General features: G+C 54.7%; 122 protein-coding genes (1 of these 122 only partly in view). 108 read left to right on the forward strand and 14 right to left on the reverse strand.

Features of this window, described 5'->3' with window-relative positions; genetic code table 11:
- From BLR08_RS11525 to BLR08_RS11585, 13 genes are all read left to right on the forward strand, one after another.
- Nucleotides 1–389, forward strand: partial view of a response regulator gene (locus tag BLR08_RS11525; RefSeq protein ID WP_072329473.1) — the final stretch only. 619 nt of this gene lie to the left of the window's left edge; 389 of the gene's 1,008 nt are visible here — the last part of the coding sequence; the start codon falls outside the window, past its left edge; its stop codon occupies nucleotides 387–389.
- A gap of 6 nt (nucleotides 390–395) precedes the next feature.
- On the forward strand, nucleotides 396–2,225 hold the full coding sequence (locus BLR08_RS11530; protein ID WP_072329365.1) for a sensor histidine kinase: 1,830 nt from the start codon (nucleotides 396–398) through the stop codon (nucleotides 2,223–2,225).
- Between the two features lie 2 nt (nucleotides 2,226–2,227).
- Nucleotides 2,228–3,694 (forward strand): sulfatase, encoded by a 1,467-nt coding sequence (locus tag BLR08_RS11535; protein WP_072329364.1) that lies wholly within the window; start codon nucleotides 2,228–2,230, stop codon nucleotides 3,692–3,694.
- 226 nt (nucleotides 3,695–3,920) lie between these two features.
- Nucleotides 3,921–4,619: an RNA polymerase sporulation sigma factor SigK gene (sigK, locus tag BLR08_RS11540; protein WP_072329363.1), complete on the forward strand. Its 699-nt coding sequence runs from the start codon at nucleotides 3,921–3,923 to the stop codon at nucleotides 4,617–4,619.
- A 341-nt stretch (nucleotides 4,620–4,960) separates the two neighbouring features.
- Nucleotides 4,961–6,694 (forward strand): sensor histidine kinase, encoded by a 1,734-nt coding sequence (locus BLR08_RS11545; protein ID WP_256257527.1) that lies wholly within the window; start codon nucleotides 4,961–4,963, stop codon nucleotides 6,692–6,694.
- A 5-nt stretch (nucleotides 6,695–6,699) separates the two neighbouring features.
- Entirely contained in the window at nucleotides 6,700–8,301 is a 1,602-nt protein-coding gene (locus tag BLR08_RS11550; protein ID WP_072329361.1) for a helix-turn-helix domain-containing protein, read from the forward strand.
- A gap of 150 nt (nucleotides 8,302–8,451) precedes the next feature.
- A complete protein-coding gene (locus BLR08_RS11555; protein WP_072329360.1) occupies nucleotides 8,452–9,960 on the forward strand; it encodes an ABC transporter substrate-binding protein in 1,509 nt (502 codons plus the stop codon).
- An 87-nt stretch (nucleotides 9,961–10,047) separates the two neighbouring features.
- The gene (locus BLR08_RS11560; RefSeq protein WP_072329359.1) at nucleotides 10,048–12,336 is read left to right on the forward strand and encodes a glycoside hydrolase family 2 protein; all 2,289 of its coding nucleotides are present in this window, start codon (nucleotides 10,048–10,050) and stop codon (nucleotides 12,334–12,336) included.
- Nucleotides 12,337–12,517: 181 nt separating this feature from the next.
- Nucleotides 12,518–13,450 carry an ABC transporter permease gene (locus BLR08_RS11565; RefSeq protein ID WP_072329358.1) on the forward strand — a complete coding sequence of 311 codons (933 nt, stop codon included), beginning with the start codon at nucleotides 12,518–12,520 and terminating at the stop codon, nucleotides 13,448–13,450.
- Nucleotides 13,451–13,461: 11 nt separating this feature from the next.
- Nucleotides 13,462–14,352, forward strand: a complete 891-nt coding sequence (locus tag BLR08_RS11570) for a carbohydrate ABC transporter permease (RefSeq protein WP_072329357.1) — start codon at nucleotides 13,462–13,464, stop codon at nucleotides 14,350–14,352.
- Nucleotides 14,353–14,386: 34 nt separating this feature from the next.
- Nucleotides 14,387–16,657 (forward strand): beta-glucosidase, encoded by a 2,271-nt coding sequence (locus tag BLR08_RS11575; protein ID WP_072329356.1) that lies wholly within the window; start codon nucleotides 14,387–14,389, stop codon nucleotides 16,655–16,657.
- Nucleotides 16,658–17,032: 375 nt separating this feature from the next.
- Nucleotides 17,033–20,281 carry a hypothetical protein gene (locus BLR08_RS11580; RefSeq protein WP_072329355.1) on the forward strand — a complete coding sequence of 1,083 codons (3,249 nt, stop codon included), beginning with the start codon at nucleotides 17,033–17,035 and terminating at the stop codon, nucleotides 20,279–20,281.
- 161 nt (nucleotides 20,282–20,442) lie between these two features.
- Nucleotides 20,443–22,641, forward strand: coding sequence for an alpha-galactosidase (locus tag BLR08_RS11585; protein ID WP_072329354.1), 2,199 nt, complete (start codon nucleotides 20,443–20,445; stop codon nucleotides 22,639–22,641).
- Nucleotides 22,642–22,978: 337 nt separating this feature from the next.
- Here the strand turns inward: BLR08_RS11585 and BLR08_RS11590 are convergent, their stop codons facing one another.
- A complete protein-coding gene (locus BLR08_RS11590; RefSeq protein WP_072329353.1) occupies nucleotides 22,979–23,908 on the reverse strand; it encodes an AraC family transcriptional regulator in 930 nt (309 codons plus the stop codon).
- A gap of 169 nt (nucleotides 23,909–24,077) precedes the next feature.
- On the opposite strand from BLR08_RS11590, the gene BLR08_RS11595 reads away from it, so the two are divergent.
- On the forward strand, nucleotides 24,078–24,929 hold the full coding sequence (locus BLR08_RS11595; protein WP_072329352.1) for a sugar phosphate isomerase/epimerase family protein: 852 nt from the start codon (nucleotides 24,078–24,080) through the stop codon (nucleotides 24,927–24,929).
- 3 nt (nucleotides 24,930–24,932) lie between these two features.
- Nucleotides 24,933–25,934 carry a hydroxyacid dehydrogenase gene (locus BLR08_RS11600; protein ID WP_072329351.1) on the forward strand — a complete coding sequence of 334 codons (1,002 nt, stop codon included), beginning with the start codon at nucleotides 24,933–24,935 and terminating at the stop codon, nucleotides 25,932–25,934.
- 93 nt (nucleotides 25,935–26,027) lie between these two features.
- On the opposite strand, the gene BLR08_RS11605 is transcribed toward BLR08_RS11600, so the two are convergent.
- Entirely contained in the window at nucleotides 26,028–28,694 is a 2,667-nt protein-coding gene (locus BLR08_RS11605; RefSeq protein ID WP_072329350.1) for an alpha-L-rhamnosidase, read from the reverse strand.
- A gap of 147 nt (nucleotides 28,695–28,841) precedes the next feature.
- On the opposite strand from BLR08_RS11605, the gene BLR08_RS11610 reads away from it, so the two are divergent.
- The 11 genes from BLR08_RS11610 to BLR08_RS11660 all read left to right on the forward strand — a co-directional run bounded on the left by BLR08_RS11610 (nucleotide 28,842) and on the right by BLR08_RS11660 (nucleotide 48,184).
- Nucleotides 28,842–29,714 carry an AraC family transcriptional regulator gene (locus BLR08_RS11610; RefSeq protein WP_072329349.1) on the forward strand — a complete coding sequence of 291 codons (873 nt, stop codon included), beginning with the start codon at nucleotides 28,842–28,844 and terminating at the stop codon, nucleotides 29,712–29,714.
- A gap of 162 nt (nucleotides 29,715–29,876) precedes the next feature.
- A complete protein-coding gene (locus tag BLR08_RS11615) occupies nucleotides 29,877–30,794 on the forward strand; it encodes an ABC transporter permease (protein ID WP_072329348.1) in 918 nt (305 codons plus the stop codon).
- Between the two features lie 23 nt (nucleotides 30,795–30,817).
- Nucleotides 30,818–31,711 carry a carbohydrate ABC transporter permease gene (locus tag BLR08_RS11620; protein ID WP_072329347.1) on the forward strand — a complete coding sequence of 298 codons (894 nt, stop codon included), beginning with the start codon at nucleotides 30,818–30,820 and terminating at the stop codon, nucleotides 31,709–31,711.
- Between the two features lie 83 nt (nucleotides 31,712–31,794).
- The gene (locus tag BLR08_RS11625; RefSeq protein WP_176835492.1) at nucleotides 31,795–33,342 is read left to right on the forward strand and encodes an ABC transporter substrate-binding protein; all 1,548 of its coding nucleotides are present in this window, start codon (nucleotides 31,795–31,797) and stop codon (nucleotides 33,340–33,342) included.
- 246 nt (nucleotides 33,343–33,588) lie between these two features.
- Complete coding sequence (locus BLR08_RS11630) at nucleotides 33,589–38,079, forward strand: stalk domain-containing protein (RefSeq protein WP_072329345.1); 4,491 nt, start codon at nucleotides 33,589–33,591, stop codon at nucleotides 38,077–38,079.
- Nucleotides 38,080–38,240: 161 nt separating this feature from the next.
- Nucleotides 38,241–42,239: a stalk domain-containing protein gene (locus tag BLR08_RS11635; RefSeq protein WP_176835493.1), complete on the forward strand. Its 3,999-nt coding sequence runs from the start codon at nucleotides 38,241–38,243 to the stop codon at nucleotides 42,237–42,239.
- 40 nt (nucleotides 42,240–42,279) lie between these two features.
- Complete coding sequence (locus tag BLR08_RS11640) at nucleotides 42,280–43,866, forward strand: ABC transporter substrate-binding protein (protein WP_083536920.1); 1,587 nt, start codon at nucleotides 42,280–42,282, stop codon at nucleotides 43,864–43,866.
- Between the two features lie 186 nt (nucleotides 43,867–44,052).
- Entirely contained in the window at nucleotides 44,053–45,189 is a 1,137-nt protein-coding gene (menC, locus tag BLR08_RS11645; RefSeq protein ID WP_072329343.1) for an o-succinylbenzoate synthase, read from the forward strand.
- Between the two features lie 4 nt (nucleotides 45,190–45,193).
- Nucleotides 45,194–46,147, forward strand: coding sequence for a carbon-nitrogen hydrolase family protein (locus BLR08_RS11650; RefSeq protein WP_072329342.1), 954 nt, complete (start codon nucleotides 45,194–45,196; stop codon nucleotides 46,145–46,147).
- A 37-nt stretch (nucleotides 46,148–46,184) separates the two neighbouring features.
- A complete protein-coding gene (locus tag BLR08_RS11655; protein ID WP_072329341.1) occupies nucleotides 46,185–47,015 on the forward strand; it encodes a GNAT family N-acetyltransferase in 831 nt (276 codons plus the stop codon).
- Nucleotides 47,016–47,026: 11 nt separating this feature from the next.
- Nucleotides 47,027–48,184 carry an amidohydrolase gene (locus BLR08_RS11660; RefSeq protein WP_176835494.1) on the forward strand — a complete coding sequence of 386 codons (1,158 nt, stop codon included), beginning with the start codon at nucleotides 47,027–47,029 and terminating at the stop codon, nucleotides 48,182–48,184.
- Between the two features lie 43 nt (nucleotides 48,185–48,227).
- Here the strand turns inward: BLR08_RS11660 and BLR08_RS11665 are convergent, their stop codons facing one another.
- The 3 genes from BLR08_RS11665 to BLR08_RS11675 all read right to left on the reverse strand — a co-directional run bounded on the left by BLR08_RS11665 (nucleotide 48,228) and on the right by BLR08_RS11675 (nucleotide 52,763).
- Nucleotides 48,228–50,018: a sensor histidine kinase gene (locus tag BLR08_RS11665; RefSeq protein ID WP_072329339.1), complete on the reverse strand. Its 1,791-nt coding sequence runs from the start codon at nucleotides 50,016–50,018 to the stop codon at nucleotides 48,228–48,230.
- On the reverse strand, nucleotides 50,011–51,564 hold the full coding sequence (locus tag BLR08_RS11670) for a response regulator (RefSeq protein WP_072329338.1): 1,554 nt from the start codon (nucleotides 51,562–51,564) through the stop codon (nucleotides 50,011–50,013). Before BLR08_RS11670 ends, BLR08_RS11665 begins: the two co-directional genes overlap by 8 nt.
- 173 nt (nucleotides 51,565–51,737) lie before the next feature.
- A complete protein-coding gene (locus BLR08_RS11675; RefSeq protein WP_072329337.1) occupies nucleotides 51,738–52,763 on the reverse strand; it encodes a LacI family DNA-binding transcriptional regulator in 1,026 nt (341 codons plus the stop codon).
- Between the two features lie 468 nt (nucleotides 52,764–53,231).
- Between BLR08_RS11675 and BLR08_RS11680 the strand changes: the two genes are divergently transcribed.
- The 16 genes from BLR08_RS11680 (at nucleotide 53,232) to BLR08_RS11755 (ending at nucleotide 72,089) form a co-directional block, all read left to right on the forward strand.
- Nucleotides 53,232–54,548, forward strand: a complete 1,317-nt coding sequence (locus tag BLR08_RS11680; RefSeq protein WP_072329336.1) for a sugar ABC transporter substrate-binding protein — start codon at nucleotides 53,232–53,234, stop codon at nucleotides 54,546–54,548.
- Nucleotides 54,549–54,629: 81 nt separating this feature from the next.
- The gene (locus BLR08_RS11685) at nucleotides 54,630–55,988 is read left to right on the forward strand and encodes a carbohydrate ABC transporter permease (RefSeq protein WP_072329335.1); all 1,359 of its coding nucleotides are present in this window, start codon (nucleotides 54,630–54,632) and stop codon (nucleotides 55,986–55,988) included.
- A complete protein-coding gene (locus BLR08_RS11690; RefSeq protein ID WP_176835495.1) occupies nucleotides 55,985–56,833 on the forward strand; it encodes a sugar ABC transporter permease in 849 nt (282 codons plus the stop codon). Before BLR08_RS11685 ends, BLR08_RS11690 begins: the two co-directional genes overlap by 4 nt.
- Nucleotides 56,834–57,222: 389 nt before the next feature.
- Nucleotides 57,223–59,283: a methyl-accepting chemotaxis protein gene (locus BLR08_RS11695; protein WP_072329334.1), complete on the forward strand. Its 2,061-nt coding sequence runs from the start codon at nucleotides 57,223–57,225 to the stop codon at nucleotides 59,281–59,283.
- Between the two features lie 35 nt (nucleotides 59,284–59,318).
- A complete protein-coding gene (locus tag BLR08_RS11700) occupies nucleotides 59,319–59,969 on the forward strand; it encodes a response regulator (protein ID WP_072329333.1) in 651 nt (216 codons plus the stop codon).
- 306 nt (nucleotides 59,970–60,275) lie between these two features.
- Nucleotides 60,276–61,331, forward strand: a complete 1,056-nt coding sequence (locus BLR08_RS11705) for a cysteine peptidase family C39 domain-containing protein (protein ID WP_072329332.1) — start codon at nucleotides 60,276–60,278, stop codon at nucleotides 61,329–61,331.
- Nucleotides 61,328–62,524, forward strand: coding sequence for an acyl-CoA dehydrogenase family protein (locus tag BLR08_RS11710; protein WP_072329331.1), 1,197 nt, complete (start codon nucleotides 61,328–61,330; stop codon nucleotides 62,522–62,524). The genes BLR08_RS11705 and BLR08_RS11710 overlap by 4 nt, the downstream gene beginning before the upstream one ends.
- Nucleotides 62,525–62,548: 24 nt before the next feature.
- On the forward strand, nucleotides 62,549–62,809 hold the full coding sequence (locus BLR08_RS11715) for an acyl carrier protein (protein WP_072329330.1): 261 nt from the start codon (nucleotides 62,549–62,551) through the stop codon (nucleotides 62,807–62,809).
- A 12-nt stretch (nucleotides 62,810–62,821) separates the two neighbouring features.
- Nucleotides 62,822–63,832, forward strand: coding sequence for an ABC transporter ATP-binding protein (locus BLR08_RS11720; protein ID WP_072329329.1), 1,011 nt, complete (start codon nucleotides 62,822–62,824; stop codon nucleotides 63,830–63,832).
- Nucleotides 63,807–64,595 carry an ABC transporter permease gene (locus tag BLR08_RS11725; RefSeq protein ID WP_072329328.1) on the forward strand — a complete coding sequence of 263 codons (789 nt, stop codon included), beginning with the start codon at nucleotides 63,807–63,809 and terminating at the stop codon, nucleotides 64,593–64,595. Before BLR08_RS11720 ends, BLR08_RS11725 begins: the two co-directional genes overlap by 26 nt.
- Nucleotides 64,596–64,600: 5 nt before the next feature.
- Nucleotides 64,601–65,431: an ABC transporter permease gene (locus tag BLR08_RS11730; RefSeq protein ID WP_218131564.1), complete on the forward strand. Its 831-nt coding sequence runs from the start codon at nucleotides 64,601–64,603 to the stop codon at nucleotides 65,429–65,431.
- 28 nt (nucleotides 65,432–65,459) lie between these two features.
- Nucleotides 65,460–67,046, forward strand: coding sequence for a bifunctional metallophosphatase/5'-nucleotidase (locus tag BLR08_RS11735; protein WP_072329327.1), 1,587 nt, complete (start codon nucleotides 65,460–65,462; stop codon nucleotides 67,044–67,046).
- A 24-nt stretch (nucleotides 67,047–67,070) separates the two neighbouring features.
- Nucleotides 67,071–68,192 carry a nucleotidyltransferase family protein gene (locus tag BLR08_RS11740; protein ID WP_072329326.1) on the forward strand — a complete coding sequence of 374 codons (1,122 nt, stop codon included), beginning with the start codon at nucleotides 67,071–67,073 and terminating at the stop codon, nucleotides 68,190–68,192.
- A 51-nt stretch (nucleotides 68,193–68,243) separates the two neighbouring features.
- Nucleotides 68,244–68,957 carry a dTMP kinase gene (locus BLR08_RS11745; RefSeq protein WP_176835496.1) on the forward strand — a complete coding sequence of 238 codons (714 nt, stop codon included), beginning with the start codon at nucleotides 68,244–68,246 and terminating at the stop codon, nucleotides 68,955–68,957.
- The gene (locus BLR08_RS11750) at nucleotides 68,941–70,518 is read left to right on the forward strand and encodes an ATP-grasp domain-containing protein (protein ID WP_072329324.1); all 1,578 of its coding nucleotides are present in this window, start codon (nucleotides 68,941–68,943) and stop codon (nucleotides 70,516–70,518) included. The genes BLR08_RS11745 and BLR08_RS11750 overlap by 17 nt, the downstream gene beginning before the upstream one ends.
- A 203-nt stretch (nucleotides 70,519–70,721) precedes the next feature.
- Entirely contained in the window at nucleotides 70,722–72,089 is a 1,368-nt protein-coding gene (locus BLR08_RS11755) for an MATE family efflux transporter (RefSeq protein WP_072329323.1), read from the forward strand.
- 209 nt (nucleotides 72,090–72,298) lie between these two features.
- Here the strand turns inward: BLR08_RS11755 and BLR08_RS11760 are convergent, their stop codons facing one another.
- The gene (locus BLR08_RS11760; protein WP_072329469.1) at nucleotides 72,299–74,062 is read right to left on the reverse strand and encodes an alpha-glycosidase; all 1,764 of its coding nucleotides are present in this window, start codon (nucleotides 74,060–74,062) and stop codon (nucleotides 72,299–72,301) included.
- A 274-nt stretch (nucleotides 74,063–74,336) separates the two neighbouring features.
- Here BLR08_RS11760 and BLR08_RS11765 point away from each other — a divergent pair, with 274 nt between their 5' ends.
- The 17 genes from BLR08_RS11765 to argC all read left to right on the forward strand — a co-directional run bounded on the left by BLR08_RS11765 (nucleotide 74,337) and on the right by argC (nucleotide 97,818).
- A complete protein-coding gene (locus BLR08_RS11765; RefSeq protein WP_072329322.1) occupies nucleotides 74,337–75,158 on the forward strand; it encodes a PfkB family carbohydrate kinase in 822 nt (273 codons plus the stop codon).
- Nucleotides 75,159–75,374: 216 nt separating this feature from the next.
- A complete protein-coding gene (locus BLR08_RS11770; RefSeq protein WP_072329321.1) occupies nucleotides 75,375–76,379 on the forward strand; it encodes an SIS domain-containing protein in 1,005 nt (334 codons plus the stop codon).
- A 324-nt stretch (nucleotides 76,380–76,703) separates the two neighbouring features.
- The gene (locus BLR08_RS11775) at nucleotides 76,704–77,435 is read left to right on the forward strand and encodes a GntR family transcriptional regulator (RefSeq protein ID WP_072329320.1); all 732 of its coding nucleotides are present in this window, start codon (nucleotides 76,704–76,706) and stop codon (nucleotides 77,433–77,435) included.
- Nucleotides 77,436–77,686: 251 nt separating this feature from the next.
- The gene (locus BLR08_RS11780; RefSeq protein ID WP_072329319.1) at nucleotides 77,687–79,765 is read left to right on the forward strand and encodes a hydantoinase/oxoprolinase family protein; all 2,079 of its coding nucleotides are present in this window, start codon (nucleotides 77,687–77,689) and stop codon (nucleotides 79,763–79,765) included.
- Nucleotides 79,762–81,507 (forward strand): hydantoinase B/oxoprolinase family protein, encoded by a 1,746-nt coding sequence (locus tag BLR08_RS11785; protein ID WP_072329318.1) that lies wholly within the window; start codon nucleotides 79,762–79,764, stop codon nucleotides 81,505–81,507. Before BLR08_RS11780 ends, BLR08_RS11785 begins: the two co-directional genes overlap by 4 nt.
- Before the next feature lie 462 nt (nucleotides 81,508–81,969).
- Nucleotides 81,970–82,962 (forward strand): ABC transporter ATP-binding protein, encoded by a 993-nt coding sequence (locus BLR08_RS11790; RefSeq protein WP_072329317.1) that lies wholly within the window; start codon nucleotides 81,970–81,972, stop codon nucleotides 82,960–82,962.
- On the forward strand, nucleotides 82,959–83,987 hold the full coding sequence (locus BLR08_RS11795; protein ID WP_083536909.1) for an ABC transporter ATP-binding protein: 1,029 nt from the start codon (nucleotides 82,959–82,961) through the stop codon (nucleotides 83,985–83,987). The genes BLR08_RS11790 and BLR08_RS11795 overlap by 4 nt, the downstream gene beginning before the upstream one ends.
- Before the next feature lie 11 nt (nucleotides 83,988–83,998).
- The gene (locus tag BLR08_RS11800; RefSeq protein ID WP_072329315.1) at nucleotides 83,999–84,943 is read left to right on the forward strand and encodes an ABC transporter permease; all 945 of its coding nucleotides are present in this window, start codon (nucleotides 83,999–84,001) and stop codon (nucleotides 84,941–84,943) included.
- 34 nt (nucleotides 84,944–84,977) lie between these two features.
- Entirely contained in the window at nucleotides 84,978–85,805 is an 828-nt protein-coding gene (locus BLR08_RS11805; RefSeq protein ID WP_072329314.1) for an ABC transporter permease, read from the forward strand.
- An 86-nt stretch (nucleotides 85,806–85,891) separates the two neighbouring features.
- On the forward strand, nucleotides 85,892–87,484 hold the full coding sequence (locus BLR08_RS11810) for an ABC transporter substrate-binding protein (RefSeq protein ID WP_072329313.1): 1,593 nt from the start codon (nucleotides 85,892–85,894) through the stop codon (nucleotides 87,482–87,484).
- 228 nt (nucleotides 87,485–87,712) lie between these two features.
- Nucleotides 87,713–89,602 (forward strand): cache domain-containing sensor histidine kinase, encoded by a 1,890-nt coding sequence (locus BLR08_RS11815; RefSeq protein WP_072329312.1) that lies wholly within the window; start codon nucleotides 87,713–87,715, stop codon nucleotides 89,600–89,602.
- A 24-nt stretch (nucleotides 89,603–89,626) separates the two neighbouring features.
- Entirely contained in the window at nucleotides 89,627–91,240 is a 1,614-nt protein-coding gene (locus BLR08_RS11820) for a response regulator transcription factor (protein ID WP_072329311.1), read from the forward strand.
- 145 nt (nucleotides 91,241–91,385) lie between these two features.
- Nucleotides 91,386–93,494, forward strand: a complete 2,109-nt coding sequence (locus tag BLR08_RS11825; RefSeq protein WP_072329310.1) for a methyl-accepting chemotaxis protein — start codon at nucleotides 91,386–91,388, stop codon at nucleotides 93,492–93,494.
- A gap of 48 nt (nucleotides 93,495–93,542) precedes the next feature.
- On the forward strand, nucleotides 93,543–93,980 hold the full coding sequence (locus BLR08_RS11830; RefSeq protein WP_072329309.1) for an HIT family protein: 438 nt from the start codon (nucleotides 93,543–93,545) through the stop codon (nucleotides 93,978–93,980).
- A 464-nt stretch (nucleotides 93,981–94,444) separates the two neighbouring features.
- Nucleotides 94,445–95,008, forward strand: a complete 564-nt coding sequence (ahpC, locus tag BLR08_RS11835) for an alkyl hydroperoxide reductase subunit C (RefSeq protein ID WP_072329308.1) — start codon at nucleotides 94,445–94,447, stop codon at nucleotides 95,006–95,008.
- A 10-nt stretch (nucleotides 95,009–95,018) separates the two neighbouring features.
- A complete protein-coding gene (gene ahpF / locus BLR08_RS11840) occupies nucleotides 95,019–96,548 on the forward strand; it encodes an alkyl hydroperoxide reductase subunit F (protein WP_072329307.1) in 1,530 nt (509 codons plus the stop codon).
- Nucleotides 96,549–96,873: 325 nt separating this feature from the next.
- Complete coding sequence (gene argC / locus BLR08_RS11845; RefSeq protein ID WP_072329306.1) at nucleotides 96,874–97,818, forward strand: N-acetyl-gamma-glutamyl-phosphate reductase; 945 nt, start codon at nucleotides 96,874–96,876, stop codon at nucleotides 97,816–97,818.
- Nucleotides 97,819–97,956: 138 nt separating this feature from the next.
- Here argC and BLR08_RS11850 read toward each other — a convergent pair whose 3' ends face one another.
- The gene (locus BLR08_RS11850; protein WP_072329305.1) at nucleotides 97,957–98,835 is read right to left on the reverse strand and encodes a helix-turn-helix transcriptional regulator; all 879 of its coding nucleotides are present in this window, start codon (nucleotides 98,833–98,835) and stop codon (nucleotides 97,957–97,959) included.
- A 140-nt stretch (nucleotides 98,836–98,975) separates the two neighbouring features.
- Between BLR08_RS11850 and BLR08_RS11855 the strand changes: the two genes are divergently transcribed.
- The 10 genes from BLR08_RS11855 (at nucleotide 98,976) to BLR08_RS11900 (ending at nucleotide 115,355) form a co-directional block, all read left to right on the forward strand.
- Nucleotides 98,976–100,334 carry a glycoside hydrolase family 28 protein gene (locus tag BLR08_RS11855; protein WP_072329304.1) on the forward strand — a complete coding sequence of 453 codons (1,359 nt, stop codon included), beginning with the start codon at nucleotides 98,976–98,978 and terminating at the stop codon, nucleotides 100,332–100,334.
- A 225-nt stretch (nucleotides 100,335–100,559) separates the two neighbouring features.
- Nucleotides 100,560–103,994 carry a COG1470 family protein gene (locus BLR08_RS11860; RefSeq protein WP_072329303.1) on the forward strand — a complete coding sequence of 1,145 codons (3,435 nt, stop codon included), beginning with the start codon at nucleotides 100,560–100,562 and terminating at the stop codon, nucleotides 103,992–103,994.
- Between the two features lie 18 nt (nucleotides 103,995–104,012).
- On the forward strand, nucleotides 104,013–105,893 hold the full coding sequence (locus BLR08_RS11865; RefSeq protein ID WP_176835497.1) for a glycoside hydrolase family 97 protein: 1,881 nt from the start codon (nucleotides 104,013–104,015) through the stop codon (nucleotides 105,891–105,893).
- 48 nt (nucleotides 105,894–105,941) lie between these two features.
- Nucleotides 105,942–106,964 carry a dienelactone hydrolase family protein gene (locus BLR08_RS11870; protein ID WP_072329301.1) on the forward strand — a complete coding sequence of 341 codons (1,023 nt, stop codon included), beginning with the start codon at nucleotides 105,942–105,944 and terminating at the stop codon, nucleotides 106,962–106,964.
- 209 nt (nucleotides 106,965–107,173) lie between these two features.
- Nucleotides 107,174–108,514 carry an ABC transporter substrate-binding protein gene (locus tag BLR08_RS11875; RefSeq protein ID WP_072329300.1) on the forward strand — a complete coding sequence of 447 codons (1,341 nt, stop codon included), beginning with the start codon at nucleotides 107,174–107,176 and terminating at the stop codon, nucleotides 108,512–108,514.
- 78 nt (nucleotides 108,515–108,592) lie between these two features.
- Nucleotides 108,593–109,525 carry a carbohydrate ABC transporter permease gene (locus tag BLR08_RS11880; protein ID WP_072329299.1) on the forward strand — a complete coding sequence of 311 codons (933 nt, stop codon included), beginning with the start codon at nucleotides 108,593–108,595 and terminating at the stop codon, nucleotides 109,523–109,525.
- A 1-nt stretch (nucleotide 109,526) separates the two neighbouring features.
- The gene (locus tag BLR08_RS11885; protein ID WP_072329298.1) at nucleotides 109,527–110,357 is read left to right on the forward strand and encodes a carbohydrate ABC transporter permease; all 831 of its coding nucleotides are present in this window, start codon (nucleotides 109,527–109,529) and stop codon (nucleotides 110,355–110,357) included.
- A gap of 69 nt (nucleotides 110,358–110,426) precedes the next feature.
- Nucleotides 110,427–111,866: a glycosyl hydrolase family 28 protein gene (locus tag BLR08_RS11890; RefSeq protein ID WP_072329297.1), complete on the forward strand. Its 1,440-nt coding sequence runs from the start codon at nucleotides 110,427–110,429 to the stop codon at nucleotides 111,864–111,866.
- Between the two features lie 113 nt (nucleotides 111,867–111,979).
- Nucleotides 111,980–113,776 carry a cache domain-containing sensor histidine kinase gene (locus BLR08_RS11895; RefSeq protein ID WP_072329468.1) on the forward strand — a complete coding sequence of 599 codons (1,797 nt, stop codon included), beginning with the start codon at nucleotides 111,980–111,982 and terminating at the stop codon, nucleotides 113,774–113,776.
- Nucleotides 113,754–115,355, forward strand: coding sequence for a response regulator (locus tag BLR08_RS11900; RefSeq protein ID WP_072329296.1), 1,602 nt, complete (start codon nucleotides 113,754–113,756; stop codon nucleotides 115,353–115,355). Before BLR08_RS11895 ends, BLR08_RS11900 begins: the two co-directional genes overlap by 23 nt.
- Nucleotides 115,356–115,429: 74 nt before the next feature.
- Here BLR08_RS11900 and BLR08_RS11905 read toward each other — a convergent pair whose 3' ends face one another.
- Complete coding sequence (locus BLR08_RS11905; RefSeq protein WP_176835498.1) at nucleotides 115,430–115,993, reverse strand: maltose acetyltransferase domain-containing protein; 564 nt, start codon at nucleotides 115,991–115,993, stop codon at nucleotides 115,430–115,432.
- Between the two features lie 155 nt (nucleotides 115,994–116,148).
- Here BLR08_RS11905 and BLR08_RS11910 point away from each other — a divergent pair, with 155 nt between their 5' ends.
- The 7 genes from BLR08_RS11910 to BLR08_RS11940 all read left to right on the forward strand — a co-directional run bounded on the left by BLR08_RS11910 (nucleotide 116,149) and on the right by BLR08_RS11940 (nucleotide 129,499).
- Nucleotides 116,149–117,723: a glycoside hydrolase family 43 protein gene (locus BLR08_RS11910; protein WP_072329294.1), complete on the forward strand. Its 1,575-nt coding sequence runs from the start codon at nucleotides 116,149–116,151 to the stop codon at nucleotides 117,721–117,723.
- Between the two features lies 1 nt (nucleotide 117,724).
- Nucleotides 117,725–119,824 (forward strand): glycoside hydrolase family 31 protein, encoded by a 2,100-nt coding sequence (locus BLR08_RS11915; protein WP_072329293.1) that lies wholly within the window; start codon nucleotides 117,725–117,727, stop codon nucleotides 119,822–119,824.
- 185 nt (nucleotides 119,825–120,009) lie between these two features.
- Nucleotides 120,010–122,328: a helix-turn-helix domain-containing protein gene (locus BLR08_RS11920; RefSeq protein WP_072329292.1), complete on the forward strand. Its 2,319-nt coding sequence runs from the start codon at nucleotides 120,010–120,012 to the stop codon at nucleotides 122,326–122,328.
- A 140-nt stretch (nucleotides 122,329–122,468) separates the two neighbouring features.
- Complete coding sequence (locus tag BLR08_RS11925; RefSeq protein ID WP_072329291.1) at nucleotides 122,469–123,452, forward strand: ABC transporter permease; 984 nt, start codon at nucleotides 122,469–122,471, stop codon at nucleotides 123,450–123,452.
- 22 nt (nucleotides 123,453–123,474) lie between these two features.
- Nucleotides 123,475–124,356 (forward strand): carbohydrate ABC transporter permease, encoded by an 882-nt coding sequence (locus BLR08_RS11930; RefSeq protein WP_072329290.1) that lies wholly within the window; start codon nucleotides 123,475–123,477, stop codon nucleotides 124,354–124,356.
- Nucleotides 124,357–124,408: 52 nt separating this feature from the next.
- The gene (locus tag BLR08_RS11935) at nucleotides 124,409–126,019 is read left to right on the forward strand and encodes an ABC transporter substrate-binding protein (RefSeq protein WP_072329289.1); all 1,611 of its coding nucleotides are present in this window, start codon (nucleotides 124,409–124,411) and stop codon (nucleotides 126,017–126,019) included.
- 90 nt (nucleotides 126,020–126,109) lie between these two features.
- A complete protein-coding gene (locus BLR08_RS11940; protein WP_072329288.1) occupies nucleotides 126,110–129,499 on the forward strand; it encodes a COG1470 family protein in 3,390 nt (1,129 codons plus the stop codon).
- Nucleotides 129,500–129,602: 103 nt separating this feature from the next.
- On the opposite strand, the gene BLR08_RS11945 is transcribed toward BLR08_RS11940, so the two are convergent.
- Complete coding sequence (locus BLR08_RS11945) at nucleotides 129,603–136,169, reverse strand: immunoglobulin-like domain-containing protein (protein ID WP_072329287.1); 6,567 nt, start codon at nucleotides 136,167–136,169, stop codon at nucleotides 129,603–129,605.
- Between the two features lie 299 nt (nucleotides 136,170–136,468).
- Nucleotides 136,469–137,365 (reverse strand): helix-turn-helix domain-containing protein, encoded by an 897-nt coding sequence (locus tag BLR08_RS11950; protein WP_072329286.1) that lies wholly within the window; start codon nucleotides 137,363–137,365, stop codon nucleotides 136,469–136,471.
- A gap of 164 nt (nucleotides 137,366–137,529) precedes the next feature.
- Here BLR08_RS11950 and BLR08_RS11955 point away from each other — a divergent pair, with 164 nt between their 5' ends.
- The 11 genes from BLR08_RS11955 (at nucleotide 137,530) to BLR08_RS12005 (ending at nucleotide 152,387) form a co-directional block, all read left to right on the forward strand.
- Nucleotides 137,530–138,465 carry an N-acetylneuraminate lyase gene (locus BLR08_RS11955; RefSeq protein ID WP_072329285.1) on the forward strand — a complete coding sequence of 312 codons (936 nt, stop codon included), beginning with the start codon at nucleotides 137,530–137,532 and terminating at the stop codon, nucleotides 138,463–138,465.
- A 155-nt stretch (nucleotides 138,466–138,620) separates the two neighbouring features.
- Complete coding sequence (locus BLR08_RS11960; RefSeq protein WP_072329284.1) at nucleotides 138,621–139,970, forward strand: ABC transporter substrate-binding protein; 1,350 nt, start codon at nucleotides 138,621–138,623, stop codon at nucleotides 139,968–139,970.
- 119 nt (nucleotides 139,971–140,089) lie between these two features.
- The gene (locus BLR08_RS11965; protein ID WP_072329283.1) at nucleotides 140,090–140,953 is read left to right on the forward strand and encodes a carbohydrate ABC transporter permease; all 864 of its coding nucleotides are present in this window, start codon (nucleotides 140,090–140,092) and stop codon (nucleotides 140,951–140,953) included.
- Between the two features lie 39 nt (nucleotides 140,954–140,992).
- Nucleotides 140,993–141,811, forward strand: coding sequence for a carbohydrate ABC transporter permease (locus tag BLR08_RS11970; protein WP_072329282.1), 819 nt, complete (start codon nucleotides 140,993–140,995; stop codon nucleotides 141,809–141,811).
- A gap of 131 nt (nucleotides 141,812–141,942) precedes the next feature.
- On the forward strand, nucleotides 141,943–143,517 hold the full coding sequence (locus tag BLR08_RS11975; protein WP_072329281.1) for a response regulator: 1,575 nt from the start codon (nucleotides 141,943–141,945) through the stop codon (nucleotides 143,515–143,517).
- Nucleotides 143,514–145,151, forward strand: a complete 1,638-nt coding sequence (locus BLR08_RS11980; protein ID WP_072329280.1) for a sensor histidine kinase — start codon at nucleotides 143,514–143,516, stop codon at nucleotides 145,149–145,151. The genes BLR08_RS11975 and BLR08_RS11980 overlap by 4 nt, the downstream gene beginning before the upstream one ends.
- A gap of 44 nt (nucleotides 145,152–145,195) precedes the next feature.
- A complete protein-coding gene (locus BLR08_RS11985; RefSeq protein WP_072329279.1) occupies nucleotides 145,196–147,568 on the forward strand; it encodes a helix-turn-helix domain-containing protein in 2,373 nt (790 codons plus the stop codon).
- A gap of 242 nt (nucleotides 147,569–147,810) precedes the next feature.
- On the forward strand, nucleotides 147,811–149,343 hold the full coding sequence (locus BLR08_RS11990; RefSeq protein WP_072329278.1) for a type 2 periplasmic-binding domain-containing protein: 1,533 nt from the start codon (nucleotides 147,811–147,813) through the stop codon (nucleotides 149,341–149,343).
- A 103-nt stretch (nucleotides 149,344–149,446) separates the two neighbouring features.
- Nucleotides 149,447–150,412, forward strand: coding sequence for an ABC transporter permease (locus tag BLR08_RS11995; protein ID WP_072329277.1), 966 nt, complete (start codon nucleotides 149,447–149,449; stop codon nucleotides 150,410–150,412).
- Between the two features lie 26 nt (nucleotides 150,413–150,438).
- Complete coding sequence (locus tag BLR08_RS12000) at nucleotides 150,439–151,323, forward strand: carbohydrate ABC transporter permease (protein WP_072329276.1); 885 nt, start codon at nucleotides 150,439–150,441, stop codon at nucleotides 151,321–151,323.
- A 44-nt stretch (nucleotides 151,324–151,367) separates the two neighbouring features.
- A complete protein-coding gene (locus tag BLR08_RS12005; RefSeq protein ID WP_072329275.1) occupies nucleotides 151,368–152,387 on the forward strand; it encodes a sialidase family protein in 1,020 nt (339 codons plus the stop codon).
- A 651-nt stretch (nucleotides 152,388–153,038) separates the two neighbouring features.
- Here BLR08_RS12005 and BLR08_RS12015 read toward each other — a convergent pair.
- Nucleotides 153,039–153,875, reverse strand: a complete 837-nt coding sequence (locus BLR08_RS12015) for an AraC family transcriptional regulator (protein WP_176835499.1) — start codon at nucleotides 153,873–153,875, stop codon at nucleotides 153,039–153,041.
- A gap of 222 nt (nucleotides 153,876–154,097) precedes the next feature.
- Between BLR08_RS12015 and BLR08_RS12020 the strand changes: the two genes are divergently transcribed.
- The 8 genes from BLR08_RS12020 (at nucleotide 154,098) to BLR08_RS12055 (ending at nucleotide 166,647) form a co-directional block, all read left to right on the forward strand.
- Nucleotides 154,098–155,531: a LamG-like jellyroll fold domain-containing protein gene (locus BLR08_RS12020; RefSeq protein WP_072329272.1), complete on the forward strand. Its 1,434-nt coding sequence runs from the start codon at nucleotides 154,098–154,100 to the stop codon at nucleotides 155,529–155,531.
- A 33-nt stretch (nucleotides 155,532–155,564) separates the two neighbouring features.
- Nucleotides 155,565–157,361 (forward strand): family 43 glycosylhydrolase, encoded by a 1,797-nt coding sequence (locus BLR08_RS12025; protein WP_072329271.1) that lies wholly within the window; start codon nucleotides 155,565–155,567, stop codon nucleotides 157,359–157,361.
- A 225-nt stretch (nucleotides 157,362–157,586) separates the two neighbouring features.
- Complete coding sequence (locus BLR08_RS12030) at nucleotides 157,587–159,362, forward strand: cache domain-containing sensor histidine kinase (RefSeq protein WP_072329270.1); 1,776 nt, start codon at nucleotides 157,587–157,589, stop codon at nucleotides 159,360–159,362.
- 13 nt (nucleotides 159,363–159,375) lie between these two features.
- Nucleotides 159,376–160,980, forward strand: a complete 1,605-nt coding sequence (locus tag BLR08_RS12035; RefSeq protein ID WP_072329269.1) for a response regulator transcription factor — start codon at nucleotides 159,376–159,378, stop codon at nucleotides 160,978–160,980.
- 126 nt (nucleotides 160,981–161,106) lie between these two features.
- The gene (locus BLR08_RS12040; protein WP_072329268.1) at nucleotides 161,107–162,711 is read left to right on the forward strand and encodes an extracellular solute-binding protein; all 1,605 of its coding nucleotides are present in this window, start codon (nucleotides 161,107–161,109) and stop codon (nucleotides 162,709–162,711) included.
- Nucleotides 162,712–162,744: 33 nt separating this feature from the next.
- Nucleotides 162,745–163,701 (forward strand): ABC transporter permease, encoded by a 957-nt coding sequence (locus BLR08_RS12045; protein WP_072329267.1) that lies wholly within the window; start codon nucleotides 162,745–162,747, stop codon nucleotides 163,699–163,701.
- An 11-nt stretch (nucleotides 163,702–163,712) separates the two neighbouring features.
- Nucleotides 163,713–164,609, forward strand: a complete 897-nt coding sequence (locus tag BLR08_RS12050; RefSeq protein ID WP_072329266.1) for a carbohydrate ABC transporter permease — start codon at nucleotides 163,713–163,715, stop codon at nucleotides 164,607–164,609.
- A 19-nt stretch (nucleotides 164,610–164,628) separates the two neighbouring features.
- Nucleotides 164,629–166,647, forward strand: coding sequence for an alpha-L-arabinofuranosidase C-terminal domain-containing protein (locus BLR08_RS12055; RefSeq protein WP_072329265.1), 2,019 nt, complete (start codon nucleotides 164,629–164,631; stop codon nucleotides 166,645–166,647).
- Between the two features lie 147 nt (nucleotides 166,648–166,794).
- Here the strand turns inward: BLR08_RS12055 and BLR08_RS12060 are convergent, their stop codons facing one another.
- Nucleotides 166,795–168,330 (reverse strand): sulfatase family protein, encoded by a 1,536-nt coding sequence (locus BLR08_RS12060; protein WP_072329264.1) that lies wholly within the window; start codon nucleotides 168,328–168,330, stop codon nucleotides 166,795–166,797.
- Nucleotides 168,331–168,434: 104 nt separating this feature from the next.
- On the opposite strand from BLR08_RS12060, the gene BLR08_RS12065 reads away from it, so the two are divergent.
- Nucleotides 168,435–169,286, forward strand: a complete 852-nt coding sequence (locus tag BLR08_RS12065) for a helix-turn-helix transcriptional regulator (RefSeq protein ID WP_072329263.1) — start codon at nucleotides 168,435–168,437, stop codon at nucleotides 169,284–169,286.
- A gap of 35 nt (nucleotides 169,287–169,321) precedes the next feature.
- Here the strand turns inward: BLR08_RS12065 and BLR08_RS12070 are convergent, their stop codons facing one another.
- Nucleotides 169,322–170,230, reverse strand: a complete 909-nt coding sequence (locus BLR08_RS12070) for an ArsR/SmtB family transcription factor (RefSeq protein ID WP_072329262.1) — start codon at nucleotides 170,228–170,230, stop codon at nucleotides 169,322–169,324.
- 153 nt (nucleotides 170,231–170,383) lie between these two features.
- On the opposite strand from BLR08_RS12070, the gene BLR08_RS12075 reads away from it, so the two are divergent.
- The 11 genes from BLR08_RS12075 (at nucleotide 170,384) to BLR08_RS12125 (ending at nucleotide 184,718) form a co-directional block, all read left to right on the forward strand.
- Nucleotides 170,384–172,147: a glycoside hydrolase family 2 protein gene (locus BLR08_RS12075; RefSeq protein WP_072329261.1), complete on the forward strand. Its 1,764-nt coding sequence runs from the start codon at nucleotides 170,384–170,386 to the stop codon at nucleotides 172,145–172,147.
- Between the two features lie 23 nt (nucleotides 172,148–172,170).
- Complete coding sequence (locus BLR08_RS12080) at nucleotides 172,171–173,058, forward strand: MBL fold metallo-hydrolase (protein WP_072329260.1); 888 nt, start codon at nucleotides 172,171–172,173, stop codon at nucleotides 173,056–173,058.
- A 132-nt stretch (nucleotides 173,059–173,190) separates the two neighbouring features.
- Nucleotides 173,191–173,484, forward strand: a complete 294-nt coding sequence (locus BLR08_RS12085; RefSeq protein ID WP_072329259.1) for a hypothetical protein — start codon at nucleotides 173,191–173,193, stop codon at nucleotides 173,482–173,484.
- Between the two features lie 179 nt (nucleotides 173,485–173,663).
- Nucleotides 173,664–175,511: a cache domain-containing sensor histidine kinase gene (locus BLR08_RS12090; protein ID WP_072329258.1), complete on the forward strand. Its 1,848-nt coding sequence runs from the start codon at nucleotides 173,664–173,666 to the stop codon at nucleotides 175,509–175,511.
- Nucleotides 175,483–176,979 (forward strand): response regulator transcription factor, encoded by a 1,497-nt coding sequence (locus BLR08_RS12095; protein ID WP_072329257.1) that lies wholly within the window; start codon nucleotides 175,483–175,485, stop codon nucleotides 176,977–176,979. The genes BLR08_RS12090 and BLR08_RS12095 overlap by 29 nt, the downstream gene beginning before the upstream one ends.
- 309 nt (nucleotides 176,980–177,288) lie before the next feature.
- Nucleotides 177,289–178,218 (forward strand): ABC transporter permease, encoded by a 930-nt coding sequence (locus BLR08_RS12100; RefSeq protein ID WP_072329467.1) that lies wholly within the window; start codon nucleotides 177,289–177,291, stop codon nucleotides 178,216–178,218.
- The gene (locus tag BLR08_RS12105) at nucleotides 178,212–179,072 is read left to right on the forward strand and encodes a carbohydrate ABC transporter permease (RefSeq protein ID WP_072329256.1); all 861 of its coding nucleotides are present in this window, start codon (nucleotides 178,212–178,214) and stop codon (nucleotides 179,070–179,072) included. Before BLR08_RS12100 ends, BLR08_RS12105 begins: the two co-directional genes overlap by 7 nt.
- Nucleotides 179,073–179,126: 54 nt before the next feature.
- Nucleotides 179,127–180,659 (forward strand): extracellular solute-binding protein, encoded by a 1,533-nt coding sequence (locus BLR08_RS12110; RefSeq protein WP_072329255.1) that lies wholly within the window; start codon nucleotides 179,127–179,129, stop codon nucleotides 180,657–180,659.
- Nucleotides 180,660–180,710: 51 nt separating this feature from the next.
- Nucleotides 180,711–182,654: an FAD-dependent oxidoreductase gene (locus tag BLR08_RS12115; protein WP_072329254.1), complete on the forward strand. Its 1,944-nt coding sequence runs from the start codon at nucleotides 180,711–180,713 to the stop codon at nucleotides 182,652–182,654.
- Between the two features lie 52 nt (nucleotides 182,655–182,706).
- Nucleotides 182,707–183,957 carry an FAD-dependent oxidoreductase gene (locus BLR08_RS12120; protein WP_072329253.1) on the forward strand — a complete coding sequence of 417 codons (1,251 nt, stop codon included), beginning with the start codon at nucleotides 182,707–182,709 and terminating at the stop codon, nucleotides 183,955–183,957.
- 197 nt (nucleotides 183,958–184,154) lie between these two features.
- Nucleotides 184,155–184,718 (forward strand): glycerol-3-phosphate responsive antiterminator, encoded by a 564-nt coding sequence (locus BLR08_RS12125; protein WP_371117253.1) that lies wholly within the window; start codon nucleotides 184,155–184,157, stop codon nucleotides 184,716–184,718.
- Nucleotides 184,719–185,021: 303 nt separating this feature from the next.
- Here BLR08_RS12125 and BLR08_RS12130 read toward each other — a convergent pair whose 3' ends face one another.
- The gene (locus BLR08_RS12130) at nucleotides 185,022–185,486 is read right to left on the reverse strand and encodes a MarR family winged helix-turn-helix transcriptional regulator (protein WP_072329251.1); all 465 of its coding nucleotides are present in this window, start codon (nucleotides 185,484–185,486) and stop codon (nucleotides 185,022–185,024) included.
- A 404-nt stretch (nucleotides 185,487–185,890) separates the two neighbouring features.
- Between BLR08_RS12130 and BLR08_RS12135 the strand changes: the two genes are divergently transcribed.
- Complete coding sequence (locus BLR08_RS12135; protein ID WP_072329250.1) at nucleotides 185,891–186,343, forward strand: CBS domain-containing protein; 453 nt, start codon at nucleotides 185,891–185,893, stop codon at nucleotides 186,341–186,343.
- Nucleotides 186,344–186,603: the final 260 nt, after the last annotated feature.

Consider the following 186,603-nt stretch of genomic DNA (forward strand, 5'->3'; position numbering starts at 1 on the left):
GAAGACATTTCCTGAAGCTGTCGGAGGAATGGCTGCAATGCTATAACGCTATGAACAACGGTGAGATGCGCCAGGTCATCCGGCGGGTATCCGACTTCCTGCAGGAGCATTACGCGGAGGATCTTTCGGTTTCCGACATCACGCAGCGCTTTCATATCAGCGTTTCGCAATTCAGTCTGCTCTTCAAAAAATATAAAGGGCAATCCTTTATCAACTACTTGAACTCACTGCGCATCATGCAGGCCAAACACTTGCTGGTTGACGGTGAGCTTAAGGTTTACGAGGTCGCCGAGCGGGTCGGCTTTCAGTCGCTGCCTCATTTTAACCGTGTGTTCAAGCAGATGACCGGCCAGTCTCCCAATGAGTACCGGAAATGGTTAAATGTGTGATATCCCATGCGTATCTTAAGACATTTTCACTATCGGTTTTCGATCAAAACGAAGCTGACCGTCGCCTTTCTGCTCGTAGGTATGCTGACTATTTTGCTGATGGGAATGCTGTCGTATCATTTATACAACAATGGGATCAAGCGGGATTTCCACCGCATCTCCCAGGAAGCGACGCTTCGGCTCAATCATCACATCGACTTCTATATTTATCAGCTGACCAAATCGACGTCTTCGGTCGCCAAGGATGAGCTCGTACAGAAATGGATGAAATACGAACATCAAGCGACGCTTGAGGAGCAGCAGAATGTTCAGAATGTGCTGAGAAGACATGTTGCGCTGAACTATCCGGAGATCGTCGGGATGTTTCTGTTGACGCCGGACGGCCGCACGCTGTCCATGACCAATCTGGCGCTGCGTTCGGAGGAGCTGCTCGCCCAGGAGCCATGGTATGACAACCGGCTCACGGAGAAGGCGGCGGTCATCTCAACCCATGCCGTCAAATATGTGAATGAGGATGTGCGGGTGCTCTCTTTGGAGATGCCTATCTATAGCGTCGAGAATATGGACCTGCTTGGCAAGCTCGTCATCGATTTTCATCTGGACGAAATCCAGCGGACGTTCGAGAAATCCAGCTTAGCCCCGCAGGGCCGCTTTTTCATCGTTTCCGAGCAGGACAGGATCGTTTATTATCCGAATTATAAGTGGCTCGGTCTGCCGCGGGAGCAAACCGCGCTGCAGCAGCTTGACCTTACGGATAACGAAAATGCTTCGATTCAGCAATGGGAGAGCAAGCGTACGCTAGTTGCGGTGACACGGTCGGAGACGACAGGCTGGACGTTTGTGTCGATCGTCCCCTATGAGGAGATGGCGTCGGCAGCCAAGCATACGCCCAATACGATGATTTTTGCCTTCATCGTGATTGCATGCTGTATCGTGACGGTGGTGCCGTTTTTATCCCGCGCCTTTGTGAAGCCGATCCTGCACCTGCGGCAGGTGATGGGAAGCGTAGAGCGGGGAGACCTGCAGGTTCGCGCCGCTTACACGTCCGGACATGATGAATTTCAATATTTAAACCGAAGCTTCAACATGATGATCGAACAGGTGAATCAATTGCTGGAAACGGTGAGTACGTTAAAGCTGCAGGAGGTCAGTCTTCAGCTCAGGGAGAAGGAAGCGCTGGTGAAGGCGCTGCAAACCCAGATTAATCCGCATTTCCTGTATAATTCCCTGGATATTATTAAAAGCATGGCTTATCTGGAGGATATGCCGGAAATCGTGAAGATGGCCAGGAGCCTTGCGGACTTCTACCGCTATACGGCGCAGGATATGAGTGCCATAGTGAGGCTGGAGGAAGAGCTGACCCAGCTCAAGCATTTCTTATCGATCATTCATATTCGGTTTCCGGGTACGTTCCGCAGTCAGTTCAGCGTCAACGAGAAGTTCATGCATTGCCTGATCCCCAAGCTGATCGTGCAGCCGCTGGTTGAGAATGCGGTGAAGTACGCGATTGAAGCGAAGGAAGGGAAGGGGAGCATTATCATTAATGCGTTCGACGATCAGTCGGATCTCGTCATCGAGGTGGCGGACAATGGTCCGGGTATTCGCCGCGAACGCCTGGAGCAGATACAAGCGATGCTGAAGCAGCTGTCGGAGAACGCGCTGCATGAGTACGGCAAGCAGCAGAGCCTCGGCATAGCCAACGTGCATGCCCGCATCGTGCTGCAGTACGGCAGCGCCTACGGGCTAAGTCTTGACTCCTTCGAGGGTCGGGGGACAGTTGCTTCGCTTCGGCTCCCGCTCCATCTTATCCAGAACAAGACGGAAGGTGAGGATTAGCCGTGAAAGCCATTATGCTGATGTTCGATACGCTCAATAGACATATGCTGCCGCCTTATGGCTGCGATTGGATTCATGCGCCCAATTTCAGGCGGTTGGCGGAAAAGACGGTCACGTTCGATCGGGCCTATGTAGGCAGTATGCCTTGTATGCCCGCCCGCCGGGAGCTTCAGACCGGAAGGCACAATTTTTTGCACCGCAGCTGGGGCCCGATGGAGCCGTTCGACGACTCGATGCCGGAGCTGCTGAAGAAAAACGGGGTATACACGCACATCGTGACGGATCACCAGCATTATTGGGAAGACGGCGGAGGAACGTACCATAGCCGGTACAGCTCCTTCGAGCTGATCCGGGGGCAGGAAGGCGATCCCTGGAAGGGCCAGGTGGAGGAACCGGAGCTGCCCGACATGGTTGCCATGAAGGAGATGCGTCCGTTTATCCGGCAAGATTGGATCAACCGGCAATACATCCGGGAAGAGAAGGATTTTCCGCAGGCGCAGACGATGGAGAAGGGCCTGGAATTTATACGCCATAACCGGGAGGCGGACCGGTGGTTCATTCAGATCGAGACGTTTGATCCGCATGAGCCCTTTTACGCGCCGCAAGCGTACCGGGACTTGTATCCGCATGAGTATGACGGCAAGCATTTCGACTGGCCGCCTTATGGTCCGGTGAAGGAGACCAAGGAGGAGGTCGCCCATGTCCGCTACGAATACGCGGCACTGCTCAGCATGTGCGATCATTATTTGGGCAAGGTGCTCGATACGATGGATGAGCTGGATTTATGGAAGGACACGATGCTGATCGTCAACACGGACCATGGCTATTTGCTCGGCGAGCATGACTGGTGGGCCAAGACGATCATGCCGTTCTATAACGAAATTGCCCATATACCGTTATTCATCTGGGACCCGCGAAGCGGCGTGCGCAATGAACGAAGAGAAAGCCTCGTGCAGACGATCGACCTGGCTCCTACGCTGATTAAGTTCTTTGGGCTGGATATCCCGCCTGACACGCAGGGCAAAGATCTGGAGCGTACGATCGCCCGGGACGAAGCGGTACGTGAGGCCGCGCTGTTCGGCCTGCACGGGGCGCATGTAAATGTGACCGACGGCAGGTATGTGTATATGCGGGCGCCCGTGTCCAAGGATAATACTCCCTTGTATAATTACACATTGATGCCTACGCATATGCGCAGCCGGTTCTCCGTGCAGGAGCTGCAGGAAATCAGCCTGCAGGCGCCCTTTTCCTTTACGAAAGGGGTTCAGACGATGAAGATCCGGGCGGCTGGCTATAGCCATTACCATGCTTTCGGCACGCTGCTGTATGACCTGCAGAAGGATCCCTATCAGCAGGAGCCGCTAACGGAGCATCCGGATCTCGAGCAGCGAATGATAGGACTAATGAAGCAGCTCATGGCGGAGAACGATGCTCCGGCGGAGCAGTATGCCAGATTGGGGATTTTATAGGACTAATATAGACAGGCACGAATAGGCTGACACCCACATATGATAAAACTAATCTCTACGTCAAGAACAACGTCTTCCCGCAGCCGCTAGAAATTAATGATTCGCTCCGTACAGGCACACATAGGCAGATGCCCACATACAATGTACAACTGACGTTCTTGCGAGCATGGACGATGGTTCGGCATGAACCTGACGTTCTGCCAATACAGCATGGGGGGTACGGAGCATGGGATTTTTTACGGCTGTCGCTTTGTTCATTAAACAGTTAACACTGCTTGTATCGTATGTGAAAAACAACGCCTTTCCTCAACCGCTGAAGGAGGACGAGGAAGCCAAGCATCTTGCACTCATGGCAGAGGGCAATGCGCATTCACGAAATTTGCTTATTGAACATAATCTTCGCTTGGTCGCGCACATAGTAAAAAAATTCGATAATACAGGTGAAGATCTCGAGGATTTGATCTCCATCGGCACTATTGGCCTGATCAAAGCGATCGAAAGCTTCCAAACCGGTAAGGGCACGAAGCTCGCCACATTCGCCGCTCGTTGTATCGAGAACGAAATACTTATGCATTTGCGTTCCCTGAAGAAGACGCGCAAGGACGTTTCACTGCATGATCCGATCGGAACGGATAAAGAAGGGAACGAGATCACGCTGATCGACATCCTGGGAACGGAATTCGATGACGTGGCAGATAAGGTGCAGCTTAAGATTGAAAAAAGCAAAATATATAAAAACCTTGATATTCTCGATGACCGTGAGAAGGAAGTTGTCATTGGCCGTTTTGGATTAGTACATGGAGGAGAAGAGCGTACGCAACGAGAAATCGCGAAGGAGCTGGGGATCAGCCGCTCCTACGTATCGCGCATTGAGAAACGTGCATTGATGAAGCTGTATCATGAGTTTTACAAAGCGAAGAAATAGGTTTAAATAGTATAGCAAAATCTCATCGAAGCAGACGAATTCGCCGCCGGCGCTTCGAAAAGAGTCTTCCTTAAATAAGCAAGCTGAGGGCCGGAACTCCGTTGGGGTTCCGTTTTTTGGCATCTGCACCTCCTGGGAGTGGAATGGCGGCTTAATCTCACTTAATTTCGAATGTCGTGGAATGCACAAATTCATGTCGTCAAAGTGGTGGTGGGGAATCGTTAAGTTTGCTATGATTCAGAAACCGCGAAAAAACCGACAATAGGAAGACAGACAGGACTCTCGAGCCCGGCTCAATGGTCCTTTTACGAAGAGCATGGGGGAGAAGCTATTTGAAAATCATGCAAATTTCATGGAATTCGATTCGTTTCAAGCTGGTAGCGGGTCTGCTGCTTGTGACTGTCCCGCTGATTACCCTTCTTTTATACAATAATTTTTATAGCATGCGAGTCGTACACAACCAGGTAGCCTTATCCAATAAAAATTTGATTTCCTTATATATGGGGCAAATTGATACGCAGTTGAGAGATGCCGAACGTAACCTGCTCGGGTTAATGACTTCGGATTATGATGCTCAATCCATGAACCTTCCGGATTCAGAGGACGAGTATCAGTTGGCCAAGCACCAGGTTTCCCTTAAGCTTTCAAGCGATATTATTCTTTATAAATCGATTGATGCGTTTTTCGTCTACTCAAGCTCCAGGGACGACCTGCTGAACGTATTTAAATCGAACATCGAATTTGCCGAGCGGGATCAGGTCGAGCAGGAGCTGCATCGCATTCTGGGCAGTCATTCCAGCCTTGTCGAGACCGGAAGCCGGTGGTTTGTAAGGAAAATCGGGGAGAACTACTATGCCTTGCGCGTTCTGAGGTCTGGCGATCTCTATATCGGAGCCTGGGTCAATGCCAAAACACTGCTGGTTCCTCTCAACTTGATTGATTTGGGAAAGGAAGGGAGCGCGCTTCTGGTAAGTCATGCGGGAGAGCTCATGATCAGCACCAACACACTGCCGGACGAGCAGATTGATTTTACGAAAGGATTTGACCAGGTTTATATGTCCGGCAGCAAGAATAATTTGCTGATCGTTGGGGAACCTTCACAGGAAGGAAATTTTGGCCTGGCTGCCGTTATCCCGGACCGTCAAATTCTGCAGAACTTGCCGAATTTATCCCGCCTGACGCTGTTTATTTCGATCGTTTCCATCGCTTTGCTGCCGCTGAGCCTTTTTCTGCTTCGTCATATTTTACTGGTGCCGTTAAAGCGTTTGATTACAGTTATGAAGCGGATTAATGACGGTAATGTCAATGTCCGGATCGAGTCTCACAAGGCCTCCGAAGAAATTCAAATGGTGAATCAAACGTTCAATACGATGATGGCGCAAATTGAGGAGCTCAAGATTCATGTCTACGAGGAACAGCTAAGCAAGCAGAAGGCGGAGCTTCAGCATTTGCAGCTTCAGATTAACCCGCATTTTTTTATGAACTCGTTAAATATTTTGTTTAACCTGGCTCAAGTCAAAAACTACGAGCTGATCCAGGAGCTGACCTTATGCCTGGTTCGCTACTTCCGGTTTATGTTTCAAAGCAATTTAGCGTTCGTATCCTTGCGGGACGAGCTTCGGCATGTGCGTAATTACGTTCGCATCCAGGAGCTGCGCTTCCCGAACAGCCTCACTTGTTCTATAGAGGTGCCGGATTTTCTGGAGGACATGCCGGTGCCTCCGCTCGTGATTCAGTCATTTCTGGAAAATTCGATCAAGCATAGCGTCACCCTGGAAGAACCCGTTCATATCTCCGTGTCCGTCGATTTGAAGGAAGAAGGACTGGAGCCTTACATTGAAATTATTGTTCGTGACACGGGAAAAGGATTTTCGGAGCATGTGCTGTCCGAGATTCGTTCGGGAAATACGGTTAAGGACGAACAAGGGGAGCATATCGGAATCTGGAATGTTCGTCAAAGATTGCAGCTTTTGTACGGAGGTAAGGCATCGATTTCCTGCTATAACGGATTTCCTCAAGGGGCCGTCGTCGAAATCAGGCTGCCCTATCAAACCGAACGTCATGAAGGGGGTTAGAGGTCATGCTTCAGCTTCTTATTGTGGATGACGAGATTCATGCCGTCGAAGGCGTTCGCTCCGGGGTTAATTGGGATATGCTCGGAATTACGTCCGTATTTTCCGCCTTTACGGTTAAGCAAGCCAAGGAAGTGTTCGAGGGCGAACGCGTTGATATCATGCTGTGCGATATCGAGATGCCGCAGGCGAGCGGTCTGGAGCTGGCGGAGTGGGTGAGCGAGAGATACCCGCGGACGGTGATTATTTTCCTTACTTGCCATGCGGATTTTAAATATGCCAAACAAGCGCTCCAGCTCGGAAGTATCGACTATATGCTCAAGCCGATCCCGTTTACGGAGCTGGAGAAAACGATTCAGAAAGCAATCGAAAAAATTCACAAGGATTCGGAAACCGCTCAATTCAGCCAGTATGGCCAATTCTGGTTCCAGCACCAGCCGATGCTCATCGAGCGCTTCTGGATGGATCTTATCCACCAGGCGATTCCGCCCTCGGCGGAGGCGGTTCGGAATGCCGCCGCGGAACGCAATATTCCTTATGATGAAGCGATGACGTTTATCCCCGTACTCCTCAGCGTGCAAAGATGGCATAAGGAACTGACTTTGCGCGAAGAGAAAATTATGGAATATGCGCTTAAGAATGCCGCAGAAGAGCTGCTTGTTGGAAACAAGCGGAACGGCCAAACGATTTCGCTCGACGGCGGCAGCCTGCTGGCCATTTTACCGGCGGAAGGCCATGCCGAGATAGAAACGCTCCTGAAAAGCAAGTGCGAACGATATATCGAAGCTTGCGTGCAATATTTTTATTGCGATCTCTCCTGTTATATCGGATCGCCTGTACACGGGTATGGCATACACGGTATGGTCAATCGTCTTCGCGATGCGGAGAAAAGCAATGTGGCTTACAATAATAAGGTTTTCCTGGTTTCCAGTTTTTCATTACAATCCTCCCTTCATGAGCCTCCGAGCATGGGGTTATGGGCCGTTATGATGAAGGAAGGGGAGTTCCGTAAAGTGCTTCAGGATGCCACGGCCTATGTGGAACGAATGGTGCAGCAGGATGGGTTGGATGCCAGGCTGCTTCAACAATTTTATCAAGATTTTCAGCAGCTGATATATGTCGCTCTTCAAAATAAAGGGATTCAGGCCCATCAATTGTTTAGTAATAACGTTTCCTTGAATTTCTCCGAAAAGGCGACCCGCTCCGTTACGGATTTAATCTCATGGATGAATCATGCTATTGGCAGAGCAGAGGAATATGCGGATACCATCGAGCAGTCCGAGAGTGTGGTTAACCGCGTGATCAGCTACATTAATCGTCATATTGCCGAGGATTTGTCGCGTGAAGATATTGCGAATCACGTGTTCCTCAATCCTGATTATTTAACCCGCATTTTCAAGAAGGAGACCGGGATGGCTATCTCCGATTATTTATTTCAGGAGAGGCTTAAGCTTGCCCAGGAGCTGCTTGTCAAGACCGATATGCCGATAAGCGCAGTCGCCTCTCATATCGGCTATGCCAATTTTTCGCATTTCTCCCGGATGTTCAAGAAGCATACCGATATGAACCCTAACGAATACCGCCAGCTTTACCAGCAAACCGGGCGGTAACAGGTAGTCGGCAAATGCATAACGAAAAGTCGGGAACGGGGCAGAGTCGAGTCCGGGGAAAAGCTACAATAAAGCTATCTTCACTGCCGGGTCCACACATTACCGGAACCGGTTTCAACAGGTGAAAACAAATGCAAATGGGGGAGTTCAATGAAGAAGAGAGTATCAGCAGTAAGCACACTGACCATAGGAGCCATGCTCTTCTTATCCGCTTGCGGCGGTAATAACACAGGGGCGACTTCTAAAGCCGGGGATGCTCCCGCGAAGGAGACGGAGAAATTAGTTGAACTGAACGTTGCTTTTCCGATCTTCGGTTCGGTGCCGAAGGACTTGGCGGTGGTGCAGGAGTCCATCAATAAAATCGCCGAGCAGAAAATCAAGGCCACGGTGAAGCTGACCCCGATCAGCTTTGGGAACTGGGAGCAGCAGGTTAACCTCATGCTTAGCAGCAATGAAAAACTGGATCTTATGGTTGTGACGAGCAACCTGTATAGCGGCTTAGTGGCGAAAGGGCAGATTGTAGCGTTGGATAAGCTGCTGGAAGCACACGGTCAAGGCATTAAAAAATCGATGGATTCGGCTTATTTGAATGCCGCACAGATCGCCGGCTCCACCTATGCCGTTCCGACCATTCGGGATTTCGCCGCCAGCCAAGGGTTGACGATGCGCAAGGATCTGGTTGACAAATATCAAATTGATGTCAGCAAAATTCGCACGCTTGACGACGTGGAAGCTCTGTTGAGGCTGATCAAAGATAAGGAGCCGAATCTGACCCCGCTCGTCCCGGGTAATATCGGCCGAACCATGCTCGATTCGTATCGCTGGTTTGACACCCTCGGCGATTCGATGGGCGTCCTTCCGAATTACGACAATAATCTGAAAGTAGAAAATTTGTATGAAACAAAGGAATACGCGGATTTTGTGAAAAAGATGCGCAGCTGGTATTCATCCGGGCTGATTTTGAAAGACGCCGCGACGAATAAAACCTCCCAATTCGATTTGTTGAAATCGAATCGCGGATTCGGCTACTTCTCGAATATGAAGCCGGGCTTCGAGCAGCAGGAGTCGAAGAGCAGCGGCGTTCCGGTAGTTACGGCGAATCTGGTTCAGCCGGTATCTACAACGATGACTGTCACGAATATTATGTGGGGGATTCCGATTAACTCCAAGACGCCGGAGAAAGCGATGGAATTCCTTAACCTGATGTATTCCGATAAAGAAATCGTCAATCTGTTCGATTGGGGCGTTGAGGGAAAGCATTACACGGTTAAAGCTGACAATATGATTGACTATCCGGAAGGCGTTGATGCGAAAACGTCCGGCTACAGCTTAAATATGGGCTATCTGTTCGGCAATCAATTCCTCTCTTACGTGTTTAACGGAGAAGATGCGAAAATATGGGAGAAGATGGATCAGTTCAATAAATCGGCGATTAAATCGAAAGCGCTTGGCTTTACATTCGATGCCAGCGCCGTGAAGGCCGAGTATGCGGCAGTCTCCAATGTGGTTACCCAATATAAGCTTCCGCTGGAAACGGGCAGCGTTGATCCGGAGAAGACGCTCCCGGAATTCATCTCCAAGCTGAAATCTGCCGGAATCGATAAGATTATTGCGGAAAAGCAAAAACAGCTGGACGCATGGGCGAAAAGCAGCAAATAAGCACCACATCACCAATGCCCGCCAACCCGAAGGTTGAGCGGGCATTGGTACGCAAACAGCCAATTATAAAGAAAAGAGGACAAACCGATGCCACATACTATTCCGTTAAAGGATTGCTGGATGTTCACTAAAGAAAACCGTTCTTCCTACGCGAGCGAAGCTATGGAGGAGGGCCAGCCGGTCGCGCTGCCCCATACCTGGAACGATAAGGACGGACAAGGCGGAAGCGAGCCGTATTATCGGGGAGCTTGCTGGTATCAAACAAAGCTGGCGTTTACCGCGGAGGATTTGGAGAAGCACCGCTACTTGGAAATTGGAGCGGCCGGCAACATCGGCCATGTTTATGTCAATGGGCATCTTGCGGGTGAGAGCCGGTGCGGATATGCGATGTTCCGCGTCCCCTTGAGTCCTTATCTGAGAGCCGGGGACAATTTGATCTCCATTCGGGTGGACAACAGCTACGATAATGAAGTATATCCGCTTTTGGCCGACTTCACCTTCTTCGGTGGCCTTTATCGGGAAGTGAAGCTGCTCGTTATGGAAGATATTCATTTTGACGTTATGGACAAGGGGCGCGACGGCGTTTACTTGACACAGCATCCTTGTGGCGGAGGGGATTTTCAATTGGATGTGCATGGCTGTGTGGTGAATGAATCCTCCCGCGCCGTGCAAGCCTTTGTGAAGGTTCAGCTTAGGGACCAAGAGGGAACCGCCGTATGGGAGGACCACACGGAGGTAGCTCTGACGGGCGAAGCCGGGTTTGCTTTCCAGGGCCAGGTCAGCAGTCCGGTGCTGTGGAACGGCGTAGAGCAGCCTTATCTTTACAACGCCGTCATTACCGTAAGTGTGGAGGGACGAGTACTTGATTCCCGCCAAATTGACATCGGGTTTCGCACCGTTGAGCTGACTTCCGACCGCGGTGTGATATTAAACGGCAAGCCTATGCCTATCAACGGCGTGTGCCGTCATCAGGATTTTGGCGGCGTAGGCAATGCCATCACCAGGGAGCATATGGAGCTGGATATGGACATCATCAGGGAGGTAGGCGCCAACAGCATCCGGCTTGCACACTATCAGCATGACGACTATTTTTACAGCCTTTGCGACCGGTACGGCCTGCTGGTATGGGCCGAAATACCGTACATCAGCATACCGTCCACGAAGGACCCGGAAAGCCGCAACGCCTTCGAGCAACTGGAACGTCTGATCAAGCAAGCGTATAATCACAGCTCGATCTATTGCTGGGGCGTGCAAAATGAAATCACGATCGCCGTGGAGACGGAAAATACGTATCGAACGATCCAAAGCCTGGTCGAAGCTGCACGGCGGTTGGATGCCAGCCGGTTCGTCGCTCAGGCCAATATTAACGGAGTGGCGGATGACAGCGTCATTAACGGCTTCACCGACCTAGTCGGCTATAACCTGTACTACGGCTGGTATTACGGCGAGATCAAGGATTTGGGCACGAGGCTCGACGAGTTTCACCGGACAAGACCGGATGTTCCTGTACTCGTCTCCGAATATGGGGTCGACACCAATCCGGCTTATCATTCGTACACCCCGCAAGTTCAGGATTACACGGAAGAGTATCAGCTGATGTTTCATCACAATGCGCTGGAAACGTTTCGGGAACGGCCTTTTGTACTCGGCGGCTATGTGTGGAACATGTTTGATTTCGGAAGCGCGAACCGCAATGAAGGCGGTGAGAAAGGGAAAAATCTCAAAGGGCTTGTCACCATCGATCGAGCCCTGAGAAAGGATGCCTTCTATTTGTGCAAGGCCTATTGGTCCAAAGAGCCATTCGTGCATTTGGCCGGACGCCGGTTCGTCCGCAGACATCGGGAGCGCAACGATATCGTCATTTTATCGAATATGGATCATATCCGGGTTTATCACAATGATGTGCTGCTTGCAGAGATGAGGGGCGGTCAGCGCGTGTTCCAGGTGAAGGATGCTGCGCTCGTTCAAGGAGATAACCGCATCCGCGCAGAGGGTATTCGAGGGGAAAGCGTGGTTCATACCGATGAGATGCTGCTGACCCTCTCGGCGGAAGCGGACCCAGGCTATATCCATGTCAAAGAAGAGAAAGCCAAGCATGTCGTCAACTGGTTTGAAAACTTCGACCTGTCAGGCGGCGGGCAGATTGAGCTTAAGGACGGATATTTTTCCATCTACGATACCATCGAAGATCTCTACAGCCATGCCGAGGCCAAAGCGGTATTTCTCAAATATTTCGGGCATACGACAAACAATCCGTTCTTTGAGGTGACCCAAGGGGTGATGTCCATTGAGAAGATGTCCCAGCTCGCTTTTTACGAAATCCCTGCGGAATTACTGCCTGTTATCCAAAATGAATTGAACATTATACGGAAATAACGAATTCATTGCCCCGCTTGGCCCACTTGGCCGGCGGGGCTTTTTACTGGCGGTCGTCCGATAGTCGGCAAAGTGCCATCCGGAAGTCGTTGGAACGGTAGTGAGGGGCTCGGCCGATCGATTACTATGAGATTACGACAAAGAAATCTTCATCCGGCTGAAACAGAAAGGGGAAACAGGAATGGAAAAGCGCACGCAGAGCTTGGCGATAAAAAAAGTATGGAAATATAGCCCGCTCTATCTTATGATGCTGCCCGGCATTGTCTATTTGATAATCAATAACTATTTGCCGATGTTCGGACTCGCCATCGCTTTCAAAGACATTAACTTCGCGAAGGGGATATGGGGGAGCGACTGGGTTGGATTTCAGAACTTCAAGTTCTTGTTCCAGACGTCGGATGCCTATGAGATTACGCGAAATACGATATTATATAACGCGGCCTTTATCGTAATCGGTCTTGTCGTTGCGGTTGGTTTCGCGATTCTCCTGAATGAAATCAAAAGCAAATTTGCCTCGCGGCTGTACCAAAGCCTTATTATTTTGCCGTTTTTGATCTCCATGGTTTTGGTTAGCTACTTGGTGTTTTCCATGCTCAGCATCGAAAGCGGATTTATGAACAAGACGATCTTGCCGCTGCTGGGGATGGATCCGATATCGTGGTACAACGAGCCGAAATATTGGCCGGTCATTTTGACGCTGGTCCATACCTGGAAAGGAGCCGGTTACGCCTGCATTATCTACCTTGCGGCAATCATCGGTATTGACCCGGAATATTACGAAGCCGCGACGCTGGATGGAGCATCGAAATGGCAGCAGATTCGCATGATCACCATTCCGCTGATCACACCGGTCATCATCATGCTGACGCTCTTGCAGATCGGACGTATTTTCTACTCGGATTTCGGTCTGTTCTATCAAGTGCCGATGAATGCGGGCGCCTTGTTCAGTACGACGAACGTCATCGATACGTATGTATTCCGCGGCCTCCTGCAGCTCGGCAACATCGGGATGTCATCCGCGGCAGGCTTCTACCAATCGTTCGTCGGATTCTTCCTGGTTATCATATCCAACTATGTTGTGCGCAAAATTAATAAAGAAAATGCTCTGTTCTAGGGGGGATCACCATGAATCAAGAAAATCTGGCTTGGCAATGGGCAGCCCATACGGTGATGATCTTATTTTCGCTAGCGTGCCTGCTCCCGTTTCTGCTGCTCTTAATGTCTTCTGTCACCGATGAAACCACGATCCTGCAGCATGGCTATTCCTTCTTTCCCAAGCAATTCAGCTTGTCGGCCTATGAATATCTATGGGAGCAATCGGCGCTTATTTTTAACGCCTACGGCATTACCATTCTGATTACGGTTGTCGGCACCACGGCGAGCTTGGTTATCACGTCGATGCTTGCCTACCCGTTGTCGCGCCGGGATTTGCCGGGAGGCACATTCTTCGCTTTCTTCCTGTTCTTCACCTTGCTGTTTAACGGCGGCCTGGTTCCGACCTACTTGGTCTATACCCAGCTGCTGGATATGAAAAATACGCTTTGGGCGCTTATCGTTCCCGGACTGCTCATGAACGGCTTTAACGTTTTGTTAATGCGGACCTTCTTTTTGACCACCATCCCGGTGCCGGTTCTCGAATCGGCCAGTATCGACGGCGCTACCGAATTCAAGATGTACTATAAAATCGTCCTGCCTCTGTCTCTGCCGATTCTGGCTACAGTGGGGTTGTTTCAAGGGCTGGCGTACTGGAACGATTGGAATAACGGGTTGATCTATGTGACGGATCCGAAGCTGTTCAGCCTGCAAAATGTGCTCAATCGCATTATGAGCGACATCCAGTTCCTCGCCAGTAACGGCGACTTGGGTGCCAGCGTTGGGGAGAAGGTCGCCCAGCTGCCGAGCGAAACGTTTCGTATGGCGATTGCGGTCATTGCCGTCATTCCGATCCTCATCGCGTATCCGTTTTTCCAAAAGTACTTTGTGAAGGGCATGACCATTGGGGCAGTGAAAGGCTAATTCAAATTCAGGGATATAAGAAGGGAGAATGACGATGAACCGCGATTTGAAGCAATTGATTGCAGCCATGACATTGGAAGAGAAGGCCGGACTATGCTCCGGTCTCGATTTCTGGCATACCAAAGGCATCGAGAGGCTTGGCATCCCATCCGTCATGATGACGGACGGGCCGCACGGACTTCGCAAGCAGCGCGCCTCCGCCGATCATCTGGGGCTTTTCGACAGTGTGCCGGCCACCTGCTTCCCCTCCGCGGCAGGCTTGGCGACTTCCTGGGACAGGGAGTTATTGCGCAAGGTAGGCACTGCGCTGGGAGAGGAATGTCAGGCTGAGGAGGTTGCCGTGCTGCTCGGTCCCGGCGCCAACATCAAAAGATCGCCGCTTTGCGGAAGAAACTTCGAATACTTCTCGGAAGATCCGCACCTGTCCTCCGAGATGGCGGCGGCGCATATTCAAGGCGTGCAAAGTCAAGGGGTGGGGACGTCCTTAAAGCATTTTGCCGCGAACAACCAGGAGCACCGCCGGATGTCCACCGATGCGGTCGTCGATGAACGGACGCTGCGGGAAATTTACCTGGCAAGCTTTGAGGGGGCCGTCAAGCAGGGACAGCCTTGGACTGTGATGTGCGCTTACAATAAGCTTAACGGGGAGTTTTGCTCGGAGAACGAACGTCTGCTTACCGATATTCTGAAGGAAGAGTGGGGACACGAGGGCTTTGTTGTATCCGACTGGGGTGCGGTAAACGAGAGGGGTGAAGGTCTGCGGGCCGGACTTGAGCTGGAGATGCCGGCTTCTGCGGGTGCGGGCGACCGGAAGATTGTCGAGGCGGTTAAGAACGGGCGGCTTTCCGAAGACAAGCTTGACGCCGCGGTAGAGCGACTATTAAGCGTGATCTTTAAAGCGGTTGATCACAGGAAGCCGGATGCGGCCTATGATGCCGATGAGCATCACCGGCTTGCCAGGGAGGTTGCTCGTGAAAGCATGGTCTTGCTGAAGAATGAGGGCAATGTCCTCCCGCTGAGCAAGGAGGGCCGCATTGCCATTGTCGGCGCTTTGGCCGGACAACCGCGGTATCAGGGCGGCGGCAGCTCGCACATTAAACCGACGAGATTGGATGACATTGCCGGGGAAATCGCAAAGTCGGCGGGGAGCCGGGCAACCATTGCTTATGCGAAGGGCTACGAGCTGAACAGCGACGCTTCGGATGCGGCGCTCAGCGAAGAGGCGGTCCGGCTTGCCGGGGAGTCTGACGTAACGATTATTTTCGCCGGGCTGCCGGAGCATTACGAGTCAGAGGGCTTCGACCGTACGCACATGCGCCTGCCCGACAATCAGGTCAAGTTAATCGCAGAGATAGCCGCGGTTCAGGACCGGGTTGTGGTCGTGCTGAGCAACGGCGCTCCTGTCGAGATGCCTTGGCTGGGCAGTGTGAGCGGCGTTCTGGAGGCGTACTTGGGAGGCCAGGCCATGGGCGGGGCGATTGCGGATCTGCTGTTTGGCGACGCGAACCCTTGCGGCAAATTGGCCGAGACGTTCCCGGTACAGCTCAGCGATAATCCGTCTTACTTATTTTTTCCGGGAAATGGAGACCGGGTTGAATACAATGAGGGGATCTACGTCGGCTATCGCTATTACGATACGAAAAAGCTGCGTCCTCTGTTTCCGTTTGGGCATGGCTTAAGCTATACGAGCTTTGAATATTCCGATCTGACTGTAGATCGGCCGCAAATCAACGATAGCGACCAGCTGGTCGTTTCCGTTAAGGTTAGAAACGCCGGAAATCGGGCCGGTAAGGAAATTGTTCAACTGTATGTCCGTGACGCAGCAAGCCGTATATCCCGGCCGGATAAAGAGTTGAAAGGATTTGCGAAGGTCAGTCTGGAGCCTGGTGAGCAAAAGACGGTAACGTTTACCTTGAATAAGAGGGCATTTGCTTACTACCATGTTGGACTTAAGGATTGGTATGCGGAGACGGGTGAATATGAACTGCTGATCGGGAAATCTTCAGCGGACATTGTATTGAAAGAAACCGTTCATGTGACATCCACGACCTCCATCCAAGCAACCTTTACACGCAATTCAACCGTCGGCGATATCATGGAATATCCGGAATTGGCGCCTATTATAAAGGAGCTTGTGAAGCAATCTCCGTTCGGCTCTTCTGCAGACGGAGAAGGAGACAGCTTGTCTACCGATATGATGGAGGCTTTTCTGAAATATTTGCCGCTTCGAGGGCTGGCAGCCTTCAGCGGCGGCGCGCTGACAGAGGATATGCTGGATGCGGTCATCGCCAAGCTTAATAAGTAGAACCGTGCAAGCGGTGAAATCTTCATACTTCAATTGTGGCCTGCCATCCGGCAGGTCTTTTGAATTTTGCCGCATAAAATAAATCAATATAATTTTGCGAAAATAGACAAGCACCTTTGGGGATTGTAATCTACATGGATACCACAGTCTATTTATTATTGACATATTCGATTTACATCCATAATATAGATACCAGAGGGTTACCAGAAAAGAATTGAAATCTGGTTCCTTATCTTAACCAAAGAGGAGGCGTGTGCAGGTATATCCGACAGCTTGAATGATAGCGTTTACACTTGATATTGGAATGTTGTAAGCAAGGATCAAGTTGGAAACACGTTTATCAAAATGTGAAGACATTCAGAAGGAGGCAACATAATGCATAAAAAGAAGACGCGTATTCTGTCCATTATATTCAGTTTGTCCTTAATCCTATCGCTTTGGGGAGGCGCTGGAGTATTTGCCGCCGGCGAAAGCCGGCTGTCCCAGAAAACCTTCGGATCGCCGGAAGAGTTGCTAATTCCGAACAACTATACGGTAGCGGTGTTTAACGGGGCGACGGGCAAGGAAGAGGGCCGAAATGTGCTGTACGCGACAAGCAAAGGCAAGCCGGGTCATCTGAATGTCATCGATCTGGAAGACTACAAGCTGCTGCGAAGTATCCCAATCGGCCCGTCGGAAAGCTCATGGGCCCATACGGTAGCCCCTGACGGCACGTTGTTTCTAGCGGCGGACGGGGGAGGGGCCCGATTGTGGAGCTATTCGCCTGTGACCCACACACCGGTGCAGGTAGCCCAATTCGACGGGCAATCCGTGCCGAACAGTATTACGACTGACGAGCAGGGACGTGTTTATGTAGGAACCTACCCGGGCGGAAAAGTATACCAATATGACCCAGTCAGCAAACAAACGAAGGATTACGGCCGGGTTATCGGACTGCAGGCACAGGAATATGTCCGTTCTATTGCATATCAAGGCGGTAATGTGTATGCGGGGACGGCTCACCGGCAAATCGTCAAGGTGAACCTAGCGACCGGAGAGAAGACGGACATTGCGGCTTCCTTGACGGTGAAAGAAGATACCGTCTACGACCTGGACACGATAGACGACCGGTACTTATTCGCCCGTTACACGGATGGAAGCGGGATACCGGGGGAAGCGTTTATCTATGACACACAGACGGAAACTTGGCTGGATGTCGTGCTCGACAATGTGACGGGCCTCCATGCGACGGATTCGCTTAACGGTAAAATCTACTACATGTCCGATAAAAAGGTCAAAACGTTCGACCTGGCGACTCAGCAGGTGGAGTTGACGGGGATGGAATACGCAACCGGTCTGCGCGGGGCGGATTGGGTGGAATTCCCGAACAACCCGGAGCTGCCGGGCAAAACGCTGGTTACCGTCCGGTATGACGGTGGTGTAACGCTGATCAATATCGAAACGAAGCAAGTGATCCTTAAGCCTCCTGTAATTCCGGGTCTGCCGGGTGTTGTGAACCGTGTGACCAGCGTGTCGCCGACACAAATAATTACAACGGGCTCCCAGGCCAGATCTTCACTGGTGAACCTGACGGACAGAACGGCGAAGCCATTCAGTATCGGTCAGGCGGACAGCGTATATCCGATCGGGAACAAAGTGTATATGGGCGTGTACCCCGAAGGGGGCTTGTATGAATTCGACCTGAACGCCGAGCCCGGCGATTCGAATCCGAAGCGGCTGGCTATACTTGGAGACGACCAGGAGAGACTGGTTAATATGACGGAAGGCCAAGGCAAGCTGTTTATTTCGACGATTTCCGGCTACGGTACGCTTGGGGGCTCTTTGACGGTCTATGATCCGGCAACGGGCGAAATCAAGGTGCACCGCAATGTTGTGCAGAATCAGAGCGTCCTGAGCACGGCCTATCTTAACGGCAAAATATTCGGATCCACGACGATTCGCGGGGGCTTAGGCTCCACGCCGACCGAAGAAGAAGCCCGGATATTTGTGTGGGATGTGAACAAGGAAGAGAAAATTACCGATTTCCCTCTAAGGGTTCCGGGGCTGGATAAACCGATCTTCATCGGCGATCTGTCCGTTGGGCCTGACGGCTTGATTTGGGGAGCCGCTTATGAATATATTTTTGCCATCGATCCGAATACGTACAGTGTGGTAAAAAGTAAAAAGGTGCATACGAAGTTAAGCTTCAGCCAATGGGCGCATCATCCGTTGCGCTGGTCGGAAGACGGCCTGTTGTATGTCCTGTTTAACAACAAGCTGACGGTTATCGATCCGGTTACGCTGGAATCCCGTACGTTGGCGGATACGTCCAGATTCGATCTGGGTATGGACGGCGACTTGTATCTCACGGATCAGGCGACCAATACGATTCTTTACCGCATCGACGTAGACGGGGAGATCGTAGAGGAGCCGCCGGGCGTACCCGTTCCTGTCTCTAATGCAGGCTTTGAGGAAAATGGAACAACCGCTTCTATCCCGGGCTGGAAACCGCTGTTTGCGACCGGCGCCGATTATTTCTACGAGCTTAGCTCCGAAAAAAGCCTGACAGGAGCCAAAAGCCTGAAGGTAACGGATAAGCTCAGGACAGCTTCCGTAGCCGTTATCAGCGATAAGGTTGCGGTTACGGGAGGAGAAGAGTACCAGGCAAATGTGAACGTATATATCGAATCCGGTCAGCCCGGCTTTATGTTCCGCTTTTTCGACAAAAATAACGCTACCCTCTCAACGCTCGAAATCCATCTGGACGAATCCAGGCTGGCGCAGTGGCAGAAGGTGTCGCTGAAAGGCAAAGCCCCGGCTAATGCGGTTTCGGCGAGCTTGATTGCAGTAACAAGCCGTTATAATATATCGGTTGCTTATTACGACGACTTCTCCATATCGATGAAGGATACCGTGCCTCCGGTGTCGAGCGCAACGATTGAGCCGGCTCCGAACGAGTTTGGCTGGCTTCGTCAAGATGCGGTGGTGAACGTGTCGGCCGACCGGGCTTACTCCTATACCTACTCCGCTGAAGGAGCGCAGACGATAGCAAAAACTACGGTGAAGAATGGCGCCGTTCAAATTCCGATTACAGCCGAAGGGGTCACTAAGGCAACTTATTCAGCCTCTAACGCATCAGGAATCTCGGAAGCGCCGGGAACCATTGAAGTCCGGATTGATAAAACAAGACCGGTCGTCCAGTTCACCGGAAACCAATCGTACACGGTTGAACAGGCGGTATATATCGGCTGCACAGCGTCCGACGCGTTATCCGGGCTGAACGGAGCGCCGTGCTCGGGTCAGCTTGCGGCACAACCGGCCTACACGCTGGAGCCGGGAAGCCATGAAGTCAGCGTAACGGCGGAGGACAAGGCGGGTAATGTAACTACAGCTTCCTTTACGTTCCAGGTTAACGTTACCTATGAAGGCGTGGATGCGCTCATTCAACAGTGGGTTCAGGACCAAGGAGTCGCAGGAGCGCTGAGTACGAAATTGAAAAATGCGCAGGAAGCGGATCAGCGCGGGTCGGCCAACGCCAAGCAAGGCCAGCTGGGAGCTTTCGTTAATCAACTGGAAGCCCTGAGCGGCAAGAAGCTTACGGCTGAACATGCTCAGATTCTGATTAAGCTGGCGGGTTACCTGTAACAAGCTGTATCAAGCTGCAACAAGGTCTATCAAGCCGCAGCAAGCGCTAACGCTGCATATTGCGGCGCCAATCCGGCTGCCGGATTACCTGCCCATGGAAACCGTTACCGTTACGGTTTTCATGGGCTTATCTCTTTACTCAACATGCAAAGGATGATACTATGCCGATCGAAGTCGATGAAAGCCAACATATTTTTCATATAACAACGTCCCATACCAGCTATGCTTTTCAGATCAGCAAGCTTGGATATGCGGCCAATCTGTACTGGGGAGCTAAAGTCCGCAGCACAGCGCTTGACCGCGTCCTGCAGTTCAGGGGAAGGGGAGCGGTATCTCCGCGCCCTTTGCCGGAAGATCCGAAGTTTTCACCGGATACACTTCCGCAAGAGTACCCCGGTTATGGGGTAGGAGACTTCCGCGCTCCCGCGTTTCAAATTCAGACGAAAAGCGGATCTACCGCAGCGGAGCTTGCCTACCGGTCTTACCGGATCGTCGAGGGCAAACCCGCTCTTCAAGGCCTTCCCGCCACTTATGCCGAAGCTCCGGACGAGGCGCAGACCCTGGAGATCGAGCTACACGATGCCCAAACGGGTTTAAGCGTCACACTGGCCTATACGGTATTTCCAGAATTCGATGTTATTGTCAGGTCGGCGCGGCTGTGCAATGAGGGCGGCGAACCCGTGAAGCTGCTTCGCGCTTTAAGTATGAGCGTGGATATGCCGCACGACGACTTTGATCTCCTGCATCTTTCGGGCGCATGGCTCCGCGAGCGGTTCATCCAAAGGCGGCCGCTAGTGCCCGGCGGGTCCTATATCGAAAGCAGGAGAGGCACCAGCGGTCACCAGCACAATCCGTTTGTCGCCCTTCTCTCCAAGCAAGCGGACGAGGACCACGGGGAGGTGTACGGCCTTAATCTGGTATACAGCGGGAGCTTCCTGGCACAAGCCGAGGTAGATCAGTTTCATTCAACCCGGATTTCGATCGGTGTGAATCCGTTTGATTTCAGCTGGCAGCTTGATCCAGGCGAAGCTTTTCAAACCCCCGAGGTGGTTATGGTGTACTCCGATAAAGGGCTTAGCGGAATGTCCGCTATCTACCACCGCATGTACAGGAGCCGTTTGTGCCGTGGAGCCTACCGGGATAAGGAGCGCCCTATTCTGGTTAATAACTGGGAGGCGACTTATTTCGATTTTGACTCGGAAAAGCTGGAGCATATCGCATCGCTGGGCGCTGAGCTTGGCATGGAGCTTTTTGTGCTGGACGACGGGTGGTTCGGGTCCAGAAATGATGACCGCAGCTCGCTGGGCGATTGGACCGTGAACGCGAAAAAACTGCCTGGCGGGTTAAGCGATTTGGCCGAACGAATTGGGAGGATGGGCATGCAGTTCGGTTTATGGTTTGAGCCGGAGATGATATCGCCGGACAGCGACTTGTACCGCATGCACCCGGATTGGTGTCTGCATGTGCCCGGCCGCCGTCGAACCTTGGGGCGGAATCAGCTGGTGCTGGACTTGTCGCGCCCTGAGGTGTGCGATTATATGGTGGAGACGATCAGCGCCGTCCTGTCCAGCGCCCCGATCCGCTATGTAAAGTGGGATATGAACCGGAATATGACGGAAATCGGCTCAGCCGCTCTCCCCCCCGAACGGCAGCGGGAGACGGCGCACCGATATATGCTGGGCTTGTACAGCATGATGGAGCGAATTACATCGCGGTTTCCGGACATTTTGTTCGAAAGCTGCGCCGGCGGCGGCGGACGGTTCGACCCGGGGATGCTGTATTATATGCCGCAGACCTGGACCAGCGACAACTCGGACGCTATCACGCGCCTGCAGATCCAATACGGCACCAGCCTCGTGTACCCGGCTTCCGCCATGGGGGCTCATGTGTCCGCCGTACCGAATCATCAGGTGGGCCGGATGACGCCGCTGCAAACCAGAGGACATGCGGCCATGTCGGGTGTTTTCGGCTATGAGCTGGATTTGACCCTGCTTTCGGAGGAAGAAAGGGAAGAGATTCGCGAGCAAATCATCATATATAAAAACATCAGGAGCATCGTGCAATTCGGCGATTTCTACCGGCTGATAAGCCCGTTCGAGGACGGCGGGGAGGCCGCCTGGATGTTTGTTTCGCCGGACAGATCCGAATGTGTCGTTTTTTATTTTCAGGTATGGGCCGATGTGCAAGGACCTTTGAAGAAGCTTCGGTTGAAGGGCTTGGACCCGGGGCGGGACTATCAGCTGGCTGGAGAAGAAAAGCCTTACGGCGGAGATCATTTGATGCAGGTCGGTGTTGCTATTCCCGTGTTGAAGGGAGATTATCAGAGCGTTATGCTCCATTTCAAAGCAACAATTGGTTGAGGCTTAAAACGGCAGCCTGTTGAAGGTTGGAATAACGACCTCTTAAAGCTCGGAACAACAACCTGTTGGGACAATCGGCTAGAAGCGGCATACGTTTATTAGTATGAGTGCGGACGTTCGACCACTTTTCTATGGAAAGGTGGTCTTTTTGCGTTGTTCGGCGCTGTATGCCGGCCAACAGCTGCGGCTGTTGGCTTGGGGCGATGCACGTTTGGAGGCTGAATCTGCGTCATAGTTATGGAACCTGGAGGCCTTATTCGGCTTAAAAGGAGCCCGCTCTGACTTTTATGAAGCAATACGGCGGCTCCCCCAGGCACTACCGGGACAACCAGGTCATTCACGGGAAGAAGGAAGACTTCATGCCCGATCCTGACTTGCGGTAATCGCCGGGCGTTACGCCCGTATGCTTCTTGAAGGTGCGGTTGAAGTGGCTGATATGGTTATAGCCTACACGGGTGGCGATCTCGGATATGCTGAGGGCGGATTCGGCCAGCAGCTCCATCGAAGCCTGCATGCGGATGGAAGATAGAAGCTCGATGTAGGATTTGCCCTGGGTCAGCTTCAGCATGTAGCTGAAGTAGGAAGGAGCCATCCAGGCTTTAGCGGCGACTTCATCCAGGTGAAGATCCTCGTGGAAATGCGTCCGCATATATGCGATCGCCTCGTTGAAGGCATCCCGATGCTTGGCGACCTTCTGGCGCTCCTGCTGGCTTTGGGTTTCCACATAACGCTTGTATTGGCGTCCGGTAATGACGAGCAGCCTGAGCAGCTCCGCTTTAATCGCCAGCCGGTAGCCCTCCTCGCGTTCCTCCCATTCGGTCAGAAGGACGCCAAGCAGGTTTTCCACGACGGATTGGGTGGCAGGGGGCAGCGTAATTTTGGGCATCAGATTCGTTTCCGGGATCAGGGGCCGTATATACGCGAAATCAACGAATGTCTGCATCTGCGTCATATCGCGCAGGCTCTCGTTGACCGCATGCGGCATGAAATCGACTTGAATCATGACGAAGTCCATATCATCCCGAGGGTCAAGCCGATGCTCCTGATAAGGCGGTATCGAAAAAAGGTCGCCTTTGGTCAGCACATATTGCCGCCCTGCCGCCGAGTGAAGGCAGCTGCCGGACATCATGTAGCACAGCTGAAGATGCTCGTGCGCGTGTAGGACGCGGTTCATCGATGACCGGTTGCGGATTTCGATTTTGAACGGAAATTGCTCATCAAGCATTTCTTTATAGGCATAAATCGGATAGTCGAAGTGGTCGGGCATAAGTTCCTCCGCGCATGGAATCCTTCCAGTATTCGTTTCTTATTCCTAAGATACACGGAATCTCGTAAATGTTCAAAGAAAACGCGGAAAATGGAAAGCGCTATATTCTCCGGGATGCCATAATAAATGGTAGCGATTCGTAACTTTGAACAACAAAGGAGGGGCAGCATTGCAGCGTCTGGCATTTAGTACGATACCTTGCGCAGGCTGGGCTTTGGAGGATATGGCAGCGGCGGCAAAGAAAGACGGCTTTCGAGGCCTGGAGCTCAGGGAGGGGGATGCCTGGTCCATACATACCGGGATGACTCCGGATCAGCGGAAACACGCGCTTCAAGTGGTGAAGGAAGCGGGCTTGACGATTACCGACATCGGCTCCGGCGTGTGCTTTACGGGCAGCGAAGGCGATGCGGAGCAGCTCCGTCACTTTAAAGAGGTTGCGCGTTTGGCGCAGGATCTGGAGGCCCGGGGAGTGCGGGTATTCCTGGGATATTTCACGAACCGCATAGACCAGCCGGTTCCGGATATTTCTTATCCTGCCCTGGTGGACCTGCTCCGGCAGGCTTGCGATTATGCGGCCGCTTATGGCGTTCAGCTCTGGATTGAAACGCATAATGAATTTTCAACCGGCCGCATCCTGCGTAAGCTGCTTGACGATGTGAGCCGTGACAACTGCATGGTCATTTATGATGTGATCCATCCCCTTGAAGAGGGAGAAGACCCGGCGGAGACGGTCGCGCTGCTCGGCTCGCAATGTGTCCATGTTCATATCAAAGACGGCGTTCCCGCAGAAGATCCGATGGCGACGAATTGGAAGTATACGAAGGTAGGCGAGGGGCAAATCCCGATTTCTTCCATCGTAGCGCTTTTGGAGCAATCCGGGTATGCCGGCTATTATTCGCTGGAGTGGGAGACGAAGTGGCGGAGTGAGCTGCAGGTGCCCGGCATGGAGCCGGATGTCATTTTCCCGCATTATGTCGCTTATATGCATAATCTCTTCAAATCTCTGGAATCGAGGGTTTAGATAATGAAAACATTAGTGACGATTGCCGACGCCGGGCTGCGCGGCATGTTCTGGCAGGATCAGGTTTTGAATAAATTGAAGTCCATGTCCGAGGTCGATTTTGTGCCGATCGGTGAAAGGTTTACCAGCGAGCAGCTGGCGGAGCAGATCGGCGATTATGAGGCGTGCATCACGTCATGGGGCTCGCCATTTTTTACGCCGGAGGTTCTCGCGCGCGCCGGGAAGCTGAAATTCATCGGTCATGGGGCGGGGAGCGTAGCCTCCATCGTAAGCGAAGAGGTGTTCGCGACGCCGATTGCCGTAACGTCCGCGAATAACGTATTGGCGCATTCCACAGCGGAATGCGCGGTATCTCTCATACTTGCGGGAGCCTGGAACCATGCCGGATACAGTACCGGACTGAAGCAGGGCAGGTGGAGCGTCAATACAAGAGAAACAGTGCTGGGCGTCACGCGCCGGGTCGTAGGCTTGGTCGGATTTGGCGCCATTTCCAAGCTGGTTATCCGGATGCTGCAGCCGTTCGACACGACCATTCTGCTGTACTCGAGCTATTGTTCGCCTCAAGAGGCGGAGGAGCTGGGGGTTCAGCTGTGCGGGCTGAACGAATTGTTCGAACGCAGCGATATCGTTTCGCTGCATAATACGTGGACGCCGCGGACGGAAGGGATGATCGGCGCGGAGCAGCTGCAGCGGCTGAGGGACGGCGGGCTGTTCGTCAATACGGCCCGCGGCCCGATCGTGAACGAGGAGGCTTTAGTCGCCGAGCTCCGGACAGGCCGAATCTCGGCCGCGCTGGATGTATACGAGCGGGAGCCGGTTCCGGCGGATCACGAGCTGCTCGCCATGCCCAATGTCCTTTGTCTGCCTCATATCGGCGGATATCACGGACTGCTTAAGCGCGAGCTTTGCGATTTCATCGTGGATGAACTGGGGCGGTTTACAGCAGGTGAGCCGCTGCAAGGCCGGGTCTCGCTCGAGCATTTCTTCAGGCTGACGCCAAGATAAGCCTTACACCAAACACGGAGCCATGCGAATATCGCGTGGCTCCGTGTTTGTCATGCGCCCGGCCTGAGCGCTGCCTGCTTTCTAACGTAGAGCTCAAGTCCGATAGTCATACGTAAACCGGTATTCCCCCGAACCTGCCTGAAGGGCAACCCCTTGCTCCGTCTGTCTTATCTCTCCTATGCCTGCGGCTTGCTCCAGCGTTTCCCCATTTTCCAGCACCTGATTCCACTGTGCTCCCGGCAGCTGTATCGAAGCCGTGGCATTCGGCGGGATGACGACCGTTATGTCCATACGGCGCTGCTCCGACCTGTGCCACTTCACGTGGATGCGCCCGTACATCGATTCCAGCGCCGCTTCCGCCCATGTCAACCCCTCATGCGGCTGCGGCCGGATATGAACATGCTTATAACCCGGCGCAGCTTCGTCCACATCGATGCCGGCGACATACCGGTACAGCCATTCGCCGATCGCTCCATACGCATAATGGTTAAACGAGTTCATATGCTTGCTCCAGAAGCTCCCGTCCTCCTTGATTCCGTCCCAATGCTCCCAGATGGTGGTGGCGCCTTTGGTCACCTGATACAGCCAGGACGGATAGTCGGTTTGGAGCAGCAGCTTGTACGCCGCATCCGTTTGGCCGTTCTGGCTGAGCACGAGATTGAGGTACGGAGTGCCGACGAAGCCTGTCGTGAGATGGAAGCCCGATTCTTGCAGCAGCTCCATCAGCTTGGCGACCGCCCGTTCCTTGGCGTGATCCTCCGCCAGGTTAAACATCAGCGCGAGAACGTGGGCCGTCTGCGTCGGCACGGCCAGCCGGCCGCCGGGCGTGATGAATTCCTGCCGGAAAGCGTCCCGCACGCGGCCATGCAGCTGCTCATACAGGCTCGCGTCTTCGGTTTTCCCGAGGACTCGCGCCGTTTTGGCAAGCAGGGAAGCCGAATACGCGTAGAAGGCGGTGGCGATCAGCTCGCGATCGGTGGCGCCGACATACGAATCGGGCTTGGCATCGAGACCGAGCCAGTCTCCGAAGTGGAACCCGGTAGTCCAAAGGTATTCGTTCTCTCCTTGGCTGCGTATATACGCCACCCATGCCTTCATACTCTCATACTGCTGCTCGAGAATCCGCTTATCCCCGTAACATTGATAGAGTACCCAGGGGCAAATGACGGCAGCGTCTCCCCAAGCGGCGGAGGAGTGGCTTGTTTCCTTCAGCACATGCGGAATGACGAACGGCACCCCGCCGTCTTCGCGCTGCTCGGCGGCCAGGTCGCGCAGCCACTTGGTGAAAAAGGGCGCCACATTCATCATATGCGCCGCAGTCCGGATAAACATCTGCGCGTCGCCCGTCCAGCCGAGTCTCTCGTCCCGCTGCGGACAATCGGTAGGCACGTCGAGGAAATTCCCCTTCTGCCCCCAGAGGATATTGTGCTGCAGCTGATTGATCAGAGGCTCCGAGCAGCGGAAATCGCCTGTGAGCTCCATGTCGGAATGGAGCACGATTCCCGTGAAATCCTCCAGCCGTATGTCCTCGCCGAACCCGGTCAGCTTCACGTACCGGAAGCCCTGGAACGTAAAGCGGGGCTCGAACGTCTCGGGGGCTCCGCCTTTGAGCGTATACCGGATCGTTTGCTTCGCATCCCGCAAATTATCGGTATAGAAATTGCCCTCACGATCCAGCACCTCGGCATGCTCCAGCATGACGTGCCGTCCCGCTTCTCCGCGAACGGTGAAGCGAACCCAGCCCACCATATTTTGGCCCATATCCAGCACCGTTTCCCCGGCCGGCGTTGTGAGGAGCTTAATGGGCGATAATTTTTCAGTGATCCGCACGGGTTCGTTCATTTGCGCGGTAAGCGTATGCTTGGTATGGGGCAGCGTTTCCACGCCGTGCCAATGCTGGTCATCGTACCGGCCATCGCACCAATCTGCGATCTCGAGCCGGGCGTCATACGTTTCCCCTTCATAAATGCCGGACATTCGGATGGCGCTTTCACGGGCTTTCCATGCCGTATCGGTTGCGATGATAACCTCCTCAGCTTCCCCTTCATAACGGATATGCAGCTGCATGAGGAAAGCGGTCCGGTCGCCATACACATTCTTTTTGTGGCTGCCGGTCAAGCTGCCCTTGTACCATCCGTTTCCGAGAATGGCGCCTATCGCGTTGGGCCCGCTCGCCAATAAGTGCGTGACATCATACGTCTGGTACTGAAGCTGATGGTTGTAGCTGGTCCAGCCGGGAGTCAGGTAGCAATCGCCCGCCCTGCAGCCGTTCACATACAGCTCGTACAGACCAAGGCCGGTCGCATAAACGCGTGCGCTTGCCACCTTCCGGTCCACGGTAAAGCTGCGCCGGAGAAGCGGACTAACCTCGGACTCCAAGGGAAAGGCTTCAAGCGGCGCGCTGATCCAATCGGCCAGCCAGTGACTGGCTTCCAGCAGCCCCATTTCCCAGAAAGCCGTCTCCGACCATTCGGACTGCTCGCCCTGCTCGCTCCACACGCGGACCCGGTAATAGTAACGCTGCCGGCTTGCGAGCTCGAGGCCGTCTATCTCGACGTGAACGGATTGGCCGGAGATGACTTTACCGGAATCCCAGAGCAGCGTTTTCCACTCGGCATCATCCGATAGTTGCAGCTGATAGGCCGCTTGCAGCCAAGCTCGCGAATCCGAGCGAATTTGCCAGCTGATTCGCGGCTTTCTGACATCGATTCCGATGGGATTCTCTCTGTATTCGCATCGCAGCTTCGTCACGGTGGACATACGATCACTTCTCTTTCTCGTCAAGATGGATTTGCTATGGAAGGGGATTCCACTATAATTATAAGAGAGTCTCCGTGCCGTATATCTCCTCATAACGGACATCTCATACCGGTAAACACGACATGAATGGGAGCAGGTGATCTTGCCATGAACCAACCGAAGCGTACGCTGACAGCGGAGCGTTTTTTTCCGGATCATACGATGCTGTCCATCAACCGGGCAACCGAAGCGTTCCGCCTGCCTCAGCATGATCATGAATTCATCGAGCTTGCGTATGTGGGGGAGGGGAGGGGATTTCATTATATGGAAAATGAGGTCCGTCCGGCGGCCCGCGGCCAGCTGTTCGTGATCCCGGTCGGGGTTTCGCATGTTTTTCGTCCCTCTTCGCCGGATACGGCCTCAGAGCCGTTAGTCGTATATAATTGTATATTTCAGCCTGGGCTGATCGACAGCCTGCTCCCCGTGGTTACGGAGGAGCCGATTGCAGCCTATATGAAAGAGCTGCAGACTGGAAAGCTTTCCTGCGAGGCGATCACGGATGTCGATGCGTGCCTGGAAGCCTTGTTTCTCGCGATGCACCGGGAACATGAGCTGCCCCAAAGCGGGGCCTCCACCTATTTGCGCAGCCTCTTGCTCCAACTGCTCCTGACCATGCACCGCTTGAAGCATCGCGAAAGCTCCGAGTGGCCGGGCAAGCATGACCGGTTCATCCAAGTGCTCGAGTATGTCGAACGGCACTACTCTGAGGAGCTTACCTTATCTCAATTGACCGAATCTTTTAGGTGGAGCGAGCGTCAGCTCCAACGCTTGTTCAAGCGTCATACCTCCCAAACCTTTCTTCATTATCTGCAAGGCGTCCGGGTTCGCAAGAGCTGCGAGCAGCTGAGAAAATCGGACCGGACGATCGGCGCTATAGCGGAGTCGGTCGGTTACCGGGATGTCAATTCCTTTATCGCCTTATTCAAAAAGGTGGTCGGACAGACGCCCGGCAGCTATCGCAAGCAGCAGCTCTTTACATAGAAGTGGATGAAACCGCGAGCAGCAACGCGGTTTTTTTGTTGTATCCGAATCTTAATTCCCGACATGAAGTCGAAAGATTGACGGGGACCCATATGATAACGGTTCCATTATAATGAGGGTAATCCAGCGGTGACAAAGAGAAGGAGGAGGAAGAGAAGTACTATGAAAACACCGTTTATACGCGATTTAATCGAATACAAAACCTTGCTGCTCATGCTCTTGCCGGCTTTGCTATTCGTGCTGTTATTCCAATATACGCCGATGTTCGGCCTGGTTCTTGCGTTCAAGGAATACACGTATACCAAAGGCATATTGGGCAGCGATTGGGTAGGTTTGAACAATTTCCGTTTTTTCTTCATCTCCGGAGATGCTTGGAGGGTCACACGAAACACGGTTCTATACAACGCGGCCTTCATCTCCATCAACCTGGTGCTGCAGGTCGGGGTCGCCATCATGCTGTCGGAAATCCGAAACCGATGGTTCAAAAAGGTAAGCCAAACGCTGATGTTCCTGCCATTTTTCATTTCGTGGGTCGTCGTCGGTACGATTGCCTACAATCTGCTGAATTTCGAGCACGGCACGGTCAATTCGCTCTTCCGCGCCGCCGGTATGGAGCCCGTCAACTTTTACAGCACGCCTGATGTGTGGCCCTTTCTTCTCATAATTTTCAATGCATGGAAAGCGGTTGGCTACGGCGCGGTTTTTTACCTGGCGGCCATCATGAGCATTGACCAGGAGATGTTCGAGGCCGCAGAGACGGACGGGGCGAACGTTTTTCAGCGAATCTGGTACATTACGATTCCTTGCTTGAAGCCGACGATGATGATCCTGATCCTCCTCGCAGTCGGTCAGATTTTCCGCGGAGATTTCGGTCTCTTCTTCAATATGGTTGGAAGCAACGGCCTGCTGTTCTCGGCCACCGATGTCATTGATACGTTCGTTTACCGCTCTCTGGTGGAGAACAATGAAATTGGCATGTCGGCGGCGATCGACTTCTTTCAATCGGTCCTGTGCTTCGTCACGATTCTGCTCGTAAATGGGATTGTCCGCAGAACGGACAAAGATTCGGCCTTATTTTAATCCGGAAGGGAGCTTGCAGTCCGATGAACGCAACGAAGAAGATCCGGATGGATCAGATGATTCTGAATGTGGTATCTTACAGCTGGATAACGCTTGTCGCCTTACTATGCGTCCTGCCGTTCCTGCTTGTCCTCAGCGGTTCCTTCACGAAGGAAAGCGAGATCATCCTGGAAGGCTTCAAGCTCATTCCCAAGGAACTCTCGTTAGAAGCTTATCAGTTTATTTTCGAATATCCGCAAGACATCCTTCGCGCTTATGGGGTTACCGTTTCCTTAACTGTTATCGGTACGATGCTATCCTTGTTCTTCATCTCGATGAGCAGTTACGTCATCCAGAGAACGGATTTCAAGTGGCGGAACACATTTTCTTTTATCTTTTACTTCACAACACTGTTCAGCGGAGGGCTTGTCCCCTTGTACATTCTGGTCGTCAACTATTTGAAGCTGAAGGATACATATTGGGTTTTGCTGCTGCTACCGATGATCAACGTATTTTATATTCTCGTCATGAAGAGCTTCATGAGAAGCATACCGGCCGCGATTACGGAATCCGCCAAAATTGACGGAGCCGGCGATTTCACCATCTTTATCCGTCTGATCCTGCCTTTATGCAAGCCGGCGCTAGCTACAATTGGCTTGTTCGTAGCGCTCAACTATTGGAACGATTGGTTCTATTCGCTGCTTTTTATTAGCGACCAGAAGCTCTATCCGCTTCAGTACTACTTGTACAAAGTAATCGGCAATGTCGATGCGCTCAAAATCGTTGCGGAGAAAACCGGGAACAAGGTGCCGGATTTGCCCGGCGAAGGGATAAAAATGGCGTTGACGATGGTCGTTACCGGGCCGATTATTTTCTTATACCCGTTCATTCAGCGGTATTTCGTCAAAGGTCTTACGATAGGCGCCGTCAAAGGGTAATTCCGGCAACCCCGGTTTATCAATAGGAAGTCATTATTTCCGTAGGGGGAAAGAGGATGAATTTGAAAAAGAGGAAGTCTTGGTTGGTCTCAGTACCAATGCTTATGCTTAGCATGCTGGTCGGCGCGTGCACCGGCGGGAACAGCTCAGAAAGCACATCCCCATCGACTACGGGGACACCGGAAGCGTCGGCAAGCGCGTCGCCGGCAGCGATTGACACGTCGAACCCTGTCACGATCAAGCTGGTATTGGTAGGGACGAAACCGGCAGACACAGACGAAGTGTACGCAGAAGTGAATAAGATCCTGAAGAAGAAGATCAACACCACGCTCGATGTCCGATTCCTTGATTTTAACGAATACAACCAAAAGTATCCGCTCATGTTCGCGGCGAATGAAGACTTTGACATGGCTCTCACCGGCAACTGGTTATTCTATCCGCAAACCGCCCGAAAGGACGGCTTCCTGGAATTGAAGGAAGACATGATCAAGAAGTATATGCCGCAGACGTGGGCGCAGCAGCCACCGCTTGCTTTTGAGCAATCGAAAGTAGACGGGAAGCTCTACATGATTTCGAGCAATGCCTTTGAATCGGGCTTTAATGTAGCGATCATCCGCGGCGATTTGAGGGAGAAATACAAGCTGCCGGAAGTGAAGTCGCTAACCGATTATGTCAACTTCATGACGACGGTCGCCAAGAACGAGAAGGGCATCACCGCCTTCGGCGGACCGAGCGTTAACATTACCCCGAACCCCATTCCGATCATGTTTGCCGATCTGGAACGACTCTTCGTGCATGGCAGCGCCCCGCTCGCCTATGACATGAAAAGCCCGAACCCGAAGCTTGTCAACTACCTGGACGACCCGGAATACTCGGGAAGGTTAAATATGCTCTACGAGATGGCTCAGAACGGCGTGTGGGAGAAAGATTCCATCGTGTCCAAGACAAATTGGTTGGAAGCCTTCAAACAAGGCAAAACCGCGGCTCATTACGGCAACATCCTGAACATGTCAGCCGCGATGGAAGCCATCAATCTGGCCCATCCCGAGTGGAAGCCTGAAGTCATCGATCTTTTTCCGGATACCAAGCGGACTCGTTCGCCTTTTAACGGCGGCGGGATCGCCATCCATGCCACCTCCAAGAATCCTGAGCGAGCAATGATGGCGTTGGATCTTCTCCGTTACGACAAAGAACTGTTCGATTTGACGGTCTTAGGCATCAAAGGCAAGCACTGGGAGCCGATTGGCGACAACAAGTTCAGAAGTCTGCCGGCTTCAACCGGATATCCGCCGGACGGCGCTTCTCCTTGGGGCTGGAGAACACAAGAGCTGATCCGTCAGCTTGAAGGACCGGCCGGTGATCTTCTAGCGGCTACCAATGCAAAATGGAAAGCAAACAATATCATCGACACCAAGCTAGCGACATTTGTGCTCGATGATACTAACATCAAGAACGAGCTGGCTGCACTGGCTAACGTGCAGAAGACGTATTTGCTGCCTATTTATCATGGTCTTGTGAAGCCGGAGGAAGGAATTCCGGTAGCGAAGCAAAAACTGAAGGAGGCGGGACTTGACAAGGTCCAGGCCGAAATGCAAAAACAAATTGACGAATTTATCAAGAAAAACCCTTAATCTCAGCATGATAAGCGGGATGGCGCGGCTCTTATATAAGAAGCTGTTTCGTCTCGCTTTTATCTAAGCTGATATGATCGATCACATTAAGTATGGTAACGCTTCCATAGGCTAATCCCGTGAAAACGGTTAGCATATATGCAGTCCAATCATACGCGAGGGGAGGTCATAGGCGGATAAAGGGAAGCTCGAGGAGCGGGCGAGTCGAATGGAGAAAAATTAGTTGACAAAGAAAGGGTGAACTTAATGACCGGTTTGGTTTCGGGAATAACCAAAAAATGGATCTCCATGATGTTATGTTTGGCCATGTTAGGCGGTTTAATAGGAACTACAACGCAGAAGGCGGAAGCGGCGGAGATATCTGCACTGCCTGTTTATGATACCTTTGATGCCGATCAGACAGGTGTTGCGCCAGCAGGATACATAGTAACGGGAACGGGAGGCACAGTCCTCGTCAGCGAAGCAACAGGAGCCGGAAACAAGACGATGGAGCTGAAGGATACTGACTCAGGCAGCAATGGCGTTTCAGTAACGAAAACCTTTACGCCTAAAGTAGGGGGCAAAGTTCTCGTTGAAGCCAAGTACATGCTATCTAAGGATGCGACGGACTCCTTTCCCGTGCTGAATGTCAGGTTGAATGGAAAGGTGGGAAGCAATACGGCAGTCAAGCCGGTTGTTCTGTTCTCCGTGTTGGGCAACGGAGCGACCCGGTTCACCATTAAAGATGCTCCCGATCCGTTTTCCCCTCAGTTTATTCCTGGCTCGTCCTACGGCATGATCCAGAATGTCTGGTATACGATGAAACTGGAGCTGGATCTGGATGCAGGAAGTTTCAATGCCTATTTGACTAGTGATGTACTGGATGCCGCTAGAGTTCCCTTTTTAAGCAATGGGATTACAAGAGTGGGTCCAACAACGGTCGCCATGCTGGGTAAGCCCCTTGTCACGACGGGAATTACTAGTATAGATCAACTTGTGTTCGCCACAGGGGCGAATTCAGGATCTTATCATTTTGATGAAGTATCCGTCAAACCGATCGTAACGTTGAATGGAAAAGTGGTTAATCCGGAGGGTGAAGCTCTGGGGGCAGTCCCGGTAAGTTTGTTCTCTGTTACGGATACGGTTTATGCAGCTCCACTTGCCAGCACACAAACTTTGGCGGATGGTACTTACAGTTTTGTTACAAGCAGCGGTTCCTATGCCGTCAGAGCTTCGTTCCCCGGTTACAAAAGCGGCACGGCTGCCGTCACGTTGACGGATCATGATGTGACCGATGTAAATATCCAATTAGCTGCCGCAACCGACAAAATCGCACCTGAAACAACCGCCTCCTTATCGCCTGCGTCTCCGGACGGACCGAATGACACGTATACAAGTCCGGTAACGCTCAATTTGGCGGCAACGGATAATGAAAAAGTGGTGAAAACCGAATACAGCTTGGACAACGGTGCAACATGGCAGCTTTATTCGGCGCCTGTTACTTATGTCAGAAAAGGTCAGTACTCGATCCAATTCCGGTCTGTTGATGAAGCAGGCAATGTGGAAACAGCAAAATCCGTTAGCTTTAACCTTTCGATTCCGATAAGCGTTGTCGCGCCAAAAGCATCCAATCAGTATAATCCAATTCCGCTTCCACAGATGGACCGTCCGCGTATATTGGTAAATAAAGAGACGCTGCCAGCTTTAAAAGAACGATTGACCCATCCGGCCTTTGACGAAGTATGGGCGAGCATCAACACGAAATCGCAACGGAACTCGACCGGCAGCTTCCCTCCAAGATCCAATAGCGCTATCACCAATATCGATATTCGAACGGTAGATGTTATGAAAGCCAATGCGTTTCTGTATCTGGTTCAAGGAGATGCGGAAGCAGGTCAGAAAGCGGTCGATATTGCAGTGAACATGGCAAATTCGGTACAGTGGAACCCGGATCGAAGCAATTCGACGACTGTTTTCAATGTAGGCAGAGAAATTGGTAGCCTGATCTTCATGGAATCTCTTGTCTATGATTGGTGTTATGACCTTATGAATGAAGGGCAACGATCAGTTATTCGCCAAGCGCTTGACACGTGGGTAAAAAACGGTCTTGAGTATCCGTATCCGCTTAAAGACCAAGACAAGTATATCCTTGCCGGACATGTGAACGGCGATGTGCATCACACGTTTAAGCTTGCCATGGGGATTGCGCTTTATGATACCAATCCCGAGTACTACAATGACATTGCGGACTTTCTTCTCAATATTTCCATGCCTGGGTTTAATGTCATGCTGGAAGCTGAGATGCCGTTCGAAGGAACGCTATACGGAGATGGCCGGCTCAAATATATGATGATGGGAAATCAGCTTTGGAAGGCCATCGGCGTAGAGCCGCTCTCGGAGAAAGCCGGCTTGGCGCTTGACAGGCTGGTATATATCCGAAGACCGGATGGTTACATCATGACGGAAGGCGATGACGGCAACAGAGATTCTGAATCGCCGTGGAATCGATTCAAATCCGGCAATATCACAAGTATGATCGCGGGCAGTATTTACAACAATCCAAGAGCGCAGGAGGAGTTTTTAAAGCAGGGCACCTATCAGGATGAACTCTATTATCTGCTGTTCTTCAATCCGGACGCACCGGCGCAGTCCGTCTATGACACGCCGCTATCCAAATACTTCCCCGCACCGTACGGTTCTATTGTGGCAAGAACGGGCTGGGATGAAGGACAGGATTCCAAATCGGTCGTCGCCGTTATGAATATCGGTGAACGGACCCAGACCAACCATCAGCATTTCGATGCCGGCGCCTTCACCTTGTATTATAAGGGCTACCAGGCGATTGATTCCGGGATGTATTCGGGAATTGATCCGGTCACCAATGAAGGGGTAGAATACGGAGACGTACATGATCTGGAATACCACAAGCAGTCTATTGCACATAATGTTGTGCAAATCGATGATCCGAACGCAGCTGAGAAGGGGACCTACTCGCCTGGCAATCAGCTCTATTATACACAAATTCCTCGAACAGTCGAGCAGTGGAATACTGACCGTAACTACCAAAGAGGAAAGATGATTTCCCACTCCATTGGGGATGACGAAATGTATCCCGACTACTCATACATCAAGGGTGAGCTCAGTTTGGCTTATGGAAAGACGCGAACCGACCACTACACGAGAAGTATGGCTTTCTTGAATTTCAAGGATGAAGAGCATCCGGCTGCGATGATTGTGTACGATAATATCAACACGCCTAATGCTAATGCCGAGAAAAAGTGGCTTCTTCATACGATCAATGAGCCTGTTATCGATGGCAGAAGATACACAAGCGAAGTGACGGAACGGGGCTATAACGGTAAGCTAGTCACGGATACGCTTTTGCCTAAAAGAAATGATCTGGAGATCGAAAAAATCGGCGGACCAGGACGCGAATTTGAGGTAGACGGCGTGAACAAAGCGATTTTGCCGACTAGCCCGACCAGCATTTCCAGTCTGGAGGCGGGGAAATGGAGAATTGAGCTGTCAAATGAAGCTCCTGCTAACCAGACACGTTTCTTAAATGTCATGCAGGTCATGGATGCCGTTTACGGGCCTAGACCGTTAAAGGCAGATTATTCTGAGACGGCTGATTTCGCAGGCGCAAGGATTTATGATCGTGTCGTCTTTTTCGCAAAAGGCTTTGATCTGATTCAAAATAAAGCGACTATTGAGTTCGAAGGAGATAAAGATCAGAAATATAAGATTTTGGTGACGGACCTTGCAGACGGATATTGGACTGCCGCGAAGAAAGGCAAGAAAGCATCCGTGAAGTATGAGGTGGTAAAAGAAGGAAATACGCTCTATTTCGAGGGTACACCAGGCACCTATACGTTACAAAAAGCAGATTCAAGCACACTTCCGCTCGCAGGCAAGGTCCCGTCTGAGCCGATGGAGAGAAAGATCCGCCTTAGAATTGACACTCAAGGGCAGGAATATGAAGTAGCCCCGAAGCTTATTAATGACGTCGTGATGGTTCCGATGAAAGACACCTTAGAAGCATTGGGCATGGAGGTGCAATGGAATCGTAAGAAGAAAACTGCGAAGGCGATCAAGGGGAATTTGACGATTGAATTCATAGCGGGCAGTGATGTGGCTAAGGTCAACGGCGAGAATTTAACCATGGACGGACCGGCAACGATGTTGAATAACACGATGCTGATACCGCTTAATGTCATCGCCGATAGCATGAATTATAAAGTGACTTGGGATCCAAAGAATCTAGTTGCAGAAATTTTGACCCAACCGCCGGCAGAGAAGCTGCAATGGGTAAGGACGGACCTTGCTCCCGTTACCCCGATTCCGATTACGGACTTGAAGGAAATTGCTTATAAGAGCTTTACGGCCACCGTTGCACCGGAAAATGTGCCGAAGCTGTTCGACAATGTCCAGGCAGGCGATTCCCGTTGGGCCGGCGATATTGGATCTCATATTATTTTTGACTTCGATCAAACGATTCAACTGGAGAGATTCGACGTTGCCATATATAACGGTCATACGAGATCAAGCCGGCTGATGTTCTCCGTTTCGAACGACGGAGTCAATTGGACACACTTGTACGGAGGAGAAACCGTGGGAGACACGAGCGATTTTATCCCATATCACTTCCCGTCTCCGCAATTTAGATACTTTAGAGTGGCGGTATTCGGCTCTACGGACGCTATCACGTTCCCGGAATTTGTATCGATATCGGAGTTGAATTTTTATGTGAAGAAGTAACATGAAAGGAAAAAGCGGGATGCTGCGTCGTCCCGCTTCTTTTCTCCAGGTAAGTCTACGGCATTCAATACAGGACTCCGGCTGGCAATCGAATGAAAGGAGTGGAGCTTGAGGATCGAATGTGAGGAAAAATCAAGACACATGCAGAAAGGATGATAATAATGGCCAGTTGGTTATATGGGTTGAACAGAAGATCGATCTCTTTGATGTTAGGTTTGGCCATGTTAGGTGGTTTACTTGGAGTCTCACCACAAAAGGCTGAAGCGGCAGAGCTGTCGGAAGTCCCTACTATTGAAACATTTGATACCGGGCAGACAGGTCTCGCGCCTGCAGGCTATACGGTAACGGGGACGGGAGGCACAGCTCTTATCAGCGAATCGGCAGGAGCCGGTAACAAGACTTTGGAACTTAAGGATACAGACTCCACCAATGCCGGTGTTGCAGCGACGAAGACGTTTACGCCTCTAGTAGGCGGCAAAGCACTCGTCGAAACCAAGTACCTGCTAAAAAAAGATACGACGAATATCATTCCGCTGCTGAGTGTCAGATTGAACGGAAAGATGGGGGCAAGTACGACAGTCAAGCCGGCCGTACAGTTCGCCGTATTAGGCAACGGGGCGCCCCGTTTCACCATTAAAGAAGCTCCAGACCCGTTTGAAGGCCAGTTTATTCCTAATTCCTCTTACAGCATTTCAGAGAATTTCTGGTATACGATGCAATTGGTGCTGGATCTGGATGAAGGAACCTTCGACGCCTATCTGACAAGCGAGATGTTAGATGACTCCCATGCTAACGTTTTATCCGATGGAATTACAAGAGTGGGCCCGACTACGGTTGCCATGTTAGGTAAACCTCTTGTAACGACAGGAGTTACAAGCATCGATCAAATCGTGTTCTCTACAGGAGTAAATTCAGGGTCCTATCATATCGACAATGTGATGATCAAACGGATCACTCCTAAACTATCCAATCAGTATGATCCGATACCGATTCCGCAAAACGATCGACCACGTGTTCTAGTCAACAAGGATATGCTTCCTACTCTTATTGCGAGAGTGACGGATCCGGCTTTTGATACGGTTTGGAACAGTATCAATACGAATGCGCAAAAAAGCGTGACCGGCATTTTGCCCGTCCTACCCAACCCCATACCGAACGACGTATACACCAATTTAAATAACGAAGCGGTGGAAGTCATGAAAGCCAATGCGATTCGTTACCTGATTTACGGGGATGTGACGGCCCGTGACAAAGCGGCTGATCTTGCCGTGAATCTGGCGACTACGGTGCAATGGAATGGTAATCGTTCGGATGGCACGATTGTATTCAATGTAGGCAGGCAAATGGGAAGCCTGATGTTCTTCACATCCCTTGTTTATGACTGGTGCTACGATAGCTTTAGTGCTGCGGAGAGAACGACCATCCGCGGAAAGCTTGACGATTGGGTGAAGACAGCTCTTGAGTATCCTTATCCGATCAGGGACGAAGACAAGTATATTCTTGCCGGTCACGTCAATGGCGAGGTACATCATCAATTCAAGCTGGCGATGGCGATTGCGCTTTTCGATACGAATCCCGAGTACTATGAAGACCTGGCGGATTATATCCTGAATGTGAGCATGCCGGGTTTTAATGTGATGCTCGACTCCGAAATGCCATTCGAAGGTCCTGCTTACGGGGATAACCGGCTGAAGTATATCATGATGGGCAATCAGCTCTGGAAGGCAATCGGCATTGAGCCGCTTACGGAGAAAGTCGGATTAGCGCTAGACCGGCAGGTGTTTACTCGAAGACCGGACGGTTATATCATGACGGAGGGCGATGACTTTAACACGGATGCCATAAGGTCATTTCATCGATTCAACCACGGAAATATTACGAATATGATAGCCGGCAGTGTTTACAATAATCCGAAAGCGCAGAACGAGTTTATCAAGCAAAAGTACATCGCGGACGATTTGTATTATCTTTTGTTCTTCGATCCGAACGCGCCGAAGCAGTCCGAATATGATACGCCTTTGTCCCGGTACTTCCCCGCGCCGTATGGCTCCATCGTGGCGAGAACGGGATGGGATGAAGGAACGGATTCCAAAGCCGTCTTCGCTGTCATGAATATCGGTGAAAGACTCCAGACCAACCACCAGCATTTTGATGCCGGAGCCTTCTCTCTGTATTACAAAGGCTATCTGGCGATCGACTCCGGTATTTATTCCGGCAAAGATCCGGCGACCGGAGACGAGATCAATTACGGATCCGTCCACGACTTACAATATAACAAGCAGTCCATCGCGCATAATGTCGTACAGATCGAGGATCCGACCGCGTCCCAGCAGGGAACCTACTCGCCGTCGAATCAGCTCTATAACACCCAAATTCCAAGAACGGTCGAGCAGTGGAATACCGACTCTGGCTACCATAGAGGAGAGATCCTCTCTCACTCCATCGGAGACGATGAGATGCATCCCGATTACTCTTATATCAAGGGTGAGCTCAGTTCGGCTTATGGAAACACGGGCTTGAATCCCAGAGCCGAAAATTATACGAGAAGTATGGCTTTCTTGAATTTCAAGGATGACGAACATCCGGCGGCGATGGTCGTTTACGACAATATCGACACACCGAATGCAAACGCCGAGAAAAGATGGTTGCTCCATACCATTAACGAGCCTGTGGTAACAGGAAACCGAACTACAAGCGTCGTAACGGAACGGGGCTATTATAACGGCAAGCTGGTTACCGACACGCTGCTGCCTCAGAGCAGCGATCTGAACGTCGAGAAAATCGGCGGACCCGGATGTGTAAACGAGCTGAATGGAAGCTGCGCATTTGAGGTAGACGGAGTAAATAAGCCGATTATCGCCAGAGAACAATCTGACATAGCCGGACTGGAAGCGGGAAAATGGAGACTTGAGCTTTCCAGCGAGACTCCCGCTAACCGTACGCGGTTCTTGAACGTGATGCAAGTGATGGATGCCGCGGGTGGTCCCGCGCCGTTAGATGTGCATTATTCCGAGACGAATGATTATGCCGGCGCAAGGATTCACGATCGTGTCGTCTTTTTTGCAAAAGATTTCGATCTGGTGGATCAACAAGCAACGATCACCTTCACGGGTCAGACGAATCAGAATTACAAGATTCTGGTTACCGACCTTGAAGACGGATATTGGACGGCCGTGAAGCAAGGAGGGACGGCAACCGTGAAGTATGAAGCCGTTCAAGAGGGAAACACGATCTATTTCGAGGGTACGCCAGGCACCTATACGTTGCAAAAAGCGGATTCCAGTACGCTTCCGCTCGCCGCCCAGGTACCATCCGAACCGGTGGAGAGAAAGATTCGCGTACGAATTGACACGCAGGGGCTGGATTTGGATGTTGCCCCTATGCTAAATAATACCCTCGTGATGGTTCCGATGAGAGGCGTTCTTGAAGAGATGGGCATGACGGTGAATTGGAATGCTGCCACGAATACGGCAACAGCTACCAAAGGTAACTTGACGATTCAGTTTGTGTCGGGCAGCAATGTGGCAAAGGTCAACGGTATAAATATGACCATGGATGCTCAGGCAACCGGAGCTAATAACCAAATGCTTATTCCAGATACATTTATACAGCAAAGCGGTCTGCGATATACGGTGGCCTGGAATGCTGAGAACCAGGTCGTGGAGTTTACCAGCCAAAAACCGCTAGTACCGTTGCAACTACAGACACAAGCGCTTGCTCCCGTCACCCCGATTCCGCTGGAAGACTTGAAGGAAATCAAGTTCAGGAGTTTTAGAGCAACCTATTCTCCACAAAATGTCTGGAAAATGTTTGACAATGATGCATTCAATGAATCACGCTGGTCAGGAGATAAAACGACTTACCTCCTATTTAATTTTGGAGAAACCATTCAACTCGAGAGGTTCGACGCAACCGTATTTAACTGGGGGGACACGAGATCCAACAAGCTCATGTTGTCCGTTTCGGAAGACGGCGAAACTTGGACGAATGTGTACGGAGGAACTACCGCGGCTGGAAACAACGGCGATGTTCTTTCTTTCAATTTCCCATCGGTAAACACCAAGTACTTTAGAGTGGCTGTATTTGGCTCATTAGAAACTCAAGTAGAGAATCCGGAATGGGTTTCCTTTTCTGAGATGAAATTCTTTGTGAAGAAGTAGAGACATGAAGTGCATTTGAATTCGATATGGGGGGAAGTGTATGAAAGGGATGAAGTCTATGAATGGTATGCGAAAAAAAATGCAAGTTGGCATTATGCCGATTCTGGCGCTGAGCATGCTGGCAAGTGCGTGCAGCGGCAATACGGAAACTCAGTCAACGTCATCACCAGGCGTGTCTACATCGGCGAAGCCGTCTGAAAGTGCAACGAAAATAGATACAACGAAGCCGGTCAAGCTGAAGTTAGTTCTGGTCGGTACGAAGCCGCCGGATACCGATGAAGTGTATGCGGAAGTTAACAAAATTCTGAAGCAAAAAATCAATACCGAGTTAGAGATCCGATACCTGGACCTCAATGAGTACAATAAAAAATATCCGTTATTGTTTGCCGCTAACGAGGATTTTGACATGATTTTTGCCAGCAGCTGGACATTTTACAATGAAACGTCGAGGAAAGACGGATTCCTTGAATTAACCGAGGATTTACTTAAAACCTATGCGCCCAATACGTGGAAAAATCAAAATCCGATAGGTTGGGAACAAGCCAAGATTAACGGCAAAATCTATATGGTGCCGCAAGATACTTTTTCCAGCGGATTTCAGGTAGGTTTAATTCGAGGCGACTTGCGAGAAAAATACAACCTGCCGGAAGTGAAGACACAGACTGACTTGGTCAACTATTTGACTACGATTGCCAAAAACGAGAAGAGCTTGACTGCATTCGGCGGCCCTCCCGCTACATTAAGCGCTGTTCCAGTTCCTATTTTCTTTCTTGATATGGAACTGCGTTTCCTCCACGGAGCGGTTCCGCTTGCTTATGACATCAATAATACGAAACCGAAGCTTACGAATTATTTGGAAAACCCCAAGACGCTGGAAAAGATGAACTTGTTTTATGAGATGGCTCAGCAAGGCGTCTGGACGAAGGATGCCATCGTATCCAAGACGGATTGGAAGAAGGCGTTTGAAGAAGGCAAAACGGCTGCTTATTTTCATAACATAGCGACCGTAGCTGTGTTAATGGACGGTGTACTGAGAACGCATCCGGAATGGAAGCCCGAGTTAATTGACGTCAATCCAACGGCGAAGCAATTCCAGGTTCCGCTGATTAATGGTGGAATCGGCATTCACGCAACTTCCAAACATGCAGAGCGGGCATTAATGGCACTCGATCTTCTCAGGTATGACAAAGATTTATATGATTTAACCTTTTACGGGATCAAAGGAAAGCACTGGGAGCCTGTTGGAGATAAGAAGTTCAGAAGTTTGCCCGCATCCGCCAATTATCCGCCTGAAGGCTCTAGTCCTTGGGGCTGGAGAACCCCGCTTTCCCGGCAGGTAGAAGGATTAACGGGCGATCTGGTAGAGTCGGTTTACAGCAGATGGAAATCCGGGAATATCATCCACAGCCCGCTTGAAACATTCGCTCTCGATGATTCCAAGATCAAAAACGAGCTTGCTGCGCTTAATAATGTTACACAAACGTATTTGCTGCCCATCTATCACGGCTTGGTCAAACCGGAAGAAGGTCTTCCGCAGGTGCTCGAAAAGATGAAGCAGGCGGGCCTTGACAAAGTTCAGGCAGAGTTCCAGGCTCAATTGGACGCATATATCGCAAGCAAGAAATAAGGACCATGGCGGGGCTGCTCAAGATTGGTTCTATGAAACGGCAGCCCTGCTTTTTTACCGCAATCCCCCTTTCCTCGCACCTTAATTCCGAACATGTAATCGAAAGTTTGCCGGGGTCCAATTCAAGAGCGGTTCCGTTAGAATTGTAAGCATAGGAAGTTACAGGTTGAAAGGAGTCTTACTTTTATGAAAATTGATCGCATTACATTAAGACAGGTGCAAGTGCCCTTGAAAGCTCCCTTCGAGACAAGCTTCGGACGGATGTCGAAGAAAGAGTGCGTGATCGTGGCTGTACATAGCGACGGATGTGTCGGGTACGGGGAAAGCGTCGCTTTCTCGCATCCTTACTACAACGAAGAAACGACGGAGACGATCTGGTATATGCTGGAGCATTATCTGGTCCCCTCGTTGGTCGGCAAGGAGGTGACAAGACCCGAGGAAGTCTCGGAGCTCTTCGCTTCCATCCGCCGCAACCATATGGCCATCGCCTCGATCGAAACGGCCGTGTGGGATCTATATGCGAAACGGAATGGGATATCGTTGGCGCAAGCGCTAGGGGGCGGCAGGCAAGAAATCGAGGTTGGCGTAAGCATCGGGATCGAGCCGACGACCGCTCATGTCGTTCGGAACGTGGAACGATTCGTGGAACAGGGCTATAGGCGGATGAAGGTGAAGATCAAGCCCGGTTTCGATATTGAACTGGTTCAGGCGATACGCAAGCGATTCGGCGACGAGCTGCCGCTCATGGTCGATGCGAATTCCGCTTACACCCTTAAGGATATGCCCATCCTGAAGGAGCTGGACCGCTATAATCTGATGATGATCGAGCAGCCGCTGGCGCATGACGATATTATCGAGCACGCGGCTCTGCAGAAGGAGCTGCGTACGCCTATTTGCCTGGACGAGAGCATTCACACGCTGGCTGACGCAAGTCATGCCATCGATCTTGGGAGCTGCCGGATCATGAATATTAAGATCGGCAGGGTAGGCGGATTCACGAATGCGAAGCGGATTCACGATCTTTGCTCACAGCGGGGCATACCGGTATGGTGCGGAGGGATGCTGGAGCTCGGCATCGGCCGCCTCCATAACGTCGCCATCTCCTCCTTGTCCAATTTCTCGATACCCGGCGATGTATCCGCCTCCGACCGTTTCTGGGAGCAGGATATCGTGGTGCCGGGCATTGAGCTGGTTCGTCCAGGCGTATTGGCGGTTCCGGCAAACGCGGGTATCGGCCATGAAGTATGTGAGGAAACGCTGGAGCGATTCACGACCAGGAAGCTGCAAAGCGACCGCCTGAGCGCGGGAACACGGGAGGTGTGATCAGATGTCCAACTATGTGAAGATTAGCTGCCTGGCTCCGCCGCTGAAAGAGGTGGATCCCGGGCAGGAGTACGAAGCAGTCGTCAATCAAATGATAGAAAAATGGGAGGAGCATCTGCTGCATGTACTGCCGGAGCAGCCCGATCTCATCGTGCTGCCCGAATGCTGCGACGATCCTGCCTTCAAGGGCATGAGCACAGAGTGGCTGTATGAGTTCTATCGGCACCGGGGGGACCGGATCCGCGATTTCTTCGCCGGGGTTGCGCGAGCCCATCGGTGTTATATCGCTTATTCCGCCAACGTCGAGCTGCCGGACGGCAGCTTCCGTAACGCGACTCAGTTTCTGGATCGCTCCGGTAACGTCTGCGGCGTGTATAACAAAAATTTTATTACGATTCGGCAGAAGTCCACATCCGGCACGTTATACGGGAACGAAGCTCAGGTCATACAGACGGATTTCGGCCGGGTGGCTTGTATCATTTGCTTTGATATCAATTTCAACGAGTTGCTGGAGCAATATGTGCAGCAAAAGCCGGATTTGATCGTATTTTCGTCCGCTTACCATGGGGGCTTGCTGCAAGCCCATTGGGCGTACACCTGCAGGGCCCATTTTGCAAGCGCGATATGGCGTCCCGACTATTCCTCCATTATCACCCCCGTCGGCGAAGTGGCGGGAGAGAGCACCCTCTTCTATCCTTTCGTGACAAGAACGATCAATTTGGACAGCGTGGTCGTTCATTATGATTACAATTGGGAGAAGCTTGAGAAGGTGAAGCGGAAATACGGCTCCAAGGTTATGATCAGCGATCCGACGCGCCTGAACGCGTTTTTGATCTCAAGCGAAACCGATGAGTTCACGATCCAGGATATCGTAGAAGAATTTGACTTGGAACTGTTGGACGATTATTGGATAAGATGCCGGGCCGATCGAGGCAAGCCCGGTCATCTCGAGCCGTAATATGCCGGGCGGAGAAGAGGGGAGTAGGAAGAAGGACATGGCTTCCGTATATGAGGAAAAACCTGTTCAGTATCGTCTAGTGACCGACGTCGGCGAGCTTCGCGACGTTGTCGGTTTGCAGCACAAAGTGTGGGGACCCGAGCCGGTTACCTCCATGCAGCAGATGCGCGCGGCAATCCTTCACGGAGGATCGGTCATTGGGGCCTTTTGCGAAGGGTCGCTCGTCGGATTCTGTTACGGATTCATCGGTTATGACGGCAAGGAGCCTTACGTAGGTTCTCATATGATGGGCATTCATCCCGAGTATCGCGACCGGGGGATCGGGATGCGGTTAAAGCTGGAGCAGCGATTATGGGCGATGCAGGCCGGGTACGGCAAAATCGTGTGGACCTTCGATCCTTTCGAATCGCGGAACGGGTATTTGAACCTGTGCAAGCTCGGCGGCACGGTGTCTGCCTATATTCCCGAATTTTACGGACTTGATGCCGGCGGCTATCCCACAGATCGGTTCGTCGTGGAGTGGGCGTTATCCTCGGATCGCGTAATACGCGCAATCAGCGGGCAGGCGGAGCCGCCGAACGACGCGTCCGTCTATCCGCAGCTATTGGCCATCGAATATAGGGATGAGCAGGTGACCGGTATGGGGGAAACAGCCTTGCATTCGCTGCTCGGCAAGTCGAATGGGCTCCGATTGCCGGTTCCGCGAGCTGCGTCCAAGCTGAAGCGGCTGCAGCCTGATGTATATAAGGTGTGGCAGCGGCATTTCCGCGAGCTGGCCATTGCTTCTTTCGCCAGCGGTTATCAGGTGGTGTCCTGCCATCAGCAGGCCCCGGAGGTTCAAGACTATGTGCTTGAACGGCAAGCATGAAGGAACTGATCATGGCATGGCTCCACGCACACCGGGAGGAGCTGAAGACGACCTACTCGGAGCTGCACGCGTTAGCGGAACCAAGCTGGCAGGAGTACAAGACGACGCAATTCCTTCAGCGGGCTGTAGAGGAGATCGGGATCGAATATGAGGGTTTTCCCACTCATACCGGGCTTATCGCACATTGGAGAGGAAGCAGAGAATCCGCAGGGGAGGGGCAGGGAAATGGCTCCGTTATCGCGCTTCGAGCGGATATCGATGCGTTATGGCAGCAAGTGGACGGAGTGACCAAAGCGAATCATTCCTGCGGACATGATGCGCATATGACGATGGTGCTGTATGCGCTTAAAGCATTGCGGGCCATCGGATTCCAGCCTGCCGGAGAGCTCCGGGTGCTGTTCCAGCCCGCAGAGGAAGTGGGGAGTGGCGCGCTCAAGCTGATCGAGGCAGGCTGCCTGGAGCAGGTGGACTATTTGTTAGGCATCCACCTGCGGCCGGTCAAGGAGCTTGCATACGGGCAAGTCTCCAGCGCCATTTATCATGGGGCGTGCGCGGTACTTAAGGGGAGCGTCGCCGGCCGTCAGGCTCATGCCGCCCGGCCCGATGACGGAGTCAATGCGATTGAAGCGATGGCTGGCCTCATACAGGCAGTCCGGGCTATCTCTATAGACTTCGCAGACGCCCGTGCTTCCTGCAAAGTGACGAAGCTGCATGTTCCGAACGAAAGCAGCAATATCATACCGGATTACGCTTCATTTGCAATAGACGTGCGCGCGCAGACGAATGAAACGATGGATGCCTTGATCCCGGCGTTAATGGCTGCCGTCCACTCCGCTGCCCATGCAAATGGAGGAACGGCGGAGCTGCAGCTGACATCCCGTACGGTGGCCGCGCGTCCCGATCCCGAACTGGAAGCTTTAGTCGGAGACGTCATCTTGGAGCTGCTCGGCGATGCCGGAAGGGCTCAGCCGCCCGTGACGCCAGGCGGAGAAGACTTTCATTTCTATCCGCTCCACAAGCCGAAGCTGCACGCCACCATGATCGGACTCGGTTGCGGCCTGCTCCCCGGACTGCATCATCCGCAGATGCAATTTAATTTGGATGCCTTAGAGCTCGGAGCGGCGATCCTGGCTTTATCGGTCGTCCGGATAAATGCCGTTCGCACCTAAGCGGGCCGTTTGGCCCGCTTCGCTGCTTTCAGCATCCAACCGTTTACGCTCCATGATCCGAATCCTCTCTATACCTCATATGCACTTCCACGATCATCCCATCGCCGGGCGAGCTGTAGAACTGAAGTCCTAATGCATCTCCATAGTACAGCTTAATTCGCTCCTGAACGTTACGCAGTCCGTAGCCGCTGCCGTTCGGGTTGTTGATCCTGCCCCCGGATCGCAGCGCCTCCAGCTGCGCCTCGTCCATGCCGGCCCCGTCGTCAGCGACCGTCAGGATGAGCTGCTCCCCCTGGCGATCGCAGGTTATCGTAATGACTCCTTCCCGATTCTCGCTCTTCAATATGCCGTGCAGGATGGCATTTTCGATGATGGGCTGGAGGGTAAGCTTCGGAATGAGACCCTGCATAATATCCTCATCGATCTGTACGTGAAAGCCGATTCGCTGCTGGAAGCGAATATTTTGGATCTGAACATAATAGTCGACAAGCTTCAGCTCTTGTTCCACTGTGATAATATCCTGCCCGTTGCTGAGTGTAAGCTTGTAATAGCCGGCTAAGGAATGAACAAGGGAGGGGATTTGGTCGCTCATCCCGATTTGCGCCATCCAATTGATCTGATCCAGCGTATTGTACAGAAAGTGGGGATTGATCTGGGATTGAAGGGCTTTTAATTCCGATTTGATCGCTCTCATTTCGAAATCCTTTAACATGGCTAATTGCCTGGACATATAATTATAGCTTTGGATGAGCTCGCCGATCTCATCGTCCCCCGACGGCTTCGCGATCGGCTCAAGCGAGCCGGCCTCCACGGCTTTCATCTTGCGGCTCAAATACGTAATCCGCCTTGTCATATGAAGAGAGATCACATGGGCAAGCCCGATGGCCAGCAGCCCGACGGCAAGCAAGCCGACAAGGAGCTCGTTCTGCAGGCGTACGCTTCTGGACACGATCTCTTGATGGGGAATGACGGTAACCATGGTCAGGTTGGTTTGCGGAATGGGCAGTTGAAGGAATTCAAGCCTTCTGCCGTTTACGATCTGCGTATGATTGTCACTCTCTTGCTGAAATATGGCCGGCGCAGCGCCTTCAGCCGGAAGATACTGTTCCATGAGCTTGTCGTCCGAAGCAATCAATATCAAGCCGTCGCCGCTCTGCAAATACGTTAGACTATTTTTCACCGTATTCGCGCGCGAAACAATAGCTTTGAGATTCCGTTCATCCATATCGATACGAAGAAGACCGATCGTATCATTATAGCGGTCGGGATGACGGAGGAGCCGGACAAGCGATATGACCGGAGCGGCGTCGGCTTCGGTTTGATAATTGCCGGAGGAGAACCACATCAGCTTGACCCTCGAAGCGTCCAGCTCCCGGTACCATGCCGTGTGTGTGATATCCTCCAATCGAAACGTGTTGTTTCCTTCGCTGGCGAACAGGAAGCCTTGAGGCATATAAAGCCGAACGGCGCTTATATCCATGCCGTCCTGGTGAGAGCCAAGGAACTGAGTCAACCTGTTTCCGTCCTCTAATTGTTCATAGAGCGTATAGCTCGCAACGTTTCGCGTCAGGATGCGGGTCAACTGAACCTCATCCTGAGCGATGAGATCCGATATGTCGGTCACGCGCTTCAGCTTATACGCAAGAAAGGAATGCGTCTGGTTAAAGCTTTGATTCAGCGAAAAACTTACCATTTCCTGGATGATGCCGGCTACTTTGCCCGATGCGTAAAACTGAAGATAAAGAATAGGGAAGAGGATAAGCAGCAGATAAGACAGCAGCAGCTTTTGCTTTACTCTTAATTTAAGCAGGAGGCGGTTGACGGCATTAAACATCGGCAACCCGCTTCCTGTATTCCGACGGCTGCAACCCGGTTATTTTTTTGAATATTTTGCTGAAATACTCCCCGTCCCCGTAGCCTACCTGCAAGGCGATGTCAAACAGCTTGAGGTCCTTGTTGGCCAAAAGCTCTTTCGCACGGTCAATTCGGTATTCCGAAAGATGATGCTTGATCGTCATCCCCGTACCTTCCTTGAAGACAAAGCACATATGGGGGACGGTCACGCCAACAGACTCGCTGATTTCGGTCAGGGACAACTGGCGGTTCCCGTAATGACGCTCGATGTACTGCATGACATGCCGGATGATCGAATTGCCCTTGCGCGTCTCCAAGTAATCAAATAAAACGCCGAGCTCATCGCTCAACAGCTTATGCAGGCCGTCTAATGTCTGGCAAGCATACAAACGCGCCGCAAATGCTCCTACCGCCGCCTCCTGCTTGAAAGCGGGATTGCCACTCTCTTTACCGGCTTGTTGAATCGTCTGGTACAGCTGCAAATAAATGCCTTTGGTATAAGCAACCTGAGTGTCCGGATAGCGCCGAATGTCGCGCGTCAGCTCCGTCAGCCAAAGCTTAGCCTGCTGCGGGCCTTCTTGGTGAAGCGAGTGGGCAAACGCTGCCAGCCGCTCGTCAGGCAATAGAAAAGAATCGGTGCTCGAAGGAGCGGCTGACTCCCGGATAACCGTGTTCGGCGGCTCGTAGAAGCTTCGTTGGAGCTGGATTACAGCGGATAAATAGGAATCGTACATCCGATCCATGCCCTGGACCTGCCGGCCGACTGCCAGATGGAAGCCGGGGGCCTTGGGCAAGCTATGCCCTATATCATGGATCCACCGTTCAAGAATGTCCGGGAAAAGGGCGTCCTGCTCCGGGCCGGAGATCAGATGAATGACCGCGTGAAAGTCGTCTCTCACCATGCTGAAGCTATGTAAACCCGCCGTCTGCGCAGCCGCTTCAAGCTTCTGCAGCAGGTTTTCAGGCAGCTCGATGGGGTGATGCCATTTGAGCATGCAGGATGCACAGGAAGGGGAGTTCCCCGGCTGCGATCCGATCAAGGGGAGCAACCGCGAGAGTCTTTCCGCATGATATTCGGGTGAACAAAGAAGCGCCGCTATCTCTCTCCTGATGAGAGGGAGGCTCTCTTCCTCGCCCATGTCGGTCTGCCTTTCTTTCGCGATCATGCTGGAAGCGCTGCGGATCGCTTCGTGCAGTTCATTCAGCTGGATCGGTTTTTCTACATAGTGAACCGCTTGCAAGGAAATAGCGGCTTTCAAATAGGCTTTGTCGGAAAAGCCGCTCATAAAGATGATGCGAACCTTCGGACAAAATGTTCGGATGTTGCGCGCCGCTTCAATTCCGTCCATGCGAGGCATACGAATATCAGTAAGCAGGATGTCCGGGCGGAACTGCTCGGCGATCTGAACGGCATCGCTGCCGTCCTCCGCGTGCATGACTTCATCGATACCGAATTGCTGCCAGCTGGTCTTCATCAGGATTCCTTGGCGAATCAATTGCTCGTCCTCTACAAGCAGCAGCTTCATGAAGCTCCTCCTTCCGGAACACCGTCATTTATACGTTTATTATAATAGGTTTCGAAGGGATGCAGCACGAAATCTTAATTCTAGACAGGAAATCGAAGGAATGGGAGGGGAGCGGGCTTGCCGAAGGCACAGCGGCAGCCCGTATCAGTCTTTCGTTGCGGGACAAGACATCTTTACGAAGGAGCCGTATACAAGGACGACTCCCGCAATACCAAGCGATGAGGAATAACGATTCGGTTGTGATGAATGGACTCGCCCTTGACAAAACGAATCAGCGTCTGGGACGCGGTATAGCCAAGCTGGTAAATTCCGATATCGACCGAGCTGATCGGCGGGGAGGAGAGCTCGGACATCGGAATATTGTTAAAGCCGATGACAGCAAGATCCCTCGGCACTTTATAGCCAAGCTCCGTTAGTCCGTGAAGCACGCCGAAAGCGACCAGATCGTCCATGACAACGAGAGCCGTAGGCCTGTCGGGCAGAGCCATGAAAAACGACATCGCCCGGTAGCCGCTTTCTTGCAGAAAGTCCCCTTCCACAATCCACTCGTTATGAAATTCAAGTCCGGCATCGTCAATGGCCTTCTTGTAGCCCGCGAGCCGGTCCCGCGATACGATCAGGTTAGGAGGACCGCTTACGAAGCCAATCCGCCTATGCCCTTGGGCGATCAGATGCTTGGCGACATCATAGGAAGCCTGCACATTATCATTATCGACCGACAGGATATCGGGATGATCTTCGCTTCGTCCGATCAAGACGAAAGGAAAGTTCTGTTCTTTAAGAAAATCAATGACAGGATCGGAATTTCGCGAATAAAGCAGGATGACGCCATCGACCCGCCGGCCCCTGACCAGCTTCGTAACGGCCTCGATCTCTTCGCGCTCGCTAATGCCGGTCGTCATCATCAGATCGTACCCGGAGCGAGTAGCCTGAGAGATGACCCCGCGGACGACCTCGGAAAAAAACTGGTTCAGAAACAGCTCCTCCGCCGAGCGGGGAAGCAGCAGACCGAGTGTTTGCGTCGTCTTGGACACCAGGCTTTTGGCCATAGCGTTCGGATGGTAGCCGAGCTCCTCCATGATTTCCTTCACCTTCTGAACGGTAGCCGGGCTGATGCGGGAATGACCGGACAGCACGCGGGAGACAGTAGAAGGGGAAACGCCGGCCTTTTTGGCAACATCAATGATGGTTACGTTCATGCGATATTCCTCCGGCATTTATAGTCAGGTAGCGATTTGTGCAAACGCTTTTCTTAAATAGGAGAGCAATCCAGTAAAAGGTTTATCGTAATCTATATTAGCGTACCCTGCTCTCAAATGTAAACAGTTGCAAGGGAAATAAGAATGGAACAGACTGGAAACCTGGTTTGTAAAAATAGCGAAATAATTAGAAATATGGAGATAAATAGAGATAATGGGCAGAAATAATTGGAAATTATGCAAAAAAGATGTGCGCAAACGTTTTTACAAAATATAGGTCATCATGTATGATGATTTGGGAATGAAGCGTTTCCAGTGGGTGGAATGTTAAATCTTATGCGATAAACGACGGATGAGATCAATGGGGCGGCCCTTTTTTTTCAGAAGTTGAGCAAACGTTTGCGCATTCTCCCGTTCCGAGCGCTGATAGCTGGATAAACCAAGCATTGAAAGGGGTATGGTTCAAAAATGAAAAAAAACAAAGCATTATCGTTGGTTGCCGCTTTATCGATGGCATTCTCTATCGCCGCTTGCTCGCAGGGAACCCAGACAGGAGGAGGCTCCGATCCGCAGCCGGTAGAGACGCCTTCCGCGACGAAGCCTGGGGAAACGCAGCCATCCGGAGCCGATGACAAGGGGATCAAGCCTGAGCCTGGCGCCAAGCTGATGATTTGGGAAGGAGCCAAGGAGCGTCCCTATACGGAGGAGATTGTGAAGCGCTTCAAGGAAGTCTATAACGTGGAAGTGACGATCGACGAGGTAGGGCCTCCTGATCAGGTCGGCAGACTGACCAATGACGGACCGGCCGGCATCGGGGCGGACGTTGTCGTCATGCCGCACAATCACTTGGGCAGAGCGGTGGCTGCCGGTCTGCTGCTCCCCAACGATATTTTCGGAGAGACGGTCAAGAAAGAAAACACGGAGAGCTCGATTATTGCCGCGACTAGCGGAGACAGGCTGTACGCCTATCCGAGGTCCTCGGAGACGATCGCGCTCTATTACAACAAAAGCCTGGTCAAGGAGGCCCCCAAAACATTCGAGGATGTTATCAAGGCCGGGAAGCCGCTAACGGACAAAAGTAAAAATAAATACGGGCTCATCTTTGAGAGCGGTAACTTCTATGTCGCCTATCCCTTCTTTGCAGGAGGTTATGTCTACGGCAAAAACGGCACCGACAAAAACGATGTCGGCTTGAACACCGATGACGCTGCTGCGGGCATGAAGGTTTTTGCCGAGCTGAAGAATGCGGTGCTGCCGATCAATACGGGCGACGTGAACGCGGATATTCAGCGCTCGCTCTTTACAAGCGGCGATGCGGCGATGAGCATCACCGGGCCTTGGGAGCTGGGCGTCTACAAGGAGGCGCTGGGCGACAAGCTGGGCATCGCGCCGATCCCGGCCATTAACGGCAAGCCGGCCGTTACCTTCTCCGGAGTTCAGGAGCTGGCGGTCAACGCTTATACGAAGTACCCGAACGCGGCAAAGCTGTTCGCGCGCTTTGCCACCAGCAAGGAATCCCAGCTGCTCCTGCACAAAATGATCGGCTCCGTACCGACGAACAACGAAGCCCAGAAAGATCAGCAGATCAAAAACGACCCGCTCATCGCCGCTTTCGTAGAGCAATCGGTACACTCGGTTCCGATGCCTTCGATTCCGGAGATGGAAAACGTGTGGAATCCGGTAGGCGCAGCGCTTAGCGACATCTGGAACTCGGGCAAGGATCCCAAAACTTCGCTCGACAATGCCGTGAAGCAGATCAAGGATGCGAATAACGGAAAGCAATAACGAAAAAAGCGAATGCGTCTCACCCTCCGCATAGCCGGAGGGTGAGACGATCATTGGCAGGAGAGGGGGAGAGGACGGGAAATGGGGCAGCTTCGCACAACCGTTGACATTGCAGGCGGCAAACAACCGCCCAAGCATGGGCTCATCGCAGCAGTCCTTTCAGCTATGGCCTGCGGCCTTGGGCAATTGTACAATCGCCAATACATAAAGGGAGTGCTCCTGCTCGCGCTGGAGGCTGCCGGTCTGATCTACTTGATCGACAACCTGGGCAGAGCTGTCTGGGGGCTGATTACCCTGGGAGAAACGCCGACCAAGCAGATCAAGGTGGGGGAGGTTTTCCAGAACGTACCGGGGGACCATTCGATTTTTCTGATGATTAACGGTCTGATAACCGTGTTTGCTTTCCTGCTCTTTATAGCAGCCTATATCGTGAACGTCAAGGATGCTTATCTGATCGGCAAACAGCGTGAGGAAGGGATTGTGCCCAACAGATTCGTCTTGACGTTAAAATATTTATCGGACAAAAAATTCGCACAATTGTTTCTGCTGCTTCCGGCTATAGGCATCTTGTTCTTCACGGTGCTGCCGATTGTGTTCATGGTGCTGCTGGCGTTCACGAATTTTTCGTCTCCCGACCATGTGCCCCCGGCCAAGCTGGTCAACTGGGTCGGATTCCAGACCTTCAAGGATCTGCTGCTGCTTAAGACATGGAGCGGGACCTTCTTCGGCGTTCTGAAATGGACGATTATCTGGGCAGTATCGGCAACGGTTACGACGTATTTCGGAGGCTTCCTGGTGGCGCTGCTCGTTCAGCAGAAGGACATCCGCTTCAAAGGGTTCTGGAGGACGATACTGATTATTCCTTACGCGATCCCCGCATTGATTTCCCTGCTTATGATGAGGAATATGTTCAATGCGCAGTTCGGACCGATCAATCAGTATCTGGGCAGCCTGGGAATCTACCAGCCCCAATGGCTGACAGATCCGACGTGGGCGAAAATTACGGTAGTTCTCGTCAACATGTGGATCGGCATCCCGGTGTCGATGATCCTCATCATGGGCGTACTCACGACCATATCGAAGGATTTGTACGAAGCTGCGGAGGTGGACGGCGCATCGGCCTTCCAAAAATTCCGGATCGTGACGCTGCCGCTTGTCCTGTTTACTACCGCTCCGGTGCTGATCGGCCAGTTTGCGGGCAACTTTAATAACTTTAACGCGATCTTCCTCCTTACGGGAGGCGGGCCGACAGTCGGCGGCTATCAATTTGCGGGTGCGACGGATCTGCTGGTAACCTGGCTGTTCAATCTTACGCTTAGCCAATTGAAATATAATATCGCTTCCGCCATCGGCATTATCGTATTTTTTATCGTCGCATCGTTCTCGATCTGGAATTTCAGCCGTTCCCGTTCGTTCCGAGAGGAGGACATGATCCAATGATAGGCCGAAGCTTGCGCAATAGAATACGACTAACCTTGAGCTACGTCACGCTGATCCTGTTATCCGTATGCAGCCTGTACCCGGCGCTGTGGATTATTCTGGGCTCCTTCCGTCCCGGGAAATCCCTTTACAGCAAAACGCTGTTCCCGGAGAGCTATACGCTCGACAACTACAAAGCATTGTTCACCTCCAAAAGCTTTCTGTTCGGGCCATGGTACATGAACACGCTGAAAATTGCGGTGATCTCGATGATCCTGGGTACGCTGCTGGCGCTGCTGTGCGGATATGCGGTGTCCCGGTACCGCTTCAAGATGCGCAAAACCGCCTTGTCAACCATTCTCGTGCTCAATATGTTTCCCGGCTTCCTGAGCCTGATCGCGATCTTCATTCTCCTGAAGGAAATGAACCTGCTGAATACGCATATGGCCGTTATTCTGGTCTATGCCGCCGGGGCCCCGCTGTTGTCGACCCTGCTGGTCAAGGGCTTCTTCGATGCCGTGCCGCGAAGCCTGGATGAGGCCGCCCGGATCGACGGGGCAAGCAATCTGACGATATTCGCTCGGATTATGCTGCCGCTGTCCAAGCCGCTGATCACTTACGTGGCCCTCACGACGTTCGTCGGTCCCTGGGTTGACTACATTTTTGCCGCGCTCGTGCTTCGCTCCCGGGATAAATGGACGCTCGCAGTCGGGCTCTTCGATCAGGTTGCCCGCTCCAACCAGTCGACGAATTTCACCTTATTCGCCGCAGCCTCCGTGCTGATCGCCCTGCCGATCACGATTTTGTTTATTTTCCTGCAGCGCTTCCTCGTTGAGGGTCTGACAGCGGGAGCCAGCAAGGGATGAGTGCATCCCGCCGCAGCGCTTGTTTTCTTCTCATTCTCGGGGGCGGCGATTCTCCGCCCTCTGGGGCAGGGGCACGTCCTCGGCTGCCGCAGAAACCTACCCGCCCTCCGCATCTCTGCTTGAGATGAAAGAAAAGCTCCCGGTTTATGCACAGCGGCCCGAACGGAACGGGCGGATTTTACTGTCTACGGAGGATTCCGCCCGGATCGAAGCGGGAATACTGTCGTTTCCGGCCTGCAGCTCGGCCGTTCTGCAATAAGCGTACCGCCTCCGGTCGGAGTGCGAATCACGCTCTCATAACATGGAACCGCCTAGGTGCAATCTCACGTCATCGGCCGAGATTGTGCTTTTTGTTCAACACAGAAACTACCAATCAGGAGGCCATCCCGTTGAACGCAAACTTCAAAGCCCGGCTTCAAAGCCCGCTTCAATCCGTAGGAGGAAAGCTGTTTCTTCTGCTGTTCGTCACAACGGCCGGCCTCACGGCCGCGCTTGGCTGGGTCTCCTATACCGTGGCCAAAGGACTGATCATCGACCAGGTGGCCGGTGCTTCCTCGCAAACGATTGTGCAGGCGGCAGACAAGCTCGATTTTTTATTTGCCCAATATGAATCCTTGTCCAGACAGCTGCTTGTCGATCAGGAGCTGAAGGAGGACCTGCAACTGGTGAGCAGGCCGGATGCGGATTATGGTCTAAAGAGCCAAGCGGAGAATCGGATCCGCCGGAAGTTGGATGCGATCGTCAGCTCGGACAGGAGGCTGCTGCGCGTCATGCTCATTCCAAGGACGCTGGACATCGCGCAGACGTACCGGACGTCCGGAAGCAGCTCGATTCTGATCAACGAAGCCAATGCGGGAACGCTGAAAGCCATCATCGAGGCCGATGGGGATATTCGCTGGCTGCCTGTTCAGAAGAAGGGGTTGTACACGCTGAATGCCGAGCCTACTTTGACGATGGGGAGGCTGCTCAAAAATGCTCAACGTCCGGAGGCCGAATACATCCTCACTCTGGAGATCAAGAGCCAGGCGCTTACCGACATTTTATCGAATGTCAGACTGGGGCAAACGGGGGAAATATCGCTGGTGACTGGCGATGGAAAAGTAGTCTACGCGGCGGAGACGGCGGCGCTGGAGCAGGTATCCGACATTTTGGGCCGGCGAGGCGACCAGGAGGAGGGGGCTTTCAATTCCCGGGAGGAGGACGGCGTGGAGCGCCTTGTTGTCCACAAGCGGCTGCAGACGGCCAAGTGGCAGCTGGCCGGCCGTACCCCCGTAAGCGATTTCGTTCAGGATACGGACAAGCTGCTGACGATTACGGTGGCCATGACGCTGCTTGCGATCGTACTGGCCGCCGCTGTCGGCTATATCGTCGTAAGGCTTGTAGGCAAGCCGCTCACGCTGCTGTGCAGGCTGATGGAAGAGGGGGAGCGGGGCAATCTGACGGTACGCACCGACTTTCGTTCGCAAGACGAGATCGGAAGGCTTGGCCAAAGCTTCAACCGCATGATGCAGCAGATCCGGACGCTTGTCGAGCAGACGAATCGTTCCGCTCAAGAGGTGCTGCGTACGGCAGCCGAGCTCTCGGAGGTTTCCCAGAACACGGCATTGTCTGCACGTGAGATCGCAGCGGCGACAGGAGAGATCGCCCATGGAGCCGGCAGCACGGCGGCCGCAGCTGAGAAGGGCAGCCTGCTGACCGAACGGATCGGCCTGACGACGGCTGAAGTAGCCCTCTCCAATGGCCGGATGGGAGAGGCTTCCGGCCGTGTGCAGCAGGTCAGCGTTCAGGGGACCGCCTGCATGAACGTATTGGTCGAGAAAACGGATGAGAACGCCAGGCTGACCCATACGATCGTCGACAAGGTCGACCGGCTTAAGGCGAGCGCATCCTCCATGCGGCAAATTCTCGACGTCTTGAATAACCTGACGAAGCAAACCAATATTTTATCGTTGAACGCGGCCATCGAAGCTGCCCGCGCAGGGAGCGCCGGCAAGGGCTTCATGGTCGTCGCGGAAGAAATCCGCAAGCTGGCGGATCAGTCGAGGAACTCCATACAGGTTGTGTCCGGCATCACGGAGACCATCCGGCAAGAGATGGAGGAAACCGTCCGGTTTCTGCTGACGGCCAATCCGATGTTCGAGGATCAGCGGAACGCGGTGAAGGAAGCGGCGGCCATCTTCGGTCAGGTAATGGAAGAAACGACCCGGTACATGGAGCAGCTCGGGGCCTCCTCCGCTTCCGTCGAGCAATTGGTAGAGTCCCAGCACGAGCTGTCCGCTGCGATGGGCTGCGTGAGCTCGGTCGTCGAGGAGACGACGGCTTCGACGGAGGAGGTGGCCTCCCTTTCGGCAAGTCAGCTGGCCATTAGTGAAAGAATTGTGGGGTTGTCAGCAAGATTGGAGGACTTATCCGGGCAATTAAAGCTTTCACTCGTTACATTTCGTACCTGAATCGTATATACTCGGTTGCGAACAAAGGAGGAGCTATGATCAAAGTCGTTGTAGCAGATGCTCACCGGATCGTCAATGAGGGAGTCAAGCTTATCCTGGAGCGGGAGGCGGAGATTGAGGTAATTGGGGATGCGGCCGCCGCGCAAGAGCTGATCGAGCTGTGCGGCCGGCTGCAGCCCTGCATTGCGCTGGTAGACGCGTTCGTCCTGAAGGAAGGAGGCGGCGTAGAAGTTGTCAGACAGTTGCGCACCAAGCATCCGGCCACGAAAATCATCATCTTCACCAGCTGCACGGACGCGGGCTGCATGCTGCAGGCGATCCAAAGCGGGGCAAGCGGATATATCCTGAAGGACATCCATCCCCGGGAATTGGTGCTGACGATCAAAAGCGTGGCGGCGGGGCTAAGCATTATGGATAAGCAGGCCATGCGCAGCTTCACGGAGCAGGCAGGCATTAGCCTTGCTGCCGTCTATGAGCGTCAGATCTCGCCTGACCCGGGGCTAACCGACCGGGAGGTCAGCATCATCCGGCATATCGTGGAGGGGATGGAAAATCGCGAGATTGCGCGCAGTCTTTTCATGTCGGAGGGGACGATTAAAAATACGGTATCCGGCATTCTTAGAAAGCTCGACCTGCGCGACCGCATCCAGCTGGTGGTGTTTGCCATTCGCAACGGGTTGGCATAAATACGGGACTCATCACCCATGAACGACAGGCAGGCCCTGGTGATCATGGGTTTTTCTACCGCTAAAACAAGAATGTATCTTCCTCGAAGAGGCTCCGATCAGGAGCTTTTCTTAATTTTCGGCGGACGGTACTGAAAAAAGGAAGCGCGGCCAATTCCGTATATCCGCGCTTCCTTTTTTCATAGCTGCCTAGCTGACTGTTTCATGACGCAGGGCATCTGGCACGGAGCGATCAGGGTAAGGCATACTTGTGGTAGCAAGTGGAAATAGCGACTAGATAAGTAATTTTACCAAGGGGGGCTCTGCGTGACGAAAGTACAATTGTCCATCAGCATACCGCCAGTGAAGTGCTGGCAGTTCTCGGCCTTTCCGCTTGCCGTGATCGGGCCGGATGAGCGGAGCTGGGGCTGGATCTACAGCAATTACATCCAGGTCAGCATTCATGAGCGCTTCGCAACGGCGCCGGTACCCTTCGGCTTCTACGAGTATGATTATGCCTGCAACCCGCTGCTTTCGGTGCAGCGCATGGACAGGGACCTGTTCCCTCTCTTCCACAGAGGAATCGTAGATTTCGTGAAGGATTGCATCGGCCAAGGCTACTCGGTCTATCTTAATCTGAACGAGTACCATGTCCCCAGCCGCATGCATTACGGCGTGCGCAATTATTCGCATGACGTGCTTGTGTACGGCTACGACGAGGAGCAGAGCATATTCGATCTGCTCGGGTACAATGAAAGGCTGATGTTCGGAAGCTCGGCGATCAGCTTCACCGAGTTCGAGCAGGCCTATGCCAGTCTGGATACGTTTCCCAATACGTGCCGGCAGATTTTCCTGTACCGGCTCAATGAACGGGCCAGCTATTCCTTCAACATCGACCTTGTTGTGGAAAGTCTGGAGGACTATCTGTATTCGCGCAATACGGCGCTGAAATACCGGCTGCTCGCCGAGCCGGAGGACGATCTGATCTTCGGGCTCGATTCGTATCCGATCCTGCAGCAGTTTGTGGAAGCGCAGAGTTCCAATACGAATCCGTGGGTGGATATGCGCTATCTGCATATGCTTTGGGAGCATAAGCATCTGATGGTCTCGAGGATCGCTTACATGACGAAGAGGGGATTTCTCGCTGAAGCTGGCGGGCTCCCGGGCAGATTCGCACAGCTCGAGAAGACGGCGGAGGCGGCCCGCAACAGCTTCATCAAGTTCTCGCGCTCGCGCAAGCCCGCACACTTGACTTCGATTATTGGAACGCTGGAGCGGATGCGGGCGGAGGAGCGGCAGCTGTATGACGAGCTGCTGGCGGCGATCCGGCTGCGGCCGGACCTGTCCGGCGAAGCGGCGGAGCAGAGAGGAGTGGCCGGATGAGCATATCGGCGGCAGTTCAAGATTGGCGGGAAATCGCAGGCGAGATGAAGCTGATCCTGGCGGAACGTGCGGCGCATGCCGACGCGGCAGCCCGATTTCCCCACGAAAATTTTACAGATCTGGCTCGGAAGGGGCTTCATACACTTACGCTGCGGGAAGGGTACGGAGGCCAAAACATCGGCTTCGAGCAGACGTTCGAGCTGATCGCGGAGCTGGCAGCGGGCTGCGGCTCCACGGCGCTATGTCTGGCGATGCACTATTATACGCTGGCGGGACTCGGGGCCATGACGGATAATGCCATGCTGGAGGATGTATTCCGGGATATTCAGCGCAACGGCGAATACATGTCGTCGTTCAATCAGCCGAATGCTATGCTTCTGACGGCCCGGGTAGCGCCGAAGGACATGGTCAAGATCGAGATCCGGCGGACGGAAGGCGGTTATATCGTCAACGGCCGGAAAGCGTTCGTCTCCGGCTGCGAACGGTTCAAATATCTGCCCATATACGGCTACCAGGAGGATACGGGTACGAGACTCGGCATGACGGCATTGATGGTCACGCGGGAAGATCCGGGCGTTAGGATCGATGAGGCATGGCGTTCTGCGGCGATGAAGGGGACGAAGAGTCATCACGTCACCCTGGATGAAGTGTTCGTCCCGGCAGACAGGCTGATCGGCCGGGAAGGGCATGCCATCGAGGATACGAACGAGCTTTCCCACTGGTCGAGGCTGGCAATCTCCTCGGTCTACCAGGGCATCGCGCAAGCGGCCTTCGATCATATCGTGTCTGTCCTGGGCAAGAAACGGGATATGTACTCACAGACCCCGCTCGCCTTCATGCCGGGCTCCCAGTTCACGCTTGCGGACATGCGCATCAAGCTGGAAACGGCTGCGAATCAGCTCAGGGTGTTCGCTAGAAGAGCAGACAGGGAGCGAGAGCAGGGCAGATTCACGGATGACTTGTTTCAGCAGTCGCTCATAACGAAATATTACGTGACCCATATGGCCAATGAGATCGTCTGGCAGGCGATGCAGCTCGAAGGAATGAGCGCCTTAAATGAAGGCGAGCTGCTGGAGCGGCTCTACCGGGATGTGAGAGCGGCGACCTATCATCAGCCGGGGGATGACCTGCTGAAGGAGCTGCTGGCCAAAAAAACGCTCGGCGTCGTATCGGTCAAAAACAGATGGTGCTGAAGCTTATGAGGAGAGATGACGAGGATGGAGATTCGCCTGCAAGTAAAGGAAATCGTAGCGGATACTTTGAAGCTGGGGGATGAGCGCCAGGAAAGCTTGTCGGACGATCACCCGCTGACTGCCGAGGGGATGGATTCGATTAACTGCGTCGATATGGTGCTCAGGCTAGAAGAACAGTTTGACGTCGTATTCGGCGATGAGGAGCTGCTGCTGGACAACTTGAACACGATTGGCAAATTAAGCTCGATCATCGAACAGAAGCTCGGCCTGCAGCAGCCGGTCTAGGAGGGGCTGGAAATGGCATTTATCGAGGTCAAGGAACTGGTCAAGGAATATGAGATCAGCGTTAGGAAGAAGGGCTTGCTCGGCTCCATCAGCAGTCTGCTTATGCCGGAGTATGTCAAGAAGCGGGCCGTCGATTCGATCGGCTTCTCGATTGCCAAGGGCGAGACGGTCGGGTTTATCGGACCGAACGGAGCAGGCAAGTCCACGACGGTCAAGATGCTGACGGGCATTCTGGTGCCCACGTCGGGCACGATCTCGATCGGCGGGCTTTCCCCGCATAGGGACCGCAAGCTGAATGCCCGGCGGATCGGCGTCGTCTTCGGTCAGCGGACGCAGCTATGGTGGGATTTGCCGGTGGCCGACACCTTCGACCTGCTGCGGTACGTGTACCGGATACCGGAGCAGCGCTACAAGCGCAATATGGAGCTGTTCGGCGAGCTGCTCGGCCTGCAGGAGTTCATCCGGCAGCCGGTCAGACAGCTCAGCCTCGGGCAAAAAATGCGTGCGGACATTGCAGCCGCTATGCTGCACGACCCCGAGATCATTTTCTTCGACGAGCCGACGATCGGTCTGGATGTAGTCGCCAAGGAGAATATCCGTACCTTCATCCGGCAGATGAACAAGGAGAAGGGAACGACGATGCTGTTCACCACGCATGATATGGTCGACATCGAGAAGACTTGCGAGCGGATGATCATTATCGACAAGGGGCTTAAGATTTATGACGGTACGGTGGAGGAGATTAAGGACCACTATGGCAAGGAGCGCACGCTTTCCGTTGAATTTGCCGAACCTGTCGGTCAGGTGTTCATCCCCGGCGTCGAGCTGATCGAGGACAAGGGGACGAAGAAGCGGTTCCGGTTTTCCCGGGAAGACATCCAGGCGTCCGCTATCCTGCAAATTCTGATGCAGAAGTACCCGATACTTGATTTCACGGTGCAGGAGCCCGATATCGACGGCATCATCCGGGAGATTTACCAAGGGGGGATCAGCCTCGATGAGAGTTTACCTGGAGTTTGCTAAGAAGTCGTTTCAGAACAGCATCGTGTACCGGGTTGATTTTCTGGCGGGCGTGCTGAATGCGATCGTGATGATCTTCGTCAATATTGCAATCTGGCGGGCGATCTATGAGGAAGGGGATATGCTGGAGGGCGTTCAGTTCAAAATTCTCGTCACGTACGTAGTGCTGTCGTTTCTCCTTCAGCTCGTCTATGTGATGGATGAATATTTCATCGAGGCGAAGATCCGCAGCGGGCTCATATCGTCCGACTTGCTTAAGCCGATCAACTTCAGGCTCTATGTGTTTTTCTACAATCTGGGCTCGGCAGCGTTCCGGGTCGTCATGCAGTTTGCGCCTGTGCTGGCGGTCTCGATTGTCGTATTCAAGCTGCTGCCTCCGTTCTCCGGGATGATGCTGGCTTATTTTCTGCTTAGTGCGGCGCTTGGCTTTCTCGTGCTGTACAATTTGAACTTTATCGTCTGGGTCAGTTCATTCTGGTTTTACTGGACCTTCAGTCTTGTCACGATCAAGGATGCGGCGGTCATGATCTTCTCGGGCGCTTTGGTGCCGATCTGGCTCATGCCCCAGCAGCTCGTACGGTTTATCGAGATGACGCCTTTCGATTCGATCTTCTATATCCCGATCCGCATCTATCTGGGCATGGTGCCGGAGGATCAGATCCTCATGAGTATGCTGCGCCAAAGCGTATGGGTGGCCGTGCTGTTCGGAGCGGGGCAGTTGCTGTGGACGTTCGCCCAAAAACGACTGGTCGTACAAGGAGGCTGACAATTGTGGGAGGATATTCGGCGGCTGAGCTGGCCGGGCTGTTCCTTCGCTATGCGAAGCTGAACCTGAAAACGACGCTGGAATACAAGCTGGACCGCTCGTTTCTCGCCTTCGCCATCTTCTGCAGGGAGATGATCAGCGTTATCGTGATGCTGCTGATATTGGCCAGGTTTCTGCACATTCGAGGCTGGGAAATGAATGAGCTGTTCTTTCTGTACAGCTTCCTGTTTTTATCCTACAGTCTGTTCGTTTTTTTATTTGCCGGCGTTCGCGATTTCGACGGGATGGTGCACTCCGGGGAGTTCGACCGGTTCCTGATCCGACCGCTTGGTCTCTTGTTCCAGACGGTCGCTTCGAAGATCGATCTGCCGGCCACGCTTGGACACGGCGTCGTAGGCGTGATTCTGTTTATGAAGACGGCGTTCTCGGTGGGCATTGTGTGGGATGCGGCTAACATTTTCTATTATGTAACGGCGCTAGCCGGAGGAGCGATGATTCAAGCCTCGATCTTCATGCTGTCGGCCTGCTTCAGCTTCTGGACGATCAAGACGGAGAATTTGCGCAATCTGATATTTTTCAATGCGCGCCGAATTGCCGGTTATCCGATCAGCTTTTATCCGGGGCTCATTCAGAAGATGCTGATCTTTCTCGTGCCTTTTTCGTTCGTCAGTTATTTTCCGGCGCAGTTTTTCCTGAGAAAGGACGATCTGCAGCTGTATGGGGGCGGCTACTTGTATGTGACCCCGCTTGTCGGGCTGGCGATGTTTCTGTTGGTGTACCGGCTGTGGAAGCGGGGCGTGCGCAGCTATACGAGCTCGGGCAATTCCATGTATTAATACCGAATCAGGAGAGAGGAACCTTGCTTTGAAAAAGTACACGACGTTACTTGTGCTGGGCGTTCTGCTGCTGGGGGCGGCTGCTTATGCGGTGGCGACCCGGGTCGATTTCAACCGGGTGCTGCTGGCGGCGGGCTATTACGAGCAGCGGATTACGATCATCAATACGGCGGATCTGCACGGCCATATTACGTTTAAGGAGTATGATACCGGAGGGCTTCTGCCGGGGACGGAGCAGCCTCCCGAAATGGGGATGGCTCTGATCAAAGGAATCGCCGATGAGATCCGGAGGGATAACCCCCATACGCTTATGCTGGATGGCGGCGATATGTTCCACGGTACGCCGGAGGCGGCGGTGAATGAGGGGGAAGGCATCCTGGAGATTGCCAATCTGATGGGCTACGATGCGCTGACAGCCGGCAATCATGAGTTCGACTGGGGCTGGGAGCGTACGATGGAGCTTAAGGACAAGCTCAACTTTCCGATGCTGAGCGCCAATATTACGAAGGGCGGGCAGCCGGTCTTCGAGGCTTACCGGATCTTCGAGGTCGGCGGCAAGCGGATCGGCGTATTCGGGCTGACGACGGCCCAGTTCCTCCAGGATCTTCAGGTGCACGGCATCGGCGATGTCCGTTATGAAGACCCGCTGCCTGCCGCCCGGAAGGCTGTAGCCGAGCTGAGGGAGCAGCAGGTGGATTCGATCGTGCTGCTGTCCCATCTGGGCGACGATCTGGACCGTAATCTCATAGCGGCGAATATTAGCGGCATCGATCTGATCCTCAGCGCGCACGGCCATTTTCTGTATGAGAAGCCGCTTATCGCGAGCGGCGTCCCGGTCGTGGAGCCCGGCGGCTATTCAACGCATGTCGGCGTCGCCGATCTGTATTTCCGGCAGGGCAAGGTGGCCAAGGTCGCCTGGAGCGTCCGGAAGACGCTGGACCGGAAGAAAGAAGACCCTAAGATCGCGGAGATCGTGGGGCGTTATCACGCAATGGCGCTGGAGAACGGCAAGGAGGTCGTGGCCGTCTCGGAGTCTGGCTTGGACGGCATCCGCTCGCATGTGCGGACGAAGTCGACCAATCTGGGCAACCTGGTTGCCGACGCGATGAGGGTACGGGGAAATGCGGACCTTACGCTTTACAACAGCGGGGGGATCCGCGAGAGCATCCCCGGCGGCGATGTGACGTTGTATAAGCTCGATAACGTGCTGCCCTTCGTTAACAATCTGGTCACGGTCGAGCTGAAGGGCGAAGCGATCTACAAGGCGCTGGAGCACGGGATGATCAACTGGCCGAGCGGAGCGAGCAACGGCGGCTTCCTGCAGGTATCGGGCATCCGCTACGAGATCGACGGGTCAAAGCCCGCAGGCAAGCGGCTCTCAGGCGTCACTCGAAACGGACAGCCGCTGGATAAGAACGCCATGTATAAGGTGGCGGTCACCGACTTCCTGATCGCGGGAGGCGACGATCATGACGTGTTCAAGGACGCCAAGGTCGTGCAGCGGGGAGGGCTGCTTAGCCAAGAGGTCGCCGCTTACCTGAAGAGTCGGGGGGGCAGGCTGCCCGAGGAGCTGGAGGAAGAGCGGATCAAGATCGTCAACCAGCGTTATCAATAATTGAACTAATTGGAGGAATGCGAGATGACAATTACCCCCGAACAGCAGCTCGTACTGGAGCTGGCCCAATACAGAACCCCGAACAAAGAGAAGATTCTGGATTTGCTCGGCCGGAAGCTGGACCTGTCGGAAGTGCTCGGGCATATGACGTATAACCGGACGGCGGGCATCGCGTACCATGTGCTGCGCAAGATCAGCGCCCCGTTTTTTAACCGCGAATTCGAAATGGCGCTGTACCTGATTCATCAGATTCAGGCCTTGCGCACGAACTCGCACAAGCATGCGGTTGCCCGCATCGCCGAAGCGATGAATGACAGCGGTATTCCGCATGCGTTTCTCAAAGGCTCCATCCTGGCCAACTCCACGTATCCGGCCGGCTGCCGCATCTCCAGCGACATCGATATACTGCTGAATGCCGGGGATCTGACGGCTTGCGGAGATGTATTCCGGGAGCTTGGCTTCATTCAGGGCTTTCATGACGAGAATGAGAACGTGGTCGTTCCGGCTACACGCCGGGAGCTGGTGAACTACCGGATGAACTACGGCGAGGTCGTGCCGTTCCGCAAGGTTGTCGATGAGCCCGGGATCAATCTGATCGAGATCGATATCAACTTCTCGCTGGATTGGATGCCGCATGGCACCGAGCAGGCGGTCGACAACTTCATCCGGGAGTCGGAGGCGTACTTGTTTGCCGAGGGTCAGCGGGTCAGCTCGCTGCCGAAGGAATATTTCCTTGCCCACTTGTGCGTTCATCTGTACAAGGAGGCCCGGGTCATTACTTGGGTCGAGTGGCAGCGCGACTTGGGCTTGTATAAGTTCGTCGACATTTACGGCTTCCTGACCGATCCGCAGCTGGAGATCGACTGGGAGAGATTCGAGGAGGTCATCCACGCCAACAACATTGTGGAGGAATGCTACTACGCGCTCGAATACGCCCGGACGTTCTTCCCGGCGCTTGGCGATATCGAGGCCTTCGCCTCAGCGCTGGAGCGTATCCGCCCGGCGAATACGGATTATCTGGAACAGGTCATCGACGGCGCGGATTCCTCCATCGTTTACGCCTGGAAGGAAGATCTGCTTACCCGCTTCTTCGATCTGAAGCGTTACCGGAGTCTGGAGCGTCTGCCCAGCCTTCAGAAGATCTGACCGCCCGGAAATGCCATGAGAAGCGGGGCGGCTGGTTGCCGGGTAAAGGGAGTGCTGGTAGCTTATGAAGGAATCAGCGGCTCGGGCAAAAGCGAAAGCATGAAGCGGCTGCTGGCCCGTCTGGAAAGCGCAGGCTTGGAAGCGGTCCTGGTCGAATGGAATGCGAACCGGGCGATCCGCATGCTGGCTGCGGGACTGAACAGCGCGGGACTGCTTGGCCCGCGTGTCTACAGCCTGCTGCAGTGGCTCGGCTTCTTGCTCGACTACGCCTTGATCATAGCGCCCGCGCTGAGAAAGGATCGCATCGTCATCGCGGACAGGTATGTGCATACGGCGCTTACCCGCGATGCGACGAACGGGGCGGGCATCCGGCTCGGGAGCAGGCTTGCGCGGCTCGTCCGCCCTCCCGACCGGGTCGTCTTCCTGGACACGCCGCCCGAGCTGTGCTACGAACGGATCAGAGTCCGGGGCAAGCGGCTGTTCCACCCGAATAAACGGCTGCAGGGCGACGATCTGACTTACCTGCGAAGGATGCGGGAGGCGTATATCTGCCTGTTCGGCGGCTTGAAGCCGGAAGGCGGCATGCTGGCGGAAATCGGGGTCGAGGTCGTCAAGACCGAAGCGGCCTACTCCAGCGATAGTCCCGCCGAAGTTCGGGTGGAGCGGTTTGTGAAGGAACGGCTTGGGGCCGAAAGCGCCCTGTTCGGACCCATGGCGGTGAAAGCGAATAAGGAGAGTGGACGTGCAAATGGACGAACGATTTGACCTGATCCGATGCTTGACGACGCATAAACGCGAGCATGTACTGATCTGGCTGCTCAATATCGGAGCGGAGAAATATTGGCATCCGGTCCATGCCGGAGTCATCGACCGGACGGAAGACCGCATCGTCGCCAGAGTGGAGGAGATGAACCTGCTGCTATGCAGGGAGCAGGATATACTGATCGTCCGCGAGCGGCCGGACGAGGCTTATCTGGCCAAGCTGAGGGAATGGGGGTTCGAGGTTCCGCGCCGCATCCTGGTGCCCTTCGGGGCCGATGCGCCGCTGCCGATCTCCGAGCTGGTGCTGCAGGATGAGGAGCTGAAGCGGGAGCTGGCGGCTGCTGCGGCTGAGGCGGCGGCCGAGGTAAAGGCAAAGATGAAATCAGCAGGCGGCAGCGGGAGGACGGAGTCGGCGCCCGCAGGCGGCCGAGCCGGAGCTTCAGCGGTGGGGACGATAAAGGCGGGGGGCGGCGGGCCGGAGGATGCCGGCCTCCATCCGGTCGGCGTGTATTTTGTCCCCTATGCAGTAACCCGGCTGGAGGAGAGAATCGCCGAGGAATGCAGGCTCACGCTTGTCGGTGCCCCTGCTGCCGTAAGCGCCGCCGTGAACGATAAGATTGGCAGCCGCCGCATCGCCCAGTCGCTTGGCCTGCCCGTCAGCCAGGGCCGGGTATGCCTGAGCGCGGCGGAGATTCGCGACGAATACGAGCGGCTGACAGAGCGGGAGCGATTCGCGACGGTCATCGTGAAGGAGCCGCACGGCGCGTCCGGCAAAGGCTTGTACAAGGTTGACAGCCCGGAGAAGCTTGGCCTGCTGCTGAGCCGCCTGGCCCGGTTTTCTCGGGGCAGAGAGGACGCGCAGTGGCTGGTCGAGGGCTGGTACCGGGCGCAGGCGGATATCAGCCTCCAGCTCTATGTGTCGCCCCAAGGAGAGGCCAGAGTGTTCTCCATCAAGCGGCAGGTGCTGAGAGATACGGTCTATATCGGCTCGAGGGTGCCTGCCGAGCTGGATGAGTCCGCTTTGTCGGCCTACCGGAAGTACGGCGAGCTTATCGGCAGGCACTTATATGAAGAGTACGGTTACACGGGAGTGGCAGGCATTGATTCCATTATCACGGAGGAAGGGACGATTCTTCCCGTTATTGAGATCAATGGACGGTTCACGTTGTCCACGTATCTTTCATTTGTAGGGGATGTGCTGGGGGAAGTAAAGCTTTATGCGCGTTATTTCAAGCTGCTGACGCGGTCGCCGCACGATTATGCCCGTCTGTGTGCGGCAATGGAGCATGAAGGATTGCTGTATGACCGGGAGAGGGGCGAAGGGGTGTTGGTCTATACGTCAGGCACGCTGTCCTTGCCGGTTGCCGAGGGAGACGGGCCGGCAACGGCTTATGCCGGCCGCTTGTTTACACTAACGGCAGCACGGGACTGGTCAGGCGTGGATGCCTTGAGCGCCCGGCTGGAAGCGTTTGTGAACCGGCTTTGCTCCTCCTCGTCACCTCTGCAACAGGAAGCACGGGAAACGCCGGAGCCAGAAACGTCGGATCTGGAGTTAAATAATTGAAAATTGTTCACAAAATGTAAGCCTTCCTTTATAATGATGCTATTAGGCGCATTATGAAGCGGTTCGTCCGTCCGGTTTGCTTACAAGTGAAGGGCTATGCTTTATGAGGCGCATCATGCTGCTTGCGTCCGTAACAACCCCGTATTCTCCCGTCCAGGAGATACGGGGTTTTTGCAATTACCGCGGCATTTTAGGAGGTATACATGTTGAAGGATGGCAAAAAGTTAACCTTGGCTGCGCTCACTTGGCCCATTTTCGTGGAAATGCTGCTTTCCATGCTGATGGGCAACGCGGATACGCTGATGCTCAGTCACTATTCGGACGGGGCGGTTGCCGCGGTAGGCGTGGCCAATCAGGTCCTGTTTCTGGTGAATCTGATGTTCGGGGTTGTGGCAGCCGGGACGAGTGTGGTTATTTCGCAATATTTGGGGTCCGGTCGAAATCAAGAGGCGGGATTGATCGGCCTGACGGCTATGGCGCTCAACCTTGCGTTTGGCCTGCTGCTCGCCGCCCTTCTGCTCGCTTCGGGAGCGCATGTGTTTCGTTTAATGGGGATTCCGGCCGAGCTGACGGATTCCGCTTGGACGTATTTGAAGCTGGTAGGGGGCTTCTGTTTCCTGGAAGCCGTCCGTCTTACGCTAGCCACGATCCTGCGCAGCTACGGCTACACCTCCAATACGATGTACGTGGCCGTCGGCATGAATTTGCTGCACCTGATCGGCAATTATTTGTTTCTGTACGGCCCCTTCGGCCTGCCGGTGCTCGGCATCGAAGGAATAGCGCTGTCGACCAACGTCTCCCGTCTGATCGGAATCGGCATATTGCTACTTCTGCTCTACCGCAAGGTAAAATACCGGTTCGTCTCCGAGGGCTGGTGGTCGGCGCAAAAGAACTACGTGAAGCAGCTGCTGCGGATCGGGGTTCCGACGGCCGGAGAAAGCTTCTTCTCCACGCTCGCCCAGATGGCGATTACCTCATTCGTTGCGATCGCGGGGGCGGACGCGTTGACCGCCAAAATTTATGCGCAAAACATCGGCATGTTCAATATGCTGTTTACGCTCTCCATGGCGATCGGCACGGAAATTCTGCTCGGCCGGATGGTGGGCGCGGGCCGGTTCGATGAAGCGTACGCGCGGGGCATGCGCAGCGTGCGTCTTGCTGTGATTGTAACTGTCGGTGCGGCTGCCGTGATGGCTGCCGGCTCTCGTCCTCTGCTCGGCCTATTCACGGACAACGCATCGATCCTGTCGCTGGGCTTCCAGGTGCTGCTGCTCGGCATCCTGCTAGAACCGGGCCGAGCGGTCAATCTGGTCCTGATCAACGCGCTGCGGGCAGCCGGGGATGCCAAGGTGCCGATGTATCTCGGAGTTGGCTCCATGTGGCTCATCTGTATTCCGCTCGCGTATATACTGGGCGTGTACGGCAAGCTGGGCCTGCTCGGTGTCGTAATCGCCTTCGTCGTGGATGAATGGACAAGGGGGGCGTTGTTCTACTGGCGGTGGAGAACGCGCGCCTGGGAGCGGATGAGAATCGTCGGAGAGGTGGAGGAAGGAAAAGCGGTGCCGTTTTAACCGGAAGAGCACAGCAGGCGCCTAATCCCGCTGCCCATATGATAAACCGAAGATGCCCTGGAGCATTCCCAGGTGCGGGGGCGCTCCCCGAATCGATAGAGAAACGCAGGAGAAGTATGAGGCGAGGCCTCTGCTTCTCCTGCGTTTCTTACTGCATTTTTTAAATTTCCTCTTGCGCTTCTTTCGGCGGCGCTTTTTCTTATCCCGCTCTAAACTGCGTCCGCGGGGGCGGCCGCAGCCTGCAGGATAGCGAAGCCGTGGGCCGGAAGCTCAACGCGCAGGTGGCCGTCCTCGGCAGCCAGCATGCCGCTGGACCAGAGGTCGGTCCAGCGATCCGTATCCGCCGGAACGCTGATCACCGCGTTCTTCGAGTCGGCGTTGAAGAGGATGAGCAGCCTCTCGCTCCCCGCAGCTCGTTCGATGACGAGCTGATGCCCGCCGGGCCGGGCCGCCAGGAAGCGGAGACTGCCGGAACGCAGCGCCTCGTGGCTGAGACGAAGCCGGATGATACGCTGGAAGAAGGCAAACAGCTCGCGGTCCTGCTCACCGGTATCCCAGATCATGCATCTGCGGCAATCCGGGTCGCCGTCGCCGGCCATTCCGACTTCATCGCCGTAATAGACGCAGGGAGCGCCGGGGAAGACGAACTGCAGCACAGTGGCCAGCTTCATCATCCGCTTGTCTTCGCCGCAAACGGTCAGCAGGCGGGGCGTATCGTGGCTACCCAGCAGGTTGAAGGTCGCTTCGTGAACCTGCCAGGGGTAACTGGCCAGCTGGGCGCCGACCGTATTCGCGAAGCCGGCGGCGTCGAGCTTTCCCTTGGCGGCAAAGTCCAGCACGGCGCCGGAGAAGGGGTAGTTCATGACGGCATCGAACTGGTCTCCCTGCAGCCACAGCATGGAATCATGCCAGATCTCTCCAAGCAAATAAGCATCCGGCTTAAGAGCCTTCACGCGATCGCGCAGCAGTCTCCAGAAGCGATGATCCACCTCATTGGCTACATCGAGTCTCCAGCCGTCGATGCCCACCTCCTTGATCCAATACTCGGCTACGTCCAGAAGATAAGCCTGAACGTCGGGGTTCTCCGTATTCAGCTTCGGCATGGTCGTATCGAAGGCGAACGTATCGAAGGTAGGAATGCCGTCCTTCAGTCCGACCGGAAACTCCCGGATATGGAACCAGTCGGCATAGACGGAAGCCGCCCCTTTCTCCACGACGTCCACGAAGGGAGCGAACGAGCTCCCGCTGTGATTGAATACCGCATCCAGCAGCACGCGAATGCCCCGTTCATGACAGGCCTCTACGAGCCGCTTCAACGTATCGTTTGTGCCGAAGTGCGGATCGACCTTCCTGTAGTCCGTCGTATCGTACTTATGGTTGGTCTCCGCTTCGAACAGCGGGTTGAAGTAGATGGCGTTAATGCCGAGGTCCGACAAGTGGTCCAAGCGGTCGATAACGCCCTGCAAATCTCCGCCGAAATAATTGGTCGGTGTCGGCTCGCCGCCCCACGGCCTAACATCTGCGGGATCATTCGCCGGGTCCCCGTTCGCGAAGCGTTCCGGGAAGATCTGATAGAACACGGCATCCTTCACCCAGGCCGGCGGAGTAAATACATCTGCCGGATTGATGAAAGGAAACTCGAACATTCCTGTGGAATCCGCCGGTTCCTCGCGGTAAAACCCAGCCTCGGTCATCCAGATTTGTTCGGTTCCGCTCTGCAGATGGAAGGCATACCTCAGACGGCGAAAAGGGGGCTTCAGCTCCGCCTGCCAGTAGTCGAACAGCGAGTCGCTGGCAAACTTGATCATCGGGGTATACGCCGATGATTTCTCCCAGATATATTTGTCTCCTGCGAACAGGCGCACCTGCTCCACATTGTCCCTTTTGGTCCTCACACGGATATGAAGGGTGTCCCGGTCGTAGGCGTACGACCAGTTTTGCTTGGCTCGATGATAGACGGCTTCCAGTACAATGGCCATGAATAAACCTCCTATAAGATGGGGAATAGGCATGAAAAAAAGGCACAGCCGCGGAAAATTCCCGAGGTTGTACCTTTCGGTAGCATTGCCTTTATATTAGCTCTACTATAGCAAGAGATTGGCAAAATTGTAAACTGTTTTTTTCGCAGGCATGGTTATCCCCAACAACGCCGAATAGTAGGAAAAGATGACGATTGACCAAGTGACATATCTTATTATATTATGACGATATAATACATTACAATATAATGCCTGGAGGACAAACCGGATGAAGCTAATCGGCATTGGCGACAACGTGGTTGATTATTATAGGGATCAAGGGTTGATGTACCCCGGAGGCAATGCGCTCAACGTAGCGGTTTCGGCGAAGAGAAACGGGGCGGAGGCATGCGCGTACCTGGGCATCGCAGGCGACGACAGGGCCGGAGATCATATCTTGTCATGCTTGCGGAAGGAGGGAATCGACGCGTCGCGGGTAAGGCGGGTTTATGGTCCAAGCGGCGAGGCGGTCGTCGAGCTGAATGCGGACGGGGATCGGATTTTTGTTGGCACGAATCGGGACGTACGCGTGTCGTCGCTGCTTGCGCTGCGGCTGTCGGTGCAGGACATCGCGTATATCGACGGCTTCGACGTCGTACATACAAGCGTCAACAGTGATTTGGAGCATGAACTGCCCAAGCTGTCCCACAAAGCCGTATCGTTTGATTTCTCCACTCCCAAAAGGTGGACGCCCGACTATTTACGGCAGGTGTGTCCGCACCTGACCTACGCCTTTTTTTCAGGGAGCGACTTGTCTCCTACGGAAATTCGCCGGCTGATCGAGGAGGTTCATATGTTCGGCGTAAAGGTGGTGGGGGTTACGCGAGGGCCGGAGCCGGCTATATTTTCCGAATACGGAGAGCTGTGCAAGCAAACGCCGCTGCCTGCGGATATTGTGGATACGATGGGGGCCGGGGATTCGTTCATCGGCGGCTTTCTGGCGGCTTATCATGACCGCCGGGACATGGCTTCCGCGCTGGAGCAAGCGGCTCGGTCCGCTGCTCAAACATGCGGCGGATACGGCGCGTTCGGTTACGGCGTGTGCAAATAAGCGAGCAAGGCATTGCGGGGAACGTGCGCGATGTCTTTTTTGTCCGGAACAATATGCTCATTGGGATGAAAAACAGCTTGCGGCATCGTTACGGAGTGAAAAATAGCTGCGGGCAGGCGGGATTGGAAAATACGTATTGACATCCTTTTTTAGTAATGATATAAAATATAATATAACAACATAATACAACACAAAATGAATTGGGAGGATTTTAAAATGACTGAAACAGCACTTTATGAGCAGGCAGGCGTCCAGCTGGAGCGAATTTTCGAAGCGTTTCGCGCTAGACCGATCAATCGCGTTTTTCTCGTTGCTTGCGGCGGCTCGTCGGCATTGATGTATCCGAGCAAATATTTTTTGGACCGCGAATCGAAAACCGTAACGGCTGAAGTGTTCAGCTCCAACGAATTCATTCACCGCAATCCGCAGTCGCTCGGAGAGCAATCGCTTGTTATCCTGTGCTCCCATAAAGGAAAAACCCCGGAAACGACGGAAGCGGCCAAGTTTGCGAAAAGCAAGGGTGCCTTGGTCGTATCGCTGATGTACGTGGAAACCGCGCCGCTTGCCGATGAGTCGGATTTCACGGTAAACTACAGCTGGATTTCTGCCGGCAACATGGAGCCTCATCCGGAAGTTATGAACTACGCGATCCTGTACCGCTTGTCGATGGGTCTGCTGTATGTGAAAGAAGGCAACACGAAATACGAGAAGCTGCTGAGCAGCCTGAACAACCTCGGCGCCGTCTTCGAGCGTCTGATGAAACGGTACGAGGAGCCGGCCAAAGCCTACGCCGAGGCGGTCAAGGACGAGACGATCATTTATACGATGGCAAGCGGCTCGAATTACGGCATGGCGTATTCCTTTGCGATTTGCATTCTGATGGAGATGCAGTGGATCCATTCCCATGCCATCCATGCGGGTGAATTTTTCCACGGGCCGTTCGAAATCCTGGATAAAAACGTGCCGTTTATTTTGCTGAAGGGACTGGATGAAACGCGTCCGCTGGAGGAGCGCGCGCACACCTTCCTGAAGCAGTATGGCGAAAAGCTGCTCGTCATTGATGCGGAAACGTTCGATATGTCCGGCATTGACGACGAGGTAAAAGGATATATTGCGCCGCTTGCGATCAATTTCGTCCTTCGCATGCATGCGCTTGCGCTATCCAAGGCTAGAAACCACCCGCTGGAAACAAGACGTTATATGTTCAAGGTGCCTTATTAAAAAATAGGATCAGGCGCAGCGGAGAAACGAATTTCCGCTGCGCTATTTTGTTTTTCGGCATGCGCGGCCCCGGTCCATGCATGGGACTGTGGAGAGCGGCGCGCTGGCGGGGGCTGGTATCGCACTAGTTCTTTGGGATAGCAGGAGTTAGGGGATCGTGCCAATCCGGGGTTGCTCGGATGAGGGACGATTTTTCTTCGTTCGGGCCAAGATGAATTTTGACAATGGATATAGTATGATTTATGATGTTATAAAGAAAAATGGCCGGATTTTACGATCGTTAGTCAATCGTTTATATTATAGGCACGGAAGGACGTCTATCCCATGAAATTGAACAATTCCAGCGAAAAGCCGCTCTACGTTCAGCTTAAGCAGGTGATCAAGGAGGATATCAACCGCGGCAAATACGCGCCGGGCGAGCAGCTTCCACCGGAAGCGATTCTCTGCGAAATGTACGGAGTCAGCCGGATTACGGCACGCAGGGCGATTTCGGACATGGTCGAGGAGGGCATTCTTCACCGGCAGCAGGGCAAGGGGACATTCGTCAAGGCGAGCAAGATGAAGCGGGAGCTGATTTCGGTGGGCGGCTTCTCGGAGATGACGACAGCCTCGAACAAAACGCCAAGCTCGCAAATATTGTCCAGCACGATCGTTCCCGCGGACGAGGAGCTGGCGGATGTGTTTCGCATATCCGAGGCATCTCCTGTGCTGCGCCTTCACCGGCTGCTGTATATCGATAACGAGCCGTTTATTATCGAGACCTCGTATTACCCGCTGGACCGGTTTCCCGATCTGGAAAAGCATATCGGCGAGTCGGCCTCCACCTACACGATTTTAAAAAACAGGTATCAAACGGACGTTACCGCTTCGGAGAAAACGCTGGACGTCATTTTTGCGACGGCGGAGGAAGCCGCCCTGTTTCGCTGCGACGCGGGTACCCCGCTGTATGCGATTGTGAAGAAGTCGCTGGATTCGAAGCGCACCATCGTGCATATGTCCAGGTCGCTGTTCATGACGAGCAAGGTGACGTTTACGATCAACGGGCAAAAGGAATAACGTATAGGCGGTTAGGCTGGCGATGTGCCGCTTCGGACGAAATAAGGTAAAATGCCGGCTCAGGAATTAGGCCCTCTTTTCACATCGGTGAGAAGAGGGTTTTTGTTGTATTTTTTTTCGATGAAATGAGGATGATATTCCATTGCTTTTACGAGGCTGAAAGCTATAATTTTATATAACAACATAATACAACATAACGTTAGATTTAACCCCAATCAGCACTTGGCTAACAGCACAAGGAGGAAAAGCATATGCGTTATATGATTGGAGTCGACGTTGGGGGAACGTTCACCGACGTAACGATGGTAGACACGCACAGCGGCGATATTGTGAATCATAAAGTTCCGTCTACGCCGGCGGACCCCTCCCGGGCGATCATGACCGGGATCGAGCAGATTTTGGAGCTGAACGGCGTTCCGGTCGGCGAAGTGCTTTATTTGGCTCACGGCACGACAGTGGCGACGAATTCGCTGATCGAACGAAAGGGAGCGCTTACAGGTCTGCTTGTTACCGAGGGCTTCCGCGATCTGCTTGAGATCGGCCGGCAAACGAGGCCAAGCCTGTATGATTTTTTTAAAGAGAAGCCTGCGCCCGTTATTCCCGGCCATTTGAGGCTGGAGGTTGAAGAGCGCTTGTATGCCGATGGAAGCAAACGCAAGGCGCTTAACAAGGAAAGCCTGCATGCGGCCATCGAGCAGCTGAAGCGAGACGGCGTGCAGTCGGTCGCCGTTTGCTTCCTGTTCTCTTATCTGAACCCGGAGCATGAGAAGGAGGCTGTCGAAGAAATTCGCCGCTTGTTCCCGGAGGCTTACGTTTCCGCTTCCCACCAGGTCGTGCCGGAATTCCGCGAATACGCGCGGTTAAGCACGACGGCGATCAACGCTTACCTTGGACCGGTTATGCAGCGATATATGGAAAACTTTCAGAATTCGGTACGCTCGGCGGGCATTCCTGTAGACCCTTACATCACGCAATCGAACGGGGGCATTATTTCGATTCAGGAATCGGTATCGAACCCGGTTCGTACGGCCGTTTCCGGGCCTGCGGCAGGCGTTGTCGCGGCGGCGCATCTGGCGGAGCTTACCGGCTACCGGAACATGATTACATTCGATATGGGCGGCACGTCCGCTGACTTCTGCCTGATCGAAAACGGCGAGCCTAAGGTATCGATGGAGCGCGAGATCGAGGGCTTCCCGGCGCGCATCCCTATGCTGGACATTCATGCCTGCGGCGCGGGCGGCGGTTCGATCGCATGGCTTGACGCGGGAGGCGCGCTCAAGGTAGGTCCGGAAAGCGCGGGCTCGACGCCTGGTCCGGCCGCTTACGGCAGAGGAGGCACGCGGCCTACCGTAACCGACGCCAATACCATTCTCGGACGGCTGAACCCCGACGGCATTTTGGGCGGCCGGATGACGATGGACGTCGAGGCGTCGAAGCGCGTCGTGCAAGAGCATATTTGCGATCATACGAATTTGTCGCTGATGGATGCGACGATGGGAATATTGTCTGTCGTTAATGCCAACATGACGCGGGCGATCCGGCTGATCTCGGTGGAAAAGGGCTACGATCCGCGCGAGTTCACGCTCGTTTCGTTTGGGGGCGGAGGCGGCTTGCATTGCGGTGCGCTCGCTCGTGAGCTTGGTATTCCGCGTATTTTGGTGCCTCCGTCACCGGGAACGTTCTGTTCGCTTGGTTTGCTTGTTACCGATATTCGCTCCGACTACGTGCGTTCGTCGCTGCAGCTCGCCCAGGATACGGCCGGCTTAAGCGTAGTCCGCGAGCTGTTCGCGGACATGGAGCGTGAAGGCTCCGCGATGCTGGAGAAGGAAGGCGTGTCCGAAGAAAACCGCCGCTATGCGCTTGGCCTGGACATGCGTTTCAAGGGACAAAACTACGAGCTGACGATTCCGGTCGACCGCTCGGAACTGACAGCGGAAGGCATTCCTGCAGTCATCGAACGCTTCCACCAGCAGCATGAGAAAAATTACGGCTATTCGAACCGCTCCGGTATTATCGAGTTTGTCAATTACCGTGTGACGGCTTTGGGCGAGCTGCCTAAGGCCACATTAAACCGGGGGCCGGAGGCGGGCGATCGCAAGCTTGCGCCCGCTTCGTACCGGGAAGTATATTTTGCGGAGACGGATGAGCCGGGCTTTTACCAGACCGCCATTTACAGCCGCAGCGAGCTCGCACCGGGCGACAAGCTTGCCGGGCCGGCGATTATCGAGCAGATGGATTCGACGATCCTGATCTTGCCCGGCCAGACGGCGGTTGTGGATGCTTACCGCAACTTGGTCATAACTACGTTCGGAGAGGTGGAGCAACGATGAAAAAAATCGATGCGATTACTCTTGAAATCATAGGCAACTTGCTGCTTTCCGTAGCGGAGGAAATGGGCGTAACTTTGGTAAAAACGGCTTATTCCACGAATATCAAGGAACGCAAGGACTGTTCGACGGCGTTGTTCGACGCTAAGGGCAGCATGATCGCACAGGCCGAATATGTGCCGATGCATCTCGGTTCCATGCTTGGCGTCGTGACTGAGGTTTTGAAAAAGTTTCCGCTCGATTCGCTTCGTCCCGGCGACATGTTTATCACGAACGATCCGTATGCGGGCGGAGGCACTCACCTTCCGGATATTACGATGGTGTCCCCCGTCTTCATAGACAACAGGCTCGTTGCGTTCGTAGCGAATATCGCGCACCATTCGGATATCGGCGGCATGGTGCCGGGCAGCGTGTCGGCGAATTCGGACAACATCTATCAGGAGGGCCTGCGCATTCCGCTTGGCCGCATCTGCCGAGGCGGGGAGCTGGTGCAGGAAACGTACGATTATATCGTGCTTAACACGCGTACGCCGGTGGAACGGGCCGGAGACCTCGACGCCCAGATCGCCTCGAATATCGCCGGGGCCAAACGGATGGCGGAGGTTGTGGGCAAATACGGTCCCGATCTGTTCGCCGAGTGTACGGACGCGCTGCTCGATTATGCCGAGGATCTGATGAGGGCCGGTATTCGCACCCTGCCGAACGGCACGTACACGTTCGAGGATTATTTGGACGATGCCGGGGCAAATTCCGATACGCCGATTCCGATCCGTGCGGCCGTGACGATCGAGGACGGTACGGCCAAGGTTGATTTCACCGGTACAAGTCCGCAGGTGCCAGGTCCGCTGAACATGACGTATTCGGGTTTGCTGACGACGGCGTTTTACTGCTTCAAGGCGGTGGCCGGCCAATCGATTTTTGCCAACCAGGGCATATACCGGGCGCTGGAGGTGACCGCTCCCGAAGGGTCGATCGTTAACTGCAGGCTGCCTGTTCCCGTGGGACAGCGGATCGATACGGCGCAGCGCGTCGTCGACGTTATTCTCGGGGCGCTTGCCCAGGTCGCTCCGGAGCGGGTGCTTGCCGCGTGCAACAGCGTAGTGACATCCGCCATCTTCTCCGGAACAAACCCGAAGACGGATCAATATTTCGTTTATCTGGAAACGATCGCGGGAGGCTCGGGGGCGCATAGTCAGGGAGACGGACTCAGCGGCGTTCAAGTGCATATGACCAATACGTCAAACCTGCCGGTTGAGGCGCTGGAGCGCGAATATCCGGTGCTCGTCGAGCGCTATCAGCTTCGCCGTGATTCCGGCGGGGCAGGGAAGCATCGCGGCGGACTTGGCATTCAGCGCGACTTCCGGATTTTGAACGACGGCTTAAGTTATACGGGGCTTGGCGACCGTCACAAATTCGCCCCATGGGGTCTTGCCGGAGGCAAGGCGGGCAGCCCAGGCAGCTTCTGGGCTTCGCATAACGGCGAGGAGCCGGTCCGGCTCGGATCCAAAATTTCCGGCGTGACGCTGAACCGCGAGGATCTGGTGCGCGTATGCTCGCCGGGCTCCGGCGGCTACGGCAATCCGTTCGAGCGGCCTGCCCGCACGGTGCTTGCCGACGTGCTGGAGGGCAAGGTGTCCGTCGAGTCGGCGCGCGACGACTATGGCGTCGTTGTGCAGGCGTCGGAGCAAGGGCTGCGGATTGACGAGGACGCCACGGAGCAATTGCGGACGTCTGCGCGGACCTAGACAAGGGGAACGGAGCGGAACGAATACAAAGGCGGAGCAGCCTTGTGCGATAGGCACGCTGCTCCGTCTTTTTTGCGTTTGGCGGGAGCAGCCGGGCTGCCGAATCGCGTAACCTGCCCGCCGAAATCGGGGATAGCGGGTAACGCGCCTAGCTTAAACATGATCGCATAGGGCTTGGGGCATTTCGTTCAAAAATACAGGAAAATCGAAAAAACGTCCAACTCTCCATGCGGCCCGGGCGGGAAATTACGCTTGAAATACGATCGGCGTCCAAAGTGCGTACGATTTTACAAGGAAAACGGACAACAGTACATGGGATGAAATATGACATAATATTATAATAAAGAACATGGGATTAAAGATTTATGTAAAGTTCATGTCAGAATAATACTAGGGTCGTAACTGGAACGAAGCCCTTCCGGGTACGGTTTAGTCTAAACGGAAAAGGGTGGTGTACGGTTTATGGAGCAGGATCTGTTGGTCATCAAAGACTTGTGCACGCAGTTCAAGACGGATCGAGGCGTGTTTCCCGCCGTAAGCGGTCTGGACATAACAATTCGCAAGGGAGAAATTTTATGCATTGTTGGCGAAAGCGGGAGCGGCAAGACCGTAGCCTCGCTTTCACTGATGCAGCTGCTCCCTTCCTCCGGAAGCATCGCGTCCGGGCAAATCCGGTTTGAGGGCACGGATCTGCTGAAGCTGAAGAAAAAGGAAATTGGCCAAATTCGCGGCAAGTCGATCGCGATGATATTCCAGGACCCGATGGTGGCGCTGGATCCGGTGTTCACCTGCGGCAGCCAAATCGTCGAGGCGATCCGGATTCATGACAAACGCAGCTATGCCGCGGCGCGCGAGAGAACGCTGGAGCTGCTGAAGCTTGTCGGTATCGCGCATCCGGAGCGAGTGTTCGACGCTTATCCGCATGAGCTGTCGGGCGGAATGTGCCAGCGCATTATGATCGCCATGGCGCTTTCCTGCAACCCGAAGCTGCTGATCGCCGATGAGCCGACGACGGCGCTCGACGTCACGGTGCAGGCGCAAATTCTCGAGCTGCTGAAGCGAATTCGCGACGAGCTGGGGATGAGCATCATGCTCATTACGCATGATCTGGGTGTGGTTGCGGAAATGGCCGACCGGGTAGCCGTTATGTACGCCGGCAAAATCATGGAGGTCGGGGATGCCAGGACCGTGTTCAAACAGCCTCAGCATCCCTACACACAGGGGCTGCTGAAGTCGATCCCGCACCTCGATCGCGAAGGCGAGCGGCTGTACAGCATAAGCGGCTCGGTTCCGAGCATCAGCGCGATGCCGGAGGGGTGCCGATTCGCCCCGCGCTGCCCGCATGCTGCGGAGCTATGCCGCAGGCGGGAGCCGCAGATGATTGCCGGCGACGGAGGCTGCTTCGTCCGCTGCTGGATGCTCGATCAAGCATGGGAAGAGGAGGAGGCAGGATGACAGAGAAGCTGCTTGAGGTCAAGCATGTTAAAAAATATTTTCCGTTAAGCAAGTCGGCGTTCAGCAAAAACCGCGGCTTCGTCAAGGCGGTGGACGACGTGAGCTTTGACGTATACAAGGGCGAAACCTTTGGCCTTGTCGGTGAGTCGGGCTGCGGCAAAAGCACCTTATCCCGCGTGATTATGCGGCTCACCGACGCGGATGAAGGCGAGATGAGCTTCGACGGCATCGATCTGCTGCGATTAAAGGGCGGGGCGCTGAGGAAAAAGCGCAAAGATTTTCAGATGGTATTCCAAAAGCCGTTTGAATCGCTCAACCCGAGAATGACTGTCGGTCAGATTATCGGCGCGCCATTCGATATCCACGGCGTCTTGGCGGGCGCAGAGAAGACGAAGCGTGTGGCCGAGCTGCTGGAGCTGGTCGGGCTAAGCTCGCAATATGTAAACCGGTACCCGCATGAATTTTCCGGGGGGCAGCGGCAGCGCATCGGAATCGCCAGAGCGATTGCGCTTAATCCGAAGCTCGTCGTTTGCGACGAGGCCGTGTCCGCGCTGGACGTATCCATACAGTCGCAAATATTGAACCTGCTGGACGAGCTGCAGAAGGAGCTTGGTCTTACTTATTTGTTTATCTCGCACAATTTGGCAGTAGTCAAGCATATGAGCGACCGGATCGCCGTTATGTATCTCGGCAAAATCGTAGAGATCGCGGACGCGGAGGATTTGTATGCCGGCGCTCTTCATCCCTATACGCGGGCGCTGCTGTCGGCCATCCCGCTGGCCGATCCGGACGCGAAGAAAAACCGCATCGTCCTGACCGGCGACGTGCCGAGTCCGGTGAATCCGCCCGCGGGCTGCCGCTTTTGCACAAGATGTCAGGACGCGATGCCGATATGCAGCGAGACGGCCCCGGAATTTATCCGGGTAAACGAGCGTCACGCGGTAGCCTGTCATTTATACGCCGACGCGGACGGCGCTGCGGGTTCCACAGCCGGTAAATCTGATGTCCAGGCTTCGGCCGGTTAGGAGGTGGCGTGATGGTGCGTTTTTTAGGTGGAAAGCTGTACATGATGCTGCTTCAGGTCATCGTCGTGGCGACGCTCGTATTTTCTCTCGTGCATCTGATGCCGGGCGATCCGGCAGCGCTGGTGCTGGGCACCGAACGCGGCGGCGATGCCGCGGCGCTTGCGGAAATGCGGCATATGCTCGGACTCGACCGTCCCCTGCTTCAGCAATATTTGGATTGGGTCGGCAATTTTGTGCGGCTCGATATGGGGAAATCCCTATTCGATCAAACGCCGGTGACCGAATATATCGCCCAGCGCCTTCCGAATACGATAGAGCTTGCGCTCGTGTCCATTATACTGGCCGCTTTGATCGGCGTGCCGCTTGGCATTATCGCGGCCTTGAAGCGTCAAAGCGCGGTCGATCTGATCTTGTCCTCGATCTCGGCGCTCGGCGTGTCGTTTCCCGTTTACGTGCTCGGCGCCTTCCTGATCCTGCTGTTCAGCTTTAAGCTGCAGCTGTTTCCGGCCAGCGGTTTTGTCGCTTTTTCCGAGGACCCGGTAAGGCATATCCAGCGTATGGCGCTGCCGGCGATTACGCTGGCGCTCGGACTTGCCGCTTCGATTGCGAGAATGACGCGTTCCTCCATGCTGGAGACGCTGAACAAGGATTATATCCAAACGCATAAGGCCAAGGGATTGCCCTACGGCTCGATTATTTTTAAGCATGCTTTGCGCAACGCGATCATTCCGGTCGTAACGATTATCGGGCTGCAGCTGGGCAATCTGATCGGCGGTACGGTGCTGATCGAATATTTGTTCAACTGGCCCGGGATGAGCACGCTGCTCGTCAAGTCGATATCCAATCGCGATTATCCGTTAATCCAGGGCTGTATCGTCGTTATGGCAACGTTTTTCATCCTGGTCAACATGCTGGTAGACGTCTTGTACGGGCTTATGGACCCGCGCGTGCGCTAGTCCTAAGGCCGACGACGCAAAGGAGCTGCAACCAATGAATGTGAACAACTACTTAAGGAACAAGACGTTTGTGATCAGCTGCTGCGTGCTGCTGCCGATTCTGGTCGTTGCCGCCATCGGCCCGTGGATCATTCCTCACGACCCGCTCGAAATCCACGCCGATATCGTGCTGAAGCCAAGCCTGCCCGACTATCCGCTCGGCACCGACGAATTCGGCCGCGATATTTTGAGCCGGCTCATTCTCGGCATTCGGCCGTCGCTCACCGTCGCGCTCGGGGCGACGCTGCTTGCGTTCGGGCTCGGGCTGACGCTCGGCATCGTCGCCGGCTATTTTCGCGGCCTCGCAGAGAAGCTGATCATGCGCTGCGTCGATATATTGCTCTGCTTTCCGCCGATCCTGCTGGCGCTGATGGTCGTCGGCTTCTGGGGCGCGGGCGTGCGCAATCTGATCATCATTATCGGAGTTGTTTATGCCCCGCATTTTGCCCGGATTGCGTACTCGTCTACGCTTCAGATCAAAAAGCAGGAGTTCGTGGAAAGCGAGCTCTCGCTCGGAGCCTCCCATCCGCGCGTCATGTTCGGCTGCATCCTTCCGAACATCATGTCACCGCTTATCATTCAGATCAGCTTGACGGTCGCAGCCGCCATTTTGCTTGAATCGGGGCTCAGCTTCCTCGGTCTCGGCGTTATTCCGCCGGAGCCTTCATGGGGGCAAATGATCGGGCAGTCCAGAGGTTATATCAGCTTGAACCCGATGTATGCGATCTGGCCTTCGCTCTGCCTCGGCATCACCATTTTGGCGATTAATTTGCTCGGAGACAGCTTGCGAGACATCCTCGATCCCAAATTAAACCGTTCGTAAGGCGGCAATTAATGGTAATGCGGACGGCGTCGTTTACTATCGGCAGCCATCCTGTTATAAATGGAAAAAAGGGAGGATTCACGACAATGAAATTAAAAAGCTTAACGACCATGATGCTGCTGGTGCTGACGCTGGCGCTCATCGCCAGCGGCTGCTCCGGCTCAGGCGGATCGAGCTCGTCCGGCGGCGCCTCGTCCGGCTCGGGAGGCGGGGATAACGCCAAGCCGACCACGATTTCCTTTGGCCTGGCAGGCGAGCCCGCGACGATGGACCCGCTCGTTCAGAACGGCACGCACGGACGGACGATCAAGCTGGCGATTTACCGGGGGCTCGTCAATTACGGAAAGGACGGCAAGCTGAGCAACGAGCTGGCTGAGTCGTATACCGTCTCTGGGGACAGTAAGAACTACACGTTCAAGCTGCGCGACGCGAAGTTCCATAACGGCGATGCCGTAACGGCCGAGGACGTCAAGTTTACGTTCGAGCGGATCGCCAACCCGAAGAACAACGCAACCTTCCGCAACGAGCTGGCCATTATCGATAAAATCGAAACGCCAGATCCGAAAACGGTGACGATCACGCTGAAGGAGCCGTTTGCGCCATTCATTCACTACCTCGCGCTGCCGGAGACGGTGATCGTTTCGAAGAAGTGGGCGGAAGAGAAAAACGGCGATTTGAATGCGAATCCGATGGGCGCCGGTCCGTTTGAATTCGTCAAATGGACCAAGGGACAGGAAATGACGGTTAAGCGTTTCGACGGCTACTACAAGAAGGATAAGAAGCCTGTCGACAATATCAAGTTCGTATTTTACGCCGACGAAAATACGCGGGTGAACGCCCTTAAGGCCGGCGACGTCGATTTGGTCGAATATGTGCCTTGGAAGGACGCTATGGCGATCGAGCAGGATTCGAAGCTGAAGCTGGACAGCGTGAGCGGTCCGTTCATGCAACTGCAGTTCAATACGCAATTCGCTCCATTCAGCGATCCGCGCGTGCGCAAGGCGATTGCCTACGCGATCGACCGCAATACGATTATTAACACTGCATTTAACGGACGGGGCAAGCCGATCTACGGCATGGCCATTCCGGAAGGATACATGGGCTATAATAAAAAATTCGAAAGCTATTATGAATACAACATCGAGAAGGCGAAGCAGCTGCTTGCCGAGGCGGGGTATCCGAACGGCTTTAAGGCAAAGCTTCTCGCCACATCGCAGTACGCGTTCCACCAGCAGACAGCGGTTGCGGTTCAATCGGAGCTGAAGAAGGTCGGGATCGAGGTCGAGCTGGATTTGCCGGATTGGGCGACGCGCATCAAGAAAAACACCGAAGGCAGCTATGACTTTGTCGTAGCAGGCACTTCCGGCGATATTACGGACGGCGACTGGCTGAGCAATTTCTACGCCGGCGGCGCCGTCAGGCTGAACAACTCGGCGTATTTCGACGACGCCGAAATCAACAAGCTGCTGGCCGAAGGCCGCAAGGAGCTGGACGAGGCGAAGCGTAACGCCATTTACGAGCGGCTCATTGAGCGGGCACTCGATTTGTCGCCGTTCGTTTATCTCTCTTGGCGCGAGCAAAGCTACGGGATGAAGGCGAATGTGGAAGGCTTTAAAAACTTGCCGGGCTTCCTCTCCTTCCAGTCCGGGATTTCGCTCGAAGACGTGACGATGAAATAAATACGGCAAGGCGCTAGCCCCCCAGATTACGGTCTGGGGGGCGCAAGCGCAGCATGACCGGGCAAACGGGCAAGACAAGGATGGAGAGATGGAGACGGCGAAAGGGAACAAAGCGCGGCGGGGCTGCCGGCTCGGAAGCTTGTCGGCCCTGCGGGATTCCAGTACAATATAAGACAATCTCATGCTTGAATCCGATCGACTTACATCCGGCGAGGGGACCTTAGACGTATGAAGAGGATGAGGCAAAGACTAGGCTTCTTATTCAGCCAGCTGCAAATACGAATTATCGTCTCCCTGGTGCTGCTTGTGTTCATCGCCGTCTTTATTTCGCTGAATATCAGCTTTAAACATACCGAATTGTTATTCGAGCAGGAAACGGCCGAGGTGCTGAGCGGCAATCTCGAGCAGACGGGAAGCCAGGTCGAGATGGTCAGCCTGGACATGCTGAAGCTGACGAATTTATTTGGGATGGACGACGTCATCATCGAAAGCCTGAACGACTTCGACAGGGACGAGGCATTTAAACCGTTTGCCCGGATGAAGGATGCGTCGGAGCTCACCTCCAAGGATTACACCCGCGTCTCCAAAATCGAAAATCATCTTTATTATGCCAAAAACAACACCTTCTTCAATTATGATGCGCAGATTGCGGTGATCAGCGCGGACGGCCTCATCAGCATGGTGAAGGGGAATATCGGAAGCACGGCTGCGCAGGAGCAGACGTATGCCGGCGTGAAGCGCCCGTTCGGGGAGCTGCTGATGAAGCAGCCGGCGTTTCAAACGCTTGCCTCCCAGGAGCGGAATATGGCTTGGACGGTTCCTATCGGGCTCCAGGCATCGCCTCATGGCCGGGAGGAGCCCTACGTATCGCTGGCGAGAACGATAAAAAGCAGCTTTACCGGCGAGCTGCTCGGCATGTTCGTGATCAACGTCAATTTGGATAATCTCGTGTCGCTGTTCAAGGTGCGCGATACGGAAACGATCTTCCTCCTGGACGACGAAGACCGCCTGATTACGTCCTACGGCAGCGAGGCGCTGAAAAACATCGACTTTATGAAGGATCGTCTCAAGCTTTACGGCACCCGCAAGGGCTACTTTCTGGAGCAGTCGGACGGTAAAAAATATATCGTCAACTATTATGTGCTGAACCGCCTTCACTGGACGCTGGTTTCCGCGATTCCATATGAAGACGTGATGAAAAACACGAGAGATTTGAAGAGTGAAGTGCTGGCGATCAATTATGTCGTGTTCGGGCTTTTCCTTGCTTTAAGTATCGCTTCGATCATTTACATGACCAATCCGCTCCGCCTGCTCATTCATCAGCTGAAGAAGAAAAAAATCGGCGTCTACAGCCTTGGCACGCAGGATACATCGCTGCCGAGCGACGTATACGGCATCGTCAAAAGCTTTGAGCATCTGTTTCGGCGCGTCGACGAGCTGGTGATGAAGGTCGTTCGGGACGAACGGCGGGAGCAGGAGATGAAATATGAGACGCTTAAGGCGCAAATTAACCCCCACTTTTTGTTAAATACGTTGAACATCATCAAGTGGACGGCGATGATTAACGGAGCGACGCCGGTCTCCACTATGATCTCCGATCTCGGCAAGCTGCTGGAGGTCAGCATGAACAGAGGCGGCGAATCCGTTACGATCGCGGAGGAGATGCAGCTGCTTCAGGCGTATATGAACATCCAGAACGCACGGTTCAACGACGGCTACGAGTTTCGCTACCGGATCGAGCCGCCGCTAGAGCAATATTCGATTCTCAAGCTGCTGCTGCAGCCGCTCGTCGAAAATTCCATTTTGCACGGCTTGAAAAACAAGAAGGTCGGCGGGACGATCGATATTGAGGCAACGCTTACAGACGGTATCGTGCGGATTGACGTGAAGGACAACGGCGAAGGCATACCGCCCGGGCGTCTGGACGATATATGGAGAGAGGACGCCGAGGGGCGCGAGCAGCTTCACAAGTTCAACGGAATCGGTCTGCGTAACATCCATGACAGGCTGCGAATCAAATACGGCGAGCCGTTTGGCCTCAGCATCGCGTCCTCGCCCGGCGAGGGGACGACCGTTACCGTGCTGCTGCCTGCCGAGAAGTCCGGAGAGCCGGTATAGACTATAGCGAAGGAGAGCGATCCGATGCTGAAGGTAATGATCGTCGATGATGAAGCGCTGGTCAGAATTGGGATAAAATCGTGTATCGAGTGGGAGAAGCACGATATGGAGTTTGTCGGGCAGGCCGAGGACGGCGAGCAGGCGCTGGAGCTGATCAAGCGGGTGTCACCCGACATTGTGCTGACCGATATTCTGATGCCCAACATGGACGGCATTCAGCTGATTGAACGGATCGCGGAGACATTCCCGCACATTAAAGTGATCGTGCTGAGCTGCCACAGCGAGATGGATGCCGTCAAGCGTGCGATGAGGCTTGGCGCGCAGGACTACATTCTGAAGCTGTCCATGCAGCCGGAAAACCTGCTGGACGTGCTGAAGAAAACGAAGGTCGAAATCGAGAAGGACAGACAGCGCAACGAGGAAAAGGTTAACTTCGAGAAGGTGCTGCGCTCAAACAAGCAGGTCATCAAAAACGGCTTGTACAAAAAATGGCTGTCCGGCTCCATCGGCTACGAGGAATTTCTCAGGGAATCGTCGGTGCTGCAGGTGCAGCCGCAGCTCGAGAAGCGTATGCTTGTCATCTGCTGCACGATCGACGACTGGCTGCACGCTCCGGCTCACAGCCGGATGAAGGACAGTCATCTGCTGCGCGCTTCCTTCCTGAACATTCTGGAGGAAGGGCTCGCCGATTTCGTCAAAGGCGAGGCGGCCGAAATGGGCGAGGGCGAGTATATGCTGGCGATCGAGCACTCGGGAAGAGGCTCGGACCATCACAATGTGGCGCGTTTCTTTCAGAAAATCAATCAGTCGCTGAAGCGGTATTTGAACATTACCGTTTCGTTTGCCGTATCCGGAGCGCCGGGCGAGCTGAGAGAGGTGCCGGCGTTGTATGCGCAGGCGCAAAGCTATGTCGAATACCGGTTTTACAAGGGGAAGGAAAGCCTGATTTTCTCCGACAAGCTGATCGGCTTCAAGGACAAGGAGATCATGTTCGGCCTCGAGGAGGAGAAGCTCGTCACCGATTATATATATGGCTTCGACCCGGAAGGCGTGAAAAGCGTGCTGAAGCGGTTTTTCGACCGTATCGCGGAAACCCCGATCTACCATCCGATTCGTGTCAAAACGGCGGCTCTGAACGTGCTGTACGGGTTCAAAAAAATGCTCGAATCCGCCGAGGAGCAGCTGCCGCCGGCATTTGCGATGGCCAACCTCCGGCTGACGGAGTCGATTCTGAACGCGGAAACGCTCTCCGATCTGGTGCGGCTTGCGGATGAGTTCGTCGATCACTTTTTCCAGATCATACCGGCCGCTCAAGGGCCGGGCACACGCTCCGAAATCGTCAACATCAAGCGCCATGTTTGCGAAAATATTGAGCTCAACCTGTCGCTGGAGGACGCGGCCAAAATTTGCAATATGAGCCGCAGCTATTTTTCGTTTGTGTTCAAGAAGGAGGTCGGCGAAAGCTTTACGAATTTCGTCAACCGGACGAAAATGGAGCGGGCGCGGGAGCTCATTCTAGGCAAAAAGGTGAAGGTATATGAAGCGGCGGAGAAGGTAGGCATCCGCGACGAAGCTTATTTCAGCAAGGTGTTCAAAAAATATATCGGGGTCAGTCCCGGTAAGATCAAAAAATCGTAAAACAAAACAGGACACAGGCTGATGTTTGGCCTGTTTGTTTCATGTATGTTTATAATATCTTAATACGATTTGAAATTATCTAATATGAGTTGAAGTTTGCATATCACGCGGTCGGCTACCGGCTGCGGGTATAGGGGGAATGCGGGTGGATTTTTGGTACCTTGGCAGGGCGGCGCTTGATCGCCTTCGCTTCGTTCATAAATTTATGCTGATCGGCTTCGTCGCCGCCTTGCCTGTCGCCTTGCTGCTGATGCAGCAGCTTGGCGGTTTGCGCGAAGATGTGCGGGTTGCGGAGATCGAGCTGCGGGGTGTCGCTTCGTTAAAGCTCGGGGACCGGCTATTGCCGGATATGGGAAGATACCGGGCGGATCTGCAGTCGCAGTCGCTTGGAAGAGAGTCGTCGGCGGACATGCGTCAAACGCTGGAGAGCGGCATTGACGAGCAGCTCGGCATGCTATTGGAAGCGTCCCGAGCGATGGACAGACAGCCTGCCACGGACGAGACGCTTGCGCGGGCTTACGAGCAGTGGCAGGCGCTGAAATCGGCCGCTGCAGGGAGCGACACCTCCTCCGCCCTGCAGGCGGGCGAGCGTTTCGAGAAGGAGCTGCTCGCCTATGCGCATGAAGTGAAAAACCGCTCCGGTCTTATTTTGGAGCGGCAGCTCGAGATGAACTATACGGTAGACAGCGCCGCTAACCAATATCCTTACTTTTGGAGCAAGCTGAACCGGGCGACGCTTATTGCGCTTGAGGGCAGCTCCAAGGGGCGCTTTTACAAGACGGAAATGAAGGACGAGCTTACGCAGCTCGCCGGCGAGCTGCGGACGTATCAGGAGAGCATGATGCGCAATGCGGATACGGCCGCGGCGAGCGGCGGGCCGAGCTATGACGGGTTAAATGCCGCACTGCGGGAGCAGCAGGACGCTTTGCGGTATTACACGGACCAGCTTCAAAACGGGCTGCTCAGCTCGGTGTTCGTCACGCTGACGCCAGAGCGGCTGCTTCGGGCGCATGAGGCTTTGTCCGAACACGCCATAAGCTCATACCGCCTGCATCTGGAGCTGCTGGAGGACAAGCTTCGCGAGAGGGCGCATTCAAGCCGGTTCACGATGGCGGCATCCGCAGCCGTGTCCGTTCTTGCGGTTGGCGCCGCCGCTTATTTGTTCGCGGCTTTGGCGGTCGGCCTGAGGAAAGGAATTGCCGCTCTGGAGCAGGTCTCTCAGGCGATGAGCGCGGGGGATTTGACCGTGAGCCTCAAGAACGGTTCGCGCGACGAGATGGGCCGGGTAGCAGCGGCTTTCGAGCTGCTGTCGAACTCCTACCGGCATGTCGTGCGTCAAAGCCGAGATGCGGCCGAAGGCACGCTTGCTGCTTCGCTGGGCTTGCACACCGATAGCGAGGCCAGCGCGGCAGCGGCGGCGGCGGGTGCTTTCGCGCTGCAGGAGATCGCTTCGGGCTCGGAGCTACAGTCCCGCGGTATCCGCAGCTCCTTGACGGCGCTTAAGGAAATGGCCGCGGGCACGATCAAGATAGCCGAGTCGACTCAGGTCGTGTCGGAGTCAGCCGTCATGACTGCGCAGCTGTCGCACAAAGGGAACTCGGCGATCGGCACGACCGATCAGCAATTGCGGCTCGTCAGAAATAATATCGCCGGCACCGCCGAAACGATCAACCGGCTCGCTGACTTGTCCGTCAGCATCGAACGGGTCGTCGGCAGCATCTCCGAAATGGCAGCGCAAACGCAGCTGCTGGCACTGAATGCGTCGATCGAGGCGGCCAGGGCGGGGGAGCACGGCAGAGGGTTCCACGTCGTCGCCGAGGAAGTGCGCAAGCTGGCCGGGGGTTCTTCCAGTGCAGCCAAGCAGATTGCGCGCCTTGCCTCCGACATTAAGCTAAGCTGCGGAGAGGCGGCCAGGCAGATTGCGTCTGATTTGCGGGAAGCCGATAAAGGAGCTGACTATATCGGCGAGACAAGGACGTTGTTCGGCAACATATTGAGCTCGGCCGAGCTTGTTGCCGAACAGATGCAGGAAGTGTCGGCCATTACCGAGCAGCTCTCGGCAGGAGCGGGGCAAATAACGGCGGCCATGGAAGAGACGGCCGGCATATCCCGCCAAGCGGCGACGCGTTCCAGCCAAGCCGCTTCGACCTACGAGGAACAATTGCAATCGATCCGGCGGATATCCGAATCTTCCGGCGAACTCAAGCGCTCAGCGGAGGAGCTGCACAGATTGCTTGCCGCCTACAAGGTATAGGCTGTTACAATAGTTTGACAAAATCAAAGAAAACGAGGAGCCTAAACGATGAACGACTGTCAAATATGCCGGAAGCATGAGCAAGACGATCCTTATTTTGTTGCGGAGAAGGGGGCTTACCGGATTTATCACTCGCTGCTGCAGTCCCAATTGCTCGGTTACTTGTACGTGGAGCCGAAGCGCCACGTCGAGAGGTGGGCGGAGCTTGGGGCGGAGGAGCGCCGCCAGCTGCCGGAGCTGATTGCAGAGCTTGAGCAATGGCTCGGAGCGGAAGTCGATGCGCGCAAAATTTACACGCTTACGATCGGCGAAACGGTCAGGCATCTGCATATGCACATCATCCCAAGGAGCGGAAGCTCCGTGCTCGATTCGATGGACCTGATCCAGCAGGTAGCCATTCGTAAAGGCGCTTTCGGCCCGGTGCCTGTGCAGGAGCGGCAAATTGCCGAGCTGACCGCAAAGCTGCGGGCGTCGCTTGCCGATTGACGGTCATCTTTGCCCCGCAAGGAGCAGTCCGATTGCAGTCGGCAATGGAGACGGCTGCGCCGCTTGGACGCATATTAATTGCCATTCCGGGAAAGACTGTCCTCAGCTGAGCGTGGGTGATTTTCAAGAATTTGCCGCGCGGCGGTGCTTGGCAGGCAGTACATCTCGCGTTCGTATCCGCAACGCTGCGCCTCGTAGCCTGACGGCGGGAGGCCGCCTTGCGTTGCCTGCCTTGCCCTTGCCACGAAGGTGCCGTTTTTGCATCCGCATTAACCAAGCATGCCGTTGGAATTTTTCGACCGGGCATGCTTTCTTGCTTGCCTGATGACGTTGGCCCCCATCTTCATAAAGTTTTCACTAGCTCTTCATGGTTCCTTCATGAAAGAAGAAACAAATAGTGGTATGATCTGTTTATGCCAGTTTTTATCACCCAATTACACTAAAATCTTAGGAGGAATTCAACAATGTCTCTTATTGGAACAGAAGTATTGCCGTTTAAAGCATCCGCCTACCACAATGGTAAGTTTATCGAAGTTAGCGAAGCCGACTTCAAAGGCAAATGGAGTGTAGTTTGCTTCTACCCTGCGGATTTCACTTTTGTCTGCCCAACCGAGCTGGAGGACCTGCAAAACCAGTACGAAACTTTGAAGGGCCTTGGCGTTGAAGTATACTCCGTGTCGACGGACACCCACTTTACGCACAAGGCTTGGCATGACAGCTCCGAGACGATCGGCAAAATCACTTACATCATGATTGGCGATCCTTCCCATACGATCTCCCGCAACTTCGATGTGCTGATCGAAGCTGACGGTCTGGCGGACCGCGGCACATTCATCATCGATCCGGACGGCGTTATCCAGACGGTTGAGATCAATGCCGGCGGCATCGGCCGCGATGCAAGCATTCTGGTCAGCAAGATCAAGGCTGCCCAATATGTGCGCAACAATCCAGGCGAGGTTTGCCCGGCGAAATGGCAAGAAGGCGGCAAAACGCTTAAGCCTAGCCTTGATCTCGTAGGCAAGATCTAAGAGGCCTGCCATGATACTGGATGCGGATATTAAGGCACAATTAAACCAATACCTTCAGCTCATGGAAGGCGATGTGCTGATCAAGGTGAGCGCAGGTTCTGATCCGGTATCGACGGATATGCTTGCCCTAATGGATGAGCTGTCCGGCATGTCTTCCCGCATTGCAGTAGAGAAGGCATCCTTGCCTAGAACGCCCAGCTTCAGTGTGAATCGTGTGGGAGAGGATACCGGCGTCACGTTCGCCGGCATCCCTCTCGGCCACGAATTTACCTCGCTGGTGCTTGCTCTGCTGCAGGTCAGCGGCCGGGCGCCGAAGGTCGAGCAGGCTGTCATTGACCAGGTGAAGCGTCTCAGCGGCGAATACCACTTTGAATCGTTCATCAGCCTGAGCTGTCACAATTGTCCCGATGTCGTACAGGCGCTGAACCTGATGAGCATTCTCAACCCGGGCATTACCCATACGATGATTGACGGAGCTGCGTTCAAGGAAGAAGCCGAAAGCAGGAACGTCATGGCGGTGCCGTCCGTCTACCTGAATGGCGAGTTCTTCGGCAGCGGACGCATGGAGCTTGAAGAGATCATCTCCAAGCTGGGCCAGGCTCCGGATGCTTCGCAGTTCGCCGACAAGGAGCCGTACGACGTGCTTGTGGTCGGAGGGGGCCCTGCCGGCGCAAGCGCGGCGATCTATGCGGCGCGCAAAGGTATCCGTACAGGCATCGTCGCCGAGCGCTTCGGCGGGCAGGTGATGGATACGGTCGGGATCGAGAACTTTATCAGCGTGAAGTATACCGAGGGCGCCAAGCTCGCAGCGAGTCTGGAAGAGCATGTCAAGGAATACAACGTTGATATTATGAAAGCCCAGCGCGCCAAGCGGCTGGAGAAGAAGGAGCTCGTCGAGGTGGAGCTTGAGAACGGCGCTGTGCTGAAAAGCAAGGCCGTAATCATATCCACCGGCGCCCGCTGGCGCAATGTCGGCGTTCCCGGCGAAGCGGAGTTCAAAAACAAAGGCGTCGCGTACTGTCCGCATTGCGACGGCCCGTTGTTTGCCGGCAAGCATGTGGCGGTTATCGGCGGAGGCAACTCCGGCATCGAAGCGGCCATCGATCTGGCCGGCATCGTGAGCCATGTCACCGTGCTGGAGTTTATGCCGGAGCTGAAGGCGGACGAAGTGCTGCAGAAGCGGCTCTACAGCCTGCCGAACGTGACGGTCCACAAAAACGTCCAAACCAAGGAAATTACCGGTACGGACAAAGTAAACGGCATCTCTTATATCGAGCGCGATACCGGAGCGGTTCAGCATATTGAACTGCAGGGCGTGTTTGTGCAGATCGGGCTTGTTCCCAACACCGACTGGCTCGCCGATACGGTTGAGCGCACTCGGATGGGCGAGATCGTGGTCAACAGTCATGGAGCTACGGATGTACCTGGCGTGTTTGCCGCGGGCGATTGCACGAACAGTCCTTATAAGCAGATTATTATTTCGATGGGATCAGGCGCAACTGCAGCCCTGGGCGCATTCGATTATTTGATCCGCAATTAATCTTGGAGCGCTCTCGATGGGAGCACAGCAAAAAAAACGCAGCCAATGAGGCTGCGTTTTTTTTGCTGTGCGATTCGTCGGATTCCGAGTATAAAATCCACCCGGTTGGCAACCAAAGAAAGATTTGTGCGAAGTATCCGATGCTGCTTAGAGCTTCCGTCAGGTGAGTCCTAAGTTGCAGCATAAACCAAGCGAAAAGGTGCTTTCCCCTCATCAAAAGAAAGCCGCGCCTTGTTCCTTCCAAATAAAATAATCAATGAATTGAATATATATAAATATATATGTATAATTACTCACGTGTATTTCAATGACAAGGAGTGGGACAATGACGTACAGCATATTTGTGGACGGACAGTCGGGGACAACAGGCTTAAAAATACATGATTATTTATCCAAGATTCCTGACATTGAAGTCATCCAAGTGGAAGACGACAAACGAAAAGATTACGAAACACGTAAAGCTTGCATCAATGAAGCGGATCTCGTCTTCCTATGTCTCCCGGATTCCGCTTCAAGGGAGTCCGTATCGATGGTCAGCAATCCGAAAACTAAAATCATTGATGCGAGTACGGCGTTTAGGACCAATCAGGAATGGACGTACGGATTGCCGGAATTACATAAGGATCACCGCAGCTCAATTCGGCATTCCTCCCGAGTTAGTGTCCCCGGCTGTCATGCGACAGGGTATATTTTAGCTATCCAGCCTCTTGTAGCGGAAGGCATCATACCGAGAGATTACCCGGCGTCTTGTTACTCGCTGACCGGATATAGCGGCGGAGGTAAGAAGCTTATAGCGGAATATCAGCATTCGGATAAGGAACAGCTTTTTGCGCCAAGACCTTATGCCCTTACCCTTAACCACAAGCATCGCCCCGAAATGCAGCTTTATTCAGGCTTGGACGCAGCACCGCTTTTTACTCCGATAGTCGGAAACTATTATCAAGGAGATGCGGTTTGCATACCTTTGCATCCTCGGCTTTTTAATAAGCATGTAACGCCCAGAGATGTTCAAGAACTGCTTGCCTCAACCTATAGCGACGAACGGTTTGTCCGCGTGATCCCTTTTGATTCTGAGGCTTATCTTGAAGACGGCTATTTTCCTCTCATGTCGTGCAATCATACGAATAATTTGGACATCTTTGTTTTCGGCCATGAGGATGAAATTCTGCTTGTGTCCAGATTTGATAATTTGGGCAAAGGAGCCTCAGGTGCGGCCATTCAAAATATGAACATTATGCTTGGATTCGACGAGGGTACAGGACTGGAGTAAGGGAAGCAGAGGGCAGAGCGGAGGAAGCAAGCGGCTTCCTCCCGGAGCTTCCTTGGATTTGGCCGACTCGTACCATTCCATTAAGCAGCTTGGGGGTGATCCTGGTCCCGACCTCCCTAAGCCTGCTACTGCCACCCTTTACCTGTAAATATGCTTCATGTAAGCAGAAGGGGGCTCGCCCAGTACCTTCTTGAATACCCTTGTAAAATAAAAAGGGTTGTGATAACCGAGCCGTTCGCTGATCTCCGCAATATTAAGCGAGGTGGTGCGCATCAGCTGGATCGCGCGATTCATGCGCAGCCGGGTATGCACCTCAATGATCGTTTGACCGGTGCGTCTGGCGAACAGGGAGGAGAGATGGCTGTAATTCAAGCCCATATAGACCGCCAAGCTGCCGGCATCGAATTCCTCCGAAGCATGCCGGGCCAAATAATCCATGATACGCGCAACATGCGCTTCCGCTTTACCGGCGTGCGTTCCTTCCCGCGAGGGGGACGGCGAATGCTGCTGAAGCCCGATAAACAGCCGGTAAGCCTCCAGGCTTGCTTCCGTCATCCGGTAAGGATTCGGTTTCGGCTGAATATAGCTTTCGTACATCGCGCTAAGCCGGGTTTCCGTTTCCGCATGCAGGGACGCTTTCCCGAATTTGGGCAGAGGAATCTGAACCTGATAATGCTGCGGTGTCACATACTCCAGCTCCGGCACGAGACTGGGTGCTTGGTAGCCCACATTGTCATCACAGCGCACATGGAAATGAATCCACCACCAGGACGTACCCGGAGCTGTCACTCGCTTCCCCCAATGATGAAGTCCGCTTCGCAGAAATAAATGCTCCCGTTCCCCGACGAAGTACTCCGTCCCTTCTTCTATGACCTGCATGCACCCCTCTGAGACAAAGAGAAACACCTCGTAATCGACGATCCGATCCGGATGCGTATACCAATCCTCCGTGCGGTTATGGCCCATATCCCGGAGGAGGGGGAAGCGGTCCGCGGTTAAATAAAGATTAGGCTCCATGTCCGTCTCCTCGCTTAAAAGTGTTCGCTCTAACAAAAAAAGTATAGGTAACATGAAAATTATGCATTCAAACCTTAACTGCTTATGCCTAACATATAGGATATAGCAAAAAAAGTCGAGGTACGATGGAGGAAGAGACGATGCAGGATAGATTTGAAGTCAAAGATTACGGGGCTGCAGGCGACGGCGTCACGGTGGACACGAAAGCGATTCAGCAAGCGATCGACGCTTGCTTTGCAGCCGGCGGCGGTTACGTCGTGCTGGCGGGCGGGACCTTTGTGTCAGGTACGCTGTTCCTGAAATCCAACGTTTATTTGCAGGTGAATTCGTCGGCCATACTGCTGGCGAATCCCGACATAGGCGATTATCCGGACGGGACGCATTATAACCGCTATACCAATGAAACGTATATGGATAAATGCTTGATTTATGCCGAGGATGCTGCGAATATCGGCGTTATCGGACAAGGCGAGATTAACGGCAACGCCGAATGCTTCCCGAATGAAGGCAGCATATACCGCCCGATGATGATGCGGTTTCTTCGCTGCCGCAACATTCATGTCAAGGGCTTGCGGCTCCATAACGCGCCGGCCTGGACAACGGCTTTTCTGGACAGCGCATATATTTGGTGCGAGAGCCTGGACATCCGCAACGACAAGCGATACAACGGGGACGGCCTTGATTATGACGGCTGTCAAAACGTCTTTATCTCTAACTGCTATATTAGGGGGACGGATGATAATCTTTGTCTGCAAGCCAGCAGTAAACAATATCCGATGAAAAATGTGCATATTACAAACTGCCACTTTACCTCTATCTGCGCGGCTGTTCGCATCGGGCTGAAATCCGTGGGCGATATTTCGAATGTCGCGATCCACAACTGTACGTTCGAAAACGTATGGCGGGAAGGGATCAAAATCGAATGCACGGAAGGCGGCAGCATTACCGATATCGTGGCTCAGGGCCTTGTCATGCGGAATGTCACCCGGCCGATCTTTATTATCCTGAACAACCGTCTGAACCGGATCGGTTCGTCGGTCGGACTTGACGAGATGCCGGCGATCGGCACGCTGGAGCGGATTACGTTATCGGATATTTTAGCGACCGATGACGACGAGATGTTCAATACCCATTACCGCTTAGCCAAGGATATCATGGGCTGCCCTTCGTTCAACGGCATACGGGTCGATGCCTGCGACAGCCATCCGATACGCGATTTGACGCTGCGCAATATCACTTACACCTTCGTCGGCGGCGTGAGGAAAGAAGACATTCCCGCCGAATACCCGAAGGTATGGGATATGCGGCATGACCATCCGGAGAAAGTGTCCGAGAATTACTATCCGAACTGGAGCAGAGCGACATTTATGGATATCCGCAATGTCGAGCGGCTTATCCTGGACGGGCTGAAGCTTCACGCCATGACCGAGGATACAAGAGACTCGGTTGTCATGGAGAACTGCAAGACTCTCAAAGAAGATATCATGGAATATCAATAGAAGCGGGAATAGACGTGGAAATAGGGGCGCGAGTCGATTCGCGTCCCTGTTTTTATGCGGCGGCTGTGCGCTGATCGTTATAATTCGAGCCGTTGAGTATATTTTAATGTTTCGTGAGAGCTTGGCATGTCCTTAAACTCAATAATCGGGGATCAGGCTTGGGCAGAGAGTCCGCAGGGAGCCGGAACGGCTCTAAAGTGAAGGAAGATTGGGAGGTTTTGCAGCATGTCCGTATTAACGTCAGTCGATGTATTGAAGGATTGGAGCATCCGGGGGCAGCGGCTTGATCAGGGCTATGAGCTAGCTCAAGGATTATGTGCCGAGTTTCCGGCTCCGGCCGGAGCCAAGGGCTGGTATCCGATCGGCTTTGAACAGGGAAATGATTGCGCGGTCGATGTCATGGGCTGGTTCGGGCTCAAGCTGACAATCCTGGCGCGCGATGAGCATACGGAGATTGCCGTGAAAGCGAGCTTTATGGACAACTTTCATGTTATCGCCCCGCTGTTGCTGGCCGGGCCGGGCAGGCAAGAAGTCACTGTCAGGCTGTTGGATTTTTCCGTGGAAACGGCGAAAGCGAATATTTGGCGGTTCCTGAAGCGGCTGTCATGGAGCGGCAACGCGGCGCTGCTCGAAGCGCGGCTTATGCGTGGAGAGAAGCTTTTCATCGCCTCGGAGGTGCGGGGCAAGTCCGGCGATGTCGGGGAGTCCGTCGTCTACAAGATGACGGTGCATAATTGTACGGAGGTAAAGCAAAGCGTTGCGGTCCGGCAACTATTTACCGGGTGGGAATCGCTGCTGGCGAACATTACGCCGTCCTCCTTTGTCCTCGAACCGTACGGGAGCAAGGCCATTACGGTTGCCGTAGACGTTCATGCGAATATCGTTCCGGGAGGGCATGAGAAGACCATGCTTCGCTTCACGGCGAACGGGGACGGGGCAAGCTCGGAGCAGATCGAGCTGCTGACGCTGCGCAGATTGCCGCATCCGTATATTTATCACAATGAGCATCAATGGGCGGAGACAAAAAGAAAAATCGACCGGTATCCTCCGTTTAAACCCGGCTATGATCAAATTATCGCCGATGCGGAAGCCTGGATCGTGAAGCCGCCGGTGCCGGTGGAGGAGCGGGATTACTGCTACGATACCGGGGAAGAGCACTACATCATGTCGGCGGCGTATGCATACGCGCTCACGAAGGAGCTTCGCTACGCGGAGAAGGTGGCGGCGTTTCTGCGCTATTTTACAGACGAAGAGACGGGATATCCGCGCAAAAAGAAGGGCTGCAGCCAAAGCTATGTACAGGAGGGGCATTTCTTTCAGCATCTGGCCATTCCGTACGATATTATTCACAGCTCCGGCGTGCTTACGGCTGAGGATCACCGGGCTGTTGAGCAGACGTTTCGGATCTATATGGATGTTTTGGACCATCATATCCGGCGGGGCCATATCTCCAATTGGCTGTTATCCGAAATTACAGGCGCGTTCTATTGCGCCCTCGCTCTGCAAGATATGGAGCGGGCGCTGCGCTTCGTATTCGGTCCCATGGGCTCGATCGATCAGCTGAAGTACGGGCTGTTCAACGACGGATGGTGGTACGAATGCTCGGTCGGATACAACAATTGGGTATCCTCGCTGTATATCCATACCGCGCATGCTTTGCTGCCGTTCGGGATCAATTTGCTGCATCAGCATTTTTCTATCCCGTACAATGATGAGGTAAACAGCACGTATAACGGGGAGGACGCTCCGGTTCGCTTTGGCATGTACAACAAGAAGTGGGGCGGCAGAGTCAAAAATTACGTCTGCATCAAGGATATGTTCGATGCGACGATTCCTTTTCTCGACTACCGCGGGGTGCTGTTCGGCATCAGCGACTCCGAAGAGAAAAAGCTGGAGGGGGTCCACTTCGGCTCGACCTTCGATCTGGCGTACCAGTATTACAAGGACCCCGCATACATCCCGGTTATCCGGCAAAACAGCTATGTGGACCCGATCTTCGGACATGCGGAGCTGCCGGACATAGAGCCTTCCTATGCGGCGAAGAACGCTTATGCGGACAATGTCGGCATAGCGATGCTCCGCAGCCAGACCGCAGGCCGGGAGCAGCAGGATCAGATTCAGGCGGTTATCCGCTACGGCTCGCACGGCTATGCCCACGGGCATTTTGACCGTACGGGGCTGTTATCGGTCATGCGCTACGGGCGCAGCTTCTTCAATCCCGAGCATGTGTGGTGGGGTTATCCTCATTTCATGTACAAGTTTTACGTGCAAAATTCGATCACAAAAAATATGGTCGTCGTCGATGAGAAAATGCAGGTGCCGAGCGATTCACGCAGGCTGTTGTTTTACAGCGGCCGGATGCTTCAGGCGACAGCGGTCGAAACGATATCCCCCTGGTCTTACCCTCCGTATGGGGGGATGGTGTACAACGATGGGGAATCGCTGGAGGAGCGCTGCCGGATCAATGCCTGCTCCTTGCCCGAGGTGCAGGATGGGCCTCCGTATGGCGAGCTTTCCGGCTTCACAGAGCCGGTCGTTCAACGAAGAGTGATGGCTGTGACCGACGATTATATCGTGTTGTTCGATAGCTTAGAGGGCGAGTCAGAGCATCAATTCGACAGTCTTTTCCAGGGTAAAGGGTTCCAGGGCATTCGGCCGGGAGAGCGGGGATCGCTCAACTATCTCAAGCACACGAGCCAGCTAACGGATGATCAGCTGTCGGACGCCCAGTTCGTGACCGATTGCCATTGGCATGAAGCGGATGGAGGGGCGACGGCCAGCTTCGTCACCGTGTTCGGCGAAGGCGAGGATATGCGCGGGAATCGGTCGAACCACAATACGCCGGGGCTGCTCCGCATGGACGTTCATACCGCATGGCCGCCGCAAGCGGTTCATATTATAGGCCGGGCGGCGGAATGCCATGGCGTGGCCATTCCTTTGAAGTACGGCGTGGAGGTCGACGGCGAGCTGCGCGCTGCAGGGGAGTTCGGAGCGTGGCTGCTCGGCGAAGGGAAATGTGACGTCGAATTGCAGGGCGCCCGCGAGCTGAAGCTGCGCGTAACCAACGGTCCGGTTTACAACGAGCAGAAATATCCGCTTAAGACGAAGCAGGCCCTTTTCTGGGGCGAGGCTGTCATCATGACCTCGGATGGCAGACAACTTCCGCTCAGCGAGCTTGCCTATCGAGTCGACAACGTCGATCCTGGCCAAGGCGTCGGCCGGGATTACGAGGGCGGCCGGGTGACGATCGTCGGCAACGCATATCCGCGGGCGATTCCGACGAGTCCGCTGGACCACGATCACGATGCGGTCATCACGCTGAACCTGGACGGCCTGGACGCGGTCCGGTTCGTCGGTCTTATAGGAGCTGACGCGTTCCCGGGGGACGAAGCCCAGCGGCGTATGACCTATGCGGTCCGAACACGGGGAAAGGCCGCCAGATTTATTACGGTCATTGAGCCGTACGAGTCGGAGCCCAAAGTGGTCGCCGTACAGGCCATGGATGAGCATGCCGTAACGGTCGAGCTTGCGGACGGCAGAACTCAGCATATCGCCGTGTCCCGGAGCGAAGCCGCTCCTGTAAATGTCCGCATGTCGGAATACCGGGCAGGCAGACTGCTTCGGGAGGAACGGACGGATCATCCGAACGGTACTAACTAGGAAGAGGAGTTGTTCACGTTGATCACCGAAATAAGAAGGCTGCACTCCCCGGACGGAAGCTTGGAGCTTGCATTCTCATTAAGCGAGTCCCGGCATTCGCCGGTATATACGGTGAGCTATAAAGGTAGCCCGCTTATCCTGGAATCGGGACTGGGACTGGAATTCGAAGAGACGGGGCTGCTGCAGGACGGTCTAGAAGTCATTCGCTCGGATAGCGGCTCCGTCCGCGAGTCATGGCGTCCGCTCTATGGGGAGCGGGAGCTGATTCCCGACCGGTACAACAGCCTGACCGTTGCCTTGCGGGAGAAACAAGGCGACGGACGGCAGCTGACGCTGGAATTCCGGGCTTACGACGAGGGCATCGCGTTTCGTTATTCGCTGCCGGAGCAGGCGGCTTTGCCGCCGTTTACGATTCGGTCTGAACGCTCGCAGTTCCATTTTCCGCGAGGCTGCACGGCCTTCGAGGAGCATGGGGCGGAAGGCGAATACAGCCGCGTGCCGGTCAGCGAAATCAAGCCCTGCTGCGAACGGCCGCTCACGGTCGTCTATCCGGACGGGACCCATGTTGCGCTAACGGAAGCGACCTTGCACGATTATTCCCGCATGCTGCTGTCGGTCAATCCAGACAATCCGTGGATGCTAGAGTCGGCGTTAAGCGGCATGCTGGGCGACTTCGTCGGCTATGGGCTCATGGCCGGGAAGACGGAAGGGGATGAGCGGGTGAAGGGAACCGCTCCCTTCGCTACCCCCTGGAGGGTGCTGCTGGTCGGCGACCGGGCCGGCGAGCTGCTGGAGCGCAATTATGTGATCCTTAACCTGAACGAGCCCTGCAAGCTGCAGGACCCTTCCTGGATTGTGCCTGGCAAGCTGATCCGGGATGTGACGTTATCCCCGGAGGGGAGCAGAGCTTGCGTCGATTTTGCGGCGGAGCACGGCTTGCAGTATGTGATGCTGGACTGGGGCTGGTACGGCGACCCGTTCGATGACGCTGCGGAATGCTTCCACCCTGTGAACGAGGTCTGGTTCTATAATCAAAAGCCCGGAGAGCGTACCCATACGATCGATATTCCGGAGCTGGTTAAGTATGGAGAGTCGAAGGGCATCGGCATCCTCTTATACTTGGACCGGCGGGCCGTAGAACGGCAGCTCGACCGGTTCCTTCCCGTGTTTAAGGAGTGGGGCGTCAAGGGCGTCAAATTCGGCTTCGTGAATACGGGGCCTCAGCCGTGGACCGTGTGGCTGCACGACTGCATCCGGCGCTGCGCGGAATACGGTCTGATCGTCAATGTGCACGACGCCTACCGGACGACGGGCTACAGCCGGACGTATCCGAACCTGATAACGGTAGAGGGCATCCGCGGCAACGAGCATTTTCCGACGGCGAGGCATAATGCGACGCTGCCGTTTACGCGTTTTGTTGCAGGCTGCGGCGATTATACGATCTGCTACTATGACGCCAGACTGAGGAACTCCCATGCGCATCAGCTGGCGATGTCCGTCATTGCTTACAGTCCGCTGCACTCGATCATGTGGTACGACAAGCCGTCCAGCTTCGAGGGCGAGCCTGAGATGGAATTTTTCGAGCAGCTGCCGACCGTGTGGAGCGAAACGAAGGTGCTGGCCGGCGAGATCGGCGAATATGCGGTAATTGCCAGGCGTAAGGGGGCTGCCTGGTTTGTCGGCGCGATCACCAATGAGCAGCCCAGGCAGCTGCCGCTCGTCGCAAGCTTCCTGGAGCCGGGTACGATCTACACGGCAACGGTATACGCCGATGATGAGAAGGCCAAGTCGCGAACGAAGGTAAGCAGGACTGTCATGGACATCCAGTCCGGCGATAGGCTTACCATGGCTCTGGCGGCATCCGGCGGGCAAGCGCTCTGGATCAGGCCGAAGGGATAAGCCTGTAGGCGTGTTTGTATGAAGCAACAATGTGGGGGGAACACTCGGATGTGGACAGGCGATGCTTTTTTGGAACGATTATACGTTGAGGCAGGCTTAACAAGAGCGGCAGCTGCGGCAGGGCTGCCGCCCGATCTAAGACGGGAGCGTTTGCTTGAGTCGGTTAAGGAGTCGCTTGGAGCATGGGAGCGGCAGTCGGAGATCGGCTGCTCCGTCATGGAGGAAGAGAGCGAATGCGACGGCTACAGCCGCAGCAGAGTGGAGCTGTCGGTCGTCCCGGATCTTTCGTTCGGGGCGTATATCCTGAAGCCTGCCGGAGCGGCCGGGAAGCTCCCCGGCGTCATCGCGGTGCATGGGCATGGCTATGGAAGCAGGCAAATTTGCGGCATGCAGGCGAATGGGGCGAAGACCGTAGGCAAGCCGGATATTCACAATCAATTTGCCGTACAGCTTGTCCGCAGGGGAATGATCGTCATCGCTCCCGATGTTATCGGCTTTGGCGAACGCCGCATGCAGGCCGATGTAGACCGGGATGCGGACGCTCCAAGCTCCTGCTACCGGATGGCGACGCAACTGCTGATGCTGGGCAGGACGCTGACCGGACTGCGGGTCGCGGAAATGCTTGGGGCGCTTGAGGCGTTTGCCGGGATGAGGGAGGTCGATCCCGAACGAATCGGGATCGTCGGCTTTTCGGGCGGGGCCCTTATCGCTTTCTTGACTGCGGCGCTCGATACACGACTTCGGGCCTCTGTGCTCATCGGCTTCCCGAATACATTCAAAGACAGCATCATGGCCGTACATCATTGTGTTTGCAACTTTACGCCCGGCGTGCTGACGCAAGCCGAGCTGCCGGAGCTGATGGGCTTGATCGCGCCAAGACCGTTGTTCCTGGAATCGGGGGAAAGGGACCCGATCTTCCCTGCGGCCGGCTTCCTCCGAGCGGCGGATGACCTTCGCTCTATCTACCGAAGCCGGCAGGCGGAGGAGGCGCTGAGCTTCGATCTGTTCCCGGGCGGGCATGAAGTGAGCGGCCGCCGGTCGTTCGATTGGCTGAAGGACCGTTTATCCTGATTTTCTCCTGCCCTTGCCGGGCATCCTGACGGCAAGGGCTTCTTCATTTCCGCAACTTCTTAAAAGACCGCATATGGAGCTAAAAAAACCTCATTCTATTGCATTTGGGGGTATGGTAGTCTTGAAACAGAGAGAGGGACCGGCACAAAGTAACGGGAACCGGTTCTTCCGATAGCCAACTTACGAACGAACTAAGGGAGGTTTACTACATGACAAAGAGAAAGCTTACTACGGTTTTGACAGGCGCGGTGGCTATGTCTCTCGCCCTGTCGGCATGCGGCGGCGGTAGCGGCTCAGGTTCCGCGCCGGCCGACAATGCAGGCAGCGGGGCGGCCGAACAGAAAAAGAACGTCGCCTTTACGATCGGGTATGCCACCGGCGATCCGGCAACGAAGCAGGCGATGGCAGACTCCATCGCAGCCTTTACGAAGGCGAACCCGCATATCAAGATTACCGATCTGAGCGAAGGCGGCTCGCAGGCTTACCTAGACTGGCTCAAGACGAAGGATGCGGTGAACGAATTCCCGGATCTGGTAGAGATGCGCGACACCCAGCTGTTTGCCGACGCCGGCAAGCTGGCTGAGCTTCCCGCCGAGCTGCTGACTCTGTTTTCGGACGCCCCAAAGGTCAACGGCAAAAACTATACGGCTCCGATCGCGGGAAGCGCGCCGCAAGGCATTATTTACAGCAAGAAGGCTTATGCAGACGCCGGGGTGACGGCGCTGCCTAAAACCTACGATGAATTCCTTGCTATCCAGGAGAAGCTGAAGACTAAAGGAATTACCCCGATCACCTTCGGCGGCAAAGATATTTTCCACTGGGGCTTCTGGGTCAATAAATTTCTGATGGACGAAGTGTTCGCCGACGATCCGAACTGGAATTCCAAGCGGACGAAAGGGCAGGTCAGCTTTACCGATGCCGGCCCGAAAAAAGCGATGGAAAGCCTGAATGAACTGTTCGCCAAGGGCTATATCGACAAAGGATATTTGAGCACGGCAGACAACCAGACCGCCTCCATGCTGGTAACCGGCAAAGCGGCGCAGCTGTTCTCCGGGCCTTGGATGTTCCCGCAAATTGCCCAGGCCGATCCGAAGTTTGAGTTTGGCTGGTACGCGGTTCCGGACCGAAAGGGCAGAATCGTCGTCAACGGGCTTAACAGCCAGCAGGGCTGGGCGCTTTCGAGCAAGGCCGCTCAGGATGCGGATAAAAAGGCGGCTATGACCGAATTTATCAAATTTTTCTTCAGCAAGGAGCAATACGCCAGTCACCTGAAGGCCGTCAACGGAATTCCGACGACCAAGGAAGCGGTAACTTATGAAGCGACGCCGCAAATGAAGAGCGTGCTTGAAGTAATGAGCAATCCTTCAACGATTAAATCTCTGCAAATCAATGCTTTCTGGGGAGAAAATACAATGCCTCCGCAATGGCGCAACTGGTACTACAAGCTGATCCAGGATTGGCTCGTCAAAGGCGATTTCAGCGATGAGTATCTGAAGAAGATGGATGCGGAATGGGACAGCAACGTGAAGGCGAACGCAGCCGCCAAATAAACAGATTATGTAGGTGAAGGAAGGACCTCCGCGCAAGCGGAGGTCGCCCTCCTTACAGGCACCGGAAGGAGGAGAGAGATGATGGACAACGTCAATGCGACCGGCTACACCCTGGCGAAGCCAGCGAATAAAAAGAAGAAGTGGTGGTTATCCTATTCCGTCCTGTTTATACTTCCTTCTTTTATTTTGTACACCATGTTCGTGATCTATCCGACCTTGAACAGCGTAAACCTGAGCTTTACGTCATGGGACGGGGTCAGTCCGCATGTCAAATATATCGGCTTCGACAACTTTACTGAAATGTGGAAGAGCGATCGGGTATACAACGCACTTAAGAATACGCTGATCTTATCCGTAACGCTGGTCATTCTGGAAAATGTGGTGGCTATCGTGCTCGCCATGCTGGTCGATCAGGTGCGGTGGTTCAAAAACTTGTTCCGCAGCATTTTTTATTTTCCCGTTCTGTTAAGCGGGATTGTCATGGGTTTTGTATGGGCGATTATTTTCAACTATAACTTCGGCGTTATCTCTCAACTGCTCGAAAAAATCGGTTTAGGCTTCTTGAAGGTGGACTGGCTCGGCAATCCGGACTACGCGATGCTCGCCATTATTATTACAACCGTCTGGAAAGGCTCAGGCTATTATATGATTATATACCTGGCAGGTCTTCAGGGAATTCCGCCGGAGCTTAATGAAGCGGCGGCCATCGACGGAGCCAACCGCTGGCAGCAATTCCGTCACATTACGTTTCCGCTGCTGGCCGGCGCGATGACTGTCAGCGTGATGCTGTCAATGATCGGTGCGCTCAAAATTTTTGACCAAATTGCGGTAATGACCGACGGAGGTCCCGGGTTTGCAACGGAAACCATGACCTACATCGTTTATAAAGTCGGCTTCGGAGAGCTAAGACAAGGCTATGGCACGGCGCTGTCGCTTGTCCTCTTCCTCCTGATCCTGATCGTTTCTCTCATCCAGGTGAAATTGCTTCGCAAACGGGAGGTGCAGATGTAAGATGCACAAGTCGAATAAATGGATCGAAATCGCCATGTTTGCGGTCACATTGGTTATCGCGATACTGTTCTGCTTTCCGATTTATTTCAGTATCATTTCCGCGTTCAAGACGAACGGCGAAATTTTAAGGGATGCCGTCGCTTTCCCCAGCGGCTTCTACGTGGACAGCTTTATCTATCTGTGGACCAAAACCCGATTTCCGGCGGCGATGCTGAACAGCGCTATTCTGACCTTGACCTCCATTGCGTTTATGGTGCTGCTCATCCCGATGGCGGCGTACGCGATCGAGCGGACGGGCAAAAAATGGACGAACGCGATATATGTGTATTACCTAGCCGGGATGATGATCCCGTTCCAGGTGTATATGATTCCCTTGTTTAAGCAGATGAAGGCGCTTGGCCTCTACGGCACGTTGACCGCACCGATCTTGATCTATATCTCGGGCTCGGTCGGGATGGGCGTGCTGCTCTACACCAGCTTTATTAAAGGAATTCCCGCGGAGATCGAGGAGGCGGCGGCTATCGACGGCTGCTCGCGGATGCGCACCTTCTGGCAGATCGTCTTCCCGCTGCTTGGACCATGTACCGCCAGTATGGTCGTGCTGCAGGGACTCGGAATTTGGAACGACTTTCTGATGCCGAGCCTGATCCTTCCTTCGAACAAGGCCAAAACGATGATTGTCGAGATTTTCAAATTCGTCGGCGAATTGGCTTCTCAGTGGGATATGGTGTTTGCGGGTACGGTGATCTCGATTATTCCGGTGCTGATTGCCTTCATTTTCTTGCAAAAATATTTTGTCAAAGGCATTGCAGCCGGGGCAACCAAGGGGTAATCCCCATAGCCGCTACATGGTGATCACCTGTAGCGGTTTTACTTTATGGAATGAAGACGGGGGATCAGGATGAGTATACTACAAGTGTACGAAGCTCCAAAGGGAGCGGCAGGCCGGAATGATTACCGGGTGAAGGTGAGAATACCGGGAGAGTCCTGGCAGGAGCTGTTCGTCTATGAGGTTAAGGTCGATATGCACCAGGTTCGGCAAGCGTCTATGGTGTATTTTGATATGGAAGGGCAAGTGGAGGTCCGAATCGAGGGTTGTCAGGCCGTCGTAAGCAAAGTCGTCATTCGCCCGCTGGCCGCAGACATACCGTTCAGGGAAGAGGACAATGCTGTCAGCTTTATGCTGGAGAAGCCATGCAAGCTGTCGATTGAAATGGACGGAGACCGGTTCTCCAATCTGCACTTGTTTGCCAATCCGATGGAGGAGAACGCGCCGCAACCGGCAGATGACGGAGTTTTGGTGCTGAATCCGGCAATCCACCGCACCGAGGATATTTACCGGCTCGCGGCTCAGCCGGTGAAGCCGGGCGGCGAAGCGCCCAAGGTGATTTATTTCGCTCCGGGGATGCACTATCTGGAGGAAACGATTCTGCGGATTCCATCCGGCACGACCGTTTATTTGGCGGGCGGCGCAGTCATCGTCGGCTCCTTGCTGTGCGACAGGGCGCATGACGTGACGATACGCGGCAGGGGTATTTTGTATTTATCCGATTTCCATCGTTTTTCCGCCTTTCGCGGCATTCGCCTCGTATTCTCCCGCAACATCGATATCGAAGGCATCATCACGCTTGATCCTCCGCATTACAGCATTTACATCGGGAAGTCCGAGCATATCCGCATTCGTAATTTCAAATCGTTCAGCACACGCGGATGGTCCGACGGCATCGACATGATGGCCAGCTCTCATATCGAGATCGACGATGTATTCCTCCGCACCTCGGACGACTGCATCGCCATCTACGGGTCGCGCTGGGATTACAGGGGAGGAACGCGCGATATTGCAGTGAGCAATTCGATTCTTTGGGCCGATGTCGCCCATCCGATGATGATTGGCACGCATGGTGATCACCATCATGAGGGGGATGTGATCGAGGATATCCGTTTCCATAATATTGACGTACTGGAGCATCATGAGCCCCAGCCGAATTATTGGGGGGCGATGGCCATCAATGCCGGGGACAAAAACACGGTGAGGAATGTGAGCTACGAGCAGATTCGCCTCGAGGATTTCGAGCTGGGGCAGGTGGTGGATATCCGGGTCGTCCGGAACAAGGACTATAACCCCGCACCGGGACAGAGGATTGAGAACATCACGTTTCGCGACGTTTCGTACCGGGGAAGCAGAAGCCGGATCAGCCGCATTCACGGGTTCGATCAGGAGCGTCCGGTGCAAGGGATTCAATTTATCAACTTCCGGATAAACGGGGAGCCGGTGCTTGCTCCGCAGGGGCACTTCGATATCAACGAGTTCGCTTGGGGCATTGATTTTCGGGAAGAATGAGTTTGGGGAAGGGCTCGAAAGCCGAGGAGCATCCGTTGGATTTCCGGCTTCGACCTGATAAGATGAGGTACAGAGGATACTTTCCGAGCAAAGAAAAGGGAGCGAGACGCGCAATGAACATGGCTACTTTAACCGGCATCCGCAAAAGCATATTCGCCAAGTTTACGTTTTCCTTTATTGTCGTCGGTCTCGTTCCGCTTTTATTGGTCAGCTATTTCTCGCTAAACACCTTCAGCGCGTATATCGAGCGCAATCTGGTGAATAACTATGAGCAAATGCTGCTGTTTTCCGGTAAAAATATTCACGATATGCATACGAAATATAACGGGATTACCAAATTGATGTACTCCTACGGAGTTGACGGGAAGTTCAGTCAGCTGGGCCAAGCGATCGCCAGTCAAAAAGCCGAAAGAAGCTTTCAATTAACGCAAACGATCGATGATTTTTTGCGAACGATGCTTTATACGGACCGGCATCTTCAGAATGTATTTTTTGTTACGGTCGACGGCACGCTGCAGCATCTTAGCAAGCAAAACAAATCGTTCGATGTCAGCTTTGCCTTCCCGCAGCAAAGCTGGAGGGATCAGCTCCATGACCGGGGAGCGCTGGCGTTTTTTCCTACGCATACCGAGGACTATTACCTTCGCTCGGGCGAGCAGGTGATGACCTTTGCGCGGAATTTAACGGATGTGCTTGGCTCGCCGGGACTTAACGGACGGCTTGTGGGCACCTTTTTTATGGATGTGAACATGGGAGCTTTTGATGAAATCTTTCAGCAGCTGATGCTGGGGCCGCGGGATTCGATCTATGTCCTTGATCCGCAAGGGACGATTATTTACAGCAATCAGCGTAACCTGATCGGGCAGCCCTATCAGGCTCCGGCCCGGGACGAGGGCTTTATTCAGATGGAGCAGGGCGTGGAGGAAGTGGGCTGGACGGTTCGCGGGGATTTCTACAAGAAAGAGATGTTCGGACGTATCGACCAGATTCTGGGGACGCTGTTTCTGATCATCGGCTTATGCCTCGTCTCGCTTGTGCTGGTAGCCGTATTATTCTCAAACCGGCTCTCGGGGCCGATCCGGAGCATTACGAGACAGATGTCCAAGATCGAGTCCGGCAATTTCAATACGCAGGTGACCGTACAATCGGCGGATGAGCTTGGCCTGCTGGCAAGGGGCTTCAACAAGATGGTTGTTCGTCTTCAGAGCTATATCGACGAGGTTTATGTCGCCCAGATCAAGCAGAAGCAGGCGGAGCTTCATGCGCTCAAGAGCCAGATTCGCCCGCATTACTTGTACAATACGCTGGAAGTCATCCGCATGAGCGCGGTGGCCAATGACGACCATGAGGTCGGAGATATGATTTTGTCGCTGTCCCACCAGTTGAAATATGTGCTGGATTACGGTCAGGAAACGGTGCCGCTCTCCGAAGAGAAGATGAATATCGAGCAATACTTCAAGCTGATGGAATACCGCTACGGGGAGCACCGGCTGGCGATGGAGTTTCGCTTCGAGTCCGAACTGCTTAGCGTTCCCATTCCGAAGCTGTCTATTCAGCCGCTCGTGGAAAACGCCATCTATCACGGGATTATGCCCAAAACCGGCAAGGGCACGGTACGCATTACGGCGGAGAAGGGGACGGAGGGCTGCATCTATATTACCGTCGACGACGACGGGGTTGGCATGTCATCCGATGCGCTGGAGCTTCTGAGGGCCAAGCTTAGAGGAGACCAGCCCGGCGATGCGGGCGGCAGCATCGGTCTCAAAAACGTTCATGATCGGTTCATTGCGTTGTATGGACCGCAATACGGACTGCAAATCAATAGCAGCCAGCCGATCGGAACATCGGTAAGGCTGGTCATTCCTTTCGTGAAGGAGGTGAGTTCCCGTGCTGAAAGCGATATTGGCTGACGATGAGCCCGTCATCATACGCGGGCTGAAAAAGCTTATCCCGTGGGATGAGCTCGGTATTCGCATTGCAGGCGAAGCCTGGACAGGCAAGGGGCTGCTGGAGCTGATCGAGAAGGAGCAGCCGGAGCTGGTCATCACCGATATCAGCATGCCGGACGGTTCGGGGATCGATGTGATCAAGGAGATTGCCCGCAAAGGCTTGGAGACGAAAATTATATTTATCAGCGCTTATCAGGAGTTCTCGTATGCCAAGGATGCGCTGGCGTTCGGAGCGGTCGATTATTTGGTGAAACCTGTAGAGAAGGGGCTGCTCTTGGCCGCGGTTCAGAAGGCGGTGTCTCTCCTTCAAGAGAAAACGAATGAGCAGACCTCCTTGGGCAAGCTGGCAGCCTATGAACAGAAAGACCGGAAGACGCAGCTGGAGGAGCTGTTCGACCGGCTGACGGAAGGCGATATTCGACTGGGCGATGCGCAGCGGCAGCTGGAGCTGCTAGGCATAACGTTCCCGCAGGCGCTCTTTACCGCTATAACGATAGAGCTGGAGCCGCTCGAAGCCGGCCACGGATCATGGGGGGAGCATGAGAAGCGGCTCGTTTTGTTTGCCGTAGCCAATCTGACCGATGAGCTTTCGCGCAAGCATGGCGAAGGGCTTGTGCTGCGCAAGGGGGAGCATCTGTGCGTGATCGTCAATCACCGGGAGGATAGCGATATGCTCGCCTTAGGGGAAGAGATGGCGGACAAGGTGCTCTATTTCTTGAAAACCCGGATTACGGTCGGCGTTGGCCGTGCTGCCCACTCGCTGCAGGAGCTGAAGCTTTCGTATGGCTCCTCCCTGGATGCGCTCAGGCTCAGCTATTTTATGGGCAGAGGCCAGGCGATCGCCTGGAGCCATGGAGAGGCGCGCAGGCTGCAGCTTCAAGAGACGGCGGCGGCTTCCGGCCTGGCGGAGATTCGCCAGCTTATCCTGCAAGCGCTGCTGGGCAAGGACGAGAGCGTCTTGTCCGCCACTCTGGACAAAGCCGGCGCCGCGATGGAGGCGCAAGCCGCCGGCAGCAAGGAAGCGGCCGTTACAGCGGGTTATACGCTGCTGACGGAGCTGGCGGAGGGGCTCAGGGAAGTTGGGATCGAATACGCCGGGCTCGGCCAGGACCAGCTGCCGAGGATGCACGGGTTCCCGCAGTTCGGCGAGCTGCTGCAGTATGTGCGGCAGGAGATTGCCGGCATGCTCCGTCAATTGCAAGCGGCCGGGACGGGCAAGGACGCCCAGCAGATGAGCATGGTGAAGGAATTCATCGAGCAGCATTATCAGGAAAATATTACGCTGGAGAGCATGGCGGCCATGGTGTTCATGAATCCGTATTATTTCAGCAGCTTCTTCAAGAAGCATACGCAGCAAAACTTCAAGCAGTACGTGACGGAAGTGAGGATGAAGCAGGCGGTCAAGCTGCTGCTGCAATCCGATCTGATGGTGTATGAAATCGCGGAGCGGGTGGGCTACAACAACGCCAGGCAGTTCAGCGACATGTTCAAGAAGCGCTTCGGCAAGCTTCCCCAGGAGTACAAAGGTCAAAAGCGTTAGCATGGCAGGAGTCCCCCGCATCGATAGAAGGACTCCTTTTTGCTTATGAGCTCAAGTGTGCTGAAACAGATGGATTACAGGTCAACGTTCTTAATGACTTTGGCAGGATTTCCTCCTACGACAACATTGTCGGGAACATCTTTGGTCACTACCGCGCCGGAAGCTATGACTGCATTATCGCCGATCGTCACGCCCGGATTGATAACCGCCCTTCCTCCGATCCAGACATTGTTGCCTATCGTGACGGGTTTTCCGAATTCCGCCCCGGATACGCGTTCCAACGGATTCACCGGGTGTGTAGCTGTATAAATATGTACGCCTGGCGCCATCAAACAATTTTGACCGATGCGGACTTCGCACACGTCCAAAATCACACAGTCGAAGTTGGCATAAAAATGGTTCCCTACATGGATGTTGTAGCCGTAATCGCAACGAAACGTCGGTTCCACATACACGTTTTGGCCCGTTGAACCAAATAGCTGTTTGAGCAGTTCTATTCGTTTCTCATGTTCCGTCTCCAGAGTCTGGTTAAGCAAGCGCGTTAAGTTTCTGGCATGCTCGCGGTCTTTGGTTAACTGGGGGTCGGAAGCCAGATATAATTCTCCGGCCAGCATCTTCTGCTTCTCGGTTTTGTCCATGGATGACATCCTTTCGTAGGAATATATGTCATTATATCACTAACATGCCCATCCTCTTAAATTGCTGCATATTCCGCTTAAAAAACCGCATTCTCCTCCTTATGCAGTTATGTTAGGTTTAATCATAAAAGGACTTGGACAGGAGTGAACCGAAGTTGATCCGCAATCCGATTATTACAGGCTTTAACCCTGATGCATCGATCGTTCGCGTGGGGGACGACTACTATATCGCGACCTCCACCTTCGAATGGTTCCCGGGTGTGGCCATTTATCATTCCAGGGATCTGGTTCATTGGCGTTTGCTCGCTTATCCGTTGAACGATACCCGCCTGCTCGACCTGAAGGGCATACCCAGCTCCGGAGGCGTCTGGGCGCCGTGTCTTTCGTATGATAACGGCGTGTTCTACTTGTGTTATACGGTAATGCGGAGCCGCAAGGGCGTCTACAAGGACATGCGCAATTATGTCACGACGGCAACAAGTATTCTCGGACCGTGGTCCGATCCGGTTTATTTGAACGGCACGGGCTTCGATCCTTCGCTCTTTCACGATACGGACGGGCGCAAGTGGCTGCTCAATATGCACTGGGATCACCGGCAGGGACAGGCTCGCTTCGGCGGCGTCTATATGCAGGAGTACGATGCCGCAGAGCGTAAGCTGACCGGACCTGTCAGGCGGCTGACGAAGGGGACGGCCATTGGGGTAACGGAAGGTCCGCATTTGTATAAAATCGGCGATTATTATTATCTGTTGGTCGCCGAGGGGGGCACGGGCCGCAATCATGCGGCGACGATGATGCGGTCCAAGACGATCGAAGGACCATATGAGGTCGATCCGGCATACCCGATCGTAACCTCTGCAGGAGACGGCGAGCATCCGCTGCAAAATGCGGGGCATGGCTGCCTGGTTGAGACGCAGAGCGGCGAATGGTATATGACGATCATCTGCGCCCGCATGCTGCCGGACGGCAGGCAGCTGAATCCGCTCGGGCGGGAGACGGCGCTGCAGCGGATCGAATGGACGGCGGACGGCTGGCCGCGGCTGGCCGGCGGAGGAAGGCAGGCGCAGCTGACGCTGCCTGCGCCCGCGCTTGAGCCGCATCCGTTTGCGGAGGAGCCGGCAACGGATCATTTCGACGGCGGCGAGCTGGGCCTGCACTGGCAAACGCTGCGGGTACCTGCCAACGCCGCCTGGCTCAGCTTGACGGAGCGCCCGGGTTATTTGCGACTGACCGGGCGGGAGTCGCTGTATTCCTGGCATGAGCAAAGCATGGTAGCGCGCCGGATCAAGCATTTCCGCTGCGAGGCGGAGACATGCGTGGCATTTGCCCCGGAGTCGTATTATGAGATGGCCGGGCTGGTATTCTATTACGATGAGAGCGAATATTTCTATCTTCGCGTCAGCCATAATGAGGAGCTGGGCGTTTATGCGGGCATTGAAATCAGCGAGCGGGCGCAGCTTCGCGAAGCGGACGAGAAGGTGCGGGTGAACGGCTGGGAGCAAGTGTACCTGAGGGGCATCGTTGACTATGCCAAGCTGACTTTGTATATCTCGCAGGACGGTCAAGGTTGGCAGCGCATCGGTCCTGAGCTGGACTTCGGCATGCTGTCTGACGAGTACGGCGGCAAGCTGGGCTTTACAGGCTCGATGGTCGGGCTGTGCGTGCAGGATTTGAGCGAGGCTAGGCGTTATGCCGATTTTGACTATTTCACCTACAAGGAGCGCGAATAAGATGAAGCGTATTGCCAACGGGGTATGGATGCTGCGGTTCGGTCATCCCGAGACACACACGCCTGTAAGCTTGCGGGAGACGGTTATGAAGGAAGAGGCGCTGGACGAGCTGACAGCAGAGGGGAACGCGCCTTTTCGCGCGGAGGAGCTAAGGCTGGAGCGGACGGCCAGAGGCGTCTTGATCGAGCTGCCGCTCAAGCAGGAGGAGCATATATACGGCTTCGGGCTTCAGCTTCACCGCGTCGATCATACGGGGAGAAAGAAAGTCATCCGGGTCAACAGCGATCCCGTAGCGGATACGGGCGACAGCCATGCCCCCGTGCCGTTTTACGTATCGACGGCCGGCTACGGCGTATTGGTTGACACCTCGCGGTATGCCGCGTTTTATTGCGGCACGAGCCTGCCCAAAGGGGTCTCCCGGGGGAAGAAGCTGGAGCAGAAGGAAGTCGGCACCTCGGAAATCGAGCTGTACGGCTATCAGGCCGCGACCGGGGACCGGACGATGCTTGTCGATATTCCATCCGCGCAGGGTGTTGATGTATATTTCTTCGAAGGTCCCGACATGCGCAGCGCCGTGCAGCGGTATAATCTGTTCTCCGGCGGCGGCAGCCTGCCCCCCGCGTGGGGGCTGGGCATCTGGTATCGCGCATACAGCGCCGCGAAACGGGAAGACATCGAGCGGCTGGCGCACGGCTTCCGGAAAGACAACATGCCGGTGGACGTCTTCGGCTTCGAGCCGGGCTGGCAGACGAAGGCATACTCCTGCTCCTTCGTGTGGGATCAGGGCCGTTTTCCGGATCATGAACAAATGCTGGATGAGCTGTACCGGGACCATTACCGGGTCAATCTGTGGGAGCATCTGTTTGTCCATCCGACTTCGCCGATGTATGAGGAGCTGCTGCCCCATTCGGGCGATTACGAGGTATGGGAAGGGCTTGTGCCCGATCTGTCTGTTCCGGAAGCAAGGGATGTTTTTGCGAGTCACCATCTGAAGGAGTTTGTAGAAAAGGGAATCGCGGGCTTCAAGCTGGACGAATGCGACAGCTCCGACTTTGTGCATTCCAACTGGTCGTTCCCGGATATAGCGAAGTTCCCCTCCGGGATGGACGGCGAACAGATGCATAATCAGCTCGGAACGCTTTACCAAGCGGCGATTCAGGCTCCGTTCGAGGCGGCAGGGCGAAGAACCTTGTCCCAGGTTCGGGCCTCCGGGGCGCTGGCCGCGCCGTTTCCGTTCGTCTTGTACAGCGATCTGTACAACCATAAGGTATTCATCCGCGGCGTTGTTAATTCGGGCTTCTCCGGGCTGTTGTGGTCGCCGGAGGTTCGGCAGGCCGAGTCGCCGGAGGACTTGCTCCGGCGCATCCAGACCGCCGTGTTCTCGCCGATGGCTTTGCTGAACTGCTGGAGAATTCCGAATCCGCCGTGGATGCAGGTAGACCGGGACAAAAACATCCGAGGCGAGTTTCTGGACAATTACGAGGAAATACGGGATCTGTGCCGGAATCTGTTTGAAATCCGAATGTCCCTGATTCCCTACCTGTATACAAGCTATGCCAAGTATAACCAGGAAGGCTTGCCGCCGTTCCGCGCGCTTGTTATGGATTATCCGGATGATCCGAACACATATGGTATCGACGATGCGTATATGATGGGGGATTCCTTGCTGGTAGCTCCGATCGTGACCGGGGAATCGCAGCGTTCGGTTTATTTGCCTGCGGGGGGCTGGCGCTGCTTCTGGACGGGCGAGCGATACGACGGGGGACATGCGTATGTATGCGCGCCGGGGCTGGCAAGGATTCCCGTGTTCGTGAAGGAAGGGACGCTGCTGCCGCTCGCTCGTCCGCTGCCTTATGTCGCCGATGACGCGACGTTCGAGATCACGGTCCGGGCCTACGGGGCGCCGGAGGAAGAAGCGTTCCTGTATGAAGACGACGGCACGACCTTCGAGTACCGGGAGGGCCGCTACAACTGGCTGAGGCTGTCATGGCCGGCCGGCGCGGAAGGCACGGCGGAGCGCAGCGGCAGCTATGAAGGCGTGCGCTACAAGATTATAGGCTGGGAACAGCTGGGAGAGGCGGCGTCAGAGGAGAAGCATTAGAAGTCCGCTAAGGATAATGTGGGCGGCCGCGATTAGGAACGGCAGCGGGCCGGAAAAGCCGAGTGCAAGGGCATGAGCAAGCTCAAGCCTTGGCTCGGCTTTTTGCATTTGCATCTGAACGCAAGGGGACTAAAGCGCTCTCATTTTGCCAAATTTGAAAATACCTTTTGACTGGAGCGAGGGCAATGAAAGCTATTCGGGCATTTTTACTGAGGAAAAGCTTGCTGGTTCGTATCATCCTCTCCTATCTGTTCGTCGGCTTGCTGGTGATCGGTGTGTTGACTTTGGTCATTACCTCCAAGGTTTCGCGGAATTTGAAGGAAGAGCTGACCCTTTCGACGGACCGGGCTTTGGAGCAATCCTACAATACGGCCGATATTATGCTGAATTCCGCTTACCTGCAATTCGCAAGCGCCTACAGCTCGGCGGATATCCAAGCCGGTTTGTATGCAAATGCCTTCGACACCGAGCTTATGGGACGCATCGGCACGAAGCTGACGGATCTGGCAAACGCCAATCCGATGGTGCACTCCGTTTATTTGGTGAATAAGCGGCACGAGCTCGTATTTTCGTCGCTGACCACCGCGCGTTCCTTCGACGACTTCTATGACCGGCAGATTTTGCAGCTGATGGAGAACGGCCTTTCGGTGGACGGCAGCATCTTTATTCCGAGAAATACGTCCTTCGTCTATGACACCAAGCCGTTTGAAGGCAATTTGATCACGGTTGCTTATACCTCCACCCGCGGCGAGAGGTTTATGAACGGCGGCCTGATCCTCAATGTGGATCAGCAGATTCTCCAGAACATGATGATGAACGGCGTCGGCAGCAAATCGTTCCAGTCCATGATCCTGAACCGGCAAGGACTCGTCATCTCTCATTCGGATCATCAGATGATCAGTAAGAATCTGTCGGACGTCGAGGCGGTTTCGCGCATTCTGGAAACGCCCGCGCGCAGGGGCGTGCTGGAGACGGAGGTTGACGGCAAGCCGCACCGCATGTTTTATATCAAGTCGGACAGCCTGGGCTGGATCTTCATCGGCAACGTCAATTACGAAAACCTGCTGAGCCAGGTGAACGCCATCAAACGGTTCATCCTGACGGTAACCGCGGTGCTGCTTATTGTTGTCGCGATAAGCGGCGCGTTTTTCACCCGGATCATTTACGGCCCTATTCAGAAGCTGGTCACCAATATTGGCAAAACGCCGGAGCACGCCACCGTCTCGGACGCGGCCAGTGAATTTGACCTGCTGTCGGCGGCTTTCCGTTATATGGAGCGAAGAGTTCATGATTTGCAGACCAGTGTGGCGGGATATCAAAATACGGAAAAAAGAGAGGTGCTTCAGCGGCTTACGACGGGAGGCTGGACCGGCGAGGCGGAGATGGGGCGGAAGCTGGCCCAAGCGGGCATTGACCCCGCGTCGCCCGGCTACCAGGTATGTATGCTTCGTCTGGATTCGTTCACGGAGCTTTCCGAAGCATACTCTACCCGCGATCTCATGCTGCTGAAGTACGCCATCACCAACATAGCGGAGGAGATTGGAGCGGCGTATTTTCCCACACATGCGTTTGACGGAGGGGAGGATCGGATCGTCATTCTGTTTCTGAAGCCGGAAGGGATGGTGCCTGAGCTGACCCATCTGGTCAGGGACATGCAGGAAAACACCAAGCGTTACCTGAGGCTTTCCGTATCCGCTGCCATCGGGTCATGCGCCTTCAGTCTCCACGATGTGCCCAAGTCCTGGCAGTCGGCTTATAACGCGTCGCGCTACCGGCTTGTGTTCGGATGGCAAAGTCTGACGTTCGGAGATATCGAAGACAGCCGGGAGCCGGTCCCCGATGCGGTGTCAAGCTCCATGGAAAAGCAGGTGGCCGACGGCATGCGACTGGGCGATACGGACAAAGCCGTCCATGCTCTGAAGGAATATGTCACCCGCATCCGAAGAGCCTCCTTCGATGAAATGCTGCTGCTCCTTAATCAGCTGCTGTTTACGATAACCCGCACCTCCAAGTCGATGGCGTCGGGAGAGGTGAGCGGACTCGGTACGGATATCGGCGCTCTGGGCCAGCAATTGTTCAAGTGGGAAACGCTTGCGCAGATGGAGGAATGGTTCGCCGGACTGATCGAAGCCGCAGTCAGCTTGCGAGACAAGCAGTCGACGCAGAAAAACGCGATGATCGTAGAGAAATTGAAGCAGCATATTCATGAGCATTACACCGATTCCAATCTGACCGTGGAAGCGCTGTCCGAGCTTGCCGGGCTGTCCGTCAATTACTTGAGAAAGGTATTTAAAGACATCGCCGGGATTTCGCTGAACCTTTATATCAGCGAATACCGGTTTGAAAAAGCGAAGGCGCTGCTCCTGACCACCGATCTTCCCGCCAACCGGATCGGCGAGATGGTCGGCTTCGACAATACGAAGTATTTTTATATCTCGTTTAAAAAATACAGCGGCAAAACCCCGGATCATTTCCGTAAAAGCGGCGGCGACTTCGGAGAATGAACCGATGATTAGATTTTATACCTCTCGCATGCGCGTAAATCACGCTTTTTGTTTGTTTTTCGGGCTGTTCGGCTGAGAGTCGGGCAAGGTATATTGGGTAGCGAAAAGGGCTTCAGGAATGACATGAAGGAGGATCAACTATGAGTGAAAGCGCTGTAAGCCGGCCGGGAAAATGGGAACAACCCTATAAACAAAAGAAGCGAGGCATGCTCGGAGCATTTGGGTTTGAGCTTGCCAAAAACAAATTTTTGTACGCTCTTGCGCTGCCGGGCATCATCTGGTTTTTTATCTTCGCTTATTTGCCCATGGGCGGGATAGTCATTGCGTTCCAGGACTTCAAGGCGATGAAGGGAATTACCGGGAGCGAATTCGTCGGTCTGAGAAACTTTCAGTTTTTCTTCCAGTCCGGCGATTGGGTACGCATTGTAACGAACACCTTATTTCTCAATGTGCTGTTCATTGCGTTCAATACGCTTGCCGCCGTTGCCATTGCCATCATGCTGACCGAATTGGGCGGCAGATGGTTTAAGCAGCTGACTCAGTCCGTTATGATTTTCCCGCACTTCCTGTCCTGGACGGTGGTGGCTATGTTCGTCATGGCGTTCGTCGCTACGGACGGAGGCTTTTTGAACCAAATTTTATCGGTATTCGGAATACCGCCGATTCAGTTTCTATCCTCTCCCGAATATTGGCCGCTCATCTTGGTGCTGTTGAAAATTTGGCATGCGGCGGGCTTTAGCTCCATCGTATATATCGCGACCATCGCCGGCATTAATCCGGACATTTATGAGTCGGCTTCGATCGACGGAGCTAGCCGGACTCAGAAAATATGGCATATTACGCTGCCGCTTCTGAAGCCGACGGTCATCCTGCTGCTGATTTTGGCCGTGGGCGGCATTTTCAACGGAGATTTCGGCATGATCTACGCGATTATTGGGAGAAATCCTCCGCTGTATCCGACAACGGACGTCATCGACACGTATTTGTTCCGCGCCATGATGGATTTGGGCGACATGAGCATGTCTGCGGCGATCGGGTTCCTGCAGTCGGTGGTAGGCTTTGCGCTAGTCGTTACCGTGAACTATATAGCCAAGAAGGTAGCTCCGGAATCGGCGATTTTCTAAGAAAGAAGGAGTGTTTGCATCCATGATTAAGGAAAGCCTGCCCGATCGGCTGTTAAAAGCCCTTTTCCATGCCCTCATCGCGTTGTTCTCCTTATATTGCCTGCTGCCGTTCTGGTCCGTTGTCGCCAGCTCATTCGCCAGCGAAGCATCCATACTGAGAGACGGCTATACGTTCTGGCCGAAAGAGTTCAGCCTGGAAGCCTATAAGCTGATCTTTGCGGATAACACCATCTACAAGGCCTACGGCGTCACCACCTTCGTTACTCTTGTCGGAACAGCGCTGTCCATGCTGCTGACCAGCGCCCTTGCTTACGCCTTGTCCGTGAAGTCGGTCAAATACCGGAACCATATTGCGTTTTACGTCTACTTCACGATGCTGTTCCAAGGAGGACTGGTCGCGAGCTACTTGCTCATTAGCAAATACTTGGGCATGAAGGATACGATCTGGGTGTTGATTGTTCCGAGTATGATCAGCGCCTGGAATATGTTTCTGCTGCGGAACTTTTTCGCTTCGATCGACGAATCGATCGCGGAATCCGCCAAGATTGACGGAGCCAACGACGGTTACATCCTGTTCCGGATCATTCTGCCGATCTCGATGCCGGCGATCGCCACCATCGGCTTGTTCTATGCGCTGAGCTACTGGAATAAATGGTTCGACGCCGTGCTCTATATCAACGATAAGGACTTGTATCCGCTGCAGTATTTGATTCAGCGAATCATGACCAATCTGGACTACATCAACACCATCTCCGCTGAGGTGACCATTCCGAATTTCATTGCGCCTGCGATGACGGTTCGTCTCGCGACCACGGTTGTGACGATCGGTCCGATCGTGCTCTTGTATCCGTTTTTGCAAAAGTATTTCGTCAAGGGCCTGATGGTCGGCGCGGTAAAAGGCTAAGCCCGCATTCGCGGTTTAGTATATAGGCATGTCTATAAAAGGGAGGAACAAGATGAAAGCGAAACGTATGACAACCGCATTATTATCTGTCATTATGGCCGGCTCGACGCTGGCGGCTTGCAGCAATAGCGGCAAAGAGGCCGCCGGCAGTCCCGGCGGCTCCCCCGGCGGGGGCGCGCCTGCTCCGGTCACGCTGAAAGGCATGCTGTTCGGGGATGAGCCCAAGGATCTTGCGCTTGTGCTTGAGGAGTTCGAGAAGCGCACCAAGGATTCGCTGAACACGAAGCTCGAAATTCAGTGGAACCCCGTCAACGACCATAAGCAAAAGGTGAAGCTGATGATGGCTGCCGGCGAATCGGTCGACTTCGTCTTCGACGCGGACTTTCAGAATTTGAAGGAGCTTGTTCCGCAAGGCGCTTATGCGCAGCTGGATAAATACTTCAACAATGACGAGTACCCGGGCTTGAAGAAGGCCTTCTCCAAAGAATTTATCGACATGAACAAGCGGTATGACGACCATCTGTATACGATTCCGTTCACGCAGTATTATTACGATATTCCGGTCGTATATATCCGCAAGGATTTGCGCGAGAAGCTCGGCTTCGCCAAGCCGATTGCAAGCTACCAGGAGCTGCAGCAATTTTACGACAAGGTGCTGGAAGCGGAGAAGGGCGTAACGCCGCTTGCCTTGAGGGGCGCGAGCGGCTACCAGGATATATTGGCGCCGGATGACCGGCCCGATCTGAGCACCGTTCGCTCGATCCTTCTAGGCGGCATTACTTACTTCGTTCATCTGACCGACGATTTGAAGAAGGTACAGCGAGTCGTCGCATTGGGCGATCCCGAAGCGGAATGGGCGGCGCTGCCGGCGCCTTATAATACGATGAAAAGCACTTTCGCTCAGTATGACAAGTGGGCGGAATGGAGCAAATATTTGGAGAAGGACGTGCTAAGCCAAAAGGATCAGAAGGCCTACTTCATGTCCGGCAAGGCGGCGTCTTATTACGGGACGCTGTCCTCCTATGCGGCCGATAAAAAGAAGCTGAAGGATACGATTCAAGACGCCGATCTGGAGTTTTTCGTATTCCGCGAAAAGATGCGCAACATGGAGCCGAAGGCCATCTCTACGAATTACAAGGCGAACAACTCGCTCGCCATTCCGGCTTCCTCCAAGCATATCGACAGAACGATGAAGTTCTTCGATTGGCTGTTCCAAAGCCGGGAAAATCACGACCTGTTCGAATACGGCATCCAAGGCAAGCACTGGGAGCCGGTCGGCGATAATCAGCTGAAGCTGCTGGACGATTCGAAAAACTATAATTTCCCGGGCTATGAGTTTACCTGGAATCCGAATATGATCCGGCTGCCGGCCGATCTGGACGAGACGGCGAAGAAATACTTCGAGTATTCCGCCAAGGAAGACACGTACTATGCCGGCGTTTTGGCCAAGTTCGCCTTCGATACGTCCAACGTGAAAGGCGAGTTCGCCAATGTCCAATCCAAGGCCGACCCTTTCGTACAGACGCTGAAGGCGGGCCAGATCAAGGACTGGGAGACGAGTGCGGCGAAGCTGAACAATGAGCTGAAGGGACTTGGACTTGAAAAGATCCGTGCCGAGCTGCAGAAGCAGGTGCAGGAGTATCTGGACAAGGGCGGCAAGTAAAACCTGAATCGATATGCCTGTAAAACCGGTCGGCACGAAGGATGCCAGCCGGTTTTACATCTATTTGCAGATGAAAGGATGAATATAGAGATGAAACAGGCGGAGCTCATATGGGAGCAGGCTATATTGAGGCCGGAGACGGGACTCGTTCATGCGTACGGAGAGCCGCAGGATTGGCGGGATTATGACGCCATAGTGCTGGATGTTTGGATTCCCGTAGGTCAGACGGCAGAGATCACGGCTAACGTGGAGCCGCTCCGTTTCGGAAGACCGGAATATGTCCCGGCTATCTCGATGAACGCTTTGGCGGTTGGCAGCGGATGGACGGAGGTGGAGCTGGCGTTCCGCCATAGCGATGCGATGGGGTTCACCTCCGCCATGTGGCGTTTGATTGCCAAAGTGGAGCTCAAGGCGCGGCTAGCGGACGGCGATGCGGACACGGAGCTGGCGGTCCGCCGGGTTCGGCTGACGAAGCTTGGGCGCATTGCCCTGGAAGCCCCTTGCTTGTCCCGGTCGGGTGAGCCCGGGGAGACGCTCAGCTATGAGCTAACCGTCGAGAATTTGACGGATGCGCCGCAGGCTGTCGTCCTGCAGACGGGCGCTTACGGCTTTGAATCCATGCCCGCGAAGATCGAGCCGGCGGCTTTGACGCTGGAGGCCGGAGCGAAGGCACGGGTTATGCTGATAACGGCGCTTCACGACGGCATCCCTCAAGGCGGCTATGAGCCTATTGAGCTACGAGCGATGCCGAACGGAGATGCGGATAGCGCTCGCGAGCTTGTTTTTTACGCGGTGCGCAAGCTTCCGCATCCGTATATTTTTCATACGGAGGACGGGTGGGAGGGCGTCAGGCGCCATGTGCTGCGCTATGACTGGGCCAAGGAGGAGCTGGCGAGTTTGGTGCGCCAAGCGGAGGCTTGGGAGGTGCCCGAGACAGCGGGGGCCGGGCGGCCTTACGCTTACGAGCTGACTCAGCGCTTCAACCTGCATGCGGCCGCCGTAGCCTGGAAGCTGACCGGGAGGCGGGATTTCCTGGACAAAGCGGTGCTGTTCCTAAGGCGCTTTGCCGATCCTGTGAACGGGTATCCGGCGACGGATGCGCCTTATTTGCATATCTATGCCTCCCGGGAGGAAATGGAGCTTGCGACGCCGCGCGGACCCAAGGTTTGCACCGGCGGCTTGATCCATGAAGGGGAGTTTATGCTCACGTTATCGTCCTGCTACGATCTTCTGTACGATGCCGACTCGTGGTCGCCGGAGGACCGGATTCGCATGGAAAACGCGCTGCGTCTCTATATGGACAAGGTCGATTGGATGATCACGGACGGAGATACGAACAATATTCCCTCGGGGGGCATGGCCGGAGCGCTCTTGTGCAGCCTCGTGCTCCAGGATATGCATGGGATCAAGCGGTTTATCGAAGGGCCGGGAGGCCTCGTCGATATGCTGCGGACGGGGGTTATGGACGACGGCTGGTACTTCGAGGGGGCCGGCAATTATGTGCTGCTCTTCGCCGACATGTTCGCCCGTCTGGCTCAGGCGGCGGAGCCGTGGGGCCTGAACCTGAAGCAGCTGCAGGTGTCGCCCTCCTACCGGAAGGATGCCATGCTCGCGCCCTGGTCTTTGCCGCAGGCAAAGTCTTTCCTGGGCATGTCGTTCCGGAAGTTCGGCCCGGTGCGGCGCAATGTCCGGTCCATCAAGGACGTATGGGACGCCATGCTGCCCTTCACGGACGAGCGGGGCATACTGGTTGGAAACAATGATTCCACGGACAAGGATATGGCCCGCAGCTATGATCTGGCCTATTATGTGTGGCGGGACCCGCGGTATGTCTCCGTCATCCGCCGGGGGAGCGGACGTGACCTGCTTTACGGCCTCGGAGAGCTGCCGGAGCCGCCGGAGGAGCACTACGCCGCTTCCGCCTATGCCGACAATGTCGGACTTGCGGTGCTGCGTTCCCGCAAGCCGGGCAGACAGCCGGGCGAGCAGCTTCAGGCGGTGCTGAAATACGGCTCGCATGGCGGCTATCACGGGCATTTCGACCGGGCGGGGCTAGTCTCCGTGAGACGGTACGGCAAAAATGCCTACGGTCCGCTCGCCTCCTGGTTCGGCTATCATTCCTTTATGTTTAAAATGTGGGTGCAAGCCTCCATGTCCCATAACATGGTCGTAGTGGACCAGCGGATGCAGGAGCCGGTGGAATCCAGGCGTCTCTTGTTCCACAGCGGAGACATGGTTCAGATATGCGCCGTAGAAACGGCGGCCCGCTGGATGGACCCGCCTTATGGGGGACAAACGCCGTATCCCGAGAGCTTCCCGCAGGAGCGGGGGCTGATCGAGGGGCGGGAGCTGCCCCAGCCGGCCATTCCGAGAGCACAGGGAGAGACGGGAGAGTATTCGGAGCGTATTGTGCAGCGAAGGCTTATGGCCGTAACCGACGACTATGTGCTGATTGCCGATTACCTGCGCGGGGAGGAGGAGCATGTCTACGATTGCCTGTATCATTTCCAGGGATTTACCGGTCTTGACGCACGGCAGAAAACGTTTATCCGCCATACCGGCAAGCTTAACGACGATCCGTACGGGGCAGCCCAATTCATCACCGATTGCGACTGGTACGAATGCCAAGCTCCGGTTGCCGCCCGATTCTCGCATAACTATGGCACGGCTGCCGACGATCGGGATGGCCGGCACATGCTCTATCAGGATGAGGGGCGTATGGACACGGAGCTTCATCTGGTCTGGCCGCCTGAGGCGACGGTGGTCACCGGCCGGTATGCGGAAGCCTCCGGCGTGAACAAGACGCTGGAGTATCAGGTGCTGGGAGACGGGAAGACGCTCGCCGGAGACAGGTTCGGGGCATGGATTCTCGGGAAACGGCAGGTGATCGTATCCTTGCGTGGCGTGGAAGAGCTTACCCTGAAGGTTCAAGTGGACCGGTCAGGTCAGAAAACGGTATTCTGGGACGATCCTTCCGTCATATTGGAGGATGGGCGGAGGCTGCATGTATCGGAGCTGGAGGGCATTTACCGCAACGTAGACCCCGGCAACGGCATCGGCACCGATTATGAGGGAGGGCCGGTGCATCTGGAAGGCGAACCCGCCGTGCGGGCGCTGCCGTTCGAGCCCCTCGATCACAGGGAGCCGGCGGAAGCCGTCTTCGATCTGCGCGGACTCGGAGCCGTCGCTTTCGAAGGCGTCATAGGCGGGGACTACCCGGTAGGCGATGATCCGGCCCGCCGCAAAACCGTCAGCTTCCGGACTTGCGGCAAGACGGCGTGGTTTATGACCTTGCTGGAGCTGCATGAAGGAGGTCCGGCCATGCTCCATGCGGAAGCGGCGGCTGCCGGCCGCTTGTCTGTCCGCTTGAGCGACGGCCGAAGACAGGAGCTCGTGATCCGGGGACTTGATTCGGAAGAAGGCCATGTTGCCTTCGAGATGGAGGAGTGGTCGGGGGAGAGGCTGCTGCGTATGGAATAAACGGCAAGTGAATGAGATAGGACAAAGTTCCCCATGCGGTAGCAGGCGATCCCGATCGTCTGCTTGCCGTATGGGGAGCATTTTCGTCTATAGGCTTGAAGTTTTAATCAATAAAGCCGCAGCGTTCCAGAAACCGCTTCAGCATAACCGCGGCCTCGGCCCGGGTGGCTTGGGCTAACGCACCCAAGGAAGCTGAGGTCTGGCCTTGCAGGATGCCGGTCTCGACGGCTTGCGCCATCTCCGTTGTAGCCCACGGGCTGCCGCTGCTGTCGCCGAACTTGGCCAAAACGGCTTGCGCCTGTTCGGCTGTTAGGGAAGCGGCGGGGCTGCCCGCAACATCGAGCGCCCGGATCAGCATAGCGGCAAGCTCTTCGCGGGTAACCGGTGCATCCGGCCGGAACGTGCCGTCCGGATAACCGCCTGCGATTCCCGCCTGCACGGCCGTCGACACGGCTGAGGAGTACCAGTCGCCCGGCAGCACATCGCGGAAGGCGTTCTCTCCGGATAAGCTCAGCCCCAGGGAGCGGACGAGCAGGGAAGCCCATTCGGCCCGGGTAATGCTCCGGTCGGCTGCAAATGCGTCACTCGCCGCGCCGTCGACGATCAGCTTGCTTGCCAGAAGCTCGATATCGGCTTTGGCCCAGTGGTCGTGCATATCGCTAAACGTTCGCTCCAGCTCGATAACGGTGTAGATGCTGCTGCCGGTCCGCATAAACTCCGCCTTCCCGCCGTTGATCCGGCCGGGAACGAAGGAAAGACGCTGCGCCGCCTCATCGTATAAAGCAACGGCAGCCTTCGGGGAGACTGTCCCTTGCAGCGCAATCGTACGCTTGACATAGATGCCGCCGAAGTCGTCAAGCGGAATAACGCGTCCGTCCTCCGTCGTCGCAGCAAGCTTAAAGTCGATGGCCGGAGACAGCAGCTTGGCTCCGATAGCATCGGCTGCCGCTGCGACGGACTTTTGCCCGCTTGCCGCGGCGAGCTGGATCGTGACACGGAATTTCAGCTTAGCCCCGTCAGTGCCCGGCAGGCCTGCCAGAGGCAATACCTTCAAGGGCAGGATGAAGTCGCCGAGGCTTGAAGAAATCGTAACGGATGCATCCGGGTTTCGGGCAGCGCCGGCAAGCGCCGCTGCCGGAAGAAGGACCGAATCCCCCGCCAGTTGGATACGCACTTGATTCGTAAGGCTCCATGCCTGCTTCAAGGCAGCTTCGTCAACGATACCGTCGGCCCCGATCGCCTGGAGGCTGCCGCCTGGAATCTGATTATGGCCGGGATTGCCCGGCACATGGGTTGGCGGAGCCGGCGTATCCGAGTCCGAATCTGAATCCGAATCCGAAGAGCCGCTCGTCCTTGAAGTCGTAAACCGGCCGGCAATCGTATCCTCCGCATACCCGTCGGCATTGTAGGCGCGGACTTCAACGCCGTAGCCCGTGTCCGGCCGAAGACCGGTAACGGTGTATACGGCATCCGTAATTCCCATGTACCAGCGGTCTCCTACGCGAATATCGTAACCCGCCGCGCCGGCGGCGGCGCTCCATCGCAGCATGGCTCCGGCTGAAGTGACTTGGCCCGAGGAGACGATCGCTTCTGCGGGCCATTGCGGCCGCACCGCCGGCTTCATAAGAATGACCAGCTCGTTGCCGGCAATCGACAGACTGACGGTTCCGCCCGAGGCGGCGTATACGGCCTCCGACTTCAGGTCCATCAGCTCCGTGTCCGATGCCAGACTCAGCTCTGCCGGGCTAGCGGCATGATTGATCACGGCGTAGGCTTCTCCGCCTGCCGATGTGCGCAAGCGATAGGCGTCAACCGTCTCTACGGTCCCGAGCTTCTCCGTCGTCAATCCCTCCGCACCTTTGGCTTTAGGATAAAGCACAGTCAGGTAGTTCATATTCGGGCCGTTTGCGATGCGGATGTATGCCAGCTTTTTCTCGCCGTCTACGGAAGGCGTCATGTTGGTAGAGCGGCCCCATTCCTGCTTTATAGCCGGATTGGCGGGCTGGAGAACGGTTGTTTCCAAATCCATGCCATAGTGCCCTGTCGATTCGATCCGGTTGCCGTTAATCTCGGAAAGCTTGGTTGCCGCGACCGGCAAATTCCAGATCGTGCCGGAGGAGGCACCCTGGATTTGGTCCCGGATGATGAACGCTTCAAAGCCATTTTTTATATAAGCGATGCTGCGGGTGTGGGAGCCCGTCGAGCCTCCGTTAGGATCAGCTATCTGCAAAGACATCATATCCAAATGGCTGTTGGTCGCGAAGGCGTGATTAGTGCTCACCGCCGGCGTATTCAAATATCCGGAATTATCGGTCTTGCGAAACTGAACCGTCGCATGGGTGGACGATCCCCGGTACCAGCCGGTGGAGCCGGCAAAGTAGCTTTCGATTCCCGGGTCCAGCACAAGCGGCGTACTGCCTGCATACAAGGTAAAGCTGCCCTGATCGTAATGCCCGTGACCGAGCGGCGCCGTGTTAGCCATCACGGACATGAAAGTATCCTTCGGCGTGCCAGAGTGGTTGCGGAACATGACCAGTCCGACGCCCTTGTACATATCCGTAGACGACAGCTTGAACGGCACGTAAGCCGGTGTCCGGCCGACTGGCGTGAAGAAGCTTTCCAGCAGGATGGTTTCCGCTCCATTGGCAGGCAGTCTGCTGCCCGCCTTCACCCAGGTCTGATACATTTTCGAGGCCAACGCCTCGTTGGATCGGGCTACCTCGTCATAATAAACGCCCAGCAAAGCGAACTCGTTGCCGAAGGTCATCACATCATCGCCGAAGATCGGCGAGTTAATGTAGCCGTCCGCATACGCATACGGCGGCGTTTGCACATCCGTATTGTACTGAAACATCTTCACCAGCTTCGGCAGGGCGAACCAATCCTCTCCGGTCTGGTTGCGCAGCGACTTGGCATAAGCGGCAAAGCGCTGCAGGACGGCCACATGGTAACGGATCGATTCCGGCCATTCTCCTTCTTGTCCGACCGCGTATTGCAGCTGCGCTTTGATCAGCTTGTTTGCATTGGCGATCAATTGCTTGCTGTTGTCGAGCTCGGGGTAGACCATGGACAGCATGCTTGCCCCAAGCACGGCGTCGGATTCCCAGTTGCTCGCCCCCAGCTGAACGCTGTAATCATCCAGCTCATGGCGGTCCCGGGCGTCATTCAAAAACAGATTCATATAGTTGAGCTTGCCGATCAAATCCTGGTACTCCTCGTCCGAGTATACACCGGAGTCCTTGATAAAGGTGAGGGCGGAAGCGACGATGGAAGCGACTCGGCCGCCCTGCACTTTTCCGTAAGCATCGATGTTATCAGGTCTGGAATCGTTGACCAGCCAATGCTCGGCGCCCTGCAGGAAGTCGTTGAGTCTTAAGTAAATCCGCTCCTTCGCTTTTTGCGCATAGGCTAAATCTCCCGTAACCGCGTACACCAAGGCGTCGGCTTGAACGCTCAAATTGCTCGGCGGGGCGATCGTCGATTTCCGGTTGTTGACCAGCTCCACTGAACCAAGCGCCGTTCCGTTCGCATTCTTATACGTGATGACCGCTTTGACTCCGTTCTTCAGCTTGCCGTCGATCTTGGCGGCAAAGGTTAGCGTATGCGCCACATTGGCGGCAACGGCAATGTGTTGGCCGGAGGCCCAGGCGCCCTGGTCATTAGCCGTAGGATTCTCGATGTAGATCGAGCGTCGGCCCGCGTCGGCGTAATTGGTCCGGTTCTCCCAGGCGAGCACCGGATTTCCCTTGACGGCCGTCGGCGTCCAATGATCGGGAAGCTGGCCGCCATCCTCGAAGCCGGCGTTCCAAATATCCAGATCAGCCGTGTCTGCTGGTGAGATTTTTACGCTATCGATCCAGGCATGGCCGAGACCCGATGCCTCGTTATCCGCCGAATCCAGCATAAACTGCAGCCCGATAGAAGCGGTGCCGGAAGGCGGCGTAAAGTTCAAGGTCGTCGAATTGCTCCACAGCTTATATTCCGCGTTCAAAGCCTCATAGTTCACATCATCTTGCAGGAACCGCTTCTGGGCGATCAGATCCTGCAGGGTCTGTTCGTCCGATAGTTGTTTGGCTTCCTCGTATTTGGCCTTCAGGTCAGGGCTTACCTTGATGTTGGCCCGCAGCTGCTCCAGCCCTTCATTCGTAAAGTACAGGGTGGCTTCCGTTCCGGATTCGCTTCGGAGCACCTGGGCGTCCCGCATCGCTTTCATGGCGTCATATACGCGGACAAGCGCAGCACCGACGGCCTCTACCGGGCCTTCTTGCCTGGCGGCGGAAGCCTCGGCGACGGCAAGCCTCAGCTCATCCATGGCCGCTGGCGGGTACTGCCAGGCTTGCTTGCCTGCTTCGCCCTGATCCAGCAGGTCGTTGGCGGCGCGAATGATCCGCTCGTATTTGTCCTGCAGCTTAGCGTCGACGATCTGATTCAGGCTCAGCTCCAAGTAAGGACGCTTATCGGCAGCCGTCGTCTCCTTGGCGTAAATTTCCGATGCATAGCGGGTGCCTGCCGCATTGCTGAAGCTTAGCGTGAGCAGCTTATCTCCGAGAAGCTCGGCTTGGACGGGCACGGTCAGATCAACGGCTCCGGTTCCGGCGGCGTCCTTGGCGCCCAAGGTGAAGGTATTCACGACCGGTCCGAGCGCCGGCTCTCCCGAGGACGGATAGAGAAGCGTGCTTTCCGACCAAGAGTCGTCCGCCCCGTAATGAACCTCTGTCACATTGCGGTCCGTCTTCCAATTGGTCACGCGCAGCTCCGCCTTGTTCACTTGTCCGGAAACGTTGGACAGGTCGAATTTCATATAGGCGGTGCGGCCTTCGCCATAGATCAAAGTGCCGCCGTTATGCGGTTTATTTTTCTCGCTTGTCCAGACGAAAGCGTCGTCCGCCGGCGTCAGCTGAATGGTGGCATAGGTGCCGGACAATATATGACTGCTCGGGTACCACGCGATAAGCTCCTTCAGCCCGTATTTGTTCGAATAGGGGTGGGACGCTCTGGAGTAATGCTCGATGGCATATCGGATGTCCTCGTCCTGGCGAGGCGAATAGAACGCTCTGTGACGAACGAAGGGCAGCTTATAGCTGCCGTCCAGCACGGACCGGGCGTGGGCAATCTGATCGGCCACCGCTGTTTTGGAGGCTTCGGTGTACATCTCCGGCTCGATGAGCAGCATCGTCTCCGCTTCCCATATCAGCGCGTGAAGCGTCTGACGGTATTCGGAAAATTCCAGCTTGTTGGCCTTGGCGTCTACAACGCGGTCGGACGTTATTGTGCTCTTGTGATAGGCGGAGCCTGCTTCGCGAAGCTGCCTGAGCGCGAGCTTCAAATCTCCCGCAGGATTGGCCAGAGCCGAACGGGCCGCCTGAATCTTAGAAGCAAACAGCTCTCGGGCTGCCTGAGCGACCTGGCCTGGCCCGGTCCCGACGCTGTACTCGCCGAGCAGCAGCTCCGCTTTGTCGAGCAGGGCCGTCATACTGCTCTCCAGCGCCGGCGTGCGCAGCGAAAGCTTCGGTACGAGCATTTGGATCTGGGCCGAATCGGCGGCCGTTCCATACTGAATGGTTGCATGCATGTTGACATTCGCATCCGTCCCGTCAGCGGCAGGGCGGTGGACCGCTCCCGTATCGGAGATCGTGTCCGGCCGGTCCGAGGTCCATGTGACGGTGGAGAAGCCGTAAGAGCCGATCGTCTGCAAATACACGTCCTCATACACCGTCATGTTGTTGTATTTGGCGATGAGCAGCTCCTTGTCCCTGGCCACGCGCTGCGCATCGGTGGGTGTTGGCAGCTTTTGGACCGTCACATTCATTATAGCGGTGTCGGATGTGTCCCCGTGGGCGAGGACCGCCGTTAGCGTAACCGGGATATCGGCTTCGGTATATGCCGGCCGGATCACTTCTCCCGTGCCGCTGATGACGGAGGGCTTGTCGGAGGTCCAGACGATGGAGGTGTTAAAGGGACCTTCCGCCGGCAAGGTCAGATTGGCCGTCACGGTCTTGTTATGGAATTGACCAAGCAGCGCCGCTTTATCGGCGGCTACACGCTCTGCACTCGTTAACGCTTTCAAAACCGACACTTCCAGCACCGGTCTCCAGGCGGCGGTCGCATGTTCCTTGGATGCCAGATCCGCGCCCGGGCTTGCGCTTATGTTATCCCGCCTGAAGACGAGCGTTAACGCTTGATCTCCTGAGACTTCGGCTTTGACCGCATCCGTAACAAGCACCGGAATCATCGTTCCGGCTCCGCCGCTTGCCGTACCGGTAGCGATCGCATTTTCTGCAGGCGGGTCCTGGGGACGATTGGCGTAGGTGACTGTATTCTCCGACCAATTGTCGTATACGCTGCGGTATACCGTGTAATTGGCCGCATTTGTGTTCGTTTTGTACAACTTTAATGTAGCGCTTTCAATAGGGTCGGTAATGCCGCTTAAATCGAATTTCATCATAAACTGCCGGTTAGCTCCCAAGATCAACGTACCGCTTGGCGATGTGGCGCCGGTGTTGGCTGCGTTTATGCTGGCGTCGTCCGTGGGGCTCAGCTTGAGCACAACCGTACTGAGCGATCCATCCTCCTCGGCATAGCCCGGGGACGAGATTCCTGCCGCTAAGCTGAGCATCATGCTCAACACGATCATGCAGGATATGCGCTTGTTCCAAAGTCTACCAAACATGTTCTGACATACCTCCGGTATATTAGATTGTGCGGGTTAACGTCCGTAGGATTGATAAAGCGCTTTCAACTCCCGCCAGCACACTATATCACAAAGAAATATGCGGTTTTTTAAGGTGAACATGCGTTTTTTTTAGATCGTGAAATTTTGGGTATTTCCGTTACTCTATCCTCTTATTTTGAGGGATTCGTTAGTTTTTAGGGGATAAGCAGGTAGCTTGAAAGACAAAGGCGATATTTTTGCTTGCGTACGCAGGCACGAATACCGCCTTTTGTTTTGTTAGGCATCGAAGTGGAATCTCAGGAATAAAAGCTTGGCTTATCGTGCCTGATCAAGTCCTTAAGCTGCCGCTCCCGGTATTCTCTGGGCGTCATGCCGCGTATGCGCAGGAAGGCGCGGGAGAACGTCGGGAACGAGGAGAAGCCGGATTCGTACGCCACCTGAGAGATAGGCAGATCGGAGGAAAGGAGCAGGCTGCACGCATGGCGAACGCGCAGCTCATGCAGCAGATCTACGAAGTGGATGCCGAAGGTTTCTCCGAACTGCTTGCTGAGCCGGGTTGGGTGGATCTGAAACCGCTCGGACAAGGCGCCCAAGGATAAAGCATCCAAGTAGTGCTCATATACGTACTGGACAACCGGCCATATGCTTTTCGCAGCGCGGGAGGGCGGCTGCGGCTGACTGGCCGGTGCGTGTGCTCCGCTGCTGCGGACATACAGCGATAGCGCCTCGAGCAGCAAAGCCCTAAGCATAATCGGCCTCCAGGCAAGCGCCCCTTCATGCTCCCGGTAGAGTCTCTCCCACAAGGCCAGCCCTTCGGAATAGGCCTCGCCTTGCAGCTGGGTATAGGCCGGCTGGGAGCTGTTTTTTCCCAGTATGATATCCTTCAAGCCCCAGGCGGCTTCCGGACCGGCGGTCAACAGCCTCATATCGAAATTGCAGATGAACATGACGAGCGATTCTCCCGCCCGCGCTCGGTACTCGTGAATCTGGTACGGCAGCAGGAGAACCATGGAGCCGGGCAGCAGCTCATGCTCGGTCCCGTTGATGCGCTCCGTGCCCGTCCCTTCCAGCACCAAGGAGAATTCGATGAAATCGTGACGATGCGAGGACACGGAGGTATATGTTTTCTTCTTCATATGAAAGGGAAAATCGGAATCGATATTAGGGAATTCGAACATATATTGCGGATACATCCTGAGCCTTCGCCTCCTTATCGGTACAGCTTCATTATACGGGGATTGATTTCGTAAAGAAATGAAAGCTTTAATAAAAAAATGAAAGATGTACGCCTCTCCCGAAAGGTAAAATATGTATGAGCTTCATATTCTACAAGCGACACTGGGAGAGGACGATCCTTATGGACAAAACAACAATAAACCGCGAATCGTTTCGCGGCATCTTTACCGCCCTGCTGACACCGATGATGGAGAATGGGGCGATCGACTTCGAATCGCTGGACCGATTGGTCGAGCATCAGATCTCGCAGGGCATTCAGGGATTTTATGTAGGCGGAAGCACAGGGGAAGGATTTATTCTGACAAGCGAAGAGCGGCAGCAGCTACTGGAGGCCGTCCTGAGGCGGGCGAAGGGGCGCGTCTCGGTTATCGCGCATATCGGCTGCATCAGCACGATGGAGTCGATCCGGCTGGCGAAGCACGCGGAGTTTCATGGAGCCGATGCGGTATCGGCGGTCGTTCCGTTTTATTATAAAATTTCAATGAAGGAAATTCGCGAGCACTACGAAGCCATCATGGAGGCTGTTTCCCTGCCGATGCTTATCTATCATTTCCCCGGCGCTACGGGAGTCAGTCTGTCCATGGACTTCTATGAGCTGATGAGCCGGCATCCCCGGTGTATCGGCGTGAAGTTCACTTCGCTGAATCTGTTTGAGATGCAGCAGATTCGCGCGCGCTGCGGCGAGGAGTTCCTGATCTATAACGGACACGACGAGGTATACATCGGCGGCGCTTACACCGGTTCGGACGGCGCTATCGGCAGCACCTACAACATGATGCCGGGCTTGTTCGTGAAGATGTATGAGCTTGTTTCGACGGAGGAGACGCCTCGGATGGCTTCCCTGCAGGCGATGCAGGCGGAAGCGAATGCCGTGATTGCGCACATGATTCAATATGATGTGATCGCCTATGAGAAATATGTGCTTTATCTGCAGGGCGTTTTGCAGACGCCTGCGGTACGGCAGCCGCTTAAGCAATTTACGTCGGAGGAGCGCCGCCAGATTGAAGCTTTCTATGATCAGAGCGAGGTGCTTCGGCGTTACCGGAGCTCGCTGTGACGGAAGACCCGTCTCCCGAGCCTTCGGGTCTGCGGTTAATTTTATCATATAAAAGGCTAATTTCGGCATGTTACCGGCGCTCTCTCCGGTACTTTATAATGTGATTAACCAATCACGACAAGTGATGGAGAACCTAATAACGCTGGGGTGACAGGATGAAAAAGCTGGTTAATAAGGGAGTCGCGGTACTGATCATGGCAAGCCTCGCCGCAGGCTGTGCGGGGGGCTCGGAGCCGAAGCCTGCAGGGGCAGGCGCAGAGACGACGGCGGGGAACGCCAAGCCGGTCAAGCTTACCGTATGGGCGGGAACCGGATTTAAGGACATTGAGGGCTATGACAGCAAAAATTACGGGGATTGGGAGAAGGCGAAGGCCAAGGAGTTTCAGAAGCTGCATCCGAACGTGACCATCCAGGTGGAATCCGTTCCGTTTACCGAAATCGAGCAGAAGGTGAATGTGGCTGTCGCCGGCAATAATCCGCCGGACATCCTGTATGACAACATTCCGATCCGGATCAGCAAGCATGCCCGCAATGGCGTGCTGGAAGAGCTGGAAGCCGTAGTGAGCGCGGATAAGGCGGACTGGAAGGAAGCGTTCCTGCAGATGGGGACCATCAACGGCAAACTGTATGCGCTGCCTCTGGGAAGCGTTCCCCAAGTCATGTTCCTCAACAAGACCATTTTCGATAAACACGGCGTGACGTTGCCGCAGGACCGCTCGTGGACTTGGAATGAAATGAAGGATGCTCTGAAGAAGGCGGCCGATAAAAACATATACGGCATCGCGTATTTTGCCAAAAATGAGCAGGCCGACCAGGTGATGGTCAGCAATCTGCTTGCCGCCGGCGCGCAATGGGCGAACAAAGAGATGACCGAGTACACGATCAACGGTCCGGCTGGCGTCGAGGCGCTCAGCTTTATGCTGAGTCTTCAGGACGAGGGTCTGGTGGCGCCCGGGACGGCTACGATGGACATAAGCGGAAACTTCGAGCTGTTCAAGCAGGGGAAGCTGGCTATCCTGAATCATACCTCGCCGGTTTTCGGCGATTTGGAAGCCGGGAAGAAGAACGGAGCGGTTGACCCGTCGGTTGAAGTGTATGGCATGATTCCTGTCGTGAAGGAAGGCGTTACGCCGAGAATTACGGTAACCGGCGAGAACGGTTATGCTATCTTTAAGCAAACGGATGAAGAGAAAAAGAAGACGGCGATCGAGTTTGTTAAGTTTCTGACCCAGTCGGACAATATCAAAGCGATCAATAAAGCCACTTACGGCATTTCGGCCCGTAAATCCGCCACCTACGAAATCACGAACAAGGATGCGGCTCAAGTATTCGAGCTATTGAACCGGCTGGAGATCGTGGACTTGGGTAAAAACAAAGCGTATTTCTCAACGCTGAGACAAAAGTTTTATCCGGAGATGCAGGCTGCCTTCCTTAAAACAAAAACTCCGAAGCAGGCGCTTGACGATTTCGTCAAAAACGCGAACGAACTGGCAGCTAAAAAGTAAATACCTGCGGGTGATATGCCCTTCCCGGTCCCGGCCTGCTCTGACGTGCAGCGCCGGGGCGAGCGGGAATTGGCTGCAGCTCGCGAAACACGCCAGGAAAGCTGAGGAGAGTTGGACGCATGAAGCTACGAAACCTGCTATGGAGTTATTTGTTTATCGGCCCGAATCTGTTGTTTCTGCTGATGTTTCTGATTATCCCGTTGTTTTATACGATATACTTGAGCTTCTTTCAAGCGGATATTTATAACTCCGCTTTTATCGGACTGGACAACTACAGAGGCTTGTTCAAGGAAACCTTATTCCTTAAATCGTTTATGAATACGTTTTATTTCGTGTTGATTATCGTACCCTGCGTTGTCGTTTTTTCACTGATAGTCGCCGCCATGATGCAGGGATTCCATACACATGCCAAAAGCTTCTTTCGCCTGATGTTTTATTTGCCTGTCGTCAGTACGCCGGTCGTGCTCTCTCTGGTATGGAGCTGGATGTATAATCCGAGCTATGGCATCGTTAAATATTTTGCCGAGCTGATCGGCTTCGGCGCTGTCGATGTGTTCTCCGGACAATTGAGCGCGATTCTGGCGCTTTCCGGCATCGTGATCACCTGGATGGTCGGCCAGCCGATCATTTTGTACTTGTCGGCTATGGACGGAGTGTCCAAGGAGCTGTACGAAGCCGCCGAGCTTGACGGGGCTGGACCGGTCAGAGCCTTTTTTAGCATTACGCTGCCGATGATTGCCCACACGACGCTGTTAATCGTCGTCACCTCGACCATCAGCGTGTTTCAGATTTTCGTTGTGATCCACTTGCTGACAAGCGGCGGGCCTTACCACGGGACGGAGTCGCTTGTGTATACGATTTACCGGACCGCGTTCATCTCGCTGGAATTCGGCAAAGCCTCGGCGCAAAGTGTGATTCTGTTCATGATTATTTTGGTCATCTCGCTGCTGCAATTCCGTTTCATGAAATCGAAGCTGGATTAGACGAACCACGCAGGTTGGAAAGAGGAGACTTGGAAGCGAATGAGATTAAATCTGATTCCCCGATACGGGCTGCTGACACTTTTATCGATTCTGTTTGTTTTCCCGCTGTACTGGATGATTTCGGGTTCTTTCAAGACTCAGGTTGCGATTTGGGCGATACCGCCGCAATGGTTCCCGTCTCAGCTGCGGCTGCTCAACTACGAGCATATTTTCACGACGACGCCGGCGCTGCTGTGGTTATGGAACAGCGTATTCACCAGTCTTGTCACGGTCGGCTTCGTCGTATTATTCTCCGCTATGGCCGGGTATGCCTATGCCAAGAAGACATTTCCCGGGGATAAGCTGTTTTTCTTCGTGGTTATCGCTACGATGATGATGCCGACACAAGTGACGCTTGTACCGCTTTACATGATTTGCAGGGAGCTCGGGCTGATCGACAGCTACCTTGGGATCATCCTCCCGGCCATTGCCTTTCCGTTCGGAGTGTTCATCGTCCGCCAATTCGCAAAGTCGATTCCGGATGAAATCATCGAATCGGCGCGGATGGACGGCACCGGGGAGATACGGCTGTTCGCGACGATCGTGCTTCCGCTGCTGCTGCCTGCGCTCGGGGCGCTGTCGATCTTCGCTTTCATGCATACCTGGAACGATTATTTATGGCAGCTTATCATTTTGCAATCGAAGGAAAAGCTGACGCTTCCGCTTGGAATTTCAACAATTACGTACTCCGAGAATAGTGTCAACTACGGATATGCGATGGCGGGAGCGTCGCTCGCGGCCGTTCCGATGATTGCGTTTTTCCTGCTGCTTCAGAGAAGCTTCATCAAAGGCATCACGTTGGGCTCCGTCAAGGGATAGAAACGGAGTAGAGCAGAAGACCTAGGCTTGCCGGCGGGTCTTCTTCTTGCTTGTACAGTGACCGGCGCGCGTCAATCGGGTTATAATGGGAAAGACTCCGTGCGCAGGACTTCAGTTGGGGAGGTGATCACTTGAAAATCATCGTGGTCGAGGATGAGACAGACATCTTAAGAGGACTATTGGAGGTCATCGAGTGGAGCGGGTTGCCCTTCAAGGAAGTCTTGGCTGCGCAGTCCGCCGAGGAAGCGCTCGAGCTGATCGGATGGCATCGGCCGGAGATCATTCTCACCGATATCTTGCTGCCGGAGATGACCGGTCTCGATATGCTGGAAGAAGTGAAGGCGCTTCATTACGAGCCGAAGGTCGTGGTCATCAGCAGCTACAGCAATTTCATGTATGCCCAGCGCAGCCTTCAATTGGGCGCAGTGGACTATATGTTGAAGCCCGCTTCCAGGCAGGAGCTGGCCGAGAAGATCGGCGCCGTATACGAGATGCTTCATGGGGAGCGCGTCCACCGGGAGCAGCTTAGAAATCAGACGGAATATGCCCGCCTCGGTACGGAGGCGCTGAAGGAAAAGTTCGTGCTGGGGCTTTGCCTGCAGCAAACTGCGCTGCAGGAGCATATCCATCACCGGCTGCAAATGTGGAATCTGCAGTGGCTAGAGAAGCAGTCCTATGTTCTGATCGCGCTCAGCATCGGCAGGGACGATGTTCGGGGACATCAGGATAAAGACCTCAGTCTCGATCTGTTCGCTATAGGCAATATTGCGGAAGAGCTGCTCAAGGAATATCAGCCGGCGGTCATGGTCCGAAGCATCCATCATGACTGGGTCATTCTCACTGCATGGGAGCAGGAGCAGGCGATGGCGCAGCATATTCATGAGCGGATCAGGCAATTTCAGAAGCTTCATGCGTCCCTCGGTATCAGTGAGCGCATGCATGCGTTCCAGGCGATCTCGGAGGCGTACGAGCAGGCGCGCAAGGCGTTAAAGCTCGCTGCGCTGGGCCATCATGGTGTCGTCGGCTATGCCGGCATTGCCGAGCGGACCGGGCAGGAGCCGGGCGGGCTTGTCAGCGGGCGGGTGGCCGAAGCGGTGCTGGAAGGGGATATGGATGCGGCCGGGGGCTACCTGGAGCAGACTGTGCAGCGCTTTATGCTGGATAAGGATGTAAGCAGGAAGGGCGACTTGGCGATCAAATGCTTTGAATGGATGCTGGAGGTGCACGCCTGTCTTTCCGAGAAGATACAGGCAGATCTGAGCCAGTTTCCCATGGAGCTGTGGGAGAAGGCGGACAGCTGTCAGACGGCGGAAGAAGTGAAGCGTCTGCTGCTGGAGCATCTGCAGGAGCTGATTAAGCTTGCGGACGATCGTCCCTCGTCGGTCCCGTCTCATTTCATGATTGATAAAGTGAAGAGGATCATGCACGAGAGATACGAGCAGCAGATTACGCTGCAAAGTGTAGCCGAGGAGCTCAGTATTCATCCCGTCTGGCTGAGCAGGCTGTTTAAGAAGGAGACCGGCCAAAATTTCCTCGATTATTTAACCGAGGTGCGGATCGGGCGAGCCAAGCATATGCTTCGCCACACCAATTTGAAAATTTATGAGATTGCCGAGAAAATCGGGTATCAGGAGCTTCAGTACTTCGGCAGGCTGTTCAAAAAAAGGACGAATATGACTCCAAAGGAGTTCAGATACGGCAAATGAAAGCATTCAGGAGAAGCCATCTCACCTTGTTCATCAAGATGTTCATCCTATTGTTTCTATCCGTCTCCGTGCCGGTGACGATTCTCGGGGCTTGGTATTTCGAAAAGTCCACGGAGCAGATCAAGCATGTAACCTCCGCTTTGCTGACGGAGAATCTGGAGCAGAACCGGCTGCGCATCGAGCAGTTCTTGCGGCAGGTGGAGCTTCATTCCGACTCGATCATCGGTTCCGGCAAGCTTGAGGTTCTGGGCAGCGGACTGGAGGACCGTTTATTTCTGAGCAGATCGTTAACGCTGACGAACGAGTTGAAAGGAAGCTACGAGCTGACCATCTTACCGGCGGACGAGGCCCGGTTTGCCTCATATTCGATGCTCATCCAGCCCGGGAGGAAGGCATCCGGCACCGAATGGATCCGCAAGGCGATCGAGCTGAAGGGAAGAGGGTATTGGTATGTGGAGAACGATACGTTTATATTCGCAAGGCTGATTCGGGGGATGCAGGATCTGAGGCCGCTGGCGGTCATTCAGCTGAACATTCCGGCGGCGCACATCAAGCGGCAGATCATGTCGCCGGCGGCCTATCCGAATGTGGAGCATTTTATGGTGAATAGTGTGAATGAGCCGATCTTGGCCTCCGGGCAGGAGCGGAAGTACTGGAAACAGGACGACGTATTCCTGGCCAGCCTGCCGTTCGCGGAGCTGCCATGGAAGCTCGTTGCGGCCGTGCCCGAGAAAGATCTGATCGGTCCGGTTGAAACGATCAAACGTTTTTCCGGCATGCTGGTACTCATCAGCATCGCGCTAGTCTCCGTACTACTTGCCTTGATCACAAGCAGCTTTGTTTCTCCGATCAAATACTTGGTCGGCCAGATGAAGAAAGCCCAGCTGGGGCAGCTTATTCCAAGCGACAGATACGGGGAGCGCAGCGATGAGATCGGCCAGCTGGCCAGAGGCTATAATTCGCTTATCTTCGGGATGCGCGAGCTGCTCGCGACAACCCGGCAGATGGAAGCGGAGAAGTCCCGCACCGAGATGCAGATGCTGATTCATCAGATCAATCCGCATTTTCTATACAATACGCTGGATGCGATGAAATGGAGGGCGAACCACGTCCGGGAGAGCACAATCGCGGAGATGGTCACGTCGCTTAGCAATATTATCCGGTACAGCATCAATAACGGAGAAGAGTTTACGACGGTCGAGCGGGAGATCGAGCATGTCAAAAGCTATCTGAAGATCGAATCGTTAAGAAATCAGGACACGCTGAGGGTGATCATCCACGTACAGCCTCGGGCGCTGAATATGCCGATTCTCAAGCTGACGATTCAACCGCTCGTGGAGAATGCGGTTCGCCACGGTATGAGCAGGCTGCCTGCGGGCCAGGGGAAAATACTGATTCGGGTGTTCATTGAGGGCGAAGAGCTGGTGTGCACGGTAGAGGATAACGGACCAGGGTTCGCCGAGGAGCCGCAGCTTCAGACGATTCGTCCGCACGAGCCGGGAGAGACTGGGGGCGTAGGGCTGTATAATGTGAATCGCAGGCTCCATATCCGCTTCGGCTCCAAATACGGAGTCGCGTTGGCGAATAGAGAGCAGGGGGGCTGCAGAGCCATGATCCGGCATCCCTTGATGTAAGAGAAGAGGGCGGTTGATCCGTTGAGAGAAAAGGGGGCATTCCCGTGTTCACGAAGGTAAAATCGTTTGCGTTATTCGGCAAGATCAAACGGAGAAGGTTTTTTATCCGCTTGATTCTGACGATCGCACTTATTGCGGTCATTCCCAATCTGCTATCCGACGTCGTCGCTTATTACAAGGTTTCTCGCACGTTCGAGGAGGAAACGGGGAAAAATAAGCTGCAGTATTTGAATCAAACGATCAATTCCATGGAAATTGTACTGAACCGAATTAAGGAAAACTCCAATCTGCTCGCGATGAATCAAGGATTTCAGGACTTTGAGAAATTCCCCAGCGGCAGCTATTACGAAGGGCTGCAAGGAGAGATTTTGAAAGAAGATTTATTCGACCTGTATTGGTACCTGGAAAATAAAAAAAACGCTCTCTCCACCCTCAATTCCTTCAAAATGTCCAACGAGTTTGTGAATTCCGTCTATTTCTACGACAGCAGCAAAGATCTGGTCTTTACTTCGGAAAACGACGGCTCCAACCGGCAATTTACACTGGATGCTTTCTATGACACAGGCTGGGTCGAAGAGATGAAGGAATCGTCAGAAAACCCGGTATATATGGATACCCGGATTGCCAAGCAGTATCATCCGGGAGACAAGAGCTTGCTGACGATCATATACAGATCCACCAAGGCAAGCAATGCGTTTATTATTAATCTGGATGCGGGGATGATTCATAAGAACCTGTTAAGCAAGCTCAATGAGCAGGACGATATATTTGTAGCGTCCGCCGAGGGCAGCGTGCTGTTCCACAGCCAGCCTGCCCGGATGCATCAGCCCTTGCAAGAGCTGCTTCCGGGGGATAAGCCGATTGTCGGGGAGACGGGGGCATTCCGCACGAAGCTGGACGACAAACAAATGCTGATCAGCTACTCTACTTCATCGCTGCTGAATTGGACCTTTATCAATACATCTGATATGGAAGCGCTTTCTGAAGGGACCTCATCCATCACCCAAACCATTATCTTGTCTGCTGTGCTGCTTCTGGCGCTTTCCGTCACTTTGGCTTATTTATCCTCCCGAAGCTTGTATAGGCCGATTTCTTATTTGCACACATGGATTCACAGTAAAATGGACCGCCGTACGGAAGAGGGCGACGAGCTTCATTCGATCGGCCGCTTCGTGCAATCGACGCTCCATGAAAGAGATTATTACAAGGAAAAGCTGGAGGAGAGCTTGCCCTTCTACAAAGAGAAGTTCAAGTATACGCTGCTTCACCGCCATTCCATGACTATGGAGGAGATCGAGGAGAGGAAGGCTTATTTGGGACTCGAGATCGACAACGTTGACCTCGCCTTGCTGCTGCTTTCCCTGGACGACCGCGACGAACTGCCGGCGGAGCGCGATATGATGGCCGGCGAGCTGCTCATGATGAAGGTCATCGATACGATCAAGGAAAGCGGGGTCATGGCAGCGCCTTATTTCCTGGTGGACGCCGGCAAGGATACGATTGCGATCGTCCTGAACCGGACCGGACCAGACCGGCAGCAGTTATTCAGGCTTGGGCAGCGGCTTCTGGACGTTGTGAATCAGACTTTGGGCATCGCATGTACGATTGGAGCCGGCAGAGCCTGCGCGACCATCCTGCAGCTGCCCCAAGCATTCGAGGAAGCCCAGGAAGCGTTGAAGTACCGGATCATCTACGGCAAGGGAGATGTCATTTCCATCGAGGACCTGATGCTTGCAAGCGATGGAAGCAGCGAATTTGTTTATCCGAAGCAGAAGGAGGAGCTGTTGCTGGGCCATATCAAGATGGCCCGCGGAGCCGAGGCGCTGCAGGCCTTCGAGGACATCGTTGCCGAGCTGAGCTCCTATAAGCACAAGCTGCATTATAATCAAATTCAGCCGATTTTCGTTCAACTGCTGACCGGAATCATGAATGCCTGCGCTCAGCTGGGCGCGAGCACCCGGACCGTGTTTGGCAGCGGAACCGACCCGTACCGGGAGCTGCTCGAGCAAGGGTCTCTGGATCAGATCAGCAAATGGTTTCACCGCATGATCCAGCTCACGACGGCGAATCTCCAGCTGGAGATGCATGCGAAAGGGAACACGCATATCACACGGGTGGTAGATATCCTGGAGCGGGAGTACGATCAGGATATTTCCCTGAACTCGGTGGCCGAGCAGCTGAACCTGAATCCGGCATATATCAGCAGATTGTTCAAGCAGATTACCGGGCAGCCGTTCGTCGATTATTTAAAACGCATCCGGATCGAGAAGAGCAAGGAGCTTCTGATCCAAAGCGACATGAAAATCAATGAAATCGGCAAGCGGGTAGGCTACAGCAACTCCTACTACTTCATCAAGGTATTCAAGGAGCTGATGGGATTGACCCCCGGCGAGTACAAGAAAATATACGGCTCTTGAAAGAGGCCGCCCAAGCCTAGCGGTATGCGAGTGCCGGCTAGGTTTTCTTTTCAGCTGAATCCAAGCGTTATAAAAGCATACTACGATGATGACATGTAGAAAAAGTAGTATGAAACTTCAAATATTTATTATTTAAAACGCTTTCATCGAATGCTAAGGTTACCTGGAACCATGCGTTGCGCTCGAACGTCTGAGCAGCGGGTTCAATCTAACCGATCACAAATAAAAAGGGAGGAAACGGAATGAATAAAAAAATAGTCAGCGCCTCGGTCATATCCTTATTAGCCGCGTCGACGCTTGCGGCATGCTCGGGCGGAGCGGATTCGGCCAAGGGGACTACAGAAAAAGACCCGCAAGCGGAGGCGCCGAAGGAAACTCCGAAAATCTATATTTATCAGAACAGCGGAGCGCTGAATCAAAAGCCCGAGGGAAGCGTACCGGCGGCTCTGGAGGAAATGAAGAAGATGTATGTAGATAAGCTGAACATTGAGCCTATAGCCATCGTGCCTCCGAAGGGAGCGGCGGACGAGAAGCTGAACCTGCTGCTCGGCTCCAAGGACGAGATTGATATATTCCAGGGCAACTGGGATCAGTACGCCTCCAAAGGCGCCATTATTCCTCTGAACGATCTGCTGGATAAGTACGGCCAGGATATCAAGAAGGCATGGTCCAAGGAAGCCTGGGATTACATGACGGACAAGGACGGAAAAATCTGGGGTATTCCGCGCGGCGTACCGTCGGTGCATTATCCGATCTGGATCCGTACGGACTGGCTGAAGAAGCTGAACCTGCAGCAGCCTGCTACGCTGGTGGAGCTGGAAGCGGTTTTGAAAGCGTTTAAGGAACAGGATCCGGACGGCAACGGCAAGGACGATACAATCCCGATGATAACGGATCTGAACGGTATCAAGAACGCGTTTGTCGGCGGCTTTACGGAGAACGGAAACAGCAACTGGATCGATCCGGCCGACAAGAAAGTGAAGCCGATGGAGCTGGCCCCGGGCTTTAAGGATTTTGTCGCGACCATGGCCGACTGGTATCAGAAGGGGTACATCTATAAAGAAGCCTTCGGCAAATTCGATCCGTTGGAGCTGCTGAAAACGAACCGGGTAGGCAGCTCCTCAATGTGGTATTCACGGATTACGCTGCTGTTCCCGCAGATTCAGTCGACCTTGAATCCGGAGGCGAACTACGAGATCGTCCGCAACATGGAAGGGCCGAAGGGCAAGCTGATGACGGCAAGCCCGGGCAGCACAGCCGCTATGGTCATTACGAAAAAAGCGATGCATCCCGATGCGGTCATGAAGTTTGTCAACCATCAGTATCAGGACGTGCCGACCAATACGCTGACGGCCGCTTTCGGAACGAATTGGAAGTACCTGGATGATAAGAAGTTTGAGATTGAAATGCTGAACAAGGATATCTCCTATGCGGGCGAATTCATGGTTTCCTTAGGGTTAGCGACCGAGACGAAATATGCATTCCGTGATCCGGTAAAGAAGCTGCATGCGGATTATTTAAATCATGAAATTTCCAATATCGCCTCCGCGAAAATGCCGATCGACGCCATGATTACGTACGACAAGAAGATGCTGCAGGAGAAAATCCCGACGCTTGGCGATATCGACAGACTGCGCAGCGAGGAGCTGGTGAAGTTCGTAACCGGCGCCAGACCGCTTGCCGAATATGACAAATTCATCGATCAGCTGTACAAGGCGGGTCTGGACAAATGGATCGAGGAGTACACGCGTCAATATAATGAGCTGAAGAAATAAAAAGGGACGTTGCTGCACATATCGGCTTTGCAGGCCGCAAGCGGGAGGCTCGGTTTTCCGCTTGCGGCCTGCAAAGCCGCAGGGAAGGAGGATGAATGGCCCCATGCACACCGAAATCTCGGCGCCCCGGACTGCGCGGCGGGAGTCTGCGGGCTTACGCAAGCTATGGAAGCTCGTCAGCATCAACCGTTTTTACTATTTATTGATTATTCCAGGGATGCTGTATTTTATCATTTTTGATTATATTCCGATGTTCGGCGTCATTATTGCGTTTAAGGACATTTCTCCATTTGAAGGCGTGGAAGCGGTTCTGACTGGCGAGTGGGTAGGCTTTAAGCATTTCATCAAATTTTGGAACTCGTATTATTTCTGGAATGTGATGCGCAATACGCTGCTGATCAGCATGTACAAGCTGGTGATCGGTTTTCCGGCCTCGATCGTGCTGGCCTTGCTGCTCAACGAGCTGAAGAATGCCGTGTTCAAGCGGGTTGTCCAGACTATTTCGTACTTGCCTCATTTTATCTCCACCGTTGTCGTGGCAGGCCTGATTATGATGGTATTGTCCACGGACTCCGGCATGATTAACGCGGCGGTCGTCGCTTTCGGGGGAGAGCCGATTCATTTTCTCGGTTCGCCCGAATATTTCCGTTCCATTCTGGTCGCTTCCCATGTGTGGCAGTCGATCGGGTGGGGCAGCATTCTATACCTGGCGGCAATGACGAGCATCGATCCGGGCTTATATGAGGCTGCCAAGATGGACGGAGCCAGCCGTCTGAGGCAAATGTGGCATATTACTTTGCCGGGGATTACGCATGTGATCGTCATCATGCTGATTTTTTCCATAGGCGGCCTCCTCAATGCGGGCTTTGAAAAGGTGCTGCTGCTGTATTCGCCTTCCGTCTACGAGGTTGCGGATATCATCGATACTTACGTGTACCGCGAGGGTTTGACGTCGCTTCAATATTCCTTTGCCACCGCCGTAGGTTTGTTTAAAAATATTTTAGCTATGATCCTTATTCTGGGCGCCAATTATATAGCCAAAAAAATGAATCAGACCGGGATCTGGTAAGACCCGGGGAAGGAGGACGACTTACGATGAATGCCTTGAAGCCAACGGCCGGCGAGCGTTTGTTTGACGCCGTCAACATTCTGTTTCTCATCGGGTTGTCGCTGCTCTTTCTCATTCCCTTCTTGTCGGTGCTGTCCACTTCCTTCATCAGCGCCGAGGAGTCCATGAGGCGCGGGGCATTCGTGCTTATCCCGGAGAAACTTGATTTTGCCGCTTACGATCTGCTGCTGAACCGGGGGCCGCTCGTATTTAACGCTTATAAAGTGACGCTGTTCAAAGTGGCGGTCGGTACGTTTCTGAATCTCGTCTTTACCGCTACCTTGGCCTACGGCTTGTCGCGCAGAAGCCTGCCCGGAAGAAATGCGCTGGTCCTGATCATATTTCTGACCATGATCTTTCATGGCGGACTGATTCCCACTTACATGCTGATCGACAATTTGGGATTAAAGGATACGCTGTGGGTGCTGGTCATTCCGGGGCTGATCAGCGCTTGGAACTTATTCATTATGCGCAACTTCTTCATGAGCCTGCCGGAGGAACTGGAGGAATCGGCCATCATGGACGGAGCTGCGCCGCCGGTCATATTGCTGAAAATCATCATTCCGCTCTCCATGCCGGCCATCGCGACGATCGGTCTGTTTTACGCGGTATCTCATTGGAACGACTGGTTTGGCGCTTCGATCTATATCAACGATCAGAGCAAGCTGCCGATCCAGGTGCTGATGCGAAATATTTTGTTAACCGGCGTCATGCAAAACGAAACCCAGATCGAATTCGTGCACGATCCTCCGCCGGCCGCAACGTTGAAGTCTGCGATTATCGTGATCAGTACGCTGCCGATTTTGTTTGTTTATCCGTTTATCCAGCGTTATTTCGTCAAAGGCGTCATGGTTGGTTCGATCAAAGGCTGACACGGAAAGAAACGGTAGCCGTCTAAAATGAGGAGATGATGAGATTGCTGCAGCAAATGGAGCTTTTTGTATCGGGACGGGACGGTTATCACACCTACCGGATTCCGTCACTGCTCGTAACCCGAAGCGGAACGGTGCTTGCCTTCTGCGAGGCGCGGAAAAACGGCGGCGGCGATGCCGGCGATATCGATATTGCGCTTCGCAGAAGCTTCGATCACGGCAGCACCTGGGAGCCGTACCGGATCATCGCGGATCTCGGAGCGGATACGATCGGCAATCCGTGCCCGGTGCAGGACCGGAATACCGGTACGATCTGGCTGGTGCTCTGCCGCAACGCGGAGGACGGCCATGAGAAAGATATTTTGGCAGGGAAGACGGCGCGCGGGGTGCTGGTGATGAAAAGCGAGGACGACGGGGAAACGTGGTCCGAGCCCAAGGATATTACCGCTGCGGTGAAGCGTCCGGAATGGACGTGGTATGCGACCGGCCCTTGCCATGCGATCCAGCTGAAAAGCGGCCGTCTGATCGTTCCGTGCAATCATGCGGCGCTGCAGCCGGGGGAGGAGCGCTCCGGCCCCTATACCGCGCATGCGATATACAGCGATGATCATGGCGAGAGCTGGCAGCTGGGGGGCATCATCGGAGAGCATACGAATGAATGCGTCTTGGCCGAGCTGCCCGACGGCACGTTATATATGAATATGAGAAGCTACCATGGCCGCAACCGGCGGGCTGTGGCCACGAGCAAGGACGGAGGGCTAACCTGGTCCGAGATTACGCTGGATAAAGCGCTGGTCGAGCCGGTTTGCCAAGCGAGCGTAGTCGAGGACGGGCAGGGGGGATTGTTGTTCTCGAATCCGGCCAGCGCCTTGAGGGAGAACATGACCGTCCGGGCGAGCAGGGACGGAGGCAGGACGTGGGCCGTTGAGCAAGAGCTGCATGCAGGTCCGGCGGCTTATTCGGATCTGGCCGTGGCCGGGAACGGTGCGGTGTTATGCCTGTATGAATGCGGCGAGCAGCGGCCCTATGAACGGATTACGCTTGCCCGTTATTCCCGAGTATAGGAAGTGTAGTGCCGCATGATTCCAAAGCAGTTTGGCTGATTGTTCATGACGCATATGGACGACGAGGATACGATTGAGGAAATCAACACCGGCGCGAGCCGTGGAGTCCGGACGATCCGGAGCATCTACAGCGACGACGATAGGGTCGCGCAGCCGCCGCAGAGAGGCAATGATCATTTTAATTATATCCTTAGAGAGGGTCTGCTATCCGGCAGGCCTTTTTGCGCGTATCAGAAAGTTCAGCGGAGTTGGAACGGAACTGAGCGACTCTAAACGCACGAAATCGACCGGATTCCTTTTGTAACGGAACTAGGAGCCCCTTACAACGAGAAACGGCCCATTGTTCGCTCCTTTTGCCCGTCTGAGGGTCGCTGAGTTCCGTAAGAATGGCAAGGGCGTGAGAAAAGCGGCTCTAAGAGTCGGAGATTTCCGTTACAGTTTCAGGCGCGCCATGCCCCTCTCGTCCGTCTATGCGTAGGGACGCCGTCAGGCGTTCTTCTTTACATTGCGCGCCTAGTCAAGCCAGGCAGGTTAGCGGCGGACGGGTGAGTAACATCTAGGCAACCTGCCTGTAAAATCGGGATAACTACCGGAAACGGTAGCTAAGACCGGATACAACCGGCCGGTGGAAGTCCGGTCGGACATCTCGCCTCACATGGAACTCAATTGCTTGCGGAAGGCGCTTGGCCGTATGCCGGTTTTGCTATGGAACATGTTGGAAAAGTAATGCGGATCGGCATACCCGAGCCTGTAGCCAATTTCGCTGATGGTCAGCTGGGTATTCAGCAGCATCAGCTTGGCCGACTCTATTTTTTTGTCGATGACATAGTTGTAAAGCGTAGTTCCGACCTCTCTCTTGAACAGCCGGTTCATCTGCTTGAAGGAAATGCCCAGCTGGGCGGAAAGCCGTTCGGAATCAAACGGTTGAAGAATACCGTTGTCCAAGCATTGCTTGATGGCGTGAACGGCCGGGGACAAGGCTTCTCCCTTTCTGCGCAAGGCCTCGAAGAGGCTGACATGGATGCGCATCACGATCACCTGAAGCTCCTTGTGCATGTCTTCCACGGACGCTGCGTCCATGCCGGCAATCGCTTCACGAAATAACGGCTCCAAGCCCGCATCCGCAACGACGACATGGGAGCGCAGCTGATAGGCCTCGAGCAGCTCCAGCACCAGGTTGCCGCTAATGTTCAGCCATATGTAGCTCCAGGGCTCGGGATGGTCCGGGTCTGCCGCCACTTCATGATAGCAGCCTGCAGGGAGCAGGAATACATCTCCTTGGCGGGCTATACAGGCCCGGCGGTCCACCTGAACACGCCCTTGTCCGGACAAGACGAAGCCGAAGACGGTAATTTTCGCAAGCTTGCGGATGTTGCGGTAATCCGGGTCGCAGTAGTTAACGCCCAAAAACTGCACGCTGACAGGAGGGGGCGAGCCAAGCGGAGGCAGGTGGTATATGGGGCCGTGCTTTCCGGGTTTGTTCAGCATCGTCATCGGACCTTTCTCAGGCTGGAGGCTTGTTGGTTCTATGACAGTATTCTAGCATGATTTGCCGCGACTGGACATGGAACCATGTCCTTATTCCTCACTTTTGAGTGAATTATACGTATTCATTGCATGGCCTGACCCATAATAAAATGGGAGCAGAGCCATATGCAGCAGCATGTCTCATGCATGCGATAATAATATGACGTAAAAGGGGGCGCCACCGTGCTTACTTCCAGCCATAATCGACAACATGCCTTCCTTATGGGCTACTTCCGCTCCGGTCCCGGACAAAGCCATAAGGCGGAACAATTGCATTACGCCTACAGCCGCGACGGCTTGCACTGGTATGAATTGAACGGGAACAAGCCCGTCTGGACTTCCAGCCTGGGCGAAGGCATACTCAGGGACCCGTTTATCAGCAAGGGTCCGGATGGCCGATGGCATCTTGTATTTACGATTCGCCCGCGCGGGTCTTCGATCGGATATGCGAGCTCGGACGATCTGATCTCCTGGAGCGAGGAGAAAGCGCTGCCGGTCATGAATGGGATTCCGAATACGGTGAACTGCTGGGCGCCCGAATTCGCATACGATCCGGCTCATGAAGATTTTCTCGTGTACTGGGCCTCAAGCATTGGAAAGGATCTAAGCAACAGCAAGCACTACTGCGCGCGGACCAAGGACTGGTCGGCGTTTACCGGGACTCAGCTGTTCTACGATCCGGGATTCCAAACGATCGATGCGAGTCTGGCCGAGCATGAAGGGCGTTTCTATATGGCCGTGAAGGATGAAAGTTATGTCTATGAGCCGCTCAAGTATCCGCACCCGCCGATGAATTACTTAGCTGTATCCGACCGGGTGGAAGGACCTTATGAAAGAGTCGCGGGCGTGCAAACCCCGGATTATACGGAAGGGCCCGAGTTTCTCTGGATCGACCGGGAGAAAAAGTGGCTGCTGTATTATGACTACTGGGCTTACGGCAAATTCGGCGTCATGGAATCGGCGGATATGCGGCACTGGTCCGGGGAACTGGATGAGAGCAGAGTCCGCTTTCCTTACGGGGCCAGACATGCGACCATGCTGCCGATCGGCGAACAGGAGCTTCTCCGGCTGCTCGACGCATACGCCTTGTTGGCCCATTACAGGACGCCTACGTTTTCCCCTGTCAGGGTTGCCGCTGAGGAGCCTGAAGGGTTTTTCCACAAAGCCTTCTCCCTGCGAACCGTCGTGATGGATATTCGCCCGCGGTCTGCTGCCGGTACGCAGGTGCTGCTGGATGAGGGCGATTCGGAGAACGGCCTCGCTCTACGAATCCGGGAAGGCTGCCTGGAAGGGGCGGTATGCTCGGCCGGCCGCCGCTTGACGGTTGCGGCGGAGTCGGTCAGGCTGGAGCCGGCCGTGTGGAGCCAGGTTGCGATTACCTACGACGAAGGCCGACTATGTCTGTATGTAAATGGGACTCATGTCGGAGAAGGACGCGCTTCTTTTTCATTGGTGAAGGCCCATGACGGGGCAGGCGGCTACGGGGGGAGATTTGGAGCGGACGCGTTTGGCGAGGAAGACGGCCGGGCGGCCTTCGACGGAGGCATACGGAATGTGCGCGTCTACTCGGTCCCCCTGCAGATAGAGGATATGAAGCTGCTGGCAAGCTCCCTATAAATTTCACTACGCATGGAGAAAGGAAACCCTATTATGAACTCATCTTTTATTCATCAGCCTCCCCATCCTGAGACGGAATGGTCCGCTTGTACCGGTTATTCCGAATCGGCTGCCCGGATCGAACCGCTGCTGGACGTGTCCTTGCAGGATGCCAGCATATGCGCCGGTCCTGAAGGCATGTATTACTTGACCGGGACGACAAGCGGCGCGGATGTGCAGGTCTGGGCATCGCCGGACTTGAAGGCATGGACCGGACCGGTCTCCGTGTGGCGTCTTGAGACAGAAGGCACATGGCAGAAGCCCCAGCAGCATGCGGAAGGCGGCTGCGGCCTCTGCTCGCCGGAAATTCATTATATGCGAGACACGTTTTGGATCAGCTACGGCTTGCGGCAGGGCGGCACCGGGCTGCTGCGCAGCTCGTCGGGCTCCATAGAGGGGCCCTATCTAGATATGGGAAGGATGTCGGAAGACGGTCATGACGCCTCGTTATTCGAGGACGAAGACGGAGCCGTATATTGGGTGTACGGGAACGGCAAGATTGCCCGGATGCAGGACGATATGGCGGGTCTTGCCGAGCTTCCGAGACTGGCGCAGGTGCAGCCCTGGTGGAGCGCGGGCCGGGAGGATCATCCGGCGTACAGCCGGAACTCGCAGATCGGCTCGCATGGGGCATCTGTCATCAAGCGGGACGGCTATTATTTCTTGTTTGGCGCAGATGCGCTGAAGCGGATGGACAGCGATGCGATCGATACGTTTGCAGCGGTCAGCCAGGCAATTTACGGTCCGTACAGCAGACGGTATTTGGCAATACCCCATGGAGGACAAGCCGCTTTATTTACCGGGCACGATCAGCAGCTGTACGCGTCCTTCTCGGGCTGCGGCAGCTATTCGCCGGTCGAGCGCATGCCCGCCGCCGTGCCGATGACCATGGCGGGACCGGGCTTTATCAGGCCGTCGGAGGATGCGCTGCTCGAGAAGGGAGCCGTGGGAAGCCTGAAGCCCGCCGCCGACTTCCGGATTCGCGACCCTCATATCAGCACCGGACCGGACGGCACTTATTATTTGACGGGGACCTCCAATGAGCCGCATGGCAACTTCTGGGACCGGAACAATCAGCTTCATGTGTGGAGTTCGCCGGATTTGAAGGAATGGCGTCATGTGGCGAAAGTATGGGATCTTGCGGTTAACGGCACCTGGGAGAACAATATCTACGAGCATCCTTGTCTCTGGGCGCCGGAGATGATTTATTTGCACGGGACGTTCTGGATCACGTATTCGCTGAAGGGCGGCGGAACCGGCTTGATTAAAAGCGTGTCCGGCCAAGCGGAAGGGCCTTACATCGATATGGGGCGGATGACCAATACGGACATCGACTCCAGCTTGTTCCAGGATGATGACGGGCAAGTGTATTTCGTCTGGCAGGACGGCATGATCGCCAGAATGAAGGACAATATGACGGGGTTTGCCGAAATGCCGCGCAAGCTGCTGTGCTCGGATGGGCAGCGGGTTGGTTATGAAGGCGCATTTATCGTGAAATATAAAGGCAAGTATGTGCTGGGGGCGGCCGAGTGGAACGGCGACAAGCGGGTGGACGGCACCTACGATCTGATGTATGCCGTGGCCGACCATCTGTATGGCCCTTATACGCCTAGACGGCTTGCGGTGCCTCACGGGGGTCACGGCACGATGTTCATCGACCGCGAAGGCAAGCTCCGCTCGACGTTGTTCGGCAATGACCGGACCGCTCCTTTCCGGACGCTGCTGGGGATCGTGCCGCTCGAAGCCGAAGCGGACGAACAGGGGATGCGCATAGACCCTTGCGCCGAATAGGCTGGAGCCTTGAGCCCGGGTCCAACAACCGGGCTGATTGGCTTCGATCTGGACGAGATAGAAGACAAGCCGTTCGAATTGGTGTATCCTTGGAGTAAGGGCGGCGCCATTGAGGCCGCCGATAGGCTTCAGAGCATATAGTACAGTCCGTCTTCCTTCGGGAGGACGGACTGTTTTGGTCGCTGGATGTAAGCGTTTCTAACAGGAAGGGGTGTTTTCGGGCCAATGAAGTTTTTCTCCGTCAAAAAGCTGATTTCACCTGGGGTAAGCATACAGGGGAAAATCTTTGTTGCCTTTACGCTTGTCACGCTGCTCGGCATCGTGGCCGTGACCAGCAGTGTGTATGTCTACATGAGGGAAACGGTCAAAAAAAATGCGGTTACGTCAGTCAAGGAAAGCATCAGGCAGGCCGATGATTCGCTAAACCTCCGTCTGGAGGAGATCGGCCAGTTAAACACCGTGGTCGTGACGAACAAAACGGTGCTGGACACGCTGCTGAGCGCCACGGAGGAACCCAGCTACGAGTGGTTCCAGGAGCAGCGGCGGATCGAGGAGGTGTTGTCCGCGGTCATCGCCTACAAGCCTTATATTACGCGAGCCGCCGTCATCGGGCTGAACGGAAAAGTGTTCTACGTCGGCTCGCCCTGGCTCGACAACAGCATCCTCCACACGCCGATGATGAACGATATTTTGCACCAAGGCTCGGTACGCGCGTATTTTCGCCAGTCGGGCTCGGGCGACGCCATCGTCACCGGCCGGCAGATCCGCTATAACCGGCAAATTATCGGGATCGTCATGTTCGACCTTAACGACCAGTTTATTCGCAAAACCTACGATGTCAAGCCGACGTCGGACAGTATGCTGTATGTGATCGACGAGAATGAAGAATTTATTTACGAGCCCGGAACCGGAGGGCTGGAGAAGGAAACGGTCATCAAGCTTAACCGGGAGCTGGCCGGATCGAACGCTTCGGTGGAGAAGACCATCGATCAGAAGTCCTACTTGGTGATCAGCCGCCAATCGGAATATACCGGCTGGTCGACGCTGGCGCTCGTGCCCATGCCGTCGCTGCTGACGGAAACGGTGCGTATCCGCAATATGATCGCCCAGGTCGCCATTGTCGTATTTATTTTGATCGTGATCGGCACTTCGCAGGTATCCTCCCGGATTACCCGGAATATCCGCAGGCTGAGAGCGATGATGATGCATGTGATGGAAGGCAATATGTCGCTGCCGACGGTCGAAATTCGTTCCCGGGATGAAATCGGCCAGCTGTATCAGGCGTTCAAACGGATGGTTGAGGAATTAAAACGGCTGATGGAAGGCATCCGAACGACCGAGCGGGAGAAACGCGAGGCGGAGCTGGCTGTGCTGCAGGCGCAGATCCGGCCCCATTTTCTGTATAACACGCTTAACACGGTCAAATATTTGGCCAAGCTGAACGGAGTGCCGAATATCGTGGAAGTGTCGGAATCGCTGATCGAGCTGATGCGGGGAGTGCTCGGCAATTCGAATGAGTTTCTGTCGCTGCAGGAGGAGCTGCAGTATGTTCGCAGCTATGTCAATATTGAAAAATACAAGTATGTGGAGCCCATACATGTGGATATACAGATCGAGGACGAAGCGCTGCTGCGCTGCAGGGTGCTCAAGCTGATGCTGCAGCCGATTGTGGAGAATGCGATTATTCACGGGGTCGCGTCCTCGGAGCACGGAGGGTTTGTTGTCATCCGCATCTACGGGGAGCGCAAGGAATTGCGAATCGAGGTCCGGGATAACGGCCAGGGGATGTCGGCCGAGCAGATCGAGGCGCTGTTCGATGCAGGCCGGAACGGAAGCGGCACACGCTTCAGCGGGATGGGCATCCGCAATGTGCATGAACGCATCGTGCGGCTGTACGGCGATCCTTACGGGGTATTCGTCCATAGCGAGCCCGGCGCCTATACGAGCGTGCTGATCAAGTTTCCATGGCTGGCCGGGGAAGGCGAAGACGCCACAACATAGGGGGGATGGAACGATGTATCAAGTATTGCTGGCGGATGACGAAGCCTTGGCGCGCAACGATGTGAAGAGCATGCTCGAGTGGGAGAAGCACGGCTTCACCATATGCGGCGAAGCCCATAACGGCCATGCGGCGCTCGCCCTTATGGAGGAGCGGGTTCCGCATATTGCCATCCTCGATGTCAGCATGCCGTCCATGAACGGACTGGAGCTCTGCGGGAAAATCCGGGAGCGCTACCCGAGGGTCAAGATGATTATGCTGAGCAGCTACGACGATTACGATTATGTGCGGGATTGCCTCAAGCACGGAGCGATGGATTATGTGCTCAAGCATCGCTTGAGCCCGGACACGCTGTTGTCGCTGCTGAAGAAAGCGGCTCAGGCTTTGCAACTGGAGGAAAGGGAGCATGAGGCCCGCCATGCCCAGACGCAGATCATGGAGCAGCTAAGCCCGGTCATTCACCGGGAGTACGCGGCCAGCCTGGCCAGGGAAGCGCAGGCTGGAGGAGACGAGCTGCAGACGTATGCCCAGGGACATGAGTTGTATGCCGATGCCGTTACGTTCGGAGCGGCAGCCGTGCAGATCGTGCCCTTTCGGCTGCTGACCGAAGCCATGACCGATGTCCAGAAAAACCGCTGGGTGCAGCGGGCGACGGAGGTCATGCAGATGGCGGTCGGCGACATTCACAGACGGACGGTCGGGTATGCGGGAGAGGGGCGCTTTATCGTCCTGTTCTCATCGCCGGAACGAAGCGAGCACGCGGTCGCCACGCAGATCAGGCAGGCGATGAGCAGTCTGTCCCATTCCCTGGAGAAGTTTCTTAACCTGAGCTGCATTTATGCGGCCGGACCGCTGTGCAGGAGCTTGAAGCAAGTGAAGGCCAGCTACACCCAGGCGAGCGAGGAAATTCACGGGCAGCTGTATCCGGACTCCGGCACGGCAGGCCAGAGAGAGCCGCTGCTGCTGGAGGAGCAGAAGCAGCTGCAGCTGTTTCTGGAGCAGCTGGACGGGGAGCGCATCCAGCAGGCGCTTGCTGCGATGTTCGCCTCCCAGAGAAGCCAGCCGGTCTACGCGATGAACGTGCAGACGATGGTCTGCGACATGCTTCGGATGGCGGAAGCGGCTCTGAAGCGGCAGCTTCCGCTAGAGACGATCGAGCAAAGCGAGCTGCTTGCTCCGCGGAGCGAGCTTGGCAGAATGACCGGCATGGCCGAGCTGGAGCGCGGTCTGGCGGCTTATTATGCCCGGGTTGTCGAGGGGCTGAGGAAGCAGCAGGCCGGGGGAGGCGCTTATTCGCGGCATGTGGCCAAAGCGGTCCAGTTCATCGCGGACAACTACGCCTCCAATATCTCGCTGGATATTACGGCGCAAGCGCTTAATCTGAACGCTTCCTACTTAAGCAGATTGTTCAAGGAAGAAACGCAGATGACGTTTACGGAATATTTGAACCGGGTTCGCATTAAAACGAGCTGTTTGCTGATGGAGTCTTCTCCGCACTCCCTGAAGCAAATCAGCGGCTTGGCGGGATTTGTTAACTATCCGTATTTCTTTAAAGTGTTCAAAGCGATAACCGGCATGACCCCCCAAGCATATATCGATCATTTGAAACAGGTCAAATAAATAGAATGGAAAGTCATATATTTGGAATCATCGGGAAAACCGCATGACTTATAATTAATTTAGCCCCAGGGAAAACGCTTTCTTTCTTGAATGGGCCGAAAACAACTTGAAGCGGAGGACAAACAGATGAAAAAAAATTGGGGGACGGTACTGCTTTCCACATTGGTCGCTTCCGGTTTGACGCTGACCGCCTGCAGCAGCTCGGAGCCGGCAGGCCAGGGCGACAAAGGAAATACAAGCGCGGGCGCTGAGAAAAACGTGTCGGCGGACGGATTTCCTATTGTGAAAGAGCCGCTGAAGCTGAAGATGTTTACGCGAATTGCGCCGGCTAACGGGCCTTTCAAGGACATGCCGGTGTTTCAGGATTATGAGAAGCTGAGCAATATTCAAGTTGAATTTATCGAGGCGCCGACGGACGGCTTCGCGGAAAAGAAGAACCTGTTGTTTGCCTCCAATGAGCTGCCGGATGCCTTGTACCGTTCCGGTCTGACCCCTCTGGAAGCGATTCGCTACGGCTCGGCCGGCCAGCTGATTCCGCTGGAAAAGCTGATTGACCAGTACGCGCCGAACCTCAAGAAATTGATGGAGACGTATCCGGAGATCCGCTCGGCGATTACGACGCCGGAAGGCCATATTTATGCGCTGCCCGGAATTGTAAGTGTCAATGCGGCCAGAACCGATAAGCGCTGGATGAATCAAAGCTGGCTGAAGAAGCTCAATCTGAAGGAGCCTGAGACGACGGAAGAGCTGTACGAAGTGCTGAAAGCATTCCGGGATAAAGATCCGAACGGCAACGGCAAGCAGGACGAAATTCCAATGACGGCTCGCGCAAGCGGCGGACCTGGATTAGGCATCCCGGTTGCGGATATTATGGGCGGATCCTTCGGCTTGAATAAACAGCTCGGTTACTACATTAATATTGAAAATGACAAGGTCCAAATCTGGATGGGCAATGACCGGAATAAAGAGCTGTTGATGTATTTAAATAAGCTGTATTCGGAAAAGCTTCTGGATCAGGAGGTCTTTTCGCAGAAGGAAGCGCAATATTTGGCGAAGCAGGCATCCGGCAACACCGGCTTCTTCTTTGATCAGACGAACAATCCGATGCTTGGCGGGAAAGTGAACGAGCAGTATATCGGTATTGCACCAGTCAAGGGGCCGCATGGCGACAGGCTGCAGCTGTCGGCTCCAGTACCGCGGGATTTCGGAGCTTTTGCCATCACCTCGGTGAACAAGCATCCGGAAGCAACGATGCGTTGGATCGATTATTTCTATAGCGATGAAGGCGCCACCTTGCTGCGGTTCGGTCGCGAGGGCGAGAACTATGAACTGCGAAACGGAATTCCTTACTATACGGATGCCTTCCTGGCGACAGGCAATCAATCCAAAATCACCCCTTACGCCGGAGGCGGGGCGCCTCACCTGATTAGCGAAAAGGTGGCTTCTTTCATCAACCCGCCGCAGGTGCAGGAAGCTCAGAAGAAGCTCGATCCTTATATGAATAAAACTCTGTATGCCGCTCCGATGTTTGACGAAGCGACGGCCCAGAAAATCAACGTGCTGCGCAATGATATTGACAAATACTACGAAGAACAAAGCACGAAATTTATCGCAGGAGCTCTTGGCTTCGACAAGTGGGAAGAGTTCCAGGCCACGCTGAAGAAAATGAAAATCGACGAGCTCCAGAAGCTGTATCAGGACGCTTACGATAAGATTAAAGCACAAAAATAAAAACGCTGCCAGATTGGAGCTGGAGGGCTGTACATGAAAGTCACGGCACAATCCGCAGGCGCTGCGTCTAGGCCGAGGTCTAGACGCTCCAGCCTGCTGAGATCGATGGCAAGCCGATACGATCTCTACTTAATGCTGCTTATCCCGGTCGCATGGTATCTCGTGTTTCACTACGGACCGCTGTACGGGCTGCAGATCGCGTTCAAAAACTTTAACCCGGCCAAAGGAATTGTCGGCAGTCCGTGGGTAGGGTTTGATCATTTCATACGATTTGTCGATTCTTATTATTTCTGGAGACTGCTCTGGAATACCGTATCGATTAACTTGTTTTCCTTGTTGTTTGCCTTTCCTATTCCGATCTTGCTCGCTTTGCTGATCAATGAAATCCGCAGCAAGGCGTTCAGCAAGGTCGTGCAGAACATCACCTACATCCCCCATTTTATTTCCGTAGTCGTCATGGTGGGTATGCTGATGCTGTTTCTGTCTCCGCGCGGAGGTCCTGTCAATACCGTCATCGAGATGTTCGGCGGAGAACCGGTGCGGTTCCTGGATTCGGCGGCCTGGTTCAAGTCGATTTTTATCGGATCCAACATCTGGCAAAACATGGGCTGGCAATCGATCATCTATATTGCGGCTCTGAGCGGAGTCAATCCCCAGCTGTATGAAGCGGCCAAGATGGATGGAGCGAGCCGGCTGCGCCGCATCTGGCATGTATCACTTCCGGGCATTCTTCCCGTTGTCGTCATTTTGCTGATTCTGGATGTCGGGCACTTCATGAATGTCGGCTTTGAGAAAATTTTGCTGATGCAAAACAACCTGAACATCGAATCCAGCGACGTCATCTCCACCTTCGTCTATACGACAGGCATTCTTAAGGGGGAGTACAGCTATACGGCTGCCATTGGCTTATTCAACTCCGCCGTTAACTTGGTGCTGCTGATTCTGGTCAACCGCTTTGCCCGCAAGAAAGCCGAAACAAGCTTATGGTGAGGAGAGGCAATATGAGGAAGGAACTAACTTACAAGAGCGGAAAGTCGGATGAGCGGGTGTTCGACACCGTCGTCAACATCCTGGCCATCCTTATCGTCGTCGTCGTGCTGTATCCGCTGCTCTTTATCGTAAGCGCCTCGTTCAGCGACCCTGCCCGGGTGTTGAACGGTGAAGTGTTTCTGCTGCCCAAGGGCATTACGCTGGATGCTTACCAGAACGTCTTTCAGAACGGCCAAATCTGGAACGGATACCGGAACACCCTGGTGTATACGATTATCGGTACGGCGGTCAATGTACTGATGACGACACTGGCGGCTTATCCGCTCTCCAGGCCGGACCTGCCCGCCCGGGGCATCCTGATGTTTGTGATCACGCTGACGATGTTTTTCAGCGGAGGACTGATTCCGTCGTATCTGCTTGTCAAAAATTTGGGCATGGTCGACACGATGTGGGCGCTGATTATCCCAGGCGCGATTGCCACCTATAATTTGATTGTGATGAGAACGTATTTTCAGTCCAGCATTCCTTGGGAGATTCAGGAGGCGGCCCATATCGACGGCTGCTCGAACTGGAAGCTGCTGACCCATGTCATCCTGCCGCTGTCCAAGCCGATTTTGGCGGTGATGGTGCTGTTCTACGCGGTTGGCCACTGGAATTCCTACTTCAATGCGCTGATCTATATCCGTACGAAGGACCTGTATCCGCTGCAGCTCGTGCTGCGCGAAGTGCTGATGGTCAGCCAAGCGGACGCGGTGGACAGCAACGTCGGGATGGAGTCCAAGGTACTGCTCGCCGAAAGCATCAAGTATGCGGTCATCATTATTTCCAGTTTGCCGGTGCTGGTGATGTATCCGTTTGTGCAGCGTCATTTTGTCAAAGGCGTGATGATCGGCTCTTTAAAAGGATAAGGGAAGGAAGAGATCGTTCATGCTGCAAGTTAAGGCCAGGATTCAGGTAAATGCGAATCAAGTTGGTAAAGACCGGATAAATCCTTACTTGTTCGGGCATTTTGTGGAGGACATCCGCGATCATATGGAAGCTATGCTGGCTCATCCGCTGGCGGATATGGATTTTGAAAGCACGGACCAGGCGTACCGGGGGCTGTCGGGAGGCTGGCGTGCTTATACGAACGGGAAAAGCACCGTCTATGGACTGGAACCGGCCGCCGCCTATCACTCCGGCCACAGCCAGATGATCCGGATCTTCAGCGATGACGAGGCTTATGCGGGCATCTGCCAGCCGATCTCGGTAAAGCGGGACCCGGCGGGTTATGCCTTGGCGCTGTACGCGAGAGCTTCCGTGGAGATCAAGTGGCTGGTCGCCGAGATTGCGGACAAGGCGAGCGGAGAGGTGCTCGGTTCGGCGCGCATCCCGTTGTCGTCCGGGCATACGTGGGCGCACTATGAGTCGCGTATCGCGCTGGAGCGGGACTGCGAGCAGGCGGAGTTCCGGCTGTATGTGCCGACGGACCATGAGCGCTGGCTTGATCACGTCTCCACGGGGATGCTGTGGCTGGATCATGTCTCGCTGCTGCCCTCGGACAGCGCCGGTTATGTCCGTTCGGAGGTCATGGAGCTGACCCGGGAGCTGAACGCCGGGATGATGCGGCTGGCGGGCAATTATATCAGCGCTTATCATTGGCGGCAGGCGGTCGGTCCCGTGTATGAGCGGCCCTGCGTGGTAAATGAAGCATGGGGCGGGTGGACGAATAAATATTTCGGCACGGATGAATTTATCCGGTTCTGCCGGGAGCTGAACGTCGAACCGCTGATCTGCGTCAACGACGGCTCGGGAACGCCGGAGGAAGCGGCCCAGTGGGTGGAATACTGCAACGGGTCCGCCGATACGCCGATGGGCCAGCTGCGGGCCGAGAGCGGCCACGCCGAGCCGTATGGGGTGAAGTATTGGGAGATCGGCAATGAGGTATGGGGGCCGTGGCAGGTCGGTCATTGCAGCGCCGAGCAGTTTGCCGAGCGTTACGTGCAGTTTGCCCGGGCCATGAAGGCGACGGACCCCGGCATCAAGCTGATGGCCTGCGGAGATGTCAACATGGCATGGAACCGGACCGTCGTCGAACGGACCGCCGAATATGCCGATTATTTGACCCTGCATCTGTATCACGGTTATCCGCGCTTCGGGATGAATGAGCGGACGCCGAAGGACGAGCGGTATAAAGCGATCGTATCGTTTCCCGAATGGACCCGGGAGTCGATGCGGCAGGTCAGGGAGCTGCTTGGTTCTGATTCCCGGTATTCCCATCTGAAAGTAGCTATTACCGAATATAATACGATGTACAGTCCGAATACCATTCGCAAAGGGCTTCCCCATGAGCATACGCTCGAAGCGGCTGTGGCGAATGCGGCGAATCTGAATGAAATGATCCGCAACGCCGACCTGGTGGAGATCGGCAGCTTCTCTGATCTGGTGAACGGCTGGCTGGGCGGCTGCATCCGGGTAGGCGACTTCTATGCCGATCAGTTCCGCGGTAAAGCGAAGGGCTGGAGCGGGAAGTCGCTGGGCGTATACGGCACACCGACTTATCATGTCATGAAGCTGTACGCCAACCGCGATCTGGGCCATCTGGTGGAATGCCGCACCGAAAGCGGCACGTTCCAGGTGAACAGCGCGGTGCCGGCCTCCGTCAAGCTGGATGAGCTGCCGGAGCTCGATGTTGTGGCCAGCCGGAGTGCGAGCGGCGACAAGCTGACGGTATTTATCGTAAACCGCAGCCTGGAGCCTGTCTTGACGGAGGTGGAGCTGGACGGCTTTGCCGGATCGGGCGCCGCCCGGTTGTTCGAGATCACGGCGGACGATTATGAAGCGATCAATAGTCCGCAGCAGCCGGAAGCTGTCGTATGCACGGAGCGGGAGGTGCCTGTCTCCCAAGGGAAAGCGACACTGGAGCTGAAGGCGTCATCGGTGTACGCGCTGGAGCTGTCGCAGTAGGCTTACAAGCACGAACCGTGCGCTGGATGTGCCTAAGCGGATAAGCCATGCACCAAAAAGGTCGAGCTCAGGGGCAAGTGGAAGCCCTGGCTCGACCTTATTTGCGATGCGGGGAGAAAGCCCCGCCCTCTGTGCATCCGTTACTTTCTACGCGTGATGAATACGGGGCATCGGCAGCGGCTCTTTGCCCAGCTCCGCCCAGATGTATTTGAGCAGCAGCTCGGACTTCAGGGCGGAAGCGCCGGGGTCGTTCCATAAGTTGCGAAGCTCGCCGGGGTCCTCCTGCAGATCGAACAGCTCGCCATAGGTCTGATTGTAATAAACGGTTATCTTATACCGCTCGTCTACGTAAGTTTTCTGGTGGATCGTCGTAGGCTCATGGCGGAACTCGCAGATGGCGTGATCCCGCGCCCGGCTTGCCCGCCCGGTCCATACGTCCCGCTGATCGACGCCGGTCATCGCAGGAGGAACAGGAAGCCCGCAGAACGACAAGAACGTCGGCGCCAGATCGACGAGCGATTGCATCGCGTCCGACACATGTCCGGCAGGAACATGGCCGGGGTAGCGGACAAGGAAAGGAAGCTTGATCAAATCCTCGTAATGAAAGCCGCCCTTGGCCTGCAAGCCGTGCTGCCCGAAGAAATGCCCATGATCCGTCGTGAAGACGACGATGGTGTTATCCGCAAGACCCAGTTCGTCGAGCTTGTCCAGGATGCGGCCGATATATTTGTCCATCATGCTGATCATGCCGTAATAAACGGCTACCAGCTTTTTTTTGTCGGCATCCGTGAGCCGGAATTTCGTTCCGTACTCATAATAATGATGAGAACGGTACCCGTGTATGCCAAACCCTGTTTCCTGCAGGTCGCTGAAGTCCGGCTGCTCCTCCTGCGTTTTGCCGAAATGAGGCGGATTCTGATCATGCTCCCCGGGCACCATCTCCGGTATGGTCAAGGAATCCGGATCGTACATGGTATCCCATGGCTCCGGCACCAAATATTCCGGATGAGGGTCAAAGAAGCTCGACCACATAAAAAACGGCTCGCCGGATTTCTTATGCTCCGTGAGCAGAGCGTTTGTGCGTTCCGCAATCCAGGTGTTGTAGTGATATTTCTCCGGAATCGGCCAGGTGTAGGTAAGGGCCGGGTCCATCGTGCCGGTAGGGGCGAGGAAATAATCCCGCCAGTTCGCACATCCCTGCTCCTCCAGCCATAACGCATAATGCTGCCCGACATGGGCTTCATTCGTATGATTTCGTGCGAGCTCGACATGATCGAAGCCGTAGAACGGTTCATCGAACGTTCTCCAGTAATCCAGATCCTGCAAAATAGGGTACGCTTCCACAGAAGGATATTCGGGCGTTGACTTCAACGGCTGGAAATGGGCTTTGCCGATCAGGGAGGTGGAATATCCCGCTGCTTTAAAGTCCTCGCCGACCGTATGACGGTCTTCGAGCAGCTTGGTGCCGAGTGTCCAAGCGCCATGCTGGCTCGGATACATGCCGGTGATGATGGAAGCCCGGCTGGGCGTACATGTAGGATTCGGGCAATAAGCCCGGGTGAACGTCGTGCCCTCGCGCACCAGGCGGTCGAGATTTGGCGTTTGGACTTCAGGGTTGAAGGCCCCGATCGTATTCCAATGCTGTTGATCGCTTGTAATTAACAATATGTTAGGTTTATTCATCGTGAGAAATCGCCTCCTGCTATGATAATATTAGAAATAGCGGAAGAAACATATAGCATATTGTTGTACGGTTATTATCATTTTGTCAGGTGGGAGGGGCAGAGATGGAGGAATACGAGTATGAGTATGCGGACTTTATTTACTACACGCCGCGGGAGCTGGACAAAGCCGGTCAGCTATGGCCGATCCGCGGAGGCCGCAGTATAGCGAAGCCGAATTATAAGGTAGGGCCGAAACGAATCGATTGCTATAGCCTTCATCTGGTTCAGGAGGGGGAGATCTGGCTGGAGTTTCAAGGCAGGCGCGCCCGTGTCGGGGCCGGACATCTGTTTTGTTTATTTCCGGGCTTGACCTACCACTACTCGATTGCCGCTTTGGCCGCGCCGCTGCGCTTCAGCTGGATCGCGCTGGATGGACCGAGGGTCAGGGAGCTGCTGCAGTTGGCGGGCCTGTCGCCGGAGGCTCCGTACAGACAGCAGGTCGATTATGCGGGGATAGGGGAGATCATAGCGCAGATGCACGGGTTGATGGGGCAGGCCGCCAGCTGGAAACCCGGCGTTTCCCTGGAGCTGCAGAGCTTGCTGCTTGCCTTGTTCGCCCGCATGACGCCGGAGCTTGCCCCGAAGCCAGAGACCGAGCCCGCCGGCTGGATTCGGTCATGCATCGACTTTATGGAGCTGCATGCCGCGGAAGGCGTATCCGTTCAGCAGGTGGCGGCCTATGCGGGCGTACACCGATCCTATTTTTCCAGTGTGTTTACCCGCGAGGTCGGGCTGTCTCCGCTTGGCTATCTGCAGAAAATCCGGATGGAAAAAGCAAAGCAGCTGCTCCGGGAAACCGATGCGGCCGTCACCGAGATTGCGCTGTCACTCGGCTATCCGAGTTTATTTTCATTCACGAGGGCGTTCAAAAATTATTGCCGCATGTCTCCGGCCCTGTTCCGGGGGCAAAAATAAAGCCTGGGCAGAGGACGTCTGCACAAGCTCTAGCTCTACAACGCGATCGTGACCCGGATATCCTGCGGATAGTTGCCGAAGCCTTTGCCGAACAGGCTTACGCCTCCGCAATGGGCGGCCGTCTCCGGACAGGCGATGCGGAAGCGAAGCTCTTGTCCTGCCCGGATGCCGAGCTGGCCGATGGCAACGTCCGAGAACCGGATTCCGTCGATGAAGGTGCCCTCTTGGGTGATGGAGATCGTCTTTTGAAGCCCGTACTGGGTATCATTCCACCAGGAGGGCGTATACACGCCGCGTCTGCTGCCGAAATCTCCCGGGCAGGTCCAGGTGGCCACATCCGTATCATTAACGGAGAAAGTAATATCCGACGGCCAATTCTCGTTATACTGTGGCGCTTCCGAGCAGAGCTCCAGCGAGATCGTCATGCTGGAGGCTTCCGCCCTGCCGACCAGATAATTCGGAATCCGGTATTCGACGAAGCCGCTGGCGAACCATAGATGCTCAGCCTGCGTATGCTCGGGATCATCGAAATAACGCGGGTCGTCCATCATACCGATGCGCTTCTCCGGGGAGGCCAAGCCGCAGGTAGGCTGAACCTGGTACCGGATGTACTGCCCGACCGGGATATCTACCGTATAGCGGGTCGTATCCGGGCTCTTCTCCAGAACCGGAGCGGTGCGCAGCACGAGCACCAGCTCGTCCATATTCAAGGAGCAGCGCTTCTGCGTTCCGCGCTTGCCGACCATACTCTCCGTAGAGACGATCCCGGCTTCCTCCAGCTTCTGAATATGCTTCGTAATGATAGCGGAGGACAAGCCAAGCGCCTCCGCCAGCTCTCCGATATTATAAGGCCCCCCATTGAGCAGCTCGATGATTCGCACCCGGGTTTCCGAAGAAAAGCATTCCAGCACGTTCATATTTTTAGTCGTCACATCAAGTTTCATCACTAAACACTCCTAACCGGTCTGATCTGATTATATAACCCGTTTGTTAAATAATCAACTTTTGGATTGACATAAACAAAGCATAGTTTTATTATGATTAACAGATACATCATTAAGTTAATTATTATATTAATTAAATGGAGGCATCGCGACATGAGTCAAACCGTTGCAAGACCCGAATATCCTCGCCCGCAGCTCGTTAGAGAGCAGTGGCTTAATTTGAACGGAACCTGGGAGTTTGAGTTTGACGATGAACGTATCGGGGACGACAAGCAGTGGGGAGCGGGGAACGCCGCGTTTACGAAAACGATCCAAGTTCCATTCGCTTACCAAAGCGCGCTGAGCGGAATCGGAGAAACGGATTTTCACGACCTGGTCTGGTACAGGCGCAGCTTCACGATTCCGGCAGATTGGTCCGGCTCCAACATCGTGCTGCACTTCGGCGCTGTCGATTATGCGGCGACGGTTTGGGTGAACGGGCAGCAGGTCGCTTTCCATGAGGGCGGACATACGCCGTTCCAGGCGGATATTACACGGGCGCTTAAGCCGGGTGAAAATGTGCTGGTCGTACGCGCCGAGGATTTCAGCCGCGATGTGACGCTTCCGCGCGGGAAGCAGTATTGGAAGCCGGATTCGGCCTCCATCTTCTATACAAGAACTACGGGCATCTGGCAGACGGTCTGGATCGAGCCGGTGAACAAGCTGCATATTCAGAAGCTGAAGTTCAAGCCGGATATCGATCGGAATGAAATTCAGGTCCGCACGTTCCTGAGCCAGGCGCCAGTCGGCTGCCAGGCCGAGGTGCGGGTGGACGTCCGCTTTAAGGATGAATACTTTGCCAGCACGACGTTCAGCGCGCATCACGCCGAAGAAGCCAGAACGATCAGTCTGCATGACTTCAACGATCATGGCCTCGGCCGCTGGTGGTCGCCGCATAAGCCGAATCTGTACGATGTGACCGTGACTTTGCTGGTGGACGGTCAAGAGGTCGACACCTTGGAGAGCTACTTCGGCATGCGGAAAATTTCCATCGAGGCGGGCAAGGTCATGCTGAACAACCGGGTGTATTTCATGCGGCTAGTCCTTGACCAAGGCTATTTCCCTGACGGCATCCTGACCGCGCCGACGGATGAAGCGCTGAAACGGGATATCGAGCTCGCGAAGGAAATGGGCTTCAACGGGGCGCGCAAGCATCAGAAGATCGAGGACCCGCGGTTCCTTTATTGGGCGGATAAGCTGGGTTATCTGGTATGGGGCGAGATGGCGAACGCCTATCAATATTCCGAAGAATACGTACGTCGTGTGACGACCGAATGGCAGGAAGCGATGGAACGCGATTATAATCATCCATCGCTCGTCGTCTGGGTGCCGATCAACGAAAGCTGGGGCGTGCCGAACATCCTCATCGACAAGCGCCAGCAGCAGCATGCGCTGGCTATGTACCACATGACCAAGTCGCTTGACGACACCCGTCCGGTTGTATCCAATGACGGCTGGGAGAGCATGAGCACCGACCTGCTTACAATCCACGACTATGCCTGGAAACGGGAAGATCTGGAAGAGCGCTACGCTACGCTGGAAGCTACGCTCGGCAAAAAGCCTCATCGCCGCGAGGTGCTTGTCGGAGGCACGGCCTATGAAGGACAGCCGATCCTCGTGACCGAATTTGGCGGCATCGCGTTCAAGAAAAGCGACTGGGAGGGCTGGGGATACTCCGGCGCGGAAAATGAAGAGGATTTCCTGAAAAAGCTGGCCGATGTCGTGGAGCCGTTCCTGCTGTCGCCGCATGTTCAGGGCATCTGCTACACCCAGCTCACCGACGTAGAGCAGGAAATTAACGGCCTGCTGACCTATGACCGGGTGCCGAAGGCGCCTCTGGAGAAGATCAAGGCGATCTTTAACGGTCCGGTTAAATAAGGATCGCAGGATGGAGGTAGACTATGGCGCTTGATCATAACGGCCCGGCCCGCACGCCGGACAGCTTGATTGACGAGATAAGAAGCAGCGCCCCGCCGAACGGCTGCTCGGCCATCTGGTTTTTCGGACAGGCCAGCGTCGCGCTGAAGGGACGGGAGACCGTCATTCATGTCGATCCTTTTTACTCCGACTATCTGGAGCGTCAGCAGGGGGTAAAGCGATGGTATCCTTCCCTGCTCAAGCCGGAGGATATTACGGCGGCCGACCTCGTCCTGATTACTCACGAGCATGAGGATCATCTGGACCCCTGGACCTTGAGCGCGATTGCGGCGCAATGTCCGCAGGCGGTGTTTATGGCGCCGGCTGTCTGCCGGCCGATTCTCGAATCGGAATGCGGCATTCCGGCTGAACGCATCGTGGATGCGTTGACCGGGGAGTGGATCGAGCTGCAGAGTGCAGGGGGCGAAGGCGTACGCATCAAGCCCGTGCCCGCCGCCCATGAAGCTTTGCGGACGACGGGCAGCGAGCGGGAGCACCGGTATGTCGGCTATTTGATCGAGCTGAACGGAGTGAAGCTGTATCATGCCGGGGATACGACCGTATATCCCGGACTTGCGGACTTGCTGCGGGAGGAGCAGATCGATGTAGGCCTGCTGCCGATTAACGGGAGAGATTACTTCCGGGGCGAGCGCGGGCTGATCGGGAACATGAACTACCGCGAAGCGGCGGAGCTGGCGTCAGCCGCGCAGATCGAGACGGTCATTCCCCTGCATTATGACGGATTCGCGGGCAATAGCGAGAAGCCCGGCTATTTCGTGCAGGAGCTGTATGAACGTACGCCCTGGCAGAAATGCCATGTGATGGCGAGAGCGGAGCGTTATGTGTACGTTTCCCCCAGAGCCTTTGTCTAAGAGAACTAAAAGTTAAACGATAGCCAGCCGAACCCCTCCAGATGGAGGGGTTCGGCTGTTTGGCGTTTGTGGCAATATATGGTAGAATTTCAATGCGCAAGTACACTATTTATCCGCAGGTGGTGCAGATTCATGGAGAATATCCATTATCTTAAGAAAAACGATTGCTTGTATGTCATGCTCACATCGAAAAAAGCAAAAGAACCCTGTGAAGTTCTTACATTTCCATTGGGAAATTACGCTTCTATTGACGAAGCTTTGGAGCAATGTATCGTTTATGACATAGCCAGCGAGGAAGATTTCACGACTTTCAATCACTTATTACCAACTCATAGGGGCGTCAAGCTTAGCGAGCTCGGGTATTTCTTTACGGAGAAATTTTACAACGAAATGGTAAAGGTAGTGATGACACAGGAAGCTATATGATCGAAGCATTAAGCCCGTCCACCGGCCAATTAATCATTGTCTAACGCAGACGGTTTTATTATGATGAGGGTACCGGATTTCCGGCAGCCCCGGCAAGGAGTTACGGCAGGCTGCCGTCAGCAGGCCGGACGGACTGCCGCAAGCGGCGGCTGGAGCCCGGCGCGAAAGGATGGATGCCTTTGCTTCGGATCATTCGGTTTTTGAAACCGTCTTCATTGAAAAATCGGCTGTTTGTCGCGTTCCTGCTGCTTATCATTTTGCCCTTCTTCGCGCTGCAGGTGCGCAATCATATCCAGATCAAGAGCTTGTACGAGCAGCGGATCAGCGAGCAGAGCCAGGTTCAAATCGATCAGATGAAAGAGGCGTTCGAGGCGCTGAAGACGAGTATGCTTATGACGGCTTTGCAGCTGGAGAAGGAGCCGGGCGTCATCGCAGCTTTGCATCAGGCGGAAGCTCCCGAGCAAGGCGCGCCAAGCGTCGTTTCGCCTAAAGCCACGAATCCGGAGAACCCTGTCGTGCGAACCTTTCTGTCGCTGAAAAGCCAGTTTTTCTCCGCAGGAGATCAGATTCATTACGCCTTAAGCGACTTGAACGGAAAGCTGTACCTCTCTTACGAGCCTGCCGGAGACCTCGGCTATGAGCAGGTAATGCCGCCGGATACGGCCAGCCGGTTGTTGTCGGGAACGGAGCCGGCCTATATATGGGCCGACGAAATGCTGACCGACGCCAATCTCAAGGACAGCCGAGGCTCGCGGATGCTCGTGCTGTATATGCCGATAAAGGGCTCGGACTCCCTGCCGGCGGGACTGCTGCGCATCAGCTTCGACTACCGTCAATGGCTGAAAAGCTACTCGAACCATTTTCTTATTCAACAAGGATATTATGTGCTGGACCAGCAGGGGGAGGTGCTGTATATGAGCGACCCTGCGAATTCGATTCCCCGGGATATCGGCGACATGGTCAGGCGCCAGCAGGAGGACCCTCACCGGACCTATATCGTGCATGCAGCTACATCGTCCATTATTAACAGCAGCTATATTCCCTCCGTCGGCTGGTATATTGTGGCGCAGTTTCCGCTGGAAATTTTTTTCGGAGACATCCGGGCCATGAACCGGCAATATATGATTACGTTTGCGTTGTTTACGCTGTTGTTTATCGTTATCACCTTCTTTATCCTGTCGGCGATCACAAGACCGCTGCTGCTGCTTAAGAAAAAAATGTCCGAAGTTATCGTTAAAAACTTTCAAACCTCCATTGCGACCGATCATTATAAGGGGGAAATGCTGGAAATTGCGGACACCTTCAATACGATGACCAAGGATTTGAACCGGATGGTCAATCGCTTGAAGATGGAAGAACGCCAGCGGGAGGCGATCCGCTTTCAGATGCTGCTGCAGCAGATGAACCCGCACTTTCTGCTGAATACGCTGAATACGATCAAATGGAATGCGATGGCCAAAGGGGATCAAGCCAGCGCGGATATTTGCATATCGCTCGGGAAGCTGCTCGAGACAAGCTTGAATTCGGAGGCGGACCTGATTCATCTGCAGGAAGAGCTGGGGCTGGTGGAAGCTTATGCCGCTATCCAAAATTTCCGCTACGATCACCGCTTCGAGGTGCGTTACGAATATGAGGAGGCTCTGGGCTATGCGCTGGTGCCGAAGCTGTCGCTGCAGCCGCTGGTCGAAAATGCGATCCAGCACGGCTTCGCCAAGCTGAAGTCGGGAGGCGTCATTACGATCCGCATCCTGGAGCAGCCGGGCGCACGGCTTGTGCTCGAAGTGGAGGATAACGGTACCGGGCTGCAGAAGGCGGCTGCGGCAGCACCCTCCTCGCGCAAACGGAAGCCGATCGGCATTAAAAATTTGACGGAGCGGCTGCAGCTGCTGTTCAAAAGCGATGCCAGTCTGGAGCTGACCGGGCTTGAGACCGGCACGCTCGTCCGGATGCGCATACCGCTGCTGATGGCCAAGCCTTATGGAAACGGAGGACAGCCGAATGTGGAGAACATTGCTCGTGGAGGATGAGCCTTTCGTGAGAAGGACGATCGTCCAGCTCATCGACTGGCGGCAGATGGGGTTTGAAATTGTCGGCGAAGCGGATGACGGCGAGGAGGCATGGGAGCAGATTCAGACGCTCCAGCCGGACCTTGTGATCACCGATATTATGATGCCGAATATGGACGGCCTGGAGCTGCTGCGGAGGGCCAAGGAGCATGGCTTTGACGGCCTATTCGTCATGCTGACCTGCATGAACGAGTTCGAATACGCGCGCCAGGCGCTTGAATACGGCGCCAGCGGGTATGTGCTCAAGCTCTCCATGAGTCCGGCCTCGCTCCATCAGACACTGGACAAAGTACAGGCGGCGCTCATGAAGCAGGAATCGCAGCGCTTGGGCATTTCGTTTCATCAAGGCTATGAAGCGGTGTGGAGTACGCTTACGGGGCACCCCCGGCTCAAGCAGTCTGCCGAAATCAGGGAGCATCCGCTGCGGCCCTGGCAGGCAAGCCGATACCGGTACGTAGCGGTGTGCTCGGTGCTGCATGGCGGCGAACGTCCGGCTGACAGCTGGTATGCGAAGGCGTTTGGCATCAGGGAAGGCCCGGAGACGGTTCTTCATACGTATTCGCGGCTTGGAACGACTACGTTCTTCTGCTGGTCGCTTCGTCCGCTCCGAACCCAGCCGCCATCGTCCGGCGAGCTGCCCGGGCCGGCGGTTTATTCGGACTTCGTGGAAGAGAAGCAGTTTCCGCACGTGTGGGCTCAAGCGCTCTGCCGGCTTAGTCCGCACTGGTACGGCGGGCGTCCGGGGCTGTTCCGGCTTGAGGCGGCTGCGGAAGAACCGGCCGTTCGGGACGCTCTCGTCTGGAAGCGGGAAATGGAGCTGTATCAGTGGACCGAAGCCGGCAAGCAAGAGGCTGCCGCCGAATGTCTCAGACAGGCTGGCGAGGAAATGGAGCGAAGCGGAACTCCCTGGTTTACGGTCAAGGAGCTGGCGCTGCGGATCGCGGGCAACGTTCTGCAGCAGGCGCCCGAAGCATGCGGACCCCTGCAGCGGAAGCTGACGGAGGCGTCCCGGCATCACGAACTGATGCATGTGCTTAAGGAAGCCGTGCTCCAGTTTATGGCGGAGCAGGCGCGAACGGGCTTTGCCAAGACCGATCATCTGGAAGTAAATGCGGTGATCCTCTATATTCACGAGCACTTCGAAGAAAATATTACCGTGAAGTCGCTGGCCCGGCAGGTCAATATGGACGAGAAGTATTTGAGCGGCGTATTTGCCAAAAAAACGGGTGAGCCGCTGATTCAATACATCCAGCGTACGCGGATCGACAAAGCGAAGCATCTGCTGACGGAAACGGCGCTGCCGGTCAACGAGATCGGTGAGCAGGTCGGCTTTGCCAATGCCAACTATTTCTTCAAGATGTTCAAGCGATGGACCGAGCTGACCCCGAATGAGTACCGGAAGCAATACGGGCGCAGGTTCGAGACATAAGGAAGGTCAAGCCCGATGTCCAGCATAGCGATGGATGTCGGGCTTTTTCGAAATTCCGAAGCGTAAAAGCGTCGGTGATTGTCCAATTCTTGGCATATGCGCCATCCGTCTCTCGTCCGTCTGAGCGCAAGGGGGGCCGATAGGCGGTTATCTTCGTCAAGCAGTGGAATTTGTTCACTTCGAAACAGGAATCCGTTCATTTTGCGAAAGCGATTCCAATGTTATCTTAGGAGTACAAACCGCTACAACACTTAAACGAAGAAGGAGGTCGCTGCGATGGAAGCTCCAGCCGCAAGCGCGAAAGCGGCTATGCCGGCTTTGTCCGTCCGGTTCCGCAAGCACGTCAGGCTGCTGTGGCGCTTCAGGGCGCTGTATCTTATGCTGCTGCCGGGCGTTATCTACTACATCGTGTACCGCTACGCTCCGATGTACGGCGTCGTGATCGCCTTCAAGGACTTCGATATTCTGGAAGGCATCATGAGCAGCCCCTGGGCGGACCCGTGGTATAAGCATTTCAAACAGTTCTATGATTCGCCTTACTTCGGCGAGCTGCTGACGAATACGTTCCTGATCAGCATCTACAAGCTGATCTTCGGCATCATTCCTCCGATTGCGCTGGCGCTGCTGCTGAACGAATGCCGGATCTACTGGTTCAAGACGCTGGTGCAGACGCTCAGCTACATGCCGCATTTCCTGTCGTGGGTCATCATCTACGGCATCGCGCTCGTCCTGCTGTCGGAAGGCTCCGGCCTCATCAACTACTGGATCGTCAATAACGGAGGCCAGTCGGTTCCGTTCCTGACCTCAACCGAGTGGTTCCGGGGGATTCTGGTCGGCTCGGAGATTTGGCAAAATCTCGGCTGGGGGGCGATCATTTACTTGGCGGCGATGACCGGCATCGATCCGACGCTGTACGAGGCGGCCCGGGTGGACGGGGCTTCCCGGCTGCGCATGATCTGGCATGTCACCTTGCCGGGCATCCGCCACGTGATCATCATGCTGCTGATTCTCAAGCTGGGTCATATCATGGATGCGGGCTTCGAGCAAATTTACATTTTCTACAACATTCACGTGTATCCGGTAGCCGATATTTTGGACACCTGGGTATTCCGGACAGGCCTCGAGCAGCTTAACTTCAGCCTCGCCTCCGCGGTCGGATTGTTCAAATCGGCGATCGGCCTGGTGCTGGTGCTCGCTTCGAACGCGCTGGCGAAGAGATGGGGGCAGGGCGTATGGTAAGAGGGATAGAAGATAAACTGTTTAACACGGTTGTCTACACGATTCTCGCCTTCGTCGGGCTCATGGCCGTCGTTCCTTTTCTGTACGTGATCTCGGTATCGCTGACCCCGTATGCGGAGGTGCTCAAAAACGGCGGTTACGTGCTCATCCCGAAGGAGATCACCTTCCAGGCCTATGCCAAAATTCTCGGGGCCTCCACGATCTGGAACGCGCTGAAAGTGACCGTCTTCGTGACCGTCGTAGGGACGGCCGTCAATCTGCTCCTGACGCTGCTGCTGGCGTATCCGCTCAGCCGCAAGGGACTGCCGCACCGAAGCTTGTTTTTGTTCATGGTCGTCTTCACCCTGCTGTTCAACGGGGGTATTATCCCGACCTACCTGGTGGTAAAGAGCACGGGCCTGATCGACACCGTATGGGCGCTTATATTGCCCAATGCGATCTGGAGCTTCAATGCGCTTATCATGAAAAGCTTCTTCGAAAGCTTGCCCGAGGAGCTGTTCGAATCGGCGCGAATGGACGGAGCGGGCGAGTTTCGGGTGCTCTGGCAGCTGGTCGTCCCGCTTTCGCTTCCTTCCGTTTTGACGATCGGCTTGTTTTATGCGGTGGGGCATTGGAATCAATTTTTCCAGGCGATCATGTATATCACGGACCGTACGCTCTTTCCGCTGCAGGTCGTCGTCCGGGAGATGCTGATGCTGTCGCAGCAAACGATGGAAAGCGCTGAGAATATGGTGCCTACGGTTACGATGCAGATGGGAGCCGTCGTGGTGGCGAGTCTGCCGATGATTATCGTGTATCCGTTTCTGCAGAAGCATTTTACAAAAGGGATGCTGATGGGCTCGATCAAAGGCTGAGGCAACACGGGATGAAGGTCTCTTCCAAAATATACGATGAAGGCAGGGATAACGATGAAAAGAAAATCATGGATCGCGTTGGGCTGCTCTGTGCTTGTGACGACCAGTGTGCTGGCAGGCTGCGGCGGGGGAGGAGCCGAGCCTGCTGCGGAGTCGTCCGGAGACCCTGGAAAGGCAGGGGAGAAGAAAGAGCCGGTCAAGATCAGCATTACGGTGGAAGGCTCCGGCCTGCCGACTCCGCAGGAGGACTGGATCAAGCAGGAGCTGGACAAACGGCTTAATATCGATGTGTCGCTGACGGCGATTCAAGGATTAAACGACTATCTGAATCAAATGAAGGTGCGCTCGGCTGCGGGCAATATGCCGGATCTGATGATGGTCGATCTCGTTACCTTGAACGATTTTGCCCAGAAAGGGCTGCTGCTCGATTTGACCCCTCATCTCGACTCCAAGCTGAAGCAGGCCAAGGATTTTATGGGCGCCAACCTGCTGAAGAAGGGGATGGTGGGCGGCAAGTATTATGCGATCACCCGGATTGCCGACGTGCCGTTCTCCTCCTACTGGATTCGCAAGGACTGGCTGAATGCCTTGAATCTGAAGGAGCCGACGACGCTCGAGGAGCTGTATGACGTAGCGAAGGCGTTTACGGAGAAGGACCCTGACGGCAACGGGAAAAAAGACACGTACGGCTTTACGGGAACGGAATTTTCCACCTTTGCCCCGATCTTCGGCGCTTACGGGATGGGCGGGCCGGGCAGCGGGATTTTCTATACGAAGGACAAGAAGCTGATGAACGCCTACTATGACCCGGCGATGCCGGAAGCGTTGAAGTATATTCAGCGCCTGATAGGTGAAAATCTCGTCGATCCGCAGCTGATGACCAACAAGGGGACGATGGCCCGCGACCAAGCGATTCAGGGAAAGGCCGGAATTGCGTTCATGGGCTGGACCGATATCGGCAAGCAGGAGTTTATCCAGCAGTACAAAACGGTGAATCCGAAGGCCGAATGGGTGCAAATAGCTCCGCCCAAAGGGCCGGGGGGACAATACGACTCCGCGTTTGACGCCGAGAGACCTTCGCGGTTGTACGTCATTCCGAAATCGGCGGAGAAAAACCCGGAGAAGCTGCAAAAAATATTCGAGCTGCTGAACTACGTATCGAGCAAGGAAGGCAACGCCCTGGTCATGTATGGCATAGAAGGCAGGCATTATAACATGAAGGACGGGAAGATTGAGCTGACCGAGGCGATGGCGAAGGAAGGGAACTACTTCCACTACTATCAGATGACGGGCCGTCCGAATGAAGAATATTTGACGGTGAAATTCCCGCAGGAGGAAGCTTACATCAAGTTCGCATTGAAGCTGCCGCGCCTCAACAGCATCGACAGCGCCATTCTGCCTCCGGCCGGCTATAATGCGGCGGATGCGGACCGTTACGCCAAGGAGGAGCTCGTCAAGTTCGTATATGGCAAGCGGCCGCTCAGCGAATATCCGGCTTTCCTGAAGACGATGGAGGACACCTTCAAATACAAGCTGCTCATTGACGAAGCGCAAAAGCGCGCGAAGGAGCTTGAGCTTGTAAAATAAAGCCGGGCGGGCAGCGAATAGCGCTATGACAAGAAATGGAGCGTGCAGACGATGATTGCGTACGATGTGGTCGTGTATGGAGCGACGCCGGGAGGGATCGGCGCCGCTCTCGCCTCGGCCCGCAGAGGGCTGAGGACGCTGCTGGCCGAGCCAACCGGACATCTCGGCGGCTTGATGACCAGCGGTCTCGGGCGGACGGACCTGATTTCGCGCGAGGCATGCGGGGCGGTGTTCCGCGAGTTCGCCGACAAGGTGCAGCAGCATTACGAATCGGCTTATGGAGCGGATTCCGCGCAGGCCGAGGCTTGCAACAAGGGGCTGTTCTTCGAGCCGTCCGTCGCGATGAGCATCCTGAAGGACATGCTGGCGGCGGAGCCGCTGATCGAGGTGAAGCTGCTGCTCGAGCTGAAGCGGACGAAGGTGGAGCGGCGGAAGCTGACAGGGGTTACTTTGCAGGGTAGGCCGGGAGAGTCCGATTTCGTGATTGAGGGCGGCGTCTTCATCGACGCTACGTATGAAGGCGATCTGGCGGCGATGGCGGGCGTGCCTTACCGGCTTGGCCGCGAATCCCGCGACGAATGGAACGAGGAATACGCCGGACGGCTGTATATGACCTTCGATCCGACCAAGGAAGTGTTCCCCGGCAGCACCGGGGAAGGGGACGACCGGATCCAGGCATACAACTTCCGCTTATGCCTGACGCAAAATCCGGATAATTTCGTTCCGGTGGCGAGACCTGAGCGGTACAACAGGGAAGATTACGCGAGTCTGGTTGCCGATGTGGCCGAAGGCCGGGTCCGGTCGATCCGGGATGTAAGCAATATGCTTCCGGTTCCGAACGGCAAGACGGATTGCAACAATCACCACTACTGTATGTGCTCGACCGATTTGCCGGAGGAAAATACGGCTTATGCCGACGGAACCCGGGAGGTGCGGGAGGCGTTTATTGCCCGGCAGCGGGACTATATCCAAGGTCTGCTCTGGTTTCTGCAGCATGATGCCGAGCTGCCGGAGGCATTCCGCAGCGAAGCTCGCTCATGGGGCTACGCCGCGGATGAATTTACGGATACGGGGCATTTTCCGCCGCAAATCTATGTCCGGGAGGCGCGCCGAATCGAAGGCGAGTATACGTTTACGGAGAATGATGCGCGTCTGGCGCCGGGACTCGGGCGCGCCCCGGTGCATCATGACAGCATCGCGATCGGCGATTATCCCATCGATTCCCACGCCACGCGGAAGAGGCAGCCGGAAGGCCGCGACCGGGCGCTGGAAGGATTCCTCGGGCTCGGCTGGCTGACAAAGGTGTACCAGATTCCTTATGGCATCATGGTGCCGAAGGAAGTGGACGGCCTGCTCGTTCCCGTCGCCGTGTCCGCCACTCATATGGGCTTCGGCACGATCCGGATGGAGCCGTGCTGGATGCAGCTTGGTTTTGCAGCGGGCGTAGCTGCCGAGCTGGCCGTCAGGCTCGGAACGGAGGTGCGCCGCCTGCCGATCGATACGCTCCAGGCCGAGCTGCTGGAGGAAAATCAGCGGATTACGTACTTCGACGATGTCGAATGGTCCGATCCTGCGCGCAAGGCGGCCGAATATTTCGGGACCAAGGGCTTCTTCTCGGACTACAAGGCCTCGCTTGCCGAGCCGCTGAGCGTCGCCGAGGCTTCGCAGCTGATCGCCCGTATCCGCGCGCTGCCGGGCTGCGGCTCGCTGCCGGTGCTGCCGGCATCTGCGTATGTGCTGCCAGCCGGAGTCGACATGGGGCCGAGGCTTCCGAAGACCGAAGCCGATCCTGCCGCCTATTGGCAGGAGCATCCGCTTCTGTCTGCCTCGATGGCGGAGCGTTGGTGGCGTACGGCGGCCCGCGTCTGCGGGGTGACACACGAGGGAGCCGGCCGGGCCCGGGAGGACGGAACGACGGGACCGATTACCCGCGGGGAGTTTATTGTCCGCTTATATGAGCTTACCGGAGATTTGAGGAGAAGCGGAATCAGGTAGCCGTTTTACCGGATATAACGAATAAGGTTATGAATCGGAGGGAGCTTTGCCTATGTCAACCTATGCGCTTCACAAAGAAATTCGCGTTCGCGACAAAGCCGATATTGTGGTCGTAGGCGGGGGACCCGCCGGCGTTGCGGCGGCTATCGCCGCAGCTCGCTGCGGCCGGAAGGTGATCCTGCTGGAGCATTCCGGACAGCTGGGCGGGATGGGCACGCTGGGCAACGTCAGTGTCTTTATGGGCGTGGGCAATGTGACCGGCATTTACCGCGAGCTGATCGCGGAGACGCTGCCCGACAAGCTGCCTTCGCATCATCTCGAATCGATCGCGCCGCAGTTCAATCCGTTTGTGATCCGCCATTACTTGAACCAGAAGCTGGAGAAGGAGCAGGTGCAGGTGTGGTACCATGCGAGCTTCGTTGCTTTACTGCAAGGGGACGGTCTAACCCGGTCCCGTGCTGTCGCCGTCAATACCCGGGAAGGGCTTGTCGCCGTGGAAGCGGAAGTTGTGCTCGATTGTACGGGAGACGCGCGGGTAGCCGTGGACGCCGGGGCGAAATATCACTCGGGGCGGGAATCCGACGGACTGACCCAGCCGATGACGCTGATGTTTATGATGACCGATACCGGGAAGCCGGTTAAGCCGTATCTTCCGGAAGACGGGTACTACTACGAGCATGTCTCGGATCTGCCGCAAGGACGGAAGCTGTACTGGGAGCGCGGGGAGAAGGGCACGCTGCTCGTCAATATGACGCGGGTGAAGGGCAACGGCGCCAAGATCGAGGATATCAATTACGCGGAGAAGGAGTCGCTGCGTCAGGCGTTCTCCGTCGCGCATTATTTGCAGCGCAACGGGTTTGAAAATTATGCGCTGACCCATATCCCCGGACAGGTCGGCGTCAGGGAGACGAACCAGATCGTAGGCCGGTACACGCTGACGGAGCAGGATGTGACCTCGGGCCGCCGGTTCGACGACGTTGTCGCGCAAACGAATTACGAGATCGACATCCATAGTCCGGACGGCAAGTCGGGAACCGATGAGCGGAAGGTCAGCGGGTACGATATCCCGTACCGCTGCCTGGTGCCCGAAGGCGTGGAGGGCGTGCTGGTCGCCGGGCGGGCCATCTCGGCGACTCATGTGGCGATGTCCTCGATGCGGGTGCAGGCTACCTGTTATGCGATGGGCCAATCCGCCGGAGTCGCCGCATCGCTGGCGATCGAGCAGCAATGCGACCTGGCGGATATCGATATTGCCCGTCTGCATGCTGTTCTGCAGGCGCAGGACGTTGTGTTTTTGAAGTAAAGGCTGGTCGGCGCTCCGGCCCGCGTACTGGTTGAGTATGTGGGCGGGGGTTTTTGTGCGCTGTTTGTGCGCTGCGGGCTCATTTTATACGAAATTCCGCCCACGTCGCTTATTCTGACCGCTAGCGGGGCTCATTTTGTACGAAATTCCGCCTTCGTCGCCTATTTTGAGCGCTAGCGGGGCTCATTTTGTACGAAATTCCCCTCACGTCGCCTATTTTGACCGCCGGCAGAGCTCATTTTGTACGAAATTCCGGCTACTACTTGAAGTCCCCCTTTGAAAAGATTAACTCGGTCGTGAAGCTGGCCAAAAAGAAGCCGATTCTGCACGCGGATCTGATCGAAGGGCTGCGAAATGACGAATATGCGGCCGAGTATTTAAGCCAGATAGTCAGACCTGCGGGCATTGTTTCCACAAGAGCCGGGGTAATCGCCAAGGTGAAACAAAACGGACTTCTGGCCATTCAACGGTTATTCCTGCTGGATACGAATGCGCTTGAAAAAAGCTATCCGATGTTTGAAAAAACAAAGCCGGATTTCATCGAGGTGCTTCCGGGGATTATTCCTCATATGATCTCCGAGGTGTACGAGCGAACGGGCATCCCCATCTGCGCCGGGGGCTTGGTCCGTACGGCAGGCGATGTGGAGCGGGCGATTGAAGCCGGGGCTGCGGCCGTTACGACGTCGAATCGGGAGCTGTGGAAGCATACCGGCAGGGACGACAGACGGATGCCGGCTTCATCGCCTCCGGCTACCGGGTAGCGGCTTGGGAATGTGGGGAGCTGCGGGGAGAATAGGTATAGAAACGCATAGAAAACGTCCGGTGACCAGGCCGGACGTTTTTTCGATGTGATACGCGCCGCCGCATGGAGCATCGGCTTTCGGTCGCGAAGTTCGAATCGGCTCCGACCAGGAGCTTTTCTTAAGAGTCAAGAAAGTTTAGCTTCACAAAAGCGATAAAGCGAGGAGGAACTTTCTGCTCGCAAGAAAAGCTACCGCTAAAACACGAATGTATCTTCTTCGAATCGGCTCCGATCAGGAGCTTTTCTTATTTTTCCCCGGCGCTTACAGCTGCTCCTTGCCAACCTGCTCGAAGTATTGGAATACTTGCTCCAGCAAAGCAATCAGTTGATCGCTCTGCTCTTTGCCGAGATGATCGATCAGTCCGTTGAACAGCTGCGTAAACAGCTCGCCGGCCTCTTGGGCGATCTGCTCGCCCTTGTCCGTCAGCGTAATCTCGGCTACCCGGCGGTCGCCGGGGTGGATGGATCGGATGACATAGTCGTTTTTGATCAGGTTGTTGATCATCTGTGTCACCGTGGGCGAGGTTACCTGCAGCAGCTTGCTCAGATCCGATACCGTCATGCCGCCTGCATCCGAACAGCTGCCGTGGCTTTCCTTGATGGCGAGCAGGAGCCGGACTTCGCTTGCCTTGATGCTCCATCTTGTCAGCTTGCGCCAGTCTGATTTGGCGAACCGGGAGAACAGGTCTCTGAGCTGGGGGGCATTTTCATATTTCCATTCATCCATAGTTGGCATCACCTGTACGTATTGTAACTGATTTGGAATCGATAGGAAAAGACTTGATCAGGACAAGGAACCGGAGTAAGCTAAATAAATAGGTTGCCTACCTAATCAAAATATTGGCTGCGCAAAATGCCGTCCCTATGAACCAGCTCGGCGTCGTGACCGCAACTGCGACGCTGTTGCGGAATTTGGGGGGGCACGATCGGGATTGCATCTTCGGTTCTGTGATGAATTCCGTGCTTTTGCATAAACTGAAGGATGCGATGGCTGGCCGGTACAGGCGTGAATCTGTCCAAGCGGAAACCCCGATTCGGCCCCGGCCGCGCGCTGTTCACCGGACTTCGAAAGACGCCGGGAGGGGTACATCCTCCGCTCGGGTATAATTGACAGAACAGGAGGCTTGCGCAATGCTGGCCCAGGACATTATGATCCGCAAGGTGTATAAGGTCAAGCAAGAAGACAAGGTCCGGGCGGTGATCGAGAAATTCATCGATCACCGCATCAGCGGACTTCCGGTCGTGAACGACCGCAATGAAATTGTCGGCTATATGAGCGACGGCGATATTATGCGTTTTATCGGCAAAAAAAACGATCGCGTGGTCGACTTCCTGTACTTCTCCATGATCGTCAGCGATCCGCGGGAATGGGAAGAGAAAGTAACCGAGATTTTGGATCTGAACGTCATGACGGTATGCAAGAAAAAGGTCGTCACCGCTTCCTGGAATACGGATATTGACCGGATCGCGGCTATCCTGGGCGAGCGTAATATCAAGAAGCTGCCGATCGAACGAAACGGCGTACTGGTCGGCATCATCAGCCGCGGCGACGTCATCCGCCATGCGTTCGGCGCATTTATGTAAACCTTCCGCTAAAACACGAATATATCTTCCTCGAATTGGCTCCGATCAGGAACTTTTCTTTAGAGTCAAGAAAGATTACCTTCACAAAAGCGATAAAGCGAGGAGGAACTTTCTGCTCGCAAGAAAAGCTACCGCTAAAACACGAATGTATCTTCCTCGAATTGACTCCGATCAGGAGCTTTTCTTTAGAGTCAAGAAAGTTTACCTTCACAAAAGCGATAAAGCGAGGTGGAACTTTCTGCTCGCAAGAAAAGCTACCG

Source organism: Paenibacillus sp. cl123, from assembly GCF_900101595.1.
GTDB lineage: Bacteria > Bacillota > Bacilli > Paenibacillales > NBRC-103111 > Paenibacillus_G.

Coding starts and splice junctions, on each gene's coding strand:
- BLR08_RS11885 (WP_072329298.1), top strand. CDS start 109,527: ATGCACAAGTCGAATAAATGGATCGAAATCGCCATGTTTGCGGTCACA.
- BLR08_RS11590 (WP_072329353.1), bottom strand. CDS start 23,908: ATGCCCGACCACTTCGACTATCCGATTTATGCCTATAAAGAAATGCTT.
- BLR08_RS11630 (WP_072329345.1), top strand. CDS start 33,589: ATGACCGGTTTGGTTTCGGGAATAACCAAAAAATGGATCTCCATGATG.
- BLR08_RS11930 (WP_072329290.1), top strand. CDS start 123,475: ATGATTAAGGAAAGCCTGCCCGATCGGCTGTTAAAAGCCCTTTTCCAT.
- BLR08_RS11580 (WP_072329355.1), top strand. CDS start 17,033: ATGCATAAAAAGAAGACGCGTATTCTGTCCATTATATTCAGTTTGTCC.
- BLR08_RS12055 (WP_072329265.1), top strand. CDS start 164,629: ATGCTGCAAGTTAAGGCCAGGATTCAGGTAAATGCGAATCAAGTTGGT.
- BLR08_RS11725 (WP_072329328.1), top strand. CDS start 63,807: ATGAGAGTTTACCTGGAGTTTGCTAAGAAGTCGTTTCAGAACAGCATC.
- BLR08_RS12105 (WP_072329256.1), top strand. CDS start 178,212: ATGGTAAGAGGGATAGAAGATAAACTGTTTAACACGGTTGTCTACACG.
- BLR08_RS11680 (WP_072329336.1), top strand. CDS start 53,232: ATGAAAAAAAACAAAGCATTATCGTTGGTTGCCGCTTTATCGATGGCA.
- BLR08_RS11720 (WP_072329329.1), top strand. CDS start 62,822: ATGGCATTTATCGAGGTCAAGGAACTGGTCAAGGAATATGAGATCAGC.
- BLR08_RS11940 (WP_072329288.1), top strand. CDS start 126,110: ATGAAACAGGCGGAGCTCATATGGGAGCAGGCTATATTGAGGCCGGAG.
- BLR08_RS12065 (WP_072329263.1), top strand. CDS start 168,435: ATGGAGGAATACGAGTATGAGTATGCGGACTTTATTTACTACACGCCG.
- BLR08_RS11925 (WP_072329291.1), top strand. CDS start 122,469: ATGAGTGAAAGCGCTGTAAGCCGGCCGGGAAAATGGGAACAACCCTAT.
- BLR08_RS11560 (WP_072329359.1), top strand. CDS start 10,048: ATGCCACATACTATTCCGTTAAAGGATTGCTGGATGTTCACTAAAGAA.
- BLR08_RS12050 (WP_072329266.1), top strand. CDS start 163,713: ATGAGGAAGGAACTAACTTACAAGAGCGGAAAGTCGGATGAGCGGGTG.
- BLR08_RS11585 (WP_072329354.1), top strand. CDS start 20,443: ATGCCGATCGAAGTCGATGAAAGCCAACATATTTTTCATATAACAACG.
- BLR08_RS11660 (WP_176835494.1), top strand. CDS start 47,027: ATGGCATGGCTCCACGCACACCGGGAGGAGCTGAAGACGACCTACTCG.
- ahpC (WP_072329308.1), top strand. CDS start 94,445: ATGTCTCTTATTGGAACAGAAGTATTGCCGTTTAAAGCATCCGCCTAC.
- BLR08_RS11890 (WP_072329297.1), top strand. CDS start 110,427: ATGAGTATACTACAAGTGTACGAAGCTCCAAAGGGAGCGGCAGGCCGG.
- BLR08_RS12120 (WP_072329253.1), top strand. CDS start 182,707: ATGTCAACCTATGCGCTTCACAAAGAAATTCGCGTTCGCGACAAAGCC.
- BLR08_RS11565 (WP_072329358.1), top strand. CDS start 12,518: ATGGAAAAGCGCACGCAGAGCTTGGCGATAAAAAAAGTATGGAAATAT.
- BLR08_RS11550 (WP_072329361.1), top strand. CDS start 6,700: ATGCTTCAGCTTCTTATTGTGGATGACGAGATTCATGCCGTCGAAGGC.
- BLR08_RS11675 (WP_072329337.1), bottom strand. CDS start 52,763: ATGAACGTAACCATCATTGATGTTGCCAAAAAGGCCGGCGTTTCCCCT.
- BLR08_RS11870 (WP_072329301.1), top strand. CDS start 105,942: ATGTGGACAGGCGATGCTTTTTTGGAACGATTATACGTTGAGGCAGGC.
- BLR08_RS11770 (WP_072329321.1), top strand. CDS start 75,375: ATGACTGAAACAGCACTTTATGAGCAGGCAGGCGTCCAGCTGGAGCGA.
- BLR08_RS11665 (WP_072329339.1), bottom strand. CDS start 50,018: ATGTTTAATGCCGTCAACCGCCTCCTGCTTAAATTAAGAGTAAAGCAA.
- BLR08_RS11780 (WP_072329319.1), top strand. CDS start 77,687: ATGCGTTATATGATTGGAGTCGACGTTGGGGGAACGTTCACCGACGTA.
- BLR08_RS11700 (WP_072329333.1), top strand. CDS start 59,319: ATGATCAAAGTCGTTGTAGCAGATGCTCACCGGATCGTCAATGAGGGA.
- BLR08_RS12115 (WP_072329254.1), top strand. CDS start 180,711: ATGATTGCGTACGATGTGGTCGTGTATGGAGCGACGCCGGGAGGGATC.
- BLR08_RS11820 (WP_072329311.1), top strand. CDS start 89,627: ATGCTGAAGGTAATGATCGTCGATGATGAAGCGCTGGTCAGAATTGGG.
- BLR08_RS11545 (WP_256257527.1), top strand. CDS start 4,961: ATGCAAATTTCATGGAATTCGATTCGTTTCAAGCTGGTAGCGGGTCTG.
- BLR08_RS12130 (WP_072329251.1), bottom strand. CDS start 185,486: ATGGATGAATGGAAATATGAAAATGCCCCCCAGCTCAGAGACCTGTTC.
- BLR08_RS11875 (WP_072329300.1), top strand. CDS start 107,174: ATGACAAAGAGAAAGCTTACTACGGTTTTGACAGGCGCGGTGGCTATG.
- BLR08_RS12100 (WP_072329467.1), top strand. CDS start 177,289: ATGCCGGCTTTGTCCGTCCGGTTCCGCAAGCACGTCAGGCTGCTGTGG.
- BLR08_RS12095 (WP_072329257.1), top strand. CDS start 175,483: ATGTGGAGAACATTGCTCGTGGAGGATGAGCCTTTCGTGAGAAGGACG.
- BLR08_RS11960 (WP_072329284.1), top strand. CDS start 138,621: ATGAAAAAGCTGGTTAATAAGGGAGTCGCGGTACTGATCATGGCAAGC.
- BLR08_RS11615 (WP_072329348.1), top strand. CDS start 29,877: ATGAAAACACCGTTTATACGCGATTTAATCGAATACAAAACCTTGCTG.
- BLR08_RS12110 (WP_072329255.1), top strand. CDS start 179,127: ATGAAAAGAAAATCATGGATCGCGTTGGGCTGCTCTGTGCTTGTGACG.
- BLR08_RS12075 (WP_072329261.1), top strand. CDS start 170,384: ATGAGTCAAACCGTTGCAAGACCCGAATATCCTCGCCCGCAGCTCGTT.
- BLR08_RS11935 (WP_072329289.1), top strand. CDS start 124,409: ATGAAAGCGAAACGTATGACAACCGCATTATTATCTGTCATTATGGCC.
- BLR08_RS12070 (WP_072329262.1), bottom strand. CDS start 170,230: ATGAAACTTGATGTGACGACTAAAAATATGAACGTGCTGGAATGCTTT.
- BLR08_RS11805 (WP_072329314.1), top strand. CDS start 84,978: ATGAATGTGAACAACTACTTAAGGAACAAGACGTTTGTGATCAGCTGC.
- BLR08_RS11815 (WP_072329312.1), top strand. CDS start 87,713: ATGAAGAGGATGAGGCAAAGACTAGGCTTCTTATTCAGCCAGCTGCAA.
- BLR08_RS11860 (WP_072329303.1), top strand. CDS start 100,560: ATGTCCGTATTAACGTCAGTCGATGTATTGAAGGATTGGAGCATCCGG.
- BLR08_RS11750 (WP_072329324.1), top strand. CDS start 68,941: ATGGACGAACGATTTGACCTGATCCGATGCTTGACGACGCATAAACGC.
- BLR08_RS11670 (WP_072329338.1), bottom strand. CDS start 51,564: ATGAAGCTGCTGCTTGTAGAGGACGAGCAATTGATTCGCCAAGGAATC.
- BLR08_RS11955 (WP_072329285.1), top strand. CDS start 137,530: ATGGACAAAACAACAATAAACCGCGAATCGTTTCGCGGCATCTTTACC.
- BLR08_RS11970 (WP_072329282.1), top strand. CDS start 140,993: ATGAGATTAAATCTGATTCCCCGATACGGGCTGCTGACACTTTTATCG.
- BLR08_RS11690 (WP_176835495.1), top strand. CDS start 55,985: ATGATAGGCCGAAGCTTGCGCAATAGAATACGACTAACCTTGAGCTAC.
- BLR08_RS11530 (WP_072329365.1), top strand. CDS start 396: ATGCGTATCTTAAGACATTTTCACTATCGGTTTTCGATCAAAACGAAG.
- sigK (WP_072329363.1), top strand. CDS start 3,921: ATGGGATTTTTTACGGCTGTCGCTTTGTTCATTAAACAGTTAACACTG.
- BLR08_RS11990 (WP_072329278.1), top strand. CDS start 147,811: ATGAATAAAAAAATAGTCAGCGCCTCGGTCATATCCTTATTAGCCGCG.
- BLR08_RS11895 (WP_072329468.1), top strand. CDS start 111,980: ATGAACATGGCTACTTTAACCGGCATCCGCAAAAGCATATTCGCCAAG.
- BLR08_RS11610 (WP_072329349.1), top strand. CDS start 28,842: ATGAACCAACCGAAGCGTACGCTGACAGCGGAGCGTTTTTTTCCGGAT.
- BLR08_RS12030 (WP_072329270.1), top strand. CDS start 157,587: ATGAAGTTTTTCTCCGTCAAAAAGCTGATTTCACCTGGGGTAAGCATA.
- BLR08_RS11605 (WP_072329350.1), bottom strand. CDS start 28,694: ATGTCCACCGTGACGAAGCTGCGATGCGAATACAGAGAGAATCCCATC.
- BLR08_RS12000 (WP_072329276.1), top strand. CDS start 150,439: ATGAATGCCTTGAAGCCAACGGCCGGCGAGCGTTTGTTTGACGCCGTC.
- BLR08_RS11995 (WP_072329277.1), top strand. CDS start 149,447: ATGCACACCGAAATCTCGGCGCCCCGGACTGCGCGGCGGGAGTCTGCG.
- BLR08_RS11810 (WP_072329313.1), top strand. CDS start 85,892: ATGAAATTAAAAAGCTTAACGACCATGATGCTGCTGGTGCTGACGCTG.
- BLR08_RS11755 (WP_072329323.1), top strand. CDS start 70,722: ATGTTGAAGGATGGCAAAAAGTTAACCTTGGCTGCGCTCACTTGGCCC.
- BLR08_RS11655 (WP_072329341.1), top strand. CDS start 46,185: ATGGCTTCCGTATATGAGGAAAAACCTGTTCAGTATCGTCTAGTGACC.
- BLR08_RS11600 (WP_072329351.1), top strand. CDS start 24,933: ATGAAAACATTAGTGACGATTGCCGACGCCGGGCTGCGCGGCATGTTC.
- BLR08_RS11915 (WP_072329293.1), top strand. CDS start 117,725: ATGAAGCGTATTGCCAACGGGGTATGGATGCTGCGGTTCGGTCATCCC.
- BLR08_RS12085 (WP_072329259.1), top strand. CDS start 173,191: ATGGAGAATATCCATTATCTTAAGAAAAACGATTGCTTGTATGTCATG.
- menC (WP_072329343.1), top strand. CDS start 44,053: ATGAAAATTGATCGCATTACATTAAGACAGGTGCAAGTGCCCTTGAAA.
- BLR08_RS11980 (WP_072329280.1), top strand. CDS start 143,514: ATGAAAGCATTCAGGAGAAGCCATCTCACCTTGTTCATCAAGATGTTC.
- BLR08_RS12080 (WP_072329260.1), top strand. CDS start 172,171: ATGGCGCTTGATCATAACGGCCCGGCCCGCACGCCGGACAGCTTGATT.
- BLR08_RS11775 (WP_072329320.1), top strand. CDS start 76,704: ATGAAATTGAACAATTCCAGCGAAAAGCCGCTCTACGTTCAGCTTAAG.
- BLR08_RS11790 (WP_072329317.1), top strand. CDS start 81,970: ATGGAGCAGGATCTGTTGGTCATCAAAGACTTGTGCACGCAGTTCAAG.
- BLR08_RS11685 (WP_072329335.1), top strand. CDS start 54,630: ATGGGGCAGCTTCGCACAACCGTTGACATTGCAGGCGGCAAACAACCG.
- BLR08_RS11620 (WP_072329347.1), top strand. CDS start 30,818: ATGAACGCAACGAAGAAGATCCGGATGGATCAGATGATTCTGAATGTG.
- BLR08_RS12060 (WP_072329264.1), bottom strand. CDS start 168,330: ATGAATAAACCTAACATATTGTTAATTACAAGCGATCAACAGCATTGG.
- BLR08_RS11945 (WP_072329287.1), bottom strand. CDS start 136,169: ATGTTTGGTAGACTTTGGAACAAGCGCATATCCTGCATGATCGTGTTG.
- BLR08_RS11850 (WP_072329305.1), bottom strand. CDS start 98,835: ATGGAGCCTAATCTTTATTTAACCGCGGACCGCTTCCCCCTCCTCCGG.
- BLR08_RS11570 (WP_072329357.1), top strand. CDS start 13,462: ATGAATCAAGAAAATCTGGCTTGGCAATGGGCAGCCCATACGGTGATG.
- BLR08_RS11640 (WP_083536920.1), top strand. CDS start 42,280: ATGAAAGGGATGAAGTCTATGAATGGTATGCGAAAAAAAATGCAAGTT.
- BLR08_RS11965 (WP_072329283.1), top strand. CDS start 140,090: ATGAAGCTACGAAACCTGCTATGGAGTTATTTGTTTATCGGCCCGAAT.
- BLR08_RS11555 (WP_072329360.1), top strand. CDS start 8,452: ATGAAGAAGAGAGTATCAGCAGTAAGCACACTGACCATAGGAGCCATG.
- BLR08_RS11855 (WP_072329304.1), top strand. CDS start 98,976: ATGCAGGATAGATTTGAAGTCAAAGATTACGGGGCTGCAGGCGACGGC.
- BLR08_RS11880 (WP_072329299.1), top strand. CDS start 108,593: ATGATGGACAACGTCAATGCGACCGGCTACACCCTGGCGAAGCCAGCG.
- BLR08_RS11765 (WP_072329322.1), top strand. CDS start 74,337: ATGAAGCTAATCGGCATTGGCGACAACGTGGTTGATTATTATAGGGAT.
- BLR08_RS11795 (WP_083536909.1), top strand. CDS start 82,959: ATGACAGAGAAGCTGCTTGAGGTCAAGCATGTTAAAAAATATTTTCCG.
- BLR08_RS11710 (WP_072329331.1), top strand. CDS start 61,328: ATGAGCATATCGGCGGCAGTTCAAGATTGGCGGGAAATCGCAGGCGAG.
- argC (WP_072329306.1), top strand. CDS start 96,874: ATGACGTACAGCATATTTGTGGACGGACAGTCGGGGACAACAGGCTTA.
- BLR08_RS12015 (WP_176835499.1), bottom strand. CDS start 153,875: ATGCTGAACAAACCCGGAAAGCACGGCCCCATATACCACCTGCCTCCG.
- BLR08_RS11575 (WP_072329356.1), top strand. CDS start 14,387: ATGAACCGCGATTTGAAGCAATTGATTGCAGCCATGACATTGGAAGAG.
- BLR08_RS11905 (WP_176835498.1), bottom strand. CDS start 115,993: ATGGACAAAACCGAGAAGCAGAAGATGCTGGCCGGAGAATTATATCTG.
- BLR08_RS11740 (WP_072329326.1), top strand. CDS start 67,071: ATGACAATTACCCCCGAACAGCAGCTCGTACTGGAGCTGGCCCAATAC.
- BLR08_RS11715 (WP_072329330.1), top strand. CDS start 62,549: ATGGAGATTCGCCTGCAAGTAAAGGAAATCGTAGCGGATACTTTGAAG.
- BLR08_RS11920 (WP_072329292.1), top strand. CDS start 120,010: ATGAAAGCTATTCGGGCATTTTTACTGAGGAAAAGCTTGCTGGTTCGT.
- BLR08_RS12045 (WP_072329267.1), top strand. CDS start 162,745: ATGAAAGTCACGGCACAATCCGCAGGCGCTGCGTCTAGGCCGAGGTCT.
- BLR08_RS11830 (WP_072329309.1), top strand. CDS start 93,543: ATGAACGACTGTCAAATATGCCGGAAGCATGAGCAAGACGATCCTTAT.
- BLR08_RS11800 (WP_072329315.1), top strand. CDS start 83,999: ATGGTGCGTTTTTTAGGTGGAAAGCTGTACATGATGCTGCTTCAGGTC.
- BLR08_RS12035 (WP_072329269.1), top strand. CDS start 159,376: ATGTATCAAGTATTGCTGGCGGATGACGAAGCCTTGGCGCGCAACGAT.
- BLR08_RS11785 (WP_072329318.1), top strand. CDS start 79,762: ATGAAAAAAATCGATGCGATTACTCTTGAAATCATAGGCAACTTGCTG.
- BLR08_RS11650 (WP_072329342.1), top strand. CDS start 45,194: ATGTCCAACTATGTGAAGATTAGCTGCCTGGCTCCGCCGCTGAAAGAG.
- BLR08_RS12040 (WP_072329268.1), top strand. CDS start 161,107: ATGAAAAAAAATTGGGGGACGGTACTGCTTTCCACATTGGTCGCTTCC.
- ahpF (WP_072329307.1), top strand. CDS start 95,019: ATGATACTGGATGCGGATATTAAGGCACAATTAAACCAATACCTTCAG.
- BLR08_RS11635 (WP_176835493.1), top strand. CDS start 38,241: ATGGCCAGTTGGTTATATGGGTTGAACAGAAGATCGATCTCTTTGATG.
- BLR08_RS12025 (WP_072329271.1), top strand. CDS start 155,565: ATGAACTCATCTTTTATTCATCAGCCTCCCCATCCTGAGACGGAATGG.
- BLR08_RS12135 (WP_072329250.1), top strand. CDS start 185,891: ATGCTGGCCCAGGACATTATGATCCGCAAGGTGTATAAGGTCAAGCAA.
- BLR08_RS11950 (WP_072329286.1), bottom strand. CDS start 137,365: ATGTATCCGCAATATATGTTCGAATTCCCTAATATCGATTCCGATTTT.